This is a genomic window from Zunongwangia atlantica 22II14-10F7 (assembly GCF_002094855.1).
GTDB classification, from domain to species: Bacteria; Bacteroidota; Bacteroidia; order Flavobacteriales; family Flavobacteriaceae; genus Zunongwangia; species Zunongwangia atlantica.
The window spans coordinates 1-183931 of the sequence record NZ_ARYN01000012.1; the positions used below are offsets into that span (position 1 = coordinate 1).

Consider the following 183931-nt stretch of genomic DNA (forward strand, 5'->3'; position numbering starts at 1 on the left):
GAATTGGATCGACCAGATCGTGGGATTTAGCAAATTACCTTAGAGCAAACCTAAAAAGCATTTATTAGAAAATTAGTCCATCTTTCGGGGGCAATGTCTAGCATATATAATCTCAATTATCGAGAAAAGCAATCAGCTTTGAAAAATTGATTGTATAAATAGCCAATTTCATCCTATAAAAGTGGCTGTTCCCTTTTTCTCACAAATAAAAAGGAAGACGCTTTATAGTTTTGAGGCAAATCAAAGAACGAACAGTTATGAAAAGTATTCTTATTTCAATTTTAATCAGTTTTATTTCTAGTCAATTATTCGCGCAGAGCGATTTTAAAGATCCAGATGAATTTCTTCGGAAAGGCGAACAGGTTCCAAAAGTACTTTTGGTGGGGAGTTTTCATTTTAATTACCCGGGGCTTGATGCTCACAAAGCCGCAGAAGACAACAAAATCAATATTTACTCTGAAAAACGCCAAAAAGAACTTCAGGAATTATTGGACTACATCAGCAAATTTAAACCGACTAAAATCATGATTGAAGCTTATAATTCCTCAAAATTTATAAAAAACTGGAAAGCATACAAGTCTGGAAAAGCTGAACTTTACGCTAGTGAACGCAGCCAAATTGGGATGCGACTGGTAATTCGCTTTGGCTTAGATACCATTTATGGCGTGGATAGTGGGGATCTACTGTATAAAACTACACGAACAGAAGAATACTCTAATACAAATTCGTATCTGGATAGTATAGCAAACCGACATTATTTTGGAGGAGATGACGAGATGATGAAACGCTATAAAAATTTCTACGCCTATAAAGACACTTTAGCGTTTCAAAACAGCTTATTAGAAACATTTAAATACATGAATTCGGATAAGGTTTTAGATCGCGCTTTTGGGGCATATATTTCAGGCGGACAGTTTACTTCAGAAGAAATGGAAGGTCCCGATGCACTTTCGATGTTATGGATGAACCGTAATCTTAGAATTTTTAGAAAGATCCAAAGAATCGAACATACTCCAGATGACCGGATTCTGGTAATTTTTGGTGCAGCCCACATAGCAATTTTAAACTGGCTTTACGAGAGCACACCAGAATTTGACCTGGTAAAATTCAATGAACTTTAAGATTTATTAGTTACTTTACCAACATGACCAAAAAGCAGGAAATCACATATCATATTATTTTTTGGTTGCTCTTTTTTGCAATGGACGTTTTTGCAGAAATTGTGCTTCAGGGTTCTACAAAATTTAATTTGCGTGACCTGGAATTCACAATTTTGCAAGTAAGTTTGTTTTACCTGGTATATAGTTTTATCGCCCCCAAAACAATTCCGCAGAAAAAATGGGGATTGCTGTTCTTAGGGCTCATTTTTAGTTTGCTGTATTTCGCCGGAATACGCTATTTTTTAGAAGAAGTGATCTTATACACAATCACCGGCGAGCACAATTATTATCCTAATTCGCGCAAACCATTATTCTATATTTTCGATAATTCATATTATTCGATCAGGATATTTTTACTGAGTTTGATCTTTTATTTTGTGAAATATCAGTTCAGTATTAATCAAAAGATCAGCGAGCTGAGTTTAGGGAAAAAACAGGCCGAACTTCAGGTGTTAAAGTCGCAATTGAGTCCGCATTTTTTATTCAACACCCTAAACAGCTTTTATGCGGATGCTTTGGTGGTAGACGAAAAACTTAGCGATGATATTTTAAAATTGTCTGAAATGCTGCGCTATATTACCTACGAAAACGAAGGTGAAGATGTGTTGCTGAAAGACGAAATTCATTTTATAAATAATTACATTAATCTATTTCAGCGCCGATTTTCGAATCAGCTTTTTATAAAAACCAGTTTTCCAGATCAGGTGGGGAGCGAGAAAATCCCGGCTTTGCTTTTAATACACTTTGTAGAAAATGCTTTTAAACACGGCATTTTAAATCAGCCGGAAAAACCTGTAAATATCCTATTGAAAATCGATAAAAATCAGCTTTATTTTAAGGTTGAAAACTATTTTAAACTGCAGGAAAATTATGATGAATCTGGTATTGGTTATAAGAATATCGAGCAGCGACTCGCTTTGCTTTTCGGCAAAAACTATAGTTTAGAACATTTCAGCAAAGACGATCGTTATTTTGTAAACCTTCAATTTCCTCTAAAATAATGGCAGAAACTATAAAATGTATCATTATCGACGACGAGCCGCCGGCAATTAAAGTGCTGGAAACTTTTGCTGGCAAAATGAAAGGGATAGAACTCATTGCTTCAGCCACCGATGCTTTAGAAGGTTTAGATCTCATAAAAAAACACGAACCTCAGCTGCTTTTCTTGGATATTCAAATGCCCGATCTTACGGGGATTCAACTTTCAAAAATGATAGGCGAAACTACCAATATCGTCTTTACAACGGCTTACGCGCAGTTTGCTGTAGAAGGATTTCAGGTAAATGCGATAGATTATTTGCTAAAACCTATCGCGTTTCCAAGATTTATCGAAGCTGTTGAAAAAGTAAAAAAGAAAATTTCTACGGAAATACAACCCGATATTGTTGATTCTGAGGACTATTTTTTTGTGAAGACCGATGGGAAAAATCGCTTTCAAAAAGTGAAACTAGATGATATTCTTTATGCTGAAAGTATCAAAAACTACGTGGTAATTCATACTAAAAAAGAGCAATTAGTAACTTACAATACGCTGAAAAAGATTCAGCAGAGTTTGCCTGAAGAAAACTTCATTAAAATTCACAAATCGTATATCGTAGCCTTAAATAAGATCGAAAAAACCGACAATTTTGAGGTTTGGATAAACGGAAAAGATCTTCCGCTTGGCGACACCTATAGAACCGAATTCTTCAAAAAAATCAATGCCAAAAAGCTCTAATTTTAACAAAATGTATTATTCCCGCTTATAAGCTAGAATAAAATGTATTTTTGCAGAAATTTTTAGACAATGAGCGTACTTGAAAAACGATTAACAGACCGTAGTGGCAACAAATGTGAATTATGTGGTTACGAACACGACTTACAAATCTATCAGGTACCGCCAACTTCTGAAGGTACTTTAGACGATTCGATCTATGCTTGTAAGAATTGTGTAGACCAAATCGAAGATCCGGAAAAAGTAGATCCTAATCACTGGCGTTGCTTAAACGAAAGTATGTGGAGCGAACATTTACCGGTACAAATCGTGGCCTGGCGAATGCTGAATCGCTTACGCAGCGAAGGCTGGCCGCAGGATTTATTAGATATGATGTATTTGGATGAAGAATCTTTAGCCTGGGCAAAATCTACGGAAGAAACCGAAGATGAAGCTGAAAAAATTATCCATAAAGACAGTAATGGAAACATCCTGGCAGATGGCGACTCGGTTGTACTTATCAAAGATCTGGATGTAAAAGGCGCAAATTTTACGGCAAAACGTGGTACAGCTGTTCATCGTATTTCATTGGTTTGGGATAACGCTGAACAAATTGAAGGTCGTGTTGAAGGACAGCATATCGTGATCCTTACCCAATACGTAAAGAAAACCAAGTAGTTTTTTCTGAAATTTGCATCAACTGAAAGAAAATGAAAAGCAAACTTGCCAGAATATTGACAGTTATATTTTTCACTCTTTCAATCATTCATTTTTATTGGGCACTTGGCGGAAAATGGGGTTTCGAAAGCGCAATACCGAGTAACGAACAAGGAATCAAAATTCTCCAACCAAGTACAATTGATTGTATTGCAATTGGATCATTATTACTACTCTTTGGCTTTCTTTACTACTTTTCAAAGACATCACTAAAAAACAAATTATTAGATTCTACTCGAAAACTTTTGCTTTGGATAATACCTATCATTTTTTTGATAAGATCAATAGGTGATTTTAGATTTTTTGGCTTTTTCAAGCAAGTTAAAGGAACTGAATTCGCAAATTTGGATAACGTATTTTATTCCCCTTTATGCCTAATCATTGCAGTCATTGGAATATCATATTTGGTCATAAAAACAACCAAAAAAAATAATTCCGGTTTCGATCATTAAGCTTGGGGAGACCTAACGATCGAAAACCGGAATTTTGAAAATTATTCGGCTAAAAGTTAAATTCGGTTTTAAAGCTCAACGAACTTAAACGGGAATCAGCTTTGCTCCTATCTTTCTTATATGGTAATGAAAATGCGGAATTAATGCGATCGCCAGCATCACAAAACCTATAAAAACACTCATATAAATAAAGTAATCTCTAACAAACATCAAGTTGGTTTGCTTGGCGACTTCACGACTCAACAACGCATTTGATGCATTAGGCGATTCAACCAAATTTCCTTCTTGCTGTAAAGCTTGAGAATATTCAGCGATATGTTGCATTGCAATAGGATTATCGGCTGTTAGATGTTCAGCAAAAGATTGTTGATGCACTTTTTGTTGATGCAAACTCATAAACGAAACTAGCGCCATACTTGCAGTAAACGTAAAAAACCGAAACGCTACACCGGTTACCGATGCTGAAAATCCTATGTTTGGCGGTACGGCGGTTACATAAAACATTACAATCGATAAAATTAAACTTCCGTTACCAAAACCCTGTAAAAATAAAGGCAGCAAAAGATCACTCATTTCAGCCTGGTTAGCAAGCACGTTTAAACTCAGCAAATGATATCCCAACAAGGCAGCAAACCCGGTGATCCAAATTAGCCTGATATTCATTTTAGCCAGAATAAATCTAGCGGATAAAGCAGCGCCAACAATAATCCCCACGGCATTGATCAGCATCACATAACCTTGATTATACATATCTAAATTCACACTATTTCCGAAGAAACCATAGAGCGCACTGGTATCGCCTTTTGCAAAATAAAAAGCGATAAGCAATAACATTCCGATCCTAAAATTTCTGGTTTTAAAAACACCAAGATCGATATAAGGCTCTTTCAGTTTTAATTGTCTTATCACAAAAAGCATCGTAAAAAATACAAATGCGATCATACAAAATGTGATTCTTATACTTTTAAACCAGTGATAATATTGACCGTACAATAAAATATAAGCGATCAAGATTAGCGGGGTTGCCAACAATACAAAACTCTTCCAGTCTACATTTTTAAACGGAATCTTCCCTTCTGGACGTAGATCGATCTTTGGTTTCAGCAGAAATAAAAACAATAATAATCCCGGAATCAAAGCATAGATCTTTACCAGGAAAATCGTATTGAAATCGTATTCAGTAAACACATAAGCATCTAAGATCTGCGCTAATGGCGCCGTTGCAAATAACGAAGAATATAAGGTTGCGTATCCCAAAACCCGACTACGTTGCGCGTGAAATTGCCTAAAGATCATACTAAAACTTATCCCAATAAAACTTAGCGATAACACACCGCCAAGAAATCGCAAGATCAATAAGACCGCAAAACTACTTGTAGAATATAAAATGAGATTAATCGCTACGTAAATTAATGCGCATCCTACCAAATACGGCCTCGATGAAAACCGATTAAAAAAATGTTTTTCTATCGGGAAAGCACAAACGATCGCCAAGTAAAAGATCACTACAGACAGGCGAACATCGATCGCATCGATCCCGTAATAACTTGCAGCGCTATTGATCCCGGCCATGTAAATCCCCAATACCGAAGCAATCGGAATTAAAAATAAAAAAATGCCTACTAAAATTAACCAATCTGGCACCCAGCTTTTAAAAACATCACTATTTTTTGCACTCGGCATAACTTAAGATTTTGGTACAAAAACCTCAGCATTCATCCCTGCACGAAGTTTTTGCAATTTTGAAGCATCATCTGTAAACAGAATTCTAACCGGGAAACGCTGCGTAATTTTTACAAAATTTCCGGTGGCGTTATTGGTTGGTAACAAAGAAAATTCAGATCCTGTTGCCGGCGAAAGTGATTCTATTTTTCCGTGGAAAGTTTGATCGGGATAAGCATCTACCGTAATGGTGGCTTCCTGGCCTTCCTGCATTTTCGCGATCTGCGTTTCTTCAAAATTAGCAACGATCCATTTTCCCTGGTTTTGATCTACAATAAAACCAATAGTTTGTCCTTTTTGAACATACTGGCCTTCCTGCAAATTCTTTTTCCCCATATAACCGTCTGATGGTGCTACGATCACCGAATATTTCATATCCAGTTTTACACGCTCTAAAGTCGATTTTCGCTGCTGAATATTGGCTTTCGCTACCGCGATCTGTGCGTTTACATCTCGGGTTCTGCCTTGCGAAGCATCGTAGGTGTTTTTAATTGCTTCAACATTCGATTTTGCAACTTCTAACCTGGTTTTTACATTTTCAAATTGTTGTTGGGTAACCGCTTCACCTTCTAACAATTTTTTATAGCGATTAAATTCTTGCCGCTGTTGCCATAATTCGGCTTCTGCAGCACTAATTTTTGCCTGGCTCACACTGGCGTTACTGCTCGCAGTTCCTACATTGCTTTCTAAAACTTTTAGTTGAGCTTCTGCGGAAGCTAAAGCAGCTTCGGCTTCTTGCAAATTCACATTCGCTTCATCTTTATCTAAAACGATTAGCGTATCGCCTTTCGCTACTTTTTGATGATCGCTATACCTAATTTCCTGAACGTATCCGTTAGATCTGCTCAAAATTGGGTTAATATATTCTTTAACCTGCGCATCGTTGGTTTCTTCGTATCTCCAAAAGTTGATCATCGCAAACACGCCCCAAATGATAAGCGCCAATAACACAATTAGCGCAACGATATAAGTTGTTTTTACCGCTGCCCTATCTATATTTTCGTATTTCTTAATTTTATCGCTCATTATAATTCGCCTGTTATTTTAAGTAGTTGGTAGTAGTGTAATCTTGCTGAAATTCTATTGTTTACCAGCTCGAATTTCGCCTGCAATAATTGCGTATCTGCTTCTAAAAGATCGGTAAGTAAGGAAAGCTGATTGAAATAAGTTTGGTTCACGATTCGGTAACTTTCCTGCGCCTGGTCGATATTCATTTTCGCAATTTCAATTTTCTCGAGGTCTTCCTGTAAATGTTTATAGGAAGCTTTTACACCTTTTCGAAGCTGATCTTCGGTATTTTGCTGCTCTAATTTTTGACGCTCTACCGCGATTTTTGCAGCTTCTTCTTTATGTTTATCGTGATATAAAGCTGAAAGATCGTAGGTTAACTGTATCCCGGCAATTCCCAAAAGATATGGAGCTGTTTCGTAAGGATACAACTGAATTTGAGGGTAGGAATAAGTGTAATCTCCAAACAAACCTATTCTTGGCAATTTATCGGCTTTTAATTCTTCTTCCTGAAGTTCGCGCATTTCGATCTGCTTTTCAGCAATTCTTGATCTTGGCGAAACTTCCAGCGCATCATTTACATAATCGCGATAAGTTTGTTCGGCTTTTAGCATATTCACCTGTATACTATCTACAGGTTTTATGGGCTGTTCATCTTCAAAACCTACCAGAATATTTAGCGATTGCGTGGCCAACTCTACATTATTTTTCATCTCCAACAAATTGGTTTGTTGTCTTGAAAGCTGAAGTTTTGCACGCAAAAGGTCACTTTTTAAAACCACGCCATTTTCATACAATTTCGTGATCTGGTCTAAGCGCTTTTCATTTCGTTCGATATTCTGAAGAATTAACTGCTTAAATTCCATTGAACGCTGCATATCTAAATAAGCTTCAGCGACACGATAATGAATAGCAGACGCGGTTTCTTCTTCCAGATACGTTAATAATTCCTGTCTTGTTTCAGCTTCAGAAATCTGGAGATTGGTTTTGTTTCCGTTATAAATATTGAAATACGCCTGTACTCCGGCGTTATACGTCGTGTGATCTTCTAAATGAATGTATTCGGCATCATTTCTAATTCCATCAACAAAAATTGGAATATTAGAAAGCTGCCCGTAACTTCCTTCTACTTCTACGTGCGGTAAACGTTGACGCTTAGCGTCGATTACGTTCTCCTTACCTATTTCTGTATCAAAACCTCTTAACCGAATCTCTTTGCTGTAGGTGTTAGCGCGATTCCAGGCTTCTTCAAGACTTAGCGGAATGCTATCCTGAGTGACCTGCGCCATTGCCAACTGACTAAAATTCAACAAAAAGAGACTTAAAGCAAGCTTTATAATTCTGTCGTTCACTTCTTTAAATTTCATTTTGCAAATTTCTGCCATATCTTCAAGTCTTATTTTCAAAACTTAGACAAATATTTTATAATTTCAGCCAATGTTAATTTCTGAAGTAATCTTTCAATGCATCCATTTTTAGAGAAAGTAAAACGTGATTCTGATAGCTTTTTTGTACATCACACTAAAATTGAAGAGCAATTGCCAATGCACAGCCACAATAAACACCAAATGAGCTATGTAGAAGGTGGCGTTGCTTTTTTAAATACGCGGAATAAATCATACTTTTTCCCGGCAAGGCATTTTATCTGGATCCCGGCAGGAAGAGAACATAACGTGATTTCACGGACTTCTGTAAAATTTGTTCGGAATATTTTCTTCCCAAAATGGGTGATCCCGAAAGACCATAAATTACAGGAACGTGGCGGTATTTTTCCCGTCACCGATCTGTTGATGGAAATGATCTATTATACTGAAAAATGGCGCGGAGATGTTACTAAAAAAGACAAAACTCAATTAGAATTTTTATTAGCGCTAAAGAATATCGTGTTAGATGCTGCTGAAAATCCTTTGCCTATCGTTTTGCCTACGACCGAAAATGAAACTTTGCGACCTATCTTAAAATACATTCATCAACATATCGATCAGCCTTTATATTTAGATAAAATCGCTGAAGAATTTGGGCAGAGTTCACGTACACTTTCGCGTTTGTTTCAGGGGAATATGGAAACTTCGTTTTTGCAATACGTAAAACTTTCGCGTACTATTAAAAGTATGGAAATGCTTTTGCAAACAGATCTTTCAATCACTGAAATTGCTTACAGTTGCGGCTACAACAGCCTTTCAGCATTTAGCTATGCTTTCCAACAAATCGTACATCGATCTCCAAAAGAGTTTAGAAAGCAAACAGAACTAAAAAATAAAACCTCGTAATTTTAGAAAAACTACGAGGTTGATATTGTATAATTTCAGCACTAATTTTTATGCGTTATAAATCGAATTTGATTCCTTGTGCTAAAGGTAATTCTGTGGTGTAATTAATTGTATTGGTTTGTCTACGCATATAGACTTTCCAGGCATCAGAGCCAGATTCACGACCACCACCGGTTTCTTTTTCACCACCAAAAGCGCCACCAATTTCAGCTCCGGAAGTTCCAATATTTACATTGGCAATTCCACAATCTGAGCCTTCAACCGATAAGAAACGTTCGGCTTCTCGTAAATTATTCGTCATAATTGCTGAAGAAAGTCCCTGGCGAACGCCGTTTTGTAATTCTAGCGCGTTGCTCACATCACCTTTATACTTCATAATATAAAGCACGGGTGCAAAAGTTTCGTGTTGAACGATCTCAAAATGATTTTCAGCTTCAGCAATTGCAGGCTTTACATAGCAACCACTTTCGTAACCTTCACCTTCTAAAACGCCACCTTCTACTAAAACTTTTCCGCCTTCTTCAACAACTTTTTCTAAAGCAGCCTGGTAATTTTTCACCGCATCTTTATCGATAAGCGGCCCAACGTGATTATTTTCATCTAACGGATTCCCGATCTTAATTTGCTGGTAAGCATCTACGATCGCATTTTTTACCTTCTCATAAACATCTTCGTGCACAATTAATCTTCGCGTAGACGTGCAACGCTGTCCGCAAGTTCCTACCGCTCCAAAAACCGCTCCGATCACCGTATTTTTAATATTCGCATCTGGAGTGACGATAATGGCGTTATTTCCGCCTAATTCTAAAAGTGATTTTCCTAAACGACCGGCTACTTCTTTCGCTACTGTTTTTCCCATTCTGGTAGATCCTGTTGCAGATATTAGCGGAATTCGCTCATCTTTGGTCATCAACTCGCCTACTTTATAATCGCCGGTGATCAAACAGGAAATACCTTCTGGCACTCCGTTTTCAGAAAACACGCGAGCAGCGATATTCTGGCAAGCTACTGAGGTAAGCGGAGTTTTCTCTGAACCTTTCCAGATACAAGCATCACCACAAACCCAGGCTAAAGCGGTATTCCACGACCAAACCGCTACCGGAAAGTTAAACGCTGAAATGATCCCAACCACGCCAAGCGGATGGTATTGCTCGTACATTCTGTGTCCGGGACGTTCAGAATGCATCGTTAAACCGTGTAATTGTCTTGATAATCCTACCGCAAAATCACAGATATCGATCATCTCCTGAACTTCGCCTAAACCTTCCTGATACGATTTTCCCATTTCGTAAGAAACCAGTTTTCCCAGTGGTTCTTTTAGTCGGCGTAATTCGTCATTAAATTTTCTAACAATTTCGCCTCGTTGCGGAGCCGGCATTGTACGCCATTTCTTAAAGCCATTTTCTGCCGTTGTGATCACTTTCTCGTAATCTTCAGGCGTGGTGGCTTTTACTTTTCCTATCAAAGCTCCATCAACTGGAGAATAAGATTCGATAATTTCTCCGTTAGAAAAGAAATCTTTCCCGGTCGAAGTTCCGTTGTTTATATCTTGAAGCCCTAATTCTTCTAAAGCTTTATCAATTCCAAAATCTTTTGCGATTTGACTCATTTCGTGTTTTGTGTAGTTTGTTTGTTCCTTTGCTTAATCTTCATCTGCCACAAAACGAGGATCGGTTGGCATTACCTCACCACAATTATCGCAGGTTCTTAAGTCTTCACTAGCATAAAAGTCTTTAAAGTGTTTTAAAAAGTCCTTTTCGATATCTTCTAGTGGAAAATAAACTTCGTGCAATTTATGGTTACAATTATCGCAAAACCATAACAAACCATCTTCACCCGGCAAATCCACTCGTTTACGCTCTATCACCAATCCCAGAGAATTTTCGTGACGAACTGGCGAATGTGGTACTTTAGCCGGATTCAAATACATATCCCCAGGCCCCAATTTCATGGTTTTTTTCACACCTTCATCCTGAACATGAACTTCGATATTCCCTTCCAGCTGGTAAAATAATTCTTCGGTTTCATTATAATGATAATCCTTTCTGGCATTTGGCCCGGCAACGATCATCACGATATAATCCTCTGCATCTCTGTATAAATTTCGGTTTCCAACCGGTGGTTTTAACGTATCGCGGTTCTCTTCGATCCACTTGGTAAGATTAAAAGGTTTAGCTACAGCCATAATATAATTTTTGAACCTAAAATTAAACAATATGAACAAAAGAAACCCAAGAATCGATAAATATCTGGCGCTTTACTATGGCTAAGATTGGGCGATTTCAGGATGATTTTTAGAAACGCTATAAGTATATATTGTATTATACTAATTAGGGCGTTTGGCCAAAATCACTGCGTTTTTTTGGCCACCGTGCTATCCGTTGCAAGTCCGCAGCGCCAAAAAAGGCGCTTTACGGGCTTTTCACTGCTATCACTAACGCAGTTTTAAAGATTTCAATTAATTTATATAACTTCAGGCCATCTAAACTCTAATATTCGATGAAAAAACTACTTCTTCTTTTTAGCATTTTCACCTTTATTTCTTGCGGAGAAACTTCAGAAAAAGAAAGTGCTACTTCTTCAACTTCCGAAGAAAACACAACCGAAAATACAAATGACAGTATTCCTAATTTTGGAATTGTAATTCATGGCGGTGCCGGTACGATCCTTAAAAAAAACATGACCGATTCTCTTGAAAAAGCATACAAAGTAAAACTTGAAGAGGCCATAAGAACAGGTCACGAAATTTTAGCAAATGGTGGGACAGCGATCGAAGCAGTACAACGAACTATAAATGTGATGGAAGATTCGCCATTGTTCAATTCAGCCAAAGGGGCGGTTTTTGCGAATGACGAAACCAACCAGCTGGATGCTTCGATCATGGATGGAGAAACTTTAAATGCCGGTGCAGTCGCTGGAGTTTCGAATGTGAAAAATCCTATCAACCTGGCTTATGAAGTAATGGAAAACTCTGAACATGTATTGCTTGCCGGGAAAGGAGCTGAGGAATTTGCCGCGCAACGCGGACTAGAAATCGTTGATCCCAGCTACTTTTATACTGAAAATCGATTTAAAAGTTTACAACGTGTAAAAGAGCGCGAAGCCGAAAAAGCAGGAAATAAAACAGCTGCCAATTACGATAGTTTTATAAAAGACTCGAAGTTTGGAACTGTAGGTTGTGCTGCTTTGGATAAAAATGGAAATCTTGCAGCGGGAACTTCTACCGGCGGGATGACCAATAAAAAATGGAATAGAATTGGCGATTCTCCCATCATAGGCGCCGGAACATATGCTAACAATGCAACCTGTGCGGTATCGTCTACCGGTTGGGGAGAATTTTTTATACGTGGCGTGGTAGCTTACGATATTTCAGCATTAATGGAATATAAAGGACTAAGTTTACAGGAAGCGGCTGCGGAAGTTATTCAGAAAAAAGTACCAGAAATGGGCGGCGATGGCGGAATCGTAGCCATAGATCACGATGGTAATGTAGCCATGGAATTTAATACCGCCGGGATGTACCGAGCGACGATGAATAAAAAAGGTGAATTAAAAATTGGTATTTACGGTGAATAATTTCAGTTTAAAAGATATAGATTTAAAAGCCCTGTTTTTTTGACAGGGCTTTTTTATTTGTTAAAGCAAAGCTCTAAATAATATGAACTTCTAAATTTGCAAAACCGCTCTAAAAGTTTTTAGTCTGAAAATTTCAAAAATCGGTTTTCTGTCCAATTGCTTTAAGACCTGTATTTATAGATAAATCCCTGTTTTATGAAACTTTTCTATTCAGCAATAATTTGCCTTTTTCTGCTTCCTTCTGTTTATGCGCAACGACTTACAAAAGAAGAACTACAGGATAGTGTAAAGACGATTCCATCTTTCACCATTCATAAAGACAATTATTTTATTACCGGCGTTCCTACTCATACCGGAATTAGCAAAAAGACTGCAGATGCTAAATACCAGGTAAGTTTTAAGCAATTGCTTTTCAGAAAAAAAGTGCCGCAGGATTCGTATTTATTTTTGAAATATACCCAAAAGGCTTTCTGGAATATCTACGAATTTTCCAGCCCTTTTGAAGAAATAAATTTTAATCCTGGGATTGCGTATTCTAAATATTTCTACGACAAATCTAATAAAGTGAACTCTTTGGCTACTCTGGCTTTAGAGCACGAATCGAATGGTCGCGACAGTATTTATTCGCGTAGCTGGAATTTTGTTTCTTTAGAATATCACAAATCAATTTCAAAAAAACTTGTAGCCGGAGTGAAAGCCTGGTTGCCTTTTTACTACAAAGAGAGTAATCCAGATCTAATGGATTACTCTGGATACGGCCAACTGAATTTTGATTATGAATTTATTCCTAACAAGCTTTATGCTCAGCTTATGCTTCAAAAAGGTTTGTCTTGGGATTGGAAAGGTGCTGCCAGGCCACGATTATTGTACAATCCATTTAACAGCGTAAACCAGTTTATCATTTTAGAATGGTTTACCGGTTATGATGAAAACTTAATTGAATACAATCAATATCGAAGCATGATAAGGATTGGCTTTTTATTAAGAAGCAACGAACTTGATTTTTTGCGATCTAAAAATTAATTAACATTTTTTTAAGTTTGTTTAGTTCGGTATTTCCCGAACCAATCATACCTTTGCGCTTTTAAATTTTGAATTATGAGTTGTTGTTCAGAAGAAAAAAGCAAGTTAATTGAAGAAATAGGTGTTCGCTTTGAGCAGGTGCATCAACTTGCGCCATTAGCGGCAAGGATCTATGCTATAATGATTCTTTCTCCAAAAGACGGTCACACTTTCGATGAGATATTAAGTATTACAAGTGCAAGTAAAAGTTCTGTCTCAACTCATCTTAATCATCTTTTACAACTTAAAAAAGTAGAATATTTCACTAAACCTGGTGATCGTAAAAGATATTTTAGAGCCAGCACTTATTATTTGAAAAACACTCTGGAAGAATATCATGTAAATATATCAGACGAAATAAAACTAATAGATAAGATCATAAACTTCAATAAAACGAATAATACTCAGAAATTTCAGAATACAGGGCAAATTGCACTGCTATTCAGAGAGTATTTAGAGTCTCAAAAAGTGAATATTGAGAACGTAATTAACAAAATGTCTAAAATAGAAATCTAATAATCCTTTACCCCTAATTATTTAATAATGAGAACAATTAAAACTTATATTGGTCTTGCCGCGGGAGTTCTTATGCTCATTTCATGCGGAGATGATAAATCGAACCAACAACAGGCACAGCAAGCTCAACAACAAGCACAGCCATTTCCTGTAATAAAAATCACTACTAAAACCGTAACGGGATATAACTCGTTTCCAACCAGAATCGAAGGTATTGTAAATAGTGATGTAAGAGCAAAAGTACAGGGATACATTCAGGAAGTACTTGTAGATGAAGGTGAGAAAGTGAGAAAAGGCCAGGCTCTTTTCAAGCTAGAAACCCAATCCCTAACTCAAGATGCCAATGCTGCAAAAGCAAGCGTTAATGCTGCACAGGTTGAAGTAGATCGTTTAGCTCCACTAGTAGAGAAAGATATTATTAGTGAAGTGCAGTTAGAAACTGCTAAAGCCCAGTTAGAACAAGCCAAAAGTCAATACGAAAGTATCACGGCTAATATTGGTTATGCTACGGTAAAAAGCCCGGTAGATGGTTATGTTGGCTCTATTCGTTTAAGACAGGGAACACTTGTTGGCCCTAACGATACCACCCCGCTTACTACAGTTTCTGATATCGAACAGGTTTACGCTTATTTCTCGATGAACGAATCTGATTATTTAAACTTTATTCAATCTACTGAAGGAGATACAAGACAGGAAAAAGTAAATAACTTCCCTGAAGTTTCTTTGGTTTTAACTAACGGAGAGACCTATGAAGAAAAAGGAAAGATACAAACGGTTACTGGCCAGGTTAATCAAAACACTGGTACTGTAAGCTTCAGAGCTATTTTTGATAATCCAAACCAACTTATCTCTAACGGTAACAGTGGTACTATAAAAATCCCGGTAACTTACGAAGATGCAACGGTAGTACCACAAAACTCTACTTTCGAGCAACAAGGAAAGGTTTTAGCATATAAAGTAGGCGAAGGCAATAAAGTGGAATCTACAGGAGTAGAAACAAAAGCTGCTATTGGCAACCTTTACGTAGTTAAATCTGGACTAAAAGAAGGTGATCAAATTGTAGCAAAAGGTGCTGGTAAATTAAGACCAGGAGCTCAAATCCAACCTCAGGAAGTTCCTTTTGACAGTATCGCTAAACCAGTAGATCAATTATTTCAATAATCCTTAGATAATAAGAAAATGCTTAAAACTTTTATAGAAAGGCCCGTCCTCTCTACAGTGATATCTATTATCATTGTTATTTTAGGGGTTCTTGGGCTTAGCAATTTACCCGTAGAGCAATACCCAGATATTGCTCCACCAACAGTGCAGGTTACCGCAAACTTTACAGGAGCCAGTGCAGAAACTATTCTGGAAAGTGTTATTATCCCTATTGAAGAGCAAATTAATGGGGTAGAGGGAATGACTTATATTACTTCTACAGCAACAAATAACGGTACTGCAGAGATCACTGTTTATTTTGACCAGAACACCGACCCTGATATCGATGCGGTAAACGTACAAAACAGGGTTGCATTAGCAAACCCGCTGCTACCACAAGAGGTAACACAGGCTGGGGTTGTAACTCAAAAGAGACAAACTAGTTCTTTAATGTTCCTGTCTTTTTATTCTACAAACCCAGATTACGACGCTACCTTTATTAATAACTACCTTAATATTAACGTAGTTCCTGAATTTAAAAGGGTAAGTGGTGTTGGTGATGTTAACGTATTCTCTCGCCAGGATTACGCCATGAGAATTTGGTTAAATCCTGATAAGCTTGCTAACTACAACCTGGTTCCTGCAGATGTTACTGCTGCTCTTAACGAACAGAGTTTAGAAGCAGCAGCTGGTACACTTGGACAGAACAATGGGGAGACCTTTTCTTACACCATTAAATATCCAGGGCGTTACAAAGAAGAAGGCCAATACGAGGATATTATTATAAAAGCTCTTGGAAATGGAGAGTTTTTAAGACTTAAAGATGTTGCTGAAATTCAGTTGGATGCACAGAACTATCAGGTGAATTCCAGAACATTAGGACATCCTAGTGTAAGTATGGCAATTTACCAAACTAAAGGTTCTAATGCTCAGGAAATTATTGAAAACATAAAATCCAGAATGGAAGAACTTAAACAGGATTTCCCAGAGGGAATGGATGTTTTTATTCCGTTTGATACAAATGAATTTTTAAATGCTTCTATCGATAAAGTAGTACATACCTTATTCGAAGCTTTTATTCTGGTATTTGTGGTGGTATTTATTTTCCTTCAGGATTTTAGATCTACACTTATTCCTGCTATAGCTGTACCGGTTTCTATTGTAGGTACATTTTTCTTCCTTAACCTTTTTGGATATTCGATAAACCTGCTAACACTTTTCGCACTTGTACTGGCTATTGGTATTGTTGTAGATGATGCGATTGTGGTAGTCGAGGCTGTACACGCCAAAATTGATGAAGGTGCCAAAGATGCTCAAAAAGCAACTATAGATGCGATGCACGAAATTTCTGGTGCGATTGTATCTATTACCTTAGTAATGGCAGCGGTATTTATTCCGGTAACATTTATTACGGGACCAACCGGGGTTTTCTATGAGCAGTTTGGTATCACCTTAATTGTTTCGATCTTTATCTCTGCAGTAAACGCTTTAACGCTAAGTCCCGCACTTTGTGCTCTTTTCTTAAAGCCGCATGATGAGCATGAAGATCATAAAAAGAAAAATTTCTTACAGCGTTTCTATGCTGCGTTTAACCGTGGATTTAATGCTACAATCAATCGTTACGGAAAATCATTACACTTCCTTTATAAACATAAGTGGATCACGGCTGTGATCTTAATCCTTTCAGCGGTTGGAATATGGTGGACAGCCTCCACAACTCCAACAGGTTTCGTACCTAATGAGGATAGAGGTATTGTATTTGCCAATGTTGAATTACCTGCTGGTTCTTCTTTAGATAAAACGAATCAGATCACTGGCGAACTTTATAACAAAGTAAAAGACCTACCAGGAATTGAAGGACTTAACATGGTAGATGGTTTTAGTTTATTGAATGGACAAGGTAGTAACTATGCTCTTGGATTTATTAAACTAGAAGATTGGAGTAAAAGAGGGGAAGATTCTCTATCTGCAGATGCAATAACTGGTAAGTTATTTGGTATTGCTGCTACTATTCCAGATGCGAATATTATTTTCTTTGCTCCACCAAGTATTCCAGGATTTAGTGCTTCTTCTGGTGTAGAAGTTAACCTTCTGGATCGATCTGGAGGTAATTTTAAAGATCTTGACCAGGCGAATCAGGAATTTATGCAGAACATTATGTCTCATCCAGAGGTACAATATGCGCAATCTGCATTTAATACCAATTACCCGCAATATCAAATGGATATCAATATTCCATTAGCGAAACAAACCGGAGTTACGATTAGTGACATCTTTGCAACCATTCAGGGATATGTTGGTGGTATTTATGCTGCCGATTTCTCTAGATTTGGTAAACAATATCGTGTATACATTCAGGCATATCCGGAAGAGCGTGCAGATAAAGACGATCTAAACAAAATGTTTATTCGTACCAATACTGGTGATATGTCTCCGCTTAGTGAGTATGTAAGTTTAGAAAGAGTTTACGGGCCACAATCTGTAACAAGATTCAACCTGTTTAATTCGACTAAGCTAAACGTTGCGATGAACCCAGGATTTAGTTCTGGAGACGGTATATCTATTGTTGAACAGGAGGCTTCTAAACTAGCGAACAACTATGATATTGCTTATTCAGGATTAACACGTGAAGAAGTTAGTGCAGGTAGCCAGACGGTAATGATCTTTATCTTATGTGTGGTATTTGTTTACTTCCTGCTTTCAGCACAGTACGAAAGTTACCTGTTACCATTCTCTGTACTTTTATCCTTACCTCTAGGTATTTTTGGAGCTTATTTTAGTACTAAGATAATGGGGCTTCAAAATAACATCTACTTCCAGATCGCCTTGATCATGCTAGTTGGATTATTAGCAAAGAATGCGATCCTTATTGTAGAATTTGCGATACAACGACGTAAAAATGGTGAATCCATTGTAGATGCCGCTATCGATGGTGCAAAAGCCCGTTTACGTCCTATCCTAATGACCTCGTTTGCCTTTATCCTAGGACTTATGCCACTTGTACTGGCAAACGGAGTTGGTGCAGCAGGTAACCGTTCTATTGGTACCGGAGCTGTTGGTGGATTATTAATAGGAACAGTATTAGGGGTATTTGTGATCCCAATACTATTTATTCTATTCCAATGGCTTCAGGAGAAAGTTGGAAAAAAACCAGAAGCCGTAAAAAACACAGAATCTTAGAAAGCCATTACAAATGAAAAGAAAGATAAATTTTAAGACCCTGGTAATACCCGTACTTATTCTTAGCCTACAATCTTGTTTTGTGGCTAAAGAATACGAACGACCAGAGGTGGTAAAAGAAGAAAATTATAGAACAGATCGTCTGCCACAGGATAGTATCACTATGGCCGATGTTTCCTGGAAGGATATGTTTACAGATCCTTTATTGCAGGGATATATAGAAGAAGGACTGGAAAATAATATTGATATTAGAGTAGCCATGCAGCAAATTCTTGCTGCAGAGGCTTATCTAAAGCAAGGAAAAGCCGGTTACTTTCCATCACTTACAGGAAATGCTTCCTTAACACACCAGGAACTATCTTCTAATAGCCAGTTTGGTGGTTTGTTTTCTTCTTTAGATCAATATGAAGTTTCAGGGAGCTTATCCTGGGAAGCTGATATCTGGGGAAGGATTAGAAGTAACAAACGTGCTTTTGAAGCCAGCTACCTGCAAAGTGTTGCTGCACACCAGGCCGTTAAAACTACTTTAATTGCAAACATAGCTTCAAGTTATTACCAATTGGTGGCTTTAGACGAACAAAAAGCGGTAACCGAAAAAACAATCGAAAACCGTAAAAAAAGTCTGGAAACCAATAAAGCTTTAAAAGAAGCTGGAAATATCACTGAAGTTGGTGTTAAGCAAACAGAAGCACAATTATACACTGCGCAAGCTTTACTTATAGATATTAATAATCAAATACGATTATTAGAAAATACGATTTCTATTCTTTTGGCTAAAGAACCAGGCTCGATAGAGCGTACTTCTTTAGAAGGACAAAATATTGATACCGAATTAAAAACAGGGGTGCCGGCACAATTGCTTAGAAATCGCCCAGATGTTATGCAGGCAGAATATGGATTAGTAAATGCTTTTGAGCTAACAAATGCAGCCAGAGCAAACTTCTATCCACAAATCACCCTTACTGCAAATGGTGGATTACAAGCCTTGAGCGCAGGAGATCTTTTTGATACAAACTCTTTATTTGCTACGATCGTTGGCGGACTTACACAACCTATCTTTCAGAGAAGAGAAATAAGAACACAATACGAAGTAGCCGAAGCTCAACAAGAACAGGCAAGATTACAGTTTAGACAAGCCTATTTAAATGCTACTAAAGAAGTTTCTGATGCGCTTTACAATTATGAAGCCTCTACAGATAGAATTGAGGTAAAAGAAAAAGAATATAACTCGTATAGCACTGCTACAGATTATTCTGAAGAATTATTGAATTACGGTTTAGCAAACTATCTGGAAGTATTAACGGCCAGAGAGAATGCTTTAAACTCTAGATTAGATTTAATAAACGCCAAATATTCCCAATTAAATTCCATGGTAAATTTATACCAGGCACTTGGGGGAGGATGGCAATAGTTTGAATATTGTTATTTGTTAATTGTTGGAAACAGCCCCGAAATTCACATCGGGGCTGTTTTATAGTATAATTTATCGTAGAAATAAAACTGAATGCGTTTAAAAGTTATACTTTTGCTTATCCAGTTTTTTTTCATCGATCATCACAAAAACAGCTTATGGGAAAGTATTACGCTCTAAATTTCTATAGCTTTTCAAATCAATATCCATTTTTAAGCAAAATAATCAAACAAGTTATCTTCTGGATTTTTGCTTATGGATTATTGTTTTTAATTATTCACCTAACCGCACTCTCTGTACTACAAGCAATGGGAAGATCTACAGATCTTTCTATAAGTGGTGTACTAACACTGTTTTTAAGCCTGGGAGCATTTCTTGGTTTATGTTTAGGAATTACAGATCATTTTCTAAAAAACCATCTCTTTAGAAATAGATCTTTAGGTTTTAATATTCTGGTTGGTGGTATTCTTTACTTTGGGGTATTAACCATTATTATTTCATTACTGCGATTTATAGTGGTTGAATTTGCCAGCGAAACCTTTTTAAATCAGTACACCGAAAATATTGTAAGAATGAACTGGAGATTCTACAATGTGATCATCTTAAGCTACACGCTATTTATGACGCTGGTGCTAAGTTTTATTAGCCAGATGACCAATAAGTTTGGGCCAGGATTAATTCTTCCTTTTCTACTAGGTAAATTCCGTTATCCAGCTGAAGAAAATAGATTGTTCATGTTTCTGGATTTAAAAGATTCTACACAATTAGCCGAAAAACTGGGCCACCTAAAATACAGTGCTTTTATCCAGGAAAGTTTTATGGACATCAATCAAATTGTAAAAAAATACAATGCTCAGATTTATCAATATGTTGGTGACGAAATTGTAGTAAGCTGGCCATTACGTTGCTACGACACTTCTCTTGCTGTCGAGTTTTTCTTTGCCGTACACAAACGCTTTCAGTATAAAAAACAACACTATTTAAAAATCTACAATCACATTCCTGTTTTTAAAGCCGGCGCACATCAAGGTTTAGTAACCGCTGTAGAAGTTGGTGATATAAAACGTGAAATTGCTTATCATGGCGATACTTTAAATGTAGCATCAAGAATAGAAGGGCTTTGTAAAACCTATGATAAATTAATCCTGATCTCTGGAAAGGTTAATGAGAATCCTAAAATAGCCGAAAACTTTATTGTAAAGCCTTTGGGACCACAAAAACTGGAAGGTAGAGAAATGAGCGTGGATGTTTTTTGTATTGCTGAAAAATAAGCCCAATACTTAACAATATTGTATTTTAATTTCCTTCTGAATTTCCTAATTTTACGTAATCCTGAAGTTGTAAATTGATAAAAATTAAGACTGATTTTAACGAATTTCAGCTTAAAACACCAACAATTAAAATACTTCAGCACGAAACTATTTGGCATTTAATCCCGATTATCGAGTAAAATTTATAACATGAGCACTTTTGGAGATATCATCGCAGACGAAAAACCGGTTTTAATTGATTTTTATGCCGATTGGTGTGGGCCGTGCAAAACCTTAGCGCCAATTTTAAAAGAAGTAAAGACCGAGCTTGGTGAAAACATCAAAATCGTTAAAATAGATGTTGATAAAAACCAGCAACTAGCTGCAAAATATCAGGTAAGAGGCGTTCCTACAATGATGTTGTTTAAAAATGGAGCTCAACTTTGGCGGCAATCTGGTGTTTTACAAAAACAGGATATAATCAATATTATTAAATCTAAGGCTTAATTTAATTTATTGCCTTTTGCCGTCCACCAGGGATGAACTTCTATAATTAATCTTCCCGCCTTCACCATAGGATCTAAATTCGCTAAACTATCGGCTTCTTTTAGTGTTCTGGTATTGTAAACTGCAATTCCTTTTACATCACTGCTGTCTTCAAACGGCCCAATTAAACTGGCATAACCTTCTACAGCCATTCTTTCTAAATGTGCCATGTGCTGTTGCTGCAATTTTGCTAAACTAAGCGAATCCTGATCTCGATTTGGCCCGGCTTTCAAGAAAACCATATAATATTGTTGCATTAAATAAGTGGTGTCGCCTTCTTTATAAGTAAAGGTTTTAAAACCATCTTCCTGCAACTGCTTCGACATTTCTTCAGCAGAAATATTTTTTTCGTTTGTTGTCTCTTTTATTTCTTTTACTGAAGTTGATTTATCTTCCTTACATGAAATAAAAATAAGGCTCAAAATCATCAAAAATCGAATACAGTTTACCATGATTTATACGGATTTTTACTGAGTTGCGAATTGTAATATTTTGGATCTCCCGTAACCTCCTGCCCTAACCAGTCTGGCTTTTCAAAAACTTCATCTTCGGTTTCCAACTCTACTTCAGCAACAATTAAACCTTCGTTTTCACCATAAAACTCATCAACTTCAAATATATGGCTGCCAGATTTTACTAAAAATCGAGTTTTATCGATCATTCCTGGTTCGCAGAGATTTAAAAGTGCTTCAGCTTCCATTTTATCGATTTCCTTCTCCCATTCAAAACGACTTAAACCAGCTTCATTATTTTTCCCCTTTACGGTTAAAAAGGCAGTTTCATCTTTAATTCTTATACGAACGGTTCGTTGTGGATTAGTATTTAAAAAACCTTGTTTTATGCGATTATTTTGATAAGATTCTTCTTTAAAAAATTTAGATTTTACTAAAAATTTCCTTTCAATTTCTACCATCGTATTTTGCTGCGAGTTGATTTATTTTATCTGATTTAATTATGGAATCTGAATACCAGAAATTTGAGACATGCATCATCGCTTTCGCAATATTCTCAGATTTAACAGATCGATATTTCTTAAGATTCCCTACAAGGATAAAATTAAATAATTTAAAAGCATGCGTGGCAATTTTCTCAAAAAAACGCTTCTCTTCCCGGTCGCCAACAATTAATGCAGGCCTAAAAATGTAAATATTTGGAATGTTTTTTTCCATGACATCCTGTTCCATTTCACCTTTGGTGCGATTATAAAAAATACTGCTATTCGCATCGGCTCCCATAGCTGAAATTACCACAAAGCATTCTGCCCCATTTTTTTCGGCTAGCTTTGCTGCGGTAACCGGGATCCCATAATCAATCTTCCTGTAAAGCGATTTATCGGGAGTTTTTGCTTTAGTGGTACCAACACAACAAAAAATATCGTGTGCATCAAAATCCTCTTTATAATCTTCTAATTTCAGCACATCGATAAGACGTTCTTCGAGCTTTGGATGCTCTTTGCCAAATTTGCTTCTGGAAAATAACGTTATTTTTGTATAATTTCTATTCTTTAAAAGCTCTTCTACCAAATGCCGGCCTGTTAGCCCGGTTGCTCCTAAAACGATAGCTGTCTTTTCCATAATGCAAATTTTAGATCGTTCTATTAAATATAACGAAATTCATTTAGTGTACTTTCATGTTGGATTGTTTTAGCATTAAATTTGCAAGACAGTGAAAATGCGCAAGATAATTCATATCGATATGGATGCTTTTTACGCTTCAGTAGAACAGCATGATAATCCAGAACTTCGTGGTAAACCTATCGCCGTTGGTGGTAGTTCACAACGTGGTGTGGTGAGTGCCGCCAGCTACGAAGCCAGGAAGTTTGGTGTAAGAAGCGCAATGAGCGGGGTAATTGCCAGAAGAAATTGCCCAGAACTTATTTTTGTAAAGCCCAGGTTTGAGCGCTACCGGGAAGTTTCTCTACAAATTAGAAGCATCTTTTTTGAGTATACAGATCTGGTTGAACCTCTATCACTAGACGAGGCCTATCTCGACGTTACCGAGAATAAAATGGGAAACCCAAGCGCAACCATGATCGCTCGCGAAATTAGGGATAAAATAAGAGAGAAAACCGGCTTAAACGCTTCTGCAGGGATTTCGATTAATAAGTTTATTGCAAAGGTTGCCAGCGATATCAATAAACCTAATGGCCAGAAAACGGTAAATCCAGAGGAAGTTTTAGAGTTTTTGGAGCAATTGGAGATTAGAAAATTCTATGGCGTAGGAAAAGTGACTGCCGAGAAAATGTACCGACTGGGAATTTTTACCGGAAAAGATCTAAAATCGAAATCTGAAGAATATCTGGCCGATCATTTTGGTAAACACGGCCCATATTATTATAATGTGGTTAGAGGAATCCATGAAAGCGAAGTAAAACCAAACCGAATGCGAAAATCCCTTGGTGCAGAGCGCACTTTTAGCGAAAATATTTCTTCGGAAGTATTTATGCTTGAAAAACTTACAAATATTGCTGAAGAAATAGAACGTAGATTACAGAAAAGTAAAGTTGCAGGTAAAACGGTAACTTTAAAAATAAAATATAGTGATTTTACACTTCAAACCAGAAGTAAAACCATTTCTTACTTTATATCCAGCAAAGATTTGATCCTGGAAATGGCCAAAGATTTGTTATACCAGGAAAAAATGAAAGATTCGGTTAGACTGTTGGGGATTTCTCTCTCTAATTTGAATACCGATAAACCTTCAGTGAAAGAAAAAGAAGAGAAAAAGGAAGTTGTTGTTCAGCTAAAATTCGATTTTTAAAAATTACCGCTTAATTTATCGAATTTCAGCTTCAGTATAAAACAAAAAAAACCTCGAATTAAATCCGAGGTCTTTCCTTTTATAAAAATTGTTTGGGTATTACTCAATTTCAGAAACTCGAAGCGTATTTACCATTCCTTTAGAAGCAATTGGCATCGCTGCAAGATTAATTGTAAAATCTCCCTGCTCTACAAAACCACCAGTTTTTGCGATGCTGTTAATATCATCGATAGTCTCGTCTGTAGTGCTATATTTATCGTAATAAAATGCCTTAACACCCCAAAGTAAACTTAAACGGTTAAGGATTCTCTTATTATGAGTGAAAACTAAAATATGACTTTCTGGTCTCCAGGCAGAGATTTGGAAAGCTGTATATCCACTATTTGTTAAGGTACAAATTGCTTTTGCTTTAATCTCGTTAGCCATGTGTGCTGCATGGAAACAAACCGCTTTAGTAATATATCTTTTTGTACGTACGTGTGGTGGATCGTGAGGAACTTTAATTAATGGAGAATTCTCTACACTTGTTAAAATTGAAGCCATTTTCTCGATAACCTGTACCGGATACTGCCCAACAGAAGTTTCTCCACTAAGCATCACAGCATCTGCACCATCCATAACCGAGTTTGCAACATCATTAACCTCTGCTCTGGTTGGTGTTAAACTGGTGATCATTGTTTCCATCATCTGGGTTGCAATAATTACCGGGATACGTGCTTTTTTAGCCACAAGCACTAATTTCTTCTGAATTAATGGTACTTCCTGAGCCGGAATTTCTACTCCTAAATCTCCACGAGCTACCATTAAACCATCACAATAGGCAACAATTTTTTCGATATTCTCTACACCTTCAGGCTTCTCGATCTTCGCAATGATTGGGATTTTATATTCTGTATGCTCCTTAATTAAATCCTGAAGTTCTATAATATCTTTTTCGTGTCTTACAAAAGATAATGCAATCCAATCTACCTCTAAACTACAAGCAAATTTTGCATCTTCAATATCTTTCTCTGTAAGTGCAGGTAACGAAATATTAGTGTTTGGTAAGTTTACTCCTTTTTTAGATTTTAAAGGTCCTCCCTGAATAACTTTCGCTACAACTTCGTTTTCTTTATTTGTGCTAACAACTTCAAAAATCAATTTACCATCGTCTAAAAGAATACGCTCTCCTTCGTTTACATCTCTAGGAAAAGCATCGTAATTCATATAAACGCGCTCCTTAGAACCTTCAAACTTTTCTCCTGTAGCAAAAACAATTTGATCTCCTTTAGCAACAACTACGTCTTCTTTCATAGTTCCTACACGCAATTTAGGCCCTTGTAAATCGGCCAAAATCGCAGCAGTAAAACCTTCTTCTTCATTAAGATCTCTAATCATCTGCACACGCTCTCTAACATCATCATAATTAGCGTGAGAAAAGTTAATCCTGAAAACATTTACCCCTGCCTGGAGCATTTCTTTCAAGGTGTCTTTAGAACTTGTTGCCGGCCCTAAAGTGGCAACTATTTTTGTCTTCTTATTTGTTGGCATTATTCAAATATTAGATTTTGTTTGGATTTTAATTGATCCACATGGATCTTGTAGGCAGCCTGTACCTGGGGAATGCGACCTATTAGATTCACCAATCGATGAACCTGTTGATCTTCTATGTTTTCTTCTATCTTCAAAAAAAAATCAACTTTTTTGTATTGCGGAATAAGGTTTACCTCTAAAGGTCTTACCTCTTCTTCCAAAAATAAAGTACCAGCGTTTAATATCTTTCTGGATTTACCTTTAAATTTATTGCTTACAAGGCTGTAATCTCTATAATTAGCTAAGTCTTTGTACGTAAATAAAGCATACATGGCCTGCGCGTCTTTGTGATTAAAATCGACATCAAAGCGGCTGCGCATTAACTTTAAACTCAAAAAACGGTTTAGCAAAAAAGCCATTTTATATGGCTCTAAATTGGCATAAATTCCGATTAATTTAAAGTCATCTTCTTCTACATCATCCAGCAACATTTTATGTGCTTGCATGCTAAATCAACTTTAAGGCTAAAGATAAAGTTTCGATGACAAAAATAAAGATTTAAATTGATTAATTTTCATAATTTTTCACGAAAACGTTATAGTTATAGCGAATATGACAAAAATTAATTCATTTTATTTTGAAGTGCATAATATGCCCTTTTTGATGCTTTTTCCTCTGCTTTCTTTTTAGAAGTTGCCCTGGCTTTAGATATTACTTTTTTATCAATCCACAATTTCACGGCAAAGTGCTTCAATTCATCTCTACCTGTATCTTCGTAAACCTGATAATTAAATTCCTTTTTTTGCTTTTGGCACCACTCTATTAAAAGACTTTTATAGCTTATTACTCTTCCTTCAAGAGTTTCGATGTCAACATAAGGCTCAATCACTCTATTATAAATAAACTTATTGCAGTAATTGTAACCTCTATCCAGATAAATTGCTCCTACAAGAGCTTCAAAAATGTTTCCGTGAATATTAACTCCAAATTGATCGTTAGGAATATTAGATTTTACAAATCTTATAAGATTCATATCCTTTCCTAATTCATTAAGATGTTTTCGGCTTACGATCTTAGATCGCATTTTGGTAAGATAACCTTCGTCTCCCTCTGGCACTTCCTGATAAAGATGCGAAGCAATAACAGAGCCTAACATAGCATCTCCTAAAAATTCGAGACGCTCATAATTAATAGGGTTTCCCAGCTCGTCCTTGATATTTAAAGATCGATGCGTAAAAGCACGCTCGTATATATTAAGGTCTTTGGGACGAAAACCAAGTAATTTATGAAGAGAATTAAAAAAATTCCCGCCCTTAGAAGAACGGGAATTTAATATGTTTCGAATAACACTCATTAAGAGTTACTCTGTTAATTTTCTAAATGCTACACAGGCATTATGCCCGCCAAACCCAAACGTATTACTCATTACGATATTTAGTTCTCGTTCCTGAGCCTTATTAAGGGTTAAGTTTAACGAAGAATCGATATTCTCATCAACATTTTCGTGATTAATTGTAGGTGGCACTATACCATGCTGCATGGCAAGTACACTTGCAATACCTTCAATCGCACCGGCAGCACCAAGAAGGTGACCCGTCATCGATTTTGTTGAATTGATATTAATATTCTTCGCGTGATCTCCAAAAACTTTAGTAATTGCTTTCAACTCGGCCACATCCCCTAAAGGAGTAGAAGTACCATGCGTATTAATCGCATCTACATCTTCAGGCTTTATACCAGCATTTCTTAGACAGTTTTCCATCACTCTAACAACACCGTTTCCATCTGGATGCGGAGCCGTCATGTGATAAGCGTCTGAAGAAAGACCTCCTCCAATTACTTCAGCATAGATTTTTGCGCCTCTTGCTTTTGCGTGCTCATACTCTTCCAATATAAGCGCACCGGCACCTTCACCTAGAACGAAACCATCACGAGTTGCATCAAAAGGTCTTGAAGCAGTCTCTGGGCTATCGTTTCTGGTAGAAAGGGCATGCATGGCGTTAAATCCTCCCATTCCTGCAATAGTAACAGCAGCTTCTGATCCTCCTGAAACTATCACATCGCTATATCCTAAACGGATATTATTTAATGCGTCTATCATTGCATTGGCTGAAGAAGCACAAGCTGACACCGTGGTGTAGTTAGCTCCCATAAAACCATGTTTAATAGAGATATTACCAGGAGCAATATCTGCGATCATTTTAGGAATAAAGAAAGGATTAAATCTTGGAGTTCCATCTCCCGCCGCAAAGTTAAGCACTTCGTTCTGGAAGGTTTCCAATCCACCAATCCCGGCACCCCAGATTACACCTACACGATATTTATCTACCGCATCTAGGTCTATTCCAGAATCTGCGATAGCTTCATCTGAAGCTACCATGGCATATTGGGTAAATTTATCCAACTTCCTAGCTTCTTTCCTGTCGAAGTAGTCTAATGGATTAAAATTTTTGAGTTCACAAGCGAATTTTGTTTTGAACTTTTCGGGGTCGAAATGCGTAATAGGGCCACTACCACTTTTACCATTTACCAAGCCGTCCCAATATTCGCTAATATTGTTACCGATTGGGGTAAGGGCACCCAAGCCCGTTATTACAACTCGCTTTAACTCCATATGGATCTTTTAAATTTATTTTTTCGCGTCTTCAATATAAGAAATTGCTTGACCAACTGTTGCGATATTTTCAGCCTGGTCGTCTGGAATCTGGATATCAAATTCTTTTTCGAATTCCATGATTAATTCCACAGTATCTAATGAATCAGCACCTAAGTCGTTGGTGAAGCTTGCTTCATTAACAACTTCGTTCTCATCAACACCTAATTTGTCAACGATAATCGCTTTTACTCTTGATGCAATGTCAGACATAATATTTTATTTTAATTTTGATTAGGTGGCAAAAATAAAAAACTTTATTTTAAAACCGATTTTTACTTTAAAAATGTGAAGGTAATTTACATATTTTTCGATGAAAGAGGTTAACTTTATCTCCTAATAATTGTTAATAGCCTTGTTTTGAGTGATCAACCAAATAATAGTAACGTAAGAAAAATCGTAATATTTGCTTCCGGTTCAGGTTCAAATACCGAAAATATTATACGGTATTTCGAAAATTCTGAAAATATTAAGGTAGTTGCGGTCTTCTCGAACAAACGAAACGCCAGAGTTTTGCGCCGTGCTTATAATTTAGATGTACAGGCCTTACATTTTGATAGGGATTCCTTTTATCATTCCAACGAAGTATTACATGTCTTAAAAGATATCGATCCAGATCTAATTGTTCTTGCTGGCTTCTTATGGATTGTACCTAAAAACATTATCGAAAATTTCCCTAATCGTATTATTAATGTCCATCCCGCCTTATTACCTAATTATGGAGGAAAAGGGATGTACGGAATGCGGGTACATGAGGCTATAATTTCTAATAAAGAGAAAGAAAGCGGTATTACTATTCATTTTGTAAATGAACATTATGATGAAGGGGAGCATATACTTCAGGCTAAAACAAGCATAGAAGAACATGACTCTCCTGAAAGTTTGGCTTCCAAAATCCACGAATTAGAGCATCATCATTTTCCTTTGGTGATAGAACAATTACTACAAAAAGACTCCTAAGCATTGCAGGAACAGGTTAGAATTTATACTGATGGAGCCGCCCGTGGCAATCCCGGGCCAGGTGGCTATGGTATAGTTATGGAATGGGTGGGTAAATCCTATAAAAAAGAATTTGCCCAGGGTTTTAAGCATACCACCAATAATCGTATGGAACTTTTAGCGGTTATAGAAGCATTAAAAAAACTTAAAAAGCCTAATCTTAATATTAGAGTATTTACAGATTCTAAATATGTAGCCGATGCTGTAGAAAAAAAATGGGTTTTTGGGTGGGAGAAAAAGAACTTTAAAGATCGTAAGAATGCAGATTTATGGAAAGACTTTTTAAAAGAGTATCGCAAACATAATGTCTCGTTCACCTGGATAAAAGGCCATAACAACCACCCACAAAACGAAAGATGCGATGCTCTGGCGGTAAAAGCTTCTAAAGAAAAGGAGCTATTAGAAGATGAGGGTTTTAAAAATTAACCTTATACATCTTCTAATTTAACTTTTGGTTTACAGCTTGAAAAACAAACCGTATATTTGCAGCATAATTTTTGAATGCAATTATGAGCAAACTAGTTATTGTAGGAACTGTAGCCTTTGATGCTATCGAAACTCCTTTTGGAAAAACCGATAAAATTCTTGGTGGTGCAGGAACTTACATAGGCCTTTCGGCTTCAAACTTTAATGTAGATAGTGCAGTAGTCTCTGTGGTTGGTGGTGACTTTCCTCAAAAATACCTGGATCTTCTTTCTTCAAAAGATATCAATATAGATGGTATCGAAATTGTTGAAAATGGGAAGACATTTTTTTGGAGCGGTAGATATCACAACGACTTAAATTCTCGCGATACTTTAGATACGCAATTAAATGTACTTGCAGATTTTAATCCTGTTGTTCCAGAATCTTATAGAGATGCAGAATACGTGATGCTTGGAAACTTACACCCGTTAGTTCAGCTAAGTGTACTGGATCAGGTTAAAAACCCAAAACTTGTAGTCTTAGATACTATGAATTTTTGGATGGATAATACGCTGGAAGAACTTAAACAGGTAATCGCTAAAGTAGATGTAATTACTATTAACGATGAAGAAGCCAGACAACTTTCTGGTGAATTCTCTTTAGTAAAAGCAGCTAGAGTGATCGAGAAAATGGGACCAAAATATGTAGTTATTAAAAAAGGAGAGCATGGCGCTTTACTTTTCCATGACGAGAATGTATTTTTTGCCCCTGCTTTACCTTTAGAAGAAGTTTTTGATCCAACCGGCGCAGGTGATACTTTTGCTGGCGGATTTATTGGCTATTTAGCACATACAGATGATATTTCTTTTGAAAATTTAAAGAATGCTATAATTTATGGTTCAAATCTTGCTTCGTTTTGCGTAGAAAAATTTGGAACCGAACGCATGAAAAATCTTTCTGAAGAAGAAATAAACACGCGACTGGAAGAGTTTAAAAAACTCACACAGTTTAAGATAGCGCTAAAATAAATAAACACGCCCTGTAATTTCAGGGCTTTTTTTGTTACTAAAGTAACTCAGTATCGCTTAGCAAAGAATCGATATTGAAATAGAAAATTAATTAAGAAGCACCCCGTCCCGGCATACGGGATTAGGACAGCATTAAAAATCTCGATTATCGAGTAAACAAATCCCACAAGGAGCAACAATACAACTATGAGTGACGCCATTAAACACGAATGTGGAATTGCACAGGTTAGACTGTTAAAACCACTTGAATATTACAAAGAAAAATACGGTACTGCTTTTTACGGCGTAAACAAAATGTACCTGTTAATGGAAAAACAGCATAACCGTGGGCAGGACGGTGCTGGTTTTGCCAGTATTAAATTAAACGTTCAGCCCGGGGAACGTTACATTAGTAGAATTCGTTCTAACCAGGCACAACCAATTCAGGATATTTTCGAGCAGATTAATCAGCGTATTAACGACGAGATGAAAGAACATCCAGAATATGCCGATGATGTTGCGCTTCAAAAAAGAAAGATCCCATATTTAGGAGAACTTTTCTTAGGCCACGTTCGCTATGGTACATTTGGAAAAAACAGTATTGAAAGTGTTCACCCGTTTTTAAGACAAAACAACTGGATGCACCGTAACCTAATTGTTGCAGGAAACTTTAACATGACCAATGTTAACCAGCTTTTTAATAACCTGGTTGAACTTGGGCAACACCCAAAAGAGAAAGCAGACACCGTGACCATTATGGAAAAAATTGGTCACTTTTTAGATTCTGAAGTTAGAAAATTATACAAAAAATTAAAGAAAGAAGGCTACAGTAAACAAGATGCTTCTCCGCATATTGCAGAGCAGCTTAATGTTGCCAAAATCCTTAAAAAATCTTCTAAAAACTGGGATGGCGGTTATGCTATGGCTGGCCTAATGGGACATGGAGATTCTTTTGTACTTCGTGATCCTGCAGGAATTCGCCCATGTTATTATTACAAAGACGACGAAGTTGTAGTGGTAGCTTCAGAAAGACCGGTAATTCAAACTGTTTTCAACTTAAATTTTGAAGATATTAAGGAGCTGGACCCAGGGCATGCCATTATCACTAAAAAGAACGGCGATGTTTCGATCACTAAGATCATCGAACCACTAGAAAGAAAAGCCTGTTCTTTTGAGCGTATTTATTTCTCTAGAGGAAGTGATGCTGAAATTTATAAAGAGCGTAAAATGTTAGGTAGATTACTAATGCCTGAAGTACTTAAGGCCATTAATTATGACACCATAAATACAGTTTTCTCTTTTATCCCTAATACTGCTGAAACTTCTTTCTACGGAATGGTTGAAGCCGCACAGGACGAATTAAACCGCCAGAAAAACGAAGCGATTTTAGCTGAAAAAGAAAACTTAACCGATGAGCGTCTTCAGGAAATTTTAGCCCATCGTTTAAGAACCGAGAAAATCGCTATTAAAGACGTAAAGCTTAGAACTTTTATTACTGAAGATAGTAGCCGTGACGATCTTGTAGCACACGTTTACGATGTAACATACGGGGTAATAAAGAAGGATGATAATCTGGTAATTATAGATGATAGTATTGTAAGAGGTACTACTTTAAAGAAGAGTATCATTAAAATGATGGATCGTCTTAACCCTAAACAAATCGTTGTAGTTTCTTCAGCTCCACAAATTCGTTACCCAGATTGTTACGGTATCGATATGGCCCGCCTGGAAGATCTTGTAGCTTTTAGAGCAGCTTTAGATTTACTTAAAGAAAATGGTAAATACGATTTAGTTGAAGAAGTTTACAACAAGTGTAAACAACAGGTAAACCTTAAAGATAAAGACGTTCAAAACTTTGTAAAAGAGATTTACGAACCATTTACAGACGAGCAAATTTCAGAAAAAATATCTGAGCTATTAAGCGAGCCAACTGTAGAGGCAGATGTAAAAGTGATCTACCAATCTGTAGACAATTTACATAAAGCCTGCCCTAAAAATCTTGGGGATTGGTACTTCACGGGAGAATACCCAACTCCTGGAGGAAACCGAGTTGTAAACAGAGCATTTATAAACTTTTTTGAAGGAAATAAAGATAGAGCTTACTAAAAAATGTATTTCAACTATTTTATAGGTCTTTTATCTAAAAGTTTTTAAACGAATAAGCAATATATCTATATTAGTCTTGCCATAAAATTTAAGTAGGTTAAGTTCATGGTAGATTTGGGGCAAAAAAGGTGGATAACAATCCGCCTTTTTTATTTTATATACTTTTCTAACTGTCCAAATTAGCTAATTTCAGCACTAATTTTTTTTACCCTTATAAATCAAAAAAGGCCGTTCTTACGAACAGCCTCTCCCGAACTTTAACAATTAATTACTTAACTATTTTTCTTTTGCATAGCGACTTGCTACTTCTTTCCAATCGATCACGTTAAAGAATGCATCGATGTAAGCAGGACGCTTATTTTGATAGTTTAGGTAGTAAGCATGTTCCCAAACATCTAATCCTAAGATTGGAGTTCCGCCACATCCAACTTCAGGCATTAATGGATTGTCCTGATTTGGAGTAGAGCAGATTTCTAATTTTCCACCGTCATGAACACATAACCATGCCCATCCTGAACCAAACTGAGTAGCTGCAGCGTTAGAAAATTCTTCTTTAAAAGCTTCAAAAGAACCAAAAGCACTATCAATAGCTTCTGCTAATTCACCTTCTGGCTTTCCACCTCCATCAGGAGACATAATTTCCCAGAATAATGAGTGATTGTAAAAACCACCTCCATTATTTCTAACGGCGCTATTAGAAAGGTCTAAATTTTTAAGAATATTCTCGATAGTTTTACCCTCAAGATCGGTTCCTTCAATTGCTCCGTTTAATTTTGTGGTGTATCCAGCATGATGTTTATCATGGTGAATTTCCATTGTTTTTGCATCTATATGTGGCTCTAACGCATCGAATGCGTATTTAAGCTCTGGTAACGCAAATGCCATAGTCTTATATTTTTTTAGCGATTAGTAATAAATTCACTCAAATTTAAGTATTAAGCCTTGCAATGGAAACATTTAAATGTTATAAAATACTTAAAAGCTTAGGCTATTATAAAATCAATTTTACCTTACCTTTAAATCACACATTTATTTTCAATCTTGGCTAATAATTTCACTATATACAACGCTTCCGCAGGATCGGGTAAAACTTTTACGCTTGTAAAATCGTACTTAAGTTTACTTTTTAAATCTGGTAAGACAGATAGCTATAAAAATATCCTTGCCATTACTTTTACGAATAAGGCAGTAGCCGAAATGAAATCTAGGATCGTTGAAAGTCTTTATGCTTTCAATAAAAATCCTGTCCCTGAAAGTTCAAGAGCGCTCTTAGAAGCTGTTGCAAATGAAACAGAACATACTACGGAAGAAATTCAGCAAAAATCGGTCGCAATTTTAAAGAATATCATTCATAATTATGCGGCTTTTGAAGTTTCTACGATCGATGGATTTACACATCGCGTACTAAGAACCTTTGCCAAAGATCTTGGTTTGCCCGTGAATTTTGAAGTAGAATTGGACACCGATAAAATCCTGAACGAGGCTGTAGACCGCCTAATAAATCGTACCGGAAACGACGAAAAACTTACCAAAGTGCTGGTTGATTTTTCACTGAGCAAGGCCGATGATGATAAAAGTTGGGATATTGGTCGGGATTTGTTAGAAATCGCTAAACTTCTGGTAAACGAGAATAATCAATTTTACTTAAAACAGCTTCAGCCAAAAACGCTGGAAGATTTTGAAACTTTCAGCAAAAAACTGAAACAACAAATCAAAAATAATCAGGCTGAAATTGGTCAAAAATCAGATCAATTTTTTGAACTGATCGCCGATAGCGGAATTGACCCAACAGATTTTAGCGGACAATATTTGCCCAAGCATTTTCTGAAATTAAAAGCCAACGAAACACCAAATTTCACTTCAAAATGGATAGAAAAACTGGAAATCGAAGGTATTTTACCGCTAAAAAAAGGAAAAATGGCACTTGGCGATGCCATCGTACCACAAATTCTAGATCTATTTATTCAGACTAAAAAACTATTTTTCAGTTTAGAGTTTTATACTGAAATCGGCAAACGTCTTACTCAGCTTTCATTATTAAATGCCCTAAATCGAGAAATTCAGGAAATAAAAGAAGAGCGTCAAATTCTTCTAATTTCAGAATTTAATCCAATGATTAGCGCACAGGTGAAAGACCAGCCTGCGCCGTTTATCTACGAACGTTTGGGAGAGCGTTATCAGAATTATTTTATCGACGAATTTCAGGACACCTCGCAAATGCAGTGGGAAAATCTAATTCCGCTTATCGACAACAAACTTTCGATGGAATCTCTACCTGATGAGACCTCGAGCTTAATGCTGGTGGGCGATGCCAAGCAATCGATCTATCGCTGGCGTGGCGGTAAAGCCGAACAATTTATCGATTTAAGTAATGAGGGCAATCCATTTCAGATCGAAAAACAGGTTTTTAATTTGCCTGATAATTATCGAAGCGCTGCCGAAATTGTGAATTTCAACAACCAGTTTTTTGGTTATGCGGCCGATTTTCTTGGGCAACCAGAATACAGCAAACTTTTTAAACAAAGTGCCCAAAATCCTAAAAAATCGGGCTCGGGTTATGTGAATATTGGGTTTATTGAAGCTGAAAATCGTGAAGAAGAGCAGGAAGTGTATCCTGAAAAAGTGATCGAAATTATTAACAATCTTGATGCAAAGGACTTTAAACGATCTGATATTTGTATCCTTACCCGAAGAAAATCTGAAGGTGTGGCAATCGCCTCTGCTTTAAATGAAAAAGAGATTGATCTGGTTTCTTCTGAAACGTTATTGATTTCTCGTTCGCCTGAAGTTCATTTTATCTGTGACCTTTTAAAATTTTCGATCACTCCAGAAAATAATGAGCTCAAATTATCGATTTTCGGGTTTCTGCAGGAATATTTATTGCGACTTGAAGATCCGCACTCGGTAATTTCAGCTAAGATTAGTGAAAACGGAACCGATTTTTTTAGCTGGTTACAAGATTATGAATTCGATTTTAACCTCGATTTTTTAAATGAATACTCGGTTTACGAAAGTTGCGAATACATCATTAGAAGTTTTGGGCTGGTAAAAGATTCGAATGCTTACATTCAGTTTTTCATGGATTTTGTTTACGAAACTACTCAAAAAGATACCGAAGGAATTCAGGGATTCTTAGAAATTTGGGAGCAGGAAAAGGAGAAACTCAGCATTATCGCTCCGCAGCAGGAAAACGCGGTAACGATCATGACGATTCATAAAGCCAAAGGACTGGAATTCCCTATTGTAATTTATCCTTTTGCAAATTCAGATTTTAAAGACACACGAAAAGATTCACTTTGGGTACCAAATGACGGAAACCTAAATGATATTCCGGTAAGCTACATCAACGCTTCATCCAAAATGGAAAATTGGGGCGAAATTCCCGATGCTTTATACACACAGTTACTTTTTCAGAATGAATTAGATACGTTGAATGTGCTGTACGTTGCCTGTACACGCCCTATAAAACAGCTCTATATTTTATCGAAACTCGACCTGGATCGAAGCGGTAATGAATATCCCAATAAAACTTCAGGATTACTTATTGGTTATTTAAAGCGAAATGGCATTTGGAACGACGAGCAATCAAATTACGAATTTGGTGAAATAGATGCTCCAACTTCCGAAGAAAAAGAAAACTCAGGCATCGCTTTACAACATTTTTATTCTTCAGCAACTCAAAATCAGGCGGTAAATATTGTAACCAGATCGGGAAGCCTGTGGGATACCAAACAGCAGGAAGCGATCGAAAAAGGGGAAATTATCCATGATCTTTTAGCTGAAATTAATACCGAAAAAGATCTAAAACCGGTACTTAAAAATGCTATCGCAAACGGAGTTATTGCTGAAGAAGTCTCAGATAAGATCGAATCACTTTTACAAAGTATTATTACCCATCCAGAGCTTGAAATTTATTTTTCTGAAGCCGTAAAAAACCATAACGAAAGAGATATTATCACTGAAAATGGCGAGCGATTACGCCCAGATCGCTTAAATTTTGACGGCCAGTTGGTAAGCGTCATCGATTATAAAACCGGTGCTTTTGATGCTAAACACGAGCGCCAGATCAATAATTACGGCGAAACGCTTACAAGAATGGGATTTCAGGTTGATAAGAAAATACTTGTGTACACAAACAAAGCGATTTCCCTTCGGTTTGTTTAAAAGAGATACTTAATTTTGCCAAAAATCAAATCACCTAACTATGTACGGAGCTATTAAAGAACATCTTCAAAACGAAATAGAAGAAATTAAAGATAACGGATTGTTTAAAAGAGAGCGTATCATTACGACTCCGCAAGATGCTGTTATAAAAATAAATACCGGGCAGGAAGTTATTAACTTTTGTGCCAACAATTACCTTGGGCTTTCTTCGCATCCAGAAGTTATTCAGGCTGCAAAAGACATAATGGATACGCACGGATTCGGAATGTCCAGCGTTCGATTTATCTGCGGAACTCAGGATATCCATAAAGAATTAGAGCAAAAAATTGCCGATTTCTACGGAACTGAAGATACCATTCTTTACGCTGCTTGTTTTGATGCTAACGGCGGAATCTTCGAACCATTGCTAACAAAGGAAGATGCGATCATTTCAGATTCGCTAAATCACGCTTCAATTATTGATGGTGTTCGCCTTTGTAAAGCAGCTCGCTATCGTTACCAAAATGGAGACATGGCAGATCTTGAAGCACAACTTAAAGCAGCGAATGAAAATGGTGCTCGCTTTAAATTGATCGTTACCGATGGTGTGTTCTCTATGGACGGACTTGTAGCTCCGCTAGATGAAATTTGTGACCTGGCCGATAAATATGATGCGATGGTAATGATCGACGAATGTCACGCTACCGGTTTTATTGGTGAAAAAGGAATTGGAACTTTAGAAGAGAAAAATGTTCTTGGCCGTGTAGATATTATTACCGGAACACTTGGTAAAGCGCTTGGTGGTGCAATGGGTGGTTACACAACCGCTAAAAAAGAGATAATCGAGATCTTAAGACAACGTTCAAGACCTTATTTATTCTCAAACTCTTTAGCACCTTCTATTGTAGGCGCTTCTCTAAAAGTTTTTGAATTACTTGAAAAAGATGACAGTCTAAGAAACAAACTAAAAGAAAACACCAAATATTTTAAGCAAGGGATTAAAGATGCCGGTTTTGATATTATCGATGGTGATGCTGCTATTGTACCAGTAATGCTTTATGATGCAAAACTTTCACAGGATATGGCAGATCAACTTTTAGAAGAAGGCATTTATGTAATAGGATTTTTCTATCCGGTTGTTCCAAAAGAAAAAGCAAGAATTAGAGTTCAATTATCTACCGCTCACGAGAAAGGACATCTGGATAAAGCTATTGCTGCATTTACAAAAGTAGGAAAAGCCTTAGGCGTAATTGATTAACTCTTTTTTAGCAGACTTTAAATATATTCTTAATAAACTTATAAAATAATAGCAAAATCTATATCCAACACAACGATATCAAGTAGATTATTAAGAAAACTTTATTACCGCAAACTTTGGCAATGCCGAAACACCACCTAATTTTGCTGTAATTAACACTTAAAACTAAACTATTGATATGAAACATCTTTCAAAATTACTTTTGTTATCGATGGTCGTGTTGGGTATAAGTTCTGCAAATGCACAGGATGCTAATAACCCATGGGCTATAGGTATTGGTACGAACGCTGTCGATTTTTATCCTACAGGAAATGGCGCTCCTCTTAGTAACGGAATGTTTGACGAATATTTTAATACTGGTGACCACTGGAACATCTTGCCATCCGTTTCACAACTTACTGTTGGGAGATACATAGGAGCTGGATTGGTTGCAGAGATCGACGGATCAATCAATCAAATCGATCAATTCGGTGATCGTTCTGTTAACGATCTTTCTTACTACTCTGTAGATGGATCGATCAATTATTCTTTAAGAGCAATGCTAAATAACGGATGGTTTGATCCTGTTATTGGTGTTGGTGGTGGTTACACATGGGTTGGTGACCAGGATTCAGATGATATTGAAAACTTCGACGCTCCTACTTTAAATGGTAGCTTGGGAATCAACTTTTGGTTTACAGATAATCTTGCATTATTTGTAGAGTCTAAATACAAGCACGCTTTTGAGCCAGAAATGGGACAACACTTCCAACACAGTGCTGGTATTAAGTTCATGTTTGGTGGAACAGATACAGATGGTGACGGGATCTATGATAAAGATGACGAATGTCCTGAAACTCCAGGTCTTCCAGAATTTAACGGATGTCCAGATTCAGATGGCGATGGAATCCCAGATAAAGATGACGAATGTCCTAACACTCCTGGTTTAGCAGAATTTAACGGATGTCCTGATACTGATGGTGACGGAGTTCCAGATCCAGAAGACGAATGTCCAGAAACTCCAGGTTTAGCCGAGTTTAACGGATGTCCAGATTCAGATGGTGATGGCGTACCAGACAAAGATGATGAATGTCCTGATACTCCAGGTCTTCCAGAATTTAACGGATGTCCAGATTCAGACGGTGATGGTGTTCCAGATAAAGATGATGAATGTCCAGATGTTGCAGGAACTGTAGCTAATAATGGATGTCCAGAGCCTACTGCTGAAGTCGTAAAAGAATTAAACGAGTACTCTAACACTGTTTTATTCGACTTTAATAAAGCAACAATTAGAAGCGAATCTGAAGAAGCTTTAAACTCTATCGCCGATATAATGAAAGAATACGATCATACTACTTTCCATATCGAAGGTCATACAGATAGTGTTGGTAGTGACGATTACAACCTAAAACTTTCTAAAGAAAGAGCAGCTTCTGTAAGAGAATATCTTGTTGGAGCAGGTATTCCTGCAGATAGATTAACTTCTGAAGGTTATGGAGAAACCAGACCAATTGCAACTAACAGCACCGATGCTGGTAGACAAGAAAACAGAAGAGTTGAAATCTCTTTAGTAGAAGACTAAAAACCTTTATAGGTTTACTAACAAACAATTGTTAGAAACACTATAAATCTCAAAAAAACGCGCTGAATGCTCAGCGCGTTTTTTATTTTTATCCTATGAAATCATTTATTCGTCAGGTACTCGAGCAACTTCAACAAGAAGCAACTCCAATTTCAGATTTGGTATTTGTTTTACCCAGTAAAAGAGCGGGTGCTTTTTTACTGAATGAACTTAGCCAACTTACTTCTACGACTATTTTTGCTCCCAAAATTTATAGTATAGAAGAATTTACTGAAGAGGTTTCTGGCCTAAAGTCCATAGATAATACAACTACGCTTTTCGAATTCTACGAAGTTTATCAAAAGCTTACTGAAAAGGAAGAATTAGAAAGTTTCGAAACCTTTTTAGCCTGGGCGCAAAGTTTGATTCACGATTTTAATGAAATAGACCGCTATTTAATTGATGCTGAAAAGTTTTTCGATTACCTGGCAGATATTCAGGATATCAATCATTGGTCCAGGCAAAATAGAACAGAATTGATCGAAAATTACCTAAAGTTTTGGAATCAGTTACCTCAATATTATTCGGTTTTAAAGGAAAATCTTTTTGAAAACGAGCAAGGTTATCAGGGATTAATTTATCGTTCGGCAGCTTCAAAAATTGCAGATTATGCTGAAAAAAAATCAGCTCAAAAACATATATTCTTAGGTTTTAACGCACTAAATTCCGCAGAACAGGTCATTTTTCAGGAATTATTACAGAAAGATTTAGCGACTGTTTTTTGGGATATAGACAATGTGTTTTTAAAAGATTATCATCATGAAGCTTCTTTATTTATTCGGGAATATTTAAAAGACTGGCCATTTTATCAGGAAAATCCGCTTAATCCGGGAATCGAAGAATATCGCGAAGAAAAAGACATCGCAATTACCGGAATTCCTAAAAATATTGGGCAGGCAAAATATTTAGCTGAACTACTTGCAGATAAAAGTGAAGCCGAATTAGAAAAAACAGCCATCGTTTTAGGCGATGAAAGTTTACTATTACCCATTTTGAACAGTTTACCGCCCAACGTAAGAGATTTGAACATTACGATGGGATTTCCACTGAAAAACGCACCGGTAACTTCTTTATTTAATTCACTTTTTGATCTACATAGCAAATCGGGTTCAAGCTATTACTATAAAAATGTAATTGCGATCATTAACCACCCTTCGCTGCATCAAATTTTAAAACCATACGCTTCAGCATTTATTCAGAAGATTAATAAAGAGAACACGGTATACCTAAAATTCGATGATATTGAAGCTAATTTTCCAGAAGAACTAAAAGAATTTATTGGCTGGTGTTTTAAAAGTTGGGAGAATTCGGCCAAAATCGCCATCAAGAATTTTCAGAATATCGTTTTCAGTATAAAAAACAATTTAAAAGAAGCTCAGGCAGGTAAACTTCAACTAGAATTTTTATACCATTTTCATAAACTGTTTAACCAGCTTCAAACTTTAAATCACACCTATCCGCACATTAATAGTTTAACGGCCTTGCGTAATTTTTATAATGAAATTATGAGCACGCAAAGTTTAGATTTCCAGGGAAGGCCGTTTAAAGGTTTGCAACTTATGGGAATGTTAGAATCCCGCGCGCTGGATTTTGAAAATGTGATTATAACATCGGTTAACGAAGGTACTTTACCTTCAGGAAAATCGAATAATTCGTTTATTCCTTACGACCTTAAAAAGTCCTATAATCTGCCAACGTATCGTGAAAAAGATGCGGTGTACACTTATCACTTTTACCGACTCTTACAACGGGCTAAAAAAGTGACCTTACTTTATAATACGGAGAGTGGCGGATTAAATTCCGGAGAAAAAAGTAGATTTTTAACTCAGTTGGAGATTGAAAAACAAACTAAGCACAATTTAAATATCAATACTGTTTCGCCCAAAGTACCCAAAGTAAGTAACGAGTTGAAGGTAATCGAGAAAACCCCGGCGATGATCGAAAAATTAAAAAGTCTCGCAAATTATGGATTTTCACCTTCAGCATTAACCAGTTACATTAGAAATCCTTTAGATTTTTATTATCAATACGTTCTTGGTGTTAAAGAGGAAGAGGAAGTTGAAGAAACCGTGGCTTACAATACGCTGGGAACGGTAATTCATGATAGTTTAGAGGAATTTTACCAGCCGTTAGAAGGGCAAATCTTAACTGAAGCGCATATTCTGGATTTTAGAAAACGTATTGGCCAGGAAGTCGCTACTCAGTTTCATAAAACCTATACAAAATCACCAATTTTACAGGGAAAAAACTACCTGATCTTTGAAATTGCCAAGCGCTATCTTTCCAATTTTTTAGATTTTGAAAGTGATCGTTTAAAAAATGGAGAGGAAATAAAAATCCTTAAGATTGAAAAAAACTTGAGGTCGAAAATCGATATTTCTGCGCTTAATTTTCCGGTCTACATAAAAGGAATGGTAGACCGCGTAGAAAATTGTAACGGTATCACCAGAATTATTGACTATAAAACTGGAAAGGTAGAACAAAGTAAAATAGAAATTGTAGATTGGGAAGACATCACTACAGATTACGACAAGTATAGCAAGAGTTTTCAGGTACTTGCTTACGCTACCATGATGAAAAACGAAGAAAGTATTACACTGCCGGTAGAAGGCGGAATAATTTCTTTTAAAAACCTGAAATCTGGTCTCCTAAAATTTGCCAAAAAAGAAAATTCAAGAAGCAGAAACAAAGATTATTCGATTACAGAAGACACTTTTTTAGCTTATGAAGACCAATTAAAAAAATTAATTACTGAAATTTGCAATCCGGCGATTCCATTCACCGAAAAAGAGATTTAGAAGCTTATGGAGATTACTAAAAAAAAGAATATTCAGATTGAAGGAAAACACAATAAACCTATTCTTTGTGATGTGTTTTTTCAGGACGATCAAAAACCAAAACCGGTAGTTATATTTTGCCACGGCTACAAAGGTTTTAAAGATTGGGGTGCTTGGGATAAAATGGCTGAAACTTTTGCTGAAAAAGGTTATTTTTTCGTGAAATTTAATTTTTCTCACAATGGGACAACCCCAGAAAATCCAACCGAATTTTTAAATATCGAAGCTTTTGGAGATAACAATTATTGCATCGAATTAGATGATTTGCAATCTGTAATCGACTGGATTTTATTGCCAGATTTTGCTGATGCCATTCAAATAGATGTAAGCCATATTAATCTTGTTGGCCATTCTCGTGGCGGGGCGATCGCAATTTTAAAAGCTGCAAACGAAAAACGTATCACCAGACTGGTAACACTGGCGGCACCAACAGATCTTGGCGCTAAATTCCCAACAGGAAAAGACCTTGAAAAATGGGAAAAGAAAGGAGTACAATACATCGTAAATACGCGTACCAAACAACAGCTGCCACACCATTACCAATTTTATAAAAACTATAAAGAAAACAAAGAGCGTCTAAATGTGAAGAACGCTACCAAAAAGCTGGAAATCCCTCATTTAATTGCACACGGAAGCAACGATACTACAGTTTCTATTTCCTGCTCTGGTGAATTGTTCGAGTGGAGCCCAATTTCAAAATTATTACTAGTAGAAAATGCTAACCATGTATTTGAAGCTTCTCATCCCTGGGAAAAAGAAGAACTACCAGAGAAATTTCAATATTTATTAGATAGAACCTTCCCGTTTATTGCTGCAGACGTTCAGGATCTAATTGACGAATATGGTGATACAGATGATGATAACTAGAAAATTGAATTAAAATATTTGATCGAATCCTAGATCTAACCTCCTCCTTCTCCCACGACTGTAGGAGGTTTCTTTTTTTGTTATGCTTTAGAAAGTATCTTTGAACAAAATTTGATGAAAAATGAACCGATTTTTAATCCTCTTTCTTCTAATAGGTATTTCTGCAAATGCTCAATTTAACGAGAAAGGCAATTTATATTACGAAGAAACAATTAAGGCCGAAGCCAAAACTCAACTTCAAATCAAAGAAAAATTGCATGAATGGCTTTTGGCAGAATTCGATCCATCTAATATAAAAGCTTCAAAAAACACGGAAGTTGAGATGATCGCAGATATTAGTTCTAAAATTGAAATAAAACAGGGAAACGCCAGTATCCCCATGGATATTTACTTCGGAATTTTAAGCAGTTTTAAAGACAACGAGTTTAGCATTCAGCTAAGTCATATCGATATTGGCCCAACGCAAACCCCGGTTAAAATTAACTTTCCAGATTTCGATGCTTTTAAAGATGAAATGCAGGAAACGGTAAACCGACTAAGTGGTGACGCAAAAGCAAAAAACCAGGCTATTCTGGATGATGAAGAAAAAATAAAAAGCATTTATAATCGTGGATTGCAAAATCACGATGATATGCTTGCTTCAGTAAAAGAATATATCGCAGGTTTAGTAGAAAGATTAAAAACTTATATCAAATAAAAAACCCCGCAAAATTGCGAGGTTTTGTGGAGAATATCGGAGTCGAACCGATGACCTTTTGGCTGCCAGCCAAACGCTCTAGCCAGCTGAGCTAATCCCCCGTTTGATGCAAGCAAATTTATAAATTTTATCCAAATAAAAAAGTTTTTTAAAGCTAATGATAAGACCCGCACTTCCCGAAGACCTTGCCGAGATAAAACTCCTTACTGAACGTTGCGCTGAAGCTATGGCAGATAAAGGGATTTTTCAATGGAACGAGCACTATCCATCTAAAGAAAAACTAGCTGCAGATATTCAAAAAAAGGAATTATTTAAGCTCACAAATATCGAAAATGAGATTATGGGTATTATTGTTTTATCTCCAGAAATGGATGAAGAATATATTCCTATTAAATGGCTTACCACAAATAAAAATAATATTTATGTGCACCGCCTGGCCACAGATCCTACTTTTTGGGGATTAGGAAACGGTAAAAAATTAATGGATTTTGCTGAAGATTTTGCACATAAAAACGAATATGCTTCAGTTCGTCTGGATACTTTTAGCCAGAATAAAAGAAACCATCGATTTTACGAATCCAGGGGCTATAAAAGATTAGGAGACATCTTTTTCCCAAAGCAAAGCGAACATCCATTTCACTGCTACGAATTGGTACTTTAAAAAAACTATCTATTTTTTACCAATATGGCCAAATTAGATACCTCTGCAGTAAGTTTTAAAAATATTAATAGCATTGCCATTCCCGCGATCATAGCAGGTATTGCAGAACCTTTAATTTCACTAACCGATATTGCCGTAATTGGCAATGTAGAAGATAACTCGGTTGAAGCTTTGGCTGCCGCTGGTATTGTAGGTTCATTCTTATCTGCCGTGATTTGGATTTTAGCGCAAACAAAAACAGCAATTTCAGCAAAAGTTTCGCAGCATTTAGGTGCTAATCGTCTTCACGCTGTAAAAACTTTAGTGCCGCAAACTATCGTTTTTAATCTTTTCCTAAGTCTTTTGATCTACGGAATTACGGCTCCACTGGCTCAATTAATTTTTAGTGCTTACAACGCTGAAGGATTGATCCTTGATTACTCGGTAAGTTATTATCAGATTAGAGCCATTGGTTTTCCTTTAACCTTACTCACTTTTACCATTTTTGGCGTTTTTAGAGGTCTACAAAATACCTCCTGGGCTATGAAATGTAGTTTAATAGGTGCGGTGGTAAATGTTACCTTAGATTACACATTAGTTTATGGCATCGATGGTTTAATTCCTGCAATGCATTTAGAAGGTGCTGCTTATGCAAGTCTTGCTGCGCAAGCTACAATGTTTGTAATGGCTTTATGGTTTTTCTTTAAAAAAACACCCTTTCATTTAAAATTAAGTTTAAAACTTAATCCTGAATTTAAGCCGCTTTTAGTGATGGCAGCAAATCTTTTTTTAAGAACGCTTTCGCTAAATATTGCGATTATGCTGGCAAACGCTTATGCAACAGATTACGGCGAAAATTATATCGCAGCCCAGAGTATTTTGATGAATATCTGGTTATTTTTTAGCTTTTTTATTGATGGTTACGCCAACGCAGGAAATGCGATTGGCGGAAAATTACTGGGGGCAAAAGATTATAAAAATCTTTGGGAGTTAAGTAAAAAGATCTCTAAATACGCAGTATTGATCGCTTTAATTTTAATGGCTATCTGCGGAATTTTCTATGATCAAATAGGAATTTTATTTAATAAAGATGAAGCAGTTTTGGCTCTTTTCGCCTCTGCTTTTTGGATCGTCCTTTTGATGCAGCCCATTAATGCGATCGCTTTTATGTTCGACGGGATTTTTAAAGGTTTAGGAGAAGCAGCCTACCTAAGAAATCTTCTGCTTGTCGCTACATTTTTAGGCTTTACCCCAGCGCTCCTAATTTCAGATTATTTTGGATTGAAATTATATGCAATATGGATCGCATTTTTAGTCTGGATGCTGATAAGAGCAAGCGGACTAGTTATTAAATTCCGAAGAAAATATTTAAATAAAGAAGTTTAAAACAGCAAAGATTTAGCTAACTGATATTCGATAATAGAGATTAAATATTCCATTCCCAGTAGTTCTCGGGATACCTAGAAAAAAACAATGTAAAATTTGATTGGACTAGACTAAGATTTTTGCTGAAGAAAAAACTAATTTTAAGGATTAGTTTTTAGTTTTTTAAATTTGATAAAACTTGAATTATGACCACTACGCGAGAGAACGGAAGCTTGTACAGCAAAATAGAAAACGGGATAGGAATTATCGAATTTGGACATCCTGCCAGCAATAGTTTCCCCGGTGTTCTTTTAGAGCGTCTGGAACAAGCTATTTGCGAATATTCAGATAATACCGAAGTAAAAGTGATTATCCTAAAATCTGAAGGAGAAAAAGCATTTTGTGCCGGCGCTTCTTTTGATGAGCTTATGGCGGTTGAAAATATGCAACAGGGAGAAGTTTTTTTCTCAGGCTTTGCGAATGTTTTAAATGCTATGCGAAACTGTAAAAAGTTAATTATTGGTCGTATTCAGGGGAAAACAGTAGGCGGCGGCGTTGGTTTAATTGCGGCCTGTGATTATGCCATGGCAACAGAAGCTGCTTCTATTAAACTTTCAGAACTTAGTATTGGTATTGGTCCTTTTGTAATCGCACCTGCGATTGAGCGTAAAATAGGTATAGCAGCGCTTGGAGAACTTACACTTGCTGCACACGAATGGAAAACAGCTTATTGGGCAAAAGATAAAGGTCTTTACGCACGGGTTTTTGAAAACATAAAAGATTTAGACAAAGAAATTATCATTTTCGCTAAAAAATTAGCATCTTACAACCCTCAAGCCCTACTCGAAATGAAATGCGTGCTCTGGAAAGGCACAGAAAACTGGCCTAATCTCCTTATGGAAAATGCTGCCATTAGCGGAGAATTGGTGTTATCTGACTTTACCCGAAACGCACTCTCTAAGTTTAAAAAATAGTAGTTATGAAAGTTTTACCATTAGACACTTTAGGTGATAAAGCAGAAATGCTTGGAGCATTTACAGGGCAAATTGCAGCTATGATGCTACCTTTTGCATTTTTTATTCTCGTAGCCTTTTTAGTTTACCGAATTTTTAAAAAGAAAAAACTACATCGTGACGCACGCTAACGAAATGGACATAGGAATTCAGTTTAATAATCTTTTGTTACTTATCATTCCTTTCCTTTTTATTGGTTTTATAGTTTTTAAAGCATATCGTAAAATAAGAAACAAAACTAAATCATGAGGTTAGTTAGTAGAGATCCTACGGTACAATCGGGTTATGAACTTGGTTACGAAATAGGAGCATTTTTAGGTAAAATCACACCGTATATCTTAATAGCTTTTGCCTTATATTTTGTAGTAAACTTCTTCCTGAAAAAAAGAAATAGCTAAAACTTTTTACAACTCCCACATTGTTTATAACACGGTTTATAAGTTAGCTGTTAATATCCCATTGCTTCAGATAAAGTCTTTGTACCTTTAAACTAAGTAAGGTTTTTAGGCTACTTTCTGTAGCTTAAAATTAAAAGGGAATCTAGTGTAAATCTAGAACTGTTCCCGCAGCTGTAAGCAAATTAAAAAACTATCGGCACCACTTTTAACGTCACTATCTTGTAAGATGGGAAGACGCCATAACGCAAAGTCAGAAGACCTGCCTTACCAAACTTTTACAGCGCTTTCGGGTAAAAAGTCACTGTAATTTATCGAATATTAATTTCTGAATATTTTCAGGATAAGTTTCTAGGTTTATGAGGTTTGCACAAATAGAAATTGTGCTGCAAGAAGTACCTGGCGAGGTAAGTATTTGCTTTAGTATAACTGGCTGTCCTTTACATTGTGATGGCTGCCACTCTCCTTATTTATGGAAAAAAACAAATGGAGAATTACTAACTACCACGCTTTTTAGGGATATACTGCTGCAATATAAAGGTTTTGCTACCTGTGTGCTTTTTATGGGTGGCGAATGGGAGCCCCAACAATTAGAAAAACTTTTAAAAATAGCCAAAATCGATGGGTACAAAACCTGCCTTTATTCGGGTTATGAAAGTATCCCACAGTTTCTGAAACAACAACTTACCTACATAAAAACTGGCGCCTGGAACAAAAACCTGAAGGGTTTAGATCACCCTAATACCAATCAGAAATTCACAGAAGTTGCTACCGGAAAAAACCTAAACCATTTATTTATAAGACCATGATTAGATTAAGCCCAAAACAAGTAAATGAGAAAATAGCTTTTATAGAAGATTATCTATCTGCTGAAAATGCCGCCGATGGATCTAGCGTAGATGCCAATGCAAATGTTACTTCTAAAAACATTGCTACTATGGAAGCCGAGCTGAATAAGGATATAAACATACAGGTTAATCGTCAGCTTGTAAAAAATCAAATCACCACACTTTTTGGTGACCACTTAGCTAACGAATATATAAGGCAAATAGAAAATCATGAAATTTATATCCATGATGAAACCTCATTAAAACCATACTGTGTTTCTATAAATATGTATCCATTTTTATTGGACGGACTTACAAAAATTGGCGGCGAAAGCAAAGCTCCTTTACATCTGGAGAGTTATTGCGGCGAGTTTGTAAATCTGGTATTTGCAGTTAGCTCTCAATTTGCTGGTGCCCTGGCTACAGTAGAGTTTTTATTGTATTTCGATTATTTTGCCCGTAAAGACTACGGAAAGGATTATCTAAAAACGCATGCTAAAATTATCGAAAATCACCTACAGCATGTGGTGTATGCCATTAATCAACCTGCCGCAGCACGCGGCTACCAGTCGGTTTTCTGGAATATTTCAATCTACGATCAAAAATACTATGATAGCATGTTTGGAGATTTCGTTTTTCCAGATTTCGCAAAACCAAATTGGGAAAGCTTAAAAAATCTTCAGGTCTTTTTTATGAAATGGTTTAATAAAGAACGCTACAAAGCCCTACTTACTTTTCCCGTAGTTACTGCCGCTATGCTCACTAAAGATGATAAACCTGCCGACACTGAATTTGCCGAATTTTGTGCCGAAGAGCTTAGCAACGGAAATTCATTTTTTATTTATCAATCTGAAAGTGCCGATAGCCTGGCATCCTGCTGCCGTTTAAGAAATGAAATAGGCAAGAACACATTTAGTTATTCGTTAGGTGCTGGCGGCGTAGCCACAGGCTCTATAAATGTGATTACCATGAATGTAAACCGACTATTACAAGAGGGGAAAGATTTAGCTGAAGAAGTGACTAAAATTCACAAATATCAGGTAGCCTATAGAAAGTTGATGGAACGTTATAAAAATGCAGGAATGTTGCCCGTATACGATGCCGGTTTTATCGATTTAAACAAACAATTTTTAACTATAGGAATTAACGGAATGGTAGAAGCCGCTGAAAGTTTAGGAATTGCTCCTAAAAATACTGCGGAATACAAAGACTTTTTAAGCTACCAACTAAAGAAAATCTACAACGCAAATAAAAAAGCCAAAGAAGAATATAATTATTTATTTAATACTGAATTTGTTCCTGCTGAAAATTTAGGCGTAAAAAATGCAAATTGGGATAGAAACGATGGATTTAGCGTAAACCGCGATTGTTATAACTCTTATTTTTACCCGGTGGAAGATTTATCCATCAATATTCTGGACAAAATAATGCTACATGGCAAAGAAACCATAAAATATCTTGATGGTGGTTCTGCATTACATCTTAATCTTGAAGAATATCCAAACAAGCAGGGATTTCTTAATTTACTAAAAGCTACGGCTAAAGCTGGTTGTAATTATTTTTGCTTTAATATAAAAATCACGATTTGTAACAGTTGCAATCATATTGATAAGCAAACCACTTTTTCCTGTAAAAAATGCGGCTCTCACCAGGTAGATCACGCTACCAGGATTATTGGATATTTAAAAAGAGTGTCTAGTTTTAGCTCGCAACGCCAACAAGAACATCGATTACGCTATTATCACCAATAGCAAGAATATAAAGGCTGCTAGTTAGCAGCCTTTTTCCTTAGGGATTTAACTTAAATTTGCAGCTAAACCTTCTAATTTTGATTATTTTCCCTGAAAAATGATTTTGCTTTTTCAACAACCTGAACTTCCTAAAGACCAGCCAGCGACTGAAACGCAACAGTATGGTTTTGAGCTTTCTGACTTTTTAAGTGAGAATATATGGTATCTCCTCATCTTCGTTTTGGTGACTGCTTTGGTAATTTTCGACTATTACAGACGTAAAAAAGAAAAAAATAATGGAAACTAACCTACCTGAAAACCAGGAAACTTTTGAAATCTTAAGCTTTCTTAGCGGTTACGGATTTTGGATGATTTTAGCCATTATTCTTATCATCTTAGTTTTTTACAAAAAGTTTAAAAAGTAATTTCTGCTCGAGATCAGTCTTGCGTTAGGGATTGCAATGAAAATCCTTTTACGAGGAACGAGAAAAAGATTGCAATGTAAAGCCCGGCCGAAGGCAACGCCCAAATACCTGAAATTATATAAAATTTACCTGGTTTTTAACCAACCGGTAATGCTTAAACGTTCAGAATTTTTGACTTCTTTTACCTCGTGCTCCAAAATCTGACTTTCGAAAATCACCACTCTTCCCGGCAAAGGATAGATCACTTCTTCGCTACCGTCTTCTTTATAAATCACCAGTTCTCCTCCGTTGGTTTTTAACCAGTTTTCGTCATTTAGATAACTTACGATGGAAAGTTTACGACGCGAATCATTTTGAAAAGTATCTAAATGGCGCTTATAAAATGTGCCTTTTGGGTACACCGCATAATGGAATTCTTTGTGCAGAATTCCCATAAAACAAGTCCTGTTTAGGTAATCGACAAGATTATTGATTTTATTGAAGAAAATTTTTTCGGTTTCACCAGCTTCAGCTTCGTTCATCCATAAAATAAAATCACCACGAATCGCTTTTTCGATAAGCTCGTTCGTGCGATTCCCGATAGCCGATTTTTTAAATTGATCTTCTTCGTATTTTGCAAGCAAAGAGGTTCTTAATCGATCAATTTCTTCAGTCTGAAAAAAATCGTCTACAATGCTGTATTGCTTTTCCAGCAAATCTTCTATGATTTGCTCATACTGCTGATTTACACTAAAATCAAGCTGCTCAAAAAGTTCTTCTTTCAATCTAAATTTTATAAAAACCGCACAAAATTAATTCTTTTTTGAATACGAAGATTGAAAATGTTTTAATTTGAAAATTTGATGATGTACTAAAGTTGTAATCCCAAAACCTGAAGCAGAAATCTAATCATCTAAGCCTTTGAAAGATGCAGCAAATTCCAAAAAAGCTTATCCCCATAATTAAAGTCTGATTGAGGTTATCTCCAAGCACATTCTTAAATATCAGGTTGATAATTAATAAAAGAATAAAAAATATTAAAAACCCCAGCACAAGACCTTGTTTGAAACCTGAACTAACTTTAGAGTTTTCCATATTGATTCTATTTAATACTTCAGAAAGAGAATTGAATAACACTTCTGAACCTCTAAAATAAAGAATATAGCTATAGAATACTGCGAAACATCAAAGTTTAACGTTTAGAGCTATAATTATACTAAATTGAAGAGGGAAAATTAAGCAACCTCATATAGGCTATTTGCTAAATTCTGTAAACTAGTGAACTTCCGGCTAAAACTTCTCCCAATCTTTCCATACAGGTTCTATTCCGTTTTTTAATAGCATTTCAGCAATCACTTCGGTACTGCGCTCGTCTGAAATTTCAAATTGCTCCAATGATTGCGGTTCTACTACATAACCACCGGGATTGGTTTTTGATTCGGCACTCATCGAAGTGATTCCCAGATGTGCTACATGATCCCGAAATTTCTCTTGCTCCCGGGTAGAAATCGATAATTCTACATCTTCATCTAAAATTCGGTAAGCACAGATCAATTGCAACAAATCTGGATCGGTCATTTCAACTTTAGGTTCTAAACCACCGCTAAAAGGTCGTAATCTTGGGAAAGAGATCGAGTATTTAGTTTTCCAATAGGTTTTCTGCAAATACTTAAGATGTAAAGCCGTAAAAAAACTATCTGCTCGCCAGTCTTCCAAACCAAACAAGGCGCCTATTCCTATTTTATGAATACCGGCTCTACCCAATCGGTCTGGTGTTTCTAAACGATAATCGAAATTTGATTTTTTACCTTTTGGATGATGAATTTTATAGGTGGCCCGGTGATAAGTTTCCTGATAAACCAAAGTGGCAAACAATCCATCCTGAACTAATCGCTCATACTCATCCTGATCTAGCGGTTGAACTTCAATAGAAATATTGGCAAAATATGGTTTTAAAAGCCTAACGGCATTGCTTAGATAATCAATCCCCACCGTTCTATTGGCTTCACCGGTAACCAGCAAAATATGCTGATAGCCTTTATTCTTTAGGAACTGGGCTTCTTTTAAAATTTCAGCATCAGTTAAGGTTCGCCGCGGAATCTTATTCGTTAAACTGAATCCGCAATACGTACAAATATTCTGGCATTCGTTACTTAGATACATTGGCGCATACATCTGCATTGTATTGCCAAAACGCTTTTTAGTGATCGACCTGCTTTTAGCAGCCATCTGCTCTAAATATGGTTTGGCCGCAGGAGAAATTAATGCTTTAAAATTTTCAAGATCGGGTTTTGCGGTTGCCAACGCATGCTCTACATCAAGGATATTTTTATCCTGAATACTTTCCAATACCTTATCCCAATCGTACTTTGCTAAAACTGTTTTAAAACTACTCATACAAAAATTGTGTTAGCGGACTGCTAGCTTCTGCAATCTTAGCTGTTTTGCCAAGTTTTGCGTCATAAGCCATTCGCCCTGATTCTACAGCCATTTTAAATGCTTTTGCCATTTGAACAGGGTTTTTAGAGACAGCAATCGCAGTATTTACTAAAACGGCATCTGCCCCAATTTCCATCGCCCAGGCCGCATGCGATGGCGCTCCAATCCCAGCGTCAACAATTACCGGAACATTGGATTGCTCAATTATAATCTCTAAGAAATCTAAAGTTTTTAAACCTTTATTGGTTCCAATAGGTGCGCCCAACGGCATCACACATTGCACACCTACATCTTCCAGGCGTTTACACAAAACAGGATCTGCATGAATATAAGGCATCACCACAAAACCCAATTTCACCAATTCTTCGCAGGCTTTTAAAGTTTCTACCGCATCTGGTAATAAATATTTAGGATCGGGATGAATTTCGACTTTAACCCAATTTGTTCCCAGGGCTTCCCTGGCCATTTGTGCTGCAAAAACAGCTTCCTTTGCGTCCCGAACGCCAGATGTATTAGGCAGTAAACTCAGTTTCTCGTGCGCAAGACTGGCAATCATTTGGTCTTCTTCATTACCGGCTTCTACTCGTTTTAAAGCTACGGTTACCAGTTCACTTTCTGAAGCTAAAACTGCTTCTCGCATTAGTTTTGAATTACTGAATTTCCCTGTTCCCGTAAATAATCGAGAATCGAAGGTTTTATCTGCTATTTTTAGTTTTTCCATTGTTAGGTTTTTAGCTGTCGGCTTTTGGCTTTCAGCGATTAGCTTTTTGTAAATAAGTATTCTTCATATGTAAAAGATACTAGCTATCGTCATTCCGGACTTTATTCAACATGACGCACCAAATAATGCGGGTTAAAATTTTACGAGCAATTTTCGGCAGGCAGGAACCTCAATCATTCAACATTTAGCATTCAAAATAATTTCTCGTCTAGCATCTAAACGCTTTCAGCAAATCCATCTAAAATCTGCTGAATTTCATTTTCAGGATATTCCGAATGCGTTAGCATCCCAGAAACCGCAATTCCATTTAGTCCGATTCGACGTAATTCTTCTATATCACTGAGTTGAATTCCACCAATAGCAATTACCGGAACCGTATTTTCCTGTTTTGAATATGCTGCCATCAAATCCTTATAACCTGAAAATCCAAGAATCGGACTCAGTTTCTTTTTGGTTGAAGTAAATCTCAACGGTCCCAAACCAATATAATCAACTCCATTTTCAAGGTGAGCCACACAATGCTGAAGTGTATTTGCTGTTCCGCCAATTAGTTTTTGAGCGCCCAAAATCTCACGAGCTTCTAAAACACTGGTATCTTCCTGCCCCAAATGAACACCATCTGCATTACAGGTTTTCGCTACTTTTACGTGATCGTTTATGATCAATTTCGCGCTGAATTTTGAGCATAATTCTCTGGCCAAAATCGCTGTTTTAAGCACTTCATTTTGCGACATCTCCTTCATTCGCAACTGTATCCAGTTTCCGCCATATCTTAATACTTTTTCAATATTTTCTAAATGCTGAAATCTATCTTTGCCCTGCGAGATATATTGAAGGCAGGAAATCTTTTTCTGAAAAACCGACTCTTTTTTATCTAAAAACTGACTCATATTGCTGCTGAATTTTATTGAAACTTTGCCCGGGATCTTCGTCCATCCAAACAGCGCCAAGCACAGCGCCACCACTAAACCCCATTTTTCGGATTAGCGGAATTTTTGCTGAATTAATTCCGCCTAGCGCTATTACTTTTTGCTGAACATCTTGCACCTGGAATAACTTGCCCGCATAATCTGTTTTTGAGATCGAGCTAAAAACCGGACTCAAAAAACAATAGTCGAAAATCGATGATTTCGAGATCAATTCTTTTTGATGATACGAAGTGCTTATCGTTAAGTTTTCCTGCTTAAAAGATGTCGCATAATCTTCAACAGTTTCTCCCAGCATCAGCCTGAAAGTTTCAGTAAGATGGATTCCTTTCAAATTAAATTCTTTTGCCAGTTCATGGTGTTGGTGCAACACCATTTTAGATCGATAAACCGGCTCGAAACTTTGCAACCAATGCTTTAAGTCTTCAAAAGAAGCTTTAGGTTTGCGAATATGAAGCACATCTAAGCCATTGTCTAAAATTGATTTCAGTTGAGTTTCTTCATTTTCGATAAACCTTTCCGCAGAAATTAATACTAACATTGTTTGAAAATTATAAGTAAACTTCGCTTCCTTTCTTCTTAAACTCTTCAGATTTTTCTTCCATTCCTTTTATGATGGCTTCCTCACTGTCGAGTCCGTTTTCCTTCGCGTAATTCCGTACATCCTGTGTGATCTTCATGGAGCAGAAATTAGGACCGCACATCGAGCAAAAATGCGCCACTTTCGCATTTTCTGACGGTAAAGTTTCATCGTGGTAAGCACGTGCCGTATCTGGATCTAAAGCCAGATTAAATTGATCTTCCCATCGAAATTCGAACCTCGCTTTACTCATTGCGTCGTCACGATGTTGCGCTCCCGGGTGACCTTTCGCCAAATCTGCCGCATGGGCAGCGATCTTGTACGTAATCACACCCTCTTTTACATCTTCTTTATTCGGTAAGCCAAGATGTTCTTTGGGAGTTACATAACATAACATGGCACAACCGTACCAACCAATCATTGCTGCTCCAATTCCGCTGGTAAGATGATCGTAACCCGGCGCGATATCGGTGGTTAGCGGGCCAAGCGTGTAAAAAGGAGCTTCGCCACATTCTTCCAGTTGCTTATCCATGTTTTCCTTGATCATGTGCATCGGGATGTGCCCAGGACCTTCAATAAAACACTGCACATCATGCTTCCAGGCGATTTTGGTTAATTCGCCCAGCGTTTCTAGTTCGGCAAACTGGGCATAGTCATTCGCATCGGCAATACTTCCCGGTCGTAAACCATCACCAAGTGAAAACGCCACATCGTAAGCCTTCATAATTTCACAGATTTCTTCGAAATGGGTGTATAAAAAGCTTTCCTGATGATGCGCCAAACACCATTTTGCCATGATCGAACCACCCCGAGAAACGATTCCCGTTACTCGTTTTGCGGTATGTGGAATGTATTTTAAACGAACACCGGCATGAATGGTAAAATAATCTACGCCCTGTTCAGCTTGTTCGATTAAAGTATCCCTAAAAATTTCCCAAGTCAGGTTTTCGGCTTTTCCGTTTACTTTCTCTAAAGCCTGATAGATTGGTACAGTTCCAATGGGTACTGGCGAATTCCGAAGAATCCATTCACGCGTTTCGTGGATATTTTTTCCGGTAGAAAGATCCATTATCGTATCGGCTCCCCAGCGGCAGGCCCAAACTGCTTTTTCAACTTCTTCTTCGATCGAAGAACTTACCGCAGAATTCCCAATATTAGCATTGATCTTTACCAGAAAGTTTCGACCAACGATCATGGGTTCACTTTCAGGATGGTTAATATTACTTGGAATAATGGCGCGACCTCTGGCCACTTCATCCCTAACAAACTCTGGCGTGATCACTTTGGAAATATTCGCTCCAAAACTTTCACCGGGATGCTGCTTGGTAATTGACGTAATTTCCTGAAGTTTTTGATTTTCACGAATGGCAATAAATTCCATTTCCGGAGTTATAATGCCTTGCCGCGCGTAATGCATTTGCGTTACGTTTTGCCCGGGTTTTGCTTTTAAAGGTTTCCTGATGCGCTTAAAACGTAGTTCATCAAGCTTTTCATTTTCTTCTCGCTCACGACTGTATTCAGAAGAAAGTCCACTTAACTGTCGTACATCTTCCCTGGCGGCGATCCACTGCTGGCGAATGGGTTTTAAACCCTGCCTAACATCAATTTCTACTTTAGGATCTGTATACGGGCCACTAGTATCATACACCAAAACAGGTTCGTTTGGGGTACGTGTACCGTTAAATTTATCGATGGTGTCATCGAGTTTGATCTTTCGCATAGGCACGTTTACATTTTGGTGTATTTGCCCTTTTACGTAGATCTTTTCTGAATTTGGAAAAGGCGCTCTACTAATCGCCTGCTCGCGTGGTAACTGGTTAGGTTTCATGCTTTACTGGTTTAGGTTGATTTTTTATTTTTTCTGAAATACGTATCAACCGCCTTGTGTAGCACGAATAACCAGCACATTATTTCCTTCTTCCAACAGCGTATGTTCCCACTTAGGTTTAGAAATAATCTCGTTGTTAATCGCAATGGCAATCCCTGAAGGCTTGATCCTTAGCTGCTCCAAAAGTTCATGAAGCTTTACAGGTTCTTTAAAAGAATGAATTTGGTTGTTTACGTTTACAGTTATCATATCCTTAGATTTTTAATAGCTGTAAACCAAGGGGAATTGTCCCTGAAGAAAAGTGAATAAATCTCGTGGTTTCTCCACGAACCAGGAATCGAATTTTAATTTTTTATTCTGAAAACAAGTCTCTAATTCAGAATAACTCTATAGAATTTAGCCTAATATTGGCTAAAATCGATTCAAAGTTTTCGTACTTTTTCCTTCGCAGATGCTAATCTGGATCAGGTTCAAAGGGTGTTATCTCAGCCAAATTTAATTGGCACCCCTAAAGTTTACACTTTCAAAGTTAACTGAAAATTATCGGGATAAAAAAATGCTGAAGCCTTAATCTTCAAAATTGATTACACTTTTAATACCTTTGCTTCAAAATAATTCCTAAAAATCATGAGTCGATTTTATACAATTTCAGCTTAGATTTTAAGGGAATTAAAATATACACGGTACACATAAAATTTCGGTATGGCAAAGATTAGGATCACCAAGCAATTTTCTTTTGAAACAGGACACGCGCTTTACGGCTACGACGGTAAATGTCGCAATGTTCATGGCCATAGTTATAAACTTAGCGTGACCGTTATTGGAGAGCCTATCACAGATACCGAAAATGTAAAATATGGTATGGTGATCGATTTTGGCGACCTAAAAAAAATCGTAAAGTCTGAAATTGTAGACCAGTTTGATCATGCTACCGTTTTTAACCAAAACACGCCACACCTGGAGCTTGCTAAAGAATTGCAGGATCGTGGGCATCATGTAATTTTAGTGGATTATCAACCTACCAGTGAAAATATGGTGATCGATTTTGCTGAAAAAATAAATAAACATTTACCAGATCATATAAAACTGCATTCGTTAAAACTTCAGGAAACTGAAACCAGTTTTGCTGAATGGTACGCCAGCGATAACTAAGATTATCGATTTTTTGAGTATATTTTTCATTTCTAAAAGCATCAATTAAAAGTGAATCCAACTGTTCTTGCCATTATTCTCGTTGTACTTTTGGGCTCTTATTTTGTGCTCAAGAATTTCAAGAATAGCAAAACAGATCATTCGCTGAAGGGAAAGAATATTAGTCAGTTTCAAATCTTAGATGTTCGTACTCCCAAGGAATTTAGGCAGGGACATATTAAAAATGCTATTAATTTTCCGCTTAGCGATATCAATTCAGAAAATCTAAAAAAGCTGGATAAAGAGCTTAATTATATTACCTATTGTGCGCATGGATTGCGTAGTATAAAAGCTAGTAAAATCCTAAAAGAAAATGATTTTAAGGTCACTAATGGCGGCTCGATTAAAGATCTTCAGAAATTAATGGCGTATTCAGAAAAAAGAAACTAATCGCGCTTTGCAAGTTTCTGTTAACTTTGCAAAAGTTAAGCAACGACCAATGACCATTCCCGAAGGAAAAAAAGTATATTTTAGCAGTGATAATCACCTTGGCGCTCCCACAAAAGAGGCTAGCAACCCCAGAGAAGCGATATTTGTTAAGTGGCTGGATGAGATTAAACACGATGCATCTGCGATCTTTTTACTAGGCGATCTTTTCGATTTTTGGTTTGAATATAAACATGCCGTTCCAAAAGGCTTTGTTCGAGTGATGGGAAAACTGGCCGAACTTAAAGACAGCGGAATTCCTATTTACTTTTTCGTCGGAAATCACGATTTATGGATGGAGAATTATTTTGAAGAAGAACTGAATATTCCCACGTATCGCCGTCCGCAGGAATTCGAATTTAACGGAAAGAACTTTTTAATTGGTCACGGTGATGGATTAGGTCCCGGAGATCACGGCTATAAGCGCATGAAAAAAGTTTTTACCAATCCTTTTGCAAAATGGCTTTACCGATGGCTTCATCCCGATATCGGAATTCCTTTAGCGCAATATTTTTCAGTTAAAAACAAACTCATTTCTGGTGACGAAGATGCAAAGTTTTTAGGTGAAGACAACGAATGGTTAATCCAGTATTGTAAACGGAAACTAGAAACTAAACATTATGATTTTTTTCTTTTTGGTCACCGCCATTTACCTATGGAAATTAAGCTGAAAGAAAATTCTAAATACATCAACACCGGCGATTGGATCACACATTATACTTATGCTGAATTTGATGGAAAAGATTTACACTTGAAGAAGTTGAAGGAGCAGTAGGCAGTTGCAGTTTACAGTAAGCAGTCTCAGTTGGCAGTTTTTAGGAAAAAATTAGCGATGGGCTTTGAGCCATTAGCGTTTAGCGATCAGCTTTTAACTTGATCAATGTTGGTAAAATTTGTTATCTTTCAATTCAGCTAGCCTAAAAATATTACCTACGCAAAAGCAACCTAAAGTGGATTTCGGTATCTTTAAAAAAAGATAAATATGTCCGCTTTAAAATCAGCTTCGCTATTATTTTTTATTTTTCTATTTTCTGGATGTTCCAGTGACGATGCCGAAGTAGTTATTGAGAACCTGTCTTATGAAATTATTTTTGAGAGCCAGCTAAGCTATTCCAGAGGAGAAAAAATACCTAAACAATATAAGGTTTTTACAGATCGGGAAGACTGGTTAGACTTTATTCCAACTATTGAAGAGGTAAATCCAGATCGAGCAGAAAACTTAGAAAACATAGATTTCGATTTTACCAATGCGAATTTAATAATTGTAATTGGTGAGTTTTATAATTCCTGCTGCACTAAGATCACGATAAATCAGGTTTATAAAAGAAGTGATAATATCATCGTAGATTTTGAAGAAAGCGAACCTGGAGTTGCAGGTGCTTTGAGTCAGACTTATTTATTAATAAAGACTCAGAAGCAGAATTAGCAGTCTTAGTTTGCAGTTTTCAAGAAACAATTTTCAATGGGTTTTGAGCCATTAGCGTTTAGCTTGAAAGTTTTAAAATTTTAGGTCGAAACTATCAAATCTTGGATATTATTCTTTTGAAATCTGAATTCTGACTAAGATTCACTTCTCGAGACAATTGCTCCTAAACTCACAATCACTCGAAGTGAAAGGTTTCTCAATTCAAAATTCAACATAAAGCATATAATCTCTAGATTCTAACATCTAATTGCAAAGCAGTCTAATTTTTAGATTCGAATTCTAAGTAATAATGAAGTCTCATTTTAAAAATTGTACCTTCTACAAGGTCGCAGATTTCATTTAATTCGAAAGCATTTACAGCAAAATCCATTTTTTGAAGAGGAGATTTAAGCAAAATATTACGTTCACAAATCTCTGAACTAACACATCGAGAACAGTTAGGATTACGATGTTTAGCAATCTGAATATTTTCTGAAAAGAGTACAACTTCTTCCGGTAGCAAATAGAACCCCATATCTTTAAAAACTAGTTGAACACGGTTTTCATCGGTATTCGCTATTCCGTTTTTCCATTTAAAAGATATTCCGGTCTCGTTGTGGTAAATAACATCTACATCTTCCATACTTCGGTTTTAAGCAGGTTTCTTTCAAAGATAATAATATTATTTAAAATGAGTCTAAATTAAGAAGAGTTTAGAGTTTACGGTTGACAGTTTACATAGATTTTAGCCATTAGCTTTCAGCTTTTAGCTATCAGCATGATTTTGACTTTATTTGAGAAAAGAGTTTCCTCTCGACCGGAGCCTCGCCCGGCAGGCAAGCGGAGCGGAGAGATCTTAATTATAATATAAGTTCTTGAATAGATTGCTTCACCCGCCTGCCGGCTGGCAGGGTCGAAATGACGACTTTATTAGCTGTAGCTTATCAATCTGAATCGCTAAAATTTAAACTTGAAAATATCGAATCTTGGACATTATTCTTTTATAATTCTGAATTCTACTAAGATCCACTTCTCGATACAATTGCTCATAAATTCGCAATCACTCGAAGTGACAAGCTTTTGCATTCAAAATTCAACATTAAAGAATCTATATTTTAGACTCTAACAGCGAAGCGATCTAAAATCTAACTACTCCTTGATATCCTTAAATCGTAGCTGTAAAGAAACATTTCCGTTCCATTCGTTTTCATCTACAGAATATACAGCACTAAAGCTTTTTTTATCTTTTATAATATCCAATTTCTCGCCAAGATTAAAGCCAATTACATTAAAAGAAGACTTGTTTTCAAGCTGTGTAACTCGGCACTTTAAATGGGTTTCTTCTTTCCCCACACATTTCCCAAAACCAGAATCGGTTAAATTTCGAGACATAAAAACGGGAGACATATTTCCAGGGCCAAAAGGAGCAAATTGCTTCAGGATTCGCCAAAATTTAGGTGTGATTTCATCTAATTCCAGTTCAGCATCAATACTAATTTCCGGAGTGAGCAATTTCCTGTCGATGGTTTCAGTAACTACTTCTTCAAACTTCCTTTTAAAATTCTCGTATTCTTCTTCTTTGATCGTTAGGCCCGCTGCATACATGTGCCCGCCAAACTGCTCAATATGATCCTGGCAGGCTTCTAAAGCATTGTAAACATCAAACCCTTTTACAGATCTTGCCGAAGCTGCCAACTTATCCCCGCTCTTCGTAAAAACTAAAGTCGGGCGATAATAGGTTTCTGTTAATCGGCTGGCCACAATGCCAATAACTCCTTTATGCCAATGGTCGGCATAAACAACAGTACTTAACCGTTCCTGCTCTTTTAATTCTTCAATTTGTACTAAAGCTTCAGCAGTAATTGATTTATCAGCATCTTTTCGGCTGGCGTTGTGATGTTCAATTTCAGAAGCGAATTGCTGTGCTTGTTCCTCGTTTTCTTCGGTAAGTAACTCAACCGCATGCAAACCATGCTTCATTCTTCCAGCGGCATTTATTCTTGGAGCAATAACAAAAACAACATCGGTGATGGTGATGGTTTCTTTTTTAAGCTGACTCAATATCGCTTTAAATCCCTGGCGTGGTGCTACATTGATCACATGCAAACCATGATAGGCTAAAATTCGGTTTTCACCGGTAATTGGCACGATATCGGCACCAATGGCAGTCGCTACCAAATCTAAATAAGGCAACAAAACTTCAATGGTATCACCTCGTTTTTCAGCCAATGCCTGAATCAATTTAAAACCTACACCGCAACCACATAATTCTTTATAAGGATATTCGCAATCTTCCCGTTTTGGATCGAGAACCGCGGCGGCTTCAGGAATAGTAGCGCCCGGGCGGTGGTGATCACAAATCACAAAGTCGATTCCTTTTTCTTTCGCATAAGCTACTTTATCGATGGCTTTAATTCCGCAGTCTAAAGCAATGATCAGGCTAATATCATTATCGGCCGCAAAGTCGATTCCCTGATAAGAAACGCCGTATCCCTCGTTATATCTATCTGGAATATAAGTTGCGACATTTGGATAGCGGGTTTTTAGGTAAGATGACATCAGCGCCACGCTGGTGGTTCCATCTACATCATAATCACCATAAACCATAATATTTTCTTCTTCAGCCAAGGCCTTTTCGATTCTGGCCACGGCTTTATCCATATCTTTCATCAAATATGGATCGTGAAGATCTTTAAGATTAGGCCTAAAAAACTTCTTAGCTTCTTCGAAAGTCGTAATATCACGTTGCGCTAAAAGTTTCGCAATAGGTTTTTCTACGCCCAAAGATTGCATCAAAGAATTTACAATTTCGGGATCGGGATTTGGTTTAATGGTCCAGCGGATATTCATCTACATTTATCTTCTTTACACACAAAAATTACCTGAAAAGTTCGATAATTCAGGAAATACTATCGACTTAAATTACAAAGAAATTACTTTACAGGCTGCAAAGCTTCAGAATCAAAAGCGATTCCGCTCCAGCCGGTTTTCATAAAGTTTCGAATATTCTGGTGACTATCACCTTCAGGATCATTTAAAACACCTTCAAAATAATGTTCTGCAAAAAGGGCTAAAGTTGTCTCTTCACTAAGTTCTTTTAGTAATCCTAAAGCAAAGATTTTGCAGCTTCCGTTGTTAGTGCCGGCTTCATTATAAATTTCGCCATTCTTAAAAGAGGCTGGAGAAAATTGATAATATTCGTCGATCAAAGCCATAGTTTGCTTAAAATCTGCAGATTTTGGATTGGATTTTACCTGTTCTAAATAGTCTTGAAGTGTCATGATCTTATGTTTATAAAGTCGCTAAAATATAAGTTCCCAATTTAATTTGTTACTTTCAACATCCAATAAATTTACAAATGAAGATCGTAAAAGGGCAACTGGTTGATATCGAGAACCAACGGATTTTTTCTGCGGAAGTTCACATCGAAAATAAAAAGATCGTCAAAATTAAAGAATCTCAGCATAACGAAAAGCTGTTTCTTATGCCCGGGTTTATTGATGCGCATATTCATATAGAAAGTTCGATGCTTGTGCCTTCAGAATTTGCTCGTGTGGCAAGTATTCACGGTACGGTGGGCACGGTTTCAGATCCGCATGAAATTGCTAATGTTCTTGGTATCGACGGTGTAAATTTTATGATCGAAAATGGTAAAAAAGTCCCTTTAAAATTTCATTTTGGAGCTCCAAGTTGTGTGCCGGCGACCACTTTTGAAACTGCCGGAGCGGTTATCGATGCTGAAGCAATTAAAGAACTAATGCAATCTCCAGATATTTTTTACCTGACAGAAATGATGAATTATCCCGGGGTTTTATATGATGATGCTGAAGTGCTCGAGAAAATAAAATGGGCGCAGCATTTTAAAAAACCAGTCGATGGTCACGCACCAGGTCTTCGCGGAAAAGATGCCGAAAAATATGCAAAAGCAGGTATTAGTACAGATCACGAATGTTTTACGTACGATGAAGCTAAAGAAAAGTTAGACCTGGGGATGAAAGTGATCGTAAGAGAAGGCAGCGCTGCTAAAAACTTTGAAGCGCTTATCGATCTTTTACCCGATCATTATCAAAATATGATGTTTTGTTCAGACGATAAGCATCCAGATGACCTGGTTTTAGGACATATTAATCAGCTTTGTGAACGTGCGGTTGCCAAAGGAATGGATGTTTTTAAAGTCTTGCAGGCCGCCTGTATAAACCCGGTGCAACATTACAATTTGAATGTTGGTTTGCTGAAAGAAGGCGATGCAGCCGACTTTATTTTGGTTGAAAATCTGACCAATTTTAAAGTTCTGGCCACGTATATCGACGGAGAAATTGTTGCTGAAAATGGCGAATCTCATATCCCTTCAGTCGAATTTAAAACGCCTAATAATTTTAATATTTCTGAAAAGTCTACTGAAGATTTTAAACTTGAAGCCTCGACAAATCTGGTTAGAGTGATCGAAGCTTTGGATGGTGAATTAATTTCTAACGAGATCGAAGCCAATGCTGTTTTAAAAAATGGCTCACTTTCATCGAATATCGACCAGGATATTTTAAAGATTTCAGTAGTAAATCGCTACGAAAACAAAGCGCCTTCCGTAGCATTTATAAAAAATTTCGGACTCAAAAAAGGAGCGATCGCCAGCTCGGTTGGGCACGATTCCCATAATATTATTGCTGTGGGAACCAGCGACGAAGAAATTTGCAGTGCAGTAAACCTCATCATCAAAAACAAAGGTGGAATTTGTGCGGTAAATAACCAAGATCAAAAATCATTAGCATTGCCCGTTGCCGGAATTATAAGTGATAAAGATGGCTGGGAAACCGGAAAATTATACCAGGAAATCGATAAAATGGCCAAAGAATTAGGAAGCACTTTAAAAGCACCATTTATGACCTTGTCGTTTATGGCTTTATTGGTGATCCCAGACCTAAAATTATCTGATAAAGGCCTGTTTAGCGGTAAAAAATTTGAGTTCGTAAATATCTTAAAATAAACGCGCAACCATTTCTAATTTTTCGCATCCACCTGGAAAACAACATCATGAAAAAATTAAGCTTTCTCCTGCTGATGTTTTCGGTGTTATCATTTTCTTCCTGTGAAGATGATCACGAAGACGACATTGTTTGTTGCACCATTTATGATTATGAGATTTTTATTCTGCCTGAAAATGCTGATGGTGAAAATCTAATTGAAACCGGTGCGATCACTACTGAAAATGTAAAACTTTATTATCAGAATGACGGAAATTGGAGATCTTCCAATAATTTTTCTTTCATTGAAGATTCAGAAGGGCAAGATATACTACGATTTTTTGCGAGTGATAAACTCGATGAAAACGATCGATCTGAGACCCGACTGGTAATCAACGGTGTTGAAGAATTTCTAACTACTGAATTTAATACTGAAAATGGTGCGATCATCACCAAAATCTGGCTAAATGAGGAAGTTGTTTTTGATACCAGTTCAGAAAATGAAAATGGGAATTTAATCGAAATCACCTTATAAAATCTCCCTGACCAGTTGCTGAACTTCAGGAATCATTTTTTCATCGAACCAGGGATTCTTTATTCGCCAAAATCGGTTTACCGGCGATGGATGTGGCAGGGGTAAAAATTCGGGTAGAAATTCATCGAAATTCGATACTTTTTCGGTTAAATTTTTATGCTTCGATTTTGGCAAATAATAGCTGGAAGCATACGAACCGATCAAGATCTTAAGCTTTACATTTTCTAATTTTTCAAAAACCTGATGATGCCAAAGTGGGGCACATTCTTTTCTTGGCGGCAAGTCTCCGGTTTTCGCTTTCCCGGGATAACAAAAACCCATTGGCAAAATGGCAAAATTGGCTGGATCGTAAAAAGTTTCATCATCTACATCCAGCCATTCTCGTAATTTCTTACCACTTTGATCTTTCCAGGCAATTCCAGACTCGTGTACAACCCTACCCGGTGCCTGGCTAATCAAAATGATCTTTGAATTTTTTACAGCTTCGATAATTGGGCGTGGCCCCAATGGCAAGTGCTCCCGGCAAACATCGCAAGCGCGTATTTCCTTCAGGAGATCCTGCATTATTTATTTCCGGATACAATGATTACAATTTCTCCTTTTGGTGGTTTTTGCGTATAATGTTTTAAAACTTCTTCCGCAGTACCTCTTATGGTTTCTTCGTGAAGTTTAGTGATCTCACGCGATACCGAAACCTGTCTATCAGTACCAAAATATTCGGTGAAATGGGTAAGCGTTTTTATAAGTTTATGTGGCGATTCGTAGAAAATCATGGTTCGGTTTTCTTCTGCCAGTAGTTTTAAACGCGTTTGGCGTCCTTTTTTAACCGGCAAGAAACCTTCAAAAACAAATTTATCATTAGGCAATCCACTATTTACCAAAGCTGGTACAAAAGCGGTTGCTCCCGGTAAACAATCTACTTCTACGCCAGCTTCTACGCACGCACGTGTTAATAAAAATCCAGGATCTGAAATTGCAGGTGTCCCTGCATCGCTAATTAAAGCAAAAGTTTGACCAGCCTGCATTCTTCCCACTAACTGATCTACCGTTTTATGCTCGTTATGCATGTGATGGCTTATCATTTGGGTTGTAATATCAAAATGCTTCAGAAGTTTACCGCTGTTACGTGTATCTTCAGCAAGAATCAAATCTGCTTCTTTTAAAACCTTTATGGCTCTAAAAGTGATATCTTCAAGATTACCTATTGGAGTGGGAACCAAAAAAAGCTTTCCCATAAATGTTATTGAAATTTATTAGCGATTACTTCTACAAATCGATCTTCGTACTGCTCTTTTCCTTCCCAGTTATTATAATCTGGTTTTACCACTAACTGAATGAATTTATAAGCTTCACTAAAATCGCTAAAGGTGTTTAACTGCGAAAGCACACGATTATAATCTGATGCATTTCCTGCAAACAAATGTTTTATGTAAGCCAGGCGATCGTTTAATCCAATACTAATGCCGCTTTTTAATCGATCATTTACAGAGCGTGGTCGTTGTTCACTTTGGCGATTATTTAAAGGTTCAAAATCTGGCAGGTTATCATAATCTACACCAATTTGTCTAAAATCGCCATTATCTGAAGGTTTAGGAGGCTCCTGATTTTCGAAAAGTTTAGGCGCTTCCTTAGGCTGTTCTGGCTCTGGTGTTGGTTCTGGATCATTCTTAGCTTCTGGCTCAGGCTCGGGTTCTGATTTTTTAGGCTCAAAGATTGGTGGCTCAGCAAAATGCTCTTCAGGAATCTCTGGCGTTTTTATCGTTTCTGGCTCGGCAGATTTTGGCTCTTCAGCTCTTGGTTCTTCTGTTTGCTCGGTCGGTTTAGTTGGTTCTGGTTGTCGCCTGGTATTTTCAGGTGCTGTTTCCTGCTCAGTTTTTAACTGAGACCAATCTTCATTAAGCGCCTGCATTAAGCGATCTAACCCCTCAGTTTCTGGTGGCATTTGTGCCACAATATCTTTAATTTTTTCAGTATTAGGTTCAGTTATCGCATCACTATCATTAAACTCAGTTCCATCCGGAACGTAATATTTCCCTTCCTTATTAGTGGTTTGAGTTTGAGTTCTTGAAGGCTGTGGTTTAGAAGGTGCGTAAGTATCTTCAGCATAACTTACTGTTTCTAAAGCGGGTTGCTCTTCTGGTTTTTCCTCTTCCAGATTAGCATATGTAAATTGTAATATGGTAAGTTTTTCATAAAGAACTTTAGCTTCCTGCTTCAGCTGATCGATTTGCTTCTCTGCATCCCCTTCTAATATCTTTTGCGCCAGCTTTTTCAATTCAGCTTCTATCGTCTTCTTCATAACTTTAATGATTAGCCCTTCTTACAGGGTTGGATTTTTAATAAATTTGTTCCACCTTTATACAAAAGAGGTTATTTCCCATTTCGATCTGAAAATTACAAAATGTTTCTCGAAAATACAGTAAATCACGAAGAGCAATTTGGCTGGATAGAGGTTATTTGCGGTAGTATGTTCTCTGGAAAGACTGAGGAACTTATCCGTCGCCTTAAACGTGCTCAATTTGCCAAACAAAATGTTGAAATCTTCAAACCCGCTATCGACACCCGGTACGACGAGGAAATGGTGGTTTCTCATGATGCTAATGAAATTAGGTCTACACCCGTACCTTCTGCATCCAATATTCGATTATTAGCAGATGGTTGTGATGTGGTAGGAATTGATGAAGCGCAGTTTTTTGATGATGAAATTGTAACGGTTTGTAATGATCTTGCCAACAGGGGAATTCGGGTTGTAGTTGCAGGTTTAGATATGGACTTTAAAGGGAATCCTTTTGGCCCTATGCCAAACCTTATGGCAACGGCAGAATATGTAACCAAAGTACATGCGGTTTGCACCCGAACGGGAAATCTTGCCCAGTATAGTTACCGAAAAGCAATTAGTGACGATTTGGTTTTTCTTGGCGAGACCGAAGAATATGAACCTTTAAGCAGAGCGGCTTACTACAAGGCAATGAACCAGGAGAAAGTTAGACGAATGAATGTGAAAGATGCCGAAGTGATAAAGCCTAACTTAAAAGAAAAAAATGCCTAAAGCCCAGGAAACGGTTCTAGAAATAGATCTTAAATCTTTAGAACATAATTACAATTATTTACGTTCTAAAATTGCACCAACGGTAAAAATGATGGCCGTGGTAAAAGCTTTTGCCTATGGTAGTGACTCGGTTGCGATCGCTGCTAAACTCGAAAAAGCAGGGATAGATCAATTTGCAGTTGCCTACACTAAAGAAGGAGAAAACTTAAGAGCTGGCGGGATAGAAAAGCCTGTAATGGTTTTGCACCCACAGTCTCATAATTTTCAAAATATTATAGACAATTGCCTTACCCCAAGTCTATACAGCAAACATATTTTAACCGAATTTATTAAAACTGCCAAGGAGTTAAAGCTTCAGGACTATCCTGTACACATTAATATTAACACTGGTTTAAATAGATTGGGATTTGCTGCGGAAGAAATTGATGATGTTATTTCAATTTTCAAAAATACTTCAGCAGTAAAACTGGTAGGGATGTATTCTCATTTAGGTGCCAGTGAAGATTTAGCTGAAAAAGAATTCACTTTATCACAGATAGGCAAATTCAAGGAGATTTCAGAAAAAATTATAAAGGCTTTTGATCATAAAATCCTACGTCACTTATGCAATACTTCAGGAATTTTAAATTATCCTGAAGCTACTTTCGATATGGTGCGTACAGGAATCGGACTTTATGGCTACGGAAACTCTGCCGAGCAGGATAAGATTTTAAAACCAGTAGGCACGCTAAAAACCATTATCTCTCAAATTCATCATATTAAAGCTAAAGAGAGCGTTGGTTACAACCGTGGATTTATCGCCAAAAGAGATACTATCACAGCAACTTTACCTTTAGGCCATGCTGATGGTATTAACAGAATCTACGGAAAAGAAAAAACAGCGGTACTTATAAATGGTAAAGACGCACCAATTATTGGTAATGTTTGTATGGATATGCTAATGGTTGATATTACAGATATCGATTGTAAAGAAGGTGACCAGGTAATCATTTTTGGTAAAGAAAGAAGTGCTGAAAAATTTGCCAATAATGCTGGGACAATCTCTTACGAACTTATCACTTCGATCTCCCAGAGAGTTAAAAGACTTATAATTGATTAGATTCCGATTAGAACTTAAGATTTTTTCAGTAATATTATAATACTATTAACCATCAAATCTTATTTTATGAGCTTTTATTCAGACTTTAAAAAGTTTATAATGAAAGGAGATATAGTTGCTCTTGCTACGGCTGTAGTGATGGGTGCTGCCTTTAAAACCATTGTAGACTCTGTCGTAAAAGATGTGATTACCCCAATTATCGGCGTACTTACAGGAGGAACCGATTTTACCCGAAAATTTATTGCCTTAGATGGCCAAACTTACGCCAGCCTTGCAGAGGCACAGGAAGCTAAGGCTGCAGTGATTACTTATGGTAATCTAATTCAGGCCATTATCAATTTTCTAATTGTCGCATTATTTATATTTTTGTTTTTAAGAGCATACGAAAAGACAAAGAAAAAAGAAGATCCAAAACCTGTTGCAGCTCCAAAAGGTCCTTCTCAGGAAGAGCTTTTAGCCCAAATTAGGGACGAACTGAAGAAACAAAATGGCGCTTCGCCAGAATAGCCGCAGGCTTTAAAAATACGTGCACCGCTATACTGCACATTTTAAGTAGCAATATGTATAATTAAACCCCTCTTTTTAAGAGGGGTCTTTTTTTTAACAAATATCACAAATACGTTTAAAAAGCTAATTTAATCTCAAAAAAAAGAATTATTAGATCGATAGATCCTAACAGGTATAATACATTTGTAACGAAACTTAATTTAAAATTCTAAAACCATCTGCCAAAGCAGATAAAATTAATTAATAATGAAAGTAGCAGTTGTTGGCGCTACCGGAATGGTAGGGCAGGTTATGTTAAAAGTACTAGCCGAAAGAGATTTTCCTATAACCGAATTATTACCGGTTGCATCTGAAAAATCTGTTGGAAAGAAGGTAACCTATAAGGATAAAGAATATACGATTATTAGCCTTGCTGATGCTGTTGCTGCCAAACCAGAAATCGCTATTTTTTCTGCGGGTGGAGATACTTCTTTAGAGTGGGCTCCAAAATTTGCTGAGAACGGAACTACAGTTGTAGACAATTCTTCAGCATGGAGAATGGATCCTACCAAAAAACTGGTAATCCCAGAAATTAACGCTTCAGAATTAACAAAAGAAGATAAGATTATCGCTAATCCTAACTGTTCTACGATTCAGTTATTAATGGCTTTAAAACCACTTCACGATAAATACACTATTAAGCGTGCAGTAGTTTCTACTTACCAGTCGATCACCGGTACTGGCGTAAAAGCAGTACAGCAATTAGAAAACGAATACGAAAACAAAGAAGGTGAAATGGCCTATCCTTATCCAATTCATCGTAATGCTTTACCGCATTGTGATGTTTTTCAGGATAATGGATATACCAAAGAAGAAATGAAACTGACTAACGAAACTAAAAAGATCTTAGGAGACGATTCAGTTTCAGTAACCGCTACAGCAATTCGTATTCCTGTTGTTGGTGGACACAGTGAATCTGTAAACTTGGAGTTTGTAAATGATTTTGAAGAAAGCGATGTTCGTAAACTTTTAAATGATTTCCCAGGTGTTACCGTTCAGGATAATCCAGATACTAATACATACCCAATGCCAATTTATGCTGAAGGTAAAAATGATGTGTTTGTAGGTAGAATTCGTCGTGATTACTCACAACCAAATTCACTAAACCTTTGGGTGGTAGCAGATAACTTAAGAAAAGGAGCTGCAACTAATGCTGTCCAAATCGCAGAATACTTAATGGAAAACAAACTAGTTTAAGTTTATTTTCCTTTCAAAATATATTTACGAGGTTGTTGTTTTCAGCAACCTCGTTTTTTATTTATAAATTTAAGCTCTCCTTAAAACCTCACACGATGAAAAAAATGATCATAGGAGTCTTTACCCTTGCCGCGCTGGCTTCCTGTAAAGATTCTGAAGAAACAAAAAAAGAAAAAGAAACTGCTTTGAATTTAAACTATCCCGAAACCAAAAAGGTAGATACCATAACCGATTATTTTGGTACTAAAGTTAAAGATCCTTATCGCTGGCTAGAAGACGACCGCAGTGCTGAAACCGAAGAATGGGTAAAGGCTGAAAACAAAGTTACTTTTGGATATTTAGATAAGATCCCATTTAAGGAAGACTTAAAAAAACGTCTTTCTGAAATATGGAATTACGAGAAAATCGGCGCTCCTTACAAAGAAGGAGATTATACTTATTTCTCAAAAAATGACGGCTTACAAAACCAATATGTGATCTATCGCCGTAAAAATGAAAATGACGAACCTGAAGTTTTTCTTGATCCAAATAAATTTAGCGAAGACGGAACCACTTCTTTAAGCGGATTAAGTTTTTCTGAAAACGGAAAAATGGCTGCTTATAGTATTTCTGAAGGTGGTAGCGATTGGAGAAAAGTGATCGTTTTAGATGCTGAAACCAAAGAAGTTGCTGAAGATACCCTTATTGATATCAAATTCAGTGGTATTTCCTGGAAAGGCAACGAAGGTTTCTATTATTCTAGCTACGAAAAACCTGAAGGAAGCCAGCTTTCAGCAAAAACAGATCAACACCGTCTATTCTATCACAAAATTGGGACACCGCAATCTGAAGATAAAATGATCTTTGGTGGTACACCAGAACAAAAACATCGATATGTGGGTGGTAGTGTAAGTGAAGACAATAAATATTTGTTTATCTCTGCCCGAAATTCGACGTCTGGAGGGAAACTTTTTATGATGGATCTTAGCAAAAATAATCCTGAATTAAAGACTATTATCGGCAACGAAGACACTGATACTTATGTGATCGAAAACGAAGGAAGCAAACTTTATATCGTTACTAATCTTGATGCCCCAAACCAACGAATTGTAACCGTAGATGCTGCAAACCCATCTCCAGAAAACTGGAAAGATTTTATCCCAGAAACCGAAAATGTACTTAGCCCATCTACCGGTGGTGGTTATTTCTTTACAGAATATATGGTAGATGCTGTTTCGCAGGTAAAACAATACGATTACAACGGGAAACTGGTTCGTGAGATCGAATTACCTGGATTAGGCTCAGCCGGTGGTTTTGGCGCTAAAAAAGATGCTGATACTCTGTATTATTCGTTTACAAATTACGTGACTCCGGGTACTATTTATAAGTATGATATTAAAGAAGGAACTTCAGAGGTTTACAACAAACCAAATATTAACTTTAACCCAGATGATTACGAAAGTCGACAGGTTTTCTATAAATCTAAAGATGGCACAAAAATCCCTATGATCATCACGGCTAAAAAAGGAGTAGAGCTTGATGGTAAAAACCCAACGATCTTATACGGTTACGGCGGATTCAATGTAAGCTTAACGCCTTCTTTTAGCACCGCAAACGCTGTTTGGTTAGAACAGGGTGGAGTTTACGCCGTTCCAAACCTACGTGGTGGTGGTGAGTATGGTCGCGAGTGGCATGATGCGGGTACTAAAATGCAAAAGCAAAATGTATTTGATGATTTTATCGCTGCAGCCGAATATCTAATTGAAAATAAATATACCTCTAAAGATTATTTAGCAATTAGAGGTGGTTCTAATGGTGGGTTATTAGTTGGAGCAACAATGACGCAACGACCAGATCTTATGAAGGTAGCTTTGCCTGCTGTAGGCGTTATGGACATGTTACGTTACCACACTTTTACAGCCGGAGCAGGTTGGGCGTACGACTACGGAACTTCTGAGGACAGTAAAGAGATGTTTAACTATATCTATGATTATTCGCCGGTTCACAATGTAAAAGAAGGAACCGAATATCCTGCAACTTTGGTAACCACGGGAGATCACGATGATCGTGTGGTGCCTGCACATTCTTTTAAGTTCGCAGCTGAATTACAGGAAAAACAAGCCGGCGATGCACCTGTGCTTATTAGAATTGAAACCAAAGCCGGTCACGGTGCCGGGAAACCAACCAGCATGATCATTGAAGAATATGCTGATATTTTTGGTTTCACTTTATACAATATGGGCTTTGACAAGCTCCCAAGTGAAAATACAGAATTGAAGGATTAGATTATTGAATCCCAATAAAGCAAGTCATCCTGAACTTGATTCAGGATCTCATCATGCTTTTAAAATTCAATATGGGATTCTGTGCCTCCCCATAGCTATCGGGACGGAATGACAAAAATCTTACTTGCCCAAAAAGCAATAAGAATTAAAAAAATATCCCGCCTGGTTTTAAAATTCAATAAAATCTGGCGGGTTTTTTATTTCCCAAAATTTCAAATTTGGGTATCTTCAGCCTTCCTAAAACAACACCAATTATGCTGAAGTTAGAAAACGTATCCTTTGCTTACGAGAATGGAGAACAGGTTTTAGACAATATCAATTTAACCGCAAAGCGAGGTGAAAATATCTCAATTATTGGGGAAAGTGGCTGCGGAAAAAGTACGTTACTTCAGCTTATTTATGGCTTACTGCATACCGATGGGAAAATCTTTTGGGGAGAAGAAGAATTACTTGGGCCGAAATTCAATTTGGTGCCCGGTGAAGATTTTATAAAATATCTGGCGCAGGATTTCGACCTGATGCTTCCGCTAAGTGTTGCCGATAATGTGGGGAAATATCTTAGTAATATGTATCCCGTAAAGAAGAAAAAACGTATTCAAGAATTACTGGAAGTGGTAGAAATGGAAGATATGGCCGATAAAAAAACCAAACTTTTAAGCGGTGGCCAACAGCAGCGTGTAGCACTTGCCCGCGCACTCGCTAAAGAACCAGAAATGGTTTTACTAGATGAACCATTTAGCCACATTGACCACTTCAGAAAAAACAATCTTCGGCGCAAAGTTTTTAAATACCTGAAAGAACAAAATATTACCTGTATTATTGCCACACACGATATTACCGACGCGCTTTCTTTTGCCGATACTACCATGGTTTTAAAAGATCATAAAATTTATGCAAAAGCAAGTCCTGAAGACTTATATAACAATCCGCCAAACAAATATGTTGCCTCATTGTTTGGCGATGTTAATGAAGTAATGCTAAAAGATATCGTTCAGGAAGAGACCTCTAGCAAAAAGATCATTCTTTATCCTGAAGAACTAAAAGTGAGCCGAAAATCACCAATTAAAGCTACCGTGATTGACTCCTATTTTAAAGGAAATAATTACTTAATTGAAGCCGAACTTAACGGAAAAACTGTTTTTGCTGAACATCGCTCGGCTATTCCCAGCGGTGCTCCCGTATATTTTGTGATCTCAAAACCACTAATCGAGAAGCGAAAAAAACAGTAAACTCCTCGGGGTATCATACCCTTTGACGGAGCCAATAAACCTAAGTCACTTATCAAATAAATTACTCTACACTGGTAATTGTGTTTCTAATTCCATTAAATTCGAATTCTTCTCCATCAGTTTTCCCCATAAGCAAGCGGGCTACAGGGGAATTTCCTCCCACTGCATAGAAAGTTTCATTGTTGTAATCCATTTTACCCGCAGGAATACTTATAAAGTAATTTGAAGCTGAAGTCTTTACAAGACAGCCTAATTGTATACGTTTAGAAGATTCCCTGTTTTTGGCCAGTTTTAGCGTATCTTTTTGTTGTTTAAATTCTTTTAATTGATTGGATAATTTGTTCCATTCCTCACTCATCATTTCTCGGCCGGTCTCGTATTTATCGCCGGCACTGTTTTTTCCTTCGCTTTCCATATCTTCTTCAAGATCCTTAAGCGATTTTACAATACGCTGAATTCGAGATTCTACATATTCTTCGCACATTGTGTACAAATGGTCTTTTGTCGTCAAAATCTAGGTTTTATTCTTTTACTTTTCTTGGTTTATCTAAATCAAATTCTCCGTAATATTTCATTTGCTGGGTGATCCAGTTTTTTCTTCCGCTTATATAATTACTGGCAGGATTAGCCCTATATTCTCGCGGATTTGGTAAAATTGCAGCAATCGCCGCAGCTTCATTAGGGTTTAAATTCGCAGCTTCTTTCCCGAACCAGCTTTTTGCAGCAGCCTGTGCCCCATAAACACCTTTGCCCATTTCAATACTATTTAAATAGACTTCCAGGATGCGTTCTTTGCTCCATAAAAGTTCTATTAAAAAGGTAAAATAAGCTTCTAGACCCTTACGCACATAATTTCTGCCGGGCCATAAAAAAGCATTTTTAGCAGTTTGCTGCGAAATGGTACTGGCACCACGAACTCGCTTGCCCTTTTTATTGTTTTCTATTGCCTTTTGAATGGCTTCGATATCAAAACCGCTATGTGATTCAAAATTCTGATCTTCGCTACAAATCACAGCAAGTTGCAGATTTTTCGAAATTTCTTCGATAGGTACCCAATCATGTTTTATTTCTTCATCCGGATGCTCGAAATATCGAATTGCCATTAAAGGCGTAAATGGTAACGGAATCCATTTAAAAATAAGCACCAGAAAAAAACTAATTAGAAAAAACCACCCTATAAGTTTCGCTATAAATCGAAGTATCTTTTTTATCATTCGCTAATTTTTGCCAGTTCTTTTCCTACTAAACTTCCTATGGCGATTCCCATTCCGCCTAATTTTACACCGTAAAAAACATTAGCCGATAATCGACCAATTTCAGGTTTTTTATTTTTGCCCATTCCCATAATCCCGCTCCATCGCTGGTCGATCTCGAATTCCTGATTAGGCAAAATCGTTGTTTTCAACAGCTCTTCTAATTTCTGCTGAATGAGTTCTGTTTGCCCAAATTGGATGGTTTCTTCTCCTATCATATCCAGGTTTCTTCCTCCGCCTAAAAGAATTCTATTATTAATATTTCTGAAATAATAAAATCCCTTATCTAAATGAAACGTCCCCTTAATCTGAAGATTTTCTATGGGTTTTGTCACCAAAACCTGAGCTCTTGCTGGTTTTACTTCACTAATCCCAAATTCGGAAGCAAAACCATTTGTAGCGATAAATAACTTTCTACACTCCACCTCGAAATTCGATGTTTTAACGATCACTTTATTGCCCAAATCTTCAAAATTTTGGACGGCAATATTATTCAAAATTCGGATACCTTTTTTATAAATTTTTCGCAATAATTCACTCATCATCTTCCCGGTATCGATCTGTGATTCAAACGGACTAAATATTTGATTTTCTATAGTGTTTTTAAATCCGAATTTATTTTCAGAAAGCATAAAACAGTCGGTTTCAAAAACTTCTTGAAGCAATTGATTAATATTGGGCATTTCAGCAACACATTTTTCAAAGAGGGCTTTGTCTTTTTCTAAAAATATCTCGTAACCGCCGTGATTCTTAAATCCTATTTCTTCATCGCCCAAATTCTTCCGAAGTAATTTTAATCCGTTTAATCTTTTCTGAATTAAAGCAACAACTTCTTCTTCTGGTAATGTTTTTAGATCCTCCAAGATCTCAGAAAGGCTTCCGAAACAGGCAAAACCGGCATTTTTTGTACTGGCTCCCTCTGGTAAAAGTCCTTTTTCAAGAATTAGAATATTTGAACCCGGATAATCTTTATGTAGCTGAAGCGCACAATTTAAACCTGTGATACCACTACCCACGATTACAAAATCTACATCAGACAGCCAGCTTTTTTGCTCCCAATAAGAAAAATTCATCCTAAAAATTTATAATCTTAAATTACATAAAGTTTTATAATTTGAGCAGCATTTAAAGGAAAGCGGACAAATTTTCTGAATAGATTAAGAAAATCCTTAAAATCTGGTCATAAAAAAAGCCTCGTAAAAAACGAGGCTTAATTTTATAGAAAATCGATATTGATTATTCTTCTGGTGCATTCATTTTAAAATCGTCCATAAATGCGGTGGTATAATTACCAGCAACATATCTTGGATCGTCCATCAACTGGCGGTGGAAAGGAATCGTAGTTTTAATTCCTTCGATAATAAATTCGTCTAAAGCACGCTTCATTTTATTGATCGCTTCTTCACGGGTTTGTGCAGTAGTGATCAATTTAGCGATCATCGAATCGTAGTGCGGCGGAATTATATATCCACTATACACATGCGTATCGATACGAACTCCGTGACCTCCCGGTGCATGAAGATTTTCAATTCTTCCCGGTGATGGTCTAAAGTTATTATAAGGATCTTCAGCATTAATACGACATTCGATAGAATGTAATTGTGGCTCGTAGTTTTTTCCTGAAATTGGCACTCCAGCTGCCACTAAAATTTGCTCACGAATAAGATCGTAATCGATAACCTGTTCTGTAATTGGGTGCTCTACCTGGATACGAGTATTCATTTCCATAAAATAGAACTTACGGTGTTTATCCACTAAAAATTCTACCGTACCAGCACCTTCATATTTAATAAATTCTGCTGCTTTAACCGCGGCTTCTCCCATTTGCTTACGCAACTTTGGCGTCATGAATGGCGAAGGAGTTTCTTCGGTTAATTTTTGGTGACGACGTTGTACTGAACAGTCTCTTTCTGAAAGGTGACAGGCTTTACCTGTTTGATCACCAATTACCTGAATTTCGATATGGCGAGGCTCTTCGATAAGCTTTTCCATATACATCCCATCGTTACCAAAAGCGGCACCAGCTTCCTGACGTGCAGAATCCCATGCTGCCTGAAGATTTTCTTCTTTCCATACAGCACGCATTCCTTTACCACCACCACCGGCGGTAGCTTTAAGCATTACAGGAAAACCTATTTCTTTTGCTAATTTTTGGCATTCTTCGAAATCTTCTAAGATCCCTTCAGACCCCGGAACACAAGGAACTCCTGCAGCTTTCATTGTAGCTTTAGCAGTAGCCTTATCCCCCATCTTGCTAATCATTTCTGCAGATGCACCGATAAATTTAATATCGTGTTCTTCACAAATCTTAGAGAATTTAGCATTTTCTGAAAGGAAACCGTATCCTGGGTGAATAGCATCGGCATTAGTTATTTCTGCAGCCGAAATTATATTTGAAATCTTTAAGTAAGATAAACTACTTTGAGGAGGACCTATACATACTGCTTCATCTGCAAATCTTACGTGAAGACTATCTGCATCTGCAGTAGAATAAACCGCTACCGTCTTTATCCCCATCTCTTTACAAGTACGGATAATACGCATTGCGATCTCTCCCCTATTGGCAATTAATATTTTTTTAAACATACCTGTGGTTTTTATTTACAGGAATTAGCATCCCTGCACACTAATTGGCAAGAATTAAGAAGGATCTACTAAGAATAAAGGCTGATCGAATTCTACCGGAGACGAATCGTCTACCAATACTTTTACGATTTTACCAGAAACTTCACTTTCTATTTCGTTGAATAGTTTCATAGCCTCTATCACACATAGAACATCTCCCTCTTTGATAGTATCACCAACCTCTGCAAAAACAGGTTTATCTGGTGAAGGCTTACGGTAAAAAGTTCCGATAATTGGAGATTTTACAGTAACATATTTAGAAGAATCTTCAGCTGGTTTAGCTTCTTCTTTAGGTGCAGCTTCTTGCGGTGCAGCAGGAGCAGTTGCCTGTTGTTGTACCGGCATTTGCGGTTGTACCTGTCCACCCATTGGCACATGTTGCACAACTGTGGTTTCTTTTTCGTCTGAGCCTGTTCTAATCGTAATTTTCACATCACCGGTTTCCAGTTTTACCTCACTGGCACCAGACTTGGCAACAAACTTTATTAAATTCTGAATTTCTTTTAAATCCATAATAATAAGGGTGTTATTTAAGAATTATAAGCCCATTTAAGATACGTAGCTCCCCAAGTGAAACCACCTCCAAATGAAGCAAATATTAGATTATCTCCTTTTTTAAATTTCTTCTCGTAATCACTAAGCAACAATGGTAAGGTTGCAGAAGTTGTATTACCGTATCTTTCGATATTCATTAATACCTTTTCATCTTCTACTCCCATTCTACTCGCTGTAGCTCCAATAATTCTTTTATTGGCCTGGTGAGCAATTAACCAATCTACATCCTGGTTTGTTAAGTTATTACGCTCCATAATCTGAGCACTTACACCAGACATATTGGAAACAGCATATTTAAATACTGTTTTCCCATCTTGTTTTACGTAATGAAGTTTTTTAGCTATAGTTTCTTCTGAAGGAGGTAAAAGAGAGCCTCCTGCTTCAATTCTTAAAGAATTTCTACCTATAGAATCGCTACGTAGAATTTCGTCTTGTAAACCGTAACCATCACTATTTGGTTCCATTAATACCGCACCGGCACCGTCACCAAAAATAATACAGGTTGTTCTATCTGTATAATCAATGATTGAAGACATTTTATCTGCTCCAATTACAAGTACTTTTTTATATCTACCAGACTCTATATATGCAGCACCAGTAGACATTGCATATAAAAATCCTGAACAAGCTGCTTGTAAATCGTAAGAAAAGGCATTAACCGCACCAATCTCTGAAGCTACGTGAACTCCCGTTGCTGCAACCGGCATATCTGGTGTTGCAGAAGCAAGAATTACCATATCGATCTCTTTAGGATCTAAGCCCGCTTTGTTAATAAGGTCTTTTGCTGCCTGAATCCCTAAGTATGAAGTTCCTTTGTTGGGATCTTTTAAAATTCTTCTCTCCTTAATTCCAGTTCTGGTAGTAATCCATTCATCATTGGTTTCTACCATCTCTTCCAACATCTTGTTGGTTAACACATCTTCTGGCACATAGCCACCTACAGCTGTTATGGCTGCTGTGATTTTATTCATAGAATTGAATTTATACACCTTGTTTGCAGCTGGTTAGTGTACAAACAATTTGAGAAATGTACTAAAATTTCTGTAAACAGGGGTGCAAATTAAGGTCTTTTTGGGACTTAATCAACTAAAAACAAAAAACTCCCACGTTGTGAGAGTTTCTATATATTTCTTTGAAGCCCTAATCAAAATTAAGCTTCTATTTCTTCAGTGTTATCAATTAACACCTGACCACGGTAATATAATTTACCTTCGTGCCAGTGAGCTCTGTGATATAAATGTGCCTCACCAGTTGTAGGGTCTGTACCAATTTGTGGTGCAGTTGCTTTATAATGAGTTCTTCTCTTATCCCTTCTGGTTTTAGATATCTTTCTCTTTGGATGTGCCATGGCTTACTATTATTTAATCGTTTAGTAAATTTTTTAATTTATCCCATCGGGGATCAATCTCGTCCCCATCTTTCTTTTCCTTATTGCCTAAGCTTAATTCTTCCAGTTTATCCAACACCTCAGATTTTAGTGTCCCGTCTTCTACGCCAGGATGAATCTTTTTTGCTGGTACTGCAAGAACAATAAGTTCGTAAATATATTGCTGTACGTTGATTTCAAACTCTCCATGAGGAATAATTAGTAAATCTTCATTATCATCATTAAACTCTTCCCCAAACTTTATAACCAAATAAAGACTACTTTCTATTGGTTGATCATAAGGTTCGTTTGTGATGTCACAATTCACATTTACCGTTCCCGAAGCTTCAAAAGTAAGCTCCATCATGGTTGTTTTCTTTTCGAATAACAGGTCGATTTTTACATCTGCACTGTTAAACTCCTCGTACTCAAAATGCTCAAAGAACTCATTGTTAATCTCGTACTCAAACTGGTGCTTCCCAAGCTTTAACCCCACAAAAGGAATCGTATAGGCTTTCATTTTCCTCATTTCGTCCTCAGTTTTGAGTTTTCGCCCTTTTACAAAGGCGGCTGCAAAGATAAAAAATTAAATTAACTAAAAGCTTTTTATAAACAATTTTTTGTTTATATCTTTTTACCCTGCTTTTTTAGTGGATTCTTAGTTAGTTTCTTATACTCTTTTCTACACTTATAAATATCAATTGCCTTAAAAACAGCTTCTTTAAAAGAATTAATATTAGCAGAATTTGTGCCGGCAATCTCAAACGCCGTACCGTGATCTGGCGATGTTCTAACCTTACTTAAACCTGCTGTAAAATTCACTCCGTTTCCAAAAGATAAAGTTTTAAAAGGTATTAATCCCTGGTCATGATACGATGCGATCACGGCGTCGAAATTCTTATAATTCTTAGAACCAAAAAAACTATCTGCTGAATATGGACCAAAAACCAACTCTCCACTCTCGCGTATTTCATTGAGCGTAGGTTTCAAAATTTCTTCATCTTCTTTCCCTATTACCCCATTATCACCACTATGAGGATTTATCCCTAAAACAGCGATTTTAGGTTTCTGAATTCTAAAATCCTGTCTTAATGTATGCTGAATGATCGCTATTTTCTTTTTAATCAATTCTGGCGTAATCACGCTTGCGATATCTTTTAATGCTACATGATCTGTAAATAATCCTACCTTTAGATTATCTGTAATCATAAACATCAAACTCTCTCCCTGAAGTTGCTGTGCCAGATAATCTGTATGGCCAGGGAAATTAAATTTTTCAGACTGAATTGTGTGCTTATTAATTGGCGCTGTAACCAAAGCATCAATTTCATCTTTCTTTAAAGCTTCTGTAGCAGCCTCTAAAGATTTGAAAGCATACTCCCCTACTTTAGGATCTTCCTCTCCAAAATTGATCGTTACACTTTCCTTCCATACATTAACAATATTTACTTTACCGTCGATCGCATGTTCCGCACTATCTACGCCCTTGAAATTTATGGACAGTTTATATTTTTTCTTTAAAAAAGTGATAATCTTGGTTGAAGCAAAAATCACAGGAGTACAAAAATCTAACATTCTGGAATCATCAAAAGTCTTCAACACAATCTCACTTCCAATCCCGTTTAGATCCCCTATACTAATTCCTACTTTTATCTTTTTAGGATGTTTCATACTTCCTTCGAATATATATTTTACTTTTACACAACAAATGTAACCAATATTATAGAATCCATGTTTACCGGTATTGTAGAAGAGGTAGGAAAAATTAAAAATCTTACAAGAGAAAACAGCAATCTTCATATAGAAGTTGAAGCTGCAATGACACCCGAACTAAAAATCGATCAAAGCGTTTCTCATAATGGCGTTTGCTTAACCGTGGTTTCCATAAAAGAAAATAGTTATACCGTAACTGCTATTCAGGAAACTTTAAATAAAACTAACTTAGACAGGCTTTCTGAAGGTGACCTTGTGAATCTGGAACGCGGAATGAAACTTGGAGATCGTTTAGATGGACATATTGTGCAGGGACATGTAGATCAAACAGCAACCTGTATTGCTATAAAAGATATTGATGGCAGCTGGCAATTTACTTTTGAATACGATCCTAAATTGAACAATATCACTATTGAAAAAGGATCTATTACCGTAAACGGTGTAAGTCTAACGGTGGTAAATTCTGAAAAAAGTTCGTTTTCTGTAGCGATAATCCCTTATACTTTTGAAAACACGATATTTAAAAAGATTGAGAAAGGAACTATAGTAAACCTCGAATTTGATGTTATAGGGAAATATGTAAAAAGGATTAGCGAATTAGCTTAAATGCCCTTTTTTATAAAAAAAGAATCCTCCTATAAATAAACCACCTATAAAAAGAAATTTCAGGTTAGAATCTATAGGCACATCCAAACCGGGTGGTGGTGGCCCAGAATTAGATACACAAACGCCATCATCACAGACAGTATTAGGAGGGCATGTATCACAATCTTCTATATCCGCCTGAGAAAAGACCATTGAACTCCAAAGCAGATAAAATAACAAAAAAATCTTTTTCATAAAACTTTTCCTACACGCAATTTAATTCTAAAAGCAGGAATATAAAAACACCTCCTCTATAAATTAACGTAAAACTCTTGTTAAAGGTTTTATTTTTTGCTGCTAATTTACCTAATAACAATGGTTTCATTAGTTTTTTTCGTTCAATGTCCAATATTTGTCGCCTAAAACAAACTATTTCGATTTCGTAGGACGCAAATATTCTCTACGCAAGAAATTCTTTACAAAAATTTAGGAGTTAAATTCTTAGCAATTTGGCTGTAAATGCGACTTAAATTATTAGATTAAAACAACAAACTAATCGCCGTGCCCTTATTTTCTTCGCTGTGAATTTGAATTTTCCCTTTATGCAACATCATAATTTGCTTGCATAAACTCAGCCCAATTCCGCTGCCGTTCTTTTTGGTTGTGAAGAAGGGAACAAATATGGTTTCCTGAATTTCCTGCGGAATTCCGTTTCCATTATCGATTACCTTGATAACGGTGTAACCATCTGTAGTTGCTTTTGCGCTTACATAAATTTCTGGGTTTTCGATATTCTGCAAGGCATCTCTAGCATTTACGATGAGATTAATAAGCACCTGCTCGATTAGATAACTATCGATCTTAACTTGTAATTGAAGATTGGAAAGCTCAAAATATAGATCGATATTCTTAGAAGCTAAAGACGGTCGCATTAATCGCTCTATCGAAGCAAAAAGATCTTCGACAAAAACATTATTTCGGTTTATATGAGTCACCTTATTTAAACTACGATAGGTTTTAGCAAATTTCATCAATCCTTCGCTTCGCTTTTTAATACTTCCTATCGCTTCATTTAGATCTGAAATATCTAAAGCATTTTCTTCAGGATTCTTCAAGTTTTCTGTTACCTGATATTGCAAAGTATCGGCTAGCGAAGAAATTGGTGCGATAGAATTCATAATCTCATGTGTCATTACACTCAATAACTTTTTCCAGGCTTCAGATTCGTTTTGATTTAAGGTTTCATCAATATTTTGAAGTAAAATGATCTTAAATGAATGTTCATTTTCATAAAAAACCGTTTCAGAAACCAATACTTTTAGCTTTTCGCCATTTACTTTGATGCTTATAGAACTTCCGGTAAGATGACTCATTTCAAAAATAGTCTCAAATAATTCCGGTTTTCGGCTTTTAAGAAACTTAATATTTTTAAACGAAGGAATACTCAGCGTTTTCTTGATCGCCTCATTTGCCCAAAGTACGTCGCCAGTTTTTTGATTATAAGAAATGATGCCGACATCTACCATTTCTAATATCTTCTGAAGATAAAGATACTGCGCTTCCTTATTCGAGTTGATTTCCCGAATTTTATCATTAATCAAATTGAAACCTTCGTGAAGTCGAGACAAATCTTCAGGCGCTCCCTTGCTTACAAAGCGCCTTGAAAAATCGTTGTATTTAACCGATTCAAAAAAATCGTCCATCGCTACAAAACGACGCGTTATAAATTTATACAGGTTATAAAAGATGACTATTGCCAGAATTGCTCCTACAATGATCAAGGCCATTTGGTGCAGACTTATACCAAAAGCAACGGCAGTTAAAGACCCCGTTAAAATCACCAATCTTAGCAAAAGGCCTAAACTGTATTTTTTATAAGTCATATTTATTGAGTCTGCGATATAAAGCTGCCCTGGTAATTCCTAATTCTTTAGACGATTTAGAAATATTCCCCTTATTTTTTTCGATCACCTTTAGGATGGTTTGCTTCTCTACGGTTTCTAGATTTGTTTCCTGAATTCCGGTTGAAGTTGACACCGATTTTTCTAATCCTGAAAACACCAAATCTTCCGCAGCAAGCGTATCACCATCGGCCATAATAACTGCACGTTCTAACACGTACTGAAGCTCACGAACATTCCCGGGAAAAGAATGTGATTTCAGCTTACTAAAGAATTCTTTATCAAAAGAAAATGGCCCTTTAAAATATTTTTCAGCATACATATCTGTAAAATATCGGCATAATAAAGTAATATCGGTTCCACGTTCGCGGAGTGGCGGTACCGTAAGATCTACGGTATTAATGCGATAAATTAGATCTTTTCTGAAGGTATTTTCATCAGCCAGGTCACTCAATTCTAAATTTGTAGCGCAAATTAATCGAATATCGATAGGGATACTTTCGTTAGAACCAAGAGGAGTTATCGTTCGGTTTTGTAAAACAGTAAGCAATCTCGCCTGCTGGCGTAAACTAATATTCCCTATTTCATCTAAAAAAAGCGTACCGCCATTAGCCGCTTCAAATCTACCTTTACGATCTTCACGTGCATCAGTAAATGCTCCTTTTTTGTATCCAAAAAGTTCACTTTCAAATAAACTTTCTGTTAGCGCACCAACATCTACTTTTACAAACGGCTTGTTTTTTCGAAGTGATTGATCATGAATCGCACGTGCCACCAAATCTTTACCTGTTCCGTTTTCACCCAAAATCAAAACATTGGCATCTGTTGGTGCAACTTTTTTCAATTTTTCAAAAACCAGCTGCATTTCTTCACTTTCGCCGATAATTTTATTTCCGGCAGCAGTAGGTCTCGATATTTGAGGTTTTATCGACTTTTTTTCAACCAGAGATCTTAAGGCCTCGATCATTTTTTGGTTCTTCCATGGTTTCACCAAAAAATCTGAAGCACCCTTTTTAAGAGACCTAATGGCCAAATCGATATCGGCATAAGCAGTAATTAGAATAACATCTACCTTTTTATCGATCTGTTTAATTTTATTAAGCCAAAAAATCCCTTCGTTGCCCGTATTTACGACTCCGTTAAAATTCATATCAAGAATGATCACATCAAATTTTTCCTGCTCTAAAAGTGAAGTGATATTATTGGGATTCTTTTCGGTCACTACTTTATTTGCCAAAGATTTCAGCATGATCCGCAACGCAGTTAACACGTCGGGATCGTCGTCTATAACCAGTATATTCGCATTCTTTAGTTGCATACCTACAATATTACGACTTTCTCTTACCTCTAAATAAAAATGGCTTCAGAAATTTAACATCTCACAAAATTGTTTTGTTTTCGAACAGATAGTGTATTAAAACCGAACACTTTTTAATTTCAAAAATAATTCAAATTACTGAATTACAGTATTTTATGTTTTTGGCATCATTATAACATAGTTTTAAGAGAATGTGAAAATTTTCAATTCAAAAAAAAGTATCAAATAACAACCAATATCAATTAGACAACATCAATCAAAAATGGATATACCTATAGAAAAGAAACGATTTACACCTAAAAGAATAGCCATGATCATTGGTGGTGCGCTTTTAATTGGGCTTATCGTTTTTGTTTTACTTTCATCAAGCGGCAGCACCAAACTTAATGTTGAAAAAGAACGCATCAGTATTAATACCGTTAAAAAAGACATCTTTCAGGAAAATATTCCGGTTAACGGAGTGGTAATGCCAATCACCACAATTTATCTTGATGCTTTAGAAGGTGGCCGAGTTGAAGAAAAACTTGCCGAAGATGGTGCAATGATGAAAAAAGGAGAGCCAATCCTTAGATTATCGAATACAGATCTTGAACTGAGTTTAGTAAATCAGGAAACACAGGTATACAATCTGCTTACCCAAATGCAACGCACGCAAAATGCATCCAGAGAAAACACGATCAATAAGTTAAACCAACTTACCGAAGTAAAAAGTAGCCTAAGAGAAGCCGAGAGAAGATATAAACTGAATAAAAAATTATTCGACAAAGGTGCGGTTGCCGAACAGGAATATTTAGAAACTAAAAATAATTATAATTATCAAAAAGATCGCTTGGCTTTAACCGAAAGGGTTTTACAACAAGATTCAATTTCATCCAAACAAGAAAATGTACAGGCAAGAGAATCTTACGAAAAAACAAGAAAGGCTTTAGAGCTGATGCGCAAAAAAGTAGAAGATCTTGTAGTACGTGCTCCGGTTGATGGGCAACTGACTTCTTTAGATGCTGAAATTGGACAATCGAAATCTAAAGGCGAACGCCTGGGACAAATCGATGTGATTAGCGGATATAAAGTTCGTGTAGATGTAGATGAACATTACATCTCGCGAATTTACGCGGGGCAACAGGGAAGCTTTAATTTCGACGGAAAAAAATATACGCTGGAAATCAAGAAAGTTTATACCCAAGTGGCCAACGGAAGATTTCAGGTAGATATGACCTTTCTAGAAGAAGCGCCAGAGAAAATTAGAAGAGGCCAAACACTGCAAATTCGAGTAGCTCTGAGTCAGGAAAAAGAAGCAGTACTAATTCCGAAGGGAGGATTTTTTCAGGAAACCGGCGGAAACTGGATCTTTAAAGTAAGTGAAGATGGTAGTATTGCTTACAAAACCGATATTCAGTTGGGTAGCCAAAACACCGAATATTACGAAGTTATTTCAGGATTAGAACCCGGCGACCAAGTGATCACCTCAAGCTATAGCAATTACGAAGATATTCAGGAACTGGTTCTAAAAGACTAAATTCTATAATTTTAAGCATAATTATTTCAGCAACAATACAGACAAAAAACATTCATCATGATAAAAATAACAGATCTCGAAAAGTTTTACCGTACAGACGAAGTACAGACCATCGCCATTAATAAGCTTTCTTTTGAAGTAAAGGAAGGAGAATTTGTCTCGGTTATGGGACCATCGGGTTGCGGAAAATCTACTTTACTAAATATTTTAGGCCTTCTAGACGATCCCGATGGCGGCAGTTATATTTTTAACGGTATCGAAGTTGCCGGATTTAATGAGCGAAAAAGAGCGAACCTTAGAAAGCACAATATTGGGTTTGTATTCCAAAGCTTTAACCTTATCGACGAGCTTAGCGTTTTCGAAAACGTAGAACTGCCACTTATTTATACCGGCGTTAAACCGGCAGAACGTAAAGAACGTGTACACGAAGTTTTAGAAAAAATGCAAATTATGCATCGTAGAAAGCATTTTCCTCAACAATTATCGGGTGGGCAGCAACAGCGTGTTGCCGTTGCCCGTGCAGTAGTGAATAATCCTAAACTTATTCTTGCAGATGAACCTACCGGAAACCTGGATAGTAGTAACGGGAACGAAGTTATGGATCTACTGACCGAACTTAATGCTGCCGGAACCACTATCATCATGGTAACGCACAGCGAACACGACGCTAAATACAGCCACCGAATCATTAGAATGTTAGACGGACAAAAAGTTACCGAAAACATACTTGCAGAATATCAACATTAGCGATTTTTCGGGGTCATTTATCAATCAAAATCAAAGAACAAAATTCGATTTTCACTTATCATCAAAAGAGGAAATTTCAAGGATCATTTTTCAAAAAATTCGGAATACATCAATCATTATATTCAATAAAAAATATGTTCAAAATTCATCTAAAATCAGCCTGGAGAAACTTGTGGAAATCCAAGTTCTATAATGGCCTAAGTTTACTGGGGTTATCGCTGGGGCTCTGTGTTGCTATTTTTATCGCTGTATGGATTAATTCTGAATTAAGTTATAATGAAATTGGCGACGCTAAACGTATTTATAGAGTTTCCAGCAATATGGGTTCAGGAAATGAACAGAAAACCTGGGGTAGCTCGGTTGGCCCGGTAGCTTACTATGCTAAAACCGATTTGCCTGAAGTTGAAAGTGCCACCAGAACAATGAATTTTAATTGGTACCGAATTTTTAGTACCTCATCAAATAAATTCGAAGCTAATGGTGGCGTTTTAGTTGATCCTGAATTTTTTAATTTTTTCGATTTAAAATTCATTGAAGGAGATTCTTCAACTCCTTTTGCAGGAAATAATTCAGTCATCATCACCAAAAAAGCAGCCCAAAAATATTTTGGAACTACGGAGGTTATTGGCAAAACCATCGCTGCCGATTATAAAGAACAATTTACCGTAACCGGGATTATAGAAGACCTCCCAAATAATTCCAGTTTAGATTACGAATTGTTCTTCCCTATTTCTATTTTCTCTAATGAATATGATGGTAACGGATATTGGGAATCTATGGATAGTGATTGGGGAAACTTCAATTTTCTAACGTTTCTAAAATTAAAACAGAATGCTTCCGCGGAAAAGGTAGTAAAAAAACTAACTGACATCCAGCAATCTAAAGATCCAAATGCAGTCCCAATTGGAGATAATGGCTCTTACTATTTGCAACCTTTCCAGCAAATGAACCTATACAGTTATGGCGGTGAGCCTACCCAAATTAAAACAGTACGCATCTTTGGAATTGTCTTAGTTCTTATTCTTTGTATTGCCTGTATAAATTACGTAAACCTAAATACCGCAAGATCGATACAAAGAGCCAAAGAGGTAAGTCTTCGCAAACTAATTGGTGCAGATAGAAAGCAACTTTTTATACAGTTTATAATTGAGTCGTGTATTTTCTTTTTATTAGCGATTGTCTTAGCGATGGGGCTAATCTATTTATTAGCCCCTTCTTTTAATTCGGTTTCAGGAAAAAATATTGACTTCAATTTTCTTGATACAGAGTTATGGGGAATGATTGGTTCAGTATTTATTTCAACATTAGTTGCTTCTTCTATTTACCCGGCAATTTTATTGTCTTCTTTTAAACCTCTTGAAGCTATCAAAGGAAACGTGATTACCGGTATTGGCGCCGGAAGTTTTAGAAAAGTTTTGGTTTGTCTTCAGTTTTCATTTTCAGTAATTCTAATTATAAGCACCATAATTATTGGGAAGCAACTGGATTTTATTACCAGTAAAAATCCCGGATACGATCGCTCGCAAGTGCTTCATTTTTCTATGCCTAAGGAAATGCGATCGCATAAAGAAGCTATCGTAAATCAGGTAAAAAATTTACCCAATATCGCCTCGGTTTCATTTAGCAATAATAACATTATAGATAATGGAATGACTACCGGAGACACCTATTGGGACGGCAAAGATCCACAAAGTGACTTTATTGTAAACCCTATTGGCGTGGATAAAGATTTTATCCCAATGATGAAAATGCAACTGGTAGCCGGTGAAAATTTTAAAGGTCGCGCTGATGATTCTTTACATTTTATACTGAATGAAACTGCCGTAAAACAAGCGGGAATCGAAAACCCAATTGGTAAATCTTTTGAACTTTGGGAAACCAAAGGCACCATCGCCGGGGTTGTAAAGGATTTCAACTTTACGTCGATGAAAAATAAAATTGAACCTGCCGTGATGTATTACGATCCCGATCCTTATCGTATTTACATAAAAACCACAGATGGCGATATTTCAGCAAGTATGGCTGCAATTGAAGAAATTTGGAACACCTACAATCCTGGTTTTCCTTTTAGTTATTCGTTTTTGGATAAGCAATACGAAACCATGTATCGGAATGATATTAGAACAGGAAAACTGTTCAGGATTTTCTCGATTTTGGCCATTTTCGTTTCCTGTTTAGGCCTATTTGGGCTAAGCACCTATACCGCACAACTTAAAAAACGTGAAATAGGTATTCGTAAAGTTTTAGGAGCTTCTGTAGCACAAATTTCCTCACTACTTTCTAAAGACTTTTTAAAATTGATTGCTATTTCGTGCATTATCGCCATTCCTGTTGGTTGGTACTTAATGCAGTTCTGGCTACAAAATTTTGCTTACAAAACAAATCTTGACTGGTGGATTTTTGCCGGCGCAGGGATACTAACCTTGCTTATCGCCTTGGTAACCGTAAGCTCACAGGCTATAAAAGCAGCACTTTCAAATCCGGTTAAAAACATCAAAACAGAATAAAGCCATGTTTAAAAACTACATCAAAATCGCCTGGCGAAATATCTGGAAAAACAAGCTTTTTTCAGCAATAAACATTATTAGTCTGGCTATAGGATTAAGTGCCTCATTTGTGATTGGCCTTATGATCTATCATGAATTCTCTTTTGATAATTTTCATCCAAATCAGGATCGAATTTATCGAATTTCTACACGGTTTTTTGGCGAAGATCATTCTAATATTAATCGTGGTGTAAACACGCCACTTACTAAAGTTTTAAAAGATGATTTTCCGGGTATTTCAAGTGCAACTTCACTTTACACCTACAGGCCTTATGAAGTAAAGGTTGGTGACAAAAAATATAAGAATTCTGAAGGTGCTATTTTTACCGATAAAAATTACTTCGAAATCTTCCAATATCAGTTTCTGGCTGGCACAAAAGAAGCTTTAAACGATCCTAACAAGATCATTCTTAGTAAGAATAAAGCTGAAAAGTATTTCCCAAATCTTTCTTACGATCAGGTTTTAGGAAAAACCATCACTTATGATGATTCTGCCACTGTTGAAGTTGCCGGAATTGTAGCCGATTTTAGTGAAAAAACCGACCTGATTTTTGACGAGTTTATCTCGCTGGATGCAGCCAAAAAAACAGATATGGACTGGGCTGTAAGCAACGAAAGTTGGACGAGTATAAGTTCTAGCTCACAACTTTTTGTGTTGCTTCATCCTAACACTGTAAAAAGTGAACTTCAGAATAAATTAGATGCGCTGGGTAAAGAGCACGAAGACAAAGAAGCAGCCGAAAGAGGAGATCATTTAGGTTTTAATCTTCAGGCTTTACCAGAAATGCATTTTAGCGAGTACGGTTTGTTCGATTACGGAAATAGCGCTGCAAATAAATCGGTTTTAACCTATTTATCATTTATTGCGCTATTCTTATTGCTTTTAGGCTGCATCAATTTTGTAAACTTAAATACCGCAGCAGCAACGCAAAGCGCCAAAGAAATTGGAATTCGAAAAACCCTTGGAAGTTCTAAAAAGCAACTTATGTTTCAGTTTTTAGGCGAAACATTTTTGCTTACACTTATCTCTGGAATCCTGTCGATTGGGTTTGGTTATATGCTCTACAAGATTTTTGCTGAATTTTTATCACCAACATTCCATTATAGCTTAATACTTCAACCAGAAATTATTGTTGGCATAATACTACTCTTGCTAATTGTAAGTGCCTTAGCAGGGGTTTACCCGGCAATTATCCTGTCGCAATTCAAACCCGTTTCAATTCTAAAAAGCAATATATTTTTCAGAAAAGATAAAGGAGAACTTCGTAAGTTCTTAAGCTTTTTCCAATTCGGGATCGCCCAAATATTTATCATCGCGACGATTTTGGTAGGAAAGCAAATTCATTTTATGCTGAATAAAGATCTTGGCTTTAAGTCTAATGAAATTGCCTTTGTTGAATTTCCTTATCAGGATGAGAATATCGACAAAAGATATCTTTTAAAAAATGAATTAAAATCTAATCCAAAAATCAACAATCTCAGCTTAGCCAGCGCTGCGCCTTCTTCTTACACCATGTATGGCACCTTAATTACGTATGCTACTGAAAATGGAGAGGAAAAAACGCAGGCAGACGAGTTATTTGGCGACACTAATTACCTGGAACTTTATAATATTCCTTTACTCGCCGGCCGCAAGCCTATTAACGACAGCATTAATGAATTTGTAGCGAACCAAACTCTGGTAAAAAAATTAGGATATAGCGATCCAGAAGATATAATCAACCAGCGGGTTAATATTGGTGAAACTCCTTATACAATTGTTGGCGTTATGCAGGATTTTAATCAGGGATCTTTAAGGAGCGACATTAGACCAATGATTTTCACTACAGATATTAACAGAAAATGGCGCACTCAGTTTAGTACCTTAAGTTTTAGCTTTAATCCTAACAACCTTAGTAGCGCTATTGCTGATGTTGAAAAACAATGGAAAAACATTTATCCTGAAGCAGATTTTGAGGTACAATTTGTAGATGAAACGCTAGCTTCGTTTTACCGCCAGGAACAACGTATTTCCAAATTATTACAATGGGCTACAGGGCTTAGTATTTTAATAAGTGCTTTAGGGTTATTTGGATTGGTGATCTATACAACAGAGCGAAAAACAAAAGAAATAGGAATCAGGAAAATACTTGGTGCTTCCTTACTGAGGCTTAATGCAACTTTATGTAAAGATTTTATTATTCCGGTGGCGATTGCTGTTTTGGTAGCCATCCCAATAGCATTTTATCTTATCGATAACTGGTTACAAGATTATGCGTATAAAACTGAAATAAGTTGGTGGGTTTTCGCACTTAGCGCCATAGGAATGCTGATTTTCGCTGTTATTCTAATGAGTTTTAGAACCATCCAGACTGCCTTAAGAAATCCTGTAAAATCTCTAAGAACCGAATAGTCATGATCAAAAATCACATCAAAATCGCCTGGCGGAATCTTCTTAAAAACAGCACCTATTCGTTAATCAACATTATCGGGTTAACGATGGGATTAGCGGCCTGTCTTGCCGTAACCACTGTGGTAATCGATGAATCTTCTTATGATCGATTTTGGACAAAAAAAGACCAGATTTTTAGAGTAAATACTATAAATACTCGAGACGGAGAACTTTTAGAAAAAGGAGATTACGCACTATCGGGAACTAATACGGCGCTAAAAGATTTCCCGGAAGTGGAGGCTATTACCTCAATCCAGCAATTTGACACCTATTTTAGTTTTAGAAATATTCAGGGTGAAGGCACAAAAACCAAAGTGATCCAAACCACTCCTTCATTTCTGGAGATGTTTGATGTTGAGATCACATCAGGGAGTCCAAAGAATTTAGTTGAAGGAACTCCAAACATTGTAATTTCAGAGTCATTGGTAAAAAGATTTTTTAATGGTAGCAATCCGGTTGGAGAGACCATCAAAGATCTGCCTTCTTACAGCAATGAACCTAACGAGTATCTTATCACGGGGATTTTCAAAGATATACCGGAAAACACCCATCTTAAAGGGCAGGTGATTTATCTGCATAAACCCAGAACAGAGGTGCTTAATAAGAAGCAGTTTGGATTTTTTCAAACCTATTATGTAAGTCTGAAAAACGATGTGGATAAAACAACGTTTGAAGCGAAATACAATAATTGGTATTCAAATTATACCGAAGTGAAACATCCAGATAATTTTGAGTTACAGCCTTTACAAGATATTTATCTAAGATCTGATTTTGCCGGCAACCAGATTTACAAAGGAAGTGCCCAAAAACTTTATATTCTAGGTGCGATAGCGATTTTATTATTGGTTATCGCCTGCATCAATTATATCAACCTAACTACAGCCAGAGCTTCTCACAAAATGCAGGAGACTGGTGTTAGAAAGGTTTTAGGAGCAGATCGGCTTCAGCTTATATCTCAATATTTGGCAGAATCTGGATTGTTTTTTCTTATTTCTGGCATTCTTGCTTTTGTGATCTATCAGCTGAGTTTACCGGGCATCGTAAGCTATATCGATCATCCTTTGGCGCTTACTTTTAGCAATTCTGCGTTATTATTTTTAGGTGCCATTTTATCGATTTTCGCCTTAAGTGTTCTAACAGGCTTATATCCTGCACTGTTGATCTCAAGAATAAACCCTTTGGCTTCGTTACGCAAGAAATTTAGATCTAGCGGCACAGGCCAGACTCAGTTTGTGAGAAAAGGGCTTGTGGTCTTTCAATTTTCAATTTCACTAGTTGTACTCATCGCTATGATCGTGGTCAACCAACAAGTAACACTTTTGAAATCTAAAGATATCGGGTTCGATACTTCCAATCTTCTAAGCATTAAATATTCGACCTGGCAGAATAAAGGCGAGAGCTTTAAAAACGAATTACTTAAAAGTCCGTTTGTACAAAATGCGAGTATTTCTTCTTGGATTCCATCTGGTGGAGGCGGAAGTATGAATCGAAGAATTGAAAGTCCGGACAAAACTGGTGATGAAGTGGAGATTTGGTATATGTTCGCCGATACCGATCTTGCTGAAACTTTAGGCCTGGAAATTGAAAAAGGAAGATTTTTGAGCGATGATTTTGGCGGTGATGCCCTGCCACAAAGTTTTTATATTGAAATGGATTCGGTCAAAAAAGCTGAGTTGGAGAAAAGACCATCTCTAATTACCGCTCAGGCTGCAAGACTTTTAAAAGTTGATCAATTAAATGTAGCTAATAAAGATTTGGAAGCAACGCCTGTTGGTATTGTGAGCAATTTTAATAATGAAAATCTTAGAACCAGCGCAAAACCAGTCGTGATTCAGGCTGATAAAAATCCAGATCGCGGAAGCCTACTCATGCGTATAAAACCCGGCTCTGAGACAAAAGTTAGAGCTAAAATCAACGAATTATGGCAAGAATTTTATCCTTACAAGCTTCTGGAAATTAATAATGTTTCAGGCCTATTGCAAAAACAATACGAAGCTGAGACCAAGCTTTTACAATTCTTCAGCTTCTTTAGTGCGCTTAGTTTATTCCTGGCAGCCTTGGGTGTTTTTGGGTTGATCGTTCAGGTAACCGAGCAGCGCGTAAAAGAAATAGGAATTCGGAAAGTGCTTGGTGCTTCGGTACAATCTATTGTGATGCTATTCTCTAAAGACTTTTTAAAAACCATTGCTGTAGCACTTATTATCGCCATTCCAATTGGTTGGTACGCAATGCAGGAATGGCTTCAGGATTATGCGCATCGCATAGAAATAAAATGGTGGGTTTTTGGGCTTGCTGCTTCCGTAGTAATAGGTATCGCTATGTTAACCGTGGGAATTCAATCGGCTAAAAAAGCAATCATCAATCCCGCAAAAAGCTTAAAAACGGAATAATTCATCTTAAAACCTCATCGATCATGCTTAAAAACTATATCAAAATAGCCTGGAGGATTCTGCTTAAGAATAAAAAAGATTCAGTAATAAGTATTGGTGGGCTGGCCTTAGGTTTAGCTTGTTGTATCCTACTTGTTTTATATGTAAGATTCGAATGGTCTTTTGATGATTTTCATGATAATGCCGATAATTTATACCACCTAACCGAAGAAGTAACCTATCCTAGTGATGGCTCTATCCACAAATTTGCCTTCCATCCTTACCAGGCTGCTCTAGCTTTAAAAAATGATATCCCTGAGATCGAATCGATCACTGCGATTGCACAATTAACTCTAGATATAAGACATCAAAATAACTTTCACAAAGAGAAAATCAATTTTGTAAGCAGTGAGTTTTTAAATGATTTCAGTTTTCCGCTTTTGTATGGTAATGCAGCTTCGGTTTTAGATGAAAAAAATAATGTTGTTATTACTGAAGCGATCGCCAAAAAATATTTTGGTACCAGCCAGGCCATTGGTAAAGATTTAAATATAAGAGCCAACAATAGTATTAAAAGCTATACGGTTGCAGGAATTACAAAAGAGATCCCTAAAAACTCGAGTATCCAGTTTGACATTTTGCTTCCTTTCGATAATTATTTTAGCTCCTGCAACCCAGCAATGGCAGATTATTATAAAAATGAATGGGCTAGCGGTTTTTGTAACCTATGGGTAAAACTGAATAAGGAATCTTCTGTACAGGCCATTGAAGCAAAATTCCCAGAGTTTTTAGAAAAACATATGGGAAATTTGGCGACCAACCAAAACATGAAAATGCATTTGGAGCCGCTTTCTAAGGTTCATTTTAATACTGAAGTCTACAATCCAACCGCAACAAATGCTATGTACACCATCATCTTAGGGGTTATAGCAGCAATTATTTTAATCATCGCCGGGATTAATTTTGTGAGCCTTAGGCTTAGCCAAACCGACGAGAAAATGAAAGAAATAGCCGTAAGACGTTCTATAGGTGCTTTTAAAAAACAAATTGGATTTCAAATCTATGGTGAAATATTCTTACACTGTGCTTTATCGCTAATATTGGGCGTTTTAATGGCTTCTATTTTTTCTTCATCTTTTGAAGTTTTAATAGGAAAGCAGCTGGAAATGAAACTTTGGGCAGATCCTGTAATCTGGTTATCGATCTTAGGTTTACTACTTTTTTTAACGATTATTACTGGTATTTACCCGGCAATTCACATTTCAAGAAAAACACCGGCTTCATTTTTTAGTGAGCATGTTTCTTCAACAAAAACACCTGATTTTATAAAAAGTCTGGTCGTATTTCAATTTAGCCTATCGATAATATTCCTCATTTTAAGTTTTATCATGAAACAGCAGGTTAGCTTTATGCTAAATAAAGATTTAGGTTATAATACATCGAATATCGTTGCGGTTAATTTTAATCCTGAAATAGAACGTGCCAACGAACTTGCTACCTTATTTGTAAACGAGCTTAAAAAGTTACCTGCAATAGAGAATGCTTCGATCGTTTCTGGATCCTATAAAAATTACGACATGAAGGAATTTGGTTTTGGGATGGGCGGATTATTGGTAGGTTCTACTATCCCGGGCTTAGGTCAAGGCATTAAAACAGAAGTAGTAGACGAAAACTACTTAAAAACCATGAATATTAAGTTACTACAAGGAGAAAACTTCAGTAAAGAAAAACCAGTAAATCTTGAGAATGGTATTTTAGTAAATAAAAAGTTTGCTGAAGCTATTGGCTTAGAAAATCCAGTAGGAGAAGTTCTTCAGGACAAAAATGATGATGGCTGGACACCTCTTTTCGACGGAAAAAAGATCATAGGAGTTGTAGATAATTATCATTTCAATTCACTATTCAACCCATTAGAACCAATAGCTTTAAAATATATCAATACGGAAGCCCCCAGTACAGTCCTGGTTCAATTAAATTCAGAAACCAATTTAAAAACGCTGACTGCTATAGAAGATTCCTGGAAAAATATATTACCTGAAGAAAGTTTCAGTTTTAATTTTCTGGATCAATTGGTTCAACATCAATATCAACAGGAAATTAGGTGGAGCAAAATTTTAAATGCCTCGACGATAATTGCAATGCTGTTAGCCTGTTTCGGCATTTTTTCAATGGTTTCTTACAGCCTAAAACGCCGGTTAAAAGAGATAGGGATCAGGAAAGTTTTTGGTGCTTCGGTAAATGCTATTCTAAAACTAATTACCTGGGATCTGTTAAAACTAATTTTAATAAGTATCGTTATCGCGACTCCTTTGGCCTATTACATCGGGGAAAAATGGTTACAGGATTTTGCCTATCGTATTAATTTAAGTGTTTGGCAGTTTATTTTATCAGCCTTTATCACCATAGCCATCGCATTTATAACCATCAGTTTTAAAAGTATAAAAGCCGCATTACAAAACCCTGTTAAATCCCTCCGTTCAGAATAATCATCACTCAATAAATCATTCAGTAACTCATCAAAAAAACACATCATCATGTTTAAAAATCACATCAAAATAGCCTGGAGGAATCTTCTTAAGAATAAGTCCTCATTTTTTCTTAATTGCGGTGGTCTTGCTATCGGGATGGCCAGCTGTATTTTAATCGCGATCTATGTTTGGGATGAACTGAGTTACGATCGATTTTATGATAATGCCGATAATATTGCCCGGGTGGTGCTTCGTGGCAACGTTAATGGCGAAGAACTTAAAGAAGCGGTAGTGGCTGCTCCCATCGCCAAAACTTTTAAAGAAGATCTTCCGCAGGTAAAAGACGCTACACGATTAAGTAAAGTGTATAATCCCGTAATTCGGTATAACAACACCTCTTTTGAAAATATAAAAGCAGCTTATGTAGATCCTAATTTCTTTGATGTTTTTGATCTTAAATTCCTTAAAGGAGATACAAAATCGCCCTTTGAAAATCCAAATAGCGTAGTGCTGACTTCCTCTGAAGCTAAAAAATATTTTGGCAACGAGAACCCAATAGGAAAACGTATTACGGTTCCAGAGTTAGAAGTAGATCTTGAAGTTACCGCTATCCTTCAGGATATGCCACATAACACCCATCTACAAATGGATGTTTTTATTCCTATGCATCATAACGATCGTGCAAATTCTAATTTATGGGTTACTTCTGGTTTTGCTACCTATTTACTCCTTGAACCGGAAACCCAACTTAGCGCTATCGAAAATCAAATCCCGGCGCTAATGAAAAAGTATATGGGAGAGCAGGTGCAGCAGGCTATTGGAATTTCGTACGAAGAATTTCAGAAGAATAACAACATAGGGCTATTTCTTCAGCCACTAACTGCTATTCATTTACACTCAGATTTTGCACCAAATACCGAGATATCTGCTTCCGGAGATATTAAATACGTATATATTTTTAGTGCCATTGCCATTTTTATGCTTCTTATTGCCTGCATCAATTTTATGAATCTGGCTACAGCAACCGCTACAAAACGCAGTCGTGAAGTGGGCATTCGTAAAGTTTTAGGTTCAGCTAAAAAACAACTGGTCACTCAGTTTTTAACCGAATCTTTTATTACCACGCTTTTCGCTATCATACTCGCTGTTGTCTTGATCGCCCTGGTTTTACCTTACTTTAATAGCCTGGCGGGAAAAGAGCTGAAGTTGCTAAATTTAGTCAGTTTAAAAAGTGTTTTACTATTGCTGAGTTTCGTTGTTTTGGTGAGTCTTTTTTCAGGCGCTTATCCGGCCTTTGTACTTTCTTCTTTTAAACCATTACTGGCCATAAAAAACAAAATTTCAGCCTCTGGAAAACGAAATAATTTGCGCAGCAGCATGGTGGTGTTTCAGTTTGTGATCTCGGCATCGCTTATTCTTGCCACTATTGTTGTTTATAAGCAAATGCAATTTATTCAGCATAAAAAACTGGGCTACGATAAAGAACAGGTGATCGTACTTAGGGATGCGTACAGAATGGGCAGCACCAAAGTACAATCTTACAAAAAAGAACTGCTTAAAAACCCCAATATCGCCAGCGTTAGCCAGTCGGCTTATGTACCTGCCGGGGAAACAGATGACCATTTGCGGGGTATTTTTAAGAATAATGAATATCTACGGAAGTTTTTCTTTTACGACGTCGATGAAGATTACATCGCAACCCTGGGATTAGAACTTATTGAAGGACGAAATTTTTCTTCGGAATTAAAAAATGAAGCAAATAAGGCGATTATCAATGAAGAAGCCGCTAAAATCTTAGACCTGGGTGATCATCCTATCGGAAAAACCTTTAAACGTGCGGCAGACCCCGAAAATGAAGAATTTACCGTGATTGGTGTTATTAAAAACTTTCATTTTAAATCTTTACATCACGAGATCGATCCTTTAGTTTTAGCTTATAATCCTTACGGCGGATTAATCTTAAAAACGAAAAATGCCAATATTGCTTCGGTCTTAAATTTTGCTGAAAAAAAATGGTCCAATTTCAACGAAAATGAAGATTTTTCGTATTCATTTTTAGACGAGGCATTTTCGCAAACCTATAGCAAGGAGCAACAAATGGGTACGATTCTTAGCATTTTTACCCTGCTAACCATATTTGTGGCCTGTCTTGGTTTATTTGGCCTAATCACTTTCGCAACAGAACAGCGCTTTAAAGAAATAGGAATTCGAAAAGTTTTAGGCGCCAATGTTAGCGAGATCGTAGGAATGCTCGCTAAAGACTTCATCAAATTGATCTTTATAGCCTTTCTAATTGCTTTCCCTATTGGCTACTATTTTATGCAGCAATGGCTACAGGATTTTGCCTATAGAATCGATTTAAGCGTTTGGCAATTTTTAATGGCCGCGATCATCACTTTGGCAATCGCATTAATCACTATAAGTTTTAAAAGTATAAAAGCGGCTTTGCGAAATCCGGTAAAAAGCCTAAGGACAGAATAAACTAAACCTCACAGGTTTAGAATCAATCAAAAAATTATGATCAAAAACTATATCAAAATCGCATGGCGAAATCTTTTAAAGTATAAAGGCTATTCTGCTATTAACATTTTTGGTTTGGCATTAGGGATGGCAGTAACGCTTATGATTGGACTTTGGGTTGTAGATGAACTCAATTATAATTCCTATTACAAAAGCAGGAATCGAATTGCACAGGTATACCAAAATATTGAATATAATGGTGAAGTAGACACCGATAATGCCATACCACGACCTCTTGAATTTGCTCTAAGAGAGGAGTTTAACGATAAGTTTGAAGATATAAGTATGGCTTCCTGGAAAGGCGAGCGATTTATGAAAGTAGACGCCAGCACTCTTGTAATGAATGGATATTCTGTACAACCTGAATTTACAGATATAATTGACCTAAAGTTTATTAGTGGACAATCTGAAGTATTAAACAATAAGAATTCTTTACTACTTTCTAAAAGTGCTGCGACCAGATTATTTGGAGATAAAGATCCAATAGGAAAAATGCTTACTGTAGACAATGAAAACCAAATGATCGTGGCTGGTGTTTTTGAAGATATCCCAAAAGGAAATGATTTTAGCGGTTTAGATTATTTAATGCCCTGGTCACTTTATGCAGATCGCGAATGGATAAAAAATGCATCAAATCAATGGGGTAACGATTCTTTCCAAATGTTTGTAAAATTAGCCGATGATGTAAAACTTAGCGAAGTTTCAGGCTTAATAGCAACACTTAAAAAAGACCAAGATCCTGAACAAGCAAAATATAATCCTGAATTTTTCCTATGGCCAATTGATAGTTGGCATTTATACACCAGTTTTGAAAATGGAAAACAAAGTGGTGGCCCAATAGAAAATGTATGGTTATTCAGCATCATTGGTTTTGTAGTATTGGCCCTGGCTTGTATTAATTTTATGAATCTAAGCACAGCTCGTTCAGAGAAAAGAGCAATGGAAGTTGGTATTCGTAAGGCAATAGGCTCTTCAAAAAATCAGCTTATCAAACAATTTTTAAGCGAATCTTTTTTGGTCGTAATTTTTGCTTTTATCCTTGCTGTTGGTCTTGTATTACTATTCTTAAGTCCGTTTAATGAACTATCAAACAAAACAATCCATTTCCCTTGGGAAAGCCTGTCTTTTTGGGCTACAACTTTAATTTTTATAGTGATAACCGCACTGCTTTCCGGCGCTTATCCCGCACTGTATTTGTCTTCTTTTAGACCAGTTAAAGTAATTAAAGGAACTTTTAAAACAGGTAAAATGGCCGCACTTCCAAGAAAAGTTTTAGTGGTCACCCAATTTAGTGTTTCAATAGCATTAATCATTGGGACTCTAATTGTAATGTCTCAAATTGAATTTAGTAAAAACAGACCAATAGGGTACAAAACCAGCGGATTGATTCAAATTCCGCTTAGAGGAGTTAGTTTTTGGGGCAAGACCGATGTTATGCGGAATGCTTTTATGGCATCAGGAGCAGTTACAGAAATGGCATCTTCCAGTAGCCCTTCTACTGAAGTTTGGTCTACTCGCTCTGGATTCTCCTGGCCCGGCAAACCCCAGGATTTTCAGGCCGATTTTAGTTACTCTATGGTTTCTTATGAATACGTAGAAACTTTAGGTCTCAATGTGATTTCAGGAAGAGGGTTTTCGAGAGCATATCCCTCAGATTCCGCTGCTGTTCTTATTAACGAATCTGCAGCCCGGTTTATGAATATGCAAGATCCCGTAGGGCAAACTTTAGCCTCCGGGAAAATTGGTGTAGACTATACTGAATATAAAATTATAGGAGTTGTTGAAGATGTAATTGCACAATCTCCTTACAGCCCAATAAAACAAGCCGTTTATGCATTTGATAAATATCAAAGTGCGAGTTACTGGAATTTAAGACTTAACCAAAACCAAAGTGTTCAACAAAACTTAGCTACTATTGAAGAAGTTTATAAGAATCATTTTCCTGATTCACCTTTTTCTTTTGATTTTGTAGATCAGGAATATGCTAAAAAGTTTGCTGAAGAAGAACGTATTGCCAGCCTGGCTAAAATATTTACGCTATTAGCAATGCTTATCAGTTGCTTAGGATTGTTTGGCCTGGCTTCTTTCGTTGCCGAGCAGCGAACCAAAGAAATTGGAGTGCGTAAAGTACTTGGTGCATCAGTAGCTAACTTATGGTTATTATTGTCTAAAGATTTTGTCTCTCTGGTAGTGGTAGCCTTACTTATCGCATCTCCAATTGCCTTTTATCTAATGCATCAGTGGATTCAGAAATTTGCATATCGTGCCGATATTTCATTATGGATTTTTATTGTAGCCGCTGTTGGAGCATTAAGCTTAACATTGCTAACCATAAGCTTCCAGGCTATAAAAGCGGCAATCACCAATCCCGTTAAATCTTTAAGAACAGAATAAAACCTCATCTATCAATAGCTAGAAAAACAACACATCATGTTTAAAAACTATATCAAAATCGCCTGGCGAAATCTCATCAAAGACAAAACCTTTACAGGGCTTAATATTCTTGGATTATCTATCGCTTTTGCTGCAGCGATACTATTAAGTATTGCTTCGATCTACGAACTTTCTTTCGATAATTTTCATGAAAATAAAGATCGTTTATTTATCTCTTATTTTATTTCACAAAACCCAGAGGGCGCAAAAGCAACTATAACGCAGCCGCTCGCCATGGCACCTACTCTAAAAGAAGAAGTTCCCGGTGTTAAATATGCCAGCCGTTATCGTGAAGGCTATAATCTGGTAAAAAAAGGAGAGAAAGAATTATTGTTGGATTTAGTGTTTTTAGACAATGATTATTTCAAAATGTTTTCTTTTCCTATGCTCTACGGAAAGAAAAATGATCCTTTAGAACATCAAAACTCGGTTGTTGTCACTGCAGAAACTGCCAATAAGATCTTTGGAGAAACAAATGTTATCGGAAAAAGCTTCGATATTCAGGTTGGTGGCGAATTAAAACCTTTTGTAGTTACTGCAGTGCTAAAAGACCTGCCAAAAAACACCAATGATGATCTTAGTCTTGCCATTTCGATGGAAAATACTCCCTATTATCAGGAAAATTTAACCGAATGGGGAAATAGAAATCATCACGTGTATGTACAATTACAAAATGGTGTTGATGTAGCCGATTTTGAAAAAAATGCTCAAAAATTCACCAATCTTCACTTTAAAGGAGATATCGACGATGCCCAGCGTGATGGCGCACAACCTAATGCTGAAGGAAACTATAAAAAACTAAAATTAATGTCGATTACAGATTGGCATTTTGTAAAACTTAAAAATCATCTTTTTGAAGTTTCCAGAAGTTACCCATACCTGATCTTTGGAATAGGAATGCTAATTATCCTAATTGCCAGCGTAAACTTTATTAATATGAGCGTTGCCCGAAGCACGAAACGCCTTAAAGAAATTGGAATGCGTAAAACGCTGGGCGCTGCAAAGAGTCAGCTTTTTATTCAATTTTGGGCAGAAAGCGTGTTCATTTTTCTTACTTCAGCAATTATAGGTTTATTGATAAGTCTTTTGATCGCCGATCCTTTTCAGTCGCTATTTAGAATCCCGGCTGAATTCAGTAGCATTATAAATCCGTCGATGATTCTGGGCTTTTTACTTATCCTGGCAGTGATCACATTAATCGCCGGTGGATATCCCGCCTTGTTGCTTTCTAAATTAAAAACCATTCAGTCTTTAAAAGGAAAACTAGATATGAGTGGTAAAAATAGATTGCGAAACGTGCTGATGGTTTTTCAGTTTAGCATCGCTATTCTTCTGGTTACAGGAACTTTAGTATTGTGGCAGCAATTGCATTTTATGCAGAATAAAAATCTGGGATTCAATAAAGAACAGGTGATCGCATTTCCGTTAAACGGTAAAAAATCGGCCAGAGAATCTTTAAAATTACTGCGGAATGAACTTCAGGATAATCCAAATATCCTAAACATTAGTGGTGCCGATAATATTTTAGGGATCGATGCCACAGGTTCTCGTTTTGAAAGCCAGATGGGATTTGAATATCAAGGCAGAAACATCAATACCAACGTACTTGCGGTAGATTACGATTACATTAAAACCTTAGACCTTAAACTGAAAGAAGGCCGTGATTTTAACCGAAGTTTTGCCACAGATAGTCTTAGTATCATCATTAACGAGAAGATGGCGAAACTGCTTCAGGAAGAAGAGCCTTTAAATAAGATAATCCCAATTGAAGGTAGCCGAAATTATAAGATTATCGGGGTGCTTAAAGATTATAACTTTCAGGATCTAAATAGAGAAATTGCGCCACTTACCATTTCTGTAGATCCAAACTGGGATCTTTATTATGCTTATCTAAAAGTTGCTCCAAATACGGCTTCGCAAAGTTATGATGCGATAGAGAAAGCCTGGGCGAATATCGAACCTAATGCCGAATTTGCCGCGTCTTTCCTGGATGAAAATATAGACCGAACCTTTAGAAATGAAAAACGACTAACCAGCATGATCACCAGCGGATCGATAATCGCTATCGTTCTTAGTTGTATCGGGCTTTTTGCTATGTCGATCTTAGTGGTAACCCAACGAACAAAAGAAATTGGTGTTCGAAAAATTGTTGGTGCGGGAGTAACCAATATCACCTTGCTATTAACCAAAGATTTTTTAATCCTGGTAGGAATTGCGTTTGTGATCGCAACACCTATTGCCTGGTATTTCACCAACGAATGGTTACAAAATTATGTGTTTAGAATTGAACTAAGCGCCTGGTTCTTTATCGCTTCCGGAATATTATCGCTCTTAATTGCTGTGGCCACCATAAGCTTTAGAACAGTAAAAGCTGCGTTGCAAAATCCGGTAAAATCACTAAGAACTGAGTAAAACCTATCCCTCACAGGTTTCAAAAACCTGTGAGGGATTATAAGTCCAAAAACCGATCTAAATTATGTTTAGAAATTATATAAAACTAGCCTGGAGAAAAATTAAAGCAGATAAAATGTTCTCTATTTTAAACATTCTTGGCCTTTCGATCGGGCTGGGAATTACGCTTTTGCTTTTTCTATTTATCCTTCATGAAGAGAGTTTTGATACGATGTATTCAAAAAAAGATCGGATGGCAAGGGTTTTAGTGCATTTAACAGATGACGAATCGCCTGAAACCTGGTGTGGTAGCCCGCCAGCAGTTGGCTCTACAGCAAAAAATACAATTCCAGAAATCGAGAATACAGTTCGTTTTTACCACTATGCTTTTGGGCAACCGGCTTCGATTTCGGTTAACGACAAAAACCTTATTGAACCACGGTTTTTCTATGCAGACGAAAGTGTTATCGACATTTTTGATCTTGAGTTTACTCACGGAAACCCTAAAACGGCATTAGCACGACCAAACACAATTATTATTTCTGAAAGTAGCGCAAATCGATATTTCGGAAATGATAATCCTATTGGGAAACAGCTAAACTTAGAAAATTACAAGGATTTTGAGATCACTGGAGTTTTTAAAGATTTCCCAAATAACAGCACTATAGATTGTAATACTATTGCTTCCTTTCAATCTACCAATTTTGCCAAAAACCCTACCTGGGATAATGCGAGTTTTGAAACTTATATAGTACTTTCTAAAAATGCAGATTTAGCTTCCGTAGAAAAAAAGATTTCAAAATTAGTGAGTCAGGAAGTTAGCGATCCCTGGTATAGCCTGTCTTTACAGCCTTTTAGTAAAATACATCTATATTCTTCTAATTATCAAGATTCTTATAGCGCAAGGATTGGAAATATCGAGGAAGTAAAAAATCTAAGCTTGCTGGCCGTTCTTATTCTGGTTATTGCCTGTATCAATTATATGAATTTGATTACGGCAAGATCGCAAAAAAGACATAAAGATATTGGGATTAATAAAACGCTGGGCGCTTCTACAAAATCGATCATTTTACGTTTCTATGCTGAAACGGCTTTAATTACGCTTATTTCTATTCTATTTAGTATCATTTTGGCCATTGTTGCAGTGCCATTATTTAACCAGATCACAGGAATATCGATAAATTACAGAAATTTATTTACGCTGCAATTTATTGCCAGCCTTATTATAATCTGGGTAGTAACCAGCCTTATTGCCGGTTCTTATCCTGCACTACATTTATCTCGACTTGCGCCGCAGGTAGTTGTAAAATCTGGGTTTAAATCTAAGACTTCAGGTTTATTGATTAGAAAAGGTCTGGTTATTTTTCAGTTTACCGCATCGATCATTTTAATTATTGGGGTTTTAGTGGTTTACCAACAAATAAACTTCATTAAAAACAGGGATTTAGGCTTTAATCCAGATAAAATTCTGGCTGTATCTATTGGAGCAGCAGAAAATAAGAATAGTATAAACAGCCTAAAAAATAAGCTTCAAAATTCATCGAATATCGTCGCTGTAAGTAGTGCACAGGGATTTCCGGGAGTAGATGTTAGCGGTAGAAGCATTATAAATCCTCTTACCGAAAATGGATATAATATTAAAACCAACAATGCAGATTCAGAAATAATAGAAGTTCTTAATTTAAAGCTGCTGGCAGGCGAAAAACTTCCAGAAACAAAAGCTAAAAACGATAGTATCGTAGATGTGATATTGAATAAAAAAGCGGTTGATTTTTTAGGAATATCGCCTGAAGAAGCTATTGGTAAAAAAGTACAGTTAAGCCTGGGAAATAATTCTTACGTTAAAGGAGTTGTAGATAATTTTAATTACTCGTCGCTTCGAGAAGGTATTGGCGCCTATGCTTTTCACAACAATGCGACGCGAGAATTTCATAACTATCTTCTGGTAAAATTTCGCGGAAATGATATCGGCGGAGTGATTGAAGAAGTAAAGGATAATTTTGAAGATTTTATCCCAAATTCAGCATTTCAGTATAGTTTTTTAGATAAAAACCTAGAGCGCTTTTATACTTCAGAAAAAAGAATGGCGAGTATTGGGCTTAGCTTCTCTATTCTTGCTGTTTTTATTGCCTGTCTTGGTTTGTTTGGTCTTGCCGCTTTTACCGCAGAGCAACGATCTAAAGAAATTGGAATTAGAAAAGTAGTGGGGGCAAGTGTCTTTAAAATCACTAAGCTGCTATCCTTAGAATTCCTATTTTTAGTAGCCATTTCACTTGTTTTAGCATTTCCTCTAGCTGCATGGCTTATGAATTCGTGGTTACAAAACTTTGCCTATCGCATAGATCTTAACTGGATAATATTTATTGTAGCCGGCGTGATCGCCATATTTATAGCTATTGCAACGGTTAGTTTTCACGCTATCAAGGCAGCACTAACAAACCCTGTAAAATCTTTAAAAACAGAATAAAATATAAAAATTCAAAAAAAATAAAAACATGTTATTAGAACTAGACCACATTTACAAATGGGTAACCACCGGTGGAAGAAGAACATTTCTGCTAAATGACTTAAGTCTTAAGGTTGAAGAAGGCGAATTTATTTCTATCATGGGACCTTCGGGTTCGGGGAAATCTACATTGCTGAATGTGATTGGAATGTTAGACGGATTTCAGGAAGGTGAATACAAATTTCTGGACGAGACCATTCATAATATGAAGGAAAAACATCGTTCAAAATTATACAAAGAATACATTGGTTTTGTATTTCAGCAATATCACCTAATCGACGAGCTTACCGTTTACGAAAACATCGAAACTCCGCTACTCTACAAAAAAGTAAAATCTGCAGAACGTAAAGCGCTGGTTGGCGATATGCTGGATCGCTTTAATATTGTTGGTAAAAAAGACCTTTTTCCTAACCAGTTAAGTGGTGGGCAACAGCAATTGGTGGGTATCGCAAGAGCGCTAATTTCTAAACCAAAATTAATCCTTGCAGACGAGCCTACCGGAAACCTCAACTCGAAACAAAGTGACGAGATCATGCAACTTTTTAAACAATTAAACGAAGAAGACGGTGTAACCATCATCCAGGCTACACACTCTGAAAGTAACGCAGCCTATGCCTCTAAAACCATCAATCTTTTAGACGGAAGCATCTCAAAATCTTAAAAAATGAACTTAAAATCATCAATCTTAATACTCATCATCCTTTGCCCTTTTTTAAGTCGATCTCAGCAGGATTCGGTCGTATTAAATCTGGATCAATGCATAACATTGGCTTTAAAAAATAATCCCAATCTAAAATCACGAAAATTGAATTCAGAATCGGCCAATATTAATTTTAAACAAAGTCGGAATGAATTTTTACCAACGCTAAACGGAAGTATTTCTGGCGGAATTACCAACGGGCGAAGCATCGATCCTTATTCTAACGATGTGATCGAGCAGCAACTAAATTACTCGAACGCCGGTCTTAATCTTAGCGCCACAGTTTTTGACGGATTTCGATTACTGAATCAATTAAAAAGGGATAAGCTGAATATCAAAGCTGCTGAAGCTGAAGTTCAGGAAGCCAGACAAAACCTGATTTTGGATGTCACCATGGCTTATATGGGGATTTTAAATGCTGAAGATCTATTGGAACTTTCAAAAATAAGGCGTTTAAATACCCGAAGACAGCTTGATAGATTACAGAATTTGCATGAAGAAGGGAATGCCAATCCGGCCGAATTTAATAATATTAAAGGTCAGTTTTCTGCAGATGAAAACAGCGTGATCGATGCTGAAAATAATCTGAAGCAATCTGTTTCTCAGCTATCGCTTTTACTGAATATCGATTATAAAGTTTTTCCTGAAGCCTATCACTCTCTTGAAGTTTATGAAAAATACAACTTAAGCGCTGCTCATGTTTTTAAAGAAGCTGTAGAAAATTTAGCCACTTTTAAAGCACGTGAATTACGAATTGAAGCCGCTGAAAAACAGGTTAAAATTGCACGAGCCAATTATTATCCACAAGTGGGATTGTTTGCGCAGCTAAACACTAATTATTCGAGTACCGCACGAACTTTTACTGAAAATGGTAGACAAATTGTAGAAACCGGAAGTTATATTCAGTATAACGGACAATCTTTACCGGTACTGGCAAGCCAGATTCAGTATGCTACTGCAGATATTTCTTTTTTAGACCAGTTTTCTAACAACCTGAATACAGGCGTTGGAGTTTCAGTGAACATTCCTATTTTTAATGGATTCCGCGCTAAGAACAATGTAGCACTTCAGAAAATAAGTCTTAAGCAATCCAAAATTGACCTGGAGAGTACAAAAAATCAGTTTCGACAACGTATTATTCAAGTTCATGCAGATATGGAAACCGCCTACCAGCAATGGCAAAATTTAGAAGAACAGGTAGAGGCTTATCAGGAAAGTTTCAGAATCAATGAGATTCGCTATAACGCCGGCGCTTCGACCATCGTAGATTATATTGTAAGTAAAAACAGTTTAGATCAATCCAGAATCAATCTGGCAAATGCAAAATTTCAGTATCTACTAAGAGTTAAAGTGATGGAATATTACCGCGGAAATATGGATGTAGGGAGTTAGGATTCAGTGGGCGGCCTCAATGGGCAGTGGGCAGTTGGCAGTCTCAGGATTAGTGAATTTTTCTTTAAAAAATGTCATTTCGACCCTGCCAGCCGGCAGGCGGGTGGAGCGCAGCGGAACGGAGAAATCTACTCCGAAAATACCATAGAAATGATATTAATAATTTTATAAGCTCAAAAATTCTAAATTAGGATTCTTAAGCCTAATTAGATTTTCCTTTTTAGCCCTGCTCCACTTTTTAAGTTGTTTTTCTCTCGCAATTGCTTGATCGACATTTTGAAAAACTTCAAAATAAATAAGATTATAACAGTTATACTTTCCTGCAAAAGACTTTTTCTCCTTGATACTATCTTCATAATGTTGAGATAGCCTTTTGTTTAAATTATTTGTTACTCCAATATAAAACGTAAATTTAGAAGAATTGCATGTTATGTAGGTATAATACTCATTCATAATTAAATATAGCTATTTAATATTTTAAAAACCGATTGTCATTTCGACTGAAGCGCAGCGAATGGAGAAATCTTACTTACATGAAACTCTCAATATGAGATCTCTCCACTGCGGTCGAGATGACAAAATCTTCATATCAAGCCCAAGAACAAAATTTTCATTTCGAGCGAAATGTAGTGTAGTCGAGAAATCTCAACCAAAATAAGCATTCACAAAAAGATCTCTCCGCTTCGCCTGCCTGCCGGCGAGGCAGGGTCGAGATGACAATAAGAAATTTTCCATACTTTTCAGATTCTAAAGAAAGATTCTAAAATGCAACTAGAAACAAACCGACTCAAGATTGTAAGTTTTGAAGCTGAATTATTTATGCCGCTTTATCAGCTCTTTTGCGGGAATGAAACGGTTATGAAATCGGCTTTTAAAGGAAGAAAACTCACTAAAAAGGAGTTTTTGGAGGTCTTAAGCAATGATTTTATTCTAAAAGATGAAGAACAGATTGGTTTTGTATCCGTTTTGGATAAAAATACAGGCGATTTTATAGGTTTTACAGGCTTAATTCCGTGTGATTTTCTTGGCGACAAAAATGACCTGGAATTTGGATTTGTTTTGCACCAGGATCACTGGGGAAAAGGTTTTGCTACTGAAATTGGACAATTTTGGATCGATTTTGCTAAAAATGAGCTTCAAAAACATCGAATTTTGGCAGCTGCCAGTCCGCACAACCATGCATCGATCAATGCTATTAAAAAATTAGGATTAACTGAAGTAAAAGAAATTACGACTAAAGATCGAGGTTCCAGACTGGTATTTTCGAAAGAGTTTTAGATTAAATGCTATTCAAAATCATCTAATTTCCGCTTTAGTTTTGAATAAACTGGATTAGACCCTGAATCAAGCCCGCCTGTCGAGCGGACAGGTTCAGGGTGACTATATTGACTTTCAACTATTTTAAAAAAAACATCGATCCCGATAGCTATCGGGATCGATGTTTTTTCTTATTTTTCAGTTTCAATTTTTATTGTTTCTCCTTTCAGATCTTTGCTGCTTACTTTCAGTTTAATGCTTCCGGCTTCCATTCCAGATTTTAGGATGATCATTGCTTTTCCGTAGAATAAATCGACTTTATGATCCTGAAGTGGCTCAAAAGACTGTGGATCGCCATTACCGGCACCAGCCAGTTCCCCTGCTCCGCTGACTTCAATTTGTAAACTTTGATTGGCTAATGGATCTAAATTTCCGTTTTTATCAAAAGCTTCTACCAACACATAAGAAAGGTCCATTCCGTTCGCTTTTATCGTTTTTCGATCTGCAGAAAGTTTGATTTTGGTCGCTTCAGAAGTTGTTTTTATTGTTTTTTCGCCCAATTTCTCTCCCTGTTTATAAGCAACCACTTTTACTTCTCCCGGTTGATAAACCACATCTTTCCACATTAAACGAAAACGCTCTGTGGAGTTTTTAGAAGATGGCGACTTACATTGTTTTCCCTGAGATTCGCCATTAATAAAAAGTTCAGCACAATCGCCATTGGTATACACAAAAACCGGAACATTTTCGCCTTCTTTTCCTTTCCAGTTCCAATGCGGTAAAATATGGATCGTTTTTTCTTCAGGCTTCCAGTAGCTTTTGTACAAATAATAACGATCTTTTGGAATCCCCACAATATCCACAATCCCAAAATACGAGCTTCGTGCGGCTTCTTTATCGCTCATTCCCATCGCTTTTACATTTTTATTGGTGTAGGGCGTTGGTTCACCTAAATAATCGAAACCTGTCCAAACAAATTCGCCCGCGATATAAGGCTCGTCCTGCTGCCACATAAAATCGTCGTCGCCAATTTCTGCCCAATCTGGTGCATGAAAATCATAAGAACTCACCTGAAGCGATTTGGTGAAATCTGTTTTCTTTTTAGGTAATGGAAATTCATAAAATCCGCGTGTACTTACGGTAGAAGCGGATTCTGAAATAATAACCGATTTATTGGGTTCCATTTGTCGAGCCAGGCGATAACGTCTTCCGTAGTTCCAGCTATGTACATCGTAAAAATCGAAATGTCGTAAAGCTGCATTATCTAGCACGTCGTTTACCATCGTTACCGGGCGGGTATGATCGTATTTTCGAACGTAGTTAAGCATAGTGTGCAAACGCTTAAATCCGTTATTATAGTTGGCTTGTACATCGTGCATCTCGTTCCCAACACTCCAAATAAATACGGAAGGATGATTTCGATCTCGCATTACGAAATTGCGAATATTTCGTTCAGCAAAACTTTCAAAATTAGTGGTGTCAACAATATCGGCTTTGCGATCATATTTATCAAAGACCTCGTTAAACATCAAAATCCCCATTTTATCACACAATTCTAAAACCTCTGGAGCGGCGGTATTATGACTACTTCTAATGGCATTAACTCCCATAGATTTCATAATTTCTAACTGGCGTTCCATCGCTCTGGGATAAAATGCGGCACCAAGCGGACCATGACCGTGATGTAAATTCACGCCTTTTAGCTGCACTCTTCTTCCGTTTAATTGAAATCCATCATCTGGCGTAAATTCAATGCTTCTAATACCAAAAGTAGTTTCAGAAACATCGATGATTTTTTCATCTACACTAACTTCTGTAATTGCTTTATATAAATGCGGATGCTCAATATCCCAACGCATAGGATCGATTAGTTGTGCATTTACTTCAAAATAATTTTCTTCCCCGGCACGTAGATCGTGAGAAATACTTTTGTTGGAAACCTCGTTACCTTCCGGATTTAAAATATGCTGAGTGACTGTGATCTCTTTTGCTTCGGAAGTTTCATTTTTTACCAGACTGGAAATTCGAACATCAGCATAATTTGGTTTTATAATTGGCGTGGTCACCTGTGTGCCCCAGATCTTTGTATGGATTGGCGCCATAGAAATTAAACTGACTTTTCTGTAAATTCCTGCGCCGGGATACCATCTACTATCGTGCTTTCGTGTATCTACATGAACGGCGAGCACGTTTTTAGCATTTTCAGAATAATCAAGTTTATCGGTAATATCAAGATAAAAAGAATTGTAGCCATAATCCCATTGTCCGGCAAGCTCTCCATTAATATAAACTTTAGGGAAAGCCATCACAGCATCGAACATCAAGAAAACCTTATTTCCTTTTTTTATTGCTGAAAGGTCTAAATCCCGGCGATACCAGGCTTGCCCTTTCCAGGGTAATTTCCCAGTGTCTCCATCGCCATCTTTTATAAAATCTTCTTCAACCGCCCAGTCATGCGGAATACTTACATTTTCCCAATCTGAAGTATTTGCTGAAATTTCTTTGGCTCCCGAAGGATCACCTTTTATAAATTTCCAGTTATTTTGAAGAATTTCAGCAGTACGTTGTTGGGCTAGCAAACCCTGAAAAAGTAAGGCAAAAATTAGAAAAGCAGTGAACTTTGATTTCATTGATGATGATTTTAGAAGTTTCGGAATTCTAATTTAGTGTATTTTTTACAGTTATTATTTTATCTTCAGAAATTCAACACATTAATTTTTTGCTAAATCCTTTTATCTATATTTGTAGGTAACAGTCTCAAAGCAAGATGATGAGGCTTTTAATCTCGATTACCCAAAAATATCTCGTCTTATGGATTTTAAAAAACTCTCGATCTTTTTCTTATTTCTAAGCATTTCTATTTTAGGAGTAGCACAAGAACTTTCTGAAGATCGTTATTACCGCATTAAATCGAAAGAAGGATTGGTATTATCTACCAAAAACAATGATCAAAATGATGCGCTAATTTGGCTGGATAAGGAGAATAAAGAAAGTAAAGATCAATTATGGCAAATTACCGCAATTGGAAACGGACTTTATAATATTCGAAATTCATATTCTAAAAAAAGCCTTGATAATCGTGGAATTTTAAACGGAAGCGGTAACCAGATTATCCAATGGGATACCGAGCCATTTAACAATAATCAGCAATGGAAAATACAACAAACCGGGACGGGAGCTTATATTATTACGCATAAGAAAAGTCAAATGGTGCTGGATTTTCAGCAAAACGAGAACGGAAATTTTGGCGTTTACCAAAAACCTAATTCGGCCCAAACCTGGGAAATCATTCCGACTGAAATTGCCGCAGAAGTTGCAAACAAAAAAAAGAGAGGAGAACATGAATGGGAAAACGAAACCATTTTTGCGATAAATAAAGAAGAAGGTCATGTTACCTTTTTCCCTTACCCAAACTCAGCAGCCTTAAAAAAAGATGCTTTTTTTAATAAACCCTGGCTTACACCAAATTCAGATTATTATAAATCTTTAAATGGTGATTGGAAATTTAATTGGGTAACAAACCCGGAAGATCGACCAAAAGAATTCTACAAAGAGAATTTTGATGTTTCAAAATGGGAAACTATCGAAGTTCCTTCAAACTGGGAAATGAAAGGCTACGGTACGCCTATCTATACCAATATCACCTATCCTTTTAAAAATAACCCGCCATTTATTCAATCTCAAAAAGGATATACTAACGAACATAAACCTAATCCAGTTGGTTCTTATCGTAGAGAATTTAGCCTGCCCAATAATTGGGACGGTAAAGAAGTTTTTATTCACTTTGACGGCGTTTACAGCGGAATGTTCTTGTGGATTAATGGCAATAAAATTGGCTATTCACAGGGTTCTAACAATGATGCCGAATTTAATATTACCAAATTCCTAAAAGCAGGAAAAAACACACTTGCTGTACAGGTTTTTAGATGGACAGACGGTAGTTATATCGAAGATCAGGATATGTTTAGGTTAAGCGGAATTCATCGTGATGTTTACCTTTATGCTACTCCAAAACTTTCGGTTCGCGATTTTATTATTTCGGCAGATTTTAAAAATGAAGATCTTTCGAAAGTAGATTTTTCAGTAAACTCGATCATTAAAAATTTTGATTCCAAAAGCATCAAAAACGCCTCGTTACAAATACAATTATTTGATCCTGCCGGCAAAGAAGTAGCTAAAATTCAGCAAAAATTAGATAAAATTAAATCTGAAACCGAACAGGAAATTTTATTAAAAACGGAAGTTAATAATCCCGAATTATGGTCGGCAGAAATCCCACATCTTTATAATGTTTTAATTTCTTTGGAACAAGATGGAAAAGAAATATTTGCGACCTCTAACAAATATGGTTTTAGAAAAATTGAAGTTAAAGACAACCGCGTTTTTATAAACAACAAACAAATCTTCTTTAAAGGTGTTAACCGCCATGACACGCATCCTACTTTAGGAAAGGCTATACCGGTTTCATCGATGATTCAGGATATCACGATGATGAAACAAAATAACATTAACACGATTAGAACCAGCCATTATCCTAACAGCCAGAAAATGTATGCGCTTTTAGACTATTATGGGCTTTATACCATGGACGAGGCCGATCTTGAAAATCATGGTAATGGCAATATTAGCAATAACCCTAGTTGGATTCCTGCTTTTAACGATCGTATAAAAAGAGCGATACAACGTGACAGAAATCACGCTTCTGTGATCTTTTGGTCTTTAGGAAACGAAGGTGGTAATGGCGATAATTTTGATGAAATGTATGCGCTTGCTAAAAAAATGGATCCTGTACGCCCTATTCATTATCAGGGAAAAAATGAGGCTGCAGATATCGATTCTCATATGTATCCTTCGCTGAGTTTTATGGAAAAATTCGATAAAAACGGAACCCAGAAACCTTACTTTTTATGTGAATATGGGCATGCCATGGGAAATGCTATTGGAAACCTTCAGGAATATTGGGATTATATCGAAGACGACTCTAGCCGCATGATTGGTGGTTGTATTTGGGACTGGGTAGACCAGGGATTAATCAAGCAAACAGAAGATCAAAATAACTATTATTTTGGTGGTGATTTTGGCGATACCCCCAACGATAATGATTTTTGTCTTAATGGAATTGTAACTTCAGATCGCAAACCTACTGCAAAGTTAGAGGAAGTTAAAAAAGTATACCAATACATTAAAATTTCGGCTGAAGATCTTGCTAATGGACAACTCAAAATTAAAAACACCTACGATTTCTTAAACCTAAATCAATTTGAAATTAAATGGGAAGTCCTGGAAGATGGAATACCAACTGAAAATGGACTGCTTGATCCTGTTGCACTAAATGCCGATGAAGAATGTGTAATTGAAATTCCGTTTAAAAGAAATTACCCTAAAAATCACGAATATCTCCTTAATGTATATTTTCAGTTAAAAAATGAACAAACCTGGGCAAAGGCAGGGCATCAATTGGCTTCAGCGCAATTCTCATTAACCGATAAAGTAGCAATTTCTGCGGTAGATGTAAAAGTATTACCAAAAATTTCGGTTCAGGAAAAAGACTCAGATTTATTGATTTCTGGTAAGAATTTTTCAAGCGTTTTTAATATTAAAGATGGAATGCTTCGTTCTCTTAAATATGACGAAAAAGAGATGATCTATGCTGAAGAAGGCCTGACATTTAACTGGTACCGAAGTGTAAATAATGATAAATATACAGACCAGAATTATTATCAAACTTCAGAAAAAGTGAATTCGATTAAATATGAAGTTTCACCAGATAGGAAGTCGGTTTCTATTCAGCTTGAAAAAGAGGTAAGCATAGCGCATCCAGAAAAGCCAGTTCAGTTTAATTATGCTATAAACTATAGCATTTATTCTAATGGTGTTGTAGATATTGCTGCTGAATTTATGAAGCCTGAAAATCAACCCATCATAAGAAGGTTAGGTTTACGCCTGTCTTTAGATGAAAGTCTGGAAAATGTTTCTTATTACGGAAAAGGCCCATTTGAAAATTACAGCGATCGTAAAACCGCTGCATATCTTAGAGCTTACGAAGCTACGGTTAATGATTTTGAAAATGCCGAGCATTACGCAAAAGCCCAAAGTATGGGAAATCGCGAAGAAGTAAGATGGCTTAGCTTAAGCGATAAAAATGGTAACGGCGTGAAGATTGAAGCTAAAGATGTTTTATCGTTCACCGCTTTACATCACACCGATGAAACTTTATGGAATACAAGACATGATTTTGAACTAAAGGACAATGCAAGCCCGCAAACTTTTTTAAGTCTGGATAGAATTCAGCAAGGATTAGGAAACGCTAGTTGTGGGCCACTGCCTTTAGAACAATATCTAATTCCTGAAAATAAAACCTTAAGCTATTCTTTTAGAATTTCAGGTTTATAAACAGGTTCGATTATTGCTTAAAGTAAACTACCTCGGGGTATTATAGCCTTTGGCGGTGCCAATAAAAAAGCCTCTCAAAAAATGAGAGGCTTTTTTATATAATTTCGGCTTATATTTTAATATAAAACAGCACCTCCCTCTGGAAGTAATTCTATTTTTAAAGTACCGCTATTTTTAATTTTAGCCGTTTTATAACCTGCTGTTTTATCCTTATTATCATAAAGATGTTTTAGCTCTTTTCCTGCGAGCATTGGCAGCTCTAATTCTATTTTTTGCTTCTCTTTAGTTGCGTTGGTTACCGCAACATACCATTGGTCTCCTTTTCTACGCGCCAGTGCACAATAATCTTCTGGAGTTCCACCAATATAAATAGTTTCGTCCCAAACGCTAGGAACTTCTTTAATAAAATCGAGTACATGCTCTGGTTGTTCTTCCAAATTATTTGGCGTTAAACCAAAATGCTGAATTGGTGAAAAGTATAAAATAGAAGTCGCCAGCTCGAAAGCATCTGTAGTGCTTCTAACAGTACCACCTTTTTGGTCTCTAGACATTTTCTGGTTTAAGAAAACAGGTGCAAAATCCATCGCTCCAACAGCATTTCTTGTAAAAGGTAATATTGTTGAATTTAGCGCATGTTTATCTAAAGCATCCTGACGAAAGATCAAGTTTTCTGAAGCTAAAACAGCTTCTGAAGTTACATAGTTTGGATACATTTTTTGCCAGCCTCTTGGGATAGTACATCCATGAAAGGTGATTCCAAGACCATAATCGTTAGCTTCAGTTAAAATATCTTCATACAACTTCATAGTGGTTTGTTTATCCCCACCAAAGAAATCGACTTTTAAACCTTTAACACCAATCTTTTGTAACCATTCCATTTCTTTTTTTCTGGCGGCGCTGGTATTCATTTTGTCCTGTGGAGTTTGTGGCGCCTCGTTCCAATACCCATTAGAATTGTACCAAAGTAAAACATCTACATCCTTAGATTGCGCATATTTTACCAGTTCTTCCATTCTTTCGTAACCAATATTGTTATCCCACCAGTTATCAATCAACACATATTCGAAACCTAAAGCAGAGGCCATATCGATATATTTTACCTGATCATCGTAATTAATACTGTTGTCCTGCCAAACGATCCAGCTCCATGTAGCACGTCCCATTTGATATTCGACACTAGGCTCATATTTTTGTTCCACAAGATCGAATGCAACAGTAGATTCTACGATTGGTTTTAAACTTTCTCCAAGCGTTATGGTTCGCCATGGTGTTTTAGCTGGCATTGCCATTGCTGCAAAAGTATCACCAATACCATTATTTTCTCCTTCCTGCGGAAATTGCACAGTAAACCTACCATCTGCAGTAGATTCACTTAAGCGACTTCCCGGGTAACCACTGTCTACACCTGTTTCAGAAATTAAAATCCATCCATTTTCACCTAATTTGAACAGTGCAGGAAAAGTATAACCTTCACCGTAAGTTGATGGTTCGCCTAGCTTTCCGTTTAAAGTATATTCTTCCTCATAAGATGGTTTTGTTTCGCTCCACCCTGTCATTGGTAAGGCTTGCGGAGTTATATACGTAGTTGCATAATCTGGTAAATTGAAACCTGAAGCTTCCTCGAAAATTTTCACATTGGATCGCCCTACTTTCGATTTCAACTTATAGGAATATGCCACGTCACGGTTAGAAAGTCTGAAATATACGAACAGCGTATCTTCATTCTCGTTTACGAATTTCGAAACTAACTCATTCGCCCTATAATCTACATGGCTAACTTTGGCTCTATTAAGATCATAAGAGTTTTCGATGGTATTTTCTTCTGAAGAAATAAATTTTAGGTTAGCTGAAAAATCACCCAGTGAGGTCTTTAATCCTAATGGTGAGTCTTCTAAAAATTGCTCTTCAGAATAATGAATATCGTATGATATTTTTCCGTCGTTTTCGTGAAGTTGTAAATGTATTTTTTCATTTGGGCTTTTAAGTTCTGCAATCTGTGCATTTATCGAGTTTGCAAAAATTAAGCAGCCTATAGAGAGAACGAGTTTTACTGATTTCATTTTTTAATTATAATTAGTTGATAAGCTTATTGTCAAATTTACTATAATTGTGGCTAGTTTTTTAAATATACATAAATTTTATCTTCACGATCGTCTACTTCTAACAAATTAGGAATTCTAATATAGTTCCCATTAGGCCCTACCCGATGGCTGTGTAATGCCATTAGCAGCTTCCCTTCAAAGGTTTTAAACATCATACCGTGACCAAAATTAGGCGGGGTAATAGGTTCTTTTTCCTGAATCCAGGGACCGTCTAAAGTTCCGCTTTTAGAATATGCCACTCCCTGAACATAATCGCCAAATACCCAGCTTGTCCAAATCATTCCTAATTTACCGGTTTGCGTTTCAAATAAAAAAGGGCCATCGGTTACTTTATTTGGTTTTATTTTTCCATCTTCTGCCCGCTCTTTACTCCACGGTGATTCACTGGATTTAAATAATAGCTCTCCTTCGCCAATAGAGCCGCTTAGATCTGGTTTAAGCTGAATTTTTTCAATCGTCCCGTCCCAGTTTTGTAACCATTCATAACAATAAACCATATAAGGTTTATCATCGTTATCTACCCAAAAAGTACCATCTAGAGTTGGTTTATCTGCCGGTAAATAAGTCTCGTCTTCCATTGGTTTATAAGGACCTTCTGGCGTATCACTTACCAAAATATGGCTGGCTCTTCTTTCAATTGTATTGCCTTTAACGGTATCGATAATTACATCTCGATTTGTAAAGGTGGCGAAGTAATAATATTTGCCTTTAAATTGATGAATTTCGGCTGCCCAGATCATTGGTCTTTTTCCCATCCATGAATTTGGGTCTGTTTCTACAACCGTAAAAGGCCCTTCCCAAAGTTTAAGATCTTTACTCTTCCAAAGTTTACCTCCCGTACCCGTCATATAGTACATTTTAGAGGCTTTATCTGCCAAAATATATGGATCGCTAAGCCGAATGGAATCTAAAGGGATGTTAGTTTTGATTTCTGGATTACGTTGAGCGGAGACTTGTAGGTTTATTGAAAGAAAAAATATCGCAAAAATCCTAATACATAGTTTAGTCATCTTTGTCATTTTTTTATGGATTTTATTTGAATGTTAGCATTGGGTAAACCGTTTCCTTTTGCTGTAAGGGAAATTGTTCCTGATTCTCTCGTACTTCGAAGGATTACAAGAGCTTTACCATTCCAGGTTTTTCGGGTTTTACTGTTATATGGATCTGAGTTTTTAAGATTTGCATTATCTACAGCAATAATTTCTGCAGGACCTGTAACCTCAAAACTAATTTCCTGATCTGAAACCGGATTTATAACTCCGTTTTTATCCTGAAGCTCCACATTAACATACACAAGATCCTGAGCGTTTGCTAATACCATATCTTGCTCTGGTAGTAATTTAATTTTCTCAATATTTCCTGCAGTAGTTAAATTAAAGCTAGCCTTTTCTTTTCCGTCGTTATATGCTTTTGCGACCAATTTTCCTGGTTGATAAGGAACCATAAAAACAGCTTTGAATTCGGTTTCTCTGGAAACCTCTTTTTCTTCCAAAAACCGGCCGTTAAGAAAAAGCTTTACATTTTCATTTTTAGTATACACCTCAACTTCTAGCTCTTTTCCCTCATAACCTGGCCAGGTCCAGCTTTCCCAGGTTGGCCAAACTGCCCACATAGTCAACTTTATATCGCCTTCCTTAGGATTTGGCTCTTTAACAGCCATATAGACTCCTTCATCACTATTCCATAACATACTTCGATAATGAGAGATTGGTTTTCTCCATCCCAAAAGATCTATATCACCACAATAAGCCCCATGCCATGGAAATAAATTTCCAGACCAATGTTCACCTTCCGGTTCACCAGGATAAACATACCGACCAATACCAGATTCTCCCAAATAATCCATTGCAGTCCATACAAAGTCTCCTATAACATAAGAATGAGTATCGGTCATATCCCAACAGAAAAATGCATCTTTAGGATAAGATTCTGTTTGAAGAATTACACGGGAAGGTACTCGCTGGTGATCAGATTCGGCTCTATGCAGTTGGTAATTGTAGCCTCCAATATCATGCACTTTAAAAAGTGGATCGAAGATCTCCCAATCACTATCCCAGGTGGTCATTGCTGAAGTTACAGGCCTGGTCGTATCTAATTCTAATACCGCATCCTTAAGCAATCTTGCAGTTTTTACAGCTTCTGGATCTTTTCTTTCAATAATTTCATTGCCTATACTCCAAAAAACGATCGAAGGATGATTACGATCACGCTTAACCATAGCTTGTGTGTCTTTCTTATACCAGTTATCAAAGTATTTAGCATAATCGTGAGCGTTTTTTTCAGTACGCCAACCGTCAAAAATCTCATCGACAACCAAAAGACCTATACTATCACAAGCATCCAAAAATGCTTTAGATGGCGGGTTATGGGCTGTCCTTACTGCATTGAAACCAGCATTCTTGAGCAATTGAACTTTTCTAACCTCTGCGCGATCGAATGCGGCAGCGCCCAATGCTCCATTGTCGTGATGAACGTTTCCTCCATTTATTAGAATACTTTTTCCATTCAGAACAAAGCCATTTTTAGCATTGTAACTAATTGTTCTTATTCCAAAATCTTCAGTAATGCTGTCTAAAATCTTACCTTCTGTTGAAATAGAAAGCTCGGCTAAATACAAATTTGGATGATCTGGTGACCAAAATTCGGGGTTTTCGACTTCAATTTTTTCAGCAATAATTCTTTTTTCTCCAGGTTTAATATCGATTATTCCCTGCTTGGAAAAAATCTGTTTTCCATCCTTTTTTATAACTATATTGAAATCTAACTGCGAAGCTGACAAAGATTCGTTTAATAACCCTGATCTTATTTGAACTTCAGCTTTATTCTTTTCAGCACTTGCAGTAGTTATAAAAGTTCCTTCATCTTCAAAATGAATAAGATTTTTCACTTTTAAGTATACATGTCTGTAAATTCCAGAACCACTAAACCATCTACTATTAATTTGCTGGCTATTATCTACCTTTACAGCAATTATATTGTTTTCCCCATATTTTAAAAAGGGAGTTAAATCGTAACTAAAAGGAGTATAACCATAAGGATGAACTCCCAGTGACCTGCCATTTATAAAAACTTCAGAATTCATATAAACTCCGCCGAAATGAATACTTAGCTTTTTGCCATTTAGGGTTTCAGGTACCATAAACTCTTTCCTATACCAGCCAAACCCATTTTCAAAAAATCCCCCAGCACCAGCTGAAGGATTTTCATTTTTAATAGGCAAACTCACACTCCAATCATGTGGTAAAACAAGGTTTTTCCAGCTACTATCATCAAAATCTTTGGATACAGCTTTTGGATGATCCCCTAATGAAAATTTCCAGTTATAATCAAAGTTTTGGGCTCCCAGATCTGTCTTTAAACTCTCAGATTCCTGAGCATAAATTGGCACTAATCCAAAAAGAAATAAAACAAAGATGATCTTTAGAAAGGAAGTTGATGAGCGCATAATATTCTGGATTTTACAGTGCTATTTGATAAACAAGGCTTATTATAGATTTAGCAGGTACTTTTATATTTGATTTTGTATTAGGAATTAATTCTAGATTGTAATCTTTAGAAGTAACATAGGTCTTGAGTTCCTGAATCTCTATATCCTGTAAATTAGGCTTTATGTTTTTCTCTTTATTCTCAGAATTAATGATTACTAGAGTTATTTTAGAGTTGGCTTTATCGATATAAGCTGAAGAAAGCAAAGAAGACGCTGTATTAACTGAAGCTTTTATCCTTTTACTTCCAGGCTCAATAAATCTACTATAATTTCCTAAAGCCCAAAGCATTTTACTCTCATAAAAATCGCCGTCCTGCTTATTTTTATCAATATAAATTAACCCATCCTTATAATCGTAAGGAGAAATTGCCGTCCACCAATGCCATGCAGATGCATTCGCAATTGCAAGATCACTATGGATTACCTTGGCCATATATAAAGCCGGATCTATGCTTAGATCTCTTCCGTTTCCTTCAATTTCACCATCATTATCTCCAAGAATGCAATATTCAGACATCCAAAATTTAAGACCTTCTACGGTTTCTAAAGATTCAGAAAGAATTTCCCTTTCTTTTATCAATTTTTGATTTGGTGAGGTCGTAAAGTAACTATGCCCGGAAATGGTACGGCTAAGATTAGTTAAATTTCCCAGGTAATTTTTAGACTCGGGTTTAAAGAATTGGGTTATCTGATCTCCCCTTCCAGGCCTGTTGTCCTCTCGTGTTAAGTAATTTATTTGTCCGGCTTCAGCAATGTCTATTTTAGTTTTTAAGCCTTTTTTTGTTATTTCTGAATCTAAAACTCTAACAAAATCTGCAATTTCTTGATTCCAAAACGGAGTTCCTTCCTGGCCGGCATCTGCCCAATCCCATTGTGGCTCGTTAAACGGACTAACATAATCTATCGATAGTCCCTTTTTTTCTAAACCAATTATAGCATTGGTTAAATACGTTGCAAAATTTTGAAACTGACTTTTTTCCAAATTTGAAGCCTTACCAGAAGAGCTGTAGGCCTTGCTGTTTTTAGTAAATTTTACTGGCGGACTATTTGAAAATAATAATAGTTGATCTACCCCAAGCTCTTTGGCTTTTTGTGCAAACCAAACCTGGCCTTTTTGTTTCTCGAAATTATAAGAACCATCTTCCTGAAGAAAAGATTCTGCTCTACGCCATTCGTCTTTAATATCACTTTGTGCTCCCTGGGCACTACTTCCTGCCCCTAAATTAAATCGCCAAAGTGAGAGGCCAATTCCTTTAGGTTTACCATCTAAATCTACCTCCTTACTAAAAAGTAAGGAGGCGATTTTTTCTTTTTTCTCTTTTGGCCAAAGTCCTACAAACTGGCAGGACCAAGCATCTGAAGCTCCAAAGTTGTCTATATTTTGGTAAACCACAGAAGTATCTATGTTAATTTGCTCAACACTACTTGCAGCGTTTTCAAAACTAGATTGCCCAAAAGATGAAAACCCGACCAATAAAAGGATTATTAAAATCCTATAAATCGATCTGTTGTGCATTGGTATAAATTAACTCGTTAGCCATAGAAGATCGGGCACCAACTCTAACATACAAATATCCCTCTCCTCTTAAAGATTCTGGTATTTCTATATCTATAGAATTACTTGTACCAAACTCAAAATCTTCAAGTTCTATAACTTCGTTAAAGTCATTTATATTTCGGTCTAAAAGAATATTTCTACTAAGCATTATACTTACTTCCTGAACATTAGTGTCCTCTACGATTTGATCGATCTGGAAACTGGCACTTAAAGTTTGCCCGTTAACCTGAAAACTTTCGTTAGAGATATTTATATACGGCGTTACCGGAATATCCACCTGAGTTGTTCCATCTACCTGTACAACAATTGTATCGTTTAATTGTGGCAACCAAGGATCTCCCCCACGACGAACCAATTTATATTCACCCGCAAACAGTGATACAGAATATGTACCATCTTGAGCGATAAATACCGGAATAAATTCATCTAAAGCATAACCATCCTGCCAAATCTGAAACTCGGCACTATTAGATCTTACCGATATAGGCTCTCCCTGATAAGTTACCTGCCCTTCTAACATTGCGTTAGGTGCATCAAAATTATCTTTTTCACAACCTGCCAGCATCAAACTAATGGACACAAGGCTATATATGATATATTTTTTCATTACAAATAAATTTTTGTTAGTGGTAAAATTCTAGTGATAAGGATTTCTTACCAATTTTGGGTTATTATTTAGAACCCCTTGATCTATTGAAGCATAATAATTACCAAGTCTAAACAGGCGTGCTCTTCTAAATCTGGTTGGTCTCATCCTACTATAGATATAATGGTTATCATCTGGATGCCCAGGACGCACTATTCTATACGGATACAAACCATAAACAACTGCCTGCTCACTATTTTCGTCTCCATCCCAAATTTCGTGTGCAATTCTCCAGCGTCTTAGATCGAAGAAACGGTGATCTTCAAAAGCCAGTTCTACACGACGTTCGTTACGAATATCTTCCATCGTAACACTTGCAATACTATTTGCAGGGAAACCTGCACGTTCTCTTAGCGTATTAATGTAACCTGTGGCAGTTTCAGCTTGTCCTAATTCGAAGGCTGCTTCTGCTCCATTTAAATAGATTTCACCTAAACGGAACCAAGGCCACCAGTTCTCTGAAGCTACTCCTCGAAGACTTGCTCCTGATGCATTACTTAAAAACTTACGAATATAGAAACCCGTATTACTCACAAACTGTGCGTTATCCTGTGGACCATCTGCGCCTGTCCATAATCCTCCATCTTCGTAAGTACTACCTAAATTTTGAGAAGTTTCATAAGAATAATCTGAGCCATTCCAAACTGCAACACCAGCCTGTAAGCCAACAGGTGTACTTCTAAAAGTAGTTCCTGGATAAATTACCGTTCCGTATAAACGGGCGTCTTTATTAGCAAAGATATCGGTAAGCTCGTCGTAAACTATAGGTGTTCCATTAGCATCTGTAATTCTTAATTCACCATCGCTACCATCTAAATAATCAAAGCTTTCTACCAGATTTAATGAAGGTGTAAGATTAGTAGGATATTCGTTATCCTCGGTTAAGCTTCTTGGGATATTCTCGTAAGTAAAACCATGTGTTTTTAAGCTATTCTGAAAATCTTTTGCAAAAATTACTTCGTTACTGGTTTTATCCATTAGCATTTCATAGAAATTCATCCCCCTATCTGGATTTTCATCATAAAGAGAATAATTTCCATTTTGTAAAATTTCCTGAGTTGCCGCTAAAGATCTAGTATAAAATTCATTTGCTCTTCCTGCAGGGATTCCTACTTCTCCACCAGGTAAAGTAATTGGATTGTCCATTAAATTATTATATCTGGCTAAAGAACCTGCATATAACATCGCACGACTTTCTAAGGCTAAAGCGGTATAATAATTAGCTCTTGTTTGGCTACCATTATTCCCAGCAAGATCATCTTTTATAGCTTCTAATTCAGTATAAATAAAATCGTAAACCTCAGCTTCTGTAGATCTTGGTATTTGTAGATACTCTGGATTACCGCTATAATCGTAAATAAGCTGCTCGGTTACTAATGGAACTCCTCCCATACGTTTAACCATTTCGAAGTAAACAAAAGTTCTAATAAATCTAAGTTCAGCTCCAAAAAGGTTTCTTTCTTCTACGTCTATTTCAGTACTAAATTCTTCAAGATTATCTAGAGCTAAGTTAATGTCTCTTATAAAACCATAATCCCAGTAACGACCATAGTCGTATCCATACTGAAAGTCGTTTCTCCAGTTTTGATCGTTATGACCAGACCACATAGCGTCGTCGATCTCTGTCATTCCACCAACATTAAACACCCCATGTAAACTTGGTAACCTGTCGTAATAGTTAGCCAATAGAGATTGAATTAAATCTGGATCATTCCATAATTGTTCATCACCAATTATATTTTGAGGTTGGCGCTCTAGGTATGCATCATTATCACAGCCAATAACGCCTATAAAACATGCAACTAATAAGATGCGTAAGATTGTATATTTCATAATAATATTTTAAAAACTACTATTAAAGTGAAAGATTTAAGCCGACAACAATTGTTCTTTGTTGTGGATAAACAACTGAACCACTTGCTGATATTTCTGGATCGATCTCGAAACCATTAACATTATCGAAAGAAGCCAGGTTAGAACCAGTTACATAAAAACGAAGTCTATCTATATTTACTTTAGACATCCATTCTTTTGGCAAAGTGTATCCTAATTCGATATTTCTTAGCCTTAAGAACCATACGTTGGTTAACCAGAAGTCACTATTAAGATAATTTGGACCAACATTACCATTACGTATTGCAGGGTATCTTCCAGGAATCCATTCACTTTCTGGGTCGTAAGGATCTGCTCTATGCCAACGATCTTCTAATAAATAAGCTGGCGAGTTTCCTCCTGCATGAAATGGGTTTCTTAACTCGTAATCCTGAAACCAGGATTGCATACTACCACCGGCAAGATCTACTGTAAGATCAACATTTTTCCAGTTCATAGCGATTGTACCACCATAGGAAATTATAGGCGACCAACTATTTGGGTAACCAATAGGACGTTCGTCCATCCAGTTGATCACGCCATCTTCATTCACATCCTTATACATAAAATCCCCTGGCAACAAAGTTCTGTTGTTTTGACCGTCAATATTAATAGGGTGATTTCTAATTTGCTCTTCATTTTCAAATCTTCCAACTACCTGATATCCCCACCAGATACCGCCCCAACGGCCTTCTGAAGAATTTCTGTACTCTGCCCAGGAATTTCCGAAACGAGGTTTATAGGATGAAATGTTTTTATATCTGGAATATGTGAAGTTACCACTAACAGAGTAGTTAAAGTCGTTAATCGAACCTTTATAAGTAATTATACCTTCTGCACCATTATACCCATTTTCATTAAGGTTTTCGTTAGGTAAAGTATATCCTACCTCACTTGGCAGTAATACATCATATCGTGGTGCAGGCACACCTGTTCTTCTTATTCTAAAAAGATCTGCAGTAACACTAAGTTTATTATTAAACATTGTAAGATCTATACCAATGTTAGAATTTGTATTTGTTACCCAGGATAAATTTCTAATTGGTAATCCCCTTGGGCGCAAACCTGTAGTATAGTTTCCATCTAATACTGCACTACCATTATTCCAGGTATAACCACCTATATAATCAAACATTCCAACGCCTTGTTCTTGCCCAGTTTCCCCGGTAGAAGCTCTAATTTTAAGATCGTCGATAATACCGGTAAGTGGTTCGAAAAATTTCTCATCAGAAATTCTCCATCCTAAAGAAATACCAGGGAAGAATCCCCAGCGATCATCCTCTGGATATAAGTAAGAAGCATCATATCGGCCTAATAATTCAATTAGGTATTTATCATCAAAACTATAGTTTATCTTACCAATATAACCTGCTCTTGCCTGGTAACTCCAACCATCTGAAAAAGAATTTAATTGATCAAATTCTAGTAATGGCAGATAATTATTAGAAGGATTTGTTCCCATTTGCTGGTAATCCTGTTCAAAATCAGATCGCTCGTAAGCAGCCATAATAGTAAACGAATGCTTATCTATCTTTTTGGCATAATCTAATTTGATCTGAGAGAATGTACTTATATCTTCTCGCTCTGTCTGGTATCTCCAACCACCATCTGCTCCACCTGTTGGGTTATAAACGTCATTAGCTTCGTCGTATGTAAAAACATCGTAAGTGTACTGGAAGCCGTCAAATTTATTATTACTGAAGTTATAAGAATACGTTCCTCTCGCTTTTAATCCAAAGTCAAACTCATATTCAGCATATAAATTTACATTCAGGTTTCTTCCAAAATTATCTTTATACCCTACGATATCTCTATCAAACAAAGCTGGGTTTCTGGAATAATCCCTGGTATGGTTAGGATACTCTGGATTGTTATTTGCATAAGGTGGTGAAGTAGGTAAGTTACTAAACAATCCTAATATTGCTGAGAAATAACCATCTCCTCCCGGCAAACCAACATCATTGGTTTCTTCTATTCTACCACTAATTTGTGTACCTACTTTTAATCTTTTTGCTATTTGTGATTCGATATTAGCCTGTAGGTTTGTTCTTTCGTATCCAAAATCATCTAATAAAGCCTCCTGATTGGTATTGGCTAGAGATAAATAATAATTGGTTTTATCTGTTCCTCCAGAAACACTTGCATTTACGTGATACTGCGGAACATTATCTCGCATAATAAAGTCGTAATAATCATAGCTTTGATAACCAGGTAAAGTTCCTTCCTGCCATCTTTGTAACTCCTCTGGTGTAAAAACAGTATTGGGATCACGCCCTTCATTTTGTGCTGCTTCTACAAGACCTCTTGTATATTGCGCAGCGTTTGCTAGATCTGGAAATCTAGTAAGGTTTTGCCAACCGGTATATCCATTAATATTAATTTTTGGCTGGTCTGAATTTTTTCCCTTTTTAGTAGTTACCAAAACTACCCCATTTGCAGCTCTCATTCCATAAACAGCTGCAGAAGCATCTTTAAGGATCGTAATACTTTCTATATCTTCAGGGTTTATCGAGTTAAACATATCGTTACCCGAGTTTCCTGTAGATTGTACCCAGTCACGACCATTATCACCTCCATAAGGAACCCCATCGATTACATAAAGTGGATTTCCCATATTTCTAATTTCTAATGCCGCACCACGACCTGGTCTCGCATCCTGCGCTCTAACAGAAACCCCCTGAATTTTTCCAGCTAAAGCACCTGCGGTAGTAGTTGAAGTTGTACGCGCAATATCTTCAGATTTAATTGTACTAATTGCACCGGTTACATCTTTTTCTCTTTTAGTACCATAACCTACAACTACAACTTCATCTAAAGCTTCCTCGTTAGCCTGAAGAGTAATCTCATAATTAGTTTCAGAAGTTAAAACAACTTCCTTTTCTAGAAATCCTATATAGGAAATTAAAAGAACCTGTTCATCATCGCTATCCTGAACAACGATTTCAAATTCTCCATCAAAATTAGTCACTACTCCGTTAGAAGTACCCTTTAATAATACAGATGCTCCCGGTAAAGGTAAACCTGCATTATCTAACACAACTCCAGAAATTTCCCTTTCCTGAGCCATGATTACATGTGATAAAAGCGCAAAGAATAAAAAGCAGCAAACTTTGAGCTTTTGCGATTGTTGTAAAATTTTATACATATAGCTAAAAATTTAATTAAAAACGGTTTGTTATATTTTTAATAACATTACAGAAACGAAGAAATCGATTTCGGTAATTATCCTTTACAATATTCTTTATTTTTAGCCTTTTTTAAAGGATAAAATCTGTCCAGATAAGGGGTGTTTTTAAGCACATTTTGTTAATTTATGAAGCTTAAGGGGTTATAATCTAAAATTCATAAACCGAATAGAAGAAAAAATTGCAATTCAGCAAAAACCTAAAATATTAAGAAAAGAGAAATCCTACTTTGGTTAATTTTTACTAAAAAATGAAGGGAGAAACTAAGGGGCTTCCGCCCCTTCCCTTTGAATTCATCTAGAAAAGAACTTTCTATTGGTTAGAAAAATCTTTCAGATTTCATGCTTTTTGAACCATATTTATGTAAAAGAATCTCAAAATCACAACTAAAAATCATCAAAAAACGCTTATGCCTATTGCATGTTAAATTTCAATCATATTTTTGTACTCATAGGGACATTTATTGATTTTTATTACGGCACTTTCTGTTCAGATTATACGATTTTGAGGAAGATTTTTTAAAAACAGGATTAAGACTAAACTAAATCGAGGTTTTATACCCATTGGCGGTGCCAATAAAAATATAAAACCTCAAAGCCGGAATTTTCCTGAGATTCTCATTAAAATTATAAGTGTTTTTTATACATTTAAAGCAAAATTTTACTTTAAAACGTATATCTTTTAACCTCCAAAAAGAAAACGATTTCGAAGACACCTGAAAAGCCATGATTATGAAGATGATACTTACTATTTTTTGCTTCCTTTCTATTTTGGGTGGTCATCTTTTTGCTCAGGATTCTTTAGAAGAGCAAGCTCAACAAGAATTAAATTTTCATCTCTTAAATGTCGAAAATGGACTTTCCAGCAACTCGATTAACGATATTGCTCAGGATTCTTTAGGTTTTATATGGATTGCTACTGAAGATGGTTTAAATAGATATGATGGATCTGAATTTTTAAAATTCAGAGAAAATGCCAACTTAAAGGAAAATAGAATTGCCAACAATTCTGTACAACGACTTGTCTTTAATAATCCAGAAGAACTATTAATTGGTACAGATGAAGGTCTTAATGTTTATAATATCAGAACTGGCCAAATGAAATTGATAAGCCAAAAAGATGGCTTACTTAATAATAGTATCAGTTCGATTTCTTTGACTTCTTCAGGATCTTTTATTGTTGGTACGTATCGCGGCGGAATTCAATTGATTGATAAAAACCTACAATTTCAGAAAAAATATATTGATTATAGCTCGATGACTTCCACAGAAATTTCGGCGACGCTTATACAGCAAGATTCGATTCTTTGGGTGGGAACTTTTAATAAAGGATTAAATAAAATAGATTTTAAATCTGGAAAAGTTGTAAAAAAATACCAGGCATCAAACAGTTTTTTAAATTCCTCTATTATCAATTGTCTTTACGAAGATAAACAGGCTAATCTTTGGATAGGAACGCGATCTGGAGTTTCAGTAATTACCAACAATGGAAAGAAAATAAGTTTTAAAGAGCATTTAAGTGATATCGATATTTTATCCTTTCAGGAAGATTATAAGGGTAATATATGGATAGGAACCAGAAATGGTGGTTTAAATATTATAAATAAAACTTCATTTTTAAATCATCCTGAAAAGACCATCGTTCAAAAATTTTTACCGGCAAATGACGGAACCAGCGTATTTAACCGCTCTATCCACAAAATGACAGTCGATACCAATGGAAAAGTTTGGATAGGCACTTCTACCGGTCTTAATTATGTAAATCCCGAAGGAGAAATTGTACACACATTACAGCAAAAAGAACAGGACGAAAACTCATTAATTCACAATCGTATTGGGACTTTGGCAAATGCCTCTAACGCCAATGTATGGATAGGAACAGATGGCGGTGGTTTAGATCTTTACGATCCCATTTCAAAAAAATTCACTCATTTTACCCATAACAATCTTGATTCCAATAGCTTAAGCAATAATTATATTCTATCGATTCTTGAAGATACTAATAACCGGGTTTGGGTAGGCACTTATCTGGGTGGCTTAAATAAACTGGATAAAAACACAGGTAATTTTAAGCACTACTTAACAGGAAAACCAGGCGACGGCAGTGATGTGAGAGCTATCTTTCAGGCAAATAATGGGAACATCTGGGTTGGCACAAACCAAGGTGGTTTATACCTGTTTGATGAAAAACAAGATCAATTTAAATACATTGAAAATCTTGGTAAAATAGACATTAGAGATATTGAAGAGGATAAGCTTGGCAATCTTTGGTTAGGTACATTTGGTACAGGCATCATTAAATACAATCCTAAAACAAATATATCAGAGTCCTTTAATTCTTCAAATATTGAAGGAATGACCAGCAATATTGTCTTTGCTATTCATCCAATTTCAGCAAATAAAATAATGGCCGGCACCAGATACGGCGGCCTAATTTTACTGAATCCTGAAGCTAAAAAAATCAATACCTATACTGAAGAAAATGGGCTTAGCAATAACACCATTACCGATATTGTACAAGAAAACGACGAATTTATCTGGCTCTCTACATACAACGGTATTAACAGATACAGTCTCGAAAATGAAGAAATACTGGATATTTCGAGCTTAAATAATATTCAGAAAGGTGGATTTGGTGTTGGATGCCTGTTAATTTCTGAAGCAGGAAGTATTTATGCGGGTGGTACTAATGGAATAAATTATTTTGATCCTCAAGAATTCTCTAAACAACAAAAAACCTATCCCCTTATTCTTAAAGATCTTATTGTATTAAACAAAAAAGTAATGATAAGGGATAATAAAGATGCTATTTTAAATTCTGCCTTGCCTTATCAATCTTCAGTTGTTCTGGATCACGATGAAAATACATTTTCAATAGACTTTGCAGCCTTAAAATTTCCTGAGGCCAATAATATCGAATATCTCTATCAATTAAAAGGTCACAATGAATTTTGGGTAAAAACCCAGGGTGTAGGAACGGCAAATTTCACCAATGTCCCACCAGGAGAATACGAACTAGAAATTAAAACAGATTCTCCTTATAGTGCAAATACGTCTAAAGTTTTAGCCATTAGCATTCTTCCTCCATTTTGGGCAACTTTCCCAGCGTATGTACTTTATATTCTAGCTTTTGGGCTAATATTGTTTATAATTGGCAAGTATTATTCAGAGCGATTAAAACTGAATAACTCTTTAGTTTTTGAGAAAAAACAACGAAAGTTAGAGCATGATCTTAACGAAGAACGATTACGCTTTTTTACCGCTTTCTCACACGAGTTAAAAACACCTCTTACCCTAATTATGGCGCCTGTAGAAAGTTTATTAGGCAAAGTAAGTAAACAGGAAACGATAGAGAATCTAAATTTTATTAAACGAAATGCCCAAAATCTGTACGGCCGTATAGATCGCCTATTGGAATTTAGAAAAGCCGAAGAAGGTCTTAGCCAATTAGTAGTAGGGCAACACGATCTTGAAAAGCACATCGAGCAATGGACAAAGAATTACAAGCCACTGGCTAAAGACAAGAAAATTAAACTCTCCCTGGCTATTTTAACCCAATTAGAAAATTTTAATTGTGATTTAAGCAAACTCGAAATTATTTATAACAACCTGTTATCCAATGCGATTAAATATTCTAAATGGCAGGGAAAAGTAACTATCGAAGTTTTTACTGAAAATAAGATGCTTCAAATAAAAGTTAGCAACCAGGGCATTGGCATTAAAGAAGAAGATATTAATCAAATATTCGACTGGTATTATCGTGCAGATAATAGCCTTAGAAAAAAAGGATCTGGTATTGGGTTAGCACTCTCAAAACGTTTTGCTGAACTTCATCAGGGAACTATCAATGTAAAAAGTGAAAGCAATGGTATTACCCAGTTTACCCTTAGCATTCCGGTTAATCTAAGTGCCAATAACCTGGAAACTTTAACCGAAGAAAAAGATCTTGAAAACGCCCTGGCTAAAGAAAGTTTTACACAAACAACGATTATAGATAAAAAAGAAAAACAATTAGCAGGTAAAAAAGGTAAAGAAATAGTGCTAATTGTAGACGATAATCCAGAAATCCTAATGTTTTTGGATAACATCCTAAAGGACGATTTTGATCTTATACATTCTCGTGATGGTGAAGACGGCGTAAAAAAAGCATTAAAATATGTCCCAGATTTAATAATTTCAGACGTAATGATGCCAAAATTAGATGGTATTCAGTTATGCAATGAATTAAAGACACATCATATCACCAGCCATATCCCAATCATATTATTAACAGCCAAAAGTAATACCGAAAGTATTTCTTCAGGATTTTCTAAAGGAGCAGATGATTATGTGACCAAACCATTTCATCCTACATTATTAAAAACCAGGATTAAAGCGATACTCGAAAATCGTAAAAAATTACGTGAATTTTTACTGAATGAAAACCCCAACAATCAGGAACATACTTTCTCTGAAAAAGCTTCTGGAATTATCGATTCTGAAAAGAAATTTTTACTGAAAACCGAAGAACTTATCTTAAAAGGCTGCCCTGAAGTTAAAGTAAATACAGATTATCTGGTAAAAGAGCTTGGTATGAGCAGAACATCTTTATATCGAAAAATAAAAGCCATTACCGGCCAAAGTATTAACGAATTTATTAGAGATACTAAGCTTAAAAAGGCAGCTAAACTAATTTACCAGGAAGAATACTCGGTTACTGAAGCTTCTTTTGAAGTTGGTTTTAGCAGCATCAAATATTTTAGAAAAGTATTCAAAGAAAAATACGGTTACAACCCATCTGAATTTAAATCTGGCGCAGCACAACTTTAAAATCTTCTTCAAAAAAGCTCTCAAATTCATCGAATATTGGCCTAGTATAAAAGCCTCCCGAATAATTTACGGGAGGCTTTTTCAGTATAAATTATATTCTTAGTCTATAATTCTAAGCTTATAAACTTCCTAATATTTGTGCACAGATAATGATGGTAACTAAAGCAAAAGGATATACTGTGGCGTAAGCAACCTGTGGGCCTTCTGTACTCGTCATAGAATCTACAGCAGTTAAGCCAGGTGTACTTGTCATTCCGCCAGTTAAGGCTCCTAAAAGAGAAAGGAAATTAACCTTAAAGATTAATCTGCCAATAATAACAACAATGATCATAGGCACTAAGGTGATTATTGCACCTATTCCAAAAAGATTAAGTCCATATTCGTTAATTGTAGGTGCAATTTTACTTCCCGCAGCTAAACCTACAGGGGTAAGAAAAAGCAATAAACCAAATTGCCTTAAAATTTGATTTCCTACTACGGGCAAATTCCAAATTATTGGTCCGGTTTTACCAATCCTACTTAAAACCAAAGCAGCAATTAAAACACCTCCCGTAATTCCCAAAGAGAAAGAACTACCACCAGGAAGCGGAATTTCTATAGCCCCTAAAAGTAAGCCAACCACACAGCCCAAAGCTACAGGCAAGAAACTTGTGGTTTCTACTTCTTTCATACTGTCTCCCAAAATATGGGAAAGAGCAGCCACATTCCCTTTACTAGAAGAAATTAATAATCGGTCTCCATATCGCAGTTTTAAAGTAGGCCTTGCAGATAAATCTATTCCTGCTCGTCGAACTCTGGTTACCGTTGCTTTAAAATTTCGTTTTACGTTGAGTTCTTTAAGTGATTTATTAACCACGTTTCGTCTGGAAACCACGTACCATTTTATTTCCATCAAGCCACTGGCTGGTATTTCAACTTCCGTAGAATGGCCTAATAAAACCTCAACTCTTTTTAAAGCTTCTTCAGTTCCAACTGCTTTTACCACATCGCCTTTATGTAAAACAGCTTCCGCAGTGGGAGCAACAGACATGGTATTAGGGCTCATAATTCTAGAAATATTGGCTTTGGTCATCATCCTAATATCAAGATCTTTTATGGTACGCCCTTCGATATTATCATTTGTAATTTCGAAATTCCTATTAGTAACTTCTGGAATCTTGCTTTGAGCTTCCCGAACGTAATTCTCTTCCTCTTTTGAAATCTTAGCTCCAAAAAGCTTCGGGGATAGCTTTACAAATAAAATAACCCCAATTACACCAAAAGGATACGCAATACCATATCCTATAGATGCCAATGGAGAATTAGAAGCCTCGATAGCTGCTGCCAGACCTGGTGTACTGGTAAGTGCTCCTGTTAATAAGCCTACTGAAATTTTATAATCTACATCAAATCCAATAGATAACAATGCGGTAGTAATCGTACCTATTACCACACTTAATACTGCCAGGATAATTAGTTTTGCACCCTGACTTTTAAATACTTCAAAGAAAGACGGTCCCGCTTGCATACCAATGGTAAAAATGAAAAGCAAAAGACCTATTTTCTGAATAATTTCCGGGAGTTTAAAATCTACTCCCTGAATGTTGAGCCAGTAGCCGTAAAAAATAGCTACAAAAATAACTGCGGAAGAATCAAAGGATACCCCTTTAATTTTAATTCCGCCTAAAAAAATACCAATACCGATAATAATGAAAAGTGCGATGTAATCTGTACCTAAAAAATCTAACAAAAATTCCATAATTAGATGATTTAATTGACTTTCTACTCTAGTTGAAGATTGGGATAAAATCGAGTATAAAGATACATGAGAATTAAAGTGAGGAAACTGATGATTATCATGTTTTTGAGAACTTCTAGAGATAATTTTTTGGAAACTTATCGAATAGAAACAAAAGGGTTTTTTACCGAGAAATTAGAAAACACATTTATAAACCAACCCATGACGACAAATCTATAAAAGCTCAAATTTTTTTAGAAAAGTGACCTCGAAGTATCTTTTGGGGTAAAAAAATAAAAGCCTCTCAAAAAAATGAGAGGCTTTTCGGTGGTCCCACCTGGGCTCGAACCAGGGACCCCTTGATTATGAGCTGCTTTCTAAGCAAATTAAGCAGTCGTAAATATCAACATAATTAATTGAAAAACAATGATTTACATATTTTTTGATATCATTTGATATCATCTGAAATCAAAGAAAAAAGGCAATCTGCGTGCAAATTACGTGCAAATTTTTTCACTAAATTTATAAGACCTGAACTCGTGCCTTAGCCTATTAAATAAGGATTTTTATCATCACCTAAAGTATAAATCTTATGAAAACCAGTCTAATTTTAACACTAGATAAACGTCGAAAAACACAAGATCATCAATATCCAATAAAAATACGGCTTAGTCATTTCTCTAAATCTACCTCAATTGCCACCGGACACAAAGTACCTATTAACAGCTGGGATGAGAATCGAAGACGTATTAAATCCTCCTATAAAGGTACCTCAAAGTTAGGACAATTAAATAATTTATTGGCTAAAATTATCGTTGAATATCAGGACATTCTGAACGAACTGCACGATTCGGGAGAACTAGATTACCTCTCTATTAAACAGGTAAAAGCTAAACTAACCGGACAAACAACTTATGATTCATTCTATCAATTTGGTGATGCAAAAGTGGAGGAGCTTCGTGCTTTAGGTAGATATGGAACAGCAAAGAACTATGAACATTTATTAAATGTCCTTAGAACATTCACGCGCGGTGCAGAAGTAAAATTCAACGAAGTTAACTATCAATTTTTAAAAGATTTTGAGCGCTATCACTTATCTAAAAAAGGCAATAGCATTAACGGAATTGCCTCTTATATGCGTACTCTGAGAGCTATCTATAACAAGGGAATCAAAGAAGGCCTTATTAAAAGAGAGGCATACCCATTTTATAATTATCAAATTAAAACGGTTCCTACCGCAAAAAGAGCTATTAAGCTAGAATCTATACAGAAGATATTAGCTCTAACCGTTCCAGAGACCGATTTCATGTTCCACTACAGAAACTATTTTTTACTTTCATATATGTTATTTGGTTTATCTTTTATTGATTTAGCTTTCTTAAAAATCGAAAACATAGTAGATGGTAGAATTCGATTTCAACGCAAAAAGACCAGTAAGGTTTATGATATAAAAATCACTAAACCTATTGAGGAGATTTTAAACTATTATACGAAAGGAAAGACTAGCAATGATTTTATTTTGCCAATAATAAAAAGAGAGGAACCTGAACTTCAATATAAAGACGCCAAAGATGCCTTGCATCGATATAATGCAGGTTTAAAAAGAATGGCGAAATTATGTGACATCGAAGAAAAGTTAACTTCTTATGTTTCAAGACATAGTTTTGCTACTCATGCATTATTAAAAAATGTTCCACTAATGGCAATCTCATCTATGTTGGGTCATTCAAAAATTAATACAACTCAGATATACTTAAAGTCTTTACCTACAAATATTTTAGATCAGTACCAGGAGGAAATGAACAAGGTCTTTTCATAATTGGGTTGAAAATATACTATCATTAAATGAAATTTTAATAGAAGATAATAAATTCAAGTTTTACTAAATTGAATAAAAATTTTCATGCATAAATTTGTACTATTTTCATTGGTTTTAATTTCTCTAGCCTCGTGTACTAAAACCAATAAAGACAAGTATTATCCTGCAAGTTCTAGCAACTTTCAATATCAAGGACGTATTAAGAAACTAAACGACTCGACTATTACATTAATTGGTTCAGCCTCTAATATACACTTTGCAGTTGAAGGCGATAGCTGTCAACTCTTTTTCAGTGGTGTTAACCAAAGTGATTACGTGAGTTTAGAATTGAATAGTAAGTATATCGGCCGATTTAATATTAAAAATTCTCCAATCCAAATTGGCCTGAAAGATTCTTTAAACGACATAAAAATTTATAAGGCAACCGAAGCATCTACAGGAGATATTTTTTTTAATGGTGTAAAAGCTGAAAAAATCTCAAAAGCAATTTCTAAACCACGAAAGAAAATTGAATTCATAGGGAATTCTATAACGTGTGGCATGGGAGCGGATATGGATTCCATAGATTGCGGATCTGAAAACTGGTTTGATCAACACAATTCTTATTTAGCATATGGGCCAAGAATAGCGAGAATTTTGGATGTAGATTTCGAATTAAGTTGTGTATCGGGAATGGGCATGTATCGAAACTGGAATGATGAAGATCAACCTGTAATGCCAGATGTATATGATTTTAAAAATCTAAGTGATGACGGAGAAAGAAGAACAAAACCGGAACATTCACCGGATATCATAAGTGTAGCATTAGGTACTAATGATTTATCCAAAGGAGATGGAATTAAAGAGAGATCTGAATTTAATCATAAAAAGTTTGAGCGTAACTACATCAAATTTTTAAACCATCTTCATAAAATATACCCGCAGGCTAAATTTACTCTTTTGACAAGCCCAATGGTGGATCCCGAATCCAAAGAAGGTAAGGAACTACTGGAATCGTTACGTTCTATTAAATCAAAACTTAATGATGAACTAACCATTGAAATTTTTGAATTTAAACTTATGCAACCCGAGGGTTGTGCCTATCATCCTTCATCACAAGATCATAAGATCCTTGCTCAACAACTAGTTCCATTTTTTAAAAATATTCTAAGTTCTAAATCATGAAAAAAATTTTAATTACCTTACTAATAGGCTTAGTGAGTATGGATTTCTTCGCCAATATTGAACTCCCATCCATATTTTCAGATAATATGGTTTTACAAAGAAATAGTAAAATTAAGATTTGGGGCTGGGGAAATCCAGGAGAGAAAATTAATATCGTTGCGTCCTGGAATAAAAATGATACAATTTCTACCAAAGTAGATCGACATTCAAATTGGAGCGTTGAAATTAAAACCAATGATAATAAAAATCCGCAGCGATTAGACTTGTATGGCTATAATCACATAAAGGTCGAAAATATATTATTTGGAGAGGTCTGGTTGGCTTCTGGACAGTCAAATATGGAATGGAATGCTGCTGCTGGTATTACTAAGGGTGAGGAAGCAATTGAAAATGCTGCGAATAAAAAAATAAGATTTTTTCAAATTCCAAAACGTTCTTCCAAATTTCCACAGCAGGAATTAACTGCTAATTGGAGGATTAATAGTCCCGAAACGATGCAAGAGTTTAGTGCAATCGCTTATTTTTTTGCTAACAAACTTTCAAAAGATTTGGGAGACATACCTATAGGAATAATCGGTTCGTACTGGGGTGGAACACCTGCAGAAATATGGATTCCGAAAAATAAATTTAAGAAAGACTCCATTCTTCAAAAGGCTGTTACTAAATTACCTAAGGAACCATGGGGACCTAATGAGCCTGCTTATGCATTTAATGCTATGATTCATCCTATTACAAATTATAAGATAGCAGGTGTAGTTTGGTATCAGGGAGAAAGTAATACCTCAAATGCAGAATATTATCAAAATACGTTTAAAGAATTAATTTATTCCTGGAGAGAAGTTTTTAATACTAATTTTCCATTTTATTATGCTCAAATAGCGCCCTACGATTATGGGCAAGATAATTTTAACGGGGTACTAGTTAGAGAGGCTCAACGAAAATCACTAAACATTCCGAATACTGGAATGGTTTTCACCGGCGATGTAGGAAACCCAAAAGATATCCATCCAAGAAATAAGAAACCTGTAGGAGAAAGGTTTGCCAATCTAGCATTGAACCTACACTATAATAAAATAGATAAAGAATATTATGGGCCACTTTTTTCACAATCATATTCAAAAAGTGATAGCTTAATTGTCGAGTTCTCCCATGCTAAAGAACTACATTTTATAAATAATCAATCATTATTCGAAGTTGCCGGACATGATAGTATTTTTTATCCTGCTGAAGCAGTTATAAAAAATACGAAAGTTATACTTAGCTCTAATAAAGTTAATAATCCCTTATGGGTTAGATATGCATGGAAAAATGACGCCGAACCAAACTTAATGAATGAAGAAAATCTGCCAGCTTCTGGGTTTTTAGAAAAAATAGAATAATTTAATAAGTTAATTTAGATTACTATTATATTTTTCAATCAGTTGAAGCGTAGTTTTATCTCCAGCATAAACTGAATTTAAGCCTTGGGGTTCTTGTGGAGGGTCTGCAGTGAAATCATCACCTTCTCTCCATTTTTCAGGATTATTTGATTGCTTTGCATATCCTGCAAATCCCCAAAAATTTACTCCGCCCATGAAACCATCCGACTGAGCACTTTCCAAAAGCTGTTGAAAAACTGATTCATAAAATTCATCACGGTAACCTGTATTTGATTTAAGTTTAAGACTTTCAGAGTTTCTAGGAAAACCAAATTCAGAAATCACGATGGGTTTATTTAATTCTTTTGCTACATCAATATGCTCTTTTATATATGATCTTGCATTCGAAATTGATTCATTTAATGATTTTGTTTCATCAGATACCTTATACCATCCCAATTTTTAGGCCACATATGAGCCGTTAAATAATCTATTTTAGGGTTTGCATGTAATACTTTATACGTATCAATATTCTGCAAATAACTCGCTTTGCCTTCGGCACCTGTAGAAATTAAAATTTTTGGTGCTAATGAATCTAACACTCTAACTGTTTTATCTAAAAATGATTTGAATGGCACTTTGTCGGATTCTGAAAAAATTCTGGGTTCATTCGCTACCTGCCAGGACATTATCGTTTTATCACTAGAATATTTTTCGCCATTATAATTATTTTTTCTTCCCAATATAAATGCTATATGCTTATAAAATGAATCCAAACATGGTTGACATGTGTGGAATTGCTCTGTATAATTCATGTATTCTTCCCAGGTATATTTCTCTAAAAAAGGATTGGGAACATTCCCATATCCATTCCAGTTCAAATAGGTGGACATACCGCCGGACCAGATCCAATTATTGTTTAAATATAATACAGCATACATTTTTCTTTTGCGCATTTCATTTAGCAAAAAATCTAACCCATCCAGAAGATCCTCATTATATTTCCCTTGTTCATATTGAAGCGCAGGCTTCACCTGAAAATCTTCTTTACCTCCCTCAGCACCAACTAGTATTCTCAAATTATCGATCCCAAGGCTATCCATTAGATCGAGTTCTTTTATCAATCGGGTTCTATTTCCTGACTTTTCTGATGCTATTATAGGTCCGTACCAGTAATTTGCTCCTATAAAGTAATATGGTTCATTTCCTTTTTTAAAATGACCGTCTACAATACTAATACGCTTAACTCCAGTACAAGAAAATAAAGTACCTATCAAAATTAATATAAATGCTTTCTTCATATTGAATATTATAACATCTGAATTAGTTTAACCAGAGCCCGGGAATTATGATATGGACACTTCCACATACCAATTTTATTTTCAGATTCATAAGGTTTACCTTCTTTGTTAATTCTGAAAAACCATTCTCCATAGTTCTTATCAATAATATAAGTTTTTACAAACTGCCAAATATCTATTAAAGCATCATGGTATGATTGTTTAGCTTCTATTTTGGAAACAAAGGCAAGTCCAAGCATTGCTTCTACCTGAGGCCACCAATGACGATCTTCATCAACAACCCCTTCCTTTTTTTCATTTATAATACCAAATGACTTTACGTAGGCTTCTTTTAAAAAGATATCACTTATTTGTATTGCCAAAGATTCCACTTTCTGAAGCAAACTTTTATCTTCCACAATGTGAGCTGCTTCTATTAATAACCATGCGGCCTCAATATCATGTCCATATGAAATAATATCCGTTTGGTTATTCCAGTGATCATCAAAAAATAGATAAAAATGTTTAGTACTTGAATTTAGGAATTTTTCTAAATGTAAATGAATCAAGTTATCTAATGCATTCTTAACTTTAAAGTTTCCTGATACAGCATATAATGATGTATAAGCTTCTAACAAATGCAAATGAGTATTCATTGTTTTTGAAGCATTGAGATCCTTTTCACTCAATCGCATATCCTCAATAGTATCCCAGTCATTTTTAAATGCTTCAAAGTATCCTCCGTTATTTAGGTCCTTAGCCCTATCTTCTATCAAATCAAAAACCTCAAGTGCCCAATTAAGTACATTTTGATCACCTGTGAGTTTATAGTATTCTGAGAGAGCATAAATTAAAAAAGCTTGAGCATAGATTTGTTTTCTGGAATTGGTTACCTCTCCCTTAAAACTTAAACTCCAAAAAACCCCTCCATAACGATTATCTTTAAAATTCGCTTTCAAATACCGGTATGCTCTGTCGGCCTCTGCTTTGCAAGAAAATGAACTATCAAAATTTTCTACAAATGAAAATGTCCATAACAGTCTTGTATTAAGAATAATCCCTTTATCCTGATTTATTCTAATATTATTATCATGATCTCTGGCTCCTATAAAACCTCCATTGACCTCATCCAGACTATTAGATTTCCAATAAGAAATAATATTTAGAAGTTCTATTCGAAATTCTTTTTTTAGAGTTTCTTTATTGGAGATCATAAACGGAATTTCTATTTATCAAATCTATAATAGACATCACAGATGCTCCTGAAGTATATTGATCCTGGGGTGTGTTTTTTACATAGTCTACAAGCTTATCCACAGTGCTTGTAGCTACATGAGATCTAGTATCTGAAGAAGCATAATATATATAAACAGTATTATCTTCATCTTTTATCCATCCATTAGCAAATAATACATTTGGAACATCTCCCACTGTTTCTTTATAATTTGGCGCCATAAAATATCCTGCAGGCTGAAAGATAACTTTTGAAATATCTTCCAAAGATGTCATAAACATATATAGTGTATATCTTAATCCTCCTGCAGTATTTCTTACACCGTGAGCGAGATGTAGCCATCCTTCTTTGGTTTTAATAGGAGCAGGTCCAAGCCCATTTTTCATTTCATAAATGGTATGATATACTTTTTGATTAATAATACATTCTTCTTCTAAAACTGGATTAGTAATATCTGTAACATACCCTAAGCCAATTCCTCCGCCTTTTCCTACTTCAATAAAACCATCCTGAGGTCGTGTATATAAGGCGTATTTACCTTTAACAAATTCTGGATGCATTACCACATTTCTTTGCTGTCCAGAATTCGATATTAAGTCTGGGAGACGTTCCCAATTCATCAGGTCTTTAGTTCTAACGATACCCGCATTAGCAACAGCTGCAGTAGTATCTTCAAAACGAGATTTGTCTTTTCGTTCCGTACAAAAAACACCATAGATCCAGCCATCTTCATGCTGGGTTAAACGCATATCATAAACATTTGTATCAGGCTCCCCATATGTAGGAAGTTCAATAGGTTTTTTCCAAAACTCGAATTGATCAATTCCGTTTGAGCTCTCGGCGATAGCAAAAAAAGATTTTCTATCATTACCCTCTACTCTTACTGCTAAAACATATCTTTCATTCCATTTAATTGCTCCCGGATTGAAAGTAGCATTAATACCTATTCTTTCTAAGCCATTTGGATTTGTTTCAGGGTTTAAGTCAAACCTCCACTCTATAGGCGCATGTTCACCAGTAACTACAGGGTTTTCATATCTCTGATAAATACCATTAGAATATTCTAATGCTTTATTTTGCTTTTTTATGAGGCTAACATGACTTGCGATCAGCTTTTCAAAATTGGGGATCGTTTTCATAAAGATTAATTTTTTAATTTATTCGTTTTATTAATTATCAGAGCGATATTTAATATCTTCTTTTTTTATTCTGTCCCACCAAGAAAATTTGAGAACAACTATTGATATGATTAGCATACCTGTTGTAATCATAAGCAATGAAGTTTCTCTTAGAATGATATACAATGGGATAACGACTAGAAGTGTTTGTGCCAGCGTCCCTAGAACTACATTAAACATATCCCATTTAAAATTTTTATTCTCCACGGAATCATGTTGTTCGACACTTAGCTTCTTTGCAATTGGGGACCAAAACCCCCATGGTTTAGTCTTTTTATAAAAGTTTTGTAAAACGTGCTCGTTTGTAGGGGGTGCACTATATGTTCCAATAATACTTCCTGCGAGTGAAATCAATAAAATAATGGGAAAATAATATAGATCTAATGTATCAAGAAAAACAGGAAAAATTAAAGCTGGAATAATTCCTGAAAGCATTCCCCAAAAATAGCCTTCGCCATTGAACCTCCACCAATGCCATTTAAGAACATTGGAAATCACATAACTACCAAATAATGCAGATACAATCCATTGAAGGATCGAGTTTACATCCTGAACAAAAAAACCAAGTATTATACTTATTATAACCACTACAATTCCACTCCCATAATTCATTTTTTTAATTGTCTTAGAAGAGGCATCAGGCTCATAATGCTTTAGATAAATATCGTTTACCAAATACGCCTGAGCTGCATTTAGTGTTCCGGCAAAAGTGGACATGAAAGCAGCTAGTAAGCCTGCTAATAAGAGACCCAGTAAACCTACAGGTACAAACTGTTCAATAGCAGCAGGAAGTATTTTTTCAAAATCCAAAACTCCTGCAGTTTTTAAATCTAATTTATCGTAGAATAACAGTGCTAAAACCGAAAAACCACCTACCATCAGATACCTAGTTGGAATTAGAGCTCCTAAAGAAAAAGCACTCATTTTTGCTGCTTCAAGAGGAGATTTAGTAGACAGTATTTTTTGCATATCGTAATTTGGAGCTGGCCCGGCAATACTTGAGAGTATCCCTTTAAAGACCATAAGCATAAAAAATATCCCAAACATGGTATAGCCATCTTCTTCAATTTTCGTATTTACCTCAGCTATAATATTAGACCAATCCATATGTAATTCCCAGTCAAAAAAGGGGTTCATCCAACCTTCAGGAACATCCATTGCGTTTGCTCCATATGCCTGCCAGGCAATAACGGCAATGGCAATTGATGAAACAGTCATTATACCATATTGTAATACGTCGGTCCAGACTATGCCCGACATACCTCCCAAAACGGAATAAAAAACTGCAAATAGTGTAAAAATTATACCATAGAAGTGAGGAATATAGGCAACAGGAATATCAAATGGGATATATACCGAAATGATCTCCCAAGGAATAAAAATTTCAACAAATTTTCCTAAACCAATAAATCCATAGGCAAGGAAACCAAGACAACTTAATATAGCGAAGATTACGATTATAGTATGTGAGCGCCTTCCTCCTTTTCCATTGTCAAATCGAAATAATATCCATTCTGCTCCTGTTGTAACGTTAGACCTTCTTAACCACATTGAGAGATAAACCATTAAAAATACCTGATTGAACACAGGCCAAAGCCAAGGAATCCATATACTTTTAAAACCATATACAAAAGTCAAAGTAACAAGCCACATAGTTCCAGAGATGTCGAACATCCCGGAAGCATTTGAGAGCCCCAACATATACCAGGGAAGACTTTTACCTCCCATCAAATAGTCATCCTTACTTTTTTGCGCTTTTTTTCTTAGGGATAAGCCTATAAGAATTGTCCCCACTAAGTAGGCAAGAATAATAAGTATATCTATAGTTTGCAGCATATTGTTTTATTTTATGTTCAATGAAGATCAGAAAGCATTAAAACATCCGGATAATTCGTGAATTTTTTAAAATTCGGAGCTGACTTCTCCCCGGGAAAAGTACCAAAGTAATGATCCCTTCTGGCATTTCGCCACACTAGAACCCAGGTAATGCCACTATTATGCAAGGCTGGATATAAAGTTTCGGTCCACCAAGAGCTGTCAGAGCCCATTCGCATATTACCCGTCTCTGTTAAAGCAAATGGCATATCCTTTTCCTCCGATTTTCTTTTTAATATTGAAAGATTCATATTTAAAGACTCTATGAACCTAGTATTTCCACTATGATTATAAATATCCACCCCTAGAATATCCACGTAATCATCCCCGGGATAATAATCATCAAAATCCTTTACATCATTCATTGTATTTGGAGAGAACGCATAAATTAAATTTTGAACACCGTGATATTTAAATCTTTCTACTGTATATCGCCAAAGTTCCACATAGTCTTCTTTAGTACAGTTCTTCTTGCCCCACCAAAACCAAGAGCCGTTCATTTCATGAAAAGGTCTAAAAATTACTGGGATGAATTGATTGTCATCATCTTTAAGAGATTTAAAGAATATACTTAAACGTTCAATCCATAAATTAAATTTATTTTTAATTCGCTCGTCATATAAGATATCATGAACTGCTTCAGTAGTATCCCAGGAGCTTCCTTTACTTACAGGATTGTCCGCATGCCAACTATAACTTACAATACCTCCAAGTCTATTAATTTCAATGGTTTGTTGTTTAATTAAGGCAAATGCTACTGTATCTAAATTATATATATTATCATGTTCTAGATGTCCTAAATCAAAACCAATAACAGCAGGTAGTTTTCCTGTTACTTTTTTTAGATCACTATTTAATCCTACTGATCCATCGTTTAAATACCAGTTTAATCCATAGGCGGTTCCATCCTGTTGCCCAAATGCAAATCCCGCTTTCGAAATTGTACTCAAACGTTCTAGTAATTTGGAATTAATACTATGCGGCTCTTTACTAATTTGATTTCTGGTAATTTTAGAAGAATTACAAGATATTCCGCTTAATGATATTATTAGGATACAAATTATGACAAAATATTTCATGTAATATGCAAATATTAAGTTACCTTGAAAATTAATGAGTAATTCTATTAGATAAATGAAAAAATAAAACTTCAAAATTATATTTATTCACTTTTAAGGTCTCTATTTTAGAGATTATCAAATTTAGTTTCAGACCGAACATTTTATTAATAGAATTTTATCATTTAATAATTGAATTTTTTCTTTTTATACAAATATGCTTAATACAACCGTACATAGAGAAATTACCCCCTTAGCACCTGAAGATAGTTTCTTAGTTTTTGACAGAATAAAAGATCAATTTGATTTTCCAATTCATTTTCATCCCGAATATGAACTTAACTTTATTGCCAATGGAAAAGGTGTGAGAAGAGTTGTTGGTGACTCTATGGAAGTTATTGAGAATATCGAATTAGTATTAGTAGGCCCTAACTTACAGCACGGTTGGGAAATGCACGAGTGCTCAAATTCCGAAATACACGAAATCACTTTACAATTTCATGAGGATTTATTCGACGACAAACTTTTAGCTAGACGAATTATGAAGCCGATAAAAGATATGTTTGACAGATCTACACATGGTATTTTATTTTCTGAGAAAATTAGTGATGAAATATCACCTCGAATCATGCAACTCTCTAAAATTGACAGTATCGATTATTTTTTAGAACTTATTTCAATACTACATGATCTCGCTACCTCAAGGAATCAGCGACTACTTTCTACCTATACTTCTGATTTCAAAAACTTTGAAAACAGTGACAAGCTAAAAACGATTTACGAATATATTCAACTAAACTATCAAAATAAAATCAGTCTTAGCGAAGTTGCTGAACTGGTGAATATGAGTCAGGTATCTTTCAATCGATTCATCAAGAAAAGAACAGGAAAAACATTAATCGAATATGTTAATGATACACGAATAGGTTATGCCGCCAGATGGTTAATTGAAAGAGACCTTAGTATAGCCGAAATTGCATTTAAATGTGGATTCAATAATATTGCAAATTTTAATAGAGTCTTTAAAAAAACTAAAAACTGCACTCCAAGTAAATACAGAGATGACTTTAGTGGTATAAAAAGAGTACTTTAAATTTGACTAGTTGATTAGAATAGATATAACTATCCGCATTAAAACTATCGAAATAACTTTACTTTTTATAACTCCTCATCTTTTTCTTAAAGTATTCTCCCTGTCGGCTTGGGGTAAATTCCCTGTCTTTATACATTCTGGGAGCCCAATCCATATCAAAAACCCAAATCACGTAAGAGATATTATTTATATCTGCATAGTTAGAAATCGCATCGCCATAGCTTTCATCGCTAATCACTGGAACATGAGCCCCAGGCGAAGATTCATCACAAAAACCAATTTCTGTTAAAATCACAGGATACTTCTCTTTTACAAACCCCCAATCTTCGGTCCATTTTGGTTCCCATGGTTTTTCACGTTTTTGCGGGTAAGGATGGGCTACATAGCCTATATTTTCTGCGTCTATCGGCTGTTCTTTTACCGGGCCAAGGTCGTATGCCCAGTTAAATCCTGCGACCAGTGGAATTCCTTCTCCTCCGTTAGCTCTAATAATGATGATAATTTCTTCCATTATAGACTTCCATTCTTTCCATTTTAAGGTCCCAAACCGTTGGTTATAAACTGTAGGCTCGTTAAATAACTCGTAAAATGCAACACTAGGGCGATCACCGTAACGTACAGCCATCAATTTCCAAAAAGCAAAAGTTTCTGGCAAAGTGGTGTAATACATATCGTCCAGATAAAGTTGATTCTTAAGATTTCCTATACTATGCCAGTCTAAAATAACATACATACTATATTTTTCAGCCCATTCGATTCCTTTATCCAAAAGCTTCAGGTATTCTTTTTCACCACGTTCCCTCCAGGCTTCAGGATGAATAGGAAACCTTACAATCGTAGCTCCCCAATCTTTTATTTCCTTAAAATAATTTTCATTCCACAGATCATCTTTCTCTAATTTATCAGGATCACTGGTATTGACTCCGCGAAAAACCATAATCTCTCCCTCTTCGTTTACAAACTCATTTTGATTAACCGAAAGCCTGTCCATAGGCTTTTGAGCATAGATAGCTGCACTTATTAGAACCAGCAATAGACTTAAATCTAACTTGAATTTCATTTTATTAAGATTTAGGGGTTAACTTAAGCATCAATACATCATGTACCCCAATAGAGGTTTGCAAATTTTTACTGGTATCTCCTACCTCTTCGTGCAGAAAAAGATCTCTAAGCTGATAAGTGGTATTCTCGACTTGCAGACTTCTCTGGCTTAGGTCGTCAGAAAGCTGATGTCTTCTCCAATCAAAATCGATGTCTACAGGAGTATCATTTCTGTTTACGAAGGTTATCGCCCATTTTTCATTTTTTAAAGGTTTTGCCCAAATTTCAACATTATTTTCGTTGTTAAAACGAAAAGCGGGTATCGCAAGGGGATCTTTATTAACCGCAATCACTTCTTTATTGGTTAAAGTTTTAAGGGTTTCTTTGGAAACCTCCCTAAGATCATTTCCCATCATTAAAGGAGAATTCAAAATATTCCACATAGCAAAATGGCTGCGATCTTCAGCATTGGTCATTCCATTTCCTACCTCCATCATATCATAATCATTCCAATGACCCGGCCCAGCCGCTTGTCTAATCTTTTCCTTATTTCTTAGCTCGATAACTTTCCATATTCCGAAAGAGGCCCATGACCCATGTCCCACTTCGCAATCCCAACAATTGATAATATCACCCGTAATACGCCACATATGCCCAACATCACCTGCCCATTCCCAGGGTTGATAGGTACCCCATTCACAAATACTAAATAAAACTGGTCTGCCGGCTTCGTAAAGGGCATCTCTCATAGTAATGTAGGATTCACGCGCATTTAAATTACCTGTATCACACCAATCGTATTTCAAAAAATCTACCCCCCAGGAAGCATATAATTTAGCATCCTGATACTGGTGACCCCTACTACCGGGGTAACCCGCACAGGTCTTTCCACCTGCACAATTATACAAACCGAATTTTAATCCTTTAGAATGTACATAATCCACTACGGCCTTAATGCCATTGGGAAATTTTTTGGGATCGGCAACAAGATTGCCATTACTATCACGTTCTCTGGACATCCATCCATCGTCTAAAACTATATATTCGTAACCTGCATCTTTAAGCCCTAATTCTATAAATTTATCGGCAATATTTCTTACGAGTTGCTCATTGATATCGGTTTCGAAAGTATTCCAGCTGTTCCAACCCATGGGCGGTGTTTGGGCAAGATCTTCAAATTTTTGTGCCCCAGCTGTAAGACTGATACTTATCATTAAGAGTATCGCTAATAATCTTTTCATTTTCATTATATATTATATATCTCTAAAATTCCTCGCTCGCTTTATTTTTTTATGCAAGGGATCTGACATAATTTAAATATTTGGCATTTTATTAGATAAAACGCTTTTTAGTAATTTAAACCGAATTTTTCATCGTAACGGGACCTTTAACCTTAAAACAGGTCTTGTAAATTTTATGAGTATACCTAATTTTTCTAGTTCAACACAAAAAAAGGACCGTTAGATATTAATTCCCGGCCCTTTAAATTGAACTAAATAGTCTATATCAAACCTATGTCATCTATATAAATAACTACAGGGGCATTACCGCTAATCTCTTGAACTACTATTTCATTGATAGTACCCGATGGTGAGCCAAGCTCTTCGAAAGGAACGGTAATATTTGTCCATTCTCCCTCAGTAAGCGTTATCACATAAGGTGCATCATAGTTACTATTAATAACCAACTGAACATTTTGTCCGGCAGATGTTCCATAAATGGACATCTTAATAGCCTGGTAATCGCTAACCGATAATTCCCCGGTACCATTTCCAATTTGGAAACCTGAATAAGCACCTGTATAGGTTCTTTTAATCGCAAAGTCTCCCCTGCGTACCTGTTCGGTATTTGCAAAATCCTGGGTACCGTCCCAGCCGCCTATCCACCAGCTATTGTCCAGGGCATCGTCATAAATGAGATATTTAAATCCAAATGTTTGAGTGGCCTGGGTAATCCCTCCTTCTGTCTCCACAAATATAGGGGCTTGCACCACGCCTTCAGGCACTCTTACTTTAATTTCTGTAGTAGTAGAAGAAACCACTTCCGCAGGAATATCTCCAAACCGCACTTCAATTAAATCGTCAAACACCTCTCCCTCTATGGTAACAATATCTCCTGCTCCGCCGGCTACAGGATTAAAGCCTGTAATGCTTGGTGGCGGTGCACCTATAGGAAATTCATAAGTAACAGAATTATTACTGGTTTGTAAAACAAGATTATTATTCTCTCCTCTAAAAGGTGTACCATCTGCTATAGTTACAAAAATTACCTGATCGGTCACTAAAGTGGGATTAAAATAGGTGTCGGTCTCGTTAAAATAAATATTTCTTAAATCACTGAAACCTTCCCCTCTAATGATGTACATATTATTAGCATACCCAGTACTTACCAGAGAGTCGTTTTCAGCAAAACTGATACTATCCACTCTTAATTCAGAAGAGCCGGTACTATCATCCTCATCATCGCAGGAAGTTAACATTAATCCGGCAACAAGAGCCAGTATGGTTATTTTATATAAAATTTTTATATGTTTCATAATAAGATGATTTTAATCAAAATTATAAGGTATTGGATCCTCTCCTAGTTTAGGATTTAAAATAAGTTCTGAAGAAGGGTAAGGAAGAATAAAATCGGTTGGTCTAGGATCTGCATATTCTGGATTGTCCTCATCTCCGCGATTTTGTGCAGCAACAATCTCTACCGCTTTTTGAGGAGAAATCCTACCAAGATCAAACCAGTAGTCTCCTTCAAAAGCAAGTTCGATCCTACGTTCGTGTAATAAATCATCGAATGTGAATGAATTTACCGGCTGCAAGCCCGCCCTTTCTCTTATTGTATTGTAAGATTCCAGCGCTGCCGGGTTAGCTGTACTTTGCGCTCCCGCGAGTATGGCTTCAGCATGTATTAAAAACAGCTCTCCGTAACGCATGATATAGGTATTGTTAGGACTTCCTCCGTTACCATCCGTTATCCCGTTTTTACCTACTACATATTTTTTGATACCAGCTCCGGCATTTTGCGGATCAATATCTTCCGGAACTGTAAAATCCGGACCGTTAGCAGATGGCAAATCGGGATAATAATCCCCTGGAAGCATCACTGTTTGTTTTCGTCTTAAGTCACCTGGCTCGAAAGCATTTAGTAAATCCTGAGAAGGTGCAAAAGTACCACCGTAAGTCGAATTATTAATTATGGAGGAATAAGCAAACATTGTGTTTAGATAATTTCCTGTAAAGTAATTACCCAAAGTCCATTGCCAGGCAACAATAGATTCTTCGTTATTATTATTTTCAATTTTATAGAGATTCCCGAAAGATTCATTTGGAAGCTGTTCGCCCCCAAATAATTTGAATTCACCACTGTTAATTACCTGTTCAGCCATCGCTCTGGCTTCGTCATATTTCTCCTGATATAATAAAACCTTCGCCATTAAAGCTCTTGCAGAACCTTTGGATACATGACCATTAGCCTCATAATTGCTACCTCTGGTTTTTGCATACAAATTATCAATAGCATAATTAAGATCGGATTCTATAAAACGATAAATATCCTCCTGAGGATTAGTATTTAATTGCGGATCATTTACATGCTCTGCATTATTTTCAATAATAGGCACGGCTCTCCATAGACGTACTAAATAAAAATAGGCCAATGCACGCATAAAGTGTGCTTCACCCAATGTGTTATTTAATACCTCCTGATCCACTTCATCACCTACTCTAGACGGTAATAAGTTGATTAAGGAATTTGATTGTGCCACGGTGGCGAAACAAGATTTCCAGGCGTCTGTTAAAACAGGATCTGTAGAGGTAATATTCAACAACCTTAATCCATTCACATCACTGGAGTAGGTAAAAGCGTTACCGCCGCCCACTTCAGCAATCGCATAGAGGGTTTTGTTATGTAGGAAAAACCATGTTTTCCCATATAGTGCATTGGTACTAGCTTCTACCTGTTCGTCTGTACTATAAAACTCGTCTAGACTGTATGTATCTTCTGGGGGTCTTTCTAAAAAGTCATCAGAACAGGATAAAAATCCTAATAACATTACTGCTATGATAATCTTATAATCGATATAAAACTTTTTCATACTCTCATTATTAAAATTCAACATTTAATCCCAGTGTAATTGTTCGGGGGGTAGGATATCTTCCATTATCGACTCCGTTTAGTAAGGCATCCTGGTTAAATGCGCCTACCTCTGGATCGTAACCGCTGTAATCTGTAAAGGTCAACAGGTTTTGAGCACTGGTGTAGACCCTTAATTTTGACAGGTAAAATTTGTTTACGACTTCAGTGGGTAGAGTATACCCGAAAGTAAGATTCTGAATACGCAAATAAGTACCGTCCTCAACATACCGGTCGGACACCCTGATGTTGGGATGACCCAGCGAACCTACAGGTCTTGGAAGTTTACCATCTGTATTATCCGGACTCCAGAAATCTATAGCTTCAGCAAGTTGATTTTGATATAGATTGGTATTTAAGGTTGTTGCTCTGCGCGTTAGATTTAAGATTTCGTTACCTACCGATCCCTGTAAAAAAACAGAAAGTTCGAATCCCATATAATTAAATTTATTAGTAAAACCGTAGGTGAAATCTGGGTTAGGGTTTCCTATAAAAGTTAAGTCAGAATCATCGATAAAACCGTCCCCGTTTTGATCTACATATTCAATATCCCCTAGCTGGGAAGTTTGAGCTGAAGTTCCAAAGAATGTTTGCGGTGCCTGGGCTAGTTCCTCCTCGGTCCTGATAATTCGTCTGGTTTCAAGACCATAAAACTGACCGATGGGTCTTCCTGAAGTCGTATTTGTCACAATACCAGTTGTATAATCATTAAAGGCTACCGTTTTTTGAATACTTGCCCCACTATATACGGACACAACCTCATTATTATATTTAGATAAGATTAGAGAAGAGTTCCAACTGAAATCATCGATATTCTTATTGTACTTTAAGGTAACATCAATCCCTTTATTCTCCATTTCTCCAATATTGATATAGGGCGCAGCAACACCTCCTTCATAGCCCTGCCCACCTGTTAAGTACAAAGGCAGTGGTGCCTGGTATAAAAAGTTTTCTGAGGTTTTATTATACACTTCGACAGTAGCAGACAAACTATTATTAAAAAGAGAAAAATCCAGTCCTATATTAGTCTGACGGGATGTTTCCCATTGAAGATCAGGATTATCTATATTACTTACCAGGAATCCCTGTCCTAAGCCGGTAGGTACAGCGTTAATAGTAGAACCGTAAAGATAATTTCCTATCTGCTGATTTCCTGTTTCCCCGTAGCCCACTTTTATTCGAAGATTATTTACGTATTCATTAATATTCTCCATAAAATCTTCATTTGCAATATTCCAGGATCCTGATACGGCTGGGAAATATCCCCATTTATTCTCTTTTGCAAATTTGGAAGAACCGTCTGCCCTAAATGAAGCAGTGAGACTATATCTACTATCAAAATCATAAATAAGTCTGGTAAAATAGGAATATAGCGACTGACTTCCTTTATATTGATCCTGATAGATAAACTCATCAGGGTCTGATACACTTAATTCCGGTAGATTGTTACTCACAAAACCTGCTCCCTGTACACTTAAACCTTTCCAGTGCGCATCGTTCGCTTCCTGGCCTAATAATACGGTGACATTATGCTTATCAAAGCTTCTGGAATAAGTAAGCAAATTTTTAACATTTAAGGAATAGGAATCCTGGTTACGTACATCCAGTGTTGCCCTGTCGTTAATAGCACTTCCCCACTGGTAGGTTGGATTGAATTGTTTGTTATCTGTAAAGCTCGCATTTCCGCCCAGTTCGAATCTATACTTAAGTCCTTTGAATAAATTAATTTCAGCAAAAACATTCCCATAGAAATTTTTCGTATCCAGTTGGTTAGTTCTTAAAAGTGCTGAGGCTACCGGGTTAATAAAAGATCCCAGATTACCATCTTCCGGTGGACCTGCATAAGAGCCGTCCAGATTTCTCACCGCAACGTCTGGTGTACTTAATAAAGAAGTGCTAATAATACCGTTTTGCTGACCATTTAAAGTAATATCCTGGTTAGTAAAACCGGTATTGATATTTACCCCCACTTTTAACCAGTCTTTTAATTTTGCATCCAAATTGGTTAAAAAAGTATATCGTTTAAAAGCCGAACCGATAACGGTCCCTTCCTGATCAGTATATCCTCCTGAAATATAGTAATTCACATTTTCCTTCCCCCCACCAAATGATACCTGATAATTTTCAAACATCGCGGTCTGGTAAATTTCATCCTGCCAGTTAGTACCATCTCCTAACAATTGTGGTCTGGCAAATTCTATACGTGGGCTTATTCCATAAGTTGCTGCAAGTTCATTCTGTAGAATGGCATATTCCCGCAGATTCATAACATCTAAAAATTTGCTTTGCTCTTGAAAAGAAACATATGAATCCAGCGTTAGACGACCTTTCCCACTTTTTCCTGATTTTGTAGTGATAATAACCACCCCATTAGCACCTCGTGATCCATAGATTGCAGTAGCTGAAGCATCCTTTAGAATATCTATAGATTCAATATCATTAGGATTTATTGAAGACAGAGGACTAACAGCAATATTACCTGCATTGCTAAAATTACCTCCCGCTACAGGACGTCCACTGGTGCTTTGATTCGTAGCATCCCCAGAAATAGGCACACCATCGATTACATACAGCGGCTCATTAGTTCCCGAAAGAGAAGAAGTACCTCTAATTTTTACGGATACCGCACTACCAGGTTGACCAGAATTATTAGTAACGGTTACACCTGCTGCTTTTCCTTGTAGCATCTGATCCACTGAAACCTGAGATAGATCCTGAATATCCTCTGCTTTAACCGAAGATACCGAAGAGTTCACATTACTTAACTTCTGAACCCCATAGCCAATAACAACCACCTCTTCCAGGCTCTCCCGATCCTCCGATAAGCTAACATTCACTTCCTCCTTATCGAGTACCAAGACCTCTTTAGTTTCAAAACCTAAAAAACTAAAAACCAGCACGGTTTGATCCTGTACATCAATAGTGTAATTCCCATTAAAATCCGTTGTCACTCCATTAGATGTATTTTTTTCAATCACATTTACACCCATTAGGACGCTGCCATTAGCATCAGTAACCGTTCCGGACACTGTCTTCTGTGCCGAGGCCACCAGACTAAACAATATGCAACCAATAATGCAAAAATGTTTAGAATTAAAATGCTGAAAGCTTTTAAACATTAGTAAAAATTTATTCATATCACGATAACGTTTTAGTTGATGAATTCTTTAATTAAAGAAGTTTTATTAAAAAAATAACAATAACAAGGTAGGTTTAATGCGTATTTAAAAATAATACTATTTACTCAATTGATAGTAAAATTTTATCAGTGCAAGATTATCCAAAAATTGAAATTATGAATATCTCAAAGCTTATAAATTAAAGCAGCCGGAATAATCAAGAATATTTGAACATCTTCTATTATAAAACAACCATTTTCTACCAGCTAATTCATTAATTTATAATTCAGAGCCATATTAGTTTATAAAGCAGTAGCAATTACGATCGTACTACTTGAAATCAACTGCCCATCAGGCTATTATTATGGTATGGAGCTACTAAGCTACTATTATTCAAATAAGAAACATGATCAAAGGATACCACTACTTTTTCCGAAACTCCGTTTTTATTTTCTATAATAATCACTTCAGCGTTTTCTCTCCTCCCATAAATAGCAGCAGCAGAAGCATCTATAAAAACAGAGATACTTTCAATATCATAAGGGTTTAAAAAGGAAATATCCTGACTTGGAAACCCATCAACAACATATAGTGGATGATTCCTTCCAAATGATGCAACCCCACATACATTAATACTTATGGTTGAGCCGGGGCTGCCCAAATTTTGAGTCAACTGAAGCCCTAACAATTTACTCTGGATAGTCTGATTTACGTCTGTAGGAGGAAAGGTTTCCATATCTTCCATTGACGCTGTGCTTATAGCTCCAGTGAAATCTCTTTTGGTTGCCGTTCTATAAGCTATAATTACAAAATCATCCAAATTGTTGGCTCCATTCTGAAGAACGACATCAATAGCGGTTTGTTCCCCTATTAAAAATGATTTTTGCTCCGTTCCGACAAAACTAAAAAACAGATAATCCTCGGGATGCACCTTTTCAATTCGATAATTACCATCAAAATCGGTTACAACACCGTTATCCGTTTCTTGTAGAATTACATTAAGACTTGGTAAAAGCATGCCGTTTGCATCTGTAACGCTTCCCGTAATAGTCTTTTGACCAAATACTCCGAAACTGAGAAACAAGAAAAAAAGATACAAACTTTCTCTTATTTGATTCATAAAATATAGTTTTACTGATACATTGTTTTATTTAAAAGCCACTACAACCTTTTCGATATAGAATATAAATTATTGGGAATAGAAGCGCTTAAATATTATCAAGATCAAATTTATACCGAGTTTCTTCAAAGAATTAATATTATTTTGTCAAATCATTATCAAAAAATAAAATTGAATGATAAATCATCGGATTATTTTACGTCAGCTTTATTTTTTATTCGATTTTAGTATTATCACTAATTCTTTTTATTATGAAATCCAGCTTTTGTAACTGTTTTGTGTTACTATTCTTATCTATTTTTCTTAGCGGATGCACACGAGATAAAAATCCCGATACTTCTAATATTCTACCGCTTAATGGAAATTGGCAATTTTCATTAGACACTGCGCAAGTAGGAATTCAAAAAGAATGGTTTTTGAAAACACTGAATGATAAGATTGAATTACCTGGAACAACGGATCTAAGGAAAAAAGGAATAATTAATAACGATACAACCACTTTACACTTAAACAGACCTAACAAATATGAAGGAGCTGCGTGGTATCGCAGAAAAATAAATATTCCTGCAAATTTTAAAGGCAAGCAAATAGAATTATTCCTAGAAAGAACTAAGGTCTCAAAAATTTGGATTGACAGCTTATACATTGGAAAATCACATCTTTTACAATCACCTCAAAAATTCAATATAACAGACTATGCTACCCCAGGCGATCATTATATAACTGTCATGGTGAATAATGATTTAGATTTGACACCATATGGGAATGTTCACATCTACTCTGATGATACACAAACCAATTGGAATGGAATACTAGGAGATATGCACTTGGAAGCCTTTAATAATTTGAGAATTAATTCTATAAAAATACATCCGGATATACAGGCAAAAAGGATTACTGTTGATTTAGAAATAGACAATGATACTGATTTTAAAGATTTTGAAATCATTCTGAAGTTGAATAAAAATGTGGAATCTCAGAGAGATGAAATTTCTTCAAAGAAATATAAAGTTAAAGATCAACCCAAAATTCAATTAACATTTGAATTTAAAAATGATATAAAACTTTGGGATGAATTCGATCAACCATTATATGAACTTGAAGCCACCGTATATAAGGATAGCATCAAAAGTACTATTATTGAAGAATTTGGAATGCGTGAGTTTCAAGCAAAGGGAAGAAAATTTACTATCAATGGTCTTACCACATTTCTAAGAGGGAAGCACGATGCAGCAGTATTTCCCATAACAGGTTACCCTCCTATGACTACTGAAGAATGGAAAAAAGTATATAGAATTGCAAAATCATATGGCATTAATCATTATCGTTTTCATACCTATTGTCCTCCAGAAGCAGCCTTCAAAGCAGCTGACGAATTAGGTATTTATCTTCAGGTAGAGCTTCCTTTTTGGGGGGGTATGGATTCCGATTCCATCGCAAAAATGCAATTCGAAGAAGGTAAAGCAATGTTAGATGAATACGGCAATCATCCTTCTTTTGTTTTATTTTCTCCTGGAAATGAAATTTGGAGTGGTCATGACCGGGTTGCTAAGTATATAAAAAAGCTTAAAGCTTATGACAATCGTCCTCTTTATACCATGGGTTCCAATAATAATATTGGATATTTAAAGCCAGGAGATTATGTAGATTTTTTCGTTGGATCCAGAACACCTTCAGCAAGTGATAATATAGAAACACATACGCGTTTAACCCATGCTTATGCCGACAGTCAAGAGGGAGGCATTCTGAATACAAAATATCCTTCAACCACCAGAACCTTCGATGATGCTGTATCGAGACTCTCAATTCCTGTAATAAGCCATGAAATTGGACAATACCAAATTTACCCTGACTACGAAGAAATTCATAAATACACCGGAGTATTGAAACCATGGAACTTAATATCATTTCAAAAAAATCTAGAGAAATCCGGTATGGCAGAGATGGACAGTATTTTCCAAAAAGCCTCAGGGGCATGGGCTGCACTTTGTTATAAAGCAGAAATGGAAACTGCTCTCAGAACAGATAGCCTTGCAGGATTTCAGTTGTTGGATCTACAGGATTTCCCTGGACAAGGTACCGCATTAGTAGGTATTTTAGATGCATTTATGGATAGTAAAAATGTTATTTCAAAAGAAAAATGGAAGCAATCTTGTAGTGACATCACACTTCTTGCTGAATTTTCTAAGTATTGCTGGACCACCGATGAAAAATTTCAAGCAGACATTATTGTATCAAATTATGGTAAAAGCTCAATAAATGAACCTTTACAATGGAGTATCACTTCGAAAGATAGAGATACCATTGCAAAAGGCCAATTTCAATCGAAAGAATCATCACAGGGGGGCAATACTTATATCGGTACTATTCAAGCAGATTTAAACCTATCCGAAAAGGCAGGTAAGCTTAATTTTCATTTAGAACTCAATAATTCTCTTAGCGCTAATGATTATTCAATATGGGTTTATGAGCCTAAGTCGCCAGTCGTTGCTAAAGAAATTTTAGTCAAGCATAATTTAGACAATGAGTTATTCGATCGACTAAATGCCGGTGGCAAAGTGCTATTATTTCCAGATCCGGAAATTATAAAAAACAATAGTTTTCCAGGTCATTTCCCACCTGAATTCTGGAACTATGGAATGTTTAAATCCATAAGTGAAAATGTAAATAAACCAGTATCTCCAGGAACCCTGGGACTATTAATAGATTCACAACATCCAATCTTTGAAAAATTCCCTACCGACAATCATACAAACTGGCAATGGTTTTCAATTATAAAAGCGAGCAATGCAATGATTATTGATCAACTACCCAATGCACTCAAACCGATAGTTCAGGTAATTGATAATCTTGAACGTAATCATAAACTAGGGATGATATATGAGTTGAAAATAGGCAAAGGAAAGTTATTAATATGCACTTCTCAACTTCCGAAAATCTTTGATCAACCAGAGGCAGTTCTACTTTATAACTCAATCATTAAATATATGGAGTCCGAGAATTTCAATCCAAAGGTTGGTATTTCGAAAATGGAAATGGAAAATTTTTTCTAAAAAAATTTATGGTATGAAATCATACATTGATTTCGGGATATCTCTATAATATTTCTGAATTTAAAATCACTTCTCCAACCTCAGGAAAAACAATTATACGTTATCGCAAATATTCCTTAGAATTAAAAAGATAGGAGACTTTAAAAAAAACAATTTCAACAATAAATATTAAGGATATGAGATTTCAAAACATACGATGCGCATTGACTTTAATCGCTTTCGAATTATACTCAGTATTATAATCAAAAGAAGATCAATTTTAAACTCGCCAGTTATACATATGAGCCAAATAAATACATTATTCACATCAAATATATAGGTTTTTTGAGCCGAATAATTAAAATAATCGGCTCATACTTCTTTATAAGCAGCTGAAAATTAATGAAGAACCTAAAATATATTCCCTCTAAAACCACACTATAATGTGATTTTACAGGGAAAATCAAATAAGTTATTCGAAAAAACTGAAAATACCACACTATAATGTGATTTTTCATGTATTTTTATATTGTTCAGTAATAACTGGATTGATATCCATCATAAAGTGTGATAAAAAGGGTATGAAGGAAAATAAAGAAAATATTTCAAGTAATATGACATCCATAAAAAACATTGGGCAAGCTTTACAAGAGCGACGTCATCATATGCATATTACTCAAAAACAATTAGCAGATATGGCAGATATTGGGATCAATACCCTTTATAAGATTGAAACGGGCCAGGCTAATCCTACAATTGAAAGTTTACAAAAAATAGCAGATGTTCTAGGTATGGAAATAAGTCTTCAGGTCAAGAAAATATAAATCTTAAATGAGAAAGGCAAGGGTATTATATAAAGGCAAAGAAGCAGGAATTTTAACACAACAAGATAATGGTGATTTTAGCTTTCATTATCACGATAGCTGGTTAGCCGATCCTGCAAATCCGTCCATAAGTCTGACCTTACCACGCACCCAGAAAGAATATCACGCAGAGCATTTATTTCCTTTTTTCTATCATATGCTTCCTGAAGGAGCAAATCGTCAAATGGTATGTACTATGAACCGTTTAGATTCTGATGATTACTTTGGAATCCTGCTAAATACTGCGAGATATGATACCGTAGGAGCCGTCACTATTCATAAAATAACAGCAGAATAATGAAAATTAATCATTGCCCGGGAACCCTGGCTCCAGGATATCATACCTACAGCAGGAACTGTTTAAAACGTGTATTTGATGGACGTAAAGTTTCTCATATACTTCCTTATGACGCACCAAATTCCGATCAACCTAGTGATCAATTATTTCAGGATAATCAAAAGAGAATTTCAATATCTGGCGTGCAGGAGAAGTTTTCCGTACTCTTAGAAAAAAATAAATTGAGACTAATTCATGAGGGAGAACAGGGCACTTATATTTTAAAACCCATCCCAATGCTTGGAAAAAAACGTGATCAAATGCCAGCAAATGAACACCTGACGATGCAAATTGCCCGGCAGGTATATGGTATTGAGACCGCAGAGAATGCGCTTATATTTTTTAAAAATGAAGCTCCGGCTTATATCACCAGGCGTTTTGATATAAATGCCGATGGTTCAAAAAAAGCAAAAGAAGATTTTGCGACCCTTGCTGGCAAAACACCACAAACTCATGGAGAGCATTATAAATATGAAGGCTATTATCTAGAGCTCTTTGACCTGATGAAAAAATTTTTACCAGCATATCGAGTTGAAGTTCCAAAACTCTTTAAGCTGTTAGTTTTCAATTATCTGTTTTCAAATGGAGACGCTCATTTAAAAAACTTTGCTGTTTTGGAAACACCATTGGGCGATCACCTCTTAAGTCCAGCCTATGATTTACTCAATACACGAATACATGTAGAGGATAGTGACTTTGCACTAGAAGATGGGCTGTTACCCAAACATTTAGCACAAACAACTACAGCCAATCAATTTAAAATATTAGCGCAGCAAGTAGAGCTAACAGATAAGCAATTTCATACGATCATGGAAGAGATGCTCAAAAATTCAGACAAGGTTATTACTTTAACGAAATCATCATTTCTATCTGAAGCTACGCAAAGAAACTATATTCAGGATTACCAATATAGATTAAAGCAATTACAAAAAATCTAAACATAAGCTACATTTTAAAATAAGATAGTGTCACAACAAAAAAAGTCTCACAAAAATGCAAGACTTTAAAAACTGAGTTTAGAATTTTTGAAAATCAATCCATATTCCAAATAGCTAAAAAACGCTCTTTAAATGCTAACGCTTCCGTTTTAGAACTACAATCTTCAATATATAACTTCATTGACGAGATTCTTTTTTGTCCACTGGGGTGTGAGAAAACTTCTCCTCCAAATATCTCCTGAAGTTTTTCAAAATCACCTTGAATCAATTTGAATTTTTCCGTCTTTTTAAGATGAATCAAATGAATTGCGATCAGGTCTGCCAGATACTCGGCTTTTTGATAATCATTGGTGCTATTCCCCTCTGGAATAGCCGCTGGAAGATTAAAAATTTTAGCCTGCGGTAGCGTAGCCATATGAGCTACTTCATGAGCCAGGGCAAAGAGCTGAATGGCTTCATTCTCTAAATCAATCAATCCCTGACTCACCTCTAAATAATCAAAAGCAGCACCCGCATCAATATTTAAATCTTCAGCGTTAATATGAATTTCTTGTGGAGGATTCACATCAGGAATATCCTTAAACAGCGGGATGACAGAATCTTTGTACAAACTTACCAGCTTTTCTTCTTTGGTTTCCGATTGGAACTCCGGGTTGGATAAGTCCTCATCATTGCTCTGATTTTCGGAATGATGCTCATCACAAGAGCATAAGATTCCAAGAAGGAGAAGCAAAAAATATTTATTCATTCTTTCTATTTTAAAAAAAAGCAAGCATTCCAGAGGAATACTTGCTTTTTTTGCTATGGCTAATCTTAATTATTCTGCGTAGTAAGTAAATGTCTTATCAACTGTAGCTAGATTATCAAAATAAGTATATGAAGCACTAACAGGATAACCATCTTCATTATACTCGTAAGTAACTGCATCATCAGCTAATGTTCCACTAATTGGATTATTCTGATTTACTGATTGAATACCTACATTAATTGCAGCATAAGCAGAAGGATATAATTCGATGAAAGGATTATTTTGATCATCATACTCAGCAGTATAAATCTCTCCATATCGGTTTTCTTGAGTTACATTTCCGTTCTCAATAACAAATGTAATTTCATCAATCGCATTTTCATTTGTATGATCTGTACGCTTTTCTGATGTAAGATCCCCAGCCTCATTATAAGTATACTCATAAGTGAAATCGATCTCACCATCTATAGTATGCTCTGCGCTTACAATTCTACCATCTTCATAAGAATAGGTAGTTTCTTCATTTGTAGCTTCTACCTGACGTGCAATGATTTGATTTTTATCATCATAAACAAAAGTAGAAACAGTAGTAGTGATTGTACCCCAATCATCAGTTTCTTTTGAAATCTCAGAAACAAAATTTGCATCATTATAAGAATAAGTACTTACTGAATTTTCACCATATAAATCAGCAATGGTATAAGTTTCTAATCTTGTACCACTACCCACTTCTCCACGTACATTTACGGTTACGGTATATTCTTTTACAGAACCATCTTCAGCAGTAACGGTAAAAGTTTTAGCTTCACCATCAACGAAATCCACCTGCTCTCCAGATGCAGGAGTAATCGTTGCTCCTTCAGAAATCGCAATATTCGGAATGATATCTTCTAAGGATGTTCCAAAAGGAACGCTTACAGTGATATTGGTCCCAAGATCATAGTTAATATCGCTTTCATTCACATTATTAAACGTAAGACTGAAATCTGTAATTTCAGCCAATGAAGAAGGCTGTACCGCATTATCATCATCGCTTGAACAGGAGGTTAAGGCTATGGCGATAAAAGCAAAAATAATTGAAAATGTTTTTTTCATGATTAAATGTTTAAGGTGTTTTTTAAGTTATCTTAGGTTTATATACTTAGGTAAGCTGCAAGATAAAATCAGTCCCACCCAAAAGCTTTTCAGATTATAAATCAGGGTTATTAATGATGGCATCATTGGGAAGCAAAAGCGTATACCGCTCATCTCCTTCTTCTAGCGTATAGCTATTACCATTATATGTTTTTGTTATTTCAGGTTGTGTGGTTCTTCTTAGGTCATTCCATCGATGCCCTTCAATGGCAAATTCTCTTCTACGCTCTTTTAAAATTTCGGTCAACAGGCTTTCATTATCCAGCGTATTTACAAAATCCTGATATGCTGAAAATCCAGAAGGGGTATATCTGTTCTCTGCAAAATCAAGAAGTGTCTCTTTGGCGCTATCCGTTTGATTTAAATGAGCGAGAGATTCAGCTATAATAAAGTATAGCTCGGATGTCCTGTAGCTCACTTTAAATTTATTTTGAGCACTTTTCTTAGAGTGATATCGGCCATCATTATACTGTTCATAATAAAGTGTAAATCTCAAATCTGATTCCGGATCATAAGCTGCTATCAAATCATCAGATATACTTGATTTCGTTACAAGATCCAGATCAGCTACATTTTCCAGGGCTAAAATGGATTCCACTGAGTTATATTCTGACGGCATTATGGATGCATTATCGTTAAGATTTTGAATATCAGATCTTATACTTAATGCCTCTTCCGAAAAGGCTATCGCTTGTTCCCAGTCTTGTTGATACAGGGCTACCCGGGCCTGAAATGCCAGAACTGCTATTTTCGAAAACCTATAATTTAGCCCTTCGTCCTGTTGGTTTACATTCACTAAAGCTTGTGCTTCTTCAAGATCACTTAGAATTTGAGAATATACCTCCTCAAGAGATTTTTTTGGATAGGCTTTTTCTGCATCATACACGGTAACTATGGGTACTGCCGGTTCATCGTTTGTAGCATTATTATCATAAGGCTTTGCATATAAATTAACCAGTTCAAAATATTGCATAGCTCTAAGTGCATAAGCCTCTCCCACTAACTGGTCAATACTGTTTTGATCGCCTTCAATGTTATTCTGATTTTCTATAATATGATTACAGTAGAAAATAATACTATAAAAACTGGCATAAGGAAAAGCTCTGGTAAGCGGACTAGCATTGCTATCATTCCATATAAAAATGTCTTCATATTGCTCAATTCCGGAAGCATTTGTATTTAATCGAAGTTCATCACTGCGATAGCTGGTTAAAATCTTACCAATATTAGTAATCGAATATGCAGAAGTTAGAAAACTTCTATAATCTTCTACGGTTTTTGGAATGACCTGACCAACAGGTTCTACTTCCAAATAATCATTACAGGAAGTAAGGCCAATTATTAATGTAAAAAAGTAAAGTAGCTTTTTCATAGTACGTTTTATAATCAGTATTATAAAGAGAGATTAAATCCTGCCGAGATAATTTTCGGAATAGGTTGTGCGTATAAGCTGCCATAAGTTTCAGGATCAAAGTACCCGTCGTAATCGGTTCCGATCACAAACATGTTTCGGGCTTCCAGGTTAAAATTTAAACCTGAAATCCTTAGTCTTTCCAGTTGCTTCTTAGGTAGCGCATAGCTTAAACGAATACTACTAATTCGTATATAGGAAATATCCTTAAGCCATATATCCAAATCCCGATAGGTATTTCCTGCATCGTAGGTATTGTACCAACTATACAGGAGATTGGTATTGAATCCTGGAGAATTAGCACCAATTAGCGCAGGATACTTTCCTGTACCGGCTTTTAAAATATCCGTATTATAATTAGATCCCGGTTGAGCCTGAGTAGGGTTGTAGGTTGGCTCAGCTCTTACGGTTTGTTTAATATTAAAGTTGGTTAAAACCCGAAGATCAAATTGTTTGTATGCAAAGGTATTTCTAAAACCACCGGTAAACTTTGGCATCCCATCACCCGCATAGGTATATAAGTTTCTGTGATCCTCTCGTGATAACTGACTTCCATCTACTCCTTCTTCCAGGTTATAAAACTCTACCGCAGTTACTTTTCTTCCGTTTTGCCAGAATAACGGTAGTCCATTACTATCCAGTCCGGCTGTTTTAAGCGCAAAAATAGCATTAACACTATAGCCTTTTAAAGAAGGTTTCAGGTTGTTTTCCGGTATTTCAATATCTTCAACCACGCTTTTATTATGGGAAATATTTAATCCACTTGTCCATCTAAAGTTCGGGGTGTTGATATTGGTGGTATTAATCGATAATTCATATCCCTTATTACTTACCGTAGCCCAGTTCGTACTTATAAAGTTATAACCGTTCTCCAGGGGAATCGATCGTAACCCTATTAGATCTGTACTTTTTCTGGAGTAATAATCTCCGGTAAGAAAAACACGATTATTAAACAAGCTCATGTCAAAACCGATGTTAGACGAAGTAGTTTTTTCCCATCTCAGGTTAGGGTTAGGTGCATTGGTTGCTCGTATAACTTCTTCATTGGTTCCCGGAAGTATCGAGACATTATCATATATACCAACAACAAAAGGAGAAGTAGATTTATCGATATTTCCCTGCACCCCGTAAGAAGCTCTAAGTTTAAATACATCTATAGCAGGAATATTTGCCATAAAATCCTCCTTATCTAAATTCCATGAACCCGCAAAAGACCATATTGGGAGGTATCTATATTTAGGATTTACACCAAATAAGTTAGAGCCATCATATCTTAAACTCCCAAACACGGTATATTTTCTGTCTAGGGTATACGATGCAGTTCCATAGAATGATGCAAACACATTCTCATTATAGGTCTTTTTATAGGTATCAAATAACGAATTCTCCAAAGCCAATTCATTAGTAATTGGAATGGTAGTGAGCGTATTGGAATTAAAACCGAATCCTTTGGTATGAATTTCAGTATTCTTGTTTTGTCTGAACTCGGTTCCCAACATTAGATCCAGCTCATGCCTTTTATTAAAAGTAGTGTTATAATTAGCAGTTGTTTTCCAGTTATACTGAAACACATCGGCGTTCCAATTTTGGATTATCCCACCTTCAGGCATAAAATAATCATAGCCTCCAGTTACACTGTATTGTGATCTTTGACGATATTTCCTGGTATAATAACTGTTTCTGTCACTGATTTTCTCCGTACTATTAAAATCCAACTGAAGCCCTAATTGGGTAGAAAACTTCAAATCATCATTAAAATCATAATCAATATTAAAAATTGATTTTAGAGAATTCGCTTTATACTCATGATCTGTATTTCTTCTTTCTTCAAGAACATTATAATTAAGATTTAGATCTGAGCGCTCTACCAGATCGGGATCGTAAACATAGTTTCCATTCGCATCGGTTAATTGAAGATATGGATTTGCATGTCTGGCGTAATATGCTGGGTTTGTATAGGCATCAGCCCCTGTGATATAAGAAGAGGTTCTGTTTTGGCTTCCAAATAAAGCCACCCCAACCTTTAATTTATCGGTAATCGAAAAATTATCTTTAAGAGTTATATTAAAACGCTTTTGGCCAGTACCAATGGTTGTTCCCTGTTCATCAAAAAGACCTGCAGAGAAGTAATAATCATTATTTTCACTACCTCCAGAGATACTAAGTGTATATTGCTGATTTACGGCCATTTGGTATAACTCCTTTCCCCAGTTGGTATTCACATTTCTAAGCTCGTTAATGGCGTTTTGAGCCGCTGAGGAAATGGCGTCAAACCCATTATCCTGAAAAATATCGTACTGATTATAATTATTTAAAATTCGGGCAACCGCTCCCCTGTTTTGCTGATAGGTAAGATCCGATCTTCCAGCCAGGTACAGTTCAAAATCTACTTTTTGAGAAGAATCCATTAAATTCAGTTTACTGAAATCCGGTCGCTGCGTAACAAATACATTGGCATTGGTATTAATTCGCATGGCTCCCTTCTTACCTTTCTTACTGGTAATGACAATTACACCATTTGCTGCACGGGCTCCATAAATGGAAGTAGCCGAGGCATCTTTCAAAACAGTTATGCTTTCTATATCTCCCGGATTCAGTCCGGCGATAGGCGAAGATTGAAGATTGTCAATATTATCTTTATCTCTAAAATCTTCCGGGATATCATCACCCTGCAATGGAATTCCGTCAAGCACCCATAACGGATCTGACGAACCATTTAAAGTGGCGATACCACGTATAGATATTTTTGAAGGAGCACCCGGAGCACCTGTTGTAGGTTGTACCATCACCCCTGGTAATTGTCCGGTTAACATTTGATCCACAGTCGCTACCCCCGCTTGCTCAATCTCAGATACATCAATTTTCGCATAAGACGATGTCGCCTTCCGTTTTTCAATTTTCTGATATCCCGTAATAATCACCTCATCAAGATTCTCTGAACTTTCCTTTAGGTTAATCTTTAAGTTTTGGGTATTATTCCCAAGTTGAATAGTTTTAGATTCAAACCCCATATATGAAATCACCAGAGATTTAATATTAGGATCGACCCTCAGTTCAAAATTTCCATCAAAATCGGTGGTCGTCCCCAGCATGGCTCCCTGAAGAATACCTTTCTCGTCCGTTTGATTGCCAATCATAGAGGAGGAAACATAGACAGAAGCTCCGACAACCGGCATTCCATCTTTATCTCCCACTACGGTACCAGAAACCAGAACCTGATCCTGAGCCATAAGTGCCAATGGCATAAATATTAACAAGTAGATTAATCTTTTCATTTTCTAATTATTAAGATTGTATTCTATTCGAGATATTAAATCCCTATAGTGTGCTTTAGTTATTTCATCTCCCTTATTTTTTTTCTTTTTAAGGAGCTTTAGTATTTTTTCAAGGGAATATCTTTTACTGGTACTCGCATCAGACACCCTTGGTATATAGGAGAAATGAACATTTTTAAAATTTCTAGAATCCTTTGAAACTGTGTTTTCTTTTGTTTTCTTCAGCAGTTCATTTCGATCAACTGTTAGTACATCCACATAATTCTTCTGGGTCATTCTATCGAATCTATTCAGCTCTTTATTTCTTGCTGTTTTTTTGAAAATGGCTTCAAAAAGCTGATTAAAGAGATATTCCTCGGTAAACACCTCTGTTTCCTTCTTCGCAAGAATTTCATTTTCCGTGATTCTCATCAACCGATCTGTTTTCAACAACGCGTAGATCATATTAGTCTGATAGATCCGCTGCATGGAAACGGGTGAATAATAACGTTCTCCATCAGGCGCGTCCCTCACCGCAAATACTTTATCAATCATATCAGGTGTAAATAACCATTCCTGAGGAAGTATGGCATTTTCTACCAAATATTGCAGTGCTTCTTTTTGCAGTTGGGCAGGTACCGGCTGATAAGCTTCCTTTCCATCCCCATATACGGTATTATTGAGGTAGATACCACCAATATTTGCCATCACATGTTTATTATAAAGTTCCCATTGATCTATGACTGCCTTATATAATTTCGAAGCTTTATAATAATCCTGTCCCTCTTCTCTTGTCCATTCCAGAATATTAGGCATTATCCGTTTAAGATTTTTTAGCCCATATTCACTAGCTTTTACAGCATTATCACCAAGATCTTCACTTTGTGATCTTGGATCAACAATACTCATTTGTTGGGCTCCATAGAAATACAACGGGTCATTTTCATGTTTACGGATCCATTTATTGGTAAGAGCCAACTCTTTATGTGCTGTTTCGGTTCCTGTCCATCTATATCCCCAATCAATTGCATACTTATCATAGACTCCGATCTTAGGAGTTATATCTACGACACTATCCTCCGGTTGTGCTACATAATTAAAACGTGCATAATCCATAATGGAAGGAGCTGTCCCTCCCATTCTTGAGGTAAAACTTTTAGATCGTAATGAATCCACCGGATAACTATAAGAAGCCCCCATATTATGTTTAAGGCCAAAGGTATGTCCTACCTCATGAGAAGAAACAAAGCGTATCGCTTCTCCCATATGTTTTTCTGAAAAAGTATTTGCCCTGGCCGCAGCATCGATCACCCCAGTCTGTACACGAATCCAGGAATGAAGTCCTTTCATCAGGTTATGCCACCAAATAATATCAGACTCTAAAATTTCTCCACTTCTGGGATCAACTACTGAAGGTCCCATAGCATTTTGCTGTTCAGAAGCCGCATAGGTAATCACGGAATAACGCACATCATCAATATCGAAGTCTTTATCTTCTGCAGAAGGGATTTTCACCTGAACGGCATTTTTAAACCCGGCTTCTTCAAAAGCTACATTCCAGTCCAAAACACCTTGCTCAATGAAGGGAACCCATTGTTTTGGAGTAGAAGGATCTACATAGTAAATGATAGGCTTTTTAGGTTCTACAAGAATCCCTTGCTTATACTTCTGTATATCTTCCTCCCTGGGTTCCAATCGCCATCGGGTAATAAGCTTTCTGGATTCTACTTCCTGTTGCGTATCGGAAAAATATTCCATTGGGGTGGAAAAATATCCAATTCGCTTATCTCCGAATCGAGGTTTCATCACTTCTTTCGGCAGCAATACTATATTTGTTGTAACTCCTATAGAAAGTGGTAAAGCGGGACCACCACCTTCACTAACCGAGGTTGTAAGTAAAGATTTGGCAACGATATTTTTTGGAAAAGTCTTGACTGTTTCGATAAGGGATAAATTCGTTTTAATACTTCCGCCCAGACCGGTATTTGCCAGGACATCACTAAAACTTTTTTCTTTTCCACTAAAAATTTTATTGACTTTAAAAATACTGGAGGTTGAATCCGTATTTTGTGTGGTTATATCGAACTCCTCTATGATAGACTCACTGAAGTTATCTTTAACCGATAAGCTTATTGCGGCATTCTTTGGCGATTGCACTCTAGGGTTTATAGTTTTGACCCAGACTTTATTTCGGGTAGTATCTTTATAAAATCTAACCAGTTTGGTTTCAAAAGCCATCCCTTTATTAAGTCCGTGACCATTTAAAGCATAAGGAACACTGGAGATTTTATTTACAATGAGTAAATCCTGGGACATTAAGCTATCAGGTATTTCAAAATAATACTCATCTTCTATAGTATATATATTAAATAATCCTTTTCGCTGCTTTCCTTCCTTAAGAAACTTCTGATAATTAAGTTCATCACTATCCAGCTTTGTGGAATCTTCACTAGTTTCTTTAATCTCTTTTTTCTCCTTATTTTCCTTTTTTTCTTCCTGCGCATGAGCTCTTATTCCCGTACTTAAAAAAGCTACCAGTGTAATTACCGCCCATTGATGAATGTTTAAATTCAATAAGAATTTTTTCATGAAATAGATTATTTAAAGTTTAAATATCTATTTGCTTAAGTGTTAATAAAAACCAAATGGAGTGAACTCTTAAAAAAAAGGAGTGAAGTTTAGTATTAGGATAACAGAGGAAGTATGCAAATAAATTTATCTTCTACAATTTTTGTTTTAAAGCTATCAACTTCGTAATAATTATAAATATTCTTTAAATAAGTTAAGCCAATTTTATGACCTTCAATATTTTTTTTCTTTTTAGGCGCATAGCTATTAGCTACTATTACATATGTGGCATGAATTTCAACTTCTATATCTAAAGGCTTATTTTTTGTGATTTCATTATGCTTTATTGCATTTTCCACTAAGGTCTCCAAAGCTAGTACGGGAATTTTTTTATATAAAATCAGGTCATCACCGCTATGATCTGAAATCTTAATATTCAAACTATTTTTAAATCGAATTTTATGTAGAAAAATATACTGTTTCAAAAAAGCTAATTCCTTCTTCAGGCTGGTTAGATTATCATCTCTATTCTCCAATAAATAGCGATAAACATCAGCAAGTTGCAGTACGAATTTCTGAGACAGGTTTGGTTTGGTCTCAATAAGGTAATGCAATGAGTTCAGCGTATTAAAGAGAAAATGTGGGTTCATCTTCTTTTTGAGCTGACTAAGCTGCAATAGCGCATTTTCCCGTTGATAGTTTTCGTTTGCGGTAGCCAAATGTTCTTTTTCTTTTAGCACCCGTAAATTCTCTCTATACTCTTTTTTCAATTGAAACCTAGCAATAAGCAAAAGCAATATGAAAGTAATAAAAGCTAAAAAGCTAATCCAGGAAAAATACTGCTGTATTTCCCCGGTTGTATCCTGAAGATCGAAGTACATAAAATTAGCGACCACGATCAAGGCCTGATCCCCAATAATCACTTCGTCAAAATAGCGTACGATGTCCAATCCTAGATATTGCGAAAATCCATTATCTATCAGCACCTCGCTATCAGGCTGGTTAAAGATGTCTGAAATAGCAAAGGAATCAAAATACGAGGGTATTTTGATTCCAATATTTTCAACTTCGGGATGCAGCAGACATATCCCATTTTTATTAAAAACGCTGGTATAGGAAGTACGTCCCTGATATTTTTCTGAGTAATATTTCCAAAAGGCCTTTAAGTCAACATCATATCCAACAATGATAGTAGTATCTTTATTTCTCTGAAAAACATACGCCTTACGGTTAAGCACTTTGTCACCAGTATTGATTATGGTATCTAAAGTTCCTTTAGGAGCTTGTAGCAATATTTTTTTGTACGGAACCGACTCCTCACCGAGTTTTTCATCTGGTCTTAAATGTTCCGTTTTTTGAATCCCGTCCGGCGTGATGGTATATATATAACTACTGGTATTTACCGCGTTCGATAAAGCTAAATCACTTACAAAATTCAGTTTGTTGATTAAGCTACTTAGAGGAACATCTGAAGAGTCTTCAATAATATTTTTGGAATAGTTTAAAAAACTGTTCAATTGTAAAAACTCAGAAGCTATATTATTCTTTTTAGAATACAGGTCTGCCAGTCTTACATCTTCCATCAGATCGGAAGCCACAGAAGTTATTTTTGGGGTAATTAAAGAGCTTCCTATAAAAAATGCTATAATAATCAGAACGCTTAGATAGAAATACTTTTGATGTTTTCTAAAGCGTCTTAAATAATTAATAAGTTCCATTTTAATGATTTAACCACTCTTTAAAAGCGTTGATATTCATTGAGCTTATTAAAATAGGGTCATTACTACCGGGAGATGGATTTAATTCAATTTTCAGTCGATTTTGACTGTATTTCACAATTGATTTAATGGCGTTATGACTAATAATAAATTTCCTGTTGATCTTAAAAAATTCTTTTGGCGCCAGTTTATCTTCCAAATTTGAAATCGTACTATCATAAAGATAAACTTGATGCTCCCTTGTAAACAAAAACAAAGATTTATTCTCTGCCATAAAATAGGCAATTTCTTCGCTTTTAATCGATATTAATTCTTCACCCTGAGAAACCAGGAAACGATTTTGAATTTTCGGGGATTGAAAATCCGGCAAAGTTGTTTGAATTCGTTCCAATAAACTCTCCACTTTATCGGATTCCCTCTTATCTCCAACAAAGTTCATATATTTTTCAAGGGCTTTATCGAGTTTCTGTCTATTGTAAGGTTTAAGAAGGTAATCAATAGCAAAAAACTGGAAAGACTGCACCGCGAAATGATCAAAAGCAGTGGTAAAAATGATGGGGATTTTAATATTTAATGCATTGAATATTTCAAAACTTTCTCCATCACCAAGGCTAATATCACTAAAAATCAGATCACATGAATGATTTGCAAACCATTCTTTAGCCTGTTTAATATTCTCTAACCTGGCCGCAATTGTAATGTCATATTTTGACTTCAACAATAAACTCTCTAAGGAATCTGCGGCTAAATCTTCATCTTCAATAATAACGACTTTCATTGTAGGGGTGGTAAGCGTTTTAAATATTGTCAAATATCGTGTTAAGTGTTGATTCCTAAATATCTATTCGCATTAAAAGCTTGGCAATATTACTAAAAACTCATGTGTATCAGTGGTTTTAAAACTTGAAATTTCTGAATTTTAAGAATATCCCCCATTGAACCAACTAATATTCCGAATTTTTCAATACTTCTCTCAGCGAAATTGTTTTCAAATTCTAATTTCCAAATGCAGATGATGTAATGATAAGCTCTAAAGCGTATTTAATTTCCCTTAAGTAATGCCTATTATTTTCTTTTAGAAATTGAATACTAGATATTCCTACTTATATTAAGCTTGTTCATCTATGGGACACTGCTTTAAAGTTTCAGCTGTTTTTATTTCACCCGCAAAAAAAATTTAAAAAAATAAAAAAGTTCCTGTTTTGGATTGTTTTATTAGTTTATAATTCTCCCATACTACTTCATCGAAGTTAGAGCAATATTGATTTTGAACAATATCTATTTCATAGCACAGTACCACTACTTGTCCACTGCCTGTCCATATATGGGACATGTTTATAAAAGGTTTATTTATTGTTTATTATTAAAGTTTAATAAAAGAGACCAATTTTTGAACAACAGCTGTCCAGAATTTGATCATTCCCAGTTCAATTTTTGATCAGGAAGTGTATCAAATCTGAACATGTTCACTACTGATCCTATTTTCGGACTACTAGAGGGATGGTATTGGAGATACCCCCAATGTTTAAGCTCCCGAACCAACTTATGATACGTTGTCCGGGAGCGTATTTTAGCCAATCCCATCACCTGCTGACTATTGACCATCAAATTCCTGGGAAAATGCTTTTGATTCCACAGCTCAAAAAAGGCCAGATAGAGGCTACGATGGGATACCGCGATGCGATCATCTTTTGCAAATTTCCGGAGCACGGCATTAAGATGTCGTATATAATTTACCTCACTCATTTCTTCTGAATTTCTGTGGCGATAATCGTTTTCACTTCCCGGTATATTTTCTGAAAATTCGATTCCAGTTCTTCCGGTGTCACTTCATGTTTAGGCGTAGGCAGTTCTTTTGACCATTGGGGTGCTGCGAATTTCACCTTTCGATCTTTCCCATCTGAGAAGGTCACGAACTGTCCAGGTTTTAATCGAAAGAAAAGATCTGCCCTGATCTTAGCCACTTCACGTTCACTTTTGGTAGTTCGGGTATCAAAATTCAGGTTATCACTTTTACTTACGCTAATACTTTTACGCTTTACGATCTCAAAGAAACTTTCGTAGTATTTTGCGGTTTCCGGATCGTTCACCTTTCCGAAGAACTGGTAAGACAAATTACTCAAAATGGCTTTTCCTGCTTCCCTACCGTATAGGATATCATTCTGGATCTTATCCTGAATGACATAAACTGTCGAAATATTATAGCTTCTTAAGGTAGCCGGAATACGCTGCATATTCAATAGTCGGATCGTAGAAGCCTCTTCCATAAGAATAAAAGAACCCAGGCGATCATGCACACTCATTTGTTTGGTGATGCTATGAATAACGGTGGCGATGATAGGAGAATAGGCCGATTCGAATTTTGGATTATTCACTACGGAGATCACTCCCGGATTTTCTGCATTATTAATATCCAGTGGAATCTCATCTTCAGAAAGCACCATAAAGATCCGTTGGGTACTAATCTTTTTAAAAGCATTAGAAAGAGTACTTTTAACCGCTGCGGTTTGGCGTTCCGATTCCACCCCATTGATAAAAGCATTGGCCATCGCCTTTGAGGTGAAATTAGAACTCAACAATTCCACCAGTTCATAGGTCGTACATTGTTGGAATATGGCAATCATATGAGGAAGCGTACAATAATGAGGATAATCTGTTTTCAATTTCCAGATCAGTCCCCCGATAATACCTTCCGCAGCATCATTAAAAAACTTCGAACTTCCCGAAAAGGAACTTTCTTTCTTTTCCAGCAGATTTTCCAGCAGTACCCTTGAAATTTCGTTTACACTCTCTTCATCCAGCATATAACGTGGAGCAATGGGATTCACTTTATGAAATACCCGATCAAAAGAAATCAGGTAAAAAGGGAGCTTACTCTCTTTAAATAAGGGATAGGCAATCCTGGAGAGTTCAAAATTTTTATAGTCATGGATAATCCCACTAAAGCTATGACGGCTAAAATGTCTTAGAAATTGCGCCACGACACTTTCGGTCTTTCCACTTCCTGCCGCACCGATAATGGACACCCCGCGCCGGATATCTTTTAGTTTCATGGAACCCGAAGAAAGGGGCATCCGAAAGACATATTGTTTTTCCGGTTTACCTTTCCCAACATGGAATAATAATTCATACATAATTGCATTAATGATCATAAGGGGCATCACTAAACGCGTCCCCACCAGCACGAACATATCAAAATCAAAACCTTTTGAAAAGCTGATTAATAAGAGGGTAAAAATATAGCCGAGATTAATGGCATTTCCCCAGGTCGATACTTTAAGGCTGAAGTAGAAGATAATCACTGATACAGTGATAAAAAAAGTAAGAATATACAAATTGCTAAACATAACTGATAGGTTTTAATAGCCGATAGAGCTAGCTTTAATACCGGCTTCGATTATTTTTTTAAGTTGTTTATACGCAAACCCCACTTTACTTTGGGGCAGGTGTAAAGCAGGCAATTGCATTCCTGCTTGTCGGATCATTTTAAAGGCAAGTTTTTTCTCATTAACTCCGAGACTCCTTAAGGACATAAAATATTGTTTAGGGTTTTTACTCAGGAGTTTTCTCGCTGAGTAGCTTTCCACATAGTTGCGATTGTATTGGAACATTTTATCAAAAGCCTTTTCCGAATGCTGAAAAAACCGATCCCGTTCAAAACCCCGTTTCACCAGTTTCCCATGCATCTTCACTTCGGAAGCCTTATACTTACTTCCCGGAGACAGGCTATAGGAGTTGGAGGCATCTTTACGGCTTACGATAATATGGATATGACTTTGCAGGCCTTCCTTTTTCATTCCCGGTTCCACCATCTGACCCCTAATTTTGTATGGTGCCTCGCGGATCAGCTTTTGAATTTCATTCTCTATTTTTTGAGAGTTTCCGGGCACCTCTCCTCGAGCTACTTTTCGAAGCTCATTTTTGAGATGTGCTATTTGTTTCGAATAGGGCTTATTTTCCCGGATAGCGATATCATTAGTCTTATAAGATCGCTCCTGTTCAATTTTCGCGAAATACTTAATATCATCAATAGAAACCGGCCGACCGCTTATTTCCCGATGAAAGGAACTCGCATATTCCTTCATCGCCTCCCGAACAAAAGCTTTAAGTTTTTCAGGATTGTTTTGAATATGTTGTAATTCATAACGGCTGGGATTAATAGTGATCGAATAATATTTAGGTTCTTTCAATTTCAGTCGATCCGTATTCCCATCAATCTCTTTGATCACCTGGAAAGGTTTGATTCCATCCTCCTGTTGATTAAAGAAAAATTCCTTTTCCGAGGGATCTTTCCCCTGGTTTTCTTTTTCCAGATAGTTCACAAAATCCCCTGCACTTTGCGAAAAAGCGCCACCAAGCTTTTGAGGGGAGATCGTGATATACATCTTAAGTTTTATTAAGTTTTACGTTTTATCGCAATTTTAAACTGCTCGAATTCGGTTCTGGGAATATTCAGTTTCAGGTAATCCGCTCCAAAGGCATTCCCTTTAATTTCCACCTGTTGAAGCAGGTATTCCAAATCCTTTTGGGTAGCTTTTAAGGTCTCCTGCAATCGCGCAATTTCCAATTCCAGTTGTTCTCGGCTTTGCTCACCCGGTACAGCTTTTTGATTTTTTTCTTTAATCGATGCCGTCGGCAGGTTGCGACCTTCCAGTAATAATTCCAGCATCAGGAATCCCGGTTTTGTTTGCGTCTTTTCAATATTTTTCAGAATAGCGATCACCGCATCAATTCTTTTTTTGATAAGCTGCTCTAGGCTCACTTTGGAGGGCACCAGGCTTTCAAAAGGCGAGAGGTTATTTTTCTCAAAAAAGTCCAGGATCAGATCCAAAGTTTGGGACTGATTCGAATTGTTTTTCTTTGAAAACTCCCGAAACCTATTAGCGGTATGAGCTTTCACCTGAAGTCTTGATTTTGCGGTCATGGCTAGTCTTTTTAGTTTTAGTGGCTATTCTCTTCCTGTATTTTCGGGGGTTTTTAGAGCATTGTATCCATCCGGGTGGCTACTTTTCTGCCTAAAAATTTTAAAACACACCGAAAAACGGGGCTTTAGACGCCTAAGAAATCGAACAACACCGTGAAACGTGTTACCCTCTTGCTATTCGATTTCGTCCCGAACACGGGACAAAATTTTCATACGTATTGGTTTACACCAAGCGCATTATTAGAATAGGATTGAAAAATTCCCCGGACAATTATGATCCGGGGAATCAAAAAAAGTGAAAGTCAAATACGGTGATTAATACGGCATATAAATAGCAATACATCAACACTTTAATTTACAAAATATATAAATTCATATAACATGAATTCAACATTTGATTTGCTATGAATTGCTGCTATTTGTAGTAAAAACGGGGAAATCTGAGAAATTCAAAAAATTACGACGGCAGATTTTCAGTGTTCACCATGTAAAAGTCGATCAAAAATTGAACACCAATTCCATCCATCTCAGCCTACAGACACTCACTACATATTCAAATCAATTAATAATAATTTCAATGATGTCTTGTCGGCTTAAATTTTATGTTGAGTATATGCAAGTAACTACTTCTTGCTGTGATAAAAAGTATTTTCAACCAGCATTCTAACAACATAACTTTAGTAAAACTTCCAATACTTTTTAATTACAGCGAACTACTTAATAATTGATTTAATTCTATCCTTTTTAAAAAAGGATCTGTAAGCTTGTCCATCACTAAGAAGGATAATTTTTATTTAATTATATTTAAACTGATTCAGTAAATGAATCCTTGGTACACCTCTTTAGAAGGTATCTTTCTAAAAGAAAAGAGTATTTATAAATTATTTGATGGATTTTAATGTTGATCCCGATACCTGGTTTGTGTTTAGCATCCTCTTCATTAGTGGACTGGGACTATTTATGTTAGGTTTCATAGTAGTTCCATATCTATTAAGAAAAAAACAGCTCAAGCGATTACACTTCAAGTTTGAAAGAAAGAGCGATCGCTATGAAATGATAGAACAAAAGATATCATCTCGTAAGGAGGTTCTTTTGGAGAAGAACAATCAGCAATTAAAAGCTGACCTGAAAGTATCACTAAAATCACTATTAAAAAGCAAAGGCTCCACAACAGAAGTTCTTAGTTTTTATTCAGATTTCGAGAAAATATATCCACATTTCACGTCTAGTCTTCAAAAGAACATCCCCAATATTACATCCAATGAACTTAAGCTCTGTGCCCTACTACGAATGAATTTGAGCGCCAAAGAAGTGGGTGAATTGTTGAACATCACCCCAGAAAGCGTGAATAAAGCACGGTATAGATTAAGAAAAAAAATAGGCCTATCCCCTAAGGATGACTTAGATATTTTTATTTTAAACATTTAAATTTCAGTCAGTTAAAATCCTGTCTATTATTTGTCCATCATAGTTTTTATCATAATTCACGAGCATCTCTATAGGTTTGTTCAAAACATAAGCCATGAGACTTTTCGAAATCATTTTATTAGTAAGTGCAAGTATTTTCCCTTTCCTATTTTTATTTAAACGAGGAATTGCGAACAAGAAGTTTATCTTCATTTTAGTTGGTATAATTTTCATTCTACATCTTTTGCTGGAAGGATTACGATGGCAAATGTTCCTATGCTATATCCTGATCCTTATAACTTTGATGCTATGGAAAAAAGCAAAGTCAAAACCATGGAATCTCTTTATAAAGATTCTTATGACAAGTAGCTACATTGTTGTTTTAGTATTGAGTTGGTCGTTACCAATGCTCTTACCGGTGTTTACATTGCCGGCACCTACAGGAAAATTTAAGATCGGCACAAAATACATTCATATTAAAACCGACCGTCCGGAATTAATCACCCAGGACCAAAAAGATCAAAGGGAATTGATGCTTAAAGTCTGGTATCCTGCCCAGATTACAGAAGAAGGTTTGGAAGACTACCTGGATAAAGGAAGCAGACTTGGCTTTGCAACAAAATATGGTTTACCGGCTTGGTCAATGAACTACCTGGACTTTATTAAAACCCATACCTATATACAGCCAGCAATCGCAAAAGGAAAATTTCCGGTTTTAATTTTTTCCCATGGTCACTATTCAAATGCATTTGGGTATTATTCCCTTCTTGAAGAAATTGTAAGCCAGGGATATATTGTTATAAACATTAATCATACCTATGAAAGCACCGGCTCCATATTTCCAAACGGAGAAATAAAGCTATACAATACCACCTACGATAGCCTTAGTAATAATTCGGAACAAGCGGAAATGGTCTGGAATGCTACTCAGCAATTTCAACAGGCAGAAAATACAGAAGAAGAATATCAGGCGATTAAAGATATATTAACCGATTACGTTGCCGCTAAAAGTATTCAACGTTGGAGCAATGATATATCCTCAGTAATAGATCATTTGGAAAATGATAAGCAATTGTCTTTCATAGCAACACATATGAAGAAATCAGGCATTGGAGTTTTTGGTCATTCGCACGGTGGAGCGGCAGCGGGGCAAGCTTTACTTGACGATAAACGAATAGAAGCAGCGATCAATATCGACGGCACGCAGTGGGGAGATATGATCAATAGCACATTGAATAAAGCTTTTGCCAGTATATCTTCAGCATGGCCAGAAGAACATCCCAATTTTAATAACCAAGCATTTCGAAATAAAAGCAATGCGGATTTTTATAACATTAGAATAAACAACACAGGGCATTCCAATTTTATGGATATTCCGCTCATGGTCAATGTACCAGCTATTAATGAAGCCGGAGATATGGCTCCATTCAAAGCCTATGAGATAACAAACTCACTTATACTTAAGTTTTTCAATAAATATCTCTTGAATAAACAAAACAACATCTATGCAATAGAGAATAAATTTGAAGAAGTAAGCATTCAAACGGTATTCTAGCACTGCGCCCAACAGCTTTTAATGTTATGAATAAAAATAACGCAGTTTTATGAAAACAGTTTAGCCTCGATAATTTCTATAGATGTTTTAATATCCGAGAAGTACATACACGAGAAATCTTGGATTATGAATAAATCGGGAGTGCTTATATATGTTCCGTGCACTTGACGAGTGCTTTTAAAAGCCCTCTCATCAATTCCTATAATTAAGGATAAATATCGACTTATACTTTTTCCAGAAGATTTATTTCCTATAGGGCCATCTCTAAGCCGATTTTAACACCCTTCTTTTCAATGTACAGGTGGTAAGTTTAAAAAGTGATGGCTTCAGAAGTGTAAGATCCTTATCGATAAATCATCAAAATTTCCTTTGGAGAGAAGATCTATAAAGAAATAGAATTTTGATTAGGCGGACGTCATCGAAAAATTTCGAATGCAATGAAGCCTTCCGATTTTTCATCGGTGCGTGTAATGGAGGTCTAAATTTCTTCGATGGTGTCCAAGACTTTTATCGTGAAGCGCTTTTCCCGAAATGAAGCTTTTGCGAAATATAGTGGGAATGTGCTGAACCCCTCCAGGTTTATTGTTTTAGTAGACACAAGCATTAGAACTAAAAACCTAGTCATTTTAACAGTAAACCTTAGGTCTATTAAAACTAAACTTTTAGTTTTGTCGCACCTAATCATTATTTCGTTAATTTGTGTTAGCCTACAAAAATGGAATAATACAAAAAGGGAGCTTTAGGGCTCCCTTTATTTTTCTTAAGTAATTAAGTATTATAAAATTCCTTCATCGGCAAAGCTCAGGTAATTTCCTTCGCTATTGATGATCAGGTGATCTAGTAGTTTAATATCCATAAAATCACAGGCCTTTTGAATCTTGGAGGTTAGTTTTTTATCGAC

The 183931-nt window shown here is 36.3% G+C and carries 144 protein-coding genes, 1 tRNA gene and 2 riboswitches; of the genes, 72 read left to right on the forward strand and 73 right to left on the reverse strand.

Annotation, left to right across the window (positions count from 1 at the left end; genetic code table 11):
• Window positions 1–257 precede the first annotated feature (257 nt).
• The 5 genes from IIF7_RS13330 (at window position 258) to IIF7_RS13350 (ending at window position 4022) form a co-directional block, all read left to right on the forward strand.
• Window positions 258–1121, forward strand: coding sequence for a DUF5694 domain-containing protein (locus IIF7_RS13330; protein WP_084842197.1), 864 nt, complete (start codon window positions 258–260; stop codon window positions 1119–1121).
• A gap of 23 nt (window positions 1122–1144) precedes the next feature.
• Window positions 1145–2161 (forward strand): sensor histidine kinase, encoded by a 1017-nt coding sequence (locus IIF7_RS13335; protein ID WP_084842198.1) that lies wholly within the window; start codon window positions 1145–1147, stop codon window positions 2159–2161.
• Window positions 2161–2877 (forward strand): LytR/AlgR family response regulator transcription factor, encoded by a 717-nt coding sequence (locus tag IIF7_RS13340; protein ID WP_084842199.1) that lies wholly within the window; start codon window positions 2161–2163, stop codon window positions 2875–2877. Before IIF7_RS13335 ends, IIF7_RS13340 begins: the two co-directional genes overlap by 1 nt.
• A gap of 69 nt (window positions 2878–2946) precedes the next feature.
• Window positions 2947–3531, forward strand: a complete 585-nt coding sequence (locus IIF7_RS13345) for a PhnA domain-containing protein (RefSeq protein ID WP_084842200.1) — start codon at window positions 2947–2949, stop codon at window positions 3529–3531.
• A 32-nt stretch (window positions 3532–3563) separates the two neighbouring features.
• Window positions 3564–4022: a DUF3995 domain-containing protein gene (locus IIF7_RS13350; protein WP_084842201.1), complete on the forward strand. Its 459-nt coding sequence runs from the start codon at window positions 3564–3566 to the stop codon at window positions 4020–4022.
• Between the two features lie 84 nt (window positions 4023–4106).
• On the opposite strand, the gene IIF7_RS13355 is transcribed toward IIF7_RS13350, so the two are convergent.
• From IIF7_RS13355 to IIF7_RS13365, 3 genes are read right to left on the reverse strand one after another with little or no spacing between them, the layout of a single operon-like run.
• Complete coding sequence (locus IIF7_RS13355) at window positions 4107–5705, reverse strand: MFS transporter (RefSeq protein WP_084842202.1); 1599 nt, start codon at window positions 5703–5705, stop codon at window positions 4107–4109.
• Between the two features lie 3 nt (window positions 5706–5708).
• On the reverse strand, window positions 5709–6770 hold the full coding sequence (locus tag IIF7_RS13360; RefSeq protein ID WP_084842203.1) for an HlyD family secretion protein: 1062 nt from the start codon (window positions 6768–6770) through the stop codon (window positions 5709–5711).
• Entirely contained in the window at window positions 6770–8119 is a 1350-nt protein-coding gene (locus IIF7_RS13365) for a TolC family protein (protein WP_084842328.1), read from the reverse strand. Before IIF7_RS13365 ends, IIF7_RS13360 begins: the two co-directional genes overlap by 1 nt.
• A 96-nt stretch (window positions 8120–8215) precedes the next feature.
• On the opposite strand from IIF7_RS13365, the gene IIF7_RS13370 reads away from it, so the two are divergent.
• On the forward strand, window positions 8216–9022 hold the full coding sequence (locus IIF7_RS13370; protein ID WP_084842204.1) for a helix-turn-helix domain-containing protein: 807 nt from the start codon (window positions 8216–8218) through the stop codon (window positions 9020–9022).
• A 55-nt stretch (window positions 9023–9077) separates the two neighbouring features.
• On the opposite strand, the gene amaB is transcribed toward IIF7_RS13370, so the two are convergent.
• Together amaB and IIF7_RS13380 are read right to left on the reverse strand one after the other, a co-directional pair.
• A complete protein-coding gene (amaB, locus tag IIF7_RS13375) occupies window positions 9078–10631 on the reverse strand; it encodes an L-piperidine-6-carboxylate dehydrogenase (protein ID WP_084842205.1) in 1554 nt (517 codons plus the stop codon).
• A 33-nt stretch (window positions 10632–10664) separates the two neighbouring features.
• Window positions 10665–11207 carry a 3-hydroxyanthranilate 3,4-dioxygenase gene (locus tag IIF7_RS13380; RefSeq protein WP_084842206.1) on the reverse strand — a complete coding sequence of 181 codons (543 nt, stop codon included), beginning with the start codon at window positions 11205–11207 and terminating at the stop codon, window positions 10665–10667.
• Window positions 11208–11521: 314 nt separating this feature from the next.
• Between IIF7_RS13380 and IIF7_RS13385 the strand changes: the two genes are divergently transcribed.
• From IIF7_RS13385 to trxA, 8 genes are all read left to right on the forward strand, one after another.
• Window positions 11522–12598 (forward strand): isoaspartyl peptidase/L-asparaginase family protein, encoded by a 1077-nt coding sequence (locus tag IIF7_RS13385; protein ID WP_084842207.1) that lies wholly within the window; start codon window positions 11522–11524, stop codon window positions 12596–12598.
• Window positions 12599–12793: 195 nt separating this feature from the next.
• Complete coding sequence (locus IIF7_RS13390; RefSeq protein ID WP_084842208.1) at window positions 12794–13621, forward strand: phospholipase A; 828 nt, start codon at window positions 12794–12796, stop codon at window positions 13619–13621.
• Window positions 13622–13696: 75 nt separating this feature from the next.
• Window positions 13697–14176, forward strand: coding sequence for a GbsR/MarR family transcriptional regulator (locus tag IIF7_RS13395; RefSeq protein WP_084842209.1), 480 nt, complete (start codon window positions 13697–13699; stop codon window positions 14174–14176).
• Between the two features lie 27 nt (window positions 14177–14203).
• The gene (locus IIF7_RS13400) at window positions 14204–15337 is read left to right on the forward strand and encodes an efflux RND transporter periplasmic adaptor subunit (protein WP_084842210.1); all 1134 of its coding nucleotides are present in this window, start codon (window positions 14204–14206) and stop codon (window positions 15335–15337) included.
• Between the two features lie 18 nt (window positions 15338–15355).
• A complete protein-coding gene (locus IIF7_RS13405) occupies window positions 15356–18496 on the forward strand; it encodes an efflux RND transporter permease subunit (RefSeq protein WP_084842211.1) in 3141 nt (1046 codons plus the stop codon).
• 13 nt (window positions 18497–18509) lie between these two features.
• Complete coding sequence (locus tag IIF7_RS13410) at window positions 18510–19907, forward strand: efflux transporter outer membrane subunit (RefSeq protein ID WP_084842212.1); 1398 nt, start codon at window positions 18510–18512, stop codon at window positions 19905–19907.
• A gap of 158 nt (window positions 19908–20065) precedes the next feature.
• A complete protein-coding gene (locus tag IIF7_RS13415) occupies window positions 20066–21178 on the forward strand; it encodes an adenylate/guanylate cyclase domain-containing protein (protein ID WP_084842213.1) in 1113 nt (370 codons plus the stop codon).
• Window positions 21179–21367: 189 nt separating this feature from the next.
• Window positions 21368–21664 carry a thioredoxin gene (trxA, locus tag IIF7_RS13420; RefSeq protein ID WP_084842214.1) on the forward strand — a complete coding sequence of 99 codons (297 nt, stop codon included), beginning with the start codon at window positions 21368–21370 and terminating at the stop codon, window positions 21662–21664.
• On the opposite strand, the gene IIF7_RS13425 is transcribed toward trxA, so the two are convergent.
• Genes IIF7_RS13425 through IIF7_RS13435 form a run of 3 tightly spaced genes read right to left on the reverse strand, consistent with a single transcriptional unit; the run spans window position 21661 to window position 23277 of the window.
• Window positions 21661–22131, reverse strand: a complete 471-nt coding sequence (locus IIF7_RS13425; RefSeq protein WP_084842329.1) for a YciI family protein — start codon at window positions 22129–22131, stop codon at window positions 21661–21663. The genes trxA and IIF7_RS13425 overlap by 4 nt on opposite strands.
• Before the next feature lie 17 nt (window positions 22132–22148).
• Window positions 22149–22616, reverse strand: a complete 468-nt coding sequence (locus tag IIF7_RS13430) for a CYTH domain-containing protein (RefSeq protein WP_084842215.1) — start codon at window positions 22614–22616, stop codon at window positions 22149–22151.
• Entirely contained in the window at window positions 22603–23277 is a 675-nt protein-coding gene (locus tag IIF7_RS13435; RefSeq protein ID WP_084842216.1) for an NAD(P)H-binding protein, read from the reverse strand. Before IIF7_RS13435 ends, IIF7_RS13430 begins: the two co-directional genes overlap by 14 nt.
• Before the next feature lie 97 nt (window positions 23278–23374).
• Here IIF7_RS13435 and dinB point away from each other — a divergent pair, with 97 nt between their 5' ends.
• Window positions 23375–24463 (forward strand): DNA polymerase IV, encoded by a 1089-nt coding sequence (dinB, locus tag IIF7_RS13440; protein WP_084842217.1) that lies wholly within the window; start codon window positions 23375–23377, stop codon window positions 24461–24463.
• 99 nt (window positions 24464–24562) lie between these two features.
• On the opposite strand, the gene pyk is transcribed toward dinB, so the two are convergent.
• The 5 genes from pyk to IIF7_RS13465 all read right to left on the reverse strand — a co-directional run bounded on the left by pyk (window position 24563) and on the right by IIF7_RS13465 (window position 28841).
• Window positions 24563–25993, reverse strand: coding sequence for a pyruvate kinase (pyk, locus tag IIF7_RS13445; RefSeq protein WP_084842218.1), 1431 nt, complete (start codon window positions 25991–25993; stop codon window positions 24563–24565).
• Window positions 25993–26481 carry an IPExxxVDY family protein gene (locus IIF7_RS13450; RefSeq protein ID WP_084842219.1) on the reverse strand — a complete coding sequence of 163 codons (489 nt, stop codon included), beginning with the start codon at window positions 26479–26481 and terminating at the stop codon, window positions 25993–25995. Before IIF7_RS13450 ends, pyk begins: the two co-directional genes overlap by 1 nt.
• Before the next feature lie 116 nt (window positions 26482–26597).
• On the reverse strand, window positions 26598–27329 hold the full coding sequence (rnc, locus tag IIF7_RS13455) for a ribonuclease III (RefSeq protein ID WP_084842220.1): 732 nt from the start codon (window positions 27327–27329) through the stop codon (window positions 26598–26600).
• A gap of 6 nt (window positions 27330–27335) precedes the next feature.
• Entirely contained in the window at window positions 27336–28589 is a 1254-nt protein-coding gene (gene fabF / locus IIF7_RS13460) for a beta-ketoacyl-ACP synthase II (RefSeq protein ID WP_084842221.1), read from the reverse strand.
• 15 nt (window positions 28590–28604) lie between these two features.
• Window positions 28605–28841: an acyl carrier protein gene (locus tag IIF7_RS13465; RefSeq protein WP_013069791.1), complete on the reverse strand. Its 237-nt coding sequence runs from the start codon at window positions 28839–28841 to the stop codon at window positions 28605–28607.
• Window positions 28842–28988: 147 nt separating this feature from the next.
• Here IIF7_RS13465 and purN point away from each other — a divergent pair, with 147 nt between their 5' ends.
• The 4 genes from purN to IIF7_RS13485 all read left to right on the forward strand — a co-directional run bounded on the left by purN (window position 28989) and on the right by IIF7_RS13485 (window position 33145).
• Complete coding sequence (gene purN, locus IIF7_RS13470) at window positions 28989–29588, forward strand: phosphoribosylglycinamide formyltransferase (protein ID WP_084842222.1); 600 nt, start codon at window positions 28989–28991, stop codon at window positions 29586–29588.
• A gap of 3 nt (window positions 29589–29591) precedes the next feature.
• Window positions 29592–30053: a ribonuclease HI gene (rnhA, locus tag IIF7_RS13475; protein ID WP_084842223.1), complete on the forward strand. Its 462-nt coding sequence runs from the start codon at window positions 29592–29594 to the stop codon at window positions 30051–30053.
• A gap of 83 nt (window positions 30054–30136) precedes the next feature.
• On the forward strand, window positions 30137–31060 hold the full coding sequence (locus tag IIF7_RS13480; RefSeq protein ID WP_084842330.1) for a PfkB family carbohydrate kinase: 924 nt from the start codon (window positions 30137–30139) through the stop codon (window positions 31058–31060).
• Window positions 31061–31246: 186 nt separating this feature from the next.
• Complete coding sequence (locus IIF7_RS13485; RefSeq protein WP_084842224.1) at window positions 31247–33145, forward strand: amidophosphoribosyltransferase; 1899 nt, start codon at window positions 31247–31249, stop codon at window positions 33143–33145.
• A gap of 276 nt (window positions 33146–33421) precedes the next feature.
• Here IIF7_RS13485 and IIF7_RS13490 read toward each other — a convergent pair whose 3' ends face one another.
• On the reverse strand, window positions 33422–34030 hold the full coding sequence (locus tag IIF7_RS13490; protein WP_084842225.1) for a superoxide dismutase: 609 nt from the start codon (window positions 34028–34030) through the stop codon (window positions 33422–33424).
• 156 nt (window positions 34031–34186) lie between these two features.
• Here IIF7_RS13490 and IIF7_RS13495 point away from each other — a divergent pair, with 156 nt between their 5' ends.
• The 6 genes from IIF7_RS13495 (at window position 34187) to IIF7_RS13520 (ending at window position 44547) form a co-directional block, all read left to right on the forward strand.
• Window positions 34187–37309, forward strand: coding sequence for a UvrD-helicase domain-containing protein (locus IIF7_RS13495; RefSeq protein WP_084842226.1), 3123 nt, complete (start codon window positions 34187–34189; stop codon window positions 37307–37309).
• Window positions 37310–37349: 40 nt separating this feature from the next.
• A complete protein-coding gene (gene kbl / locus IIF7_RS13500; protein WP_084842227.1) occupies window positions 37350–38546 on the forward strand; it encodes a glycine C-acetyltransferase in 1197 nt (398 codons plus the stop codon).
• A 178-nt stretch (window positions 38547–38724) separates the two neighbouring features.
• Window positions 38725–40107 (forward strand): OmpA family protein, encoded by a 1383-nt coding sequence (locus tag IIF7_RS13505; protein WP_084842228.1) that lies wholly within the window; start codon window positions 38725–38727, stop codon window positions 40105–40107.
• Between the two features lie 95 nt (window positions 40108–40202).
• The gene (locus IIF7_RS13510; RefSeq protein ID WP_084842229.1) at window positions 40203–42944 is read left to right on the forward strand and encodes a PD-(D/E)XK nuclease family protein; all 2742 of its coding nucleotides are present in this window, start codon (window positions 40203–40205) and stop codon (window positions 42942–42944) included.
• Between the two features lie 6 nt (window positions 42945–42950).
• On the forward strand, window positions 42951–43850 hold the full coding sequence (locus tag IIF7_RS13515) for an alpha/beta hydrolase family protein (protein ID WP_084842230.1): 900 nt from the start codon (window positions 42951–42953) through the stop codon (window positions 43848–43850).
• A gap of 121 nt (window positions 43851–43971) precedes the next feature.
• Window positions 43972–44547 carry a DUF4468 domain-containing protein gene (locus IIF7_RS13520; protein ID WP_084842231.1) on the forward strand — a complete coding sequence of 192 codons (576 nt, stop codon included), beginning with the start codon at window positions 43972–43974 and terminating at the stop codon, window positions 44545–44547.
• 27 nt (window positions 44548–44574) lie between these two features.
• On the opposite strand, the gene IIF7_RS13525 is transcribed toward IIF7_RS13520, so the two are convergent.
• Window positions 44575–44648, reverse strand: a tRNA-Ala gene (locus IIF7_RS13525).
• A 56-nt stretch (window positions 44649–44704) separates the two neighbouring features.
• On the opposite strand from IIF7_RS13525, the gene IIF7_RS13530 reads away from it, so the two are divergent.
• The 9 genes from IIF7_RS13530 to IIF7_RS21145 all read left to right on the forward strand — a co-directional run bounded on the left by IIF7_RS13530 (window position 44705) and on the right by IIF7_RS21145 (window position 50942).
• Window positions 44705–45208: a GNAT family N-acetyltransferase gene (locus IIF7_RS13530; protein WP_084842232.1), complete on the forward strand. Its 504-nt coding sequence runs from the start codon at window positions 44705–44707 to the stop codon at window positions 45206–45208.
• Between the two features lie 24 nt (window positions 45209–45232).
• Complete coding sequence (locus IIF7_RS13535) at window positions 45233–46573, forward strand: MATE family efflux transporter (RefSeq protein WP_084842233.1); 1341 nt, start codon at window positions 45233–45235, stop codon at window positions 46571–46573.
• A 185-nt stretch (window positions 46574–46758) separates the two neighbouring features.
• Window positions 46759–47526 (forward strand): enoyl-CoA hydratase/isomerase family protein, encoded by a 768-nt coding sequence (locus IIF7_RS13540; protein WP_084842234.1) that lies wholly within the window; start codon window positions 46759–46761, stop codon window positions 47524–47526.
• 5 nt (window positions 47527–47531) lie between these two features.
• Window positions 47532–47696, forward strand: coding sequence for a hypothetical protein (locus tag IIF7_RS20860; RefSeq protein WP_176218960.1), 165 nt, complete (start codon window positions 47532–47534; stop codon window positions 47694–47696).
• 114 nt (window positions 47697–47810) lie between these two features.
• Complete coding sequence (locus tag IIF7_RS20865) at window positions 47811–47963, forward strand: hypothetical protein (RefSeq protein ID WP_176218961.1); 153 nt, start codon at window positions 47811–47813, stop codon at window positions 47961–47963.
• An 82-nt stretch (window positions 47964–48045) separates the two neighbouring features.
• Window positions 48046–48244, forward strand: a riboswitch (cobalamin riboswitch).
• A gap of 75 nt (window positions 48245–48319) precedes the next feature.
• Complete coding sequence (nrdG, locus tag IIF7_RS13545; RefSeq protein ID WP_084842235.1) at window positions 48320–48769, forward strand: anaerobic ribonucleoside-triphosphate reductase activating protein; 450 nt, start codon at window positions 48320–48322, stop codon at window positions 48767–48769.
• Window positions 48766–50538, forward strand: coding sequence for an anaerobic ribonucleoside-triphosphate reductase (gene nrdD / locus IIF7_RS13550; protein ID WP_084842236.1), 1773 nt, complete (start codon window positions 48766–48768; stop codon window positions 50536–50538). The genes nrdG and nrdD overlap by 4 nt, the downstream gene beginning before the upstream one ends.
• Window positions 50539–50635: 97 nt before the next feature.
• Window positions 50636–50824: an OPA3 family protein gene (locus tag IIF7_RS13555; protein WP_084842237.1), complete on the forward strand. Its 189-nt coding sequence runs from the start codon at window positions 50636–50638 to the stop codon at window positions 50822–50824.
• On the forward strand, window positions 50814–50942 hold the full coding sequence (locus tag IIF7_RS21145; protein ID WP_262508193.1) for a hypothetical protein: 129 nt from the start codon (window positions 50814–50816) through the stop codon (window positions 50940–50942). Before IIF7_RS13555 ends, IIF7_RS21145 begins: the two co-directional genes overlap by 11 nt.
• Window positions 50943–51067: 125 nt before the next feature.
• On the opposite strand, the gene IIF7_RS13560 is transcribed toward IIF7_RS21145, so the two are convergent.
• The 7 genes from IIF7_RS13560 to thiS form a co-directional block, all read right to left on the reverse strand.
• On the reverse strand, window positions 51068–51706 hold the full coding sequence (locus IIF7_RS13560; protein WP_084842238.1) for a 2OG-Fe(II) oxygenase: 639 nt from the start codon (window positions 51704–51706) through the stop codon (window positions 51068–51070).
• Between the two features lie 505 nt (window positions 51707–52211).
• Complete coding sequence (thiH, locus tag IIF7_RS13565) at window positions 52212–53318, reverse strand: 2-iminoacetate synthase ThiH (protein WP_084842239.1); 1107 nt, start codon at window positions 53316–53318, stop codon at window positions 52212–52214.
• Window positions 53311–54081 (reverse strand): thiazole synthase, encoded by a 771-nt coding sequence (locus tag IIF7_RS13570; protein WP_084842240.1) that lies wholly within the window; start codon window positions 54079–54081, stop codon window positions 53311–53313. Before IIF7_RS13570 ends, thiH begins: the two co-directional genes overlap by 8 nt.
• Window positions 54082–54296: 215 nt before the next feature.
• Entirely contained in the window at window positions 54297–54971 is a 675-nt protein-coding gene (locus IIF7_RS13575) for a thiamine phosphate synthase (protein WP_084842241.1), read from the reverse strand.
• Window positions 54952–55548, reverse strand: coding sequence for a thiamine phosphate synthase (locus tag IIF7_RS13580; protein ID WP_084842242.1), 597 nt, complete (start codon window positions 55546–55548; stop codon window positions 54952–54954). The genes IIF7_RS13575 and IIF7_RS13580 overlap by 20 nt, the downstream gene beginning before the upstream one ends.
• A 10-nt stretch (window positions 55549–55558) precedes the next feature.
• Window positions 55559–57415, reverse strand: coding sequence for a phosphomethylpyrimidine synthase ThiC (gene thiC, locus IIF7_RS13585; RefSeq protein WP_084842243.1), 1857 nt, complete (start codon window positions 57413–57415; stop codon window positions 55559–55561).
• Window positions 57416–57460: 45 nt separating this feature from the next.
• Entirely contained in the window at window positions 57461–57664 is a 204-nt protein-coding gene (thiS, locus tag IIF7_RS13590; RefSeq protein ID WP_084842244.1) for a sulfur carrier protein ThiS, read from the reverse strand.
• A 174-nt stretch (window positions 57665–57838) separates the two neighbouring features.
• Window positions 57839–57935: riboswitch (TPP riboswitch) on the reverse strand.
• A gap of 182 nt (window positions 57936–58117) precedes the next feature.
• Between thiS and IIF7_RS13595 the strand changes: the two genes are divergently transcribed.
• From IIF7_RS13595 to IIF7_RS13610, 4 genes are all read left to right on the forward strand, one after another.
• Window positions 58118–58567, forward strand: a complete 450-nt coding sequence (locus tag IIF7_RS13595; protein ID WP_084842245.1) for a 6-pyruvoyl trahydropterin synthase family protein — start codon at window positions 58118–58120, stop codon at window positions 58565–58567.
• Between the two features lie 51 nt (window positions 58568–58618).
• Window positions 58619–58996 (forward strand): rhodanese-like domain-containing protein, encoded by a 378-nt coding sequence (locus tag IIF7_RS13600; protein ID WP_245801640.1) that lies wholly within the window; start codon window positions 58619–58621, stop codon window positions 58994–58996.
• A 49-nt stretch (window positions 58997–59045) separates the two neighbouring features.
• Window positions 59046–59807 carry a UDP-2,3-diacylglucosamine diphosphatase gene (locus tag IIF7_RS13605; protein WP_084842246.1) on the forward strand — a complete coding sequence of 254 codons (762 nt, stop codon included), beginning with the start codon at window positions 59046–59048 and terminating at the stop codon, window positions 59805–59807.
• A 207-nt stretch (window positions 59808–60014) separates the two neighbouring features.
• Entirely contained in the window at window positions 60015–60458 is a 444-nt protein-coding gene (locus tag IIF7_RS13610; protein ID WP_084842247.1) for a protease complex subunit PrcB family protein, read from the forward strand.
• Between the two features lie 259 nt (window positions 60459–60717).
• On the opposite strand, the gene IIF7_RS13615 is transcribed toward IIF7_RS13610, so the two are convergent.
• The 3 genes from IIF7_RS13615 to IIF7_RS13625 form a co-directional block, all read right to left on the reverse strand.
• Window positions 60718–61080 carry a hypothetical protein gene (locus IIF7_RS13615; RefSeq protein ID WP_084842248.1) on the reverse strand — a complete coding sequence of 121 codons (363 nt, stop codon included), beginning with the start codon at window positions 61078–61080 and terminating at the stop codon, window positions 60718–60720.
• A gap of 506 nt (window positions 61081–61586) precedes the next feature.
• Window positions 61587–63281 carry a single-stranded-DNA-specific exonuclease RecJ gene (gene recJ / locus IIF7_RS13620; protein ID WP_084842332.1) on the reverse strand — a complete coding sequence of 565 codons (1695 nt, stop codon included), beginning with the start codon at window positions 63279–63281 and terminating at the stop codon, window positions 61587–61589.
• Between the two features lie 89 nt (window positions 63282–63370).
• A complete protein-coding gene (locus IIF7_RS13625; protein ID WP_084842249.1) occupies window positions 63371–63718 on the reverse strand; it encodes a HopJ type III effector protein in 348 nt (115 codons plus the stop codon).
• Between the two features lie 77 nt (window positions 63719–63795).
• On the opposite strand from IIF7_RS13625, the gene ade reads away from it, so the two are divergent.
• Window positions 63796–65418, forward strand: a complete 1623-nt coding sequence (gene ade, locus IIF7_RS13630) for an adenine deaminase (RefSeq protein ID WP_084842250.1) — start codon at window positions 63796–63798, stop codon at window positions 65416–65418.
• Between the two features lie 47 nt (window positions 65419–65465).
• Window positions 65466–65930 carry a hypothetical protein gene (locus IIF7_RS13635; RefSeq protein ID WP_084842251.1) on the forward strand — a complete coding sequence of 155 codons (465 nt, stop codon included), beginning with the start codon at window positions 65466–65468 and terminating at the stop codon, window positions 65928–65930.
• Here IIF7_RS13635 and IIF7_RS13640 read toward each other — a convergent pair.
• Genes IIF7_RS13640 through IIF7_RS13650 form a run of 3 tightly spaced genes read right to left on the reverse strand, consistent with a single transcriptional unit; the run spans window position 65925 to window position 68229 of the window.
• Window positions 65925–66494 carry a uracil-DNA glycosylase family protein gene (locus tag IIF7_RS13640; RefSeq protein ID WP_084842252.1) on the reverse strand — a complete coding sequence of 190 codons (570 nt, stop codon included), beginning with the start codon at window positions 66492–66494 and terminating at the stop codon, window positions 65925–65927. The two genes, IIF7_RS13635 and IIF7_RS13640, sit on opposite strands and share 6 nt — an antisense overlap.
• Window positions 66494–67165 carry a 16S rRNA (cytidine(1402)-2'-O)-methyltransferase gene (gene rsmI, locus IIF7_RS13645; RefSeq protein WP_084842253.1) on the reverse strand — a complete coding sequence of 224 codons (672 nt, stop codon included), beginning with the start codon at window positions 67163–67165 and terminating at the stop codon, window positions 66494–66496. Before rsmI ends, IIF7_RS13640 begins: the two co-directional genes overlap by 1 nt.
• A 5-nt stretch (window positions 67166–67170) precedes the next feature.
• A complete protein-coding gene (locus IIF7_RS13650) occupies window positions 67171–68229 on the reverse strand; it encodes a prolipoprotein diacylglyceryl transferase (RefSeq protein ID WP_084842254.1) in 1059 nt (352 codons plus the stop codon).
• A gap of 102 nt (window positions 68230–68331) precedes the next feature.
• Here IIF7_RS13650 and IIF7_RS13655 point away from each other — a divergent pair, with 102 nt between their 5' ends.
• From IIF7_RS13655 to IIF7_RS13680, 6 genes are all read left to right on the forward strand, one after another.
• Window positions 68332–68979, forward strand: coding sequence for a thymidine kinase (locus IIF7_RS13655; RefSeq protein WP_084842255.1), 648 nt, complete (start codon window positions 68332–68334; stop codon window positions 68977–68979).
• Window positions 68972–70078 carry an alanine racemase gene (alr, locus tag IIF7_RS13660; protein WP_084842256.1) on the forward strand — a complete coding sequence of 369 codons (1107 nt, stop codon included), beginning with the start codon at window positions 68972–68974 and terminating at the stop codon, window positions 70076–70078. Before IIF7_RS13655 ends, alr begins: the two co-directional genes overlap by 8 nt.
• 66 nt (window positions 70079–70144) lie before the next feature.
• Window positions 70145–70585: a large conductance mechanosensitive channel protein MscL gene (gene mscL / locus IIF7_RS13665; RefSeq protein WP_084842257.1), complete on the forward strand. Its 441-nt coding sequence runs from the start codon at window positions 70145–70147 to the stop codon at window positions 70583–70585.
• Between the two features lie 246 nt (window positions 70586–70831).
• The gene (locus tag IIF7_RS13670; protein WP_084842258.1) at window positions 70832–71821 is read left to right on the forward strand and encodes an aspartate-semialdehyde dehydrogenase; all 990 of its coding nucleotides are present in this window, start codon (window positions 70832–70834) and stop codon (window positions 71819–71821) included.
• Window positions 71822–71916: 95 nt separating this feature from the next.
• Window positions 71917–74085, forward strand: coding sequence for a prolyl oligopeptidase family serine peptidase (locus tag IIF7_RS13675; protein WP_084842259.1), 2169 nt, complete (start codon window positions 71917–71919; stop codon window positions 74083–74085).
• A gap of 254 nt (window positions 74086–74339) precedes the next feature.
• Entirely contained in the window at window positions 74340–75314 is a 975-nt protein-coding gene (locus tag IIF7_RS13680; RefSeq protein ID WP_084842260.1) for an ABC transporter ATP-binding protein, read from the forward strand.
• A gap of 61 nt (window positions 75315–75375) precedes the next feature.
• Here the strand turns inward: IIF7_RS13680 and IIF7_RS13685 are convergent, their stop codons facing one another.
• The 9 genes from IIF7_RS13685 to pdxA all read right to left on the reverse strand — a co-directional run bounded on the left by IIF7_RS13685 (window position 75376) and on the right by pdxA (window position 82784).
• Window positions 75376–75825, reverse strand: coding sequence for a transcription elongation factor (locus IIF7_RS13685; protein WP_245801641.1), 450 nt, complete (start codon window positions 75823–75825; stop codon window positions 75376–75378).
• A 10-nt stretch (window positions 75826–75835) separates the two neighbouring features.
• Window positions 75836–76528, reverse strand: a complete 693-nt coding sequence (gene mtgA, locus IIF7_RS13690) for a monofunctional biosynthetic peptidoglycan transglycosylase (protein ID WP_084842262.1) — start codon at window positions 76526–76528, stop codon at window positions 75836–75838.
• Window positions 76525–77640, reverse strand: a complete 1116-nt coding sequence (locus IIF7_RS13695) for an NAD(P)/FAD-dependent oxidoreductase (protein ID WP_084842263.1) — start codon at window positions 77638–77640, stop codon at window positions 76525–76527. Before IIF7_RS13695 ends, mtgA begins: the two co-directional genes overlap by 4 nt.
• A 163-nt stretch (window positions 77641–77803) precedes the next feature.
• A complete protein-coding gene (accC, locus tag IIF7_RS13700; protein ID WP_084842264.1) occupies window positions 77804–79153 on the reverse strand; it encodes an acetyl-CoA carboxylase biotin carboxylase subunit in 1350 nt (449 codons plus the stop codon).
• Window positions 79154–79207: 54 nt separating this feature from the next.
• Window positions 79208–79705, reverse strand: a complete 498-nt coding sequence (gene accB / locus IIF7_RS13705; RefSeq protein ID WP_084842265.1) for an acetyl-CoA carboxylase biotin carboxyl carrier protein — start codon at window positions 79703–79705, stop codon at window positions 79208–79210.
• 17 nt (window positions 79706–79722) lie between these two features.
• On the reverse strand, window positions 79723–80718 hold the full coding sequence (locus IIF7_RS13710) for a beta-ketoacyl-ACP synthase III (protein WP_084842266.1): 996 nt from the start codon (window positions 80716–80718) through the stop codon (window positions 79723–79725).
• Window positions 80719–80897: 179 nt separating this feature from the next.
• The gene (gene rpmF, locus IIF7_RS13715; RefSeq protein WP_084842267.1) at window positions 80898–81095 is read right to left on the reverse strand and encodes a 50S ribosomal protein L32; all 198 of its coding nucleotides are present in this window, start codon (window positions 81093–81095) and stop codon (window positions 80898–80900) included.
• Between the two features lie 13 nt (window positions 81096–81108).
• Entirely contained in the window at window positions 81109–81642 is a 534-nt protein-coding gene (locus IIF7_RS13720) for a YceD family protein (RefSeq protein ID WP_084842268.1), read from the reverse strand.
• A 95-nt stretch (window positions 81643–81737) separates the two neighbouring features.
• Entirely contained in the window at window positions 81738–82784 is a 1047-nt protein-coding gene (pdxA, locus tag IIF7_RS13725) for a 4-hydroxythreonine-4-phosphate dehydrogenase PdxA (protein ID WP_084842269.1), read from the reverse strand.
• A gap of 60 nt (window positions 82785–82844) precedes the next feature.
• Here pdxA and IIF7_RS13730 point away from each other — a divergent pair, with 60 nt between their 5' ends.
• Window positions 82845–83432, forward strand: a complete 588-nt coding sequence (locus IIF7_RS13730) for a riboflavin synthase (protein WP_084842270.1) — start codon at window positions 82845–82847, stop codon at window positions 83430–83432.
• Here IIF7_RS13730 and IIF7_RS13735 read toward each other — a convergent pair.
• From IIF7_RS13735 to IIF7_RS13745, 3 genes are all read right to left on the reverse strand, one after another.
• The gene (locus tag IIF7_RS13735; RefSeq protein ID WP_084842271.1) at window positions 83424–83666 is read right to left on the reverse strand and encodes a hypothetical protein; all 243 of its coding nucleotides are present in this window, start codon (window positions 83664–83666) and stop codon (window positions 83424–83426) included. The two genes, IIF7_RS13730 and IIF7_RS13735, sit on opposite strands and share 9 nt — an antisense overlap.
• A 284-nt stretch (window positions 83667–83950) precedes the next feature.
• A complete protein-coding gene (locus tag IIF7_RS13740) occupies window positions 83951–85294 on the reverse strand; it encodes a sensor histidine kinase (RefSeq protein ID WP_084842272.1) in 1344 nt (447 codons plus the stop codon).
• Window positions 85284–86630 carry a sigma-54-dependent transcriptional regulator gene (locus IIF7_RS13745; RefSeq protein WP_084842273.1) on the reverse strand — a complete coding sequence of 449 codons (1347 nt, stop codon included), beginning with the start codon at window positions 86628–86630 and terminating at the stop codon, window positions 85284–85286. Before IIF7_RS13745 ends, IIF7_RS13740 begins: the two co-directional genes overlap by 11 nt.
• A 262-nt stretch (window positions 86631–86892) precedes the next feature.
• On the opposite strand from IIF7_RS13745, the gene IIF7_RS13750 reads away from it, so the two are divergent.
• From IIF7_RS13750 to IIF7_RS13805, 12 genes are all read left to right on the forward strand, one after another.
• On the forward strand, window positions 86893–88146 hold the full coding sequence (locus IIF7_RS13750; protein WP_084842274.1) for an efflux RND transporter periplasmic adaptor subunit: 1254 nt from the start codon (window positions 86893–86895) through the stop codon (window positions 88144–88146).
• A 57-nt stretch (window positions 88147–88203) separates the two neighbouring features.
• Window positions 88204–88893: an ABC transporter ATP-binding protein gene (locus IIF7_RS13755; RefSeq protein ID WP_084842275.1), complete on the forward strand. Its 690-nt coding sequence runs from the start codon at window positions 88204–88206 to the stop codon at window positions 88891–88893.
• Window positions 88894–89027: 134 nt separating this feature from the next.
• The gene (locus IIF7_RS13760) at window positions 89028–91400 is read left to right on the forward strand and encodes an ABC transporter permease (protein WP_084842276.1); all 2373 of its coding nucleotides are present in this window, start codon (window positions 89028–89030) and stop codon (window positions 91398–91400) included.
• Window positions 91401–91404: 4 nt separating this feature from the next.
• Entirely contained in the window at window positions 91405–93831 is a 2427-nt protein-coding gene (locus tag IIF7_RS13765; protein WP_084842277.1) for an ABC transporter permease, read from the forward strand.
• 2 nt (window positions 93832–93833) lie between these two features.
• Window positions 93834–96260: an ABC transporter permease gene (locus IIF7_RS13770; RefSeq protein ID WP_084842278.1), complete on the forward strand. Its 2427-nt coding sequence runs from the start codon at window positions 93834–93836 to the stop codon at window positions 96258–96260.
• A 23-nt stretch (window positions 96261–96283) separates the two neighbouring features.
• Entirely contained in the window at window positions 96284–98725 is a 2442-nt protein-coding gene (locus tag IIF7_RS13775; RefSeq protein WP_084842279.1) for an ABC transporter permease, read from the forward strand.
• A gap of 48 nt (window positions 98726–98773) precedes the next feature.
• The gene (locus IIF7_RS13780) at window positions 98774–101188 is read left to right on the forward strand and encodes an ABC transporter permease (protein ID WP_084842280.1); all 2415 of its coding nucleotides are present in this window, start codon (window positions 98774–98776) and stop codon (window positions 101186–101188) included.
• Window positions 101189–101224: 36 nt separating this feature from the next.
• Window positions 101225–103621, forward strand: coding sequence for an ABC transporter permease (locus IIF7_RS13785; RefSeq protein ID WP_084842281.1), 2397 nt, complete (start codon window positions 101225–101227; stop codon window positions 103619–103621).
• Window positions 103622–103657: 36 nt separating this feature from the next.
• Entirely contained in the window at window positions 103658–106072 is a 2415-nt protein-coding gene (locus IIF7_RS13790; RefSeq protein ID WP_084842282.1) for an ABC transporter permease, read from the forward strand.
• 64 nt (window positions 106073–106136) lie between these two features.
• The gene (locus tag IIF7_RS13795) at window positions 106137–108518 is read left to right on the forward strand and encodes an ABC transporter permease (RefSeq protein WP_084842283.1); all 2382 of its coding nucleotides are present in this window, start codon (window positions 106137–106139) and stop codon (window positions 108516–108518) included.
• A 28-nt stretch (window positions 108519–108546) separates the two neighbouring features.
• Window positions 108547–109218, forward strand: a complete 672-nt coding sequence (locus tag IIF7_RS13800) for an ABC transporter ATP-binding protein (RefSeq protein ID WP_084842284.1) — start codon at window positions 108547–108549, stop codon at window positions 109216–109218.
• A 3-nt stretch (window positions 109219–109221) separates the two neighbouring features.
• Window positions 109222–110649, forward strand: a complete 1428-nt coding sequence (locus IIF7_RS13805) for a TolC family protein (protein WP_084842285.1) — start codon at window positions 109222–109224, stop codon at window positions 110647–110649.
• A gap of 165 nt (window positions 110650–110814) precedes the next feature.
• Here IIF7_RS13805 and IIF7_RS13810 read toward each other — a convergent pair whose 3' ends face one another.
• Window positions 110815–111102 (reverse strand): GIY-YIG nuclease family protein, encoded by a 288-nt coding sequence (locus IIF7_RS13810; protein WP_084842286.1) that lies wholly within the window; start codon window positions 111100–111102, stop codon window positions 110815–110817.
• Window positions 111103–111414: 312 nt separating this feature from the next.
• Here IIF7_RS13810 and IIF7_RS13815 point away from each other — a divergent pair, with 312 nt between their 5' ends.
• Window positions 111415–111927 carry a GNAT family N-acetyltransferase gene (locus IIF7_RS13815; RefSeq protein WP_084842287.1) on the forward strand — a complete coding sequence of 171 codons (513 nt, stop codon included), beginning with the start codon at window positions 111415–111417 and terminating at the stop codon, window positions 111925–111927.
• 170 nt (window positions 111928–112097) lie between these two features.
• Here the strand turns inward: IIF7_RS13815 and IIF7_RS13820 are convergent, their stop codons facing one another.
• A complete protein-coding gene (locus IIF7_RS13820; protein ID WP_084842288.1) occupies window positions 112098–114536 on the reverse strand; it encodes a glycoside hydrolase family 2 TIM barrel-domain containing protein in 2439 nt (812 codons plus the stop codon).
• A gap of 181 nt (window positions 114537–114717) precedes the next feature.
• Between IIF7_RS13820 and IIF7_RS13825 the strand changes: the two genes are divergently transcribed.
• On the forward strand, window positions 114718–118299 hold the full coding sequence (locus tag IIF7_RS13825) for a glycoside hydrolase family 2 TIM barrel-domain containing protein (RefSeq protein ID WP_084842289.1): 3582 nt from the start codon (window positions 114718–114720) through the stop codon (window positions 118297–118299).
• A gap of 116 nt (window positions 118300–118415) precedes the next feature.
• Here IIF7_RS13825 and IIF7_RS13830 read toward each other — a convergent pair whose 3' ends face one another.
• From IIF7_RS13830 to IIF7_RS13860, 7 genes are read right to left on the reverse strand one after another with little or no spacing between them, the layout of a single operon-like run.
• Window positions 118416–120359 (reverse strand): glycoside hydrolase family 97 protein, encoded by a 1944-nt coding sequence (locus IIF7_RS13830; protein ID WP_084842290.1) that lies wholly within the window; start codon window positions 120357–120359, stop codon window positions 118416–118418.
• Between the two features lie 53 nt (window positions 120360–120412).
• Entirely contained in the window at window positions 120413–121411 is a 999-nt protein-coding gene (locus tag IIF7_RS13835) for a glycoside hydrolase family 43 protein (protein WP_084842333.1), read from the reverse strand.
• A gap of 5 nt (window positions 121412–121416) precedes the next feature.
• Window positions 121417–123846, reverse strand: a complete 2430-nt coding sequence (locus tag IIF7_RS13840; RefSeq protein WP_084842291.1) for a sugar-binding domain-containing protein — start codon at window positions 123844–123846, stop codon at window positions 121417–121419.
• A 13-nt stretch (window positions 123847–123859) separates the two neighbouring features.
• On the reverse strand, window positions 123860–125404 hold the full coding sequence (locus tag IIF7_RS13845; RefSeq protein WP_084842292.1) for a glycoside hydrolase: 1545 nt from the start codon (window positions 125402–125404) through the stop codon (window positions 123860–123862).
• Window positions 125382–126053 carry a DUF3823 domain-containing protein gene (locus IIF7_RS13850; protein WP_084842293.1) on the reverse strand — a complete coding sequence of 224 codons (672 nt, stop codon included), beginning with the start codon at window positions 126051–126053 and terminating at the stop codon, window positions 125382–125384. The genes IIF7_RS13845 and IIF7_RS13850 overlap by 23 nt, the downstream gene beginning before the upstream one ends.
• A gap of 30 nt (window positions 126054–126083) precedes the next feature.
• A complete protein-coding gene (locus IIF7_RS13855) occupies window positions 126084–127925 on the reverse strand; it encodes a RagB/SusD family nutrient uptake outer membrane protein (RefSeq protein ID WP_084842294.1) in 1842 nt (613 codons plus the stop codon).
• 22 nt (window positions 127926–127947) lie between these two features.
• Window positions 127948–131109 (reverse strand): SusC/RagA family TonB-linked outer membrane protein, encoded by a 3162-nt coding sequence (locus tag IIF7_RS13860; RefSeq protein ID WP_084842295.1) that lies wholly within the window; start codon window positions 131107–131109, stop codon window positions 127948–127950.
• Between the two features lie 771 nt (window positions 131110–131880).
• Between IIF7_RS13860 and IIF7_RS13870 the strand changes: the two genes are divergently transcribed.
• Complete coding sequence (locus tag IIF7_RS13870) at window positions 131881–135957, forward strand: hybrid sensor histidine kinase/response regulator transcription factor (RefSeq protein WP_176218962.1); 4077 nt, start codon at window positions 131881–131883, stop codon at window positions 135955–135957.
• Between the two features lie 118 nt (window positions 135958–136075).
• Here IIF7_RS13870 and IIF7_RS13875 read toward each other — a convergent pair whose 3' ends face one another.
• Window positions 136076–137695, reverse strand: a complete 1620-nt coding sequence (locus tag IIF7_RS13875) for an aspartate:alanine exchanger family transporter (protein ID WP_084842298.1) — start codon at window positions 137693–137695, stop codon at window positions 136076–136078.
• A gap of 571 nt (window positions 137696–138266) precedes the next feature.
• Here IIF7_RS13875 and IIF7_RS13880 point away from each other — a divergent pair.
• From IIF7_RS13880 to IIF7_RS13890, 3 genes are all read left to right on the forward strand, one after another.
• Window positions 138267–139493 (forward strand): site-specific integrase, encoded by a 1227-nt coding sequence (locus IIF7_RS13880; RefSeq protein ID WP_084842299.1) that lies wholly within the window; start codon window positions 138267–138269, stop codon window positions 139491–139493.
• A gap of 84 nt (window positions 139494–139577) precedes the next feature.
• Window positions 139578–140657 carry an SGNH/GDSL hydrolase family protein gene (locus IIF7_RS13885; RefSeq protein ID WP_084842300.1) on the forward strand — a complete coding sequence of 360 codons (1080 nt, stop codon included), beginning with the start codon at window positions 139578–139580 and terminating at the stop codon, window positions 140655–140657.
• A complete protein-coding gene (locus tag IIF7_RS13890; protein ID WP_084842301.1) occupies window positions 140654–142036 on the forward strand; it encodes a sialate O-acetylesterase in 1383 nt (460 codons plus the stop codon). The genes IIF7_RS13885 and IIF7_RS13890 overlap by 4 nt, the downstream gene beginning before the upstream one ends.
• Before the next feature lie 9 nt (window positions 142037–142045).
• Here IIF7_RS13890 and IIF7_RS21095 read toward each other — a convergent pair whose 3' ends face one another.
• Genes IIF7_RS21095 through IIF7_RS13915 form a run of 6 tightly spaced genes read right to left on the reverse strand, consistent with a single transcriptional unit; the run spans window position 142046 to window position 148661 of the window.
• The gene (locus IIF7_RS21095; RefSeq protein WP_245801643.1) at window positions 142046–142474 is read right to left on the reverse strand and encodes a glycoside hydrolase 5 family protein; all 429 of its coding nucleotides are present in this window, start codon (window positions 142472–142474) and stop codon (window positions 142046–142048) included.
• Window positions 142435–143316, reverse strand: a complete 882-nt coding sequence (locus tag IIF7_RS13895) for a glycoside hydrolase 5 family protein (protein WP_245801644.1) — start codon at window positions 143314–143316, stop codon at window positions 142435–142437. Before IIF7_RS13895 ends, IIF7_RS21095 begins: the two co-directional genes overlap by 40 nt.
• A gap of 8 nt (window positions 143317–143324) precedes the next feature.
• On the reverse strand, window positions 143325–144509 hold the full coding sequence (locus tag IIF7_RS13900; protein ID WP_084842302.1) for an AGE family epimerase/isomerase: 1185 nt from the start codon (window positions 144507–144509) through the stop codon (window positions 143325–143327).
• The gene (locus IIF7_RS13905) at window positions 144496–145668 is read right to left on the reverse strand and encodes a glycoside hydrolase family 130 protein (protein WP_084842303.1); all 1173 of its coding nucleotides are present in this window, start codon (window positions 145666–145668) and stop codon (window positions 144496–144498) included. Before IIF7_RS13905 ends, IIF7_RS13900 begins: the two co-directional genes overlap by 14 nt.
• Before the next feature lie 30 nt (window positions 145669–145698).
• Window positions 145699–147543: a sodium:solute symporter family protein gene (locus tag IIF7_RS13910; protein ID WP_084842304.1), complete on the reverse strand. Its 1845-nt coding sequence runs from the start codon at window positions 147541–147543 to the stop codon at window positions 145699–145701.
• A gap of 17 nt (window positions 147544–147560) precedes the next feature.
• Complete coding sequence (locus IIF7_RS13915) at window positions 147561–148661, reverse strand: glycoside hydrolase family 26 protein (RefSeq protein ID WP_084842305.1); 1101 nt, start codon at window positions 148659–148661, stop codon at window positions 147561–147563.
• 196 nt (window positions 148662–148857) lie between these two features.
• Here IIF7_RS13915 and IIF7_RS13920 point away from each other — a divergent pair, with 196 nt between their 5' ends.
• Window positions 148858–149733: an AraC family transcriptional regulator gene (locus IIF7_RS13920; protein ID WP_084842306.1), complete on the forward strand. Its 876-nt coding sequence runs from the start codon at window positions 148858–148860 to the stop codon at window positions 149731–149733.
• A 58-nt stretch (window positions 149734–149791) separates the two neighbouring features.
• Here the strand turns inward: IIF7_RS13920 and IIF7_RS13925 are convergent, their stop codons facing one another.
• The 6 genes from IIF7_RS13925 to IIF7_RS13950 form a co-directional block, all read right to left on the reverse strand.
• Window positions 149792–150793 (reverse strand): glycoside hydrolase family 5 protein, encoded by a 1002-nt coding sequence (locus IIF7_RS13925; RefSeq protein ID WP_084842307.1) that lies wholly within the window; start codon window positions 150791–150793, stop codon window positions 149792–149794.
• Window positions 150794–150797: 4 nt separating this feature from the next.
• Window positions 150798–152015 carry a glycoside hydrolase family 27 protein gene (locus IIF7_RS13930; RefSeq protein ID WP_084842308.1) on the reverse strand — a complete coding sequence of 406 codons (1218 nt, stop codon included), beginning with the start codon at window positions 152013–152015 and terminating at the stop codon, window positions 150798–150800.
• Window positions 152016–152275: 260 nt separating this feature from the next.
• Window positions 152276–153310, reverse strand: a complete 1035-nt coding sequence (locus tag IIF7_RS13935; RefSeq protein ID WP_084842309.1) for an IPT/TIG domain-containing protein — start codon at window positions 153308–153310, stop codon at window positions 152276–152278.
• A 12-nt stretch (window positions 153311–153322) separates the two neighbouring features.
• Window positions 153323–154864: a RagB/SusD family nutrient uptake outer membrane protein gene (locus tag IIF7_RS13940; protein ID WP_084842334.1), complete on the reverse strand. Its 1542-nt coding sequence runs from the start codon at window positions 154862–154864 to the stop codon at window positions 153323–153325.
• 10 nt (window positions 154865–154874) lie between these two features.
• A complete protein-coding gene (locus IIF7_RS13945) occupies window positions 154875–158039 on the reverse strand; it encodes a SusC/RagA family TonB-linked outer membrane protein (protein ID WP_084842310.1) in 3165 nt (1054 codons plus the stop codon).
• Between the two features lie 322 nt (window positions 158040–158361).
• Entirely contained in the window at window positions 158362–159141 is a 780-nt protein-coding gene (locus IIF7_RS13950; protein ID WP_084842311.1) for a TonB-dependent receptor plug domain-containing protein, read from the reverse strand.
• 251 nt (window positions 159142–159392) lie between these two features.
• On the opposite strand from IIF7_RS13950, the gene IIF7_RS13955 reads away from it, so the two are divergent.
• The 4 genes from IIF7_RS13955 to IIF7_RS13970 all read left to right on the forward strand — a co-directional run bounded on the left by IIF7_RS13955 (window position 159393) and on the right by IIF7_RS13970 (window position 164311).
• Complete coding sequence (locus IIF7_RS13955; protein WP_084842312.1) at window positions 159393–162194, forward strand: sugar-binding domain-containing protein; 2802 nt, start codon at window positions 159393–159395, stop codon at window positions 162192–162194.
• Between the two features lie 560 nt (window positions 162195–162754).
• Window positions 162755–162997 carry a helix-turn-helix domain-containing protein gene (locus IIF7_RS13960; RefSeq protein WP_084842335.1) on the forward strand — a complete coding sequence of 81 codons (243 nt, stop codon included), beginning with the start codon at window positions 162755–162757 and terminating at the stop codon, window positions 162995–162997.
• A gap of 7 nt (window positions 162998–163004) precedes the next feature.
• Window positions 163005–163334, forward strand: coding sequence for a HipA N-terminal domain-containing protein (locus IIF7_RS13965; protein WP_084842313.1), 330 nt, complete (start codon window positions 163005–163007; stop codon window positions 163332–163334).
• Window positions 163334–164311: a type II toxin-antitoxin system HipA family toxin gene (locus tag IIF7_RS13970; protein WP_084842314.1), complete on the forward strand. Its 978-nt coding sequence runs from the start codon at window positions 163334–163336 to the stop codon at window positions 164309–164311. The genes IIF7_RS13965 and IIF7_RS13970 overlap by 1 nt, the downstream gene beginning before the upstream one ends.
• Before the next feature lie 94 nt (window positions 164312–164405).
• Here the strand turns inward: IIF7_RS13970 and IIF7_RS13975 are convergent, their stop codons facing one another.
• The 10 genes from IIF7_RS13975 to IIF7_RS14025 form a co-directional block, all read right to left on the reverse strand.
• Entirely contained in the window at window positions 164406–165059 is a 654-nt protein-coding gene (locus IIF7_RS13975) for a hypothetical protein (protein WP_084842315.1), read from the reverse strand.
• A gap of 69 nt (window positions 165060–165128) precedes the next feature.
• Window positions 165129–166154, reverse strand: coding sequence for a hypothetical protein (locus IIF7_RS13980; protein ID WP_084842316.1), 1026 nt, complete (start codon window positions 166152–166154; stop codon window positions 165129–165131).
• Between the two features lie 94 nt (window positions 166155–166248).
• Complete coding sequence (locus IIF7_RS13985) at window positions 166249–167565, reverse strand: RagB/SusD family nutrient uptake outer membrane protein (RefSeq protein ID WP_084842317.1); 1317 nt, start codon at window positions 167563–167565, stop codon at window positions 166249–166251.
• A 20-nt stretch (window positions 167566–167585) separates the two neighbouring features.
• A complete protein-coding gene (locus IIF7_RS13990) occupies window positions 167586–170879 on the reverse strand; it encodes a SusC/RagA family TonB-linked outer membrane protein (protein ID WP_084842318.1) in 3294 nt (1097 codons plus the stop codon).
• A gap of 3 nt (window positions 170880–170882) precedes the next feature.
• Window positions 170883–173447: a zinc-dependent metalloprotease gene (locus tag IIF7_RS13995; RefSeq protein WP_084842319.1), complete on the reverse strand. Its 2565-nt coding sequence runs from the start codon at window positions 173445–173447 to the stop codon at window positions 170883–170885.
• Between the two features lie 95 nt (window positions 173448–173542).
• Window positions 173543–175144, reverse strand: coding sequence for a sensor histidine kinase (locus IIF7_RS14000; RefSeq protein WP_084842320.1), 1602 nt, complete (start codon window positions 175142–175144; stop codon window positions 173543–173545).
• Between the two features lies 1 nt (window position 175145).
• A complete protein-coding gene (locus tag IIF7_RS14005; RefSeq protein WP_084842321.1) occupies window positions 175146–175922 on the reverse strand; it encodes a LytR/AlgR family response regulator transcription factor in 777 nt (258 codons plus the stop codon).
• A 964-nt stretch (window positions 175923–176886) separates the two neighbouring features.
• A complete protein-coding gene (locus IIF7_RS14015) occupies window positions 176887–178491 on the reverse strand; it encodes a type IV secretory system conjugative DNA transfer family protein (RefSeq protein ID WP_084842323.1) in 1605 nt (534 codons plus the stop codon).
• Window positions 178492–178503: 12 nt separating this feature from the next.
• Complete coding sequence (mobB, locus tag IIF7_RS14020) at window positions 178504–179529, reverse strand: MobB family relaxase (RefSeq protein ID WP_084842324.1); 1026 nt, start codon at window positions 179527–179529, stop codon at window positions 178504–178506.
• 11 nt (window positions 179530–179540) lie between these two features.
• A complete protein-coding gene (locus IIF7_RS14025; RefSeq protein WP_084842325.1) occupies window positions 179541–180068 on the reverse strand; it encodes a BfmA/BtgA family mobilization protein in 528 nt (175 codons plus the stop codon).
• 888 nt (window positions 180069–180956) lie between these two features.
• Here IIF7_RS14025 and IIF7_RS14030 point away from each other — a divergent pair.
• Window positions 180957–181496 carry a helix-turn-helix transcriptional regulator gene (locus IIF7_RS14030; RefSeq protein ID WP_084842326.1) on the forward strand — a complete coding sequence of 180 codons (540 nt, stop codon included), beginning with the start codon at window positions 180957–180959 and terminating at the stop codon, window positions 181494–181496.
• A gap of 94 nt (window positions 181497–181590) precedes the next feature.
• Window positions 181591–183030: an alpha/beta hydrolase family protein gene (locus IIF7_RS14035; protein ID WP_084842327.1), complete on the forward strand. Its 1440-nt coding sequence runs from the start codon at window positions 181591–181593 to the stop codon at window positions 183028–183030.
• Between the two features lie 775 nt (window positions 183031–183805).
• On the opposite strand, the gene IIF7_RS21150 is transcribed toward IIF7_RS14035, so the two are convergent.
• Window positions 183806–183931 (reverse strand): JAB domain-containing protein (locus IIF7_RS21150; RefSeq protein ID WP_317041874.1); only part of this gene is annotated, 126 nt, incomplete at its 5' end.

Bases quoted from the DNA above. Each gene is read 5' to 3' on its own strand.
- IIF7_RS13355 (WP_084842202.1), bottom strand. From the start codon at position 5,705: ATGCCGAGTGCAAAAAATAGTGATGTTTTTAAAAGCTGGGTGCCAGAT.
- IIF7_RS13675 (WP_084842259.1), top strand. From the start codon at position 71,917: ATGAAAAAAATGATCATAGGAGTCTTTACCCTTGCCGCGCTGGCTTCC.
- IIF7_RS13820 (WP_084842288.1), bottom strand. From the start codon at position 114,536: ATGAAATCAAAGTTCACTGCTTTTCTAATTTTTGCCTTACTTTTTCAG.
- IIF7_RS13955 (WP_084842312.1), top strand. From the start codon at position 159,393: ATGAAATCCAGCTTTTGTAACTGTTTTGTGTTACTATTCTTATCTATT.
- mtgA (WP_084842262.1), bottom strand. From the start codon at position 76,528: ATGATAAAAAAGATACTTCGATTTATAGCGAAACTTATAGGGTGGTTT.
- IIF7_RS13520 (WP_084842231.1), top strand. From the start codon at position 43,972: ATGAACCGATTTTTAATCCTCTTTCTTCTAATAGGTATTTCTGCAAAT.
- accB (WP_084842265.1), bottom strand. From the start codon at position 79,705: ATGGATTTAAAAGAAATTCAGAATTTAATAAAGTTTGTTGCCAAGTCT.
- IIF7_RS13335 (WP_084842198.1), top strand. From the start codon at position 1,145: ATGACCAAAAAGCAGGAAATCACATATCATATTATTTTTTGGTTGCTC.
- IIF7_RS13800 (WP_084842284.1), top strand. From the start codon at position 108,547: ATGTTATTAGAACTAGACCACATTTACAAATGGGTAACCACCGGTGGA.
- IIF7_RS13385 (WP_084842207.1), top strand. From the start codon at position 11,522: ATGAAAAAACTACTTCTTCTTTTTAGCATTTTCACCTTTATTTCTTGC.
- IIF7_RS13985 (WP_084842317.1), bottom strand. From the start codon at position 167,565: ATGAAAAAGCTACTTTACTTTTTTACATTAATAATTGGCCTTACTTCC.
- IIF7_RS13395 (WP_084842209.1), top strand. From the start codon at position 13,697: ATGAGTTGTTGTTCAGAAGAAAAAAGCAAGTTAATTGAAGAAATAGGT.
- IIF7_RS14030 (WP_084842326.1), top strand. From the start codon at position 180,957: ATGGATTTTAATGTTGATCCCGATACCTGGTTTGTGTTTAGCATCCTC.
- IIF7_RS13905 (WP_084842303.1), bottom strand. From the start codon at position 145,668: ATGAAAACGATCCCCAATTTTGAAAAGCTGATCGCAAGTCATGTTAGC.
- IIF7_RS13340 (WP_084842199.1), top strand. From the start codon at position 2,161: ATGGCAGAAACTATAAAATGTATCATTATCGACGACGAGCCGCCGGCA.
- IIF7_RS13875 (WP_084842298.1), bottom strand. From the start codon at position 137,695: ATGGAATTTTTGTTAGATTTTTTAGGTACAGATTACATCGCACTTTTC.
- IIF7_RS14005 (WP_084842321.1), bottom strand. From the start codon at position 175,922: ATGAAAGTCGTTATTATTGAAGATGAAGATTTAGCCGCAGATTCCTTA.
- IIF7_RS13890 (WP_084842301.1), top strand. From the start codon at position 140,654: ATGAAAAAAATTTTAATTACCTTACTAATAGGCTTAGTGAGTATGGAT.
- IIF7_RS13370 (WP_084842204.1), top strand. From the start codon at position 8,216: ATGCATCCATTTTTAGAGAAAGTAAAACGTGATTCTGATAGCTTTTTT.
- IIF7_RS13615 (WP_084842248.1), bottom strand. From the start codon at position 61,080: ATGGAAGATGTAGATGTTATTTACCACAACGAGACCGGAATATCTTTT.
- nrdD (WP_084842236.1), top strand. From the start codon at position 48,766: ATGATTAGATTAAGCCCAAAACAAGTAAATGAGAAAATAGCTTTTATA.
- IIF7_RS14025 (WP_084842325.1), bottom strand. From the start codon at position 180,068: ATGACCGCAAAATCAAGACTTCAGGTGAAAGCTCATACCGCTAATAGG.
- pyk (WP_084842218.1), bottom strand. From the start codon at position 25,993: ATGCCAACAAATAAGAAGACAAAAATAGTTGCCACTTTAGGGCCGGCA.
- IIF7_RS13735 (WP_084842271.1), bottom strand. From the start codon at position 83,666: ATGAAAAAGATTTTTTTGTTATTTTATCTGCTTTGGAGTTCAATGGTC.
- IIF7_RS13575 (WP_084842241.1), bottom strand. From the start codon at position 54,971: ATGAGTCAGTTTTTAGATAAAAAAGAGTCGGTTTTTCAGAAAAAGATT.
- IIF7_RS13730 (WP_084842270.1), top strand. From the start codon at position 82,845: ATGTTTACCGGTATTGTAGAAGAGGTAGGAAAAATTAAAAATCTTACA.
- IIF7_RS13740 (WP_084842272.1), bottom strand. From the start codon at position 85,294: ATGACTTATAAAAAATACAGTTTAGGCCTTTTGCTAAGATTGGTGATT.
- nrdG (WP_084842235.1), top strand. From the start codon at position 48,320: ATGAGGTTTGCACAAATAGAAATTGTGCTGCAAGAAGTACCTGGCGAG.
- IIF7_RS13535 (WP_084842233.1), top strand. From the start codon at position 45,233: ATGGCCAAATTAGATACCTCTGCAGTAAGTTTTAAAAATATTAATAGC.
- rnc (WP_084842220.1), bottom strand. From the start codon at position 27,329: ATGAGTGTTATTCGAAACATATTAAATTCCCGTTCTTCTAAGGGCGGG.
- IIF7_RS13555 (WP_084842237.1), top strand. From the start codon at position 50,636: ATGATTTTGCTTTTTCAACAACCTGAACTTCCTAAAGACCAGCCAGCG.
- kbl (WP_084842227.1), top strand. From the start codon at position 37,350: ATGTACGGAGCTATTAAAGAACATCTTCAAAACGAAATAGAAGAAATT.
- IIF7_RS13710 (WP_084842266.1), bottom strand. From the start codon at position 80,718: ATGAATAAAATCACAGCAGCCATAACAGCTGTAGGTGGCTATGTGCCA.
- amaB (WP_084842205.1), bottom strand. From the start codon at position 10,631: ATGAGTCAAATCGCAAAAGATTTTGGAATTGATAAAGCTTTAGAAGAA.
- IIF7_RS13895 (WP_245801644.1), bottom strand. From the start codon at position 143,316: ATGAAGAAAGCATTTATATTAATTTTGATAGGTACTTTATTTTCTTGT.
- IIF7_RS13880 (WP_084842299.1), top strand. From the start codon at position 138,267: ATGAAAACCAGTCTAATTTTAACACTAGATAAACGTCGAAAAACACAA.
- IIF7_RS13960 (WP_084842335.1), top strand. From the start codon at position 162,755: ATGAAGGAAAATAAAGAAAATATTTCAAGTAATATGACATCCATAAAA.
- IIF7_RS13945 (WP_084842310.1), bottom strand. From the start codon at position 158,039: ATGAATAAATTTTTACTAATGTTTAAAAGCTTTCAGCATTTTAATTCT.
- IIF7_RS13990 (WP_084842318.1), bottom strand. From the start codon at position 170,879: ATGAAAAGATTAATCTACTTGTTAATATTTATGCCATTGGCACTTATG.
- IIF7_RS13930 (WP_084842308.1), bottom strand. From the start codon at position 152,015: ATGAAAAGATTATTAGCGATACTCTTAATGATAAGTATCAGTCTTACA.
- IIF7_RS13680 (WP_084842260.1), top strand. From the start codon at position 74,340: ATGCTGAAGTTAGAAAACGTATCCTTTGCTTACGAGAATGGAGAACAG.
- IIF7_RS13670 (WP_084842258.1), top strand. From the start codon at position 70,832: ATGAAAGTAGCAGTTGTTGGCGCTACCGGAATGGTAGGGCAGGTTATG.
- thiH (WP_084842239.1), bottom strand. From the start codon at position 53,318: ATGAGTAGTTTTAAAACAGTTTTAGCAAAGTACGATTGGGATAAGGTA.
- IIF7_RS20860 (WP_176218960.1), top strand. From the start codon at position 47,532: ATGAAAGTTTTACCATTAGACACTTTAGGTGATAAAGCAGAAATGCTT.
- mobB (WP_084842324.1), bottom strand. From the start codon at position 179,529: ATGTATATCACGATCTCCCCTCAAAAGCTTGGTGGCGCTTTTTCGCAA.
- pdxA (WP_084842269.1), bottom strand. From the start codon at position 82,784: ATGAAACATCCTAAAAAGATAAAAGTAGGAATTAGTATAGGGGATCTA.
- IIF7_RS13605 (WP_084842246.1), top strand. From the start codon at position 59,046: ATGACCATTCCCGAAGGAAAAAAAGTATATTTTAGCAGTGATAATCAC.
- IIF7_RS13970 (WP_084842314.1), top strand. From the start codon at position 163,334: ATGAAAATTAATCATTGCCCGGGAACCCTGGCTCCAGGATATCATACC.
- IIF7_RS13695 (WP_084842263.1), bottom strand. From the start codon at position 77,640: ATGAATTTTTCTTATTGGGAGCAAAAAAGCTGGCTGTCTGATGTAGAT.
- IIF7_RS13980 (WP_084842316.1), bottom strand. From the start codon at position 166,154: ATGAAAAAAACATTTTCAATTATTTTTGCTTTTATCGCCATAGCCTTA.
- IIF7_RS13540 (WP_084842234.1), top strand. From the start codon at position 46,759: ATGACCACTACGCGAGAGAACGGAAGCTTGTACAGCAAAATAGAAAAC.
- IIF7_RS13785 (WP_084842281.1), top strand. From the start codon at position 101,225: ATGATCAAAAACTATATCAAAATCGCATGGCGAAATCTTTTAAAGTAT.
- IIF7_RS13595 (WP_084842245.1), top strand. From the start codon at position 58,118: ATGGCAAAGATTAGGATCACCAAGCAATTTTCTTTTGAAACAGGACAC.
- IIF7_RS13855 (WP_084842294.1), bottom strand. From the start codon at position 127,925: ATGAAATATACAATCTTACGCATCTTATTAGTTGCATGTTTTATAGGC.
- IIF7_RS13805 (WP_084842285.1), top strand. From the start codon at position 109,222: ATGAACTTAAAATCATCAATCTTAATACTCATCATCCTTTGCCCTTTT.
- IIF7_RS13410 (WP_084842212.1), top strand. From the start codon at position 18,510: ATGAAAAGAAAGATAAATTTTAAGACCCTGGTAATACCCGTACTTATT.
- IIF7_RS13900 (WP_084842302.1), bottom strand. From the start codon at position 144,509: ATGATCTCCAATAAAGAAACTCTAAAAAAAGAATTTCGAATAGAACTT.
- IIF7_RS13530 (WP_084842232.1), top strand. From the start codon at position 44,705: ATGATAAGACCCGCACTTCCCGAAGACCTTGCCGAGATAAAACTCCTT.
- IIF7_RS13885 (WP_084842300.1), top strand. From the start codon at position 139,578: ATGCATAAATTTGTACTATTTTCATTGGTTTTAATTTCTCTAGCCTCG.
- IIF7_RS13920 (WP_084842306.1), top strand. From the start codon at position 148,858: ATGCTTAATACAACCGTACATAGAGAAATTACCCCCTTAGCACCTGAA.
- IIF7_RS13610 (WP_084842247.1), top strand. From the start codon at position 60,015: ATGTCCGCTTTAAAATCAGCTTCGCTATTATTTTTTATTTTTCTATTT.
- IIF7_RS13765 (WP_084842277.1), top strand. From the start codon at position 91,405: ATGTTTAAAAACTACATCAAAATCGCCTGGCGAAATATCTGGAAAAAC.
- IIF7_RS13760 (WP_084842276.1), top strand. From the start codon at position 89,028: ATGTTCAAAATTCATCTAAAATCAGCCTGGAGAAACTTGTGGAAATCC.
- mscL (WP_084842257.1), top strand. From the start codon at position 70,145: ATGAGCTTTTATTCAGACTTTAAAAAGTTTATAATGAAAGGAGATATA.
- IIF7_RS13640 (WP_084842252.1), bottom strand. From the start codon at position 66,494: ATGCAGGATCTCCTGAAGGAAATACGCGCTTGCGATGTTTGCCGGGAG.
- IIF7_RS13380 (WP_084842206.1), bottom strand. From the start codon at position 11,207: ATGGCTGTAGCTAAACCTTTTAATCTTACCAAGTGGATCGAAGAGAAC.
- IIF7_RS13950 (WP_084842311.1), bottom strand. From the start codon at position 159,141: ATGAATCAAATAAGAGAAAGTTTGTATCTTTTTTTCTTGTTTCTCAGT.
- IIF7_RS13770 (WP_084842278.1), top strand. From the start codon at position 93,834: ATGATCAAAAATCACATCAAAATCGCCTGGCGGAATCTTCTTAAAAAC.
- thiS (WP_084842244.1), bottom strand. From the start codon at position 57,664: ATGATAACTGTAAACGTAAACAACCAAATTCATTCTTTTAAAGAACCT.
- IIF7_RS13720 (WP_084842268.1), bottom strand. From the start codon at position 81,642: ATGAGGAAAATGAAAGCCTATACGATTCCTTTTGTGGGGTTAAAGCTT.
- IIF7_RS13425 (WP_084842329.1), bottom strand. From the start codon at position 22,131: ATGATTTTGAGCCTTATTTTTATTTCATGTAAGGAAGATAAATCAACT.
- IIF7_RS13515 (WP_084842230.1), top strand. From the start codon at position 42,951: ATGGAGATTACTAAAAAAAAGAATATTCAGATTGAAGGAAAACACAAT.
- IIF7_RS13360 (WP_084842203.1), bottom strand. From the start codon at position 6,770: ATGAGCGATAAAATTAAGAAATACGAAAATATAGATAGGGCAGCGGTA.
- IIF7_RS13915 (WP_084842305.1), bottom strand. From the start codon at position 148,661: ATGAAATATTTTGTCATAATTTGTATCCTAATAATATCATTAAGCGGA.
- IIF7_RS13830 (WP_084842290.1), bottom strand. From the start codon at position 120,359: ATGAAATCAGTAAAACTCGTTCTCTCTATAGGCTGCTTAATTTTTGCA.
- trxA (WP_084842214.1), top strand. From the start codon at position 21,368: ATGAGCACTTTTGGAGATATCATCGCAGACGAAAAACCGGTTTTAATT.
- IIF7_RS13965 (WP_084842313.1), top strand. From the start codon at position 163,005: ATGAGAAAGGCAAGGGTATTATATAAAGGCAAAGAAGCAGGAATTTTA.
- IIF7_RS13330 (WP_084842197.1), top strand. From the start codon at position 258: ATGAAAAGTATTCTTATTTCAATTTTAATCAGTTTTATTTCTAGTCAA.
- IIF7_RS13745 (WP_084842273.1), bottom strand. From the start codon at position 86,630: ATGCAACTAAAGAATGCGAATATACTGGTTATAGACGACGATCCCGAC.
- IIF7_RS21145 (WP_262508193.1), top strand. From the start codon at position 50,814: ATGGAAACTAACCTACCTGAAAACCAGGAAACTTTTGAAATCTTAAGC.
- IIF7_RS13780 (WP_084842280.1), top strand. From the start codon at position 98,774: ATGTTTAAAAATCACATCAAAATAGCCTGGAGGAATCTTCTTAAGAAT.
- IIF7_RS13485 (WP_084842224.1), top strand. From the start codon at position 31,247: ATGAGTGACGCCATTAAACACGAATGTGGAATTGCACAGGTTAGACTG.
- alr (WP_084842256.1), top strand. From the start codon at position 68,972: ATGCCTAAAGCCCAGGAAACGGTTCTAGAAATAGATCTTAAATCTTTA.
- ade (WP_084842250.1), top strand. From the start codon at position 63,796: ATGAAGATCGTAAAAGGGCAACTGGTTGATATCGAGAACCAACGGATT.
- IIF7_RS13790 (WP_084842282.1), top strand. From the start codon at position 103,658: ATGTTTAAAAACTATATCAAAATCGCCTGGCGAAATCTCATCAAAGAC.
- IIF7_RS13490 (WP_084842225.1), bottom strand. From the start codon at position 34,030: ATGGCATTTGCGTTACCAGAGCTTAAATACGCATTCGATGCGTTAGAG.
- IIF7_RS13345 (WP_084842200.1), top strand. From the start codon at position 2,947: ATGAGCGTACTTGAAAAACGATTAACAGACCGTAGTGGCAACAAATGT.
- IIF7_RS14000 (WP_084842320.1), bottom strand. From the start codon at position 175,144: ATGGAACTTATTAATTATTTAAGACGCTTTAGAAAACATCAAAAGTAT.
- IIF7_RS13365 (WP_084842328.1), bottom strand. From the start codon at position 8,119: ATGAAATTTAAAGAAGTGAACGACAGAATTATAAAGCTTGCTTTAAGT.
- IIF7_RS13825 (WP_084842289.1), top strand. From the start codon at position 114,718: ATGGATTTTAAAAAACTCTCGATCTTTTTCTTATTTCTAAGCATTTCT.
- IIF7_RS13405 (WP_084842211.1), top strand. From the start codon at position 15,356: ATGCTTAAAACTTTTATAGAAAGGCCCGTCCTCTCTACAGTGATATCT.
- IIF7_RS13390 (WP_084842208.1), top strand. From the start codon at position 12,794: ATGAAACTTTTCTATTCAGCAATAATTTGCCTTTTTCTGCTTCCTTCT.
- rpmF (WP_084842267.1), bottom strand. From the start codon at position 81,095: ATGGCACATCCAAAGAGAAAGATATCTAAAACCAGAAGGGATAAGAGA.
- IIF7_RS13925 (WP_084842307.1), bottom strand. From the start codon at position 150,793: ATGAAATTCAAGTTAGATTTAAGTCTATTGCTGGTTCTAATAAGTGCA.
- IIF7_RS13465 (WP_013069791.1), bottom strand. From the start codon at position 28,841: ATGTCTGACATTGCATCAAGAGTAAAAGCGATTATCGTTGACAAATTA.
- IIF7_RS13400 (WP_084842210.1), top strand. From the start codon at position 14,204: ATGAGAACAATTAAAACTTATATTGGTCTTGCCGCGGGAGTTCTTATG.
- IIF7_RS13625 (WP_084842249.1), bottom strand. From the start codon at position 63,718: ATGACACTTCAAGACTATTTAGAACAGGTAAAATCCAATCCAAAATCT.
- IIF7_RS13505 (WP_084842228.1), top strand. From the start codon at position 38,725: ATGAAACATCTTTCAAAATTACTTTTGTTATCGATGGTCGTGTTGGGT.
- IIF7_RS14035 (WP_084842327.1), top strand. From the start codon at position 181,591: ATGAGACTTTTCGAAATCATTTTATTAGTAAGTGCAAGTATTTTCCCT.
- IIF7_RS13810 (WP_084842286.1), bottom strand. From the start codon at position 111,102: ATGAATGAGTATTATACCTACATAACATGCAATTCTTCTAAATTTACG.
- IIF7_RS13870 (WP_176218962.1), top strand. From the start codon at position 131,881: ATGAAGATGATACTTACTATTTTTTGCTTCCTTTCTATTTTGGGTGGT.
- IIF7_RS13435 (WP_084842216.1), bottom strand. From the start codon at position 23,277: ATGGAAAAGACAGCTATCGTTTTAGGAGCAACCGGGCTAACAGGCCGG.
- IIF7_RS13570 (WP_084842240.1), bottom strand. From the start codon at position 54,081: ATGGAAAAACTAAAAATAGCAGATAAAACCTTCGATTCTCGATTATTT.
- IIF7_RS13850 (WP_084842293.1), bottom strand. From the start codon at position 126,053: ATGAAAAAATATATCATATATAGCCTTGTGTCCATTAGTTTGATGCTG.
- IIF7_RS13995 (WP_084842319.1), bottom strand. From the start codon at position 173,447: ATGAAAAAATTCTTATTGAATTTAAACATTCATCAATGGGCGGTAATT.
- dinB (WP_084842217.1), top strand. From the start codon at position 23,375: ATGCGCAAGATAATTCATATCGATATGGATGCTTTTTACGCTTCAGTA.
- IIF7_RS13835 (WP_084842333.1), bottom strand. From the start codon at position 121,411: ATGACTAAACTATGTATTAGGATTTTTGCGATATTTTTTCTTTCAATA.
- IIF7_RS13480 (WP_084842330.1), top strand. From the start codon at position 30,137: ATGAGCAAACTAGTTATTGTAGGAACTGTAGCCTTTGATGCTATCGAA.
- IIF7_RS13450 (WP_084842219.1), bottom strand. From the start codon at position 26,481: ATGCAAGCACATAAAATGTTGCTGGATGATGTAGAAGAAGATGACTTT.
- IIF7_RS14015 (WP_084842323.1), bottom strand. From the start codon at position 178,491: ATGTTTAGCAATTTGTATATTCTTACTTTTTTTATCACTGTATCAGTG.
- IIF7_RS13815 (WP_084842287.1), top strand. From the start codon at position 111,415: ATGCAACTAGAAACAAACCGACTCAAGATTGTAAGTTTTGAAGCTGAA.
- IIF7_RS13860 (WP_084842295.1), bottom strand. From the start codon at position 131,109: ATGTATAAAATTTTACAACAATCGCAAAAGCTCAAAGTTTGCTGCTTT.
- IIF7_RS13430 (WP_084842215.1), bottom strand. From the start codon at position 22,616: ATGGTAGAAATTGAAAGGAAATTTTTAGTAAAATCTAAATTTTTTAAA.
- IIF7_RS13350 (WP_084842201.1), top strand. From the start codon at position 3,564: ATGAAAAGCAAACTTGCCAGAATATTGACAGTTATATTTTTCACTCTT.
- IIF7_RS13910 (WP_084842304.1), bottom strand. From the start codon at position 147,543: ATGCTGCAAACTATAGATATACTTATTATTCTTGCCTACTTAGTGGGG.
- IIF7_RS13975 (WP_084842315.1), bottom strand. From the start codon at position 165,059: ATGAATAAATATTTTTTGCTTCTCCTTCTTGGAATCTTATGCTCTTGT.
- IIF7_RS13755 (WP_084842275.1), top strand. From the start codon at position 88,204: ATGATAAAAATAACAGATCTCGAAAAGTTTTACCGTACAGACGAAGTA.
- IIF7_RS13750 (WP_084842274.1), top strand. From the start codon at position 86,893: ATGGATATACCTATAGAAAAGAAACGATTTACACCTAAAAGAATAGCC.
- IIF7_RS13415 (WP_084842213.1), top strand. From the start codon at position 20,066: ATGGGAAAGTATTACGCTCTAAATTTCTATAGCTTTTCAAATCAATAT.
- IIF7_RS13650 (WP_084842254.1), bottom strand. From the start codon at position 68,229: ATGAAGAAGACGATAGAAGCTGAATTGAAAAAGCTGGCGCAAAAGATA.
- IIF7_RS13775 (WP_084842279.1), top strand. From the start codon at position 96,284: ATGCTTAAAAACTATATCAAAATAGCCTGGAGGATTCTGCTTAAGAAT.
- IIF7_RS13510 (WP_084842229.1), top strand. From the start codon at position 40,203: ATGAAATCATTTATTCGTCAGGTACTCGAGCAACTTCAACAAGAAGCA.
- IIF7_RS13580 (WP_084842242.1), bottom strand. From the start codon at position 55,548: ATGTTAGTATTAATTTCTGCGGAAAGGTTTATCGAAAATGAAGAAACT.
- fabF (WP_084842221.1), bottom strand. From the start codon at position 28,589: ATGGAGTTAAAGCGAGTTGTAATAACGGGCTTGGGTGCCCTTACCCCA.
- IIF7_RS13940 (WP_084842334.1), bottom strand. From the start codon at position 154,864: ATGAAAAAGTTTTATATCGATTATAAGATTATCATAGCAGTAATGTTA.
- IIF7_RS13840 (WP_084842291.1), bottom strand. From the start codon at position 123,846: ATGCGCTCATCAACTTCCTTTCTAAAGATCATCTTTGTTTTATTTCTT.
- IIF7_RS13935 (WP_084842309.1), bottom strand. From the start codon at position 153,310: ATGAAACATATAAAAATTTTATATAAAATAACCATACTGGCTCTTGTT.
- IIF7_RS20865 (WP_176218961.1), top strand. From the start codon at position 47,811: ATGAGGTTAGTTAGTAGAGATCCTACGGTACAATCGGGTTATGAACTT.
- IIF7_RS13635 (WP_084842251.1), top strand. From the start codon at position 65,466: ATGAAAAAATTAAGCTTTCTCCTGCTGATGTTTTCGGTGTTATCATTT.
- IIF7_RS13845 (WP_084842292.1), bottom strand. From the start codon at position 125,404: ATGCACAACAGATCGATTTATAGGATTTTAATAATCCTTTTATTGGTC.
- thiC (WP_084842243.1), bottom strand. From the start codon at position 57,415: ATGAAACCTAACCAGTTACCACGCGAGCAGGCGATTAGTAGAGCGCCT.
- IIF7_RS13795 (WP_084842283.1), top strand. From the start codon at position 106,137: ATGTTTAGAAATTATATAAAACTAGCCTGGAGAAAAATTAAAGCAGAT.
- accC (WP_084842264.1), bottom strand. From the start codon at position 79,153: ATGTTTAAAAAAATATTAATTGCCAATAGGGGAGAGATCGCAATGCGT.
- IIF7_RS13655 (WP_084842255.1), top strand. From the start codon at position 68,332: ATGTTTCTCGAAAATACAGTAAATCACGAAGAGCAATTTGGCTGGATA.
- rsmI (WP_084842253.1), bottom strand. From the start codon at position 67,165: ATGGGAAAGCTTTTTTTGGTTCCCACTCCAATAGGTAATCTTGAAGAT.